This window comes from Psychrobacter sp. CAM01 (assembly GCF_032842965.1).
GTDB lineage: Bacteria > Pseudomonadota > Gammaproteobacteria > Pseudomonadales > Moraxellaceae > Psychrobacter > Psychrobacter celer.
In genome coordinates this window covers 403,700-634,385 of the sequence record NZ_JAWJBL010000008.1, presented here as the reverse complement: position 1 = coordinate 634,385, position 230,686 = coordinate 403,700, and the positions used below count along the sequence as shown (strand labels likewise).

General features: G+C 47.5%; 186 protein-coding genes, 6 tRNA genes, 2 other RNA genes and 4 pseudogenes (1 of these 198 only partly in view). 89 read left to right on the top strand and 109 right to left on the bottom strand.

Annotation, left to right across the window (positions count from 1 at the left end):
• The 15 genes from R0I52_RS06360 to R0I52_RS06290 all read right to left on the bottom strand — a co-directional run.
• Positions 1-253, bottom strand: the 5' portion of a protein-coding gene (locus R0I52_RS06360; RefSeq protein ID WP_317053620.1) for a phage terminase small subunit P27 family. It extends 212 nt beyond the left edge of the window; 253 of the gene's 465 nt are visible here — the first part of the coding sequence; the start codon lies at positions 251-253; the stop codon falls past the left edge of the window.
• A 126-nt stretch (positions 254-379) separates the two neighbouring features.
• A complete protein-coding gene (locus R0I52_RS06355; RefSeq protein WP_317053619.1) occupies positions 380-598 on the bottom strand; it encodes a hypothetical protein in 219 nt (72 codons plus the stop codon).
• 5 nt (positions 599-603) lie between these two features.
• A complete protein-coding gene (locus tag R0I52_RS06350) occupies positions 604-948 on the bottom strand; it encodes an HNH endonuclease (protein WP_105246329.1) in 345 nt (114 codons plus the stop codon).
• Positions 906-1,124 (bottom strand): hypothetical protein, encoded by a 219-nt coding sequence (locus R0I52_RS06345; protein ID WP_252962941.1) that lies wholly within the window; start codon positions 1,122-1,124, stop codon positions 906-908. The genes R0I52_RS06350 and R0I52_RS06345 overlap by 43 nt, the downstream gene beginning before the upstream one ends.
• A gap of 69 nt (positions 1,125-1,193) precedes the next feature.
• Positions 1,194-1,266 (bottom strand) — tRNA-Ile (locus R0I52_RS06340).
• A gap of 239 nt (positions 1,267-1,505) precedes the next feature.
• On the bottom strand, positions 1,506-2,339 hold the full coding sequence (locus R0I52_RS06335) for a hypothetical protein (protein ID WP_317053618.1): 834 nt from the start codon (positions 2,337-2,339) through the stop codon (positions 1,506-1,508).
• Between the two features lie 162 nt (positions 2,340-2,501).
• Positions 2,502-2,690 carry a hypothetical protein gene (locus R0I52_RS06330; RefSeq protein WP_317053617.1) on the bottom strand — a complete coding sequence of 63 codons (189 nt, stop codon included), beginning with the start codon at positions 2,688-2,690 and terminating at the stop codon, positions 2,502-2,504.
• A 225-nt stretch (positions 2,691-2,915) separates the two neighbouring features.
• Positions 2,916-3,260, bottom strand: a complete 345-nt coding sequence (locus R0I52_RS06325; RefSeq protein WP_317053616.1) for a DUF1064 domain-containing protein — start codon at positions 3,258-3,260, stop codon at positions 2,916-2,918.
• Positions 3,260-3,463 (bottom strand): hypothetical protein, encoded by a 204-nt coding sequence (locus R0I52_RS06320; RefSeq protein WP_317053615.1) that lies wholly within the window; start codon positions 3,461-3,463, stop codon positions 3,260-3,262. The genes R0I52_RS06325 and R0I52_RS06320 overlap by 1 nt, the downstream gene beginning before the upstream one ends.
• Positions 3,464-3,479: 16 nt before the next feature.
• The gene (locus R0I52_RS06315; protein ID WP_317053614.1) at positions 3,480-3,752 is read right to left on the bottom strand and encodes a hypothetical protein; all 273 of its coding nucleotides are present in this window, start codon (positions 3,750-3,752) and stop codon (positions 3,480-3,482) included.
• Positions 3,749-5,155 carry a YdaU family protein gene (locus tag R0I52_RS06310; protein WP_317053613.1) on the bottom strand — a complete coding sequence of 469 codons (1,407 nt, stop codon included), beginning with the start codon at positions 5,153-5,155 and terminating at the stop codon, positions 3,749-3,751. The genes R0I52_RS06315 and R0I52_RS06310 overlap by 4 nt, the downstream gene beginning before the upstream one ends.
• Positions 5,155-5,856 carry a phage antirepressor KilAC domain-containing protein gene (locus tag R0I52_RS06305; RefSeq protein ID WP_274631436.1) on the bottom strand — a complete coding sequence of 234 codons (702 nt, stop codon included), beginning with the start codon at positions 5,854-5,856 and terminating at the stop codon, positions 5,155-5,157. Before R0I52_RS06305 ends, R0I52_RS06310 begins: the two co-directional genes overlap by 1 nt.
• Before the next feature lie 41 nt (positions 5,857-5,897).
• Complete coding sequence (locus tag R0I52_RS06300) at positions 5,898-6,074, bottom strand: hypothetical protein (protein ID WP_317053612.1); 177 nt, start codon at positions 6,072-6,074, stop codon at positions 5,898-5,900.
• Between the two features lies 1 nt (position 6,075).
• Positions 6,076-6,519, bottom strand: a complete 444-nt coding sequence (locus R0I52_RS06295; RefSeq protein WP_317053611.1) for a phage regulatory CII family protein — start codon at positions 6,517-6,519, stop codon at positions 6,076-6,078.
• A 67-nt stretch (positions 6,520-6,586) separates the two neighbouring features.
• On the bottom strand, positions 6,587-6,847 hold the full coding sequence (locus tag R0I52_RS06290; protein WP_274631433.1) for a transcriptional regulator: 261 nt from the start codon (positions 6,845-6,847) through the stop codon (positions 6,587-6,589).
• A gap of 125 nt (positions 6,848-6,972) precedes the next feature.
• On the opposite strand from R0I52_RS06290, the gene R0I52_RS06285 reads away from it, so the two are divergent.
• The 11 genes from R0I52_RS06285 to R0I52_RS06240 all read left to right on the top strand — a co-directional run bounded on the left by R0I52_RS06285 (position 6,973) and on the right by R0I52_RS06240 (position 13,919).
• On the top strand, positions 6,973-7,743 hold the full coding sequence (locus R0I52_RS06285) for a hypothetical protein (protein ID WP_317053610.1): 771 nt from the start codon (positions 6,973-6,975) through the stop codon (positions 7,741-7,743).
• Between the two features lie 154 nt (positions 7,744-7,897).
• Positions 7,898-8,188, top strand: a complete 291-nt coding sequence (locus R0I52_RS06280) for a hypothetical protein (protein ID WP_317053609.1) — start codon at positions 7,898-7,900, stop codon at positions 8,186-8,188.
• A gap of 72 nt (positions 8,189-8,260) precedes the next feature.
• Entirely contained in the window at positions 8,261-8,599 is a 339-nt protein-coding gene (locus R0I52_RS06275) for a hypothetical protein (RefSeq protein WP_274631430.1), read from the top strand.
• A 46-nt stretch (positions 8,600-8,645) separates the two neighbouring features.
• Positions 8,646-9,467, top strand: a complete 822-nt coding sequence (locus tag R0I52_RS06270; protein WP_317053608.1) for a DUF2303 family protein — start codon at positions 8,646-8,648, stop codon at positions 9,465-9,467.
• An 84-nt stretch (positions 9,468-9,551) separates the two neighbouring features.
• Positions 9,552-9,773, top strand: a complete 222-nt coding sequence (locus R0I52_RS06265) for a TraR/DksA C4-type zinc finger protein (protein WP_317053607.1) — start codon at positions 9,552-9,554, stop codon at positions 9,771-9,773.
• A 66-nt stretch (positions 9,774-9,839) separates the two neighbouring features.
• Positions 9,840-10,310, top strand: coding sequence for a hypothetical protein (locus tag R0I52_RS06260; protein ID WP_317053606.1), 471 nt, complete (start codon positions 9,840-9,842; stop codon positions 10,308-10,310).
• A gap of 20 nt (positions 10,311-10,330) precedes the next feature.
• Positions 10,331-10,690 (top strand): hypothetical protein, encoded by a 360-nt coding sequence (locus R0I52_RS06255; RefSeq protein ID WP_317053605.1) that lies wholly within the window; start codon positions 10,331-10,333, stop codon positions 10,688-10,690.
• A 20-nt stretch (positions 10,691-10,710) separates the two neighbouring features.
• On the top strand, positions 10,711-11,679 hold the full coding sequence (locus tag R0I52_RS06250) for a tyrosine-type recombinase/integrase (RefSeq protein ID WP_317053604.1): 969 nt from the start codon (positions 10,711-10,713) through the stop codon (positions 11,677-11,679).
• A 270-nt stretch (positions 11,680-11,949) separates the two neighbouring features.
• The gene (locus R0I52_RS09040) at positions 11,950-12,243 is read left to right on the top strand and encodes an excalibur calcium-binding domain-containing protein (RefSeq protein ID WP_410524034.1); all 294 of its coding nucleotides are present in this window, start codon (positions 11,950-11,952) and stop codon (positions 12,241-12,243) included.
• On the top strand, positions 12,216-12,629 hold the full coding sequence (locus R0I52_RS06245; RefSeq protein WP_317053603.1) for a hypothetical protein: 414 nt from the start codon (positions 12,216-12,218) through the stop codon (positions 12,627-12,629). Before R0I52_RS09040 ends, R0I52_RS06245 begins: the two co-directional genes overlap by 28 nt.
• Before the next feature lie 90 nt (positions 12,630-12,719).
• Entirely contained in the window at positions 12,720-13,919 is a 1,200-nt protein-coding gene (locus R0I52_RS06240) for a hypothetical protein (protein ID WP_317053602.1), read from the top strand.
• A gap of 190 nt (positions 13,920-14,109) precedes the next feature.
• On the opposite strand, the gene ssrA is transcribed toward R0I52_RS06240, so the two are convergent.
• Positions 14,110-14,468, bottom strand: a transfer-messenger RNA (tmRNA) gene (gene ssrA, locus R0I52_RS06235).
• Between the two features lie 198 nt (positions 14,469-14,666).
• Positions 14,667-15,338 (bottom strand): alpha/beta hydrolase, encoded by a 672-nt coding sequence (locus R0I52_RS06230; protein WP_317053601.1) that lies wholly within the window; start codon positions 15,336-15,338, stop codon positions 14,667-14,669.
• Positions 15,339-15,649: 311 nt separating this feature from the next.
• Here R0I52_RS06230 and R0I52_RS06225 point away from each other — a divergent pair, with 311 nt between their 5' ends.
• From R0I52_RS06225 to R0I52_RS06215, 3 genes are all read left to right on the top strand, one after another.
• Complete coding sequence (locus R0I52_RS06225; protein ID WP_317053600.1) at positions 15,650-16,465, top strand: response regulator; 816 nt, start codon at positions 15,650-15,652, stop codon at positions 16,463-16,465.
• 46 nt (positions 16,466-16,511) lie between these two features.
• Positions 16,512-18,266, top strand: a complete 1,755-nt coding sequence (gene creC, locus R0I52_RS06220) for a two-component system sensor histidine kinase CreC (protein ID WP_317053599.1) — start codon at positions 16,512-16,514, stop codon at positions 18,264-18,266.
• 116 nt (positions 18,267-18,382) lie between these two features.
• Positions 18,383-18,583 (top strand): hypothetical protein, encoded by a 201-nt coding sequence (locus tag R0I52_RS06215; RefSeq protein ID WP_105243788.1) that lies wholly within the window; start codon positions 18,383-18,385, stop codon positions 18,581-18,583.
• Between the two features lie 102 nt (positions 18,584-18,685).
• On the opposite strand, the gene aroC is transcribed toward R0I52_RS06215, so the two are convergent.
• A complete protein-coding gene (gene aroC / locus R0I52_RS06210) occupies positions 18,686-19,789 on the bottom strand; it encodes a chorismate synthase (RefSeq protein ID WP_317053598.1) in 1,104 nt (367 codons plus the stop codon).
• Between the two features lie 103 nt (positions 19,790-19,892).
• On the bottom strand, positions 19,893-21,068 hold the full coding sequence (gene prmB / locus R0I52_RS06205; RefSeq protein ID WP_317053597.1) for a 50S ribosomal protein L3 N(5)-glutamine methyltransferase: 1,176 nt from the start codon (positions 21,066-21,068) through the stop codon (positions 19,893-19,895).
• A 365-nt stretch (positions 21,069-21,433) separates the two neighbouring features.
• On the opposite strand from prmB, the gene R0I52_RS06200 reads away from it, so the two are divergent.
• Positions 21,434-22,852: a L,D-transpeptidase family protein gene (locus R0I52_RS06200; RefSeq protein WP_317053596.1), complete on the top strand. Its 1,419-nt coding sequence runs from the start codon at positions 21,434-21,436 to the stop codon at positions 22,850-22,852.
• A 152-nt stretch (positions 22,853-23,004) separates the two neighbouring features.
• Here the strand turns inward: R0I52_RS06200 and R0I52_RS06195 are convergent, their stop codons facing one another.
• On the bottom strand, positions 23,005-23,217 hold the full coding sequence (locus R0I52_RS06195) for a hypothetical protein (protein ID WP_288999355.1): 213 nt from the start codon (positions 23,215-23,217) through the stop codon (positions 23,005-23,007).
• A 381-nt stretch (positions 23,218-23,598) separates the two neighbouring features.
• Between R0I52_RS06195 and R0I52_RS06190 the strand changes: the two genes are divergently transcribed.
• From R0I52_RS06190 to R0I52_RS06165, 6 genes and pseudogenes are all read left to right on the top strand, one after another.
• Positions 23,599-25,344: a TIGR00341 family protein gene (locus R0I52_RS06190; RefSeq protein WP_317053595.1), complete on the top strand. Its 1,746-nt coding sequence runs from the start codon at positions 23,599-23,601 to the stop codon at positions 25,342-25,344.
• 216 nt (positions 25,345-25,560) lie between these two features.
• A complete protein-coding gene (locus R0I52_RS06185; RefSeq protein WP_317053594.1) occupies positions 25,561-26,661 on the top strand; it encodes a hypothetical protein in 1,101 nt (366 codons plus the stop codon).
• A 188-nt stretch (positions 26,662-26,849) separates the two neighbouring features.
• Positions 26,850-29,522: an alanine--tRNA ligase gene (gene alaS, locus R0I52_RS06180; protein WP_317053593.1), complete on the top strand. Its 2,673-nt coding sequence runs from the start codon at positions 26,850-26,852 to the stop codon at positions 29,520-29,522.
• A gap of 363 nt (positions 29,523-29,885) precedes the next feature.
• Positions 29,886-31,172 (top strand): aspartate kinase, encoded by a 1,287-nt coding sequence (locus R0I52_RS06175; RefSeq protein ID WP_317053592.1) that lies wholly within the window; start codon positions 29,886-29,888, stop codon positions 31,170-31,172.
• 391 nt (positions 31,173-31,563) lie between these two features.
• A pseudogene (gene csrA, locus R0I52_RS06170) lies at positions 31,564-31,731 on the top strand (carbon storage regulator CsrA); the annotation flags it as partial.
• 231 nt (positions 31,732-31,962) lie between these two features.
• On the top strand, positions 31,963-32,337 hold the full coding sequence (locus R0I52_RS06165; RefSeq protein WP_075101716.1) for a HopJ type III effector protein: 375 nt from the start codon (positions 31,963-31,965) through the stop codon (positions 32,335-32,337).
• 139 nt (positions 32,338-32,476) lie between these two features.
• On the opposite strand, the gene R0I52_RS06160 is transcribed toward R0I52_RS06165, so the two are convergent.
• Together R0I52_RS06160 and R0I52_RS06155 are read right to left on the bottom strand one after the other, a co-directional pair.
• Complete coding sequence (locus R0I52_RS06160) at positions 32,477-32,791, bottom strand: YeaC family protein (protein WP_317053591.1); 315 nt, start codon at positions 32,789-32,791, stop codon at positions 32,477-32,479.
• Between the two features lie 66 nt (positions 32,792-32,857).
• Positions 32,858-33,862 (bottom strand): NAD(+) kinase, encoded by a 1,005-nt coding sequence (locus R0I52_RS06155; protein WP_317053590.1) that lies wholly within the window; start codon positions 33,860-33,862, stop codon positions 32,858-32,860.
• Positions 33,863-34,173: 311 nt separating this feature from the next.
• Here R0I52_RS06155 and R0I52_RS06150 point away from each other — a divergent pair, with 311 nt between their 5' ends.
• Positions 34,174-34,896, top strand: a complete 723-nt coding sequence (locus tag R0I52_RS06150) for a Bax inhibitor-1/YccA family protein (RefSeq protein ID WP_192994978.1) — start codon at positions 34,174-34,176, stop codon at positions 34,894-34,896.
• 102 nt (positions 34,897-34,998) lie between these two features.
• Here R0I52_RS06150 and R0I52_RS06145 read toward each other — a convergent pair whose 3' ends face one another.
• Positions 34,999-37,785, bottom strand: a complete 2,787-nt coding sequence (locus R0I52_RS06145) for a heavy metal translocating P-type ATPase (RefSeq protein ID WP_317053589.1) — start codon at positions 37,783-37,785, stop codon at positions 34,999-35,001.
• Between the two features lie 827 nt (positions 37,786-38,612).
• On the opposite strand from R0I52_RS06145, the gene mrcB reads away from it, so the two are divergent.
• From mrcB to purH, 6 genes are all read left to right on the top strand, one after another.
• On the top strand, positions 38,613-40,982 hold the full coding sequence (mrcB, locus tag R0I52_RS06140; RefSeq protein WP_410524043.1) for a penicillin-binding protein 1B: 2,370 nt from the start codon (positions 38,613-38,615) through the stop codon (positions 40,980-40,982).
• 29 nt (positions 40,983-41,011) lie between these two features.
• The gene (locus R0I52_RS06135) at positions 41,012-41,854 is read left to right on the top strand and encodes a tetratricopeptide repeat protein (RefSeq protein WP_317053587.1); all 843 of its coding nucleotides are present in this window, start codon (positions 41,012-41,014) and stop codon (positions 41,852-41,854) included.
• Positions 41,855-42,044: 190 nt separating this feature from the next.
• The gene (gene prmA / locus R0I52_RS06130; RefSeq protein ID WP_317053586.1) at positions 42,045-42,971 is read left to right on the top strand and encodes a 50S ribosomal protein L11 methyltransferase; all 927 of its coding nucleotides are present in this window, start codon (positions 42,045-42,047) and stop codon (positions 42,969-42,971) included.
• A 181-nt stretch (positions 42,972-43,152) separates the two neighbouring features.
• Positions 43,153-44,301: a DUF3426 domain-containing protein gene (locus R0I52_RS06125; RefSeq protein ID WP_317053585.1), complete on the top strand. Its 1,149-nt coding sequence runs from the start codon at positions 43,153-43,155 to the stop codon at positions 44,299-44,301.
• 225 nt (positions 44,302-44,526) lie between these two features.
• Positions 44,527-44,844: a DNA-binding transcriptional regulator Fis gene (gene fis, locus R0I52_RS06120; RefSeq protein ID WP_317053584.1), complete on the top strand. Its 318-nt coding sequence runs from the start codon at positions 44,527-44,529 to the stop codon at positions 44,842-44,844.
• A 153-nt stretch (positions 44,845-44,997) separates the two neighbouring features.
• Entirely contained in the window at positions 44,998-46,578 is a 1,581-nt protein-coding gene (gene purH / locus R0I52_RS06115) for a bifunctional phosphoribosylaminoimidazolecarboxamide formyltransferase/IMP cyclohydrolase (protein ID WP_317053583.1), read from the top strand.
• Positions 46,579-46,763: 185 nt separating this feature from the next.
• On the opposite strand, the gene R0I52_RS06110 is transcribed toward purH, so the two are convergent.
• Together R0I52_RS06110 and R0I52_RS06105 are read right to left on the bottom strand one after the other, a co-directional pair.
• A complete protein-coding gene (locus R0I52_RS06110) occupies positions 46,764-48,638 on the bottom strand; it encodes a SurA N-terminal domain-containing protein (RefSeq protein ID WP_317053582.1) in 1,875 nt (624 codons plus the stop codon).
• 459 nt (positions 48,639-49,097) lie between these two features.
• Positions 49,098-49,370 (bottom strand): HU family DNA-binding protein, encoded by a 273-nt coding sequence (locus tag R0I52_RS06105; protein ID WP_075100718.1) that lies wholly within the window; start codon positions 49,368-49,370, stop codon positions 49,098-49,100.
• A 590-nt stretch (positions 49,371-49,960) separates the two neighbouring features.
• Between R0I52_RS06105 and R0I52_RS06100 the strand changes: the two genes are divergently transcribed.
• The 8 genes from R0I52_RS06100 (at position 49,961) to fdx (ending at position 57,402) form a co-directional block, all read left to right on the top strand.
• Positions 49,961-50,605: a hypothetical protein gene (locus R0I52_RS06100; protein WP_075100717.1), complete on the top strand. Its 645-nt coding sequence runs from the start codon at positions 49,961-49,963 to the stop codon at positions 50,603-50,605.
• Between the two features lie 649 nt (positions 50,606-51,254).
• On the top strand, positions 51,255-51,764 hold the full coding sequence (locus R0I52_RS06095; RefSeq protein ID WP_075100716.1) for an Rrf2 family transcriptional regulator: 510 nt from the start codon (positions 51,255-51,257) through the stop codon (positions 51,762-51,764).
• Complete coding sequence (locus R0I52_RS06090; protein WP_317053581.1) at positions 51,761-52,987, top strand: IscS subfamily cysteine desulfurase; 1,227 nt, start codon at positions 51,761-51,763, stop codon at positions 52,985-52,987. Before R0I52_RS06095 ends, R0I52_RS06090 begins: the two co-directional genes overlap by 4 nt.
• 155 nt (positions 52,988-53,142) lie before the next feature.
• Complete coding sequence (iscU, locus tag R0I52_RS06085; protein ID WP_075100714.1) at positions 53,143-53,544, top strand: Fe-S cluster assembly scaffold IscU; 402 nt, start codon at positions 53,143-53,145, stop codon at positions 53,542-53,544.
• A gap of 285 nt (positions 53,545-53,829) precedes the next feature.
• The gene (gene iscA, locus R0I52_RS06080) at positions 53,830-54,150 is read left to right on the top strand and encodes an iron-sulfur cluster assembly protein IscA (protein ID WP_075100713.1); all 321 of its coding nucleotides are present in this window, start codon (positions 53,830-53,832) and stop codon (positions 54,148-54,150) included.
• A gap of 211 nt (positions 54,151-54,361) precedes the next feature.
• Positions 54,362-54,955 (top strand): Fe-S protein assembly co-chaperone HscB, encoded by a 594-nt coding sequence (gene hscB / locus R0I52_RS06075; protein WP_317053580.1) that lies wholly within the window; start codon positions 54,362-54,364, stop codon positions 54,953-54,955.
• A gap of 111 nt (positions 54,956-55,066) precedes the next feature.
• Positions 55,067-56,944 carry a Fe-S protein assembly chaperone HscA gene (gene hscA, locus R0I52_RS06070; RefSeq protein ID WP_317053579.1) on the top strand — a complete coding sequence of 626 codons (1,878 nt, stop codon included), beginning with the start codon at positions 55,067-55,069 and terminating at the stop codon, positions 56,942-56,944.
• 119 nt (positions 56,945-57,063) lie between these two features.
• Positions 57,064-57,402, top strand: coding sequence for an ISC system 2Fe-2S type ferredoxin (gene fdx / locus R0I52_RS06065; RefSeq protein WP_075100710.1), 339 nt, complete (start codon positions 57,064-57,066; stop codon positions 57,400-57,402).
• Positions 57,403-57,559: 157 nt separating this feature from the next.
• Here fdx and R0I52_RS06060 read toward each other — a convergent pair whose 3' ends face one another.
• The 7 genes from R0I52_RS06060 to R0I52_RS06030 form a co-directional block, all read right to left on the bottom strand.
• Positions 57,560-58,975, bottom strand: coding sequence for an adenylate/guanylate cyclase domain-containing protein (locus R0I52_RS06060; RefSeq protein ID WP_317053578.1), 1,416 nt, complete (start codon positions 58,973-58,975; stop codon positions 57,560-57,562).
• A gap of 299 nt (positions 58,976-59,274) precedes the next feature.
• The gene (locus R0I52_RS06055) at positions 59,275-59,568 is read right to left on the bottom strand and encodes a neutral/alkaline non-lysosomal ceramidase C-terminal domain-containing protein (protein WP_317053577.1); all 294 of its coding nucleotides are present in this window, start codon (positions 59,566-59,568) and stop codon (positions 59,275-59,277) included.
• Between the two features lie 16 nt (positions 59,569-59,584).
• A complete protein-coding gene (locus R0I52_RS06050; RefSeq protein WP_317053576.1) occupies positions 59,585-59,923 on the bottom strand; it encodes a neutral/alkaline non-lysosomal ceramidase N-terminal domain-containing protein in 339 nt (112 codons plus the stop codon).
• A 606-nt stretch (positions 59,924-60,529) separates the two neighbouring features.
• Positions 60,530-60,964 (bottom strand): HIT domain-containing protein, encoded by a 435-nt coding sequence (locus R0I52_RS06045; RefSeq protein ID WP_075100708.1) that lies wholly within the window; start codon positions 60,962-60,964, stop codon positions 60,530-60,532.
• A gap of 232 nt (positions 60,965-61,196) precedes the next feature.
• Positions 61,197-64,880, bottom strand: coding sequence for a transcription-repair coupling factor (gene mfd, locus R0I52_RS06040; RefSeq protein WP_317053575.1), 3,684 nt, complete (start codon positions 64,878-64,880; stop codon positions 61,197-61,199).
• A gap of 165 nt (positions 64,881-65,045) precedes the next feature.
• On the bottom strand, positions 65,046-65,561 hold the full coding sequence (rraA, locus tag R0I52_RS06035; protein WP_317053784.1) for a ribonuclease E activity regulator RraA: 516 nt from the start codon (positions 65,559-65,561) through the stop codon (positions 65,046-65,048).
• A gap of 98 nt (positions 65,562-65,659) precedes the next feature.
• Entirely contained in the window at positions 65,660-66,361 is a 702-nt protein-coding gene (locus tag R0I52_RS06030; protein ID WP_317053574.1) for an NAD-dependent epimerase/dehydratase family protein, read from the bottom strand.
• A gap of 509 nt (positions 66,362-66,870) precedes the next feature.
• Between R0I52_RS06030 and rpsT the strand changes: the two genes are divergently transcribed.
• Positions 66,871-67,137, top strand: coding sequence for a 30S ribosomal protein S20 (rpsT, locus tag R0I52_RS06025; RefSeq protein ID WP_010200097.1), 267 nt, complete (start codon positions 66,871-66,873; stop codon positions 67,135-67,137).
• 165 nt (positions 67,138-67,302) lie between these two features.
• Here the strand turns inward: rpsT and R0I52_RS06020 are convergent, their stop codons facing one another.
• The 19 genes from R0I52_RS06020 to R0I52_RS05930 form a co-directional block, all read right to left on the bottom strand.
• Positions 67,303-68,139, bottom strand: coding sequence for a histidine phosphatase family protein (locus tag R0I52_RS06020; RefSeq protein WP_317053783.1), 837 nt, complete (start codon positions 68,137-68,139; stop codon positions 67,303-67,305).
• Between the two features lie 126 nt (positions 68,140-68,265).
• Complete coding sequence (locus R0I52_RS06015) at positions 68,266-69,063, bottom strand: metallophosphoesterase (protein ID WP_317053573.1); 798 nt, start codon at positions 69,061-69,063, stop codon at positions 68,266-68,268.
• A gap of 183 nt (positions 69,064-69,246) precedes the next feature.
• The gene (gene pyrF, locus R0I52_RS06010) at positions 69,247-69,945 is read right to left on the bottom strand and encodes an orotidine-5'-phosphate decarboxylase (RefSeq protein ID WP_317053572.1); all 699 of its coding nucleotides are present in this window, start codon (positions 69,943-69,945) and stop codon (positions 69,247-69,249) included.
• Positions 69,946-70,074: 129 nt separating this feature from the next.
• On the bottom strand, positions 70,075-70,479 hold the full coding sequence (locus tag R0I52_RS06005) for a lipopolysaccharide assembly protein LapA domain-containing protein (protein ID WP_317053571.1): 405 nt from the start codon (positions 70,477-70,479) through the stop codon (positions 70,075-70,077).
• Between the two features lie 134 nt (positions 70,480-70,613).
• Positions 70,614-70,919: an integration host factor subunit beta gene (locus tag R0I52_RS06000; protein ID WP_317053570.1), complete on the bottom strand. Its 306-nt coding sequence runs from the start codon at positions 70,917-70,919 to the stop codon at positions 70,614-70,616.
• Between the two features lie 344 nt (positions 70,920-71,263).
• Positions 71,264-72,943: a 30S ribosomal protein S1 gene (rpsA, locus tag R0I52_RS05995; RefSeq protein ID WP_075100700.1), complete on the bottom strand. Its 1,680-nt coding sequence runs from the start codon at positions 72,941-72,943 to the stop codon at positions 71,264-71,266.
• A gap of 302 nt (positions 72,944-73,245) precedes the next feature.
• Positions 73,246-74,025: a (d)CMP kinase gene (gene cmk / locus R0I52_RS05990; RefSeq protein ID WP_075100778.1), complete on the bottom strand. Its 780-nt coding sequence runs from the start codon at positions 74,023-74,025 to the stop codon at positions 73,246-73,248.
• A 202-nt stretch (positions 74,026-74,227) separates the two neighbouring features.
• Positions 74,228-74,872, bottom strand: a complete 645-nt coding sequence (gene tadA, locus R0I52_RS05985) for a tRNA adenosine(34) deaminase TadA (RefSeq protein WP_317053569.1) — start codon at positions 74,870-74,872, stop codon at positions 74,228-74,230.
• A 6-nt stretch (positions 74,873-74,878) separates the two neighbouring features.
• Entirely contained in the window at positions 74,879-75,616 is a 738-nt protein-coding gene (locus R0I52_RS05980) for a uracil-DNA glycosylase (protein ID WP_317053568.1), read from the bottom strand.
• A 224-nt stretch (positions 75,617-75,840) separates the two neighbouring features.
• Positions 75,841-78,396: an ATP-dependent Clp protease ATP-binding subunit ClpA gene (clpA, locus tag R0I52_RS05975; RefSeq protein WP_317053567.1), complete on the bottom strand. Its 2,556-nt coding sequence runs from the start codon at positions 78,394-78,396 to the stop codon at positions 75,841-75,843.
• A gap of 594 nt (positions 78,397-78,990) precedes the next feature.
• Complete coding sequence (locus R0I52_RS05970) at positions 78,991-79,401, bottom strand: ATP-dependent Clp protease adaptor ClpS (protein WP_207968905.1); 411 nt, start codon at positions 79,399-79,401, stop codon at positions 78,991-78,993.
• A gap of 114 nt (positions 79,402-79,515) precedes the next feature.
• On the bottom strand, positions 79,516-80,391 hold the full coding sequence (locus R0I52_RS05965) for a hypothetical protein (protein WP_317053566.1): 876 nt from the start codon (positions 80,389-80,391) through the stop codon (positions 79,516-79,518).
• A gap of 113 nt (positions 80,392-80,504) precedes the next feature.
• Positions 80,505-81,572: an N-acetyl-gamma-glutamyl-phosphate reductase gene (gene argC, locus R0I52_RS05960; RefSeq protein ID WP_317053565.1), complete on the bottom strand. Its 1,068-nt coding sequence runs from the start codon at positions 81,570-81,572 to the stop codon at positions 80,505-80,507.
• Between the two features lie 179 nt (positions 81,573-81,751).
• Positions 81,752-82,888, bottom strand: a complete 1,137-nt coding sequence (gene hemE, locus R0I52_RS05955) for a uroporphyrinogen decarboxylase (RefSeq protein WP_317053564.1) — start codon at positions 82,886-82,888, stop codon at positions 81,752-81,754.
• Between the two features lie 278 nt (positions 82,889-83,166).
• A complete protein-coding gene (gene proB / locus R0I52_RS05950; RefSeq protein WP_075100693.1) occupies positions 83,167-84,339 on the bottom strand; it encodes a glutamate 5-kinase in 1,173 nt (390 codons plus the stop codon).
• Positions 84,340-84,417: 78 nt separating this feature from the next.
• The gene (gene cgtA, locus R0I52_RS05945) at positions 84,418-85,626 is read right to left on the bottom strand and encodes an Obg family GTPase CgtA (RefSeq protein ID WP_075100692.1); all 1,209 of its coding nucleotides are present in this window, start codon (positions 85,624-85,626) and stop codon (positions 84,418-84,420) included.
• Positions 85,627-85,887: 261 nt separating this feature from the next.
• Positions 85,888-87,333 carry a glyceraldehyde-3-phosphate dehydrogenase gene (locus tag R0I52_RS05940; RefSeq protein ID WP_317053563.1) on the bottom strand — a complete coding sequence of 482 codons (1,446 nt, stop codon included), beginning with the start codon at positions 87,331-87,333 and terminating at the stop codon, positions 85,888-85,890.
• Positions 87,334-87,525: 192 nt separating this feature from the next.
• The gene (locus R0I52_RS05935; RefSeq protein ID WP_317053562.1) at positions 87,526-88,740 is read right to left on the bottom strand and encodes a lipocalin family protein; all 1,215 of its coding nucleotides are present in this window, start codon (positions 88,738-88,740) and stop codon (positions 87,526-87,528) included.
• 511 nt (positions 88,741-89,251) lie between these two features.
• Positions 89,252-90,403 carry an NUDIX domain-containing protein gene (locus tag R0I52_RS05930; protein WP_317053561.1) on the bottom strand — a complete coding sequence of 384 codons (1,152 nt, stop codon included), beginning with the start codon at positions 90,401-90,403 and terminating at the stop codon, positions 89,252-89,254.
• Between the two features lie 323 nt (positions 90,404-90,726).
• On the opposite strand from R0I52_RS05930, the gene hemP reads away from it, so the two are divergent.
• Entirely contained in the window at positions 90,727-90,885 is a 159-nt protein-coding gene (hemP, locus tag R0I52_RS05925) for a hemin uptake protein HemP (protein WP_227672156.1), read from the top strand.
• 193 nt (positions 90,886-91,078) lie between these two features.
• Here hemP and R0I52_RS05920 read toward each other — a convergent pair whose 3' ends face one another.
• Complete coding sequence (locus R0I52_RS05920; protein ID WP_317053560.1) at positions 91,079-96,073, bottom strand: translocation/assembly module TamB domain-containing protein; 4,995 nt, start codon at positions 96,071-96,073, stop codon at positions 91,079-91,081.
• A gap of 67 nt (positions 96,074-96,140) precedes the next feature.
• Complete coding sequence (locus R0I52_RS05915) at positions 96,141-99,761, bottom strand: autotransporter assembly complex protein TamA (protein ID WP_317053559.1); 3,621 nt, start codon at positions 99,759-99,761, stop codon at positions 96,141-96,143.
• A gap of 331 nt (positions 99,762-100,092) precedes the next feature.
• Here R0I52_RS05915 and R0I52_RS05910 point away from each other — a divergent pair, with 331 nt between their 5' ends.
• The 7 genes from R0I52_RS05910 to R0I52_RS09035 all read left to right on the top strand — a co-directional run bounded on the left by R0I52_RS05910 (position 100,093) and on the right by R0I52_RS09035 (position 109,446).
• Complete coding sequence (locus R0I52_RS05910) at positions 100,093-101,424, top strand: MFS transporter (RefSeq protein WP_317053558.1); 1,332 nt, start codon at positions 100,093-100,095, stop codon at positions 101,422-101,424.
• Positions 101,425-101,539: 115 nt separating this feature from the next.
• On the top strand, positions 101,540-102,184 hold the full coding sequence (gene coq7, locus R0I52_RS05905) for a 2-polyprenyl-3-methyl-6-methoxy-1,4-benzoquinone monooxygenase (RefSeq protein WP_317053557.1): 645 nt from the start codon (positions 101,540-101,542) through the stop codon (positions 102,182-102,184).
• A 202-nt stretch (positions 102,185-102,386) separates the two neighbouring features.
• Positions 102,387-103,499, top strand: coding sequence for a hypothetical protein (locus tag R0I52_RS05900; protein ID WP_317053556.1), 1,113 nt, complete (start codon positions 102,387-102,389; stop codon positions 103,497-103,499).
• A 236-nt stretch (positions 103,500-103,735) separates the two neighbouring features.
• Complete coding sequence (locus tag R0I52_RS05895; protein WP_410524042.1) at positions 103,736-106,165, top strand: esterase/lipase family protein; 2,430 nt, start codon at positions 103,736-103,738, stop codon at positions 106,163-106,165.
• A gap of 503 nt (positions 106,166-106,668) precedes the next feature.
• Entirely contained in the window at positions 106,669-108,165 is a 1,497-nt protein-coding gene (locus R0I52_RS05890; protein ID WP_410524033.1) for a cytochrome ubiquinol oxidase subunit I, read from the top strand.
• Positions 108,165-109,181: a cytochrome d ubiquinol oxidase subunit II gene (gene cydB / locus R0I52_RS05885; RefSeq protein WP_317053554.1), complete on the top strand. Its 1,017-nt coding sequence runs from the start codon at positions 108,165-108,167 to the stop codon at positions 109,179-109,181. Before R0I52_RS05890 ends, cydB begins: the two co-directional genes overlap by 1 nt.
• Positions 109,182-109,329: 148 nt before the next feature.
• Complete coding sequence (locus tag R0I52_RS09035; RefSeq protein WP_372046312.1) at positions 109,330-109,446, top strand: DUF2474 domain-containing protein; 117 nt, start codon at positions 109,330-109,332, stop codon at positions 109,444-109,446.
• A 116-nt stretch (positions 109,447-109,562) separates the two neighbouring features.
• On the opposite strand, the gene murU is transcribed toward R0I52_RS09035, so the two are convergent.
• On the bottom strand, positions 109,563-110,306 hold the full coding sequence (gene murU / locus R0I52_RS05880) for an N-acetylmuramate alpha-1-phosphate uridylyltransferase MurU (protein WP_317053553.1): 744 nt from the start codon (positions 110,304-110,306) through the stop codon (positions 109,563-109,565).
• A 92-nt stretch (positions 110,307-110,398) separates the two neighbouring features.
• A complete protein-coding gene (locus R0I52_RS05875) occupies positions 110,399-111,481 on the bottom strand; it encodes an aminoglycoside phosphotransferase family protein (RefSeq protein WP_317053552.1) in 1,083 nt (360 codons plus the stop codon).
• A gap of 397 nt (positions 111,482-111,878) precedes the next feature.
• On the opposite strand from R0I52_RS05875, the gene R0I52_RS05870 reads away from it, so the two are divergent.
• The gene (locus R0I52_RS05870; RefSeq protein ID WP_317053551.1) at positions 111,879-115,127 is read left to right on the top strand and encodes an LPS-assembly protein LptD; all 3,249 of its coding nucleotides are present in this window, start codon (positions 111,879-111,881) and stop codon (positions 115,125-115,127) included.
• Between the two features lie 175 nt (positions 115,128-115,302).
• Positions 115,303-116,688: a peptidylprolyl isomerase gene (locus R0I52_RS05865; RefSeq protein WP_317053550.1), complete on the top strand. Its 1,386-nt coding sequence runs from the start codon at positions 115,303-115,305 to the stop codon at positions 116,686-116,688.
• Between the two features lie 180 nt (positions 116,689-116,868).
• On the opposite strand, the gene R0I52_RS05860 is transcribed toward R0I52_RS05865, so the two are convergent.
• The 5 genes from R0I52_RS05860 to R0I52_RS05840 form a co-directional block, all read right to left on the bottom strand.
• Complete coding sequence (locus tag R0I52_RS05860) at positions 116,869-117,609, bottom strand: MauE/DoxX family redox-associated membrane protein (RefSeq protein ID WP_317053549.1); 741 nt, start codon at positions 117,607-117,609, stop codon at positions 116,869-116,871.
• Positions 117,610-117,715: 106 nt separating this feature from the next.
• Positions 117,716-118,186 carry a DUF305 domain-containing protein gene (locus R0I52_RS05855; protein ID WP_317053548.1) on the bottom strand — a complete coding sequence of 157 codons (471 nt, stop codon included), beginning with the start codon at positions 118,184-118,186 and terminating at the stop codon, positions 117,716-117,718.
• 126 nt (positions 118,187-118,312) lie between these two features.
• Entirely contained in the window at positions 118,313-119,245 is a 933-nt protein-coding gene (locus R0I52_RS05850; RefSeq protein WP_317053547.1) for a copper resistance protein B, read from the bottom strand.
• 24 nt (positions 119,246-119,269) lie between these two features.
• Positions 119,270-120,973, bottom strand: coding sequence for a copper resistance system multicopper oxidase (locus R0I52_RS05845; protein ID WP_317053546.1), 1,704 nt, complete (start codon positions 120,971-120,973; stop codon positions 119,270-119,272).
• A gap of 56 nt (positions 120,974-121,029) precedes the next feature.
• Positions 121,030-121,629: a DUF411 domain-containing protein gene (locus tag R0I52_RS05840; RefSeq protein ID WP_317053545.1), complete on the bottom strand. Its 600-nt coding sequence runs from the start codon at positions 121,627-121,629 to the stop codon at positions 121,030-121,032.
• 258 nt (positions 121,630-121,887) lie between these two features.
• On the opposite strand from R0I52_RS05840, the gene R0I52_RS05835 reads away from it, so the two are divergent.
• Both R0I52_RS05835 and R0I52_RS05830 read left to right on the top strand, forming a co-directional pair.
• A complete protein-coding gene (locus R0I52_RS05835; RefSeq protein ID WP_105243849.1) occupies positions 121,888-122,598 on the top strand; it encodes a heavy metal response regulator transcription factor in 711 nt (236 codons plus the stop codon).
• Positions 122,595-124,076: an ATP-binding protein gene (locus R0I52_RS05830; protein WP_317053544.1), complete on the top strand. Its 1,482-nt coding sequence runs from the start codon at positions 122,595-122,597 to the stop codon at positions 124,074-124,076. Before R0I52_RS05835 ends, R0I52_RS05830 begins: the two co-directional genes overlap by 4 nt.
• A gap of 147 nt (positions 124,077-124,223) precedes the next feature.
• On the opposite strand, the gene R0I52_RS05825 is transcribed toward R0I52_RS05830, so the two are convergent.
• The 3 genes from R0I52_RS05825 to msrB form a co-directional block, all read right to left on the bottom strand.
• A tRNA-Asp gene (locus tag R0I52_RS05825) sits at positions 124,224-124,300 on the bottom strand.
• Between the two features lie 63 nt (positions 124,301-124,363).
• Positions 124,364-124,439: transfer RNA gene (locus R0I52_RS05820), tRNA-Val, on the bottom strand.
• A gap of 461 nt (positions 124,440-124,900) precedes the next feature.
• Positions 124,901-125,326: a peptide-methionine (R)-S-oxide reductase MsrB gene (msrB, locus tag R0I52_RS05815; protein WP_317053543.1), complete on the bottom strand. Its 426-nt coding sequence runs from the start codon at positions 125,324-125,326 to the stop codon at positions 124,901-124,903.
• Positions 125,327-125,868: 542 nt separating this feature from the next.
• Between msrB and R0I52_RS05810 the strand changes: the two genes are divergently transcribed.
• Positions 125,869-127,512, top strand: coding sequence for an aminotransferase class I/II-fold pyridoxal phosphate-dependent enzyme (locus R0I52_RS05810; protein WP_317053542.1), 1,644 nt, complete (start codon positions 125,869-125,871; stop codon positions 127,510-127,512).
• Between the two features lie 163 nt (positions 127,513-127,675).
• Here R0I52_RS05810 and R0I52_RS05805 read toward each other — a convergent pair whose 3' ends face one another.
• Positions 127,676-129,283, bottom strand: a complete 1,608-nt coding sequence (locus R0I52_RS05805; protein WP_317053541.1) for an anion permease — start codon at positions 129,281-129,283, stop codon at positions 127,676-127,678.
• Positions 129,284-129,700: 417 nt separating this feature from the next.
• Entirely contained in the window at positions 129,701-131,344 is a 1,644-nt protein-coding gene (locus tag R0I52_RS05800) for an ATPase (protein WP_317053540.1), read from the bottom strand.
• Positions 131,345-131,890: 546 nt separating this feature from the next.
• Here R0I52_RS05800 and R0I52_RS05795 point away from each other — a divergent pair.
• The 5 genes from R0I52_RS05795 to R0I52_RS05775 all read left to right on the top strand — a co-directional run bounded on the left by R0I52_RS05795 (position 131,891) and on the right by R0I52_RS05775 (position 138,081).
• Positions 131,891-132,604, top strand: a complete 714-nt coding sequence (locus R0I52_RS05795; protein WP_317053539.1) for an FFLEELY motif protein — start codon at positions 131,891-131,893, stop codon at positions 132,602-132,604.
• Positions 132,605-132,678: 74 nt separating this feature from the next.
• A complete protein-coding gene (ubiE, locus tag R0I52_RS05790) occupies positions 132,679-133,761 on the top strand; it encodes a bifunctional demethylmenaquinone methyltransferase/2-methoxy-6-polyprenyl-1,4-benzoquinol methylase UbiE (protein ID WP_317053538.1) in 1,083 nt (360 codons plus the stop codon).
• A gap of 164 nt (positions 133,762-133,925) precedes the next feature.
• Entirely contained in the window at positions 133,926-134,630 is a 705-nt protein-coding gene (locus R0I52_RS05785) for an SCP2 domain-containing protein (RefSeq protein WP_100749894.1), read from the top strand.
• 83 nt (positions 134,631-134,713) lie between these two features.
• Positions 134,714-136,366, top strand: coding sequence for an ABC1 kinase family protein (locus tag R0I52_RS05780; RefSeq protein WP_317053537.1), 1,653 nt, complete (start codon positions 134,714-134,716; stop codon positions 136,364-136,366).
• Between the two features lie 278 nt (positions 136,367-136,644).
• The gene (locus R0I52_RS05775; RefSeq protein ID WP_317053536.1) at positions 136,645-138,081 is read left to right on the top strand and encodes an FAD-binding oxidoreductase; all 1,437 of its coding nucleotides are present in this window, start codon (positions 136,645-136,647) and stop codon (positions 138,079-138,081) included.
• A 169-nt stretch (positions 138,082-138,250) separates the two neighbouring features.
• Here the strand turns inward: R0I52_RS05775 and ruvB are convergent, their stop codons facing one another.
• From ruvB to R0I52_RS05750, 5 genes are all read right to left on the bottom strand, one after another.
• Entirely contained in the window at positions 138,251-139,234 is a 984-nt protein-coding gene (gene ruvB, locus R0I52_RS05770; protein ID WP_317053535.1) for a Holliday junction branch migration DNA helicase RuvB, read from the bottom strand.
• A 175-nt stretch (positions 139,235-139,409) separates the two neighbouring features.
• A complete protein-coding gene (gene ruvA / locus R0I52_RS05765; RefSeq protein ID WP_075100770.1) occupies positions 139,410-140,030 on the bottom strand; it encodes a Holliday junction branch migration protein RuvA in 621 nt (206 codons plus the stop codon).
• A 198-nt stretch (positions 140,031-140,228) separates the two neighbouring features.
• Complete coding sequence (gene fba / locus R0I52_RS05760) at positions 140,229-141,266, bottom strand: class II fructose-bisphosphate aldolase (RefSeq protein WP_075100769.1); 1,038 nt, start codon at positions 141,264-141,266, stop codon at positions 140,229-140,231.
• Positions 141,267-141,769: 503 nt separating this feature from the next.
• Positions 141,770-142,156 (bottom strand): hypothetical protein, encoded by a 387-nt coding sequence (locus tag R0I52_RS05755; protein ID WP_317053534.1) that lies wholly within the window; start codon positions 142,154-142,156, stop codon positions 141,770-141,772.
• 345 nt (positions 142,157-142,501) lie between these two features.
• Positions 142,502-143,704, bottom strand: a complete 1,203-nt coding sequence (locus R0I52_RS05750) for a phosphoglycerate kinase (protein ID WP_317053533.1) — start codon at positions 143,702-143,704, stop codon at positions 142,502-142,504.
• Positions 143,705-144,162: 458 nt separating this feature from the next.
• Here R0I52_RS05750 and R0I52_RS05745 point away from each other — a divergent pair, with 458 nt between their 5' ends.
• Positions 144,163-144,492 carry a TraR/DksA C4-type zinc finger protein gene (locus tag R0I52_RS05745; RefSeq protein ID WP_100749899.1) on the top strand — a complete coding sequence of 110 codons (330 nt, stop codon included), beginning with the start codon at positions 144,163-144,165 and terminating at the stop codon, positions 144,490-144,492.
• A 101-nt stretch (positions 144,493-144,593) separates the two neighbouring features.
• On the opposite strand, the gene R0I52_RS05740 is transcribed toward R0I52_RS05745, so the two are convergent.
• Both R0I52_RS05740 and R0I52_RS05735 read right to left on the bottom strand, forming a co-directional pair.
• Positions 144,594-145,274, bottom strand: coding sequence for a thiamine phosphate synthase (locus tag R0I52_RS05740; protein ID WP_317053532.1), 681 nt, complete (start codon positions 145,272-145,274; stop codon positions 144,594-144,596).
• A gap of 134 nt (positions 145,275-145,408) precedes the next feature.
• The gene (locus R0I52_RS05735; RefSeq protein ID WP_317053531.1) at positions 145,409-146,497 is read right to left on the bottom strand and encodes a serine hydrolase; all 1,089 of its coding nucleotides are present in this window, start codon (positions 146,495-146,497) and stop codon (positions 145,409-145,411) included.
• 412 nt (positions 146,498-146,909) lie between these two features.
• Between R0I52_RS05735 and R0I52_RS05730 the strand changes: the two genes are divergently transcribed.
• The 3 genes from R0I52_RS05730 to R0I52_RS05720 all read left to right on the top strand — a co-directional run bounded on the left by R0I52_RS05730 (position 146,910) and on the right by R0I52_RS05720 (position 151,268).
• Positions 146,910-147,545, top strand: a complete 636-nt coding sequence (locus tag R0I52_RS05730) for a response regulator (RefSeq protein ID WP_075100658.1) — start codon at positions 146,910-146,912, stop codon at positions 147,543-147,545.
• A 92-nt stretch (positions 147,546-147,637) separates the two neighbouring features.
• Entirely contained in the window at positions 147,638-149,404 is a 1,767-nt protein-coding gene (locus R0I52_RS05725) for a sensor histidine kinase (protein ID WP_317053530.1), read from the top strand.
• A 130-nt stretch (positions 149,405-149,534) separates the two neighbouring features.
• Positions 149,535-151,268 (top strand): sigma-54 dependent transcriptional regulator, encoded by a 1,734-nt coding sequence (locus tag R0I52_RS05720; RefSeq protein WP_317053529.1) that lies wholly within the window; start codon positions 149,535-149,537, stop codon positions 151,266-151,268.
• A 52-nt stretch (positions 151,269-151,320) separates the two neighbouring features.
• On the opposite strand, the gene R0I52_RS05715 is transcribed toward R0I52_RS05720, so the two are convergent.
• Together R0I52_RS05715 and gpmI are read right to left on the bottom strand one after the other, a co-directional pair.
• Positions 151,321-152,775, bottom strand: a complete 1,455-nt coding sequence (locus R0I52_RS05715) for a S41 family peptidase (protein ID WP_317053528.1) — start codon at positions 152,773-152,775, stop codon at positions 151,321-151,323.
• 373 nt (positions 152,776-153,148) lie between these two features.
• The gene (gene gpmI, locus R0I52_RS05710) at positions 153,149-154,804 is read right to left on the bottom strand and encodes a 2,3-bisphosphoglycerate-independent phosphoglycerate mutase (protein ID WP_317053527.1); all 1,656 of its coding nucleotides are present in this window, start codon (positions 154,802-154,804) and stop codon (positions 153,149-153,151) included.
• Positions 154,805-154,970: 166 nt separating this feature from the next.
• On the opposite strand from gpmI, the gene ssrS reads away from it, so the two are divergent.
• Positions 154,971-155,166: non-coding RNA, 6S RNA (gene ssrS / locus R0I52_RS05705), on the top strand.
• Positions 155,167-155,288: 122 nt separating this feature from the next.
• Here ssrS and R0I52_RS05700 read toward each other — a convergent pair.
• Positions 155,289-155,912, bottom strand: a complete 624-nt coding sequence (locus tag R0I52_RS05700) for an FxsA family protein (protein WP_075100654.1) — start codon at positions 155,910-155,912, stop codon at positions 155,289-155,291.
• 153 nt (positions 155,913-156,065) lie between these two features.
• On the opposite strand from R0I52_RS05700, the gene ruvC reads away from it, so the two are divergent.
• Positions 156,066-156,650, top strand: a complete 585-nt coding sequence (ruvC, locus tag R0I52_RS05695) for a crossover junction endodeoxyribonuclease RuvC (RefSeq protein WP_075100653.1) — start codon at positions 156,066-156,068, stop codon at positions 156,648-156,650.
• 138 nt (positions 156,651-156,788) lie between these two features.
• Here the strand turns inward: ruvC and R0I52_RS05690 are convergent, their stop codons facing one another.
• The 4 genes from R0I52_RS05690 to R0I52_RS05675 form a co-directional block, all read right to left on the bottom strand.
• Positions 156,789-157,721 carry an META domain-containing protein gene (locus R0I52_RS05690; RefSeq protein WP_317053526.1) on the bottom strand — a complete coding sequence of 311 codons (933 nt, stop codon included), beginning with the start codon at positions 157,719-157,721 and terminating at the stop codon, positions 156,789-156,791.
• 433 nt (positions 157,722-158,154) lie between these two features.
• The gene (locus tag R0I52_RS05685) at positions 158,155-158,817 is read right to left on the bottom strand and encodes a glutathione S-transferase family protein (RefSeq protein ID WP_317053525.1); all 663 of its coding nucleotides are present in this window, start codon (positions 158,815-158,817) and stop codon (positions 158,155-158,157) included.
• Between the two features lie 279 nt (positions 158,818-159,096).
• Positions 159,097-159,735 (bottom strand): peroxiredoxin, encoded by a 639-nt coding sequence (locus R0I52_RS05680; RefSeq protein ID WP_317053524.1) that lies wholly within the window; start codon positions 159,733-159,735, stop codon positions 159,097-159,099.
• Between the two features lie 379 nt (positions 159,736-160,114).
• Positions 160,115-161,842, bottom strand: a complete 1,728-nt coding sequence (locus R0I52_RS05675; RefSeq protein ID WP_317053523.1) for a glutamine--tRNA ligase/YqeY domain fusion protein — start codon at positions 161,840-161,842, stop codon at positions 160,115-160,117.
• 241 nt (positions 161,843-162,083) lie between these two features.
• Here R0I52_RS05675 and R0I52_RS05670 point away from each other — a divergent pair, with 241 nt between their 5' ends.
• Together R0I52_RS05670 and R0I52_RS05665 are read left to right on the top strand one after the other, a co-directional pair.
• A complete protein-coding gene (locus tag R0I52_RS05670; protein WP_201584645.1) occupies positions 162,084-162,599 on the top strand; it encodes a peptidylprolyl isomerase in 516 nt (171 codons plus the stop codon).
• A 57-nt stretch (positions 162,600-162,656) separates the two neighbouring features.
• A complete protein-coding gene (locus tag R0I52_RS05665; RefSeq protein WP_317053522.1) occupies positions 162,657-163,499 on the top strand; it encodes a UDP-2,3-diacylglucosamine diphosphatase in 843 nt (280 codons plus the stop codon).
• 144 nt (positions 163,500-163,643) lie between these two features.
• Here the strand turns inward: R0I52_RS05665 and orn are convergent, their stop codons facing one another.
• Complete coding sequence (gene orn / locus R0I52_RS05660) at positions 163,644-164,231, bottom strand: oligoribonuclease (protein WP_075100646.1); 588 nt, start codon at positions 164,229-164,231, stop codon at positions 163,644-163,646.
• 215 nt (positions 164,232-164,446) lie between these two features.
• Between orn and rsgA the strand changes: the two genes are divergently transcribed.
• From rsgA to secB, 4 genes are all read left to right on the top strand, one after another.
• Entirely contained in the window at positions 164,447-165,550 is a 1,104-nt protein-coding gene (gene rsgA, locus R0I52_RS05655; protein ID WP_317053521.1) for a ribosome small subunit-dependent GTPase A, read from the top strand.
• Positions 165,551-165,700: 150 nt separating this feature from the next.
• Complete coding sequence (locus tag R0I52_RS05650) at positions 165,701-166,156, top strand: rhodanese-like domain-containing protein (protein WP_093068718.1); 456 nt, start codon at positions 165,701-165,703, stop codon at positions 166,154-166,156.
• Positions 166,157-166,643: 487 nt separating this feature from the next.
• Positions 166,644-166,907, top strand: a complete 264-nt coding sequence (grxC, locus tag R0I52_RS05645) for a glutaredoxin 3 (protein WP_075100643.1) — start codon at positions 166,644-166,646, stop codon at positions 166,905-166,907.
• 231 nt (positions 166,908-167,138) lie between these two features.
• On the top strand, positions 167,139-167,591 hold the full coding sequence (secB, locus tag R0I52_RS05640) for a protein-export chaperone SecB (RefSeq protein ID WP_075100642.1): 453 nt from the start codon (positions 167,139-167,141) through the stop codon (positions 167,589-167,591).
• Between the two features lie 191 nt (positions 167,592-167,782).
• Here secB and adk read toward each other — a convergent pair whose 3' ends face one another.
• The 6 genes from adk to R0I52_RS05610 form a co-directional block, all read right to left on the bottom strand.
• On the bottom strand, positions 167,783-168,436 hold the full coding sequence (gene adk / locus R0I52_RS05635; RefSeq protein WP_317053781.1) for an adenylate kinase: 654 nt from the start codon (positions 168,434-168,436) through the stop codon (positions 167,783-167,785).
• A 232-nt stretch (positions 168,437-168,668) separates the two neighbouring features.
• Positions 168,669-169,949, bottom strand: a complete 1,281-nt coding sequence (ccmI, locus tag R0I52_RS05630) for a c-type cytochrome biogenesis protein CcmI (protein ID WP_317053520.1) — start codon at positions 169,947-169,949, stop codon at positions 168,669-168,671.
• On the bottom strand, positions 169,946-170,509 hold the full coding sequence (locus tag R0I52_RS05625; RefSeq protein WP_410524032.1) for a cytochrome c-type biogenesis protein: 564 nt from the start codon (positions 170,507-170,509) through the stop codon (positions 169,946-169,948). The genes ccmI and R0I52_RS05625 overlap by 4 nt, the downstream gene beginning before the upstream one ends.
• Positions 170,506-171,165 (bottom strand): DsbE family thiol:disulfide interchange protein, encoded by a 660-nt coding sequence (locus R0I52_RS05620; RefSeq protein ID WP_317053519.1) that lies wholly within the window; start codon positions 171,163-171,165, stop codon positions 170,506-170,508. Before R0I52_RS05620 ends, R0I52_RS05625 begins: the two co-directional genes overlap by 4 nt.
• A gap of 4 nt (positions 171,166-171,169) precedes the next feature.
• Entirely contained in the window at positions 171,170-173,197 is a 2,028-nt protein-coding gene (locus R0I52_RS05615) for a heme lyase CcmF/NrfE family subunit (RefSeq protein WP_317053518.1), read from the bottom strand.
• 237 nt (positions 173,198-173,434) lie between these two features.
• The gene (locus R0I52_RS05610; protein WP_317053517.1) at positions 173,435-174,769 is read right to left on the bottom strand and encodes a hypothetical protein; all 1,335 of its coding nucleotides are present in this window, start codon (positions 174,767-174,769) and stop codon (positions 173,435-173,437) included.
• A 574-nt stretch (positions 174,770-175,343) separates the two neighbouring features.
• Between R0I52_RS05610 and mrdA the strand changes: the two genes are divergently transcribed.
• The 8 genes from mrdA (at position 175,344) to scpB (ending at position 183,271) form a co-directional block, all read left to right on the top strand.
• Positions 175,344-177,311 carry a penicillin-binding protein 2 gene (gene mrdA, locus R0I52_RS05605; protein WP_317053516.1) on the top strand — a complete coding sequence of 656 codons (1,968 nt, stop codon included), beginning with the start codon at positions 175,344-175,346 and terminating at the stop codon, positions 177,309-177,311.
• Positions 177,312-177,370: 59 nt separating this feature from the next.
• On the top strand, positions 177,371-178,075 hold the full coding sequence (rsmD, locus tag R0I52_RS05600) for a 16S rRNA (guanine(966)-N(2))-methyltransferase RsmD (RefSeq protein ID WP_317053515.1): 705 nt from the start codon (positions 177,371-177,373) through the stop codon (positions 178,073-178,075).
• A gap of 261 nt (positions 178,076-178,336) precedes the next feature.
• Positions 178,337-178,765: a 50S ribosomal protein L13 gene (rplM, locus tag R0I52_RS05595; protein WP_075100632.1), complete on the top strand. Its 429-nt coding sequence runs from the start codon at positions 178,337-178,339 to the stop codon at positions 178,763-178,765.
• Positions 178,766-178,775: 10 nt separating this feature from the next.
• Entirely contained in the window at positions 178,776-179,162 is a 387-nt protein-coding gene (gene rpsI, locus R0I52_RS05590; RefSeq protein ID WP_075100631.1) for a 30S ribosomal protein S9, read from the top strand.
• A 235-nt stretch (positions 179,163-179,397) separates the two neighbouring features.
• Positions 179,398-180,507 carry a lipid A biosynthesis acyltransferase gene (locus tag R0I52_RS05585; protein WP_317053514.1) on the top strand — a complete coding sequence of 370 codons (1,110 nt, stop codon included), beginning with the start codon at positions 179,398-179,400 and terminating at the stop codon, positions 180,505-180,507.
• A 148-nt stretch (positions 180,508-180,655) separates the two neighbouring features.
• On the top strand, positions 180,656-181,723 hold the full coding sequence (locus R0I52_RS05580) for a tryptophan--tRNA ligase (RefSeq protein ID WP_317053513.1): 1,068 nt from the start codon (positions 180,656-180,658) through the stop codon (positions 181,721-181,723).
• 45 nt (positions 181,724-181,768) lie between these two features.
• Positions 181,769-182,680, top strand: a complete 912-nt coding sequence (locus R0I52_RS05575) for a segregation and condensation protein A (RefSeq protein WP_317053512.1) — start codon at positions 181,769-181,771, stop codon at positions 182,678-182,680.
• Between the two features lie 24 nt (positions 182,681-182,704).
• On the top strand, positions 182,705-183,271 hold the full coding sequence (scpB, locus tag R0I52_RS05570) for an SMC-Scp complex subunit ScpB (protein ID WP_317053511.1): 567 nt from the start codon (positions 182,705-182,707) through the stop codon (positions 183,269-183,271).
• 81 nt (positions 183,272-183,352) lie between these two features.
• Here scpB and lolA read toward each other — a convergent pair whose 3' ends face one another.
• The 3 genes from lolA to rplU all read right to left on the bottom strand — a co-directional run bounded on the left by lolA (position 183,353) and on the right by rplU (position 185,256).
• Positions 183,353-184,039 carry an outer membrane lipoprotein chaperone LolA gene (gene lolA / locus R0I52_RS05565; RefSeq protein WP_317053510.1) on the bottom strand — a complete coding sequence of 229 codons (687 nt, stop codon included), beginning with the start codon at positions 184,037-184,039 and terminating at the stop codon, positions 183,353-183,355.
• A 555-nt stretch (positions 184,040-184,594) separates the two neighbouring features.
• On the bottom strand, positions 184,595-184,852 hold the full coding sequence (rpmA, locus tag R0I52_RS05560) for a 50S ribosomal protein L27 (protein WP_317053509.1): 258 nt from the start codon (positions 184,850-184,852) through the stop codon (positions 184,595-184,597).
• 92 nt (positions 184,853-184,944) lie between these two features.
• On the bottom strand, positions 184,945-185,256 hold the full coding sequence (gene rplU / locus R0I52_RS05555) for a 50S ribosomal protein L21 (protein WP_075100626.1): 312 nt from the start codon (positions 185,254-185,256) through the stop codon (positions 184,945-184,947).
• Positions 185,257-185,780: 524 nt separating this feature from the next.
• Between rplU and R0I52_RS05550 the strand changes: the two genes are divergently transcribed.
• The 5 genes from R0I52_RS05550 (at position 185,781) to hemB (ending at position 195,104) form a co-directional block, all read left to right on the top strand.
• A complete protein-coding gene (locus R0I52_RS05550) occupies positions 185,781-186,806 on the top strand; it encodes a polyprenyl synthetase family protein (protein WP_317053508.1) in 1,026 nt (341 codons plus the stop codon).
• A 600-nt stretch (positions 186,807-187,406) separates the two neighbouring features.
• On the top strand, positions 187,407-188,819 hold the full coding sequence (locus R0I52_RS05545) for an efflux RND transporter periplasmic adaptor subunit (protein ID WP_317053507.1): 1,413 nt from the start codon (positions 187,407-187,409) through the stop codon (positions 188,817-188,819).
• Between the two features lie 35 nt (positions 188,820-188,854).
• Positions 188,855-192,085 (top strand): efflux RND transporter permease subunit, encoded by a 3,231-nt coding sequence (locus R0I52_RS05540; RefSeq protein ID WP_317053506.1) that lies wholly within the window; start codon positions 188,855-188,857, stop codon positions 192,083-192,085.
• Positions 192,082-193,890, top strand: coding sequence for an efflux transporter outer membrane subunit (locus tag R0I52_RS05535; RefSeq protein WP_317053505.1), 1,809 nt, complete (start codon positions 192,082-192,084; stop codon positions 193,888-193,890). Before R0I52_RS05540 ends, R0I52_RS05535 begins: the two co-directional genes overlap by 4 nt.
• Before the next feature lie 206 nt (positions 193,891-194,096).
• Positions 194,097-195,104, top strand: coding sequence for a porphobilinogen synthase (gene hemB, locus R0I52_RS05530; protein WP_317053504.1), 1,008 nt, complete (start codon positions 194,097-194,099; stop codon positions 195,102-195,104).
• A 156-nt stretch (positions 195,105-195,260) separates the two neighbouring features.
• Here hemB and R0I52_RS05525 read toward each other — a convergent pair whose 3' ends face one another.
• Entirely contained in the window at positions 195,261-196,238 is a 978-nt protein-coding gene (locus R0I52_RS05525) for a glutathione S-transferase family protein (RefSeq protein WP_317053503.1), read from the bottom strand.
• Between the two features lie 376 nt (positions 196,239-196,614).
• Here R0I52_RS05525 and R0I52_RS05520 point away from each other — a divergent pair.
• Positions 196,615-196,691 (top strand) — tRNA-Val (locus R0I52_RS05520).
• A gap of 413 nt (positions 196,692-197,104) precedes the next feature.
• Positions 197,105-197,863: a tRNA pseudouridine(65) synthase TruC gene (gene truC, locus R0I52_RS05515; protein ID WP_317053502.1), complete on the top strand. Its 759-nt coding sequence runs from the start codon at positions 197,105-197,107 to the stop codon at positions 197,861-197,863.
• Between the two features lie 19 nt (positions 197,864-197,882).
• Here truC and R0I52_RS05510 read toward each other — a convergent pair whose 3' ends face one another.
• The 15 genes and pseudogenes from R0I52_RS05510 to R0I52_RS05450 form a co-directional block, all read right to left on the bottom strand.
• Positions 197,883-198,821: a response regulator gene (locus R0I52_RS05510; protein ID WP_317053501.1), complete on the bottom strand. Its 939-nt coding sequence runs from the start codon at positions 198,819-198,821 to the stop codon at positions 197,883-197,885.
• 24 nt (positions 198,822-198,845) lie between these two features.
• Entirely contained in the window at positions 198,846-201,206 is a 2,361-nt protein-coding gene (locus R0I52_RS05505) for an ATP-binding protein (protein ID WP_317053500.1), read from the bottom strand.
• Between the two features lie 289 nt (positions 201,207-201,495).
• Positions 201,496-201,909, bottom strand: coding sequence for a PaaI family thioesterase (locus R0I52_RS05500; RefSeq protein WP_198336586.1), 414 nt, complete (start codon positions 201,907-201,909; stop codon positions 201,496-201,498).
• Positions 201,910-201,976: 67 nt separating this feature from the next.
• Positions 201,977-202,924 (bottom strand): DMT family transporter, encoded by a 948-nt coding sequence (locus R0I52_RS05495; RefSeq protein WP_317053499.1) that lies wholly within the window; start codon positions 202,922-202,924, stop codon positions 201,977-201,979.
• A gap of 119 nt (positions 202,925-203,043) precedes the next feature.
• Positions 203,044-203,895, bottom strand: coding sequence for a sterol desaturase family protein (locus R0I52_RS05490; RefSeq protein ID WP_317053498.1), 852 nt, complete (start codon positions 203,893-203,895; stop codon positions 203,044-203,046).
• A 186-nt stretch (positions 203,896-204,081) separates the two neighbouring features.
• Positions 204,082-204,546 carry an outer membrane protein assembly factor BamE gene (locus R0I52_RS05485; RefSeq protein WP_075100614.1) on the bottom strand — a complete coding sequence of 155 codons (465 nt, stop codon included), beginning with the start codon at positions 204,544-204,546 and terminating at the stop codon, positions 204,082-204,084.
• A gap of 81 nt (positions 204,547-204,627) precedes the next feature.
• Positions 204,628-204,975 (bottom strand): annotated as a pseudogene (locus tag R0I52_RS09030) (YadA family autotransporter adhesin); the annotation flags it as partial.
• A gap of 429 nt (positions 204,976-205,404) precedes the next feature.
• A pseudogene (locus tag R0I52_RS09025) lies at positions 205,405-206,751 on the bottom strand (hypothetical protein); the annotation flags it as partial.
• 483 nt (positions 206,752-207,234) lie between these two features.
• A pseudogene (locus R0I52_RS09020) lies at positions 207,235-208,878 on the bottom strand (ESPR-type extended signal peptide-containing protein); the annotation flags it as partial.
• 809 nt (positions 208,879-209,687) lie between these two features.
• A complete protein-coding gene (locus R0I52_RS05475; protein ID WP_317053496.1) occupies positions 209,688-210,182 on the bottom strand; it encodes a M48 family metallopeptidase in 495 nt (164 codons plus the stop codon).
• Positions 210,183-210,438: 256 nt separating this feature from the next.
• On the bottom strand, positions 210,439-212,484 hold the full coding sequence (gene betT / locus R0I52_RS05470) for a choline BCCT transporter BetT (RefSeq protein ID WP_317053495.1): 2,046 nt from the start codon (positions 212,482-212,484) through the stop codon (positions 210,439-210,441).
• Positions 212,485-212,843: 359 nt separating this feature from the next.
• Positions 212,844-214,544: a choline dehydrogenase gene (betA, locus tag R0I52_RS05465; RefSeq protein ID WP_317053494.1), complete on the bottom strand. Its 1,701-nt coding sequence runs from the start codon at positions 214,542-214,544 to the stop codon at positions 212,844-212,846.
• A gap of 171 nt (positions 214,545-214,715) precedes the next feature.
• On the bottom strand, positions 214,716-216,227 hold the full coding sequence (betB, locus tag R0I52_RS05460) for a betaine-aldehyde dehydrogenase (RefSeq protein WP_317053493.1): 1,512 nt from the start codon (positions 216,225-216,227) through the stop codon (positions 214,716-214,718).
• A 154-nt stretch (positions 216,228-216,381) separates the two neighbouring features.
• Entirely contained in the window at positions 216,382-216,957 is a 576-nt protein-coding gene (locus tag R0I52_RS05455; protein ID WP_317053492.1) for a TetR/AcrR family transcriptional regulator, read from the bottom strand.
• A gap of 31 nt (positions 216,958-216,988) precedes the next feature.
• The gene (locus tag R0I52_RS05450) at positions 216,989-217,333 is read right to left on the bottom strand and encodes a DMT family transporter (RefSeq protein ID WP_075100608.1); all 345 of its coding nucleotides are present in this window, start codon (positions 217,331-217,333) and stop codon (positions 216,989-216,991) included.
• Between the two features lie 618 nt (positions 217,334-217,951).
• Here R0I52_RS05450 and R0I52_RS05445 point away from each other — a divergent pair.
• From R0I52_RS05445 to R0I52_RS05435, 3 genes are all read left to right on the top strand, one after another.
• Positions 217,952-218,027 (top strand) — tRNA-Asn (locus R0I52_RS05445).
• A gap of 202 nt (positions 218,028-218,229) precedes the next feature.
• Complete coding sequence (locus R0I52_RS05440) at positions 218,230-218,559, top strand: CopG family transcriptional regulator (RefSeq protein ID WP_317053491.1); 330 nt, start codon at positions 218,230-218,232, stop codon at positions 218,557-218,559.
• 346 nt (positions 218,560-218,905) lie between these two features.
• Entirely contained in the window at positions 218,906-219,640 is a 735-nt protein-coding gene (locus tag R0I52_RS05435; RefSeq protein ID WP_317053490.1) for a hypothetical protein, read from the top strand.
• A 127-nt stretch (positions 219,641-219,767) separates the two neighbouring features.
• Here the strand turns inward: R0I52_RS05435 and R0I52_RS05430 are convergent.
• The 3 genes from R0I52_RS05430 to R0I52_RS05420 all read right to left on the bottom strand — a co-directional run bounded on the left by R0I52_RS05430 (position 219,768) and on the right by R0I52_RS05420 (position 223,079).
• Positions 219,768-219,858 (bottom strand) — tRNA-Ser (locus tag R0I52_RS05430).
• A 92-nt stretch (positions 219,859-219,950) separates the two neighbouring features.
• Positions 219,951-221,039 carry a type I glyceraldehyde-3-phosphate dehydrogenase gene (locus R0I52_RS05425; protein ID WP_317053779.1) on the bottom strand — a complete coding sequence of 363 codons (1,089 nt, stop codon included), beginning with the start codon at positions 221,037-221,039 and terminating at the stop codon, positions 219,951-219,953.
• 126 nt (positions 221,040-221,165) lie between these two features.
• Positions 221,166-223,079 carry an AAA family ATPase gene (locus R0I52_RS05420; RefSeq protein ID WP_317053489.1) on the bottom strand — a complete coding sequence of 638 codons (1,914 nt, stop codon included), beginning with the start codon at positions 223,077-223,079 and terminating at the stop codon, positions 221,166-221,168.
• 284 nt (positions 223,080-223,363) lie between these two features.
• On the opposite strand from R0I52_RS05420, the gene R0I52_RS05415 reads away from it, so the two are divergent.
• The 4 genes from R0I52_RS05415 to R0I52_RS05400 all read left to right on the top strand — a co-directional run bounded on the left by R0I52_RS05415 (position 223,364) and on the right by R0I52_RS05400 (position 228,542).
• Positions 223,364-224,890 (top strand): aldehyde dehydrogenase family protein, encoded by a 1,527-nt coding sequence (locus tag R0I52_RS05415; RefSeq protein ID WP_317053488.1) that lies wholly within the window; start codon positions 223,364-223,366, stop codon positions 224,888-224,890.
• A gap of 97 nt (positions 224,891-224,987) precedes the next feature.
• Entirely contained in the window at positions 224,988-226,016 is a 1,029-nt protein-coding gene (gene adhP, locus R0I52_RS05410; protein WP_317053487.1) for an alcohol dehydrogenase AdhP, read from the top strand.
• A 376-nt stretch (positions 226,017-226,392) separates the two neighbouring features.
• Positions 226,393-226,719, top strand: a complete 327-nt coding sequence (locus tag R0I52_RS05405) for a DUF779 domain-containing protein (RefSeq protein ID WP_075100601.1) — start codon at positions 226,393-226,395, stop codon at positions 226,717-226,719.
• A 194-nt stretch (positions 226,720-226,913) separates the two neighbouring features.
• Positions 226,914-228,542, top strand: coding sequence for a GMC family oxidoreductase (locus tag R0I52_RS05400; protein WP_317053486.1), 1,629 nt, complete (start codon positions 226,914-226,916; stop codon positions 228,540-228,542).
• Between the two features lie 125 nt (positions 228,543-228,667).
• Here R0I52_RS05400 and tkt read toward each other — a convergent pair whose 3' ends face one another.
• A complete protein-coding gene (gene tkt, locus R0I52_RS05395; RefSeq protein ID WP_317053485.1) occupies positions 228,668-230,665 on the bottom strand; it encodes a transketolase in 1,998 nt (665 codons plus the stop codon).
• Positions 230,666-230,686: the final 21 nt, after the last annotated feature.

Genomic DNA, 230,686 nt, shown 5'->3' with positions numbered 1-230,686 from the left:
ACTTCCGATAAGTTTCATATGCCATACAAAATACTTCGACGTTGTGCATATCGGTAATTTTTAGCAGTTCATTTTCTAAAAGCTCAGGCACTATTGAGCGCCAAATCATTGGTGCAAATTCTAAGCCGTCCATATAATCGGGCGGCTCAATATCAGTGATATTGCTAAACTCTGGGACGTTGATATTTTTGCCCTTAGATTTTTTCGGGTCCGGCTTTCGCCCCCGCCCTGGTACCGAGGCTAATCCTCCCATATCACAAATTCCTTAGCTTAGTCAATGGGCTAAACTTTTAATTAAACGCGCGTAAAAATGTACTTAAGGGGGCGGTCACACGGGGCTTCCGGCTGAAGTGCAACCCTACCCGGAGGGGTATAGAGCCTAACTATTCAAACGAGCTATCTGCTCAAATATATCGTCAATCGCAGCCTGAATCTCAAAGCTAGAATCAACACTAAAGTTATAGCGGTTACCGTTTTGCAATGTCACTACTATGCGATGCTGCTGCAACCCATTATGATCTCGATATGTTCCAGGCTGTACGGATTCAATATCTGCTGCATTGATAATTTTCTTGCGCACTTTGATAAATTTAAGCATGGTTTTTACTCGTTAGCTGTTTTTGATCTATGGCACTTACGACAAAGCGACTGTAGGTTGCTGAGCTCGTCGGTACCGCCGCTCGCCTTATTGATTATGTGATCAACGTCGGTGGCTGGCACGTATCTGCCTGCGCGCTTGCAAGCCATGCACAGATGACCATCACGATTAAGTACTTGCGCGCGAAGCTTGCGCCAAGCGTGTCCGTAACCGCGCTTGGTTGTGCTACCGCTGCGGTCTGGGCGCTTGGTCCAGTTGCTGCGCTGGTCTGCATGTTCATCACAGTATCCTTTGTCTTTACGTTTAACTAGGTTTGGGCAGCGGTATTGGCGGCATGGTGTGGACGGCATAGCTTCGGCTTCCATTTCTTATTATCAGGCTCAATCAAAGCCATATATTTCTTGGCTTCGCTGTTGCCGTTATTAGCTCTATCTATAAGCAGTCTTAGGTTTGATTGTCTATACTCTAGCGTTTCGCCTGTGCGATATTTGATATACAGCGTCTCGCTTGTGCATTCATATCTCATGGGTATCACACCTTACCAAACGTTAGGTATAAAAAAGCCCACGCTATTTCTAACGTGGGTAAGTGATAGTGCGCCCGGCAGGATTCGAACCTACGACCAAAAGATTATGAGTCTTCTGCTCTAACCGCTGAGCTACAGGCACGCAGCATCGCCACTGTTATTTAGCAATCATCACATGCAATGATTGTTAAATAACGGCAGCTCTCATTCAATTCGCAGTTGCCACCTGCTATTGGGTGTCTCTATGGCATGTGCTGACCGTGGCTAAATCAATCAGGCATAAAAAAAGACGAGAGCAATTAAGCTGTCGTCTTTTATGTTCTGCTTTATCTGTTACCATTTAGCAGTATGACAAATACTACCCTAATCTGGCACGGTGCGTCAAGCGTTATCATCTACTCTATTGAGCTGCATGCGATAGCTACTGACGTACTGATCAGCGGTGCTTACCATATCGATAAGATCATCCATCATTTGACGCTGGTACCGCACCCATAATGTAGTATAAGAGCTAGCCTTTACTTCTATGCCTGAGAACTTCAACCGACCTTTGACTGTATATACATCCCAAAGCTCATACAACTCAAAATGCAGTACCATGCGCGCCATCAGTCGTGCCAGCTCAGGCAGACTGTGAGTACATGCCTGCGGTGCAGCGCGCTTATCTTTATTACAGCGCTCAATCATATTGGCTGCCAGATGCTTCACTACCTCGTCAAAATGACGTGACCAATTCCAGTTGGTATCACTACCCCATAGCAATATACTTGCCAGCGCCTTGGCTGGCGCGTCATCAATCATTGCAATAGCAGCGCAGTGGTCTTCCCAGTTCACTTCTGGCGGCAATCCACCTTGTCCAATATTGAATTTAACGGTCTTAGCATGCATGCCTTGCTCAAGCCAGTCTTGGTTTGATAGCTGCAGGTTTGGAGACTGACCGAAATTGTTATGTAGCTCGTCAATCAGTGCGTAGGCATACTGACCAGGCTTATGTTTTTCTTTTGCCGGCTCAGGCTTATCTAACACTTCCTGCGCTCGCACAACTGGCACAGCGTAGCGGAGAAACTTATCGATAGATACAACTCTTTCTTTTTTGCGGTTTGGATTGTTAAGCCATTTAAACCTAAGTTCGTTTTTATCATAATCGACATGCAGCACTTCCATTACTTCGCCTGCCTTATCGACCCATTCAGTTTTGATTTCGATATCAGTCACTTTTTACCACCTTTCTTAGTTTTGCGATTATTACGCGACTTATGTGGTATATAACTCTGACCTTTAAACTCCGAAGGATTGCATATACCATGAGTCTGCTGCTTAAGCATTGCGATAATTCTGCTACTATCCTTTATCTTACTCATCGATTTCTCCTAAGACTTACCATTCAGGTTCATGCAAACCTTTTATAAAAATAACAAAAGCTGCGAAGCCAAGCATAATTAAAGATATTCCCCACTGCCTAGAACTGAACCCAGCGCCCGCAATAAGCTCTATATAAGCCATCACTATAGAAGGCATGCCAAATGCAATAAAAATAAGCAGACATGCCTTAGTCGAATTTTTCAAAGCCCTACCTCCCCAGCCATTCTTTTTGCATTAACTCATATCCCAACATGCCTGATGGTGGATTAAAGTATTCACAATATGAGCATCTAATCATCAAAAAACCATTAGGGTAGTCGCTGCTTGCAGGTCGTGCCCTTAGTACTAAATCGCTAACTATAAAGTGAATGACCTTATAACAATTACCGCATGTAACTTGATGATCAGTCATATTCCACCTTTCATGTATTAAAAATCTCGAACGTCCCAGCCACCGCCATTTCTCTTTGTTTGCTTCATTATTGCGATGAACTTGAAAGGAAACTTATCAGCAGCAACTTTAATCTTTACTAAAGCATCATCAGTCCAATGGCCTTTAACTTCATGTATTTCTAATTGCCCGTCTGAGCGCATCACCAAAAAGTCTGGCTTGTAGAATGTGTTATCTGCTAGTCGTAGGTTGATGTTGTCAAAAGAGTAGTAAGAGATTTCACCTTCGCGGCGCTGCATTTCTAAATGCTGCGCATACGCTTTCTCGGTATTATTCATTTTTCCCGTCTTCATACGGCCTAGCGCTTGTACGTTTTTATTCATCACTTACCATCCTTTAAGTTAATATCACCATATTCATGTTCAACTGCTTGGCCTTGTTCGTCCCAATTGGCATAGTCATCATGGAACGGATCCCCAGCAACTACTCTTAATTTTCCCGTCCATCCCTGATAAGTACCCGTCTTTGGGTAATATGCTTTTTGCAGATAGATGACCTTGATGTCCTTTGTGGTTTTTATGCTCACACCACCTCCAAATGGTTTATCGCAAAACCGTCATAACGCAGTTTTCAAAAGGGCCTTGTGTGAACCCAATATTCTTACCGCCAAACACTCTCATAGCTGTATGTAACTGCATTACATGCATGCCCTCACCATCTATCTTGGTAGCACTGTAATCAGCCAACATTTTGCAGGTGGCTCTAACCTCAGTATTATGATCATCTAGTATCTTTTGACCATGAGTGGTTAGCTTAAACTTAACTTCTTGGTTGATGTTTACTGGCCCTTGGGCGTACCCGTCGAAATAACTCATACCGCCTCCTGCAACTGGTTTAATACTCTGTCATAGGTTTCATCGGCTGACTCGCCTGGCAGCTTCTGTTGCTTGATATGCTCGTATGTTGCAGCGACATCCATGTTTGGCAGCGGCTCTTTGCGTAGACCGTTAAATATGCAGCACTTGCTTGGGTCTATCTTGGCCTGTACTGGCTGGCTATGGCTTGGATGAAACACATCAGGTAAGTCGCTGGCGTGACTGTTAGACGACTTGCCAGCATTGTTACTCCAATCTTCATTGTCGATATTAAAACGGCCCTTGGCTTTTTCCTGACGCGCTTGATCGGCTTTCTGGTTGTCTGCTTCACGCATCATCCACTTTACGAGCTTAACTTTGCGATAAGACTCTGTGGTCAGTGGATTGCCTTTGAGCGCTTGCTCAGCGTAATGAGCTTTGAATGCTGAGACCTCAAACTGATACTGATCATCGGTCAGCTGTATCAGCTTGCCCGCTTTGAACAACTCACCGCGCATCTGGTCAATGGTTGGGGCCTCCCAGTTTTCGATGCTGTCTGCGTGTTGACTGCGGATTAATTCAGCCTTGGTCGGTTGCTGATTAGCTGTTGACTGAGTTGGCTGTGCTGGTGCAACTGGTGCTGGCTGGTGGGCTGATGATTGATTGTTGTCAGTAGAGTTATCCACAGAGCCATGATTAAAATTATCCACAACCGCCTCGCCCGCGTGTGTGTGCGCCTCTCTCTCTAATGGTTTATGGTTATTGGTTTCTGGTTCATGGTTACTAGTTATAGCAGCGTTTTTGGCGTTACCAGCGTTACAGTCATCGTTACTTGGCGTTACAGTTTGCGTTACATCGTTTGCAACGTTACTAGCGTGACACTGTTTGATAGCATCGATATGCTTAGCATGTAATTCCCTTAAAGCAGAAGTACCAATACCCTTATCGACAGACACGCCTATATCAGTAAGGTCGTTAATCATATTGCGCTTGTCTTGACGAGACTTGCGAGTACGTTCTGCAGCTGTCATAGGCGCATCATCATCGTTACACGTAATGTTACACCCATCGTTACTTGGCGTTACACCTTGCGTTACATCATTCGTTACAGCGTTACGCTTGCCGTTACTATCAGCGTTACCGTTTTTGAATTTGTAATTCTTAAGCTCTTTATCGATACGGTGATGATGATGACGCTTGCCACGTTTGACAAAATATTCATCAAGGATGTATTCGAGCATTTCAAGATATTCAGGCGTAGTACATAGCAGACGACGTGCCAGCTTATTCATATCTGACGAATCGATGGCTTGTTCGTTGTGATAGTACATATCTATCAAGTCACGATAGATAGCACGCTCAGGTAACGATAGGTGGCGTGTTGAGTTGTTAAAATCAGCAATGTTGAAGTTATAGAAATGCATTAGGCCACCTCATGAACGATGGCAAAAGTCTTAGCAAGATGCGTAAGACCTTTTGGCGTGAATAGCGGCTGAGTGGTTGCGACTCGCTCGTTGCTGTTGCCTTGATACGTTACTGCGCGCTCTTCCATAAAGCCTTGCTTCATGCGAATGCTGCTCATCTTTAGCTTGTTGCGCTTGTCGCGGTACATCCAATCATGGCCCAGGCACCAATTAACAAACTTGTTTTGTGGAATACCAAGCGCTTTGGCAGTATCTCGAACGTTTAAGCTACCCATGGCGCAGTCGATAACATCCAATGCTGCAGCTTTAGGCTCAGTAAGTGCTAAGCGTGACTGCTGATTCTCGATAAGCTCAGCCTGATCAGCGGCAAGGCGTAATGCTTCAGATAAGGTGGCAGGGATAACTGGTGCGCTGGCTTGTGCTTCTAGCTCTTGCCAGCGGTCAATAACTGCAGCGGTAAACTCAGGTGATAAGCGAGCGACAATTACAAGGCTGTCTCGCTGGTCTGATAAAAAGTGAGTGTATTGCTGGCCGTTTTGCTCATGCGTGTACTGATGGGGTGTCGTATTTTTTACGATACCCTTTTCGACCAAAGAGCGTATTAGCTTTAATACATTGTCATGAGGCTTGTTGCATAGGTCTGCCATTTCACGGCTAGACATACGTTTTTTATTATTTGTTTGCAAAGTCTGAATATTCATAGTAGTATTCCTTTATCAAGTGTTTTGCTTTGAAGAAACGCCTAAACCCCGTCAGTGTCCGCTGATGGGGTTTTTGTTTGCGCGTCACTTTTGTTTTTGGCCTGACTGGTGCGCTCGATGCGCTCAAACTCACGTTTGATTGCATGATCATCGCCAGTAACTTCTACAGCAGCGACGCTTTTGCAATATGAGCAGTTTTGGCAGTTAGTGGCTGGCATGTTATTTACCCTCACAATGATTAGCGATTTGAACGCTGAGTGTGCGCAGTGCGACCATGGCGTCTTGAATCTTTGTCTGTAGTGCGTCATGCTCTTTGCAATCAATGCGGCCGTCTTCTAGCGCTTGCTGCATCTCACTCATGATGTCGCCCTGGCATGCTGATGTAGATAGCGCGGTCATGATGATGCTTGCCTGCGTCGTCTCGTCATCTATACGCGTAAATACGCCGCCTAAGCGGTGAGCCATGGCTTGGATGATGCTGGTGTCGCCTGTGAACTCCATGATGGTGACTGCCTCATCAAGGCGCAGATGATGCGTGCTGCATGTTGGGCTTACTTTGTTGTTCAGTACGGTGTTAGACATACCCATGCGCGCGGCAATAGCTGTTGAGCCGCCATGTTTTGGGTTATGTACTGTCTTGTATGCTGCGTCTATTACGTCCATCGTGTCCTACCTATTTATAAAAACGTTTTGTTGATGAGTGGTTGGTTGTAGTATTTACTACAGGCAATTAAGAATCTTCGGTTGTTTCGACTGGTAAGCTCCGTAGATATGAGAAATCAATATCTTTTCTTAGGTCTTCACACTTGACGGCTTGATTGGCGTTCTTTTCAATCTCAATCGCCAAGCCAGCATCGCAAGTGCGGTTGCCATAATATATCTGACGCAAATGACCTAAGGTCGAGCCACATTTTTTGGCGAAATCTGCTCTTTCTTTCTCACTGCCCATAGAACTAATAAATTTTTTCAGACTAGAGATATGCTTAGCCATTGATTTGCTCCTTATAAAGTCATTAATTTAGCATATGCTAACTTTTTAAGCAATTTTTAATTAGCAATCGGTAATTTACAAAGCGCTAGATATCGTCAAGATACCTCTAAAATTAGGAGGGTGTTATGTCTACAGATGTACAAGAGCACAGGCGGGCTAGATTGGTTACGCTATTAAAGGATTTTAAAAAGCAGGGTAAAAGTGTGGCTCAGCTAGCAAAAGAGTATCCAGTTGATCCCAGTTTTATTTCTCAACTTAAAAATAAACATCGTGGGTTTGGTGAAGATGCTGCCCGAAACTTAGAGCAAGCGTTGGATTTAGAACCATTTTATTTTGAGCCTTACTTTGATCAGCTTAAAAAAACTATTCAATCCGATGACCGCCTGAGCCATTTAGATGCAATCTCTAGGCTCAGCAGTCCTGAATTGATGGAGGAAACTAATAAAGGGTTGGAGGATATGGAAGCAGAGTTTCCTATGTATTTTATTGCGGATGTGATTTATATCTCTAAATCAGAACAAGGGCAATGGGAAGACTGCAGAGAGGCTCAAGAGAGCTATAGAGAGAATTTAATTGTTATTAGCAGCAGTGTTTCTGTATCAGCTTATGCTGTTTTGTTTGAAACTGATGAGTTCTTTCCTGTGATAAGGGCAGGCTGGATTGGAGTCTTTGATCCAGCCTATGGAAATGACAGTGGCGACTTAACACATATTGTCTTGAAGGATGGAACTCATTTGTTGAAAGAATATTTATACTCTAAAGGTGACAGGCTTTTCTTTGAATCGTTAAACTCAGATGAAAGAGATTCTTTTTTGTCGAATGAAATTGACGAAATGGCTTCCTTGCGTAGCCTGATGCATCCTGACTCTTTGACAATGAAAGTAAACCCTTCTTAACACCCTCCCCTTTTTTGATACCGCCTGTATGGCGGTTTTTTATTGCCTAAAATTCGTTGCATTCATAAAAATTACATTATATTACATTTAGCACTTGCTAATTATTTAGCATATGCTAAATTAGTATGCATCACATCGACACAGAGTAACTGTTATGAACTCAATCAAAGATTTACTAGCCAGCATCGGCACCATCACATTGTTAGCGCTTGGTATGACAGCAGCAACGGCTGGCGCGCAACACATCAACCAAGCGTTTGACCGCTCGCAGGCAGGCCATGACGCCATGATTGCAGAACACAAGGCGTACCTAGCCAGCGATGACGACTACTATGTCACCGACCCTATGAATGGGTTTGATGAAGAAGTCTATGAGGCATCCGAGCAGGCTAAAGTAGCGAGTCATGCCAATCTTTTTATCTCTAATGCTTACGCTGACAATTAACTCCAACCCTGTCTTGCCAGCTGGCGAGCCAGTCCAAACAACCTAAATAACTTAACTAAAAAGGACAGTCCTATGACTACCCCAACCAATGCAGAAAACTTCGTAGGCGAACTTAACGCCGGCGTATTTGCCAAACAACTTGGCCATGTCTTATCAGATGTCGCTGAAAGTGTCGCTAGCCACGGTAAAAAAGGTGAGGTGACCATCAAGCTACGTTTTGCACCATCAAAGGCTGAAAATCAAGTTGAGATGGAATGCGATCTCTCTTATAAGGCTCCCAAGGCTGGCCGTGGTCATCGTGCAGAGCTAACGCCAAGCGATACGCTTATGTACGTCAATAAAGGTGGTCGTCTGAGCTCATACCCTGAGAATCAGCATGACCTGTTCGTCAATCACACTGCTGCCGAATAACGGCAGCAGTCAATTCAACCAAACCCATCATTAAGGAATACCAAAAATGTCAGACAATAATGCGCAAATCGTGGCCGAATTGGTTCAGCAGCAGGACATGAAGCTAAAAAACCCTGATGCGAAATCACTAGTGAGTGTCCCTGAAGGCTATAAGCTACAAAACACCGAATCAAACCAAGCGTATCGCAACCGTTTTCGCGGTACGTTTTCGACCACATCTCTACAGGGGTTTGCTGACTATATAGGTCAACGTGATAGCGCGGACAAGTGCTTTGTTGATAATACCAGTGTCAATCAACTGTCCTGCCAAGCGATTTTCAATTTAGGTGATGAATTAGTAGCTGGTCACGCTGACGATACTGCCAACCTAGTATTAAAGATCACAAATGAGTTTGCTGCGTTGCGTAAAAATCAGCGACTCACCCAGAAAGAACTTATCGAATTTGTGCAAGATTACGCTTACTGCTTGTCGTTCCATGAATCAGTAGATGGCGAAGTTGCTGAAAAAATGAGCCTTGCCACTGCCATCAATGCTTTCCGTAACGTGACCATTAAGACAGCGCGTGAGATGACCAGTGATGTGCGAGATATGAGCTCAACCAAATCAGCGCTCGAACATATCGAAGCAGATTCAGCAGTAAAACTACCAGGCTTTATTGTTATGAACGCGCCTGCATATGACGACTTACCAGCAGTAGGCATAACAGCGCGTCTATCTGTAATCACAGATGATGACAACGTTCGCTTTGGTGTGCGTATCGTAGGTGAGCACAAGCTACTAGAAGACTCAGCTGACTTCTTTATAGATCTAATTAAAGATGTTGTGCCTAAAGACTTGCCTGTCTATGCCGGTACATTCGCGCCGTAAACAATCATTGTCTATAAGGTAAGGCTTGCCAGCATATACATCAGTGCTGGTAAGCATCAATCGAATTTGTAAGGTAGGTAACTAATGGCTGATGATATTGATCGCGCTGGTGAGCGCATAGATGCTGAAATGACTGCTCGTCTTAGAGTTTTGCCGGTATTCGATATTCCCTCTCTTCCTGAGTGCATATCATGCGGTGAAGAAATACCAAGCAAGCGACGCGCGATTGGTGGCGTAAGGCGTTGCTTTGATTGCCAGAAGCATCATGAAAGCTCGGTAAGATATTGGAATCATAGTCGTCGCTAGATAATAGGATTGGATATGTTAAGACTAAATAACAGCTCACTATCGAGAACAATTACTCGAAGTGGTGTGAATAGCATTCAAATGTTTGCTGTGTTTGATGATGTAACTAAGACTGGCAAAGTTAAAGCTAAGCATTCACAGCGATTCACTATTCAAGACGACTCGTTAAGTCTAAACGGTAAGCAGCATCAGCTATCAGAGCAATTAGATTTTAATGCCGACCCATTAGATTTGATGCAGTATTTTATAGAGCGCTTTAGCAGCGCTCAGCCTGATATGTTTTTGGTAGCGCCGCAACCCAAAGGCGGTATTCAAGTGCCCAAGCTAATCAGCGAGGTGCGCTGGGAGTATCCTGATATGGCATGGCGCGCAATCGATAAGAGTGGTGCTGTTGCATACTTCGAGCGTAGACCAGTGCTAGACAAAGCAGGCTATTGGGTATCAGCAATCGATGGTGTTATCGCTAGGTATGGCAAATCACTATGTATCGCTGACAACTATCAGTGCAGTGTGCAAAACGCAAATGAACGCAAATGAACGCAACAAAGGAACTTACCATGGATAACGATACTTTAAATCTACTCCATCAGATGGGCCTAACGCCCCTTGATTGGGTAGATGCCAAGCAGTTTGCTGCGCTGACTGGCATTGCCGAGCAAAAGCTAACTCACCGTAAGCGAGAGTGGCCAGAAAACGTTGTTTGGATGAAGCAGAGTGGTAACCTATATTACTCAATAAGAGGGTATAACCAGTGGATGACAGAACAAGCAGATATACGTTGCCGGAAGGCGTCCGGATTAGATCGGGAAGCCTCCAAGTCTACTTTAAGCGCAAAAAGAAATATTATTCAATCACGCTACCGCTCCCAGTCTCTGCGGAGGGTATCCGTGCTGCCGTTAAGGTTAGACGCGATTTAATCACTAAGGCTGAATGGGGTGTGCTGACAGAAGCAGACCTTGCCAGCGCTAAAGGTGAATTGGTTAATGACGACAGCGTCATTGTTAGTGATGGCGCTCTATTTCAAGAAGTCGCCCAGAAGTATCTGAAGCACTGTGAAGCCAATAATGATTCAAAAAATGATTACATTAGCGCTCTAAATAAGCATTGGATGCCGCAGCTAGCGCTTATGCCAATACAAGATATCACATCCGAACTAATTCGTGACATCATCTCTGATATCGGCTTCAAGTCTGATAAGACATTTAATAACTGTCTGGTGCCACTGCGCGGTGTATTTGACAAAGCGATTGAGCTGCGACTCCTCATGCCAGCCGATAATCCCATGGCTATGATTAAGAATAAAAAGGTGCAATCAGGTTTGCCGGATCCATTCACCCGCGCTGAAATGGATGCGCTGTTAGGTTGGTTGGATAAAAACCTAACAGATAAGGACCATTTTTATTACTGGTATTTTGAAGTAGCATTCTGGACTGGATGCCGTCCTAGTGAACTTTACGCATTAAGATGGAAGGATATAGATTGGTTTAACGAATCAGTGATCATTAACAAAAGCCGTGTGCGCGGCGTTGAGAAGCAAGTCACCAAGACTCACACTGCGCGCGAAGTATATTTGAATGACCGCTCTAAGCGTGCATTTGAGGCGCTGGACGCTATGAAGCTCAGCGATGACTATGTGATGATATGTCCAGAAACAAACCAGCCTTTCTATAATGAAAAACCTGCCCGTATGCGGCTGATTGAAGCAATGAAGTCTACTCGAGTACGCCATCGCCCAGCATATAATGCCAGGCACACTTATGCCACAATGCTGCTCATGTCAGATGTGAACCCAGTATTTGTTGCTAACCAATTGGGCCATAGCTTACAAATGCTAATTAAGCGATACGGCAGATGGTTGCATGGTGATCAGAATAAGCTTGAGATATCCAAGCTCACAACTGATTAATATCCTCTCGCCATCCCACCGTTTTATCAAAAAGCCTTTAATCCTACTGCATGAGTTTTATAGGATCGCATCTCAAATGCGATCCTGATGTTCGTGAAATTTCCTATCATCTGCATTTACACAACTATATTTGATGGCTTATCGTAAACTATAGTTGTTTATTACATTGCTCAATGATTACTAATAAGTTAAAGTTGATTAATATTTTTTTCTTTATTATCACGAAGAACTCATAGTTGTCAGTATAATTAATAGAAAGGTAATTTCCGCATGAAAAAACTAATGCTAGCCTCTGTGCTATCTATCTTCGCACTTTCAACTAACGCTGCAATTAAGACAGTAGATAATCCGTTCCAAAGCAATACAGTTTTAAAAGAGTCTGTCGAAGTTGATCACCCACTATTTGCCAAAGGTGCTGGCGGTTCGCAGTGTAAAGGCTTACCTAGTACTTGCGGCCAAATGGCTAACTGTGAGCAGGCTAAGCAAGCTCTGAAGTGTGGCAACACTCGATTAGATCGAGATAAGGACGGAGTACCATGCGAATCAATTTGCCCAGGTGGTTAATTGGCATTGCCGTCTTATCTTTAGCTGCATGCACACCTTCCCAAAATAACAGTTACGCTAGTCAATTTGTTTCTGGCTATGTTGTAGTGCATGAAATATTCTGGTTCGCTGATCATGATAGGCCCTACCCATTCACCACATCAGGTGAAATATCCTGTGTTTACTATCCAGAGTTTGGCACTGAGGTGTATTTTGAGCCTGCAGGCTATATTCATGATTCCTCTATTGGCACTCCTCTTAATAAGGCGGCTGCAGAGTCTCTAAAACAAGGAGGTCTGGTTCCAAACGTGCCTTATAGCATTAAGAAAGGTGCTGACTTGAGTGAGGCTGTGCAGGTTGGACTGAAGGTATGTAATGAATATAAAAAAAGTTCTAAAAGTGATTAGTAGGAAGTAAAAATATTATAATCTTGATAGTTTGAGTGTGCTACAGAAAATATGAATGCCAGAAAAATCAATTTAAAGGAATGCGGTTAAGTGGAAAATACAATTACAATCAACAGTTTGGATGATGTGGTTTTTACACTACAAGACTTACTACAGAGTAGCGATACAGAGTCACCCTATAGAATAAGTATACAAAACCTACCTGATTTCAAACTTTACTTAAAGGGTGATAAGTTCGATAATAGCATTACTCCCTCAATTATGCAGGGTATTATTGAGCTACAAAAGTGCATATATAGAGCATATATGCTTGCTAGATATGGTAATGATAGTTTAAAACCTTTGAGTAACTACGAACGTAATGCACTAGAGCTCAAAGTCGTAGTAAACCCTGGTAGTGCTGACGTTTTCATAAAATTACTAGAAACATTTGATAAAATGTTCGGGCTAATGGATGGTATGGAAAGTAGACGAAAATTTATTATTATTCTTACTGTGTTGGCGGTAATCGCTGGTGGAGTTGGGTGGCTGTATTTCGACTCTTACCTTGGTCATCAAGCAGAAAAAATAAATGCCAGTAAGGAAGTAGTACTTGAACGTGAGCGCACCAAACAAATACTAGAATCGCAACAAAAAATAATAGACGCCGTGCAAGTATCGTTAGGTTCACAGTACAATGACAGCTCTGAGAAAGATGATGTGCCTGTATCTACTACTGAAAATGAAGTAGATGGCAATCCAAAGGATAGAAAAGTATATTTCAAACTACTTGAAAAGCCTGATCAAGAATTGATGGCTACTATTAAGGAAGCTAAAGAATCGGATGTTAGAGTCGGTCTTGCAGTAGAAAATACTGAAAACTCTATGCGTAAATTGATGGCTTCTACTGCTAATGCAGACTTTGTAAGATTTAATAATCAATTTGAAGCCTCTGGGTTTACTATCAGTAAGATATCATCCTTAGAGCGACTGACTTCTGAAGACAAAGTGATTAAGGATTACTTTAGAGTATTAACTATTGATTCTCATAAGTCAGAATTTATGCAAGCAAGACTCCGCCCTATTGACCATTCGTTTCCAGACTTCAATGCTCAGTTTTCTGACTCTTCAATGAGCCAAGAAAAACTTGAGAGGCTTAAAACCGCTTTAACTGGCTATCATCCTATATTTCTAGCTATTACTGCAAAAGAGCGACGTAATAACTTAAGCGACGCTGTAATCTCTCAAGTGGGTGATGTTGATTTATCAAAAGACTTTAGGTCTAATAACGATGATATTGAGGAAGCGTAGATTTCAGCTTGATAATAGTCTTTAGATCTTCAACTGAATAAAACCCACCTCACAGTGGGTTTTTTATTACTTAGTTAATAATCCTTTGCCCTTCAACTAAAGACAGTGTATCCTCTTGCCAGCCAATGATGTCAAAAGGGTGTCATAAAAAAAGTCAGCCACCTAAGTGACTGACTTTCTTTAAAATATTTGGTGGAGATGGCGGGAGTTGAACCCGCGTCCGCCAGCATTACGCTCATGAATCTACATGTTTAGTTTCTGTCTTTGGTTTTAATCCGCACCGATCCGACAGTCAGGATGGATTGGACGATTCTCTACTTTTGAACCCAAGCGATTGAGACAATCACTTGTGGCGAACCTATATGCGGACGCTTCAACTGGGCTAACCAACTATAGGTAATCGGCAGCGCAGTAAGCAGGGTTTAAGCTGCTAGAGCGTAAGTTTCGTCGTTTGCGACTATAACAATATATGTTTGATTAACGAGAGGACATACACTCTCGACATGCATCATTGAGTTTCATCACCAGCGTCGAAGCCAGAACATCCCCAATAAGACTGAGTATTATAGGTTAATTTACGCTTTTTCTCAACTAACACAAGCCTGTTATTACATTATTTTACAGGCTAACCATTAGTTTGAAAGCTCAGTGCAGTTGACCTTAATCACTCTAACTAATATATAAGGTCAATCATTAGATTTTCAATAGTTCATGGTTTATTTACAAAATAATATTTATAAGACAAGATCAGGCCAAGACAGTGTTTAGCCATTTGCCAATGTTTTGAATCTGCGGCATACAGACTTGATGTGCCATCGGATAAGTATGATATTCAACGTTGTAGCCTTTGCTTGTCAATAACTGCTGCGCCTGCTCGCCTAGCATCACAGGTACAACTGGATCATGCGTACCATGCTCAATCAAAATCGGCAGGTCTCTATTGGCAGCACTATACTCAATATTATCGTTGGTTGCCAAGTAGGTAGAGAGCGTCATCAGACCCGCCAAGCGCTCTGGATGACTGAGTGCCACATGATAAGCGACCGCCCCGCCCTGCGAAAACCCAGCGATAACGATATGTTCGGGTTTGACACCGCGCTCAATCTCACGAGCAATCAAATCGCGAATCTGCTGCGAAGATGTCTCAATTTGTGCCACATCAACCTTGCGCTCAAGACTCATCTCCAAAATATCATACCAAGCCGGCATCACCATCCCCCCATTGACCGTGACAGGACGCTTGGGCGCATGCGGAAAGATAAACCGTACCGCCATGTCGTCAGCCAGTCCGAGCTGCGGCACCACAGGCTCAAAATCGTGGCCGCTGGCCCCTAAGCCATGTAGCCAGATGACCGCTCTATCTATCTTTTTTTGTGCCGGATTGTGCTCGGCGGTGACCACGTCTAGATACTTACTCATTATCGCTAGTTTCCTTTTATAAAGCATAAAATATGCATCAAATATAGAACTGAGATGGCGTTTGTATCGCCTTTATCCCTATTATTTCCATCAATTTTTCACAGTGTTTTGCACTGACTGACAAACTCCAGCCACGCTTTTGTGCTACGATAATTATAGACTCTGCTCCTACTGATACCGATTGCTGCAGAGCAAGTACGACTGATATCAAACACTGCGCTCACTACTGTATGACGCCTTATTTATATTTTTCAATCTCATATCACCACTGCCCTATATAGCAGGCCCCCTTCAATAAAGATATTACGTTTATGACTCATATTTTACTGGTAGAAGACGATCCGGCGATTGCTATGTCGCTCAAAGTTACTTGCAAACGTGAGGGCTGGCAGATGACGTGGCTCGATAACGCCAGTAGTGTGCTGCCGATGCTACACAGTAATGAGGCGCAAGATTTATCGGCTATTATTTTAGATGTTGGGCTGCCCGATGGTGATGGGCTCAGTCTCTGTCAACAGATACGCCATACACCGGATATCGGTCGATTAAAAGATATCCCTGTGGTGTTTTTGACCGCGCGTAGCGATGAGGTTGATCGTATCTTGGGGCTAGAGATGGGCGGTGATGACTACTGCGCCAAGCCTTTTAGCCCTCGTGAGCTGGTCGCACGCCTAAAAGCCATTTGGCGTCGTGAGCAGCTGCTCTTTGAGCAATCAGCGGCTGCGGCGGCTGTGACTGAGGCGGCTGAGAACGCCAATCAGCATTTATCTGCCCTTTCGTCTGGCAGCACTCCTGCTCATCATCTATCAGGGCAAGCCTTGAGCTTTGAGTGTCAATCAGGCATCTGGCATTACCAGCCGCTCAACTACTCTTTGATGTGGCAAGATACAAAACTGGAGCTGAGTAATACCGAGCGTAAGATTTTATTAACCTTATTACAAGCGCCCAACCAAGTCTTTAGCCGTGAGCAGCTGCTAAATGCGGTAAGCGACTATCCTGATCATCGCCTCGCGCGGACAATAGACAGTCATATCAAATCCATCCGTAAGCAGCTGGCGATCGTCGATCCTAGCCGCGATGTTATCTACACGCATCGCGGTTTGGGGTATGCCTTATGTCCAGCTTAGCTCATCCGCTATACTCAATTTATGATATTACTAAAGTGCTAAAGACATGAACGCTCCTGATAAGAGTCATCGTCACCTTGACAAAACACCTGCTAATCAGAGCAATTGGTATGCCAAACTGCACCCCATTGGAACCGCGCAACAAACCCGCAGTCCGAAACGCCTGCTAAATTTGAGCATATTTTTTCGGATTTGGCTTGCAGTCGCATTGGTGCTAAGCATTTGCGGTGTGGTCGCTTTCACGCAGCTGTTTGGCTACGTCAAACCCACCGCCCAACAAGTCATCGAAGACACGTTGCTAGATACTAGTAAACTGCTGGCTGCGACGCTGCAGCTGCCATTGGCATCAGGGCAATTGTACGATGATACTTATCAAGCCACCCTTGATGCGACGCTCAAGCACACTTCAGGCGCGCGCTCTACCCTCGAGCCTACCCAAGAATCCTCAAACAATAACAACTCTCGCGTTTATGTAACAGACGCGAATGGCGTGGTCATATATGACTCTTTGCCTACCCCGCTCAATGCCGAAGGTCAGGACTATAGCCGCTGGAATGATGTTTATCTTACGCTGCAAGGGCGCTACGGCGCGAGGAGCACGGCAGATATCGATAGCACTCGTGGTAGCTCTATTATGTATGTCGCGCAGCCTATCATCGATAGCAGGGGTGCCGTGATTGGTGTCGTCAGTGTTGGCAAACCGGTCGATAGCGTGCTGCCCTATCTTGATAATACCCGCAATCGCATGCTCATCACCGCACTGCTGATGAGCATTGCCGCTCTTATCCTCGCAGGACTGGTGGCATGGTGGCTCAAACAGAGCATTACTTTGGTCACGCACTACACCAATGCCTTAGCTGAAGACACCAAAAAACCCTATTTTTATTTCGGTCATGAGCTCAACAGCTTGACAGATACGATCGAGTCTATGAAACATCGGTTAGAAAACCGCGCCTATGTCACCGACTATGTCCACACCCTAACTCACGAGCTCAAAAGCCCGCTAACCGCCATTCGTGCTAGTAGCGAGCTATTAGAAGATGAGCAACTAGATGCAGAAGATCGGCAGATGTTAAACCACTCGGTCGCTGAACAAAGCATCAAAATGCAGCAGCTGATTGATCGTTTATTACTACTGGCCAAGGTCGAGCAACCTACCTTTAAGCTCAATCGGCAACTGACAGCGCTACTGCCAGTATTGCAAACCCTCACAAAAAACAACAGCGCCAAACTACAACAGCAAAACCTACCACCTATCAAGATTTATAGTGAGGATAAGTGTGTGACTGACTTGGTCATCGCCGAGGCTCCAATACGGGCCAATGCGTTGACAAACCCGCATGTCTTTGCTGATCCGTTTTGGTTGGTACAAGCGCTACAAAATGTGTTAGATAATGCCATTTATTTTGCCAACACTGAGGTCACCCTTACTGTGTATAGCCACTCTCACGATAGTAGCGACAAAACCGTGACCATTGATATCTTTAATGATGGCAAACCACTGCCCGAATACGCCCTCTCTAAAGCGTTTGATCGCTATTTTAGTCTCTCTCATCAAAGCCTGCAGACCCATCCCTCAACCTATCAAGCACCCGATCAAACCAATCAGACTGCGCCTGATCAGGCTAATACAGCGCTTAAAAAAGGCACGGGTCTGGGCCTTACCTTAGTCAAGCAAGTAATCGAACACCATGGCGGTCATGTGAAGATCAGTAATATCGGCACAGAGCAAGACTTTGCTAGACATGACAAAAGTCCAAACGCTGGTGTCAGCGTACGCATTACCTTACCGCTGGCTTAAAACACACCCGTTATACCAATTCATCGATTTTTCATCAGAACTGCACAGGATTTCTACTCGCTTGTCTTACGATGACGTTATACACATTCATCACTTATCTTAGGAGTAGAGACCGCATGCCACAGTTATCAATGCATCCGTCTATTGTCAAAAACTTAGTGGGGCAAAGCCGTCAGTGCTGTGCTCAGACTTTATCCGGCCAAGGGATAGATAGTATCGCGTTTGGTCATTGGCTTGCCATACCCAGTCAACAGCTACTATTGATATTTCGGCATCAGCAGTGCGTGGCGATTGATACCTATCCGCTGGCAGCGTAACTGATTGACCACTCACAAAACAGCCCTTTAGCATTTTTAGTCATGGCACACTAAAGACGCTAAAGGGCTGATACGCTAGATAACTGATGCTATCTCACGATATTACGTAATTGAGGACACCGGCGGCTCGACATCGGCGTTTTGACCACGGTGGCGCAGATAATGATCGAGTAACACAATCGCTAGCATCGCCTCGGCGATCGGGGTGGCACGTACCCCAACGCAAGGATCATGACGACCTTTGGTCAGCATGTCGACAGCTTCGCCTTGGGTATTGATACTCTTGCCAGCCGTGGTGATACTAGAAGTTGGCTTGAGGGCGATGCTCACGCGGATATCTTGTCCTGATGAAATACCGCCCAAAATACCACCAGCATGATTGGCCGTAAAACCCTCTGGCGTCAGCTCATCACGAGAGCGATGACCGAACTGCCCTGCTACCGCCATACCATCGCCAATCTCTACCCCTTTGACCGCATTGATACTCATCATGGCATGAGCGATATCCGCATCCAGACGGTCAAACACCGGCTCGCCCAGACCCACAGGCACCCCGCTGGCTATTACTTCTAGACGCGCGCCGCAGCTGCTTCCTTCGCGGCGCAGACTGTCTATCAAAGCCTCAAACCGACCAATAGCGTCTTTATCTGCCGTAAAAAACGGATTGCTATTAACAAAGTCCCAATCAATTTGGCTAGTATCAGTGACGCTGCTATATTGATCGCCTATCTGCGTCACATGGCCACGGATTTGCACGCCCAAGCGAGCTTGCAGATATTTTTTGGCGATAGCACCAGCCGCTACCCGCATCGCCGTCTCACGCGCTGACGAGCGACCGCCACCGCGATAATCGCGAAAGCCGTACTTCATGCTATACGTATAGTCGGCGTGACCGGGGCGAAAGGTATCTTTGATGTCGCTATAATCTTTGGATTTTTGATTGGTATTTCGAATCAGCAGCCCAATCGAAGTGCCTGTGGTCTTACCTTCAAAGACGCCTGAGATAATCTCGACTTCATCGGCCTCACGGCGCTGGGTTGAGTATTTAGAGGTGCCTGGCTTGCGACGATCCAGATCTACCTGCAAATCCTCTGCCGACAGTGCCAAACCAGGTGGCACGCCATCGACAATGGCCATCAATCCGGCACCATGTGACTCACCGCACGTCGTGACGGTAAAAACCTGCCCAATACTATTGCCTGCCATATCTGTCCTTAAATCCGTAAAATCTATTGCGCGCTATCCTATTGAGGTATTGACGCATGGTCGCCGCTTTTATTTGTCATCTAACAACACCGCCTACATACGACTACTGCGCGCTATCCAATAACTGCACATAAGCGGCAAACAGCTCGCGGTTTGCCACCAGCTCATCATAAGTCATGGCAAACACTCCATGACCACCACGAGCAAATTTTAACCAGTCAAAACTGATATCAGGATAGGCTTGTTTTAGCGCCCATTCACTATCGCCCACCTCACAGACCAGCAAGCCTTCAGGGCTCAAATAATCTGGCGCTTCAAATAAGATACGATGTACCAAGTCCAAACCGTCTTGACCTGCCGCCAATGCATGCTCAGGCTCATATAAAAATTCAGGCGGCAAATCAGCCATGATGGCAGCATCGACGTACGGCGGGTTGGTGACGATTAGCTCGTATTGGTTTTCAGCAGGTATCTTGGCAAACAAATCTGACTCAATGACATTGATTTGATGACCAAGCTCATGATGATCAACGTTGACCATCGCCACCTCTAGCGCCCCTTTATCGATATCGACTGCATCGACCAGCGCATCGACAAAACGGGTCGCAAGCGCAATGGCAATACAGCCAGAGCCTGTACATAGGTCTAAGATACGCTCAGGCTGTGATAGCTGTTTGACGTCCAAACCATGGTCATAAAATACCGAGGTTTGCTCATTGACATCGACGCCGAGCGGTTTGGCCAGCTCATTGACCTCAAAGTACGGATGAAACTGCTGGCGAATCAGCTCGGCGATGGGCGAGCGCGGGATGAGCACGCGCTCATCGACATAAAACGGTAAATCACAAAAGTACGATAAGTTGATTAAGTAGCTTAACGGTTTGCGCTCAGCGATACGCTCTTCTAACAAGCTAAGCACCAGCTGCTTTTCTGAAGACGTCAGGCGGCAATCGAGAATCTGCTCATTGGCCGACCAGTCCAAAGACAAAGAATGTAAGACGATAGCAGAGGCTTCGGCAAACTCATCCGTGGTGCCTTGAGCGACGACCACATCATAATTGCGCAGCTGGGTGACCGAAAAACGGATAAAATCACGAATACTTACAAGCTGCTCACGTGCTTCTTCGAGCTCAGCATGTAAATTGGCAAATTGCTCATGCTCACCGAGCAGACCGGTCTCTAAATCATACGCCATATCACCTTCTACGACCTGCGCGCCCTCTTCATTGAAGTACTGATTTTGAAACGCTTCTGCGCTCATTGTTTGCTCTTCTGACATATCGCACCTTGCTGATTGCATGCTCACGGATGGCATGCGGATGGATTAAATCGCCTGATAATAAAGGCCGATCTACTAAATAAAAATTTCGTTTACCATTATAGACGCAAACCGTAACTTGCGCCAATACTTGCATTTATACTGCCACATTTATCTTTGTTTCTATTTACTTTTATGTATCAGATTGCCTCAGTAGCTTACTTGGCCGTCTACACATTTTCACTATATTATTGCCCAACTGTAGTGAATACGTCAGTAGTTGACGTTTAGACGTCTTAAGATAGAAAAACATGTATCAAAAGTTTGCGAAGCGCCCCAATTATGCGCATAATAACCCCATTAGTAGCAACCACAAGTAACGTCATATGATGAAAAAAAAGCCACTTATCACCGCTATCTCAATCGCTATTATTAGCGCCAGTGTTAGCGCGTTTGCCGCGTCCGATGAGACCGCGCGCACATTGCCAGTACGTACGGCTGAGGCCCTACCAAGTATTGCCCAAAAAGTTAGCCTTGATGTGCAAGAAAACCGAAGCCACACGATAGAGCCACGTACGACTGAGGCGACGCCCAGCGTCAAGCCAAATAAACCCGTCTCAAGCGACAGCATGACGCAGCTGATTGACTCAAAACAGGCCTCAGATGCCGCCGACCTTGAAGCAAACGAGGCTGACAATATGAGTGCCGCCGAGCTGACTCTAAAGGACGAGCAGTCTGAGCGCACAGATGACATCAGTGAAGGCCAAGCCGTTGCTGCGCCCAGCAATATCGCTGCTATCGACTCCTCTGACCCGTTGTCTTTTGAGCTACCAGACAACGAAAAACGCCAAGACTTCAGTGATGACCCTACTATCAAGAGCATAGAAGACAAAAACGGTAAGCGCTATACCACGCTGAACTTGTCAAGCTATGCCAAACAAGTCAACAATGCCGTTTGGTCACCAAACATGAAAGTCAACTCAGCGATGACGATCAAGCTGCAGGCACTGCTAGATTGGAATCATGCCTCTCCTGGTCCTATCGATGGCGGCTGGGGCATGAACAGCAAAAAAGCATTGGTCAACTTTCAAACCATGAAGGGCTTGCCCGCCACCGGAAAAATGGATCAAAAAACCTGGGACGCTTTAACCAAAAACATCCCCGCCAGCAAACCGGTATTGGTGACTTACACGCTGACTGAGGACGATATCAAAACCAACTTCGCTAGTACGCCTGCAGGCTCAGAAGCCAAGTCAAAAATGAAAGGTCTATACTACCAAGACATCAAAGAGATGCTGGCTGAGCGCTTTCATATGGACATTCGCTACTTAGACAAACTCAATAAAAATAAAACCTATAAAGCGGGCGAAACCATCACTGTCCTAAACACCCGAGAACCTCTCAACCAACGTATCAACCGCGTGGTCGCCAACAAAGCCGACAAAACACTGTATGCTTATAATGGTGACAAGCTTGTAGCCACTTATCCGACCACCGTAGGTAGTGACGCCACCCCGTCTCCACAAGGTACCTTCAAAATCATCAATAAGGTCAAGATGCCTTGGTACAAAGCGACTGTCGGTAAAGGCTCGCAGAAAAAAGTACACATGCTGCCACCAGGCCCAAACAACCCAGTCGGCGTCGTATGGATGGGTATGTCTAAGCCATCATATGGTCTACATGGCTCGCCAAAGCCTGAAGGCATCAGCCGTCAAGCATCAGCAGGCTGTGTGCGTCTGACCAACTGGGATGTGCTCGAGGTATATGCCAATATCGAAAATGGCGCAACCGTCGAGTTAAAATAACTGTTTAACTGGTACTGTATACGCCAAAAAAAAGACCTTGCTTGCAAGGTCTTTTTTTTGGCGTATATAAAACAAGAGGCGTAAAGCAGTGGCTAGGTATAGGTTTGGTGCAAACCCAAAAACAGAAAGTCACCCATTCAGCTAAGATGCGATTACGTATTATAGCCTTCCTCATTACCCGTGATACTGCTGACTTTTTTGGTAAAAAACAAACCTGCAGGAATAGAGAGCAAAAGACCGGCGACGACCGCGATTTGTACATGCGGGATTTGATTAAAACCTGTCACCAAAGCACCAATGATAAAGACACCGACTGTCACGGTCGCAGCGATTGAGTAAATAACAGAGAATAATGGCCAATTCATGAATTACTCCTTACTTTTTTTGTGGGTATAACTCCTTTATACACTAAATCCACAAAAAAAGTAAGTGTTTCTCACCAACCCTTAAGCCAGCCATAGCAAGTGACAATGGGTAAAGACCTTGCTATTATTAAGGTTTTTATAACAAACCTCTCTATCATTATTTCTATATCATTTTATTTTACCGATTTTTCCTATTGCCACGTCTTTGACTGAGTCCACAGTCGTCAACCGCATTGCGCTAAATAACCACCACTCATTACTATCTTCGGTGCTGCCTGCTCTGATAACGCTGCTCAATGACGACTCGCAAAAAACCCACACAGCTGCGGCCATTTATCATTACAATAACGAGTGTCTTTTTTTGATAGAAAGTTACCTGCTATGACGTCTGTTGATAAACAAAAAGCCCACCACTCATCCAGCCACACCGCTGATACAACGGCACCATCTCGTACGGATGAAAGCTCGGCGGCGTCAACTACTAAGACAGACACTGATGTCGAACCTACCGTCACTGACGACGCCGAAATAGAAAATAGCGCTGATAACAGTAGAGGCGATGACAATAGAAGTCATGATAATGGAGGTGATGACGATGATAACGATGACGATATGGCATGTGCCAAACCTCCTGAGTCTAAGATTAGCATGGAGTCCATCGCACCTGATGTCGTCGTTGCGACCTTAGAGACCACGGACCCCGATGCACCATCAGCAAACGATCAGCCAACCTTAGAATCAGAACCTTTAAATCCTGATGACGATGCTGAGCACACGCCGACACAAACAGCCGAGCAAGCCTCTACACTCGTATCTCAGCAACAGGCAGATACTAATGCCCCTGACCAAGAACATGATAAAAAAAATGACCAAGGGCACGACAACAGCAAAACAAACGAGGACCAGCAAAACCCAGAGAATGCTGGGCAACAAACCAAAACTACCGACGCAGAGCAGCTAAAAGCGAGCAAAACAACAGACAAGTCAGAAACGGATGATAGCGACCAGCAAGAAGATGAAATAAAAGAAGAAAAAGAAGCCAAACTAGAGTCTTATAAGCAGTTTGCAGCGGAGCAATTTAGCAATCAAAAGGTCGACTATCCTGAGGTACGGGTAAAGATAGAGGCCAACGCCCTGCCCAGCAGGATGTATTTTATCATGAATATCCTCTCAGCCATCATCGCCAGTTATGGGCTGGTGACCAACTCAGCGGCGGTGGTGATTGGTGCGATGCTGGTAGCCATGATGCTCGGCCCCATCACGGGCGTGGCATTGGCCATTATCGATCACCGGATGCCGCTGCTGCGTAAGTCGCTGATTACGGTACTTTTGGGCATCACTTTGGTGCTGGTGGTTGGCTTTATCGTCGGCTGGCTGCACAAAGACCAACCTCTCACCGCCGAGATTTTATCGCGTACGCAGCCGACCTCTATGGATTTGATGATTGCCTTAGCAGGTGGCACAGCCGGCGCTTATGCCATGGTATCTCCGCATCTTTCGGTTGCCGTCGTTGGAGTGGCGGTGGCGACTGCTTTAGTACCACCACTGGCCGCCAGCGGGATTTTGTTTGCCAATGGTGAGATGCAGCTAGGCTTTGGCGCGCTGTTACTGGCAGTGACCAACATCATTGCGATTCAGTTTACCAACGCCTTGGTGCTTTGGGTGCTTGGGTTTCGGCGACTGGTCGATGACGACTACAAATCCAGCAACTACCTGACTTTTTTGCAGCGTAACGCGGTGACGTTGTTATTGTTAGGCGGCCTCGGTACCTATTTAACCATCAACCTACAAACCAACGCCAAGCAGCAAGTGTTTGAAAGCAGTGTCAAAGAAGCCATCAATCACTATTTTATTGATAAAGGCAACGTGCTGACCAACACTCAGTTTGACACCACTGAGCAAAACCAAGTGGTCCGCGCTGTCATCCGCGGTGAGACAACACCGAGCGCTTATGACGTGCAGCAAATCGAAACCCGCATCACCCAAGATATGGCAAAAAACTTCCCTGATTATCTGCCGATAAAACTCCAGCTACGTTACCTGCCCGTACAGGTCATTGAGTCCAATCCGCTGACGCAAGACAAACTCGACAAAACAGATGCCGCGATTTTGACCAATTCACGCTGAGGGCGTGTAAATCAAACGTATCGGCTGTATTCGATTGCTGACTTCCCAATGCCGTGTTAGTATCTGGGCTTTTTTTACAGCCTTACTGCCATGCTCTTGTTGTCTGACGCGCAGTCGTCTGTCAATAAAGCATTGAATACTATACTTTGCGCCACAGCAACAACTCAGGCAGATGAGCCTCACCAACCTAAACTTCAGGGATAGGAGTACATCATAGTGAACAAACAATCTTGGCAAATAGCCGCAGCCTATATGTCAGTAGTCGTTGGCGGTGGTTTTGCCTCTGGCCAAGAAGTCCTTCAGTTTTTTACCGGCTACGGGATGGCAAGTGTTATTGGCACACTGGTTAGTGCCGCGCTGTTTGCTTTTTTGGGTATGCAAATTGCGCGCATGAGCTCAAACATGCAGGCCAACTCACACAAAAAAGTACTGTATAGCTTATTTGGTACGCGCGCTGGGTTGGTTGTGGATGTGGTGTTATCATTCTTTTTATTTGGTGTGGGCGTGGTCATGCTGGCTGGTAGTGGCTCCATCTTTACGCAGCAGTACGGTTGGCCACCACTGGTAGGCAGTGTTTTTATGACGGTACTGGTCGTCGCCACACTCTGCTTAAAAGTAAAAGGCATTATCAGGTTAATCAGTAGCATCATGCCTGTGCTGCTGCTATTGATATTAGCGATTACCACCTACTCATTTTTTAACAGCACCGCCTCAAGTGAGACGCTAAATAAGGTAGCGCAAGAAATACCCACTATCAGCTCAGACTGGCCGATCTCAAATTGGTTTTTTGGGGCGGTGCTTTATGCCTCATTTAATATCGCGGTTGGCTTTCCTATGCTAGCAGTCATTGGCGGTATGACTCGCTCCGAAAAAACAGCAGCCAGTGGTGGCGCGATGGGCGGGCTTGGCTTGGGCTTGTTAGTATTTTTACTCAATATTGGCCTTTTTGCTAACATCGACACACTCATCGGCGTTGAGATGCCTACTCTAGGACTGGCCTCAAACATCTCACCCGTGTTAGCAATTATCATGTCAGCGACGCTCATTTGTATGATATACAGCACCGCCGTGGGTATGTTTTTTGCCTTTAGTACCCGCTTTGCAACACCAGGGACAAACCGCTTCAAAGCACTTAGCGCGTTTTTTGCTATCGTGGGTCTTGGTTTAAGCCAGCTCGGTTTTAGCACACTCATTGGTACCGTGTATCCCATGCTGGGCGTTATTGGTCTCATCATGATCGTGGCTATTATTTGGGTGTGGGTTCGCAACCGCAAGCAGCCAATACAAGCGCAAGCGCAAGCTCAAACATCAAGTTAACAGTTGGACGACTCATACCGTCATTTGCGGTAAGACCCGTTCACGCTGATTGTTTGCAAATGAAAGCCTCATTGACCTTGGCACAATACCCCAACAGTGATAACTCTTATACCAAGAGCTTGGGCGTTTGTGCTAAAATCGCTTGCAAAATTATTTTACTCAATTCTATCCGTCAGTAAGGAGCCGCTGTGAGCCATCCATCTCAAACAGCCGATATTCGCCAAGCCTTTATCGATTTTTTTATCAGCAAGCAGCATACCCAAGTGTCATCGTCTAGCTTGATTCCGCACAATGACCCGACATTGTTATTTACCAACGCGGGCATGAATCAGTTTAAAGAAACCTTTTTGGGCATGGAAACGCGCGACTATACGCGTGCGGTGACCTCACAAAAATGCGTACGGGCTGGCGGCAAACACAATGATTTGGACAACGTGGGCTATACCGCGCGCCACCATACGTTTTTTGAGATGCTCGGTAACTTCTCGTTTGGCGATTATTTCAAAAAATCTGGTATCGAATATATCTGGGAGTTTTTGACCTCAGATGAGTGGTTGGCCATTGATAAAGACCGTCTGTATGTGACCATTTACGAGACGGATGATGAAGCGTTTGATATTTGGCACCATGACATCGGCATCCCAAGCGACCGTATTATCCGCATCGGTGATAATAAGGGCGCGCCTTATGCGTCAGATAACTTTTGGACGATGGGCGACACCGGCCCTTGTGGCCCATGTACCGAGGTCTTTTATGATCATGGTGCCGATGTCGAAGGCGGCCTGCCGGGTACGCCTGAAGAGGACGGCGATCGCTATATCGAGATTTGGAACTGCGTCTTTATGCAGTTTAATCGCCAAAAAGACGGCACCATGCTGCCGCTGCCTGCGCCAAGTGTCGATACGGGTATGGGGCTTGAGCGTATCAGCGCCATTATGCAAGGCGTCCATAGCAACTATGAGATAGATTTATTTGTACATCTAATGGATGCAGCGGCTGAGATTTTAGAGATTGACAATCAGCAGCAGTCATCACTCAAAGTCATCGCCGACCACATCCGTGCAGTGGCGTTTTTGATTGCAGATGGCGTCACACCAAGCAACGAAGGCCGCGGTTATGTACTGCGCCGTGTCATTCGCCGCGCGGTACGTCATGGCAACAAACTGGGCGCTGATAGTGAATTTTTCTATAAAATGGTCGCGCCTTTAGTCCGTGAGATGGGCGACGCTTATCCCGAGCTAAAAGACAAACAAAGCGCGATTGAGAGCGCCATTCAAAAAGAAGAAGCACAGTTTGCTAAGACACTCGCGCAAGGTCTGCGCCTGCTCGCCTCTGAGCTTGAAGGCCTAAAAGATGGTGACATCCTCTCTGGCGAAGCAGCATTTAAGCTTTATGATACCTACGGCTTCCCACTTGATTTGACAGCTGACATCACGCGCGAGCGCGGTATCGCCATCGATGAGGCTGAGTTCGATGAGCACATGCAAGCACAGCGCGAGCGGGCTCGGGATGCTGGCAAGTTTGATGTGGACTATAGCAGCGTCATTCAAGTTAAGACGCCCACGACCTTTGTCGGCTATGAACAACTAGAAGAAGATGGCGTGAGCATCGATGCCCTTTATCAAGATGGAAACCCTGCTGAGCGTTTGGCTGAAGGGATGGAAGGCGTCGTGGTTCTTGATCGCACCCCGTTTTATGCTGAAGGCGGTGGTCAAGTCGGTGAGCTGGGCGAAATCCACACCGCAACGGGCGTGTTTGCCGTGCAAGACACCAAAAAATCTGGGCAAGCCATCATTCATCATGGCGTCGTGACCATGGGCGAGATTTGTAGCAAACAAACCGCCAATGCTCAAGTGCTCTCAAGCATCCGCGCGGCGAGTGCCAAAAACCACTCAGCCACTCACCTATTGCACGCGGCTCTAAGAGAAGTGCTGGGCGATGCGGTCACCCAAAAAGGCTCATTGGTATCCAGTGAGGTATTGCGTTTTGACTTTGCTTACGACAAACCTGTCACGCCCGATGAGATTAGCCGTATTGAGCGCCTCGTCAACGAGCAAATCCAGGCCAATACCCCGACCCGTATCGAGCATATGTCTATCGATGAAGCCATGAACCAAGGGGCGATGGCGCTGTTTGGCGAAAAGTATGGCAGCGACGTCCGTGTATTGACGATGGGCACAGAGCGCACCGTAGATGGTCAGCGCAAGCCCTTTTCTATCGAGCTGTGCGGCGGTCTGCATGTGCAGCGCACCGGTGATATTGGCCTGCTCAAAATCACCAGCGAATCCGGTATCGCCGCTGGTATCCGCCGTATTGAAGCCGTCACTGGCATGAACGCCATCAAAAACATACAGCAAGGCGAGCAGCAACTCAGCGAGCTGGCAAGTCAGCTAAAAGCCAAGCGCCCTGACGTGGCACAGCGTGTACGTACGATGGTCGACAAGCAGCGCGAGCTAGAAAAAGAGCTTGAGCGTTTGCAGCAAAAGATGGCCAGTGCCCAAGCAGCCAACCTACTCGATGAAGTACAGACCATCGCCGACACGCCTGTGCTCATCAGTACCCTAAGCGGTATCGATGGCAAGTCCATCCGTACCCTGATGGATGATATCAAATCCAAACTGCCAGATAGCGTCATTGTCCTGATCGGTGATAAGAACGAGCAATTGGCATTGGCCGCCAGTGTGGCAAAACCTGTCACCGCCAAGATAAAGGCGGGCGATATTATTCGTCATCTAGCAGGCGAGCTGGGCGGTAAAGGTGGCGGCAAGCCTGACTATGCGCAAGGCGGCGCACCAAAATCTGACAATGCCAAAGCCGTCATCGACGCACTGCCCGCTTGGATTGCCGAGCAGTTAGGTTAGAGCATCTCGGGCATGGCGCTGGGACGAAAAACCCAAGCGCCACCTAGTCCAAATGCTATCCAGTCTAAATGCTATCTGAGTGTCATAGAGCAATCCTTATCGCATGATGCAGGTTGGTTATAGCTTTCATAACCAACCTGCATGCATCTAAGCACTACTGGCACTTAACGTTGCTCAGCAGATATGATATAAAGGTCAACGTTTGAACATCTCGTTCACTCACTTGCTCAGCAGCACAACGTAGCAAACAGCATAGGACGCAACTCTTATAATACGGCTTTATCTATGCAGACATTGATTGGGCGTCACATAGATGCACAGCGATGATAAAAAAGGCCATTATTGAATAATAGGTAGATTTTTATGGCGTTAATAGTACAAAAATATGGCGGCACCTCGATGGGCAGTATCGACCGCATAAAAAACGTCGCCAAACGAGTCAAACGCTGGCATGATAACGGCCACCAAGTGGTCGTCGTGGTCTCAGCCATGAGTGGCGAAACCAACCGTTTGATCGATTTGGCACGCCAAATCAGTACCCAACCTGACCCACGTGAATACGACCAAATGGTCTCAACAGGGGAGCAAGTCTCCATCTCATTGCTTGCGATGGCGCTAAAAGAGCTGGGCGTGGGGGCGCGCTCATTGACGGGTCGCCAAGTGGCGATCAAAACCGATAACGCGTATAACAAAGCCCGTATCGAGAGCATCGATGACGAAAACATCCGCGAACAGCTCGATGCTGGCAATGTCGTCATCGTCGCAGGCTTTCAGGGTATCGACGCAGAAGGTAACGCCACCACCCTAGGCCGCGGCGGCTCTGATACCACCGGCGTGGCGATTGCAGCAGCATTAGGCGCGGATGAGTGTCAAATCTATACCGACGTCGATGGCGTCTATACCACCGACCCACGCGTGACCTCAAAAGCCAAAAAGCTTGAAAAAATCACCTTTGAAGAAATGCTTGAGATGGCAAGCCTTGGCTCCAAAATCCTACAGATTCGTTCGGTAGAGTTCGCTGGTAAATATGGCGTGCCGCTGCGTGTGCTATCTAGCTTTGATGAAAATACTGACGGTAGCTTTGACCAAGAATTTCAAGACAATGTCGGCACCCTAATTACGATAGACGAAGGAGACAGTATGGAACAGGCAATCATCTCAGGTATCGCCTTTAACCGAGACGAAGCAAAAATTGTAGTGCGCGGCGTACCTGATCACCCTGGTATTGCCTCTGCTATTTTAAGCCCGATTGGACGTGCCAATATCGAAATCGATATGATTGTGCAAAACCTATCGGATCAAGGCACCACTGACTTCACCTTTACCGTCAACCGTACTGACTTAGATAAAGCCATGAAAGTGCTAAACGACGAGGTCAAAGACGACATCGGTGCCAAAGAAATCTTGGGTAACAGCGAAGTGGTCAAAGTATCTTTGGTCGGTGTGGGCATGCGCTCACACGCAGGGGTCGCCAGCTTGATGTTCCAAACCTTGGCCGAGCACAACATCAACATTCAGATGATCTCGACCAGTGAAATCAAAGTCTCTGTCTTGATTCAAGACCAGCATTTAGAAAAAGCGGTCAAGTCACTGCATACAGCGTTCGGTCTAGACCGAGACGATGGCGACAGTAAAATCGCTGGGCTATAATTGACTTCACCATTATTGATGAAACTGTCATTGATTTTAAACCATTAAACCTATCAACTTAGCATCAACGGTTATCAATTAAATCAGTATCAATTACTTTGTCTAATATATTTAATAAAATAGGGTCTTTTTAGATCCTATTTTTATTTTTTATTATTACTAGGCTGCGTATTTACCTAATAGTTTTGTGAAAACCCGTGACAGTAACTGTTATGCCCCCTATAATGGGGGTTTCATTTGGGCTAAATGAATCTACCTATCGTTGCCGTTATTGGCACAATCATTATGTTGCGATCAACACATGGTTTGTTTTGTGCTGCGGCGATGTCCTGCAATCGAGAAGTAATCTGATGAGTAATAATTTGTTGATGCGACATAAGGAGTGTGACGCATGTTAATTTTGACACGCCGCGTGGGCGAAACGCTAATGATTGGCGATGAGGTCAGTGTGACTGTCCTTGGTGTCAAAGGCAATCAAGTACGTATCGGTGTAAACGCACCCAAAGATATTGCCGTACACCGCGAAGAGATTTACCAACGTATTCAGCATGAGCGTTCTGTACAGTCGCAAATGCAGCATCTTGAGCAAGGCAATTTTGCGCCTTCATTTGATGACGAAGACTATTTCAATCGTTGAGCCATAAAACTGAACGATTAATCACGAATAATCATTGAGCATCTAGTAGAAGTGTGTTTTTATAAATACGCTGTGTTTTTAGAAGTACTGTCGTTTTTATAATTATATAATCTAATAGGTTTGTTTTTTAATCTGCTCTGAGGTCATTTATTTATGAGTATCCGCCAATCAGATGTATCGGCCCTACTTAATGGTTTGGACAAAAAAGCCATTGGATTCAATGATGTCATCAGTTTTATTGATGATTTTTATCGTTATGCGCCAGCGCCTTTTGTTAATGGTATGGTACATAATGCGGCTGGTGAAAACGAAGGCAGTGCCAAGATTTTTGGGTTTGCCAAACACCATGGCCTAAACCAATTAGACACGCTAAAACTGTTTGGCGAGCATTATGCCAAAGTCCTAGCGACGCCTAACGGCACAGATCATGCCAATATTCGCAACTTTTTACATTGGGGTTGGCAAGGGTTTTTGATGCAAAAAAACCCACTAACGGTTCGCCCTAGTGTGGATACCACTGCACTTTAAAACCTAATCTATCAAACCAAAAAAAGCCACGCTCATGAGCGTGGCTTTTTGCCGTGTACTCCTCAGTCAACTTAATACGAAGATAACTTCAATACAATACGTAATCAACTGAGCGCTTATTTTGTTTATCACGGTCTGTTTATTGCTTATTGCGAAACTTCACAGGCTGTACCGCGCCTTTAGGATTGGGCATGTTTGGATAGTGATGCTCATGCTCGACATCACACTCTGCCCCAACGACTGAGCCATCGTCTTTTATTGGCTTATGAATATAGCCGGTACGCTCAGAGGGCGGCAGATGCTCGTGTTCCCATACCATCACCGCTTGCATGCAGGTCTCGCGCTGCTCCGCACTGAGCTTACGACCATCTGGCCATTTACCCAGCTCAATCGCCATACGAAACTTATCGACTACCTCTGGCGTCAAACTCGCTAATATCTTTTCTTTATCCATCGTGCCTACTCTCACTATGTCTGACTGTGTTTTTTATCATCTAAGATATTTGTGTCTTAAAAACGCTTATTCATCGTCTATGATATCATCATCGACGTCCAGACTGAATTCTTCAGCATGGACGTTCCAGTGTAGCTTGGTGCGACATGCCTCATAAAAATCAAAACCTGGCGGGTGCAGTAGCGTCAATTTGTCAGGGTGCTTACGGATATACAGGCGCTGCTCTTGATCTAAGGGTACGCTCGGCTTGCCATCTGCGCTCACCATCGGCTGGGTACGGTTGTCTTCATGTATGCGAATACACACCTCACTGTTTCCGCTCACCACAATCGGCCTGCTCGAGAGCGTATGAGGATGCATGGGCACCAGACAAATGGCATCCATACTTGGATGGATGATAGGGCCACCGCCTGATAGCGCGTAGGCTGTAGAGCCGGTCGGCGTCGCCGCGATCAAGCCATCACTATGCTGCCGATAGACATCTTGACCATCGATTTTCATCTGAAAGTCGATCATATGGACTGACTTACCAGCGTGTAGCACCACGTCGTTGAGTGCCATGTCTTCATGAATAATGTTGCGCCCTTCTCGTATCTCCATGGTCAATAAAAACCGATGATCCAGCTGATAATTACCCATCAGTACTTGGCGCAGTTTAAAGGCCGCCTCGTCCGGCTTTACGTCCGCCAAAAACCCAAGGCGACCGCGGTTGACCCCAAGGACAGGCACACGGTAGCGTGCCAACGCCTCGGCCGCATGCAGGATAGAGCCATCCCCACCGACGACGATGACCAAATCACAAATCTCGCCGATCAAGCTGCGTTTGACGATTTTGACTTTTTCAATTTCGGTAAGGTTTAACGTCGGTAAGTTGGCGGTTTGCACATCCATGATCAACGTCAAGTTCATGTCATTGATGGTTTGGGCAATTTGCACCAGACTTTGGGTCACACTGCACTTGCCGGCACGCCCCATGAGGCCAATACGCCGAAAAGCCGGGTTTTTGATGGCGTGGAACAGCTCTGATTCGTGTAAATGTGGCAATCTTGCAGACTGCGCTGAGTTTTCCATAAAAAGACTCGGTATAACGGTAAAATACTCGCTCATGATAGCGATAAATACGTGCTTAGACTAGCATGTTTATGCATTATCGTTGTTAACAGTCGTAATCGACCCCAAATAAAAACCAGCGCACGCTACCACTAGATGAGTTTGTAGACGTGCTTGTTTGGCTACCAAAATGCCGTCACCGCTGGGTGTAGATCAGCGCTTTATAACGCCGCGCAGCCTTGCTTTTCATCACGCAAACACAGTTGACAATGATGGCGGTTTTGCTAAAGTAGCTGACATTACTATTTTTATATTTAATTAAGGACATATGTATGGCCAATCCTATTGTCAGTCGCGCAGAGCTTGCGATCGGCGGTAACCCAATGACGGTCAAGGGCGTGATTCAAAAGACCAGTCTGCTACTCGGGTTATCTGCCATCACTGGTGTGGGTTTTTTCTTTTATGCACTGATGGCAGGCCTATCACAAGGCTTTATCACGATGGCCGCCATGGTAAGTATGTTTGCCGCGTTTGGTCTTGCCCTTTTTATCACCTTTAAACCACAAAAAGCTAAGACGTTTGCTGTCCCTTATGCTCTGTTAGAGGGTGTGTTTTTGGGCGGTATCTCGCTGTTTTTTATGCGCATGTATCCAAGCGTGCCGGTCACGGCGATGTGTGCGACATTTGTGACGGCAGCGGTGATGCTGGGGCTATACCGCTCAGGGCTGGTAAAGGTCACTGAAAAGTTCCGCTCTATCGTCACCTCAGCGGTCATTGCTATTATGCTTGTCTATGTCGCACAGTGGGTGTTGTCGTTGGTATTTGGCTCGACCTTGCCTTTCTTGTTTGAAGGCGGCGCTATCGCTATTGGTTTCAGCTTATTTGTCATCGTCATCGCCTCTTTTACCTTGCTACTAGACTTCGATAATATCGATCGCGGTGTGGCAATGGGCGTATCAGAGGATTACGAGTGGCTATTTAGTATCGGCATTCTTGCCACACTAGTCTGGATGTACATTGAGTTTATGCGCTTATTAAGCTACCTACAAGACTAAATGATACATACCGCTATCACCGTGAGCAAAAACCGCCTTGGCTAAGGCGGTTTTTTTGTGCATAAGCTTATAGAATCGCGGTAACTAGATGCTTGATGGCAGCTACGCGCGCTTTAGACGCAGGGCGTTTAACACCACAAATAAAGAGCTAAGCGACATGCCAATGGCTGCTAACCATGGCGGTACATAACCGAGCGCCGCTGGTATCAGCACACTGCCATTATAAATAAGTGCCCAGCGAAAGTTTTGTTTGATGATGCGTTCGGTTTTATCAGCGATACGCTTGGCTGCGGTAATGGCTTCGATTTGACCGTCCAAAATAATACTATCACTTGATACCTGTGCTAAGTCTGCCGCGCCTGCTATCGAGGTTGACACATCGGCAGCAGCAAGCACTGGCGCATCATTGATGCCATCTCCGACCATCAGCACCACCGCCCCTTGGGCCTGTAGGCTTTGGATATGATCGACCTTATCTGTCGGCGACAAACCATTGTAGGCGGCCTGCATGCCCAAACTCTCAGCCATACGCAGCGCTTGCGGGCTTGGGTCGCCTGTCAGCATGACAGACTCGATACCCAAATCCTTTAACGCATCGAGCATCGGCTTGGCACTATCACGCACTTTGTCATTAAAATAAAAGCAGGCCAACGCTTGCCATGACGCGCCCGCACTTTGCTGACAAGACAACACCACCGCCGAGCTTGCTCGCTCAGCCGCCAAGTCAATGTGTCGCCCATGATCTGTACTATTTAAGGCAAAATCCACATGGCCAATACGATAGCGCACATCATCAATCACCGCCTCGACGCCGCCTGCAGGATAGTACTGCAACAACTGAGTGGTAGGCAGATGCAACTGATATGCTGCGGTCAACAGCGCATGAGCAATCGGGTGACGGCTACCGACTTCTAAGGCGGCGGCTATCGCCAACACTTTGTCTTTTTGCTCAGCGCGCGTCTGCCCTGCTTGCGCGCTGTCTGGCAACAGAGTCATCAGCTCAATATTTAATAAGTTGGGCTTGCCGTACGTCAGGGTACCTGTTTTATCAAACGCCACATGAGTAATCTCTGCAAGCGTCTGTAGCGTATGTCCACGCGTGGTCAAAAACCCATAGCTTGCCAAACGGTTGGTCGAAACCGTCAAGGCAATAGGCGTGGCCAAAGATAATGCACAAGGACAAGTCGCCACTAACACCGCGACCGTTGCCCAAATCGCTTGGCTAGGATCGACGATATACCAGCCGACAAACACCAATACCGACAGTACTAAAATACGCGCCACAAACCAACGTGCCAGCTTATCAGCTTGCTGAGCCAGTTTGGGCTTTTCGCTCATGGCGCGGTTCATCAGTCTATCTATCAAACCGATTTGGCTGTCTTTTGGCAAGGCGGTAATCAACATCTCAAACGGCTGACTGTCGTTTTGTGCGCCGCCGACGATATAGTCGCCTTGCGTTTTGAGAATCAAATCGCTCTCACCGGTCAACAAGCTCTGCGAGACGGTGGCTGTCTGACTGAGCAATATCCCATCACTGATGATCTCAGAGCCTGCCTCTACCAAAATAATATCACCCACTTGCAAGCTATGCGCGGTGACCATCTGCTTGTCTTCTGTATCGTATGTAGCGTTTGCGCGCTGTGCTTGCCACGCCTGCGCGATACGCACTGTCATCTGCTGCAGACTGGTATCCATACTTTGGGTAAAGTCCGCGATGGCGTCTGATGCGCCGCCCGTGTCTTTTTGGGCCGCTGCTACGCTCGCGTCACCAAGTTGAGCAGCACTCGAGGGATTTTTCGCGACATCTTGTATCGAGGAGCTCTGCTCAAACTGTTGTAATATCTGTGCAGCGGCGTCCTTGTTTTCAGCAATTTTTTGTACCAATACCGGCTCAACCACTACCAAGTCATTGGCCATGGTTGCCGCTTTTAGGCGAGCATTATGCTCGATATAACGCCCGGCTAATAAAAAGAAAATAAACATACTGACCGAATCATAGTATGTCTCGCCTTGTCCAGTGATGGTGGCGTACAGACTGGCAAAGAAGGTGACAACCAGTGCGATACTGACGGGCACATCCATATTCACCTGACGGGCACGAATCGCAGACCATGCCGAGGTAAAAAACGGAATACCTGCATAAAAGAAAACCGGCGTACTGACAAACAACGACACCCAGCGCAAAAAATCACGCTGAAATATCAGCATATCGCTGTATTCCCCAAAATAAATCGCAACGGCATACATCATCGCTTGCATCGAGCCCAGCGCTGCAATACCCAAGCGCAGGAGCATTTGATTGTTATGACGTGCCAGCATCGCCTCGTGAGTGTCTTGACGGTATGGCTTGGCTTCGTAGCCGATCTCGTTGATGACTGCCAAAATACGACTGATCGGTAGGTGGCTTTCATTCCAGATCACACGCATGCGCTGGTTGGTCAAGTTGACTTGGCATTTGCTAATACCCTCCAGCTCATCTAAACGTGACTCAATCAGCCAAGTACAGGCGGCGCAGCGCAGGTTATTGACCGACAGCTCGGCCACCGACATACCGTCTTGTGCGTAGACAAATTGTGATTTGATCTCTTCATGATCATAGGCTTCAAGACGCGTCAGCTGCGTGGGTAGGCTGGCGGTGCGGTTGATTTCTGAGCGGTCCAAATAATACTGCTCAAGTCCAGCCTCTACAATGCTCTCAGATGCAAGCTGACACCCCATACAGCACATTTCACGCGATTGCCCCAATATCTCAGTATAAAATGGCGGCTCAGGCACAGGGTCTCCGCAGTGAAAACAGTGGCCTGCAAGAGGCAACACCAAACCTTCGGTGATAGAGCTATCTTCATAGCGTTGACTGGTAGATGCCGTTTGTGATGGAACACTAGACATAATCGCCCTTATTTGCTTTAGACAGGTTTGCTCGAACCTTATATGCTTTAAATTTGCGTTAAATAAACTGGCTAGGTCGTGTCTGCATTGTAAAAATGCTGATAAAAATGAGACCAATGATCTGTTCAACACTGCTATCAAACACTGTCATCGAACACTATCATCAAACAATATGGTCAAACAATGAAATAGCGCAGATAATACCAAGATAGTAATAAGCTATCTGACGCCGTATGGCAGTGTTTAACCACTTTTAGCCCATTTAAATGACTATCGATTACATGCCGATTGAGTTGAGGACACGCCCTAGCATTGACGATGCTAAACAGGATTAAAATAGCTGTTTTAACCCGTGCTTTGCTCGTATAAGTAGGCCGCGCGCCCACGGATTCATAAAAATTACATCATGATCGCCTAGACAAACTGCTATCGTGTGTCAGCAGCTGACATGGTCTCTAGATTGCCAATAAAATCCTGCTGATGACGCGGGTATGGCCTGTATTAGCTTAGAATTTATCAGCTTAGAGTCACTGTGCAGTTTGACTATCGATTATACTATAAGCAGCTCCTTCAAGCAGCGGTAACTACCGACCGCTAAATACCCATGAATACTGTCGTTGACGATGATAGATTGAAAAAATTATCAATTTGCGTCATTATGAGGCAGTTTTTTATCCCAAAACGGTGCGACATCAGTGCAAAAATCCAACTTTAAGCGATCCAATCTCACTTTGCCTCAGTCTTCTAGACCTGCTATCGGCACGCTGCCTTCACAGCAACGTGGTATCATCTTTAGTAGTCTGATTTTAATTATTATCATCGCAGGCATGGTGTTATTGGCGCTCTATTTGATCAAACTTGATCGCACCATTACCCATAAGTTTGAGGGTAAGCGCTGGGATATTCCGGCCAAAGTCTACTCGCAGCCGCTTGAGCTATACCAAGGGGCAAATGTCGATCGCGAGACGATGAAAACTTGGCTTGAGCTGCTCAATTATCAAAGCAACAAGTCCTATAATCGCACAGGAACTTATCACCGCTCGGGCAATACTTATTTTATTCACACGCGCGGCTTTACCTACAGTGCCAATGACAAAGACGCCGAGCAAGTCATTAAAATGACTATCTCAGGCAATAAGATTGCGTCTATCCAAAGCACTCTGCCGGCCAAAAGTGGCATCATTCGTTTGGAGCCGGTAAATATCGGCGGTATCTATCCAGACAGCAACGAAGATCGCTTGGTGGTGTCATTAGATGAGGTGCCGCAGCCATTGATCGATGCACTGATTGCCACCGAAGATCGGGCGTTTTATGAGCATAAAGGGGTCTCGATACGCGGTATCGCGCGCGCCGTGCTCAATAACTTCTCTGGCGGCTCGATGCAAGGTGGCTCGACCATCACCCAGCAGCTTATCAAAAACTTTTATCTCAACTCAGATCGCACGCTTAAACGTAAAGCTAATGAAGCATTGATGGCGGTTTTGTTGGAGCTGCACTACAGCAAAGATGAGATTTTGCAGACGTATCTTAATGAGATTTACTTGGGTCAAAACGGCAATCGTTCTATCAACGGCTTTGGGCTGGCGTCACAGTTTTATTTTAACAAACCCCTCAAAGAGCTGCGTATAGATCAGCAAGCCATGCTGGTCGGTATGGCAAAAGGCCCGAGTATCTATAATCCGCGCCGTCATCCAAACGACTCAAAAGCGCGCCGTGACGTCGTGCTAAGCAATATGCTGGCGATGGGTACTTTGAGCCAAGAAGACTACGAAAAAGCTTTGGCGCAGCCGCTGGGCGTGGTGGATAAGCCAGTTGAAGGCAAGAGCCAATTTCCCGACTTTTTAGATATCGTCAAACGTGAGCTAAATAATGTTTATTATTCTGACGACCTCAAAAACGAAGGTTTGACCATTATCAGTACCTTAGACCCTATTGCTCAGTTGGCCGCTGACAAAGCGGTCGATAAAAAACTGAGCGAGCTGCGCCGTAATAGTAGCAAAACCAAAGATCTGCAAGGCGCTCTGGTCAGTGCCAACCCCGAAACAGGCGAGCTGGTCTCTGTGGTAGGCAGTGGCAGTGAGTTTACAGGCTTTAACCGTGCGGTCGACGCCAAACGTCAGGTCGGCTCTTTATTAAAACCAGTCATTTATATGACCGCGCTCGAAAGTGGCCGCTATAACTTGGCAAGCCCAGTAGATGATTCGCCGATTACCGTCACCCTAGGCGATGGCACCAAGTGGAATCCCAAAAACTACTCAAACCGTGATCATGGCTATGTTCCCTTGACCACCGCTCTTGCCAAGTCTTATAACCAAAGCACGGTACGTTTGGGCATGGAGTTTGGTGTCGACACTTTTGCCAGACAGCTGCGTCGTCTGGGTGTACAAGAAAAAATCCCGCCTTACCCTTCAGCATTATTGGGTTCTGTCAATCTAAGCCCCATGGATATGCTCGGTGTTTATCAAGTCTTTGCCACCGGCGGCTTTCGTACGCCCATTCATAGTATTCGTACGGTGATCGACAATCGTGGCCGGATTTTGCAGCGTACGGGGCTAAACACGGAGCGCAGCATCCCGCCTGAGACCAATTTTTTGACCAATTACGCCTTACAACAAGTGGTGTCAAACGGTACGGCCAGACGCGCCCAGTCGCTGGGTAGTCACTTAAATCTGGCGGGCAAGACAGGTACGACCAACAACTATCGCGACGCCTGGTTTGCCGGCTATAGTGGCAACTACGTCAGCGTGGTATGGGTTGGCCGTGATGACAACAAACCTATCGGCTTGAGCGGTGGTACTGGCGCCCTACCCGTTTGGATTGACTACATGAAACGCCTGAAGCTGACGCCCGTGGCGCTACCGGAGCCTGAAGGCATCGAGTGGCTCTGGCTAGAAAACAACTCAGGCAAACTCTCTGATGAGCGCTGTGCCGATGCACGCTATTTGCCTGTCTTATCCGCGCACCTACCAAAAGAAGCCAGTGCCTGTGCCCTTGGATTATACCAGCAGGAGCGAGCGCGTGAGCAGCTGCAATGGCAAAGCCAGCAAGGCGTCATCAATCAACAACGTCGCCGCGAAGGTTTGGATATCCCAAATGGCGAAGCGGTCGATTCTAATAATGATGAGGATCAAGCTGACAGCAATGATGCACAAAATCGTGCAGATACATGGTATGACCGCGCTGTTGAATGGTTTTAACATTTTGGTAACTTATAAAGAGGCTCTCTATGCTGTCATTGTTCAAACACACTGTCTTAGGTAACCATCGTCTGATGCCAACCTCTGCCAAAACCACATTGAGTACCGTTAAGTCCACTCGCCGTTTGGTTTTTTCTGGCGCTGTGATAGGCATGCTGAGTTTGAGCGCTTGTCAAACGGCACCCAGCACGCCTGCTGGTGCGCACACTTCAGCTAAACAGGCGCCATCAGGGGCATCAGGCACCGCCAGCCCTGCGCGACATGACACGGCCTATCCGGTGACACAAGCCCCCATTGTCAAACAAGACAGCACAGGCAGCGCTGGTGCTTACCCAAATGACGGCACTTCTGAGTCAGCAAACCCACTGACAAAAGATACGCCGCAGACCCACCTACCCAGCCAAGATCCCATCGTCAGTCAGCCAGATGTGGTCATTCTCACGCCTTCTCGTGAAGACTATATGATCTCTGAGCCTGCAGCACCCTCACACAATGAGCTGCTAGAGCGCGCTAGAAAAAACTCACAACAACGCAGCCAGAGTACCACCAGCAATAACAGCGACCTGCCTGCATTTCGCAATTTGATGCAAGCGGGCATCAGTCAGCTCAAAGCTGGCAGCCTGACCAATGCCGAAAACAGTTTTACCCGCGCCCAGCGCTTGGCACCCAGATCCTCTGCCGTCTATTTTTATCTGGCACAAGTTGCACTAAAAAAGAACCAACCACGTAAAGCAGAAGCCATGGCGCGCCGCGGCCTTAGCGTTTCGCAAGACGCCAGTCGTAGACGTGCGCTATGGCAAGTCATCCTACAGTCAGGGCAAGCTCAGGGTAATGGGCGAGTGATTAACGAAGCAAAACGAGCACTGCGTTAATTTGGCGTCAGCATATGACCTCAGCAGCTAAAAGCACGCGCGTAAAATATCGCGAATGAGGTCAAGTCCACCTATCTCAATAGATATCAAGTAGCCATCGTAGTAATACATGAGCTGCTTTTTCACTACTGTTTCTTGTTAAAATACGTATTATTTCTCTCACTTTTTTCTTTTATTTAAGGGTATCGTTATGGCATGGCAACAACTACATTTACAATGCGAAAAGGCAAACGTTGATTTGGCCGAAGCGCTGCTATTAGAAGCAGGCGCGCTCTCAATCGCGCTCGATGACGCAGGCGATCAGCCTTTGTTTGAACCTCTGCCTGGTGAGTCGCCGCTTTGGGACGAGGTTATTTTGACTGGGCTCTTTGATGCGAGCACTGATGCCGGCAGTCGGCAGGCCGTCGAGCAGCTAAGCCACGAAATCGCCGCACAAGTACAAGCCAGCCGCATTTGGCTGACCGCTGTCGATGATAAGGACTGGGAACGCGAATGGATGAGCAACTACCAGCCGATAGAGTGCGCCAACGATCTTTGGATTGTGCCCAACTGGCTTACGCCGCCGAGCCCCGAGGCGACCAACATCATTATGGACCCAGGTTTGGCGTTTGGTACTGGCTATCATGCCACCACGCGTTTATGCCTCGACTGGCTCACAGAGCAAGACCTAACAGATAAGGTAGTGATTGACTATGGCTGCGGCTCAGGTATTTTGGGCATCGCCGCCTTGCTGCTAGGCGCACGAAAAGTCTACGCTGTCGATATCGATCCACAAGCAGTGCTGGCCACCAATCAAAATGCAGAGCGCAATCAAGTTGGTGATCGTCTGCAAGCATTTTTGCCAGAAGCATTTAATGAATACTGTGCTGAGCATGAGGTCGTGCCAGTCGAAGTACTGGTCGCCAATATTTTAGCAAAACCCCTGATCGGCTTAGCCCCGTACTTTGCCACATTGGTCAAACCCAGCAGCCGTATCGTACTGGCAGGCTTGATCGAATCGCAAACCGACGACGTCGTCGCCGCCTATCAGCCTTACTTTGCTATGGATCCTAAGCATGCTTTTACTGACCAAGAAGACCAGCACTGGCAACGATTATCTGGTACATTTACAGGCTAGCAACATTTAATTACATCTGTTACGATAGAGGGCAGTCAAATGTTATGTGTTTGACGCCACTCTGTCCTTGCCCATGATTCATACATGAGATATTTTGTTAATGCGCAGTATACATCCCATAGGCAGCTGTTGGTGAGTGGAAGAGCGGTATTGATCACCATACTTTTTTGGACTCGACCCTATGACCACGCCCATAAAAACTCAGTGCCCCCATTGTCACGCTTGCTCTAAAGTACAACAAACCCAATTAAACAAAGTAAACGCCACTGTCAACTGCGAGCAGTGTCATCAGAGCTTTTTGGTCAATCAACACCTCATCGTCACCGCCGACACTGCCCCCAGCCCTCACGCTGAGACCGATACCGCCACTTCTACATCAAACAAAGCCGCGGCTCACAATGAGCTTATTCACGACGATTTGATTCATGATGACCTGATTGATGACGACCTCATCCACGATGAGCTGATTCATGATGACATGGATATAGGGGAGTCAGAAACCGACTTATCAGAGTACGATTCGCTCGACAGTATGGATGCATGGCTGACACAGGCGAGTCATCTCAACCATACCTCAAACCAGCAGTCATCTGCAGCGCAGACAAGCCCGGACTCATCGGCACAAGCAGCGCTAAGCTCTGCCGCCGCCAATAATATTCATGCCAATGTCGATGAAAATGCGGACAATGCTTGGCTTGAGGCGTTGTTGAAAGAAGAAAGCCAAAACACACACAAAACACCAGACAACACCGACCTATCACAAATCTTACAAAAAATGGGCGTGCCGTTCAGTGACGAAGAAAAAAATCAAAACGCCCGTATAAAAGAGGCGCCAGCAAGGTTTGCACCAACGCCTGCACGGTGCTCAGTAGCATCTTTATTATGGACCCTTGGTTGCTTGGTATTGGCGCTGCTATTACTGGCGCAATATGTCATCTTTAATATAGACACCTTGGTCAAAAATCCTGTCCATGCCGAGCGCCTACACCGCATCTGCTCTGTTGCTGTTTGTAGCCTGCCTAGTGCTGACTTAACAGCATTGAGCATTAGTCATATTACTCACCAAAAAAGCCGTATCAACACCACAGGCGCGTTTAGCGATGTCAGCGCCGCCCTTTATAATCAAAGCACCAAAGCGCAGCTCTATCCGAACGTAAAGGTCAGCGTGTACGGCAAAGATACTATGATTGGTGAGTTTATCGCCGCGCCAGCAGATTACTTATTAGGCAAGCAAAAACAACTCGCCGCCAATAGTCAGCAGCAGTTATTGTTTACCATCCCTGTGGCCAATACTCAGATTCGCGACGTTCAGATAACGCCTTTGTATTAAGGCCTTTGTTTATCAAATGGTTGGGGCTTGTTGTACCTACGCCGACAGATACTACAAAAAATAACGCTTCATTGAACGATTTGATGGTCATGTATTTGATGACTAGGTACTCGATGGCTGGATATCGGATATAACCTCGAATCTATCAGCGCCAAAGGTCATTAATTTGATATAATACCCTGATATCTGATGGTTTGATTTTCTCTAACCCAAGGACTTTATCTTATGGCATCTCATGCACAGCATAATGCCCACCATTTTGCTACCAGCTCTGAGCATCCTGCCGACTACTCCAAACTCCATACCCACACTGCTCATGAGCCGCTGCGTGTACATGTCGAGCGTGTGGTGCGCCAGTACTTTGCCTTGTTAGGTGATGAGGTGCCAACCGACTTATATGAGCTGATTTTAAGACAAGTTGAAGAACCACTACTGTCGGTCGTCCTCGAACAAACGCGCGGCAATCAAACCAAATGCGCCCAAATCCTCGGGCTAAATCGCGGTACACTACGCAAAAAACTCAAAACTTATGACTTAATGTAGCACCAGCTATATGCGCCTATCTATTTTGATTGACAGTCATTATGCAGGGCAATTGAGCGGTGATGATCTCAGTTTTTTTGAGGTTATCTGCCACCATTGTCATTATCACCTTGCCAGACGTTGATGTCGGGCTTTTTTTATGGAAGTTTTTTTATGAGTACAACCCCACTCGCCTTATTATCAGTTTCTGATAAATCCAATATCGTTGAATTTGCTCAAGGTCTCATCAAGGCAGGCTTTGGTTTATTATCTACTGGCGGTACATATCGACTACTCACCGAAAACAACGTCGCTGTAACCGAGGTATCAGACTATACTGGCTTTCCTGAGATGATGGACGGACGGGTCAAGACACTACATCCTAAAATCCATGGCGGTATCTTAGGTCGCCGCGGGACTGATGACGGCGTCATGAGTGATCATCAAATCGAGCGTATTGATCTGGTGGTGGTAAACTTATATCCATTTGCGCAAACCATTGCGCGCGCCGATGTGACCATGGCTGATGCTATCGAAAACATCGATATCGGCGGCCCTACTATGGTACGGGCAGCAGCAAAAAACCATGCCCATGTCGGTATCGTCACGGACCCTGCTGACTATGAGCGCGTCCTCACCGCCCTAGGTGACGGCACTGAGCTGACTTCGGCGCTGCGTTATGACTTAGCGGTCAAAGCTTTTGAACATACGGCACAATATGACGGTATGATTGCCAACTTCTTGGGCAGCCGCCTCAGCGCCACGCAAGAGCCAGAGAACTTCCCACGTACCTTTAACGTGCAGCTCGAAAAAGCACAAGACTTGCGTTATGGTGAAAACCCGCATCAAAACGCCGCTTTTTATGTCGAAAACCACCCATTAAAGAGCCAACAAGCCTCTATCGCGACCGCCACACAGTTGCAAGGCAAAGCACTATCGTACAACAACATCGCCGACACAGATGCCGCGCTTGAGTGTGTCAAAGCCTTTAGCGCGCCTGCTTGTGTGATCGTCAAACACGCCAACCCTTGCGGCGTGGCTGTGGATCAAGACCAAGTTACTGCGTACCAAACGGCCTTTAGTACCGACCCTGAATCTTCTTTTGGTGGCATCATTGCCTTTAACCGTCCCTTGACGCTGGCCGCGGCTAAAGCCATCATTGATAATCAGTTCGTCGAAGTCATCATCGCACCAAGTATCGAAGAGGGCGTCCTCGACATCACAGCCAGCAAGAAAAACGTCCGCGTCTTGGTATGCGGCGAGCTGCCAGCACCAGACCAACGCGACGCTCAGCTTGACTATAAGCGCGTCAATGGCGGCCTACTCGTACAAGAACAAGACCTTGGCTTAATCACTGCCAATGATCTAAAAATTGTCACCGACGTACAGCCAACAGAGGCACAGATTGCAGACTTGCTATTTAGCTGGAACGTTGCAAAATATGTCAAATCAAACGCCATCGTCTATGCTAAAGCTCAGCGCACCATCGGTGTTGGCGCCGGTCAAATGAGCCGTGTCAACTCAGCCCGTATCGCCGCCATCAAAGCTGAACACGCAGGACTTGCTACCGAAGGCGCCGTTATGGCCTCAGATGCCTTCTTCCCATTCCGTGATGGCATCGATAATGCAGCAGATGTCGGCATCTCTGCTATCATTCAGCCGGGTGGCTCAATGCGCGATGACGAAACCATCGCAGCGGCCAATGAGCATGGCATCGCTATGGTGTTCACAGATATGCGTCACTTCCGCCACTAGTCTTATATAGTCTTTTGTAACTGAGCCGGCGCGCATGAGGCGCGTCGGCTTTGATTGCTAAGTTACAGGTAAAAAAAAGCCACTGTCCTTGATACAGTGGCTTTTTTACGTCTTTATGTTCAAGCGGCTATCGTTATTTAGAGCCATCTAAGATGACTCAATTATCGATATTTAACGATTTGTATTCAACGACCTTGAGCGCTGGCCATGTTGGCATCGTTAATCTCAACCTGATACACCATCCGCAGATGCTCTAAGTAATCTTGCAGTTGGTCTTGGCCTAGGTTATCACGAATAATAGCCGCCGTTTGTGCTCTTTGCACATCAGATAATGGTGATTGCGGCTCAGTTTTGATGCGGTCACCGACCAACAAGCTAGCACCCACTTCCGTCTCGCTTGCGATGGCTACCACAGCGTTATCATCAGCTTGCTGGCTAAAGGCCATACCACGCTCTTTTTCGGTCAACTGTGTCGTTTGACGATTGATCTGACCAAGCGCTTGCAGTGTTACAGGCTGCTTGCTGATATCTGCTGGAGTTTTGATGCCAGCAGCGATGGCTTTGGCCTCTTTTAGGGCCAATGCTGTGGCTTTTTGGCGACGTAGTATCTGCGTGATTTTTGGCGTCGCCGCTGACAAAGACAAGGTTTTAGTAGGACGATAATTGCTCGGTTGTACCCATACCTTACTGTTACCTACTTCGATACCTGCGGTTACTGCCTGATCTTGAATGGTAAATTCATCAAAGGCTTGTTTGAGCACAGCTGGCTGTGACAGAACCGACTGGTTGTTTTCTTTACGGTAGTCTTTGATGCGTTTTAGTGGGACGTTTTCTTGCTGAGCAATATCTTCAATACTAAAACCATCAGCCGCCAAATCATTAATGGCCGTGACTTTATCTGCATAAATCTCTTGACGCTTGTACTCTTTTGCTTTCGCCGTTAGCTCATCGCGCATGCTCTCCAGACTTGGTACCTTGCTACCATTGTCTTCGGTCACTGTAAATATCTGATAGCCAAAGCTGGTTTTGATAGGTGCGGTGACATCCCCAACACTTAGGCCCTCTAGCGCTTTTTCGACCGCAGCAGCATCACTACCAAACACCGAGGTATTCAGACGACCGATATCACCGCCGATCTCTCCTGACGGATCATCGGACTCAGCTTTGGCAAGTGCGGCAAACGACTCACCTTTGTCTAAACGTGCCTGAATTTTTTCAGCACGCGCCTTGGCGTTGTCACCTGTGAGGAGTATTTGGCTGATTCTACGCTCGTCTACCACTGCTTGGCTTTGCTTATACGCCTCATACTGCTGCTGCAGATCCGCTTTAGTGACCTCATCAATCTGAATGGCTTGCGGGTCTAGTTGAATATAAGCCAAATCCACCATTGCGGCACTTTTTAGTGTGTCTTTATTGGCATCATAATAAGCCTGTATATCGCTTTTGCTGACCTCGACTTGATCGGCATAGTCTTGCCAATTAAACCGATGGAGCCAGATATTGCGCGACTCCATTTGCAAATCAATCAATTGGCTGACCGCTTGCATCGGATAAATCGCAGTACCGACGATACTGGCATTGAGCTGATCGAGACTTAACTGATTGCGAAACTCAGCAAACAGCTGGTTTTTTGTCATACCGCGCTGGCGCAAAAAGTTTGCAAACTGCTCATTAGAAAAATTGCCGTCCGCATCCTTAAATACTTCTTCTTGACGCAGTAAACGGTTGATGGTGTCATCAGAGACCGTCATTCCAAGCTTGCCTGCCTGCTGCTCTAACAATGTACGATCTATAAGGCCTTTTAGCACCTGCTCGTGTAGCACGTCCTCATTTAATAGGCTGGCATCATCAACTTGCTCTAAAATTTCGGTACGACGGTTATTTACCGCAGCTTGATATTCAGACAGCCCCACACTTGCCTCACCCACCTGAGCGACTTGGTTCGGGTCGACACTACCGCCAAAGTAGCTTTCGACACCCAATAGCGCAAGCGGTGACAGGCATAAAATCAATAAAATGCGACCTGGCCAGCTTTTTAAAAAATCGCGCAATTTATCCATAGTTATCTCTGCTTTATTAACCTATGTTGATGAAAAACCATTGTAATATGATGCCTATCGACGCTGTGGTATTGATACTGTCTAAGCCGGCAATGGTATGAGTAAGGGCGTGTGCGTTTTGGTGCAAAACCAAGAGATATCTATCAATCTTGATTTAGACAATGCATCTACAGCGCGCCCTATGATACGTGATTTTTGAGACAGACTCAAAATATTCATGATGTCTGATACGAACTATCGTAATAAAAAAAGCACCTAAATATTAGGTGCTTTTTGCTATTTGGCTCATGACTTAAATAATAAGCAAATCCATGAGCGACCTTCTATCTATTTACGGCCTACAGACACTGCATTTATACGTATCTTGTATCCAATTTTAGTCTCTGTCTAATAGGTGGCCGTATTTTTATAGTGGTCTATACCTTATATAGTCTTAAAAAGTACAATGTTAAAAAAGGCTTAGTTTAAGCGCTCTTTTAAGTTTTTACCGGCTTTAAAGCTTGGTACTTTGCTTGCTGGGATGTTTAGCTCTTCACCAGTCTTAGGGTTACGGCCAGTACGTGCTTTGCGGTCTTTTACGCTAAAAGTACCAAACCCAACCAAAGAGATGCTGTCGCCAGCTTCTAAAGCTTCACCAACACTCTCCATAACAGCGTTTAGCGCATCGCCAGCTTGGGTTTTGTTCAGACCACTTTTTTCTGCGATGCTATCAATCAATTCTGACTTATTCATAAAATTTCCTTCAAGTTTAAGGGGGATAATACACGCTCACGCCAGGTATTGTAACGCTCTCATAGCACTTAAGCAATAAAAACTACCTGACTTGCGTATTAACAGGTTTCGCGTTGTTATCGTCTTTATATCAAGGCAACATAAGGAGCGCAAGCGATTTTACATATTTTTGTGCCGCTTACTACGTATTTGACACTCAATGTTACGCAAAACCCCTGCAATTTTTTTATCAACTCGCTACTTTACCTTTGACAGCTTGACTACCCGGTGTTTTGTCCAGTAAATTGCTCTCACATAGTATTTTAATTTATCCTTAACTTAAAAATACTAACGAGTCATTAATGAGCCACCAATGTACCTAAAACAACGGGCAGCCAAAGCCGAAAATAGCACAAAAAATATCGACTTATCAATACACTTGACATAAAGAGTGCCTAGAGTCAGAAACTTGCGTTACTTTTTATTATAAAGACGTTACTATAAGCAAAATATGACCGCATGTTTTGAGTGTATTTTGATTTTTAAGTTGTTTTTTATCGATCACATCCTCATTTTACGACACGTTACTAAAATAACCACGGATTATCTACATGAAGCGTTCTACGTTATCTCACTCTTTTCTCAATATCTTTTTGGTGTTCATCGAGTCAGCACTGACCTTGCTGTTACGCTTAGATCCTGAATTACGTAAAGCTGCTTACCCTTTAGCCAAGCAAGGTACTGTCGTCGCGCTGCGCTTGTACCTCCCCCATGTAGAAGTTTTTGCCACCTTTAGTACCAAAGGCGTGTTATTAGACGCGCAATTGCCGATAGGTCGTAGTGAGCCTGATGTCGTCATCAATGCCTACAGTATCCAAGTCATCAACGCCATCACCACTCACGACAGCGAAAGCACTGAAAAACTACAAATGCGCGGTGAGTCAGTGCAAGTGCAGTTAGTCAAGCAGTTTATCATGCAGTTGGGTCTGGGCAGCCTCATCCAAGGACTGGTGAAAAAGTTCAAAGGTGGTAAAGGCAAATCTAAACCCACTGAAGCGGAGATGGCAGAAAAAAAAGAAAACTACAAACTGCGTATCAAAGAGCAGCAAACGCAAATCAACACCTTAACCATCAAAAACCGTGAGCTTGAAACCACGGTCAAAGAGCTACAAAGCAAACAAAAAACACTGACGATTGTGACTGTCGTCGCCCTGCTTGTCATGATTGGCGCTATTATTGCATTATTAATAAATTAAACGAGTCCACTAAACGGAGAATAAAATCGATAGTTATCATTGAGAGTTCTGTGAGTCACTTTATGGTGGCGTCTTTAACAGGCTACTGACCAGTCATCAAATAGTAGGGTGCCATATCAAAAATACAGCCTAGATATCTATTGCTGTCACCCTACCTTCTCCTACCTTGCCTTTATCAAGTATCGTTACTCCTAAACCAAAAAAATGCAGCGATGCCCCCATACGATTGCTATCAACTTATCTGACGTGCTGCTTACTTTTGACGCTTTACGGCATTTATACCTATAACACTGGATTTGTTTTATAGTGCACCCACTATCTCTTTACTCCTCATCTGTTTTTAGTCTCGATGTTTATTCATCATTGCTTTTATGCATCATTGTTTTTATCAATCATAGCCATCAGCTTGATTAACCATTCAACCACACTTTAATCTTGACTAAATTACTCAGGATTAAGTATAATTGGCTTAATCGTTGCACACATCGGGTTAACCATCTGTTGTTTAACGACGATAAGACACCACTTAGCAGATGACTTTTATTTGAGCATGGCAGAGGTTTTGCCCTTTTTATCTTTCGCTTTGGTAGAGAGTTTCTTACTAAGATCGTTGTTAAATAAAAATGATATATAAGTTTGGAGATAACACATGCGTTTGACTACTCGAGGCAGATACGCCGTGACCGCGTTGCTAGATTTGGCGCTACAAACCAGCCAACAGGACAGTGCGGTATCTTTATCTGATATCGCCAAACGGCAATCAATATCTATCTCTTATCTCGAACAGTTATTTTCCAAACTACGCAAACGTGGGCTTGTCACCAGTATACGCGGTGCCGCTGGTGGTTATTACTTGGCCAAACCGCTACACGAGATAGATGTGATGAGCATCATATCTGCGGTCGATGAGTCGGTTAATGCGATGCAGTGTGAAGGACGCGGCGACTGCCAAGGTGGTACAATGTGCTTAACCCATGATCTATGGTGTGCATTGTCCAATCATATCGAGCAGTACTTGAAAAACATAACATTAGCGCAATTATTAGATATGGAAAATGTGCAGTCCGTCTCAGAGCGACAGCACACCTCCACCAAAGAAGTTTCTATAAAAGACATTAATACCATTACCCTATCGAACAGCGAGGCAAACCCAGCATGAGCCAACATAACAACCTTATATATTTAGATTATGCCGCCACCACGCCAGTTGCTAAGTCAGTAGCTGCTAAGATGAGCGAGTATCTGACTGTAGATGGCATCTTTGGTAACCCAGCCTCGCGCTCGCACGGCTACGGCTGGCAAGCAGAAGAAGCCGTAGAAACCGCGCGTCAGCAAGTGGCTGAAGTCATCAACGCTGATCCGCGTGAAATCGTCTTTACCTCTGGTGCGACTGAATCTGACAACCTTGCCATCAAAGGCGCGGCGCACTTTTATCAATCGCGCGGCAAGCACATCATTACCAGTAAAATTGAGCATAAAGCGGTTTTAGATACCTGCCGTGAGCTTGAGCAAGAAGGTTTTGAGATTACTTACTTAGAGCCACAAGCCGGTACGGGTCTTATTTTGCCAGAGCAAGTAAAAGACGCATTACGTGACGATACGATTTTGGTATCACTGATGATGGTAAACAATGAACTTGGTACCATTACCGATGTCGCAGCGATTGGTGAAATCACTCGTGACGCTGGCGTGATTTTCCACGTCGATGGCGCGCAGTCTGTCGGTAAAGTAAAAATCAATCTTGAAGAAATGAAAATTGATTTGATGAGTTTCTCAGGACACAAAGCCTATGGCCCTAAAGGGATTGGCGCATTGTTTGTCCGCCGTAAGCCGCGCATCCGCCTAAAAGCTGAGCAGCATGGCGGTGGTCATGAGCGTGGTATGCGCTCAGGTACATTGCCAACGCATCAAATCGTAGGTTTAGGGGCGGCATTTGCTCTAGCCAATGAGCGCTTTGAAGAAGATCATGCTCACGTTGCCAAACTCCGCCAAAAACTATGGGATGGCCTGCAAGACATCGAAGAGATCTACCTAAACGGTGATTTAGACAATAGCGTGCCAAACATTGTAAACATTAGCTTTAACTTTGTTGAAGGCGAGTCATTGATGATGTCGCTAAAAGACTTAGCTGTTTCATCAGGCTCGGCCTGTACGTCTGCGACGCTTGAGCCATCATATGTATTACGTGCTATTGGTCGTCCAGATGAGCTGGCTCACAGCTCGATTCGCTTCAGCTTTGGCCGTTATACCACCGAACAAGACATCGACCGCGTCATCAAACAAATGCACGAAGCGGTTGAGAAACTGCGCGCTCTATCACCACTTTGGGATATGTATCAAGAAGGTGTGGATTTAGATTCAGTAGAATGGGCTGAGCACTAACATTTACCAAACAAATCGCCTTTATGCGCTTTGTTTTAAATATTTATAAAACGATTGATCAGACAATTACAGTAAGCGTTTGACCCCAATTATCGATGAGCGACGGATACGTAGTAAACAATCTATCGCTCATCCCCTAACTAGGAGAAAACCCCATGGCCTATAGTGACCAAGTTATTGATCATTACGAAAACCCACGCAACGTCGGCAATCTTGACAAAAATGCCAAAAACGTTGGTACAGGTATGGTCGGTGCCCCAGCGTGTGGCGACGTGATGCGCCTACAGATCCAAGTAGATGACGCCGGTATCATCGAAGATGCACGTTTTAAAACGTATGGCTGCGGCTCAGCGATTGCCTCAAGCTCACTTGTCACCGAGTGGCTAAAAGGCAAAAGCTTGGACCAAGCTGGCGAGATTAAAAATATGGACATCGCTGAAGAGTTGGCTTTGCCACCTGTAAAAGTGCATTGCTCTGTACTCGCAGAAGACGCCATCAAAGCCGCTATTAGCGACTATAAAGGCAAGCATGGTACCGCTGAAGAAGCGACCAGCTAAGCTTATTGGCCGTATGCATTGTTTTATTAGCAAGGCGTCAGTAGGACTCTGATTGATCGCTACTGATGCCATAAAGGTGACAATAACGCTACTGTAATTGTCACCTTTTATTTTATAACTGGCGCAAACACATAAATCTGGTAGATACACTAGGTTGGCTGCCAGTCTCATATTCGTTATTGATAGCTACTATTAACAGTTGTTATGAATAACCGTCATTGATTTTATGGTCGATGACATCATATTGAAAGATATCTTTATTATTGATAGTCAATGGGAGTTGGCATGATTGAAATGACAGAACGCGCCGCTCAGCATGTTCGAGAGTTTTTGGACAATCGCGGCAAAGGCGAAGGTATCCGTGTGGGTATTCGCACCGCAGGCTGTTCAGGCTTGGCCTATGTCTTAGAGTTCGTAGATACACCTGATGACAATGACACACGTTACGAAAGCCGCGGTGTGAGCATCTTTATCGATCCGAAAAGCTTGGTCTATTTAGACGGCTTATTGATGGATTATGAAAAAGAAGGCTTAAATGAAGGCTTTAAGTTCACCAACCCCAACCAAAAAGGTGAATGTGGTTGCGGTGAGTCGTTTACTGTTTAAGATCGCCCACCCCTAGCCGTTGGCCATCGTTATGACTGAAGCCGTACTGGCCTTTAAGCATGATGTATTTTGATAAAAAAATTGTTTTTAACATTTTTCTTATTCAGTTGGTAGGCTATACATCATCCAATCTGGCGCTTGATAGCACACTGGATATGATAAGCGCTGGTATCTCAGATACTTTATAATAAATAAAAGCAAGGCGTATGATATGACAGACATCACCGCAGAAGCAAAGTTTGATAATTTTTTTGCTCTATTTGAGCAGCCCGCTCAGTTTGAGATTGATCAGGCCCGTCTGGATCAGCATTTACGTCTACTACAAAAACGCTATCATCCTGATAACCTGATGGTGGATAGCACAAAAGACGTGACGAGTGTGACGGAGGCCAAACAGCAATCAGAGCAAGCTTCAGCGCTGATAAATCAAGCATACCAGACCTTAAAGGCTCCTGATAGCCGCGCCGCCTACCTATTAGAGATGGCAAGTCAGGCCCACAATCTTGAGCACTCAATTGCCGATTTAGATTTTTTAGAAGACGCCATGCAGATGCGTATCGATCTAGATGAAGCGATCGAAGATAAGGATCGGACGACACTTGCGCAGCTACAACCCCAGATTACCGCGCGTCTGATCAAACAGTCTGAGCGCTTTAGCAGTGCCTATCAAGAGCAAGACTGGCAGACCGCGATTGATGCCACCCAAAAGCTTAAGTTTTTGGTAAAACTCAATGGTGATGTGACGACTGGCCTTGATGAAGTTGCCAGTGCAGAGCACTCTGATGACGATGATTTATATGTTTAGGGTGTTTAAATAAACACACCTTCAATATGTAGATTTAAAGATTGATATTTATCAGCACCCGTCATCGTAATTGCGCCATTTCCTTTATTTATTTTATCTTTGAGTGATTTTATGTCTTTATTGCAAATTGCCGAACCCAATCAAAGTGCCCAACCTCATCAGCATCGTTTTGGTCTAGGTATCGACCTTGGCACCACACGCTCACTGGTCGCAGTCGTACGCTCAGGCAAGGCGCAAGTCTTAGAGGCAGGCGCTGACAACGATACGTTGCTGCCCTCTGTCGTCTACTACCCCAGCACTGGCAAACCCATGGTAGGGTATGATGCCCTAGCACATTTGGCCGATGACCCAAAAAACACCATCGTATCCGCCAAGCGCTTTATGGGTCGTAGTCAAGCAGATATTAAATTCTCTCATCCTTATGAGTTAAGCGGCAATGCAGACGACATGCCAGCTTTTGTCACCGCCCAAGGTAAGGTATCCCCTGTTGAAGTCTCAGCACGCATTCTAGCGGCTCTCGAACAGCGTGCCGCAAGCGCATTACCTGCCGACAGCATCGAAGGGGCGGTAATTACTGTTCCCGCTTATTTTGATGAGGCGCAGCGCCAAGCGACCAAAGATGCTGCACAAGCTGCTGGTATCAATGTGCTACGTTTGTTAAATGAGCCCACGGCTGCCGCTGTCGCTTACGGCCTTGATAAGCCCAATCAAGATAACACACAAAGCCATTACTTAATTTATGACTTGGGCGGTGGTACCTTTGATGTGTCTATCTTAAAGCTCACCGATGGGGTTTTTGAAGTCTTAGCAACTGGCGGCAACAGTGCACTAGGCGGTGATGATATCGACCGCTTGCTGACCAACTGGTTGATCAAACAATTAAGTATCGACCCAAAAGACGTCAGTCGGCATGACAAGTCAATCTTTGCCCAGCAAGCCAAAGCGTATAAGCAAGCTTTGACGGACGCCGAGCAGGTCGCTATCGACATTACGGTCAACGGCCACTCTTATCAAGGCACCTTGCACCGTGACGATTTGCTGGCCATTGCTGAGCCTGTCAATCGCCGTACGCTTAGCGTCTGCGAGCAGGTATTACGCGATGCCAAGCTATCTATTGACGATTTAGATGAAGTCATCTTGGTGGGCGGCTCAACCCGTATGCCAGCTGTACAACAAGTGGTGACCACGTTTTTTGGCAAGCAGCCGCTTTGCCGCTTAAACCCAGATGAAGTCGTCGCCCTAGGGGCTGCACAAACCGCGCACCAACTGGTCAATGGTGATAGTGACAATACACTTTTATTATTAGATGTCACTCCTTTGTCACTCGGCCTTGAGACTATGGGCGGCTTGGTTGAGGTGCTGATTCCCCGTAACACCCCTATCCCTGTCAAAAAACGCCAAGTATTTACCACCTATCAGGACGGTCAGACAGGCATGGTAATTCATGTGGTTCAAGGCGAGCGCGAAACTGTCGAAAACTGCCGTTCGCTTGGACGTTTTGAATTATATGGCATCCCACCGATGAAAGCAGGCTTTGCCCGTATCGAGGTCACCTTTAGCATTGATGCCAATGGACAGCTGACAGTCAGCGCGCAAGAAACCACGACTAAAACTGAAAGCAAAATCGAGATTGTACCCTCTTATGGCTTGTCTGATGAGCAAAAAGAGCAGCTATTGATGGCAGGGTTTGAGCATGCAGAAGCGGACAAAAACGCTCGCTCTTTGATTGAGACAAAAGTAGAAGCAGAACGCGAAGTATTGGCGCTACAGTCTGCGCTGCAAGAGTTTGCAGCCTTATTGACCCCTGATGAGCAGCAAGCTTTAACGCAGCAGATACAAGCGCTACAAACGGCACTAAACACCGATGACTTGACTCTCATTGAAGCCGAACAAGCCAAGCTCAAACCACATAGCGATGCATTTGCTGCTCGCATTATGAATCAAAGCGTCAAGGCCAGCATGGCAGGTACCAGCGCTCAAGATTGGTAACAGCGCGTATAGAATCTATCTATATACGGCTTAGCCATGATAGATGTGATGACGTATAGCAGACCTGATATATTTTTGAGTTTTTATTTTTTAATTGATTAGCACCGGATAGATAATTTATGCCAAAGATTACCGTATTACCTCATCATGAGATTTGCCCCGAAGGCACTGAAGTCGAGCTAGAAGCTGGCCAGAACCTATGCAAAGCCCTACTAGAAAAAGGCATTAAGATAGAGCACGCGTGTGAGATGTCAAAAGCCTGTACTACCTGTCATGTGGTGGTGCGTAAAGGGTTTAATAGCTTAGATGAGATGGACGATATTGAAGCGGATCTTTTAGACCGTGCTTGGGGGCTGGAGCCAGACTCACGTTTGTCTTGTCAGGTGATGCTCGAAGACGATGACTTGACCATCGAGATTCCCAAATACACGCTCAACCATGCTAAAGAAAACCACTAATAACATACTACTAATAACATATAGTCAAAGCCATCATAAAACGCCAACGGTGACTGCATATCATGGTTGGCGTTTTTGTCTGCTCACGGACGAGCTGGCATATTAAATATGAAGTTAAATATGTTCATACAGATGTCAAATCAGTAAAGTAGAGTCGCTATTGATCGTTGTGACGCTGGCTCTCTACCGCAATAGCATTTGCTACTTTTTCTTGCTCTTGTTCGATACGCTCGAGAGCGAGGTTCAGGCGCTCTCGGATGTCTTGATAGTCTTGATCTTTCATGTCTTTGAAATTTAGATGCAAATTAAATCCTGGTAACGTATGGTCCACCCATTTTGATAGCTGACCTTTATTGGCATCAGGATCGAGAACTTGCCAAGCATTGACTTTTTCGTCGAAGCCTTTGAGCTGAAACGCACCTGCATGCTGACACTCATAATTGTGACAAACATAATCATAAGTACTTTCGCTGACCAGTATCTCATCTTTGCCCGCACTACTCTCCAGCCGCGCCGCGAGATTGGCCTCTTTGCCAATCAATGTATAGCTCAAGCGGTTATTGCTACCGAAGTTGCCGACATGGCAATAGCCTGTCGTGATACCAACGCGTATATACAGCCCTGCAAAACCCATAAGCCGCCACTTATGCCTCAGGGTACGCATTTCACGGCGCATGTCTAGCGCCATTGCCACACAGTCAAGCGCATCTTGACGCGCCCCTTGACTGCTAGGCTCTCCAAAAAAACACACCATCCCATCGCCGACGAACTTATCAAGCACAGCGTCATGCCTATTGGCAATGACCGTCATGCAGTGCATATAGGTATTTAAAATATCCGCCAGATTGTCCGAGCTTAAACTATCAGACAGTTCTGTAAAACCCACAATGTCCGAAAACATAATCGTCAGCTTGGCACGTTTGTTTGACACACTAACGGGCGCATCTGTTTTGACAATTGGCTCCCAAATCTGCGGTGGCACAAAACGGGTCAACTTATTGATGACAGAGACCATGGTGCTCAAACGCCCTACCGCTTGCTGCGCGCGCTGTTGGTGGCCGATGTACTTTTGATACACATAGCGAAACTGACACAGCATCACCGCCATACTGGCCAGTAGTACCACTGGCGTCAGCCAACTGTCATGGCAGTCCATCTCCGTACTGTTTAAAATCACGCTGACATAATAAAAAATGATCACGGTCACTATCGACACCATGACCAGTCTAACCTGGTTTTCCGGCCTGCTAATAATCACGCGTAGCGCAATCAAAGCTGCCAGACTGATCGACATGACCGTACATAGCTGTACCGAGCCTATGACTGCTGACAGCAAAATAATAACAATATTGGAGGTCCAAAAACTGGGCTGACGACGGTAGTTATATATCAAAATCAGCAAGCTCGGCAGACTAACAATGATCACCAGTGCCATCGAGGTGGCTCTAAAGTCGAAATGCAGGGCAAGAAGCACAACCGTTAGGATCAAGACAAACACTTCTGGATAGTCGAATCGATAGATACCATTCGTCTGTGATGGAAGTTTCGGTCTCAACGTATCTAAAAGAGGCATATAAAGTGTTCGCTTAATAACGCAGACTATCGATAAATGTTAGAAGCAGGAGAATAGTACAGAGACAGTCGATATCGTTATGAACATACTATTTTCAAAATCCAAACAACAGGCAGACAAACGCAACTCGCCAACACTGATGGCACTTTAGGTTTGGTATAAGATAACCTGAAAGATTATTATACGTTTTCATTTTTATAAAACCTACGTTACTGATACGCAAAACCCTACCGTTGGTCACTTAATGAGCAAGCCATCATGAGCAATTTTATTGCTTTACATGGTACTTAGTGGCTTTCTTACTGCACCCTAAAGCTGCTTGAGGCGCCAGAATAAGGCTTAATTTTGCCTGTCCAGCCGCTTTTCCAGTCGCCAGCATGCGTTAGTCGATATGTCCCTGCTGGCGTATCAGTACCGATGCGCCAATCGATAATCGCTTTACTATAGGCCGCTCCTTCTCGCTGCCACGTGTAGGTGGTCTCAAAGTCACGGTCGCTCAGATAGTCCACCCATTGACCATCTTGGTAACGCTGCACCTTAAGAAAGCTGTCTTCGGTACGTAGGTTGTTTTTGGGGTGCGCTGCGCGAAACACCGCCGTAGCGACTTCCCTACTTTGGTAACATCGAAGTGACTATTCCGCCGACGATAGCATTGAAGTTTTGCTGACTATAGCCCGCTAGCGTGTCGTCCGTGCTGGCGATTTGATACAGCTGCTGATGCGAGTAGCCAGCATTTCCCACATGAGTATGCGTGGCGGCAAGCATCACATTATCATCGTTATACAAGTCGCCAAAACCTGCTTGCAAGCGTTTGATAACCTCAAGCTTGACCGCGGTAAACATCGCACCCATATCCGCTGAGACATAGACGACTCGGTTACCTGCATTGCTATCCGCTTCGCCGACAATAAAAGCATGAGAATATAGACGATCATTGATACCCTGCACCACCTGACCTGCAGCATAGCAAACATACCCGTTTCGGCCGCAGCTCCTGTGATATCAGCTTTACCAGTACCGACGAGATAACGGTGCGCGACCGACTTAGCAACAGAGCTGGCGCTAAAATTTGACGTAATAGAGCGATTAGATGGGTCGACATCAGTCGTGATGGTTTGTGTCGCAGCAGGCGATATGGCGGTAGGCTCAGTAGAGTCTGTTTCACAGGCCATCATACCCAGCAACGCGGTACAAATCGAGAGAAACAACATAGTAGGTCGTCGTGACGAAGGTGGTGAGATAGAGGAAGTAGCCATTTGTTGTCCTTAACATAGAGTGAAATCTTAAATCAAACAACCCTGATTTAAAATTGAGAATCTCAGCACTTTGCACCGCATCTACTCTGATGTGACGCAGCAAAGACACTGAGCTGACAAGCTGGCTATATCCATTTAGCCAACTTACACTCTAATATAACGACTGACAGACAAATGTAAAATATTTTTCGTAAAGCCGTACAATAAACTCATTAACACAGAGAGCTATGCTTACAGACAAACGCTCACGCCTATGCGTATTTAACCGTTTATTACCAAAGGCTTATTGCTAAAAGACCTATTGCATCTGCCAATCAAACGGCATTTGATGATGACCACGCAGCGCCATCATCAAAGTTTGCTGCATCTGCGCCAGTACTTCTTTGGTGTAAGGTACAGCAGGAACACCCCACACTGGGTTGGGCCACTGCATATCATTTTGATAACGAACGATATGATGAAAATGAAGCTGCGGCACTTGATTGCCCAGCGCAGCCACGTTCATCTTGTCAGCCTGAAAGGTCTTGGCAAGTTGGCTGGACAACCAGCTCGACTCGCGCAAAAACTGCGCTTGGTCGGCCTCAGACAGCTCATACAATTCTTTGATACCAGAGACACGTGGCACCAATATCAACCAAGGAAACTGGCAATCATTGATTAAACGGCAGGTCGATAATGGGAAGTCTCCCACCAAAAAACTGTCGGCTGCAAGTTTGTGATGAAGTTGGAACATAATGACGGTTCTCTTGTTATGAAGGGGATAACGCTTAAATACTAAAAATAAGGGTGGCTAAGACCTATCGGACGCTATAGGCCATAGAGTAGACACAGAGTATCTGCTATTTTATCAGTTATCCAGTAGATAAAATAGCGCCTTGATGGATTGGCTGCTGTTTTACTGTGTTGCTGCCTAGCTGCCTAATAGATGCGGCGCTTGGATATGATGATTGGCGTCACTCAAAGCGCTAAGCGGGCTCTGCTACCATATGCTCGCTAAAGTAGCGCAGCAACTCCTCAAGCACAGTCACGCGTTGCTGCGGCGTGGCCAGCTTATTGGCATCCTGATAGCGAATGCCAGAGGCACCATTCATCCGGTAGCGCTGTCCATCTTTTTGAATAAGCTGGATAATTGCCAAGGCGTCAACTGGCGTATCAGGGGCAAACTCTAACGTCATGCTGCTACTATTGGCATCGATTTTGTTGATTTTCAATGGCTCGGCCTGTATGCGCAGTCTATGGATGGCAAATAAATGCTTGGTCTGATCTGGCAGTGTGCCAAAACGATCAATCATCTCGGTACGGATATCGGTGAGCGCCTCAAAATCATCAGCATTACTAATGCGCTTATAAAATAGCAAACGCTGATGTACATCATGCAAGTATTCTTCTGGTATCAGCGCTGAGCTGTGCAAATTGATCTCACTGGTAAGTGACAATGGGGTATTCAAATCAGGCTCTTTACCCGCCTTGATGGCCTTTGTCGCACGCTCTAGCATATCCATATACAAGCTAAAGCCGATGGCTTGCATGTTACCGCTTTGCTGCTTGCCCAGTATCTCACCTGCCCCGCGAATCTCCAGATCCTCACTGGCCAGCATAAAGCCTGCTCCCAATGTATTGGCGCGTTCGATGGCGTGCAGACGGCGCTTGGCATCGCCTTTTAAGCCTTTAATAGATGGCACGAGCAAGTAGCAATACGCCTGATGATGACTACGGCCTACACGGCCTCGCAGCTGATGTAGCTGCGCCAAACCAAACTTATCAGCGCGCTCAATGATGATAGTATTGGCATTCGGTACGTCGATACCGGTCTCGATGATGGTCGAACACACCAGCACATTGAACTTTTTATGATAAAACTGCTCCATAATCTGTTCAAGCTGGCGCTCTTGCATCTGCCCATGCGCGACCCCCACTCTAGCCTCGGGCACCAGCTCACGTATCGTTTCTGCCATGCGCTCAATGCTTGCCACATCATTATGCAGCAGGTAGACTTGCCCGCCGCGTAATAGCTCACGCAAGATAGCCTCTTTCATCAAGGCATCGGTCTTTTGCATGACAAAGGTTTTGATCGCCAGACGACGAGCAGGCGGCGTGGCGATAATCGACATATCACGCATACCAGATAGTGCCATATTAAGCGTACGCGGAATCGGCGTCGCTGTCATCGACATACTGTCTACATCGGTCTGAATGGCTTTGATACGCTCTTTATGGCGCACACCAAAGCGGTGCTCTTCATCAACAATCATCAGCCCCAAATTGGCAAACTTTACATCCGGCTGCAACAATTTGTGAGTACCAATGATGATATCCACCTTACCCGCGGCAAGGTCTGCCAATACCGTCTCTTGATGTTTTTTGCCACCAAAACGCGATAATGTCTCGATACGTACTGGCCAATCGGCAAAACGGTCGCGGAAATTATCTTCGTGCTGACCTGCCAGCAGCGTCGTTGGCACCAATACCGCCACTTGATAACCGGCACTGACCGCAATGAACGCCGCGCGCATCGCCACTTCTGTCTTACCAAAACCCACATCACCGCAAATGAGGCGATCCATCGGCTGGTTTTGTCTCATGTCTTCCATCACCGCCTGGATAGCATTGGCCTGATCGGCGGTCTCTTCAAAGGCAAACTGACTGGCAAACAGCTCGTATTGTGAAGGGTCAATCTTGAAGTGAATACCGACTTTGGCTTCGCGCCTTGCCTGCATATTGAGCAGCTCAGCGGCGACATCATGGATTTGCTCCAGCGCTTTTTGTTTGGCTTTATCCCATTTACCGCTACCTATTTTATGGAGTGGCGCAAGCGCAGGGTCACCGCCGCTGTAGCGACTGATCATTTGCAAATTGGCAACGGGTACATAAATACTGGCGTCGTCCGCGTATTTTAGATGAATAAACTCTTGCTCGCCATCGCCCACATCTAAGGTAATCAGCCCGTTATAGCGGCCGATACCATGCTCGATATGCACCACTGGGCTGCCTTCGGTAATCTCTGTGACGCTTTTGACCAAAAACTCTTCTGACACCCCGCTTTGGCGGCGACGACGTGTTTGTAGCACTTGCCTACCAAACAGCTGAGTCTCACTGATCACCACCAAACGCTCAGGAATATACACCCCGCGCTCGATAGGCGCCACCGTCAGCCCTACCTGCGGCAAGTTGTTATCATTAAGGGTTGTGACCTTATCAGCGGCCAAAAACGCTTCAAAGCTATCATACGCTTTGGTGTCTATCTTACCCTTAAACAGCTCTATCAAAATCTCACGGCGCCCTGCTGTTTCGGCAACGATCAGCACCGGCGTCGCTGTTTGTGCTTGCTGTAGCAAAAACTCTAGCAAATCGGCCAACGGTTCTGCTTTTTGGTGATTGACCGCCAGCTGCGGCGGCTGTTGCGCCGTGAGTGTGACCAGTCCTTGCCGACTAGAGTCAGTCTGTACGGTCGATGAGGCATCATTGTCTATCGCCGCACGCGTCTCATGCGCACTGAGTATCACCCGCGGATAGTGGTTAAGATGCTCGTTTAAGGTATTTGATAATAAATATAATAATTCTGGCGCGACAATAGGTTTGTCGATATCGTGCCGGCGCTCTTCATAACGGCGCTGAATCTGCGACCAATAATCCGCTTGCGTTTCGTGGATTCGCTCATCAATGATAAACAAAGCGTCATCTGGCAAATAAGCAAACAAGCTGCTGTCAGTTTGCCAGTCATCCAAATCAAAAAACAATGGCTGATAGTACTCAAGCCCGCTACTGGCGATACCCGCCATCACATCTTTATGCAGCTCAGACTTGCGACTACTGGTATTGGGAAACATCGCTGCAAAGTTGGTCCGAAACGTCTCACGCCCTTCATCAAGCGGAAATTCTTTGGCAGGTAGTATCTGAAACTGCTGAATAGGTTTTGAGATATCAGGCAGCTTATGCAGTAGCGATAGTGACTCTTTGCCGATGCTACTGTCGTTACCACTCATCATGTTTTTTAGATCGTCGACGGTCAGCGTACGCTGCGTCTGCGGATTAAAAAAGCGAATGGTTTCGATTTCATCATCAAACAAGTCTAAACGTAGCGGAAATGGCTGCCCCATGGCAAAGATATCGACAATACTACCGCGTACCGCAAACTCGCCTGGCTCAAAGACGTTTTCGACCGCACGGTAGCCTGCCTTTGCAAGCAGCTCGCGCTGGGTATTGATATCAAAGCGATCACCGACACTCAAATCAAAATGCTGCCCTATCAGCCAGCTTGGCGGGGCAACCCGATGCATGAGTGCCTGCACCGAGATGAGCAGCACGCCTTTAGTGGGCATATCGGTCAATAGGTTGATACGCTCGCTGACGATGTCTTGATGCGGGGACAGCTCATCGTAGGTCAGCGTCTCCCAATCAGGAAACACATAGGCATCGACGCCGCAAAACGCCAGCTCGGTTTCTATCTGATTGAGCTGGTTTTGATCGCGCGTTACCACTATTTTTAGACGCTCGGATACGTCCCATACCAACGCTTGCATCAAGCTTGCCAGCCATAGACTACTGACCGCACCATAAACAGGGGTCAACCAGCGCCGCTCGGCATGAGCGATAGGAAACAACTGCTGGTTAATAGGGTCAAACGCGTCAGTCAAAGCAGTGATAGGCATAGAGGATAAGATCAAAGTTAAGAGTCAGAAAGCTATTATACGAATATTTATGCAATTACCAAAATTTATGCCGTAACGGTTTGTCACTCAGCACATCACGCACAAAAACCTCGACGCTTAAGCCGAGATTTTATATTAATGGTTGGGCTAGGCTTAGCCATAGGCTTAAAGCAGAGGCTTGTCGCTCGCGATAATGCCGTTGTTATCTGCATAGACAAACATGCCTGAATTTAGGGTCAAATCCCCAAAGCTAATCTCGAGATCGGTTTGACCTTCATCACGGCGCGTTGATTTACGCGGGATACAGCTAAGCGCCATGACACCGATATCCATCTGTGCCATATCATCGACATCACGGACACAGCCATACACGATGACCCCAGCCCAACCATTATCAATCGCCGACTGAGCAATCATATCGCCGAGCAGCGCACAGCGCATCGAGCCACCACCATCGACCACCAGTACCTTTCCATTGCCCTTATTGTCTTTACCATCGCTGTTTAATAGCGATTTGACACGGCTGTTGTCTTCAAAACACTTAACCGTCACAATCTCACCGCAAAACCGATCTTTGCCACCAAAGCTATAAAACGACTTACCTTCGATATTTGGCAGACACACTTGCGACTCAGGATTGGCATCCAATAAATCACAAGTCACAAAATTTTCTTGGTTCATGGTAGGCTCTGTTGCTGCGTTTGACATGGGTACACTCCTTGTTCGTTGTTGGCTAGGATTAAACGGTATAAAAAGTATGATTGATATTTTTACTTAGGCTATTTTTTGACTTTGGTCATTGCCAGCATTTGTTTATTTTCGATGATGTCTGTGGTGGTAATCGCAGGCTCACAGCGGTACTTACTACGCTCGTAGATATCATGGGCGCTCATGGCCATGGCGCTAGCGACACGTTTTGCAGAAATAGGATGCAGGGGTAATGACTCAGGCACCAAAGGCGAGATGAGCTTAAAGGCTTGTTGACCTAGGCTCTCAAGCGGGCGACCTTTGTGCTTACCGAGCAACAACGATGGCCGAAAAATTACCAAATGGGCAAAATTTAGCGCCATGATGGACTGCTCGGTCTCCGCCTTGACTCGGTTGTACAAAAACCGACTGTCAATATCAGCATTCATCGCAGACAATAAAAAGAAGTTTTCTACCCCTTTCTCGCGGCACAGCTTAGCAAACGTCACATTGTAGTCATGATCCACTTTATGAAAGGCTTCATCACTGCCAGCTTGCTTTTTGGTCGTACCAAGACAGCTAAAAGCATCGGTGCTGCGATCAGCGCCGACACTGGCAAACACCTCAGCCAAGTTGTCAAAATCATTGACCTGATAAAACCTCATGCTAGCATTGATATAGCGTGGCGGACGCCGTGCAATCACAATCAACGTGTCATAAAGCTCACTTAGCTGCTTGACAAGATATTGCCCTACCAATCCTGTCGCGCCAATCACAATTGCTTTTCGCTGCATATCTTATCCATTCGTATCGTATGAGATATGAGAGCACTCTTATACAAAGCATTCTCTTTATTTATCGTATTCGCTTATCCGCCAGCATATCTGGCCGCTATTTTAACTTACCGCTTGCGTATCATACCTAAAATCACTCAGCGGTGAGGGTATTATAGCGAATTTATTGTAAGAGATTTTATCCGTCAAGCCTTTTACTGGCCGTACCCTTTGAGAGTAGATACATGAAAAAACCGAATATTGATAAAATAGCATAACTTCTTTACCGATTAACCATCAAATATATTGTCCTAAGCGCAATAATTTGCTAAGATAACCGGCTTTACACGTCAACGCTGTTTAATTATTCCAAACAGTTCTGACGCTTGCGATGACTACCGATATTAGATACTTTAGTATCGGACATCGACATCATGTTTGACGAGACGGCTGCTCGTCACCGATGATTGTTAAACCCATTATTGCAATCAACATTCATATTTTTATCTGTCTTTATCAAGGAGATACGCGTGGCTAATACTGCACAAGCTCGTAAACGCGCCCGTCAAAACACCAAACGTCGTCAGAACTCTGCGTCACAACGCTCTATGGTTCGTACTTACTTAAAACGTGTTGATGCGGCTATCGCAGCTAAAGATTATGACGCGGCTACCGAAGCTTACAAAAAAGCGGTACCTGTTCTTGATCGTATGGCTGACAAAGGTATTATTCATAAGAATAAAGCTGCTCGTCGTAAGAGCCGCCTAAACAAAACCATCAAAGGCTTACAAGCTTAAGATGGGTTGCGTTTAGACCGCATCACTCTGTTTGGGTGATGATTAAAACCTTGTCATCAGTTCTTATGCTGAGGCAAGGTTTTTTTATGCGCAAAAAACCATAAAAACAAAGCCTCGTTTATAGGGCCTATTGAACATTCAACCATGGCACTGCTGATGCTAAGCTTAGTCCCACCTCACCTCTGGTGGCAACAGCAATGTATTTGGATGAAACCCTGCTGCACGGTACCCTTCTAACAACGTCGCAATCGGCCGTATATAGACCTCACCGCGCCAGACGAAGTGGGCACTGGCTTGTTTAAAAGGCTTATCATCAAACCACAAAAACACCCCTTCCATCATCTTTGGCCAATCATTCCAATCAATCTCTACCACATCGAACATCACCGCCAAAAACGCTGACAGCAACGTATCGTGACTAACCGCTAGCATAAGATGTCCAGGCTGCGGCTGATGCTGATAAAACAACGATAAAAGATCAAGCCCGCCTTGATAGGCATTTTTGGTGCCAGCAAGATTGCCTTGTAAAAAACGATTGATAAAATTAAGCACACCGATTTCTTTAAATACCGGAGTGGCAATCTCGGGGTCAGTAACGAGGCTACCAGGCTCTACCAGCAGCGACTGATGTAGGATGTCACGCTGTAACCCTGCACCTGCTTGCATAAGCTGCGCGGTATCAATACAGCGGCCAATAGGGCTCGAGATGCTATCCACATCTAGAGAATAAGGCAGATGACCTGCCAACCAGCGCCCCCAAGATTTTGCCAAGACGCGACCTCTAGGCGTCAGCGGCAACTGATAACTGGCAAAGCCGTTACCATCAGAGCGCTCACGCAGTGAGTGTCTGGTAAATAAAATCAGGCGCTTGTCTTCAGGCAACAGGCTCACTGAAGAGATCATACTATCGGGTAGGTGCGACGGCGCGGGCGCACTTGGCGTATGACTGGCACGCCTTTCTGCAGATAGTTTCGATAAAGTGTTGTGGAAGTATTTGCTCATGCCAGCAAGCGTAGCAGATTTTTTGTGAAGAATGAACAAAATATAAATTCAGTTGCAAATGAGCAAAACCGAAATGAAAACCGCCCAGCACTGCTATGCGCTTTATCTCAAGCAAGAGTATGCTATCTAGTCAAGCTCTATCACTTTATCCCAAGCAAATGCTATCTCGGTACTACTGACTTCGTTGGGATACGCACGTGGATTGACAACCACTCGGGTACGACCAATACGATAATCAAAGGCTTCATGGGTATGGCCATGCACCCACAGCGCTGGCGCCCACTCCTCCTGCATCCAGCTCGACAAGTCACTCACAAAAGCGGCATTACTGGGCAGATTGGCATATTTCTCAGATACCGACAACGGGCTGATGCTGTGATGACTCATGACGATGGCCTTTTTGCCAAGCGATTGAGCGGTTTTTAATGCTTGCTGTAGCCATTGACGCTGCTTAGCATGCAGTTGCATGGATACCTCAGGGGAAAACAGCTCGCTACCAGCATAGATTTGTTTATAGTCACGCATAAAGCGCTTGGCAGCCGCCATGGTTTCTTCATTGGCCTGATACTGATAATCCGTCCACAAGGTGCAGCCCAAGATACGTACGTCTCCAATATCGATATGTTGACACTGTAAAACCCGCACGCCTTGCTGCGACTTGGCATCATAGTTATCCCAAATGGCCAGCTTTTTATCAAAATGCAGCACGTCTTCATTGAAGTATTCATGATTGCCTGCAATGGTGATCAAAGGTACCTGCAGACGCGCCGCTTGCGCTTGTAACCACGGCATACCGCTGTCGCTATTGGCCGTATCGCCTGCGATCAGCACCACATCGGCATCAGTCTTGGGGATATACCCCATCGGATGCGACTGACGAGCATAACTATCAATATGTAAGTCACTTAAAATCTGTAATTTCATATCTTCCAATAGTGTCTTAGGACATCACGGACAAAAATCGATCAGACGATGCGTAGAAGCATAGCGTGTTTTTCGTCATAGATATCACCATAAATTTTAAGTAGTGTAGCACCTTTTTATCTACCCGCAAAAAGCAAAAAGACAGCGGCTTAGGCTGTCTCTTTTCTTTGTTTTTGACTCAGGCTAGATACCCTCAAGTATCCGCTGCAGCTTGGCCGCTGGGTCAGCCGCCTGCGTGATAGAACGTCCGATCACCAGATAGTCAGCACCATCTTGTAGCGCTTGTGCGGGCGTACAGATGCGTTTTTGGTCGTCAGCATTGTCCTCAGCGAGGCGAATACCAGGCGTCACCAGCTTAAACTCCTGACCACATAGCGCTTTGAGGCTCTGGGCTTCTCGTGCTGAGCAGACCACGCCATCGAGACCTGCTTGCTTGGTCAGCTGTGCTAGGCGACTGACTTGTGTATCCAGCCCATCGGTAATACCCGTCTGCGTCAATGCTTGATTGTCCATAGAAGTCAGTACCGTGACCGCAATCAGCAAGGTATCTAAGTTATTGTCCAACAAGCGCTGTTTAGCAAGCGACATCGCCTCTAAGCCTGCGCTCGCATGCACATTGACCATCCACACTCCCAAATCAGCTGCCGCGAGTACCGCCTGTGCCGTAGTATTAGGGATATCATGGAATTTAAGATCTAAAAACACCTCAAAATCACGCTGATGTAGGGCTTTGATGATGTCAGGCCCACAACGAGTAAACAGCTCTTTGCCTACCTTTAAACGGCACAGCGCTGGATCGAGCTTGTCAGCCAGCGCGAGTGATGCTTCCATTGTCATATTGTCTAAGGCGACAACGACAGGAGATTTGATTGCATTATTCATGGTGTTGCCATATTTATATCGAAGTTAAGAAAACCAAACAGCGACCAAACGGGTGGCTATCAACTCGCCTGTCTCGCAAGTTTGTATCATAAGGTACCTAGCTGACGCTCTATTCAGACTTAGTCAGATTTAGTCACGTTTTTGTTTGGTTAATGTCGCCGCTTCATCTTTAGCGGCGTGATTATCGTGCGCGTTGGTCGCTGTCGAACCATACACCGCCTCTTCTACTGAAGGCGCAGTCGCTTGACGATCGATGACCACATTGGCTTGAGTCAGTTGTTCTTGCAGGTTGTTATTGGCTTTTTGTAGACGTGAGATTTCCCACTTGTTTTGTAAAACACGAAAGAGCAGCAGCGCAAGTAGCATACCAATCACAATACCCAGTATCAGACACAGGATCAGCAATAAGCCCAAATTCATCGTCGGCGCTTGTGAAAACAGTAAGTTTACGCCAACCTCGGTATTATTGGCCAATACCAACCCTAATGAATAAGCGAAGCTTAAAAACAGCAGTACAAACAGTAAAAAGCGCATAAGACACATACCTTGGTTTGATGGGTTGCAAAGGACTCAAAGACCACGTTTTGTCACAAACAGCGATGCTACTTTTTGACTGACACGCTACTGTTAATGAATACTACCAAACGCTGCCATAATGATCGTATTATCTATCCATTAGCCACTTTGTCATTGACCGCTTCGCGCAGGGCTTTGCCTGGCTTGAAATGCGGAATGGCTTTGGCAGGTACTGGTACGCTCTCCCCAGTCTTAGGATTGCGGCCCATACGGGCACGGCGATGATGTAAACAAAAGCTACCAAACCCACGCACTTCTACTCGGCCATCATTGGCCAGTGTATCGATCATTAGGTTTAATATTTCACGCACTGCATCATCGACCACGCTATCAGTCATATTGTCACAGTTCGCACTCAAATTACTAATAAATTCAGACTTATTAATCGCTTGCTGCATTGTTACGCTTGCCTTGTTAATTGATGGATAAGATGATTGTAAACCAGGCTACTATTTTTTAAAGGTTTTAACCCTTCATATAGCCGTATAAGACCATACTGAAAATCGAAACAAAAAGCAAAATACCGGTCAGTAGTGCTAATACGGCTCTCATCAGTAAGTAGTGATTTACATCTCGTTACTCAATGTTGCAAATGATAGCGGATATTACCGTAAATGGAAATAAGAGTTTGCTCTGTTTCAGCAAAAACCTTAAAAATATAACGCATACCAAATACCCACTCATAAAAAAAAGCGACCGAAGTCGCTTTCTTTATATTGCTTTTAGATCAATAACTTGTCGCTTACTGCATTTGCTCTTTGATCAAATCACCAATCGTTTTTGGTTGAGCATCAGCTGCTTGTGGCGCATTGCTACCTAGATCTTTGATCGCTTGACGCTCTTCAGCTTCATCTTTTGCTTTGATAGACAAGTTGATGTTGCGAGTCTTACGATCCACACTGATGATCTTCGCTTCAACGTCATCACCAACGCTTAGATGCTTGGTGGCATCTTCGACACGGTCACGCTGAATCTCAGAGGCACGTAGGTACGCTTCAACTTCGTCAGCAAGCTCGATAGTAGCGCCTTTAGCATCTACTTCTTTTACTTTACCATTAACGATAGCACCGCGGTCATTAGCGACTAGGTATTCGTTGAATGGATCTGAGCTTAACTGCTTCACGCCTAGGCTGATACGGTTCGCTTCTGCATCTACAGACAATACCATGGCTTCTACGGTGTCGCCTTTGTTGTAGTTGCGGATTGCTTCTTCGCCCGTTTCGTTCCAAGAGATATCAGACAAGTGAACCAAACCGTCGATACCGCCGTCTAGACCGATAAAGATACCAAAGTCAGTGATTGACTTGATAGTACCAGTGATTTTATCGCCACGCTCATGTTTCTTATCGAACTCTTCCCATGGGTTTGCTAGGGTTTGCTTGATACCCAAGCTGATACGACGACGCTCTTCATCAATGTCTAGGATCATCACGTCAACTTCGTCACCCACTTGTACAACTTTTGATGGGTGGATGTTTTTGTTGGTGTGATCCATCTCTGATACGTGAACTAGACCTTCAATACCTTCAGAGATCTCAGCGAAGCAACCATAGTCAGTTAAGTTGGTGACGCGAGCTTTAACAATACTACCGACTGGGTAAGTACCGCCAACGTTGTCCCAAGGATCCGTACCAAGTTGTTTTAGACCTAGGCTTACGCGGTTGCGCTCACGGTCAAACTTCAATACTTTAACTTTTAGGTCTTGACCAACTTCAACCACCTCAGATGGGTGCTTGATACGACGCCATGCCATGTCAGTGATGTGTAGCAGGCCATCGATACCACCAAGATCAACGAATGCACCGTAATCAGTTAGGTTCTTCACGATACCTTCGATCTCGATACCTTCTTCAAGCTTGTTCAATAGCTCTTCGCGCTCAGCTGAGTTTTCAGCTTCCATTACTGCGCGGCGGCTAACCACAACGTTGTTACGTTTTTGGTCAAGCTTGATGACTTTGAATTCTAGCTCTTTGCCTTCAAGATGTGTGGTGTCACGAATCGGACGTACATCAACCAATGAGCCTGGTAAGAACGCGCGTACTGAACCCACGTCTACAGTAAAGCCACCTTTTACTTTGCTAGAAATGATACCTTTTACGATCTCATCGTTATCATAGATTTTTTCAAGGACATTCCACGTCTCGACGCGCTTGGCTTTTTCGCGTGATAGTAGGGTTTGACCCATACCATTATCAACCGCTTCAACCACGACATCAACGCTATCGCCAACTTCAACTTCAAGTTCGCCTTCTTCGCTTAAAAACTCTTCACGAGCGACGATACCTTCAGATTTAAGACCAGTATCTACTGTGATCCAATCGCTATCGATGGCCACAACAGTACCTGTAATAACCGAGCCACGCTCGATATCCAGACCCTGCTCTTCAATGCTCGCTTCAAATAGTTCAGCAAATGATTCCATTATGTCTACCTTTGTATAGCCGTATCCTGTCCAGCACAGTACGGATCAAATTTATGATTGCATAAAACGAGAATACTGGTTTTATATCTTATGCAGTCATATAAAAAACCTTTGTTGCTAATAAGCGAGCATCTCATCACACTCATTAGCAACAACTGTCTTTACTGCCCGCTCAAATTTTTATTATTGTTTCAATGTTGGCTTTGGCTTATTGCACATCTCTACTTATACAATTTTATACTAAAACCAAAGCCTGTAGCAAATTTTTTGGTAGTAAGTTGGTAGTTACTGTATTGTTTTTATTAATTATTAAAACAAATACCTTTGTCCTGACAGTATTTTTTGACTTGTTCATATACGCTGTCGGCATCCAGACATGAACTGTCCAGCAATAAAGCGTCTTTGGCAGGTTTCGATGGTGCCGTCGCACGGTTTTCGTCACGCTCGTCACGCGCTTTGATCGTTGCCAAAATCGCCTCAAAATCTGCGGTTTGCCCTGCACTTAATAGCTGCGTGACACGGCGCTCAGCACGCGCTTTGGCACTGGCCGTCAAATATACCTTAACATCCGCATCAGGGAATACCACCGTTCCCATATCACGGCCGTCAGCGACCAACCCTGAGCGACTGGCCATTTTTTGCTGTAGCGTGAGCAGCGCCTGACGCACTTTAGGGAATACCGCGATCTTTGAGGCATAGCCACCAACGGTTTCGTTACGTACTTGCTCGCCAACGGCATCGCCATTGACGATGATATCTACGCGGCCTGATGCCTCATTGGGCACAAATACGATGTCCAAACCCTGGGTTAATGTCAGTACTGCCTGCTCATCAATGTCTTGACAGCCGTCTGCACCGAGCAACCCTGCTTCAAAGGCTTTGAGCCCGACGATGCGGTATAACGCCCCTGAGTCTAATAACTGATAACCCAGTGCTTGCGCTAAGCGCCAGGTGACAGTGCCTTTACCTGCCCCGCTTGGACCATCAATACAAATCACGGGATAACGCTGTACCGCTTGCTCAGAGGGATCACGGTCCTGTAAGGCATTATCAGGCGTAAAGTCAGGTGTAGAGACTGTCATCATGTTTACTCAATTATAAAAACAACACATATCGCCCACTGCTAACAAGGACAGCGCAATATTCACCACCTTATCAAACGCTTAACAGCCATCTGATAATCGCAGCGCCAAATAGGGCGATATTATAGCAAGAAAACCCTATCATCACCATGACTGATGCTTATATTTGCAGGCAGTATGTTTTGTAGAGACGCAACAGCCCTTATTTTTTAACATCTAATTTTTTTTGCTTTGCCAGCTGACGACGCGCTCGAAAAAACCGCTTAAGTAGCTGACTGCTATGCTCACTGCACAAACCCCGTTGTACAGTAATGGTATGATTATAAAAATCTTGTGCCGATAGATCCATCTGACTACCCACCATGCCAGCTCGCGGCTCATTGGCCGCATACACCAGCCGCGCCACTCGCGCATGAATCAGCGCGCCCATACACATGGTGCAAGGCTCTAAGGTCACGTATAAGGTGGTGCTTGATGGCAGACGGTAGTTTTTTAGGTGGCTACAGGCATCTCTTAGAGCAACTATCTCGGCATGAGCGGTGGCATCATGGCGGCCGATTGGTTCATTAAAGCCTTTACCAATCATCTGCTGCTCATGTACCAGTATCGCGCCCACTGGCACCTCGCCCAGCTCAGCGCCGCTCTGAGCCAACGCCAATGCTTGATGCATCCACTGTACATCTTCTAGCGTCCAAAACTGCTGAGTGCTCAGCTCAAGCTGATGTCGAGCATGGCTACCAGCAGCGTCCACAGACAAGCTATCAGGGCCTGAGTGGTAACCAACCCCATCAGGCAGACAACAATGATGCGCCTGCAGTGTCTCTGCGGCAAAAAAAGGAATGGTCATAGATAACTACTGCGGCAACTGCCAGTCAATGGGTGTACGGCCATGCTGCCGGAGATAATCATTGGTCTTCGAAAACGGCTTGGTGCCAAAAAATCCACCACGGTTTGCCGCCAGCGGCGATGGATGGACAGCGGTTAAAATCAAATGTTTATCAGCATGGATGTATTTACCTTTTTTCTGGGCTTTACTACCCCACAAAATAAACACCGTATGCTCTGTTTGTTCGTTGACCACATCGATCACTGCATCGGTAAATTGCTCCCAGCCTTGATTTTGATGACTGTTTGGTTCACCTTCTCGCACAGTCAACGCACTGTTTAGCAGTAATACACCTTGCTGCGCCCAATAGGTCAAGTCCCCATGCGCTGACGGCTGAACACCGATATCATCGGCCATCTCTTTTAGCAAGTTGTTGAGTGACGGCGGTTTTGGAATGGCTTTGGGTACCGAAAACGACAATCCCATGGCCTGACCTGGGCGATGATAAGGATCTTGCCCTAAGATGACCACTTTAACGCGAGATAATGGCGTGAGATTAAAGGCATTAAACATCAGTGGCGCTGGTGGATAGATGCTATCTGACGACTGATAAGCTTTCTTTAAAAAAGTCCGTAGCTTGTCCATATTCTCAGAAGTCAGCTCATCTGCCAAGGCCATCTTCCAGTCTTCTGGCAAACGTACTTTGTCTAAGATGGCTTTTTTTTGTGCGGCTGTTTTTGGTGATTTTGCATCGAGAGATTCCATACTGTGTCCTTTTTTAGTTGTTATATAGGGCGTGTCTTCAATTCAATCGATAGTTGTCTAAATGGGTTCACTATCTATAAAAGTTGGCTGACTACTACCTACAAGACCTTCACTTTTATTAAAATCAATCAGTACAAATAAAAATGAGATAATGAATTATAACAATAAAAAAACGGCTACCGCACAAACATGGTAACCGTCCTTATTATATTAGTAGCAAAACCTTAGCTGGCTAATGACTCAGAGTCTGGGTGTGGCTCGTGCGTCTCCACCACCGTCAGTACGATACGACTGTCTGCTGAGCCTTTCTTGGCGCTCTGATCTTTTTCTAATGCGACAGCGTTTTCATCTGTTTCATCTTGTGCCTCAGGTGCCAAAGTCAGATGTACGACCCCGCCATTGACCAAGTCACCAAACAAAATCATACTCGCAAGCGGCTTTTTGATTTCATCCTGTATCAAGCGCTGCATCGGACGCGCCCCCATTAGACGATCATAGCCTTTGTCCGCCAGATAGTCACGTACATCATCGTCGATTTCTAATGTCACTTGTTTGTCATCGAGCTGTACTTGTAGCTCAACCAAGAACTTATCGACCACTGATACCACGACCGACGTATCTAATGGGTTGAACTGAATAATCGCATCCAAACGGTTACGGAATTCAGGAGTAAAGACCCGTTTTAACGCCTCAGTATTGTCACGGCTATGATCTTGCTGGGTAAAGCCCATGGACGAGCGGCTGATACTCTCTGCACCGACGTTGGTCGTCATGATGATAATCACCTGCTTAAAGACAGCAACGCGGCCATTATTATCCGTCAACGTACCATGGTCCATCACCTGCAATAGCAAGTTAAAGACATCTGGGTGGGCTTTTTCAATCTCATCTAGTAGCAGCACGCAATGCGGATGCTGATTGATTTTTTCGGTCAGCAAACCGCCTTGATCATAACCAACATAGCCAGGAGGCGCGCCAATCAAACGTGATGCGGTGTGCGCTTCCATGTATTCTGACATGTCAAAACGTACCAGCTCCACGCCGAGCAGGTTGGCCAACTGACGCGATACCTCTGTCTTACCTACCCCTGTTGGGCCGGCAAACATAAACGAGCCAATCGGCTTGTCTGGCGCTTTGAGCCCAGCTCGCGACAGCTTGATGGCATCTGCCAAAGTCGTGATGGCTTCATCCTGACCAAACACCAAATGCTTGAGGTCACGGTCCAAGTGCTCCAAGATACTCTTATCATCACTGGACACCGATTTGGGCGGAATGCGGGCAAGCTTAGCAATGATGGCTTCGATATCTGCCACATCGATTTTCATCGGGGCTTTTTTCACCTTAGTGGCTTGAGAGTCCTCATGAGACTTCTCGTTGGCGTGGGCTTGATCATCGGCTTTGGCAGCCTTTGCCTCTGCTTGCATTTCGCCGCTATAGTCTGTCTCAGCATCGTCCGTTGCTGCAACTGGTGTATCAAAATCCGGCTCTAAATCAGCGATAAAGCTTTCTTCTGCTGCCACATCATCAGCATCAGGGACGACACCCAAACGCTTATAGGCACCTGCCTCATCGATGACATCTATCGCCTTGTCTGGCAAAAAACGCTCATGGATGTGCTTGGCTGACAATTGAACTGCTGTGACCAATGCTTCATCACTATACTCAACATTGTGAAACTCTTCGTAACGCGGTTTGAGCCCGCGCAAAATATCGATAGTATCGTCAACACTTGGCTCTTTTACGTCGATTTTTTGGAAACGACGAGAAAGAGCATGATCCTTTTCAAACACTTGGCGATACTCGGTAAAGGTGGTCGAGCCGATACAGCGCAGCTCGCCGTTGGCAAGGGCCGGCTTGATCAGGTTTGAGACATCCATATTGCTACTCATCGATGACCCTGCACCGATAATCATATGAATCTCATCAATAAACAAAATCGCATTGGGCTTTTTCTTTAGTGCATCAAGCAAGGATTTCATGCGCTTCTCAAAATCACCGCGATACTTGGTGCCAGCGATGAGCGCGCCGATATCCAGACTATAAATCACGCAGCCATTCAGTGGCTTTGGCGCTTTTTCGTTGATGATAAGCCACGCCAAACCTTCAGCGATAGAGGTCTTACCTACGCCTGGCTCGCCCACCAATAGCGGGTTATTTTTGCGGCGACGGCATAGCACTTGTGCCGCTCGCTCAATCTCAGACGCGCGGCCAATAAGCGGATCGGTCTTACCTTCCGCGGCGCGCTGGTTTAGATTGGTAGCGAACTCGACTAGCGGATCTTTGCTGGTTTTTTCTGAGGCACCGCGGCGCTCACCTGTCATCGATGCACGCGGCTCTGATGGCTCATCTTTATCTTGACCATGTGAGAGATACTGCGTCAGCTCAAGACGGCTGATGCCTTGTTTTTTGAGCAAATATACTGCATAGGTGTCGTGCTCTGAAAACATCGACACAAGAATATCCGAGCCTTCTACCAGACGACCGCCGCCGATAGACTGTACGTGAAAGATAGCACGCTGCAAGATGCGATCAAAGCTTTGGGTTGGCTGCGGGGATTGCTCGGTATCAGCATCCACCGTCGGCGTGTGCTTATTAATATAAGCCTCAAGCTCGGTGCGTAGCGCTGAAATATTGGCATTACAAGCCGTTAGGGTATTGGCAGCATGGGTGTTTTCTAGTAGCGCCAACAATAGATGCTCAACAGTGAGATACTCATGCGATTTTTGGCGCGCAAGCGTCATTGCTAAACGCAAAGAAACTTCAAGATGACGACTTAACATAAGGACTTCCTACGGTTGTACCTATCTTTATAATTGATAGCTTTATGAATGAGTTAGTAAGTAAATCAGGGCGATAGATGGATTGTTCAAGGGCAATGGCGGCATAATTGCTTGATATCAATCAATAATGCTGACCATAACCTCCCTGTTTTGGATACCCTTACCGATAAAAAGAGTCATCTATCGACGATTAAGCCTGCGCCGAGCAGTCGAGTACAAGGCATTATGACTCATATTCGCTTTTCTTTATCTCAACACGATATTTACCCATAGTCAATCTATTAACATCGACTAAAATGTATCGAAGCATATTGCGTCAAGACAGCAAGATAGATAAACAGACAGGCGGAATGGAAAACAAACAACAAAGAGGCAGAGACACAGAAGTAAGGTGAAGAATGGGAACGTGATAGTGAATTCATTATAAAAACAGTACAGCGAGAGAAAACATCGCTTTATTATCTCACTGCTTTATTTTTTCACTGTTTCATTGAGCGACTTGTATGGTGATGGGGAAATGACTGATAAACACCATCAACAACCATACTTATTCATTTCAGGCTTCCGTAAAAATGTGGGCATCAGACGTCGCTATTATCCTTCCCCTTGATGTGGTTCGATTTGGGTCAATAACGGATACCCTTCGCGGTGAGCCAGACTGTTGACTTTTTTGGCCTTAGTTTCAGCGATATCTTTTGGGTAGATGCCCGCGATACCTTTACTACTATTATGAATAGTCAGCATAATTTCCACAGCAGCATCCATACTATGACGAAACTCCGACTGCAGGACATACACTACAAACTCCATCGGTGTGTAGTTGTCGTTGTACATGACCACCGCATACATCGGCGGCTTGGCGATTTCTGGCTCAGCCACCAGTACGTCTGCTTGCGGTGAGGTTTCCTCTTCTGTATCACCATCTTGGGCACGGTGGGCGGGTAGGTTTGGAAAGTGCCAATCGCATACCGTTGGCGCATCTTGTAGTGTCGTTTGTTTTATCATAATCAAAGTATAATTATAAGGTAAGTTTGAAGTAATAGGAGTGATAAAGGTGGTAACTAGCAGGCAGACTATTATCGTCTGTTATTGATGTCGATCTGAACAGACAGATGGCCGCTAGTCTGTCGTACTCTTTGTCTCAATCGGGCTTTCATCCACCTCAGGCAGATCCAACAAAGACAGCGGCATATTGTCCACTCTGTCGCCCAGCTTCCAGTCATACAGCTGTTCTACTTGCTGATCGCCTGCTTGCAAGCTGAGCTTGACTTGTAGAGGTTTAAAGCCTGATGGCATCATAAAACGACCGCGAATACGTACGATACCTTCTATCATATGGTTTGCCGGCTCAAGTGGCACTTCGACCAGCTCGTCATCATTGAACAAAGTCAAGGTCGGTTGTAAAAGCTTGGCTGAGCCATCCGCACTGAGCATACCAATATCAAACCCATACTCAAAAGCATTCTCAGGTAGCGGCTCAATCTTGGCTCCCAGTATCTTTAGTGGCATGCCGCCTTTTTCAGTGAGCGCCTCTGCATACACCTCATTTAGCTGCATCAGTTGGCGGTTTTCTACTGTCAGAGTTTTCTGATTTTCACGCAGTTCATGTAAGTTTGCCAAGCTAATTGCCAGCTCTTGCTTGGCAGTGGCGGCTTGATTGTTCGCAATCTTATTACTTAGACGCAAATCCTCCAGCTCTTTACTGGCCTCTTTACTATTAATGATCGCTTGTTTGGCTTCGTTTTGCATCGAGTGAGCACCGCGCTGATAACCAAGCTTGTGACCAAACATCAGCCCCACCATCGCGGTGACCAGAATCACCACCACAAACAAAGCCAATACCAACGACGAAGCGCCTTGCTGCGTGCGCCCCATATTACTCGCTGCGCTGTTTTTAAAAGACTGCTTCCTTTGTACCATATCGCATGGAGCAAAGGCTTGGCATGGTACACATGCTGGCTGCGGGCTAAGGCGTAGTGCGATCTGAATACGCATTTAGACAGTATCTCTTAATAGTAAGGGCAAGTTAGTATAGCGGAATTTATAATCAATACCTAGCACCATAAATGTGAATGACAAGTTGAGAAAAAAGCGAACAAAACAACACCTTAAGGGACAATAGGTGCAAAATTCAATCCCAATGACTCCTCAAGCCCAAACATGACATTCATATTTTGTACCGCTTGCCCTGCTGCTCCTTTTACGAGGTTGTCCTGTACCACGATCACTGTCAGTTCAGCGCGCTCGTTGTCTTGATGTATCGCTATACGCAGACGGTTACTGGCGCGGACACTGCGGGTATCTGGATAATTGCCTTTGGGCATGATATCGATAAATGGCTCGCTTGCATAAGCATTCTCGAATGCCTGCTGCCAGTCAATAGCCGTCCCAGCCTCTGTCATCTCCATATGAATGGAGCTGAGCATACCGCGTATCATCGGCACCAAATGGGGTAAAAAACGAATGCGATGCGTAAACTGACTGCCTAGTAACTGCGCCACACCCTGCTCGATCTCAGGCAGATGACGATGCCCCTCAACGCCGTAAGCCTTAAAGTTGTCTGTTGTTTCGGCATAATTGAGCGCAAGTTTTGCCTGACGTCCAGCGCCCGAGACACCAGATTTTGCATCGATAACGATACGCGGCTCGATCAGTCTATCTGCTTGGGTGTTTTGTTTTTCGATAATAGGCTTGAGACCTAAAATCGCCGTGGTAGGATAGCAACCAGGGTTGCCCACGACCAGCGCCTCGGCAAGCTTGGCACGATTGACCTCAGGTAAGCCATAAACAGCCGTTTTTAGCAGTTCAGGGCAAGCATGCGACTGCTGATACCAGTGCTCAAAATCCGTCAAGGACTGCAAACGAAAATCAGCAGCCAAATCGATGACCTTAACGCCCACTTGCGTGAGCGCCTCGGCCTGCTTCATCGCCACTCCATGAGGGGTCGCAAAAAACACCACATCGCACTTTTGTAACGCCCCAAGTGTATCTTCACCCAAATCACTAAAAACGATGTCTGATATACCGCGTAAGCTTGGAAATATCTCATCAGCGCGCGTACCCGCCTCGCTACGTGACGTTAGCAAATCAAGAGACACGTTGGGGTGGGCAGACAATAAGCGAATAAGCTCAATACCTGTATAGCCTGTACCGCCGACAATAGCTGCTGAAATCATAAGATATCCTTTTTTACTTGTTTTTTTACTTGAGTAACATCATGCCTAAAAATAAAGTAACCAGAAAACAAACGCAAGTGCCGCCCTACTCTCATCAAGCTCGCGGACAGTACCAGTCGCGGGATTCGACTGACGATCAGTATTTACTCTCACATCAAAGTATGGCTCATGCGCTATAACTAAAGTTTATAGTCATGGACCGCATCAATAAACACCTTGGCATTGTCAGGGTTGACCCACTGCGTGATACCGTGACCTAAGTTTGCCACGTAGCCTGTTTTTTCACCATCTGCGTAGGCTCTATCGAGCATCGCCGTTACTTCTGCGCGGATGGTCGCAGGCGAGCCGTACAAGGTTGCTGGATCTAAGTTGCCTTGTAGTGCTTTGCTGCTCTGTAGTTTTTTGTGCTGCTTGGTCAATTGACGCTGGCTCTCATTGAGCACTTGGCGCGCGCGATCTAGCGGCATGGTCCAGTCCAGCCCGAGTGCGTCCGCCTGACTGTCTGCTTGCACATCTAGCCACAGACCACCGCCTTTGGTAAATAGAACCACTGGGATCTGCGGGTGACGAACCTTTAGCTCAGCAACGATACGCTTATTATAGGCATGAGAGAAGTCAACGAACTGACGATGACCAAGCGCACCGCCCCAGCTATCAAATATCTGTAAAATCTGAGCACCAGCGACCACTTGAGCATCCAAATAATCCACCACTGCGCTAGCTAACTTATCCAATAACTGATGCAAAAACTCAGGATTGCTATACAAAAAACCTTTGGTATAACGATAGTCCTTTGAGCTGCCGCCTTCGATCATATAAGTGGCTAGTGTCCAAGGGCTACCAGAAAACCCAAATAAGGGTACTTGGCCATTTAGCGCCTGACGAATACTGGTCACCGCACGCATGACATAATCAAGCGAGTCATTCATATCCAGCACTGGCAGTCTATCAAGGTCTGCCTGCTGACGAATCGGGTACTTGAACTTTGGGCCTTCGCCTGTCTCGAAGTACAAACCCAAACCCATCGCATCAGGAATGGTCAAAATATCGCTAAATAAAATCGCCGCATCTAAATCATAACGACGCAGTGGCTGTAAGGTGACCTCGGTGGCACGCGCAGTGTCTTTACACAAGCTCATAAAATCGCCAGCCTCTGCCCGCGTGGCTTTATATTCTGGTAAATAACGGCCAGCTTGACGCATCATCCAAACAGGGGTGGTATCAACGGGCTCAAAGCGTAAGGCACGTAGCAATCTATCGTTTTTTAACGGCGCAAACGTTTGCTGAGCCGAATGATTATTGTCTGAAGCACTCATGTACAAATCTCCAAAACCGCACAGTATTTATATCTCTTTGCATACTGTACTGGATAAATAAAGTGAATAAAAAATGATAAACGCTGATAACGTATAGATGGCGGCATATAAATACTAAAAACCGTCTCATGAGTTGATAGGAGCGCCCAAAGCTTAAGCTTAAATGCCATTTATTATTAGGGCGTGTCCTCAATCAAATATCTATCGCTAGATATTCATTGATAAAAGTAAGGACACACCTTCGTCATTGAAAATAGCGATCAGACCGCTAAATAGGATCAGACGGTCAGTGCTAGGTTGTCTCGGTGCACCATGACCACGCGCTCTTCATGATTGCCAAGTATCTTATCAAACTCCTCAGTTCGCTCACGAGCCACACGGCACGCATCACGAGATGAAAAGTTGACTTGGCCGACCGCGATACGCTCGCCTGTGTCTTGGTGCACCACTTCTACCACATCGCCTTCATCAAAATCGCCGCGTACCTCTACCACCCCAACAGGCAATAAGCTCTTATGATGCTCGACCACTGCCTTGGCCGCTCCAGCATCGACGATCAGGGTGCCTGACATGCGTAGATGGGCGGCCAGCCACTGTTTGCGGGCGATGATTTTATCTTCATCATTGGTGGTCAATAGCGTACCCACCGCCTCGCCTGAGACCACTCGAGTGATGACATCATCGATCGCACCACTGACAATCACCGTCGGACAGCCGCCCATAGCAGCAAGGCGACCGGCGCGGATCTTAGTCAGCATACCGCCGCGCCCAAGCTTGCCGCCATCACCTGCGATATCAAACAAATAATCTGCCATCGCGCGCTCTTGGCGAATCATCTTGGCATTGGGGTTGTCACGCGGGTTGTCTGTAAAGACGCCTTCTTGGTCTGTGAGGATAATATACAAATCCGCATTGACCATCGCCGCTGCCATCGCGCCCAATGTGTCATTGTCACCAAACTTAATCTCGTCGATAGTGATGGTATCATTTTCATTGATGACCGGCAGGACGCGCCAGTCCAACAATTGGGTCAAGGCACCAGTGGTATTTAGGTAACGACTACGGTTGGACAAATCATCGTGCGTCAGCAAAAGCTGTGAGCTTTGGATACCGTGTTGAATCAAAGCCGACCACCAGGTCTCAATCAAACCCATCTGACCAATGGATGCACACGCTTGCAAGGCAGCAAGCTTCCGTGGGCGCTCCTCAAGGTTCATACGTACCACACCTTCGGCAACTGCACCAGAGGACACCAGCAGCACTTCCACGCCTTGCTTATGCAGCTTTGCAATTTGCTTGGCCCATTCGTAAATGGCAGTTCGATCCAGCCCTCGGCCGTTATTGGTTAATAACGATGAGCCAATCTTGACAATAACGCGCTGAATATCAAAGTTGCGAGTTTGCTTAATAAACCTTGCTTCTTCGGTCGTATTTGCTATGTCATCTGCCATATAAACTCCTGTGTCTTGTGTCAATTGATTACGGGGGTTGCTCTAAACATTTAAGTATATCAGCTTAAGCGTCATAGCTTAAGGCACATAAACCACCTCAACGCCATCTTCGTCGTCATCTAAACGATCGTCGTTGTTATCTATGCCTTCACGCGCAGCTCGGCGAGCGGCTCTATATGCTTCGCGCTGGGCTTCGGTATTTAGGCGGACTTCTTCTTCCAAACGCGCAAAACGCTCTTTTTGTGCTTCAGCAAAGATAGGGTCTTCTATCTCGCGCTCGCGCTCACGCTCAATATCGTTCATCAGGTGGTATTTGACCGCGTCCACCCCTTCTCCAGTCAAGGTAGAGGTGCGAAAGACCATACCTGTCCAGCCAAGCTCGGCCACGATATGCGTACACAGCTCGTTTAAGTCTTCCTCAGCGACCTGATCGATTTTGTTGAGTACCAAAATCTGCGGGAGGTTGGCCAGCTCAGGAGAAAAACGCTCAAGCTCATTTAAGATCACGCGGGCATTTTCTACCGGATCACTACCATCGACGGGCTTAACATCGACTAAGTGTAGCAGACGACGCGTACGGGCCACGTGCTTTAAAAAGCGAATACCCAGCCCAGCCCCTTCGGATGCGCCTTCAATCAAGCCTGGGATATCTGCCATGACAAACGAGCGATGGCGACCGATATCGACGACGCCTAAGTTTGGCACCAACGTGGTAAAGGGATAATCCGCTACTTTTGGTTTGGCAGCCGAAACCTGACGGATAAAGGTGGATTTACCCGCATTGGGCAAACCGACCAATCCCACATCAGCGACGACTTTTAGCTCAAACTTAAGTACTTTTAACTCGCCCTCAAAACCTGAAGTCGCCTTGCGCGGTGCTTGGTTGGTCGAGCTTTTAAAATGGGTATTGCCCAGACCACCATCGCCGCCCTTAGCAACCAATAGCGTCTGACCAATTTCGACCAAATCTCCTAATACTTCATCAGTCTCGGTATCGACCACCGTCGTACCGATCGGCACAGGCAGATAAATATCCTCTGAGCCTTTGCCTGAACAGTTTTTACTTTGTCCATTTTCACCGCGTTTTGCATCATAGCGGCGCGTATAGCGATAGTCCACTAGGGTGTTGGTGTTGTCATCAGCAATGACATAGACATCACCGCCGCTACCACCATCACCGCCATCAGGGCCACCACGTGGGACATATTTTTCTCGGCGAAAACTGGCGATTCCGTTACCACCGTCACCTGCTTTTACCGTTACGACGGCTTCATCAATAAATCGCATCTTACGTTCCTTAATTTACAATCCAGTCTATAACTGGCTACAACCAGCGGCTGTATTTTAGGTTTTTGCTAGGGGGTGTTGTCATGACGACTGCCAAAGTCCTATTGTTGGCGCTTAGCACTGAGTAGTTGGCACTTAGCGCTTAAAACTTAGCATTTAGTAGTTAGCACTTCGCCTTCATGATGACAATAACACCCGATAACCAATCGGACTATCGGGTGCTTTATATTATATTTGAGTTTGCAGCGCTTAGCTTACGTTTTATGCAGGAATTTGCGTATAGCTAATGCCTGCCATCTGGGTAGCCAAACGCAAGACCTGAGTACTATAGCCTACTTCGTTGTCATACCAGATATATACGATAGCATGATTATCAGTCAAAATAGTTGCTTGCGCATCGACGATACCAACATGAGTGGTCCCAACAAAGTCGGTCGACACCGCTTCAGTCGAGTCTGTATAAGCGATTTGCGACTGCCAAGTGTGACTATTGGCAATTTTGCGCATAAACGCATTTAACGCATCAGCACTCTCTGGGGCGGTTTTTAGATTTAAGTTCAAAATCGCCAGACTAACGTTGGGGGTCGGAACGCGAATGGCGTTGCCAGTTAGCTTACCACTGAGCTCCGGTAACGCTTTACCGACTGCTTTTGCAGCGCCTGTGCTGGTGATGACCATGTTCAATACTGCACTACGGCCACGGCGGTCTGATTTGTGATAGTTATCAATTAGGTTTTGATCATTGGTAAATGAATGAATGGTCTCGACGTGACCGTTTTCGATACCGTACTCATCGTTTAGTACTTTTAGCGTTGGGGTAATAGCGTTGGTAGTACAGCTGGCTGCACTAACGATAGTATCATCGCCGACTGTGTCATTGTTGACACCATACACGACGTTTTTGATATCGCCGCCTGCTGGCGCAGTTAGGAGTACTTTTTTAACACCAGTAGATTGTAAGTGTTTACCAAGGCCATCTTCGTCTTTCCAGATACCCGTGTTGTCGATCACCAACGCATCAGCGATGCCATAAGCGGTATAATCGATGGCGCTTGGGTCATTGGCATAAATCACTTGTACAAAGCGGCCGTTGATGATCAGGCCGTTGTTGTCTTCATCGACCGTCACGCCGCCAGCAAAACTGCCATGAATAGAGTCGCGCTCTAACAACGACGCACGCTTGGCCAGATCGCCTGCTTTTGCAGGACGTACGACGATGGCTTTTAACTGCAAGCCTTTGGCACTAGATGCTTGTGATAACAATAGGCGAGTTAAGATACGACCGATACGGCCAAAACCGTATAGTACCACGTCAGTGGCGCTATTCATCGCCCCTTGCTCATGGTTGACGGCTTGCAGAGCAGCCTGTACATCAGTGTCAGAAGCAATTAGCTGGCCGACATCGATACGAGCGGCTTGAAGGTCTTTATTTTCTGCCAAAGTTTTTACCATGGCCAAGGTGTCAGCGACCTGGATGGTCTTTGCGCCTTGCTCACGCAGTGCTACTTTTTGATGCAGTGCCAATATTTGACCCACTGAGCTGGTATCTAGCGTTTCACCGAACAAAGTCACTTGTACGTCTTGCTCATTATAAAGCTTATTTAGCAGCCCCATTAGCTCAATGGCTTGTTGCTCTTGGGTGTTGTAATTGCTCAAGTGGTCTTGATGTAATTGGCGTAAGGTATCAGCGTTGCTCACGAGAAACATCCTTATGGTCAGTAATGTATGAACAGTAAAGTGTGAAGAAAAATAAATAGATGGGCAGTATAAGCTCTAAGCGTTGACACTTATGGAGTCATCTAGACTCTGGATTTTGGTTATTTGCATTAGAGTATGTAGAGCGCCTAGATTTTAGCCTAAAACGCCCTATTTTGCCAGTCATTAACCACGCGAACGGTATTATGGGACCAAGTTTACCGTTTGCTTGGACTGCGGTGTCAGCTTAAATTCTTTTAAATCGTAGCCTTGTTGCTGGGCAATTTGACGATATTTGGCGTACGTTTCTTGAGCAATATCGGGTGAGCGTGCCAACAACCAAAGATAGTCTTTGTCAGGCGTCCCTACCAAGGCAGTTTTGTAATCATCATCACGTGCCAGCACCCAATAGTCGGCACGGCCCACTGGCAGCCAGCGTATCCACGATGGCAAAAACGTGACCTTGAGTTTACTACCAGTGGCATCGGCAGGTTTGGCCAAACCGTCAGCAACGATCTCTGCGCCGTCACTATCCAAGCACTTGTTGGTGACGATAACGCCCGAGCCGTCAGTCTTTTGCGTATAGCTGGCCGTCACATCGCCTGCACAGTTACGTTGAAAATACATCGGCAAACGACCTATCTCATACCACGTCCCCGCGTATTTGTTTAGATCTACACTATCGACTGTGGTCGGCGTGGTCGCAGATTTATGGATGATATCATTTGGCTGCACAGCTAGTGTCTCTGTCATTTCAGCGCTGCTGGTTTTTGCCGCGGTGGTTGTCTCAGGCGATGCAGCATAAGCAGAAAACGCCGCCAGAGGTATGATGATCGCTAACGCTATGCCTGTGTGCTTGATCAATCCATTCATAAATACGCGCTCCGGTATTTCGCTGTATGAGTCTGTATAAGACGTAGAGCCATAGGATGTCTGCCCATCGGCTGTTGATGAGCTAGGCTTTGATGACGCGCCTACTTTATTAGACTTGTCGTAGGCATTGAGGGTACCTTGCTGCGCGGTATTGTCCGCAGGCGTTTGTCCATACCCCGCTGAGTACTTTGATGTCGTGTGCGTATGTTTTGGCAGCGAGGTTGCTTGGATGTCGTCCATCATGGCAGAGTCTTTTATTTTGGCAGGTTTTTTGCTCATCTTTTTATAACCAAAATAACTGTCTTGTAAAGACACCTGAGTGGGCGCTGGCTGTGAATTCCTGCTGCTCACTATCTCATCTACCAGACCATCACGATAGCTGGCATCATTGCTGGCAGCATGACTGACATTGTCTGTTTGCTGCGCGCTGTTTTTGGTCAATTCACTGTGTAAATAGCTGTTACTAAATGAGCTGCTCTGCTGAGATTGAGAACCAGCTTCCTGTGAATCAGACCAAGCTGATTTAGGTAACTTGTTGGTTTTCATAGATATACCGTATTTATTATGTCTGTTAAATGTGCTTGATACACTGTCAATCTTATACATTATAGATAACACCTAATGGGTGTAACCGTGATCTTACCCTGAGCTTATAAAGGCGTCGTTCTCTATCGCCCGGCTTTCTATGTATGATTAAACTAAATGCCTGAAAATTTAGGTAAGCATCAACGCGCCTTTTTGTTAAATACTATTTACTAAATACTGTGTCCGCCATACTGCTTTTATAATAAGGTATCGTTAGATAAGCGATAAACAGTCAGCTGCCTAGACGCGCTTTAATCGGTATTTATCGGTATTTAATTGACTTTGTTAGACGGTATATATTAAGACCAGCTACCCCACAAAAACAGTGTCGCAATGTAGGGAAACGCAACGGTTTGTAAGTAAATATGTGTTTATGATGCAATATAAATACATGTTTACCAAGCAGATAAATACGCTAAAAAATCAGTGGCTTAGCCAACTTAATATTTATTGTGTTTTTGCTTTTCTGGGCCTATAAAAACTGACGAATACCCGCTACACTGACGCCGCCGTATTGCTTGGCCTTATCGATCATTGACGGCGACAATCCACCCAAACCAATGACGGGCATGTCAGCCAGTTTGGTCAGTGCGGACCATGCCTGCCAGCCAAGTGGCGCAGTATCAGGATGCGTTTGGGTAGATAGGACGGGCGATACAAAAATACCGATGACGGGCGGCAGTTGCTGATCGATGCGCATGCGTGCCAGCTGATTGGCGGCGGCGATGCTTTCGGCATCATGACAGCTGACAATAAGTGGCTGCCCTGCGGGTATTGAGTCGGCAGCGACCGTCTGATCACATTGGCTATGTTGCCAGTGCAGCAGCTCCGTGTGAGTCAGATGGTATGCGCTGATGGACGGATGTGTCATTAGCGCCTGAGAGGTGAGCGTATCCCTAATCTCAGCGCTACTAAGGCTACCATCAGTTAATGGCAAAATAACCTGAATATCTGGTCGCTGCTGCATGAGCTGGGTAATTGTTCGGTCAGCGCGTGACACACTTGCGTCTTTGAGCCGTACATACACCCATGCGCTGGGCAAAAGGTGCTGCTGGTGGTAGGCCAGCCATGCTGCCGCTGGATCGGTGTGGCCGCCAAAATGCGCTAAGGGGTAAGTGATGGCGATGGCAGGTGGCAGCTGCAGCCACTGTAAAACCGTACGATTGGCCGCTGGCAATGGGTACTCACCTGCCAGTAACGCTCGCTTATCCACCCACTTGAGTGCCTGCCCCTCTAGACCATACTCAGCCAGTTTATGCTGCTCGTATTGCTCTGCTGTCAGCTCAATTTGATATACCTGCAAGCTGACCTGCTTATCACCATAGTCATGATGGATACGGCCAAGCTTGACCATCAGGTTGTCAGCGACGTCGATGCCTGTCTCTTCGGCGACTTCTCGTATTAACGCCCGCTCGGCGCTCTCCTCTGCTTCGACCTTGCCACCGACAAACTCATAAAGATTGCCCTGATGCTGCGCGGCATGACGAAACCCAAGGAGATAGCAATTTTTATAATAAATGACCGCCACGGCAACATTGACAACGTTGGTGCTGGCTCTGGCTTTGGTGCTGGCAGGCATGTGGGCAGTGTTGGTAATGAGCGAAGGGTGGTTTGAGTGGGTCATGAGTGTCCTTGAGGGCATTAATAGCTACTTGAAAATAGTAATAATAGTAGTAATGGATGATATTGATGACGAAATACTGACTGCGATCTGACTGCCTTTAGTGGTACGCTGATTTTAGCAAACTGCTGGTTTTCGATATTCGGCGAGCGCAAAAAAGTGATTGATGGCAAGGGGTTTATATAAGTTTACATAATAACTGCATTTTATTTTATCAATTGGCTTGCAAAATCATTAAATCTAAATGATAATTATTATCGTTAAAGGTGGCAGTTCTATTGCTACTTATTGTTTTATCACTTTATCAAAAGGAATTTATTATGAGCATGGTCATCTCTCGTTACTTAAACTGTCGTGAAAATCGTCTGCCTACTTTGCAGTCGCAGCACCTATTTGCCTTAACCAAAGAGGTCCGTATCGAACATGAAGGCGAAGAGTATCGCCTGCGCCTAACTCGTAATAACCGTTTGATTTTGACCAAATAAATGGGTATCTGTCTGTTATCAGACATCCCTGATAATAAAAAACGCCTTCATTCAAAGGCGTTTTTTATTGGAGCGTGCCCCCATTTTAAAAATAGGGATAGCAATGAGATAGATTGCAGCCAAATAAGGAAAATTTATACCAGTCGCGACTCTCAATCTATAACTGTTTTATGTTCAATTAACCATATCCATTTTAGAACTGCCAGCTATATACCACATCCACCGCGTTTTCTGCAGCTGAGGTGGCCTCGACGTAGATGCGCCGTGTCAGCTGATAACGAATAGACAAGCTGTTTTGGGCATTAAACACCCCCACGCCATAGCGAATATACAGATCCGGCGTCACATAACCTGTGACATTGACATTGGTGTCTTCACTACTGCCTGAGGCATCTACGGTCAGACTTTGCAAACCAAACACCTGACCTATCTGGTTGGTCAGGCTGCGCGTGCCGCTAAGGCCAAAGCTCAAGCCGGCCGCCGCTAAGTTGTTGGTGACCTGCGACTTAAAGCCTTGCTCACTGATTTGGGTGGCGCTCTTGTTATTGATTCGACCGGTGACCAGAGCATTCATCGCTTGCTGCTGGGTGAGTCCTGCATTATTAAAGACGATGATATTTGGGTTTTCTGTATTACCCTTAACCCGTAAGCCCACCGTCTTACCACTGATGGTTTTGACCGCCTCGATACTAAGGTTGGGCTTCATCACATCGCCATTAAAGCGTACTTGCCCATAGTTTAGCTCCAGACTTTGACCAAACGCGTTGATATTGGTACGACGTGATACCTGCACCACCCCTTTTGCGCGCATGATACCAGTGCCAGTTTGATTGATATTAATCGCCCCAGCCAGAGGAATGACCGCGCCAAAGCCGCGGAAGTTGATATCGTCACCCAAGTCGACACCGATATCGGCATTGATCGACCAAGGCTTGGAGACTGCTAATACCTCATCGATATTGCCAATCAAGCGGCGGTCGAGAACGACGGCATCTTCTGTCTGAGTGATGATATCTTCGCTGGCCTCTGGCGGACGGATGGTCGCTGACGGCACGCTCACTGCCCCTTTGATATCGATATAGCGATCGCCTGGGCGCACGATGATATCGATGTCAGGGTTGATTTCAGCGACGAGCAAAGGCGGCTGGGTGATAACCAAGCGCTCACCGACGACACTGAGCTTGGCTTGCAGTTTTTGCTGCCAATTCACCGTGCCTGTCAAAGTACCTGTGCCCGAACCACTATTAAAGGTACCATCGATGGTCGCCTGAGTGCCGCGGATTTTGGCCTCAGTATTGACATTGGTCAGATTGACGGGCAAATCAAGCATGGCAATACGGCCATCTGCCAGTTTGACATCGCCATAAAACTGCGGTTTATCCAATGTACCGCCCAGACCACCTGCCATCGTGACATTGCCCTCCAACACTCGCATGCCGGGGAAAAACGGCTTAAATATCGCTAAATTCAGCTCATTGAGTACCAGCGCGCCAGAGATTGGCTTGGGGGTCTTATAGGGGTCTACAACCACCTCAGCATAGCCACGGGCGCCGCGCCCTGTATTGATATCTGTGCGTAGCTTGATACCTTCAGGCACCGACAACGCAATCAGGGACACGCGTTTGTACGGTAACGTCACTGGCGCACTATCACCATCCTGAATCAAGCCGATTTTGCCATTGTCCGAGTATAGCGTGGTATTGATGGTCGGTGGACGACCGCGCTGCCAGCCAACGATAGCCTTACCATTTATCTTGCCATGCCAGTCAATATCTTTGGGCAAAAATACTGAAAACAGCGTGGTATCGAGGTTTTGTAAGGCGATATTGACTTCGCCTTTATCTGGTGAGGCAATTAAGTTGTCGCGTAGGCACAGCTTGCCACTTTGGTCAGACGCTTGCCAGCAGTGTGCGGCCAGCTGTACTTTAAAGTCGTTGCGACTGCCGTTTTGCTCATGAGGCAAGTTGACAATCAGCTGAGCAGGCTGCAGCTGGTTTAGGGTAGCGTATTTAGACTTTATACGCCCTTTACCGATGACCCCTGACCAGACAAGCTTGTCACGATTAAAGCCGCCTTTGAGTCTAGCACCAATATCGAGCTGCTCATTAGCCACATCCAGATCGACCACATGAGCTTGCTCGGTGCCATTAAAGGACGCTTTGACACTTTTAAAGCTTTGCCCTGCCGCATCCAGACCTTCTGCCGTCACGATAAGCTGGCTTGGACTGTTTGCTAAATTGACAAGCTTGCCGCGCACGCGGCCTTGACGCAGGATAAATCCTGGCAGCGCGATGCGCTCACCGACCAAATCGATATAAATAGTGGGCAGTGCCTGTCCTGCTGGCTGCGATAAGGTTGCGCCGCCTGTGACTTTACCCGCAAATTTGTCTGATAGCTGATCAAGGCTTGTGATATTGATTTTGGTTTGTAGCTGCTGGGCGTTGCCATCAGCAGTGACGTAGTTGTCGCCCCAGCGTAGCACCAAATTATCGGCATTTAAGCTATCGATTAGCGCATTGACTTGTTTATACTGCGCTTGCGCATCCTGCGTTTGTAAGCGCTTAAAGTAGCTTGCTATATCTTTTGGCAACCGCATTTTCGCCGTCAAGCTGCCTTTGGCACTGAGCGGCTGGCCTTTTAGTCGACCACTTAGATCGACCTGTCTGATATTGACGGTTTGCTGATTGTCGCCCCAGCGGCCATCCGTATCGATCGTGCCAGTGATGAGGCTTGGCGTATCTTTTAGGAAGTATCCGATATTAAAACGATCCATGACCGCCTTGATATCCCACGCGATGCCTTGACGTACATCAACCGTACCTGTCGCATCGATACTACCCGCAGCGCCTATATGACGCAGACGCTTGATACGAATCAACTGAGCATCGCCGCTGGCATCTATCGTCAGCTGACCCGCTGGCAGCTGCTCGGCGTCTAACACGCCATCGAAGTTTATAGCAAAACGCTGCAACTTTCCTGAGGCGTTGGGGGTGTTTTTGGCGGCCGTTTGCCACACACCGCTGGTGGTCAAGTCGCCTGTGATAATCGCTGGATTATTAGGTAAAAAATATCCCACGTTAAACTTGTCAAACCGACCATCTACTGTCCAGCCGATATGGTTACGCAGGTCGACGACGCCCTCGGCATTGACCGCCCCTGCTTCACCGTTATAGGTTACGTTTCGAATGCTGATGAGTTTTGGCGTGCCCGCTGCGTCAATTGAGAGGCGACCTTTTGGTACATCAGCGGTATCGACATGACCATCAAAACGAGCGTCAAATACCGACAGCTCACCTCCGACGATATCGACACTGGCATCGCCTGTGCCTGTCAGCCCAATAAGACGGCCGTCTTGTGTGGCATCAAGCGCTGCTTGTAAGTCAGTATTGTTTAGGGTGACGATATGACGCTGGCCGCGCGCGCCGCCCTTGTTGATATTGAGCAAACGACCACGCACGCTAATACTGCCAGTCAGGCGCTCTAGCGGCAAGTCGCTACGATACGCTTTTGGTCGCAAGCCATTGGTACGTGCATCTATCTGCCATGTCAGCGGACGGTTTTTGCGCGCCAATTGGATCTGGCCGGTACCAGACAAGTCGCCCACCACGCCATTATAGTTAAGACGATTGATATCAATGACGTCGCCGACTTTACGCACGCGTACATCATAGTTGCCTTTAGGGGCAGCGTTTAGCTCATTGATGGTGGCATTGGCATCGACCGACAGGCGCGAGCCGCGAATGATGACGTCTGCTTGCCCACGTGGGCTGTCGATATTGCCGATGCTTGGTACATCACGGCGGATGAGGTTTTGCCAATTGGCATCGATATACCAAGGCGCGGCTTGTGTGGATTTGGCCGATGCTTTGCCACGAGCGATATTGGCGTTGACGTGCTCGCCATCACGCTGGCGCAAATCAGCATCTATCTGTAGATTACCATTACTGTCTTGCTGCTGATAATGGACTGACAGTCTGCCATTTAGTTTTTGCGGTGCATATGCTTTAAAGTCGGCGTAGTCATCTGGAATGGCGCGGCGAATATCAAAGTTACTGCCAGTGGCGCGCACTTTGGCATCAAAGCTGTCTTGCCAGTCCAAGATGCCTTGTAATACAAGATTACCCGCGGGTACTTGAGCATCTAAGCGATCGACGCGCAGCTGACTATTGGCAATGATACCGCGGCCTTGATAATGTCCTGATGGGATGTCTTTGGCAGTCAGCTCGGTATTGATGCGCAGACGTATCTCGGAGATGACCCCTGTGGCTGTCGCTGTACCGCTTTGTAGGCGGATGTTTTGGCTCTCAGCATACGGAATCAAAATATCATCCCATTGCAGCTTTGCCTGAAATGGCGAGCCGTCATCTAAACCTTGAGCGACAAAACTACCGCTGACATCGCTGTCGTTATAGCGGCTACGCACTTTACCAACGGTGCGTTTTAGCGTACCTGTGGCCGTGACATCGAGCGGATCGATATAGGCTTTTTCTAGCGCGCTGACCTCTACGATAGCGCTCAAATCTAGCGGGTAATCACCCTGCAGCTCAATCTCACCTTGCAATGCGCTGACGTTGACGATATCAGCATACTGCAAGTCGCCGCGACCTACGGTGACTTGCGTACCAACCCATGTCAAATCACGGGCGGCGATATCATGCACCACGATAGGCTCTTTGGTCACTTGTTTATAAATGATGTTTTTTATTTTAGCCTGATCAAAACGCAGGTTCACTGGTAGTTGCAGGGTTTTATAGTCAAATGGCTCGTCCGTTGGCGGCTGGTTGTTGATGATCTCGATGGTATGAATGTCTGCATCGCGCAAATGCACTTCTTTGGCAAACACCGCACGCCAGCCTATTTTGACATACGCCTTATCGACCAATACCTCAAGGTCGTCAGTCGCGTTGATATCGATATCGCTAACCCAAATACCATCGCGCAAATTGCCACGGCCATATTTAAAATCAATGCCTGTCTCAGCGCTGACTTTTTCTAAAATAAACTTCGTGCCCGACTCGGTACCCGCAGCATAAAAAAACGCCACCAACATAATCGCCAAGACGATGGTGATGAGTACCAGCAGTTTGAGCAAAAAAGACAGCGGATACCAACGCCTGACAGCACGAGCATCGCGCTGTGCTGGGTCTTCATCTGGTGCGTTATTGGGCGGGGTGTTTTTTGTCAGCATGACACTCAACTACGTTAAAAAATGATGACCAGCAATGGCACGATAAATATGAAAAACGACGATAAAGCTATAAGGGCGAGCCAATAAAGAAGTGCAGTCTAACCGGAATACTCTCCTCTGTCACACCCGCGGCGACATCCACCCGTACCACGCCGACAGGGGAAGCCCAGCGGATACCGACACCGACGCCGACCTTGGTATCTGTCTCAAAGTCTTTGTCGTAGGCATTACCCACGTCCGTAAAGAAAGCACCGCGAAACCCTGGTCTAAACTCATAGTTATACTCAGCGCTACCGACTGCCAGCACCTGCCCACCCGTCAAGTAGCCCTTATCCAGCGGGGATAAACTCTCATAGTCGTAGCCGCGAATGCTTTGGTCGCCGCCTGCAAAAAAACGCAGCTTATAAGGCACATCATAAAAATCATCTGCCCAAATATAGCCTGTATTGAGACTGCTTAATACCTGATGTTTTTTATCGTCACCAAAACTATAAATACCACTGACACCAGCGCGAACAATGGCCAAGTCGGTGTCGCTCAGCGCTTTGTCAGTCCCAGCTTCGAGCGAGTAATACTGGCGGATACCGCGAGTCGGGTTGGTCGTACTGTCCACGTCGGTTTTGTTCATGCCATAGCCAAACAGTAATGCTCGCTGTTTGGGTTTAGAAGACGTAAAGCGAATGGGCAGGTCATCAAGCTCTGTCTCATTTACGCCCGTCTCTAGCTCATCTAAGCGATAACGCATAGAGTAGCTGCGGTTCCAGCCACTGTCGCGGCGGATGTTACGGGCAATGGCCGCTTTTAGCGTTTTGGTGGACAAATCAAAGTTACCTTCGCCTTGATCAATAACCTCTTCTTCATAGGTCAGACGCCCATCTAACTTATCATTGAGCGGGTGTTTCCAAGGCCTGCTGCCATAGACAGCGACATTTTTCGTGATTCTTGAAACCTCAGTCTCTACCCCTGCTTGATAGCCTTGACGATTGAGCAAATTATAATCTATTTTGGCAGTGGCCCTGACACCTGTATCTGTCCCATAACCTAGACCGACTTGCGCATCACGCGGCTTGTTGGAGGACACAAAAACATACAGCGGTACTTTTTTGCTTTCAGCCACGTCTTGCGGGGTTTTACGTCCTGCCAGCGTGGGCGGCACAAAGTTTTCGTCGGCCAGTAAGTTTTTTTCATCTGGAAATATCTTTTGTGCCACATTACTGATGGAGTCACTGATTTTACCCAAGATGCTATCTGCCTCTTGGTCTTTTTCATCAAGTACGCGATCATTTGGCAAGCGGCTTAAACGCTCAGCTTTTTGTTTGATGGCTTGTAGCTTATCCAGCGTGGCTTCATCTGCCTCAAACTCGATGGCCACGATATCGGCAGGATCGACCGTCGCGCCGCTATTACTGGCCGAGCTTTCGCTTGCGACACCGCTGCTTTCTGCACTCATACGCCCGTCATTACTCGCTGTGCTGGCTGCCGTGGCGGCATTGTTGGTCGTACCATTATTGACATCATTGTCCAACACCTCATCGCCATTGGCAGTAGACGCAGTATTGGCAGTAGGCGCATTGTCAAAAGCCAAAGTGCTCGCCTCACTGCTCTCATCAGGTGGCAAGATGGACTCTACGTTGACGGTGTTAAAATAACGGGTCGCCGACAAATCGTTACTAAACTTGGTCACCGCTGGCCGATAAAACTTGTCGCCCGGCTCAAAGCCGATGAGCTGCTGTAACAATGACATCTCAACAGGCAGCTTGTCAGGGTCTCGTGTCAGAGTATTGGTCGCTTCATCATAAGTAAAAAACACCACGTCATCAAACTCGTAACGATCGCCTGTGTTATAAACCAAGGCGACGTCAGCGGTGTTGTCTGGCAAGATAATATCAACCGATTTGTTTAGCCAATACTCATCAAAATAACCATAAGTGTTACTCAACGACTCCAAAGTCGCTTTGCTGTTTTTGTAGACGCGGTGGTTAAAGATATCGCCCTCTTGTGGTGGCAAGTCCGTTTCGAGCGCAGCAAACTCCGGCTGCTCACCGCCTTCGCCGCGAATCTCGACGATGCGGCTATCCACACGCACAGGCTCTCCCAGCTTTTCGATGATGACATCAATCCTATCGCTGTTAGGCTGACGCAAGCGCAAAGTCACATCATAATACCCTACCGCTTTTGCCGCATCTAATGCTGTCTGACGCAGGCGAGGCAAAGCTGCAGTAAAGTCAACGACCGACTGAACCGTCGTATCATCCAGCGCCGCTTTGATGTTTTTTATCGGTTGGGTATCATCATCGGCTTTTTTGAGCTTCGGTTTACCATCGTTTGCATCTGCTGCCTGCTGCAGATAGACAGTGGTGTCGACATGCGGCAACGCCCTCACCCCACCATTAAACAATCGATTATAAAGGCGCTTGATGATATTGCCATTGTTACGGGCTAGCGGTCTTTTTTCATCAGCTTGCTCGATACTTTGGCTGACTGCCTGCGTATCGGTTTGATAATCTGGCAAATAGTCATCAGGATTGATATTTTGTGCTGCGGTGCCTTCTCCATTAGCGGCGCTGGTATTGGCCACAATCTCGCTATCAGTCGCTTCATTAGTGCGGCCACTACTGACCGAGTCACTAACATCGATCGGGCGCGACATCACTTCGTCTGTCTGCGCTTGTGTTGCCGCGCGCTCATCTTTCTCGTTTTTACCCAGCGTCTCCAAGTTACTTGGGGTTGGCAAATTGGTGGCATCCAGCGCCACATCCAAACCCACAGGCGGAGTGGTATCGTCCAAACTGGCAATCGGAGCGTCAAAGTCTCTGTCATAGCGACCAGCACCATCAAGGGGGCTGATATTGCTATTGCCAGTCACCGTGCTATTACTCTCTAGCATGGCGCTGTTTTGACGATTAATAGCTGCCAGCTCACGCTCTATCTGCTCAGGCGTCATCATCTGATGGCCTTGCTGCTGTATCTCAGCGGCCTGCTGCAACAGATTGTCGTTCGCGCCTGTATTAGGCATATCACTAGCCAGCGCGTCATTATTTAGGGCATTGTCGTTAGGTGAATTGTCGTTAATTAAGTTGTTATTCAGCGCATCGTTATCGACACCACCAATCATACTTCCCTGATCTTTTTGATGACGGTCAGCGCCGTTTGTATTATTCGTCAGGTTATTTGATCGGTTTGAGGGGTCGTTAATTGAAGAGTTACTATTTACAGCACCTGACGTTTCACTATTTGATTTTTTAACGGTTGGTTTTTTAACGTTTGACTTTTTGAGGCCTAGGCTTTGCTCACTATACTCATCGAGCACAGATTGATCGACAATACCTTGCTCCACCGCTTTTTTTAGGCGTAGCGCATCTAGTGCGGCATCTATTTGCGAGTCGTCCTCTAACGGCTCACGCGGCGCTGAGCTAGCGCTTGAACGACTATTAGCAGGCTGAGTGACAGGAGCTTTGACCATGACCGTAGGCGGTGTATCAGCCCATACCATAGGCGCTACCCCGAAACCCACCAAGCTGGTCGTCAGCGCGGTAAATAATGCTGAGCGCGTGAAGTGCGCGCATACGGCGTGAGGTCGAGCGCTGTTATCAGAGCGGATAGTACTACGGGCAATCGCGCTATGATCACAGGTATCCTGCGGCGTCAGCGATACGTTGTGCGTTAGAGTTGATGGCTGGTGCTTCATGATTGATTCCTATCAGCTCACGCGGTACCGTATCAACAACGATGACCATTGTTCAGCATTACCGGTGAATAAACTTATCGCAGTGGTCTGAATTATCACTATATTTGGCAATATAGCCATATAAATTTACAAATCATAACTTAGATAATTATGAAATCATAGCGTTGTACGCATGTATTTTTGGCAAAGCCTTGCTATTATACGGCTTAATGGCTACAAGCCTTATGCTATATTTTTATAAATTATTGATATTAATAACAATCACAGTCACCCGACTGTTTTATTTGACGGTTTTTTACTCACCAACCGCGACCCATCGGTAGGAACTTTCATGGCAAATCAGTTTCAATTATTTAAGCATCGCCGTTTTAGCGCCATGTTTTTTACGCAGTTTTTGGGCGCCTTTAATGACAATATTTTTAAGCAAGCGCTGATATTGGTACTGACGTATACGGCAGCAAGCCAGCTGGGTATGGAAGTCAGTATCTTAAACAACTTGGCCGCCATGCTGTTTATTTTGCCTTATTTTTTATTTTCGGCATTGGCAGGCCAAATCGCTGATAAGTTTGAAAAGTCCAAGCTGACGCAGTTTATTAAATTGCTTGAGCTGGTGATTATGGCGGTGGCAGCCGTGGGGTTTGTCTTTGAATGGTATGGCTTGCTGTTTGTGGCGCTGTTTTTGATGGGCACGCATTCGACGTTTTTTGGACCGATCAAGTACGCTTATCTGCCACAAGCGATGAAAGAAAATGAGCTGGTCGGCGCTAATGGCTTGTTTCAGATGGGCACTTCACTGGCGATTTTACTGGGGATGATAGTCGCTGGGGTATTGACGCAGCTCTCCGCATCGCTTTATTGGATCAGTGCGACGGTGCTGCTGGTGGCTATGCTAGGCTATTTGGCCGCGCGCTTTATCCCGCTGATGCCTGCGATGCAGCCGGCGCTGACAATCAACTGGAATATCTTCACCACCAGTTTGAGTACAGTACGCTATCTATACTCCTTGCCGTTTTTGTTTTTTGTCATCCTTGGCAATAGCTGGTTTTGGTTTTATGGCGCGACGTTTTTGACGCAGACGCCAGAGTTTAGCAAGGTCATCTTGCACGGTGATGAGTCGGTGGTGATTTTTTTATTAACGCTGTTTTCAGTTGGCGTATCGATCGGTTCGCTGCTATGTAAGTCACTGACCAAAAACCAAGTCAGCTTACGGCTACTACCGTTTGGTATCGCAGGCTTGAGTATTTTTGCTGTCGACTTATATTGGTCCTTATCTAGCCTAAATATGGCTGTCGCTGATGGCACACTGCTGGGTATCGGTGAGCTGGTTGGGATGAGTGGCACGTGGCGCGTCTTTGCTGATTTATTCTTTTTGGGTTTTAGTGGCGGCTTGTACATCGTGCCACTATATGCGTCGATGCAGGCATATGCGCCAAAAAGCCATCGTGCTCGTATCGTGGGGGCCAACAATATCTTTAATGCGATATTTATGGTCACCTCAGCGATTTTTTCGATTGTTATTTTAAACGCCTTGGGTTTGACGCTACCGCAGTTGTTTTTGGTGACAGGCCTGCTGAATATCGCCTTTGGCGTGTTTTTGTATATCAAGCTGCATAAACATATCAAAGCGGCGGTCATTCAAACTCATGATGCGAGCGTTTTATAATACATTTCGCAGACGATATGTAGGCACGTGCATAGTAAATAGTGGTGCTGATATTTTGGATTGTTTGCTATAGTAATGTTTGTTGTTTTTGATTATAAGTCATGAGGAGTGAATTATGGCCCCGCGTCCTTTGTCCAAAGTCGACCAGTTGTTAGTTGGGGTCGATAAGGCGTTACGAGCTGTCGTCCCACATTCAAATCCTAGCACGCGCCCCTTACCGGTGAGTAGTGATGAGATTCCTGAGCTGAGCATCACCGAGGCACGTCATGTCGCAGGGCTGATGCGCATCAATCACACAGGCGAAGTATGCGCGCAAGGCCTGTATCACGGTCAAGCCTTTAGCGCAAAAGACGACGGCGTCAAACAAGCCATGCAGCAGTCTGCCGAAGAAGAAGTCGACCATCTGGTATGGTGTGAAACTCGGCTAGACGAGCTGGGTAGCCATGTCAGTATTTTTACGCCGCTGTGGTACGGCATGTCTTTTGGTCTGGGTGCGGTGGCAGGTGCTATCTCCAATGAGTTTAGCTTGGGGTTTGTCGCCGAGACAGAAGCGCAAGTCAGCGAGCATTTACAAGATCATATCACCCAGCTACCAGAGCAAGACCAGCGTTCAAAAGAGATATTGGCACAAATGGATATCGAAGAGCTGCATCACCGTGAGCTGGCGCTCGCAAACGGAGGTGCAACGCTGTCACCCGCTGTACGCCAGACGATGCGCTGGATGGCCAACCGTATGAAGGCCACCGCTTACCACTTATAAAAGCTATCGTATTAACAATCCTACTACTGATAGCGCTCAGTTTAATTTGCTAGGGTATGAAAAATTTGTACGATTTTGCCCTGAGATGTCTCAGGTATCTTCTGATGAGTAAATACTACCCATCAGCTACATTATAAAATCATACAACAACCGACCTATGAATACTAATAAACACTGACTTACTAATAAGGTATCTATTTTTATGAAAGCCACTACGTTATCGACCAGCGTATCTCCCAAAGCGCCAGCGCTGGCAACTCTGACAGCCGTTGCTGCCGCTTGCGCCATGATGCTCTCTGCGCCTGCTCATGCAGCCGAAGCACAAGCTGCTAGCAGCGCGACTGATGCCACTAACGCCACCTCTGTACCGAGCGCCATCGACTCAAGCAAACGTGTCATTCGTCTGGCTCAGCCAAAGGCGGATAACGCGGCTAGCACAAACAATGCATCAGCCCCTCAAGCTGCCGCACCGCAAACCGTCCCCGCCCCGCAGCCGCCCACCGTACAAAACCGCCCGCCGATGAGTACGTTGCAGCCACAAGACGTCAGACCACCAGCGACGCCTGAATTTACTGGTACCACACGTGTCTACGACCCAGGTCCGATGAGTGCCACTGGCATCGACCTTCGTAGTGGTCAGCTGACCAACATCCCCACTCCGCAAGTACAACTGTCTGATGTCAGCTTTGTGCCAACGGTACTGATTCCGCAGAAGACGGGCGATAATAATGACAAGCTTGATGTCAGCCTACTCGATGACTTTATCAAAGATGTCTCACCCAACGCTCGTCATTACCCACCCAACTTCCCTAACCGCTCACAGCGCCACTACACCCGCGAAAAAATCAAGGTATTGGCAGAGTGGATTGAGCCTTATGCAAAAGCGCCAAACGCGTCTTATGATGTACTGATTCGGGCAGCGAAGCTCAATGGCATGGGCCGCAACCTAGACTTGGGCTCGGACTATACCATCCGCGGTGGACAGTATGTGGATCGCGCCATCAAAATCCAACCAGACAGCGGCGAAGCCAACTTCTTATATGGCATGATGCTCTCAGAAGGCGGCGGGTTTAAAGAAGGTCAAAAGTACTTAGACCGTGCCGTCTCGTTGGGCTATACCGAAGCAGAGCAAAGCTTGGCACAGTCAGACCTTCTTAGCGATCGCCGTGACAAAGCCTTGGAGCGTCTGCGTCGCCTCGAAAGTCAGAACCCCGACAACGACATTATCCCTCAGCAAATCAAACTTATCGAAGAAGGTAAGTTTTATATTTGGGATATTCCTGCCCCTGACATCAATGTCAAACCAAGCATCTAATCTGCTGTACATCAGCACGTTTGACCGATAGTCCTTATAGCGCCTTCATTTTCTCACGAAAAATGAAGGCGTTTTTTTGCTGGATAATAAATAGTCTAATCGCAAAAGTTACGCTACACTTATCTGCACGCCTGCCGGCACTCCTTCGCCTTTTCGTTACTCGTTTTTGGGACCGACTTATGACGCCGCTTAGCCTTATCAAACCGATGATGCACACCAATCAAAAAACGCGGTCGATGACCCTAGCAGTCTTGCTTGCCGCAGTAGCGCTACTGCCTGCCTGTAGCACGGTGTCTGTCAACAAACAAACCTCCGCCAAGACCATCACCGACCAGCGCGGCAATATCGTCACTGATAAAAAACTGAGTAGTGACACCGCCTCAGCGCTGCTATCTGCAGGACTAAACGAGCAAGCCTGTATGCAGCAGTTTGATCTGTGCTTGACGCAGCTGACCGATAGCATATTAAATGAGCACTACCGCCCTGCTTTAGCGATTTTTGCCGAGCTACACTATGCCAAAGCCCGTCAGCTGGCACGCTCGCAAGCTTGCCGCGACGCCTTGTCTCGTCCGCCGCTTGATCCCTATTATGCCAATGCGCCGCTAAGTGCAGAAGAATCCAAAGCCCAACAACAAAACACCAGTCGCTGTCTCAATGACTATCAAGAGCGGCTATTTGATGCGGTAAAAACGAGCTACACCTATTTGTTTTATGATGCGCTCGTACACGATTTTGAGGGAGCGGATAAGGTCAGCGGGCAGTCGCAGCAGCAAAGTCGTATTCCCAATGATACGGATATTCAGACCCAAGACATATATAACGCGGCCAGCAACGATATCATCACTCAGCTATACAAGTCCGCTGATGGCACGGACAAACTGATGGGCGAGGCACAGATAGAATATCTCCCCATCACCTCAAGCAAGCGTGCTAGCAGCGAGCAAGCAGCCATCGCCAATTTATCACCGCTCACAGGCAAACCCACTGACCAAATCAAAGTGATGAAAATAGCCGTTGATGACTATCAGCTTGGCGTCTATCTACCAAACGAAACCAGCTACTTACAAAACGCGCATAAGCAAGCCTCAGCACTCGCTGATCTGGTCTCCACTTACGAGCTGCGCCTCTCTGGCCTAAATTCTATCAGCAAACGTCAGGGGCTGGGCATCAGCTTAGTGGCATCGTTAGATGATCGTTATACCACGACGATTCGGCAACTATTGGCGTCGTCGTTGGCGGGGCGCTTATCCCATGAGCAGAACAGCAATAGCGTCAATGAGAGCGACCCAAGCTCGCGTATCTATCCTACAGGCCATCTGTTATTGACCGGTCTTATCAAGCCTAGCGGCGATAGCGTTTTAGACGTGCTGAGCAGCCGCACGCTCGATATCCACCTCTATAACCCGTACCAAACAGAGCACGTCAATATTTTGAGTGACAACTACCCCATCGCGGCCAATTTTTCGGCAGGCTATGGTCTTTGGTTGGCAGAAAACCAGCTGGACGGTGTCGGTTATCTTAATCTCATCACTCGCCAGCCTGACGCCCGACTGCCCAAGCTGTTTATGCTCGAGCCCTATGACCCTGATAAGCGCGTGCTGATTATGCTGCACGGCCTCGCCTCTAGCCCTGCAACGTGGGTCAATTTGACCAACGATATCTTAAACGATGATAAGCTGCGCGATAACTATCAAGTCTGGCAGATATTTTATCCTACCAATCTACCAATCTTAGAAAACCGCTATCAAATCCAGCGCCTAATCAATAGTACTTATGCCCAAACCGACCCGCAAGGGCAGAACCGCGCCAGCAAAAACAGCGTGATTATCAGCCACAGCATGGGCGCTGTCATCGCCCGTATGATGCTATCAGACGACAATCTGGTCGACGATTTAGACAGCTTAGACGATCAAAACCTACTCTCTAATAGCGAAAAGCGGCAAATTCGCGATGCTCTTAAAGCCTCATTTGGTGAGACCGAGCTCAAAGAGCGCTTTGAGCTCAACGCCTTACCGCAAGTGGATACGGCGGTTTTTTTATCAGCGCCATTTCGCGGCACAGATTATGCAGACCGCTGGTTTACCCGCGCGCTGCGCCGCATCGTGTATCTGCCCGTTGGGCTGGTCAAGACGGTCACAGATAATCTGGCGACCATTGCCACCCAAGGCGACTTGGCACAAAACCCACTTGGCGCTCTATACCTACAAAACGGTGCCAGCCAATTGAGTGACAAATCCTCATTTATTCAATTGACTCGAGACATCTCCATCAATGACCGTATTACTTATCACTCCATCATCGCCAATAACGACTCAGATATCACCAAAGGGCTGGCACAGATGCAGCCAGGCAATGCCAAAATCGACTTATCACAAGCCATAAAAGACGAGAAAGACAATCACGCTACCAATACTAGCGCTACCGACACCGCCGACGCTGCTAACGATAAAGCATCGACACAGCCGCTGGTGGCCGCAGTCACCGTCGATAAAAACATCAGCCAAGCGTTGACTGAACGTCTATCAGACGGCATCGTGCCTTATACCAGTGCGCACTTAGACGGTGCAGCTTCTGAGACCATTATAAACGGGGGTCATAGCATTCAGAGCAACCCCCAGACCATCTTGACGCTACGGCGGATCTTGCACAAGCAATTGCAAAAATAACACTCAAGCCGTTGCCGGCAGATAATAAGGAGCTGACTGTAAGGAAATGTAGAAGCGCTACAAACTGATAACATGTTGCAGATTTGTACCCCGCTTAGTGATAGATAAGCTTGATAGGCGTCTTGATAGCAGCGCAGGCACTTTATCATAAGACATTGTTTTTACTGTTGTTTTTAGATAAATTAGCGGTTTTTTTACCCCAAATATTCGTGACTACTAGGTAGGTCGTCAGGGTGCTGCATCGCTTGCGTGTGTACCAAGGGAGGCGCATAATATATTGACAGCACATAACAGTCATGTATTAATTTATAAGGATGTAAATTACTTAATTCAGCTAAACAGTCGTTAGCTTAGCCACCATGTATCATTTAGGTCGCGCGCTAATCCATACTGAAACACAATCTGCCTATTGCCTATATATAAATAAAGACAGTATGCAGACTGTTATTTGAGCGTTTGAGGGAAGCCTGCGCTATTCAGCTAACAGATAAGGGTAACCGTTTATGTTCGCTACGTTTATGATTGACCAGCTCGATGCGCTGATGCTTGCGCGTATCCAATTCGCTTTTGTTATCTCATTTCATATTGTTTTTCCCGCCTTTTCTATTGGTCTGGCCAGCTGGCTGACGGTGCTTGAGTTCCGTTGGTTAAAGACCGGCGAGCCTATTTATGCTGAAGTCTATAAGCATTGGGTCAAAATATTTGCCGTGGTCTTTGGTATGGGGGTGGTCTCGGGCGTGGTGATGTCCTACCAGTTCGGTACCAACTGGGCGGTGTTTTCGGACAAAGCCGGTAACGTTTTAGGCCCTCTACTTGCCTATGAGGTGTTGACCGCGTTTTTCTTAGAGGCGTCCTTTTTGGGGATTATGCTGTTTGGCTGGGGCCGCGTAAGTAAGCGGATGCACTTTGCTTCGACAGCCATCGTCGCCATCGGTACGCTGATTTCAGGGTTTTGGATTTTGTCTGCCAACAGCTTTATGCAGACGCCGCAGGGCTTTATGCTGGGCGCGGATGGCATCTTATATCCTACCAACTGGTTTGAGATTATCTTTAACCCATCTTTTCCTTACCGTTATGCCCATATGATGACGGCGGCGTTTTTGACCACCGCCTTTGTCGTTGGCGGTATCGGTGCTTACTATCTGCAATCTAAAAAGCACAAAGAGCACCGTCAGCATGGCCGTGTCATGTTAGGTATGGCGATGATTATGGCGATATTTGTCGCGCCAGCACAGGTATTGATTGGTGATGAGCACGGTCTTAACACCCTAGAGCATCAGCCAGCCAAAATCGCTGCTATGGAAGGTATCTGGGAAAATGAGCGCGGCGCGGCGCTGCGCTTGTTTGCGCTGCCTGATCAAGAAAACCAAACCAATAAGTACGAGGTGGCCATCCCTTATGTTTCAGGCTTGATTCTCACCCATTCGTTTGATGGTGAGGTTAAGGGTCTCAAAAACTGGGCACCTGAAGATCAGCCCCCTGTGGCTATTGTGTTTTGGGCGTTTCGTATTATGGTCGGTATTGGCATGCTTATGGTGTTGGTCGGCTTATTTAGTCTGTATAAATACTTTAAAAAACAACAGTATGACCCCCAAAGTGTCTGGTTTCACCGTGCGTGGATGATGATGACGCCGCTTGGTTTTATCGCACTGCTGGCTGGTTGGTTTGTTACCGAAACAGGACGTCAACCATGGACGGTATATGGCGTGATACGTACGGCTGAGAGTATGTCACCCCTCGCCGCCCAGCAAGTCGCCACGACACTGATTGGTTTTATTGTGCTTTATGTGTTTGTCTTTGGCGCAGGGAGTTTTTATATCTTGCGACTGATCGCGCAGGGGCCAAAACCGTTTGAAGATCCCGCTGAGGACAACTTCTATGAGCACTCAGTCACAGAGAGTCAAGGACGGACACTAAGCGGTGATAGCAGTCCTGGTCAAAGTACAAAAGAAAATATCGATACACCTGCTGATGATGTCGATGATGGAGGGTTACGCTAATGTTTAACTACGGTGATGTATTAGACTTACCTTTGATCTGGGGCGGCTTGATTGCCTTATCTGTCTTTATTTATGTGTTGCTTGATGGTTTTGATTTGGGCTGCGGTATTTTGTTTCCTTTTGCAGGCTCAGACAAGAACCGTAGCCGCATGATGAACTCTATCGCGCCTTTTTGGGACGGCAACGAGACGTGGCTGGTACTAGGCGGTGGCGGTTTATTCGCAGCCTTCCCAGTCGCTTATGGTATTATCATGACAGGCTTGTATCTGCCAGTCATTTTTATGCTGTTTGGCCTGATCATGCGCGGCGTGGCGTTTGAGTTTCGTTTTAAAGCCTCCTCACGTCGGCACGTATGGGACAGTTTTTTCTTTATCGGCTCCGTGGTGGCGACTTTTTGCCAAGGGCTAATGTTGGGCGCGTTGATACAAGGGATTGAGGCAAGCAATCGTCTCTATACAGGCGGACCTTTTGATTGGTTCACGCCTTTTTCTATCATTTGCGGCATCGCCATGATTATCGGCTATGCACTCCTTGGCTCTACGTGGCTCATTATCAAAACCGAGCATACTTTACAAGTATGGGCACGCAAGGTTTCAGGCTGGATGCTATTGGCACTGATCATCGCAATGGTCGTCGTCACAGGCTTTATGTATTTTTCTGATATCAAGGCGCTTGAGGGCTGGTTTAGCTTCCCAGGCTTGCTATATTTGGCACCCATGCCGATTATCGTGCTGCTCTTAGCCTTTTTGATGCGCAAAGACCTAAAGACGGAGCGTGAATATCGCCCATTTCTCTTGACGGTGGCGCTATTTTTTATGGGTTATATCGGGGTCTGTTTTGCCGTTTTCCCTTATATCGTCCCGTATGAAATGACGATTTATGAAGCAGCAGCAGCGGACACCTCGCTATCCTTTATGCTGATTGGGGCCGCTATCATGCTACCGATTATCTTAAGTTATACCGCTTTTGCCTACTATACTTTTAAGGGCAAGACAGATCATGAGCATATGTACTAGGCATAGTATATGTGCTAAGTCAGCATAAGCAGTATGAACAACAAGTAGCATCAGAGAAATGACAGCTAAAAAGTGACAGGCCACCGCAAAAGGTGACGGTCACTACGTCCGCTCGTATGGCGTATCTATAAAAAGATAGGAGACGAATATGAAAAAGCTCAGTAAAAAGCAGTCACAATGGGCATGGTTTATTGGTCTATATATCGCGGGTTTTTTGGTGATTTTTACCATTGCCCAATTGATTAAGCTGGCCATGGGTGTCTAGCTCATAGGCGCCTAGCGTTGGGTCGCCCACCCTTCATGGCTTATCATGCCTTAGCAAACCAAAAAGCAGCGCCATGAATGGTCGCTGCTTTTTTATTGTCCTATAGACAATGAGCGCTAAGCGCCTTGATGACTGGCGGCTCCCTTATCATCGATAAACTCATTGACTTGCGCCAGACGTTCGGGTGTACCGACGTCTATCCAGTTATCAGCTATCACCTCGGCGGTGATTTGAAACTTCATCATCGCCTGCTTGAGCAGCGGCGCCAGTGCCGCTGGCTGACCTGATGCCAACCCATCGACCAGTCTCGGCGACATCACGCTGATACCAGCAAAGGTATATTTGTCCGCATTATCAATCGGCTGCTCGCTGGCAAGACCATTGTTAATGGCGAAATCCCCGCCACTATTGTGCTCTGGATTATCAATCAGCAATAGATGCGCGCGCTGGTCCGCCCCTAGCTTATAATCAATCAATTGCGAAAAATCATAAGTCGTCCACACATCCGAGTTGACTAAAATAAACGGCTCATCTCGTAGCTTGGCTGCCTGCAGCGCCTGAAATATCCCACCTGCCGTCTCCAGTGGCTCATCGCTTTCGACCGACCAATGCAGGGTCACGCCATATTGCGCCCCGTCACCCAACCTCTCTATCAGGGTATCGGCGAGCCATGAGGCGTTGATAGTGATGTCGGTAATACCAGCCGCTCGTAGTGCCTTGATATGCCAGACGATCAGCGGCTGACCACCCACCTCTACCAAAGGCTTGGGAGTCTCTAAGGTCAGCGGCCGCAGACGCGTACCCTTGCCAGCTGCCAAAATCATTGCTTGGGTAATCGTTGCTTGGTTGGTCTCAGACATGTGCGCTCCGTGTTTTTGTTATTGCTTTTTAAATACTGCCTAGGGTGTGCCTTCAATTCACTCGGTAGTTATCTAAATGGGCTAAAAATGGCCTAAATATATTGCTGCACAAACTGACGCTGATACGCTGGCAATATGTGCTCTCTTAGATAGTCATTAAAAGGTGCCACCGCTTGCTGCATCTGCAGGCTGCCATGCGCCTCCAGCCATTCTAGCTCAACCATAAAATCGCGCATCACTTTCGGAATATCGGCCAAATAGCGATCTTTGCCATCGCGCTGCGATAGGCGGACAAAGATTCCCAGCACCTTTAGATGGCGCTGGACACCCATGACATTCATATCATTTTCAAACTGTGCGATATCGGCAGCTGTGCTCAAGCCTGCTTGCTTTTGTAATTGCCAAAAGTCACGCGTCCATGCAGATATCTGCGGCTCAGACCACTCCACATAAGCATCACGCAGCAGCGATACCAAATCATAAGTATAAGCACCAATCACCGCATCTTGAAAATCAATCACCCCCAAGCGTGAGTGATCGGCTTGATCTTGCATCAAGTTGCGGCTGTGATAATCACGATGGACAACGACTGCTGGCTGCTGCAAAATCTCTTGTATCAATACCGCTTTTAGCGCATGCCACAGCTTTGGATCAACTGCCACGCCGATATATGGCATAAACCATTCACTAAACAAATCCATCTCTCGGTCTAGCAGCGCACTGTCATAATCAGGCAGCTGATGCTCAGATTTTGCTTGCTCAACAGAGAGTGTTTGTAGTGCGACCAATGTCTGCATGGCCAGCTGATAATGGCAATCGACTTGCTCGGGCGTGGCCTTAACCAGCAAATGAGCAAACTCTACCGTACCAAAGTCTTGTAATACCAAAAAACCTTTTGCCACATCCTGCGCGATAAGCGTTGGCACATTGATCACAGGTGCCATCAATTTGGCGACATTGATAAACTGACGCATGGCGTCTTGTTCATCAGCCGAATCCATGACAATATAACGTGCCGCTTGCGATTGGGGCTCTGTTGTCAGCTGCAGGCGATGATACTGACGCGCGCTGGCATCCCCGGGCAGGCTCTGTAAATCAAAGGTCTGCTCTGTAAAGACTGCTTGTAGCCAGTCGTGCAATTGCTGTTGGCGGCTGTTGGGTAGCGGCTGGGTCATAGGGCTCTCTAAAATCGTATTATCGGTTATAAAAAAGTAAATGTCGGTGGTAAACAACTAAAGTAGTGATAAGTCTGGCAAAACCTTGCTAAAATAGTGACGCCTATCTTGGTCATCATCGCTTTTATCGGTAGATAGCGCGCGTGTGGCGCGATGGCTATTGCTGAGCATAAATGCAGCAGCCTGTGCTCATCTTATAGTTTTTGGTAAATAGTGTAGCTGATTTGGTTTTTTTTGACTATGATTAGTCGTCATTATATGTAAAACCGCCTGACTGTTGGCACCATTTAGCATAATAAGGTCAATCTGTCGGCGCTGATGTATGACAGTATTTAAAAGATACGGCTACTCAATTACGTATCGCAATCTAACCGGCTCTGCAATCATAGGTGTGCCCTTGCTATATTCTTCGCTCTACCAAAGCATTCGTTTGATCTTATTTGGCGCGTTAGGTTTATCGAGCCTTGCGGTCAATGCCGCACTCAGCGAGGCAGAACCACAGACACAAACGACCAAGCCATTGTCTGCAGATAGCGCGCACCGTCCTACTTATCTGGCAGCAAATCAGGCTGCCAGTCGCGCGGCAAAGGACACCCATCATGCTTTTGACCAAGATATCCGTTATCCTCAAAACGCTTTTACGCCCAGCGCAAAAAATCCGACTGTAAACAATACCCGTGCAAACAATGCCCGTGCACTGAGTGATAGCGACAGTACGCTAAGCCCGTCACTTGGGATAACAGCGATCAATAACGATAGCAATAGCAATGACAACAGTAGCGTCTCAGAGTCTGCTTTGCCGCCAGCATTTGTGCCAACCCCTGCGATACCCGACACGCTCGATGAGCAGTATGGCGGCGTTACATTTTTTGATGAGCCTGCCGGCACCATCAATACCGACAATGCCTCCTTGCAAACGCCTGAGCAAGTGGCCAGCACTCTAGATGTCGATACCACAGCCACTATGGCTCACCATGCCAATCCTGAAGTTGATACCAGTAACAGTATCCATTACAACGCTGGCGCTGATACCCACAACGATAATAACAACACTGATATCCCTAACAGCGACGAGAGTATTCAAGACAGCCTCAAACGGTTGGCTGAGTTTTATGAGCTTACACCTGAAACTGAGTCATCAGATATCAATAGCAGCATGAGTCTGCCAGACGATGAAACAAACGCGCTACCAGAGGCGCTCATGCCGAGTGCACAAACCATTCCAAAGGTTGGCCGCAATCTAGAGCTGCTGCCTAGTGCGATCGATAGTGCCCAGCGCTGTGAGGGTCAATGGGTCTATCCTAAACGCAACCCCAATTATCAGCGGGCAGTCACTGAAGCAGGCGGCATCAATGGACAAACCGCACCGAATGTCAGTGAGATACCAAACCAGCAAGCGCCGCTATTTTCAGAGTCAGACTACGGCTATTATGACAATGTCGACTATGCTGAGCTATCAGGCAATGTCATTATCAATCAAGGCAGCCAGCATATCGAAGCTGACAAAGTATTGCTGAATTTGGGCAGCGGGGTGGCGGTAGCGCAAGGCAAAGTCATGTTTACGGATAAGGCAACTGGCAGGCGAGCAGCGCAGCGCAAGGCAAACCAAACCCAAGTCAATTTGACAGACAAAGCGACGCAAGGCGGCCTCATCGGGGTGGCCGATAGCCTCAATTACAACACCGAAACAGGCCAATCCACCGCCAAAGACGTGGCGTTCGCCAGTGTCGAATTACAAGCTCATGGCTATGCCAAGCAGCTAAACAGACCCAATGAGACGCAGTATGAGCTCGATGAGGTGATGTTTAGCACCTGCCCACCGACCAATCGAAAATGGCAATTTGACGCCAAAAGTATCGATTTAGATACTGATACCGGTCGCGGCGAGGCGTATAATACGACTTTTCGTGTCGCTGATGTGCCCGTATTTTACTTGCCTTATTTTAACTTCCCAATCGACAGTCGGCGTAGCAGCGGGTTTTTGTTACCTAGCGCCAGTGTCAGTAGTGAAAACGGCTTAGAAGTTGATGTGCCTTATTATTTTAACTTAGCGCCCAACTATGATGCCACGCTCAACACGCACATCTATACCGATCGCAACCCTATGCTATCAGGTGAGTTTCGCTATTTGACCGAAAACTATGGCGAAGGTATCTTTAATGGCTCTTATTTGCCAAACGATCGAGAGTATGGTGATGAAGATCGCAGTAGCTTTTTTTATGATCATGCATGGTCTTCTAAGAGCATTACGCGGTTGAGTGGCGATGCCAAATACAGCTACGTGTCAGACTCAGATTATCTCGATGATTTTGATACGCTTGGCTTATCTGATAGTACGGTAAACTTACCAAGACGGGCGCGCCTAAACTACTATAACGACTATGTCAGCGGCGAGCTAAAAGTTGAGACCTTTCAGACGCTCGATGCGTTCAATGGTGATGGCGAGGCGTTGCAAGATAAGGACAAGCCGTACTCACGCTTACCTCAGCTAAGCGTAAACTATCGTCTGCCCACTGCGAATAACTTTGATATAACTGGTGTCCATGACTCCGCTTATTTCAAAAAATCCATTGATGATGGCTCAGAAAACGAAAAAAGCGGCATACGTTTTTATAATAAAATCAGCGCCGTCTACCCTATCGAAAGCTCATGGGGCTATGTCAAACCCAAGCTGAGCCTCCAGCACCTGTATACGTCTTATGACGAAGACAGCTTGGCGGACAACCAGCTGAGTAAAGAAGATGGCAACCAGTCAGCTTTTGTACCGCAGGCCAGCATCGACGCTGGACTGAACTTCTACCAAGCAGGCTCACCATTTGGTGCGTTTGATGAGACCATGGGCGGTTACCGTTTGCTCAGCCCGCGCTTAAAGTACACTTACTCGCCATATAAAGATCAAAACGATATCCCAAACTTTAACACCCGTATCGCCTCTATCAACTATGAACAGCTATTTTCTGACAGTTGGTTTTTAGGTCACGATCGTCTGCAAGACTTGCACGCCATCACGCCGGGTATAAATTATCGTTACATCGATGCAACGGGTGTGACACGTTTTGATGGTAGCATTGCAGAGCAGTTTTATATCGACAATGGACGCGTAACCTTAGAGAATGAGCAGCCAGTCTTTACCTCTTCGTCTTCAGGGATGGTGTGGAATACCAGTACGCAGCCTTATAACAACTTTTGGGTCGATGTCAGCGGCGCTTTGACCAATGACTATGACCTAAACTATGTGACCACTGAGCTGCGTTATCAGCCGTCGGATAATAGTTTGTTTAACGTCGGGTTTGTCAAACGTCAACGTGACGAAAACACCGATCAGCTACCATTGTCTGCCTTTACTGCCTCCGCCATTTTTCCTATCAACAACAACTGGCGAGTATTGGCACAGGGTCAATACGATTATAACCGTGATAAAATGCTCGACTCTTTAGTCGGTGTCGATTACGAAGACTGCTGTTTTGGTTTTGCAGTTTATGGTCGTCGTTACTATAATGACCTCAATGTAAAGGACAAGCCAACCCAAGCGGTGATGGCTGAGATTAGACTAAATGGTTTGGGCAGTGGTAGCAGCCGTTTGACCCGCCTGCTCTCTGATAAAATCTTAGGTTTTGAGCCTGTACAAAACGCTTGGAAAGACTAAGACATGATAGGTACCTATATGACGCAGTAATGATACTGCGGGGCAATGGTACCGATATTTATAACCCTGTATTTTTAGGCTTTTAGGGACAACCCTGTCTATTATTTGATTATTAAGTGTATTGGGTAGAGTTAACCGACTACCATCCGATGCGATGACATTGATGAGGAGCATCATGAGATTTTTTTCTGTACGTCAGACCAGCCGCGCGGTACTGCTATCTATGGGTGCCAGCATTGCGCTCACTTTGAGTGCTCAAGCGGCAACCGTCAAGCCTGCGAGCGTCCAAGCGGCTGATCCAACCAGCACCAGTCGTTTAACACCAGCAAACAGTACCGACGGTATCATCGCTTTGGTCAATGAAAACGCTATCTTAAAAAGCGAGTTGGTTGAGGCCATCCAGCAAACTCAGGCGCGCGCCCAAGCCGCGGGCGAGCCGATAGCCAACTCAGCACAGCTACAGTCTGAAGTACTAAACGCCCTTATCTTGCGTGAGTTACAACTATCGATGGTCAAACGCATCGGCCTGACGCCCGACGACGCGGCCATCAATCAGCGTCTTGGCCAAATCGCACAGGCTGAAGGCTTAAATAGTATCGTAGCCTTGCAGCAGCGCCTAGATGCCGCCCAACCTGGTAGCTATGCTGCTCTGCGCGCGAAACTGATAGAAGACGCCGCTATTCAGGCATTGCAGCAGCGCCAAATCAGTAGCCGCGTACGCATCAGTGAGCAAGACATAGATGCATTTTTGGCCTCACCTGAAGCCAAACGCCTAAACCAAAGTGAATACCAAACCATTCATGTGCGCGTGCCTTATATGGACGACTATAGCCGCCTATCTGAGGCGCAGCGCGAAGAAGCACTAAAAGTCGCTCAAGCCCTACGTACGCGCCTGCTTACGCCAAATGTCGATGTCACAGAGGCCATCTCCGCCAGTCAAGGCAGCTACCCTATCCCGCTCCAAGGTGGCGATATGGGCTTCCATAAAGCAGCATCTCTACCGACAGAACTATCTAGCGAGATTACCAAACTCGATGTAGGCGCCGTCAGTGCACCGCTCATCACACCAGAGGGTATAGATATCATTAAACTGGCTGACAAAAAAGCCAGTGATACCATGCTAGTACCGCAGTGGCATACTCGCCATATCCTCGTCAAAGTCGATGAGCTGCAGACAGACGCCCTTGCAGAACAAAAAATCAATGACCTCTATGAGCAGCTACGCGGTGGCGCTGACTTTGCAAGCTTGGCCTCGACTTACTCAGATGATCCAGGCTCTGCCGGACGTGGTGGCGATTTGGACTGGGTCAGTGAAGGCGATATGATAGGCCCATTTGAAGCCATGATGAAAAACACCACCGTGGGTGACTACTCTACTCCTTTTAAAACGCAATTTGGCTGGCATATCCTGCAAGTCGAAGGCAAACGTCAGCATGACGTCAGCGACGAATATCTCCGCAATATGGCACGTCAAGCCCTGTATCAACGCCTAGCGCCGCAAGCAAAAGAAGACTGGCTCCAAGAGCTACGCGCGGGCGCTTATATCCAAGTGCTTGGCTAAGTGCCTATCGGTATATAAGCATAAGCTGTCGCATAAACATCGACAAAAACACCACTGTCAAAAAAAGGGTACATGCCAGCGCATGTACCCTTTTTTGTTGCTTAGTAGGTGGCAGATTATCGTAAGAAACACACCTAACGCTTGTATTTCTATTATCAATTCAATCGAATATAAACACGATTATAAAAACCTAACCAGCATATAAACCCCCATAGCGACCATCATGATGTTTTCGGTCAAAGACACAAAACCAAGCGGTACATTTGAGTTACCGCCCACGCAAGCACATTTAAGCTCACGCCTGTCTATATAGACTGCTTTGAACACCGAGACGCCATTAATACCGCCGATAACTATCGCAACGACAGCCGCTATGATACTCAGCCATGACACCCCTGCTAGCATGGCAATACCGACAAATGCCTCGGCGAAGGGATAAACATACGCATAGCGCACGACTTTGCGCGCTAATAAATCATAGCCCAAAAACTGATTGGTAAAGCTTTCTAAATCTTGTAGCTTTTGAATGGCAAGCACAATCATCGATAAGGCGATAAACCAGATAAGCGTTTGTATCGTCAATAGCGTACCGATCATGCCCCAAGTCAGCGAAATACTGGCCAGTGCGGTGGTGGCAAATATGGCAATCACTGGCGTGTAGCTAAAGCCATCCTTTTGAGCAACTTTTTTACCAAAGTAGGCTTGCAGGTCATCATAGCCACCTACGCGCTCGCCATTAATAAGTATTTGCGGGGTGGTAGTAACATTGAATTTGTCTTTGACCGCTTGCGCCTCAGCATCATTGGTTAAAGGTTTGTCCTCAATCTCATAGCCTTTACGCTGTAACAAATCGAGCGCCTTTAACCCAAAGGGGCAAACGTGATCGGCTTTTACCATACGGTAGACGGTTGCTGTTTTCATGCTCAATACTCCCTTTACTTTATCCTCACCGATAACTCAGTGTGCAAACGTTGTAGTCAGTACGAATATGGACAAATCAGCGGTCAAACCCGCCGCCTTTGCTCGACTACTCTAGCTCTTTTATCAGCTGCTGCATCTCACCGATTTCGCGCTTTTGCGCTTTGATGATGTCATCAGCCAATTGACGAACACGCGGGTCATCGATATCGGCGCGCTCACTGGTCAAAATAGCGATAGAGTGGTGCGGTATCATCGCTTGCATCCAGTCGACTTGATCGACGGTTTGCTGTGAGCGCACGCCCCATATGCCAAAGGCAAATAGCACGATACTTAGGCCATAAATCATTAAATTGACTTTGGTTTTTTTGTACATATTACCCATAAAGGCGAGCATGATGATCGCCATCATCGCGCCCATATACAGCGCCATATAAGCACGCGTCTCACTAAAGTACACATGATCCCATTTATAGGTATTAAAATACATCATGATGTACATGACGATGGTCGAGGTAAGTATCATCAAAAAAAACTTCAGATACGGGTTCATTTGCGATTTATTATTATTCATATCCATGTGATTATCTCCATAAATGACACCTATATGGATAGATGCCAGTAATGATCGTTATATTAATTTTAAGGCAGTTAGTAAGCACGCCTTTACAAAACTGATAGACTAAGACTGAAGTACGGGTCTAAATCAAAACCAAAATTTCACCCCTGCCGTGACGCTACTGGTATCAACATCTTCGTTGTTTTGGCGACGTAAGTCTCTTGTATCTGATAATGCTGTCTCGTAGCTAAAACCCACATAAGGGGACATCTGACGACTAAGCATCTCATAAGTAAGCCGAACTTCAGTTTCTAACTCATTAAAGCCTTTGGTAATGTTATTGTCAGTATCATCCTTGCTAAATACCGTTAACCCAGCTTCTGGGATTACCACCCAATGCTGGTCTAAGCGCCATTCATACTCTGCACCAAGGTCAAGCTGGACTTGACCGTCGGTATAAACATAGGCTCTAGCATCAGTCTCAATAAAGTAAGGCGCCGTGCCGGTAATACCAGCCATCAGTGCTGATTTGTCGTTTTCGGTATTATAAGCGGCGCCGACTTCGCCGTTCCAAAAGACACCAAGCGGTTTCCAGTAAGACAGCGAGCTTAGGCTATCGATGGCTTTATCGTCTTTGGTCTCGGCGCTGCCCTCGGTACGCAACCTTACCCGATGACTATCATCACCATACCAGCCTTCGAGCTCAAAGTTGACAGCGTCCTCTTCAAACTGATAGCCCAAATCATCTACCGATATGCCCCAAGTCGGCAGGCTACCCATCATCACTGGTTTACCATGCTCGCCATAGCCTATGCCATTGGAGTAATCAGGACTACGCGCATCAGCTGGCGGCTCGCCGCCTTGCATGCCAGACATATCCATATCGTCATGACTCATACCGCTGTGATCCATATCCGACATATCATCTGTCATATCCATACCACTATGGTTCATATTCGACATGTGCATACTGCTGTGCTCCATATCTGACATGTTCATTTCGGCTGCTACTAAGGGTGACGCTAGCAATGCGAATGATGACACGCCGATGAATGGCAGACCTTTTTTAATGGTTTTCATAATAAACTCACATTCCACAATTCATTAAACGACAGCCACTTCTCTAAACATGCCCGTTTCCATGTGATAAAGCAGATGGCAATGCCAAGCCCAACGTCCCGCCTCGCCCGTCACATCAAAACTCACTTTTTGCGCAGGATGCACCAATATCGTATGCTTACGAACTTGAAAATCGCCATTAGGCGCGCGCAAATCACTCCACATACCATGCAGATGCATCGGGTGGCTCATCATGGTGTCATTGACTAAGGTAATACGCACGCGCTCATTAGGCCTGATATTGACAGGCGGCGCGTCTTTAAACATGATGCCATCGAGCGCCCAAACATAGCGCTCCATGTTGCCTGTTAGATGAATCTCAATCTCACGCGTGGGTTTGCGCTGCTCGCTCATGATCTCATTGCCGATAGAACGCAGCTGGCTATACGTCAACACCTCTCTATCGATGTTACGCAGATTAATCCCAGGATCATCGAGATTCATCCGCGGACTATCGACGCGCATATCGGTCTTAAAATCATACTCGTTCTTGGCATGGTGTGCCTTATAACCCTTGTCGCCCATCGCCCCCATCATATCGGCCATGGTGAGCCACTCGATGCCATCCATCTGAGGCGTGGCAGCACGCGCGCCTTTTTTAGTGGCTAAGGTTGCGGTCACATAGTCGGTGCGATCGATGTTTTGCGCAAAGATAGTATGGGCGTCCTTAGTTGGCGTGACGATGACATCATAAGTCTCAGCGACGCCAATGCGAAAATCATCGACCTCGACAGGCGCAACATCATTGCCATCCGTACCGACGACTTTTATCTTCAGACCGGGTATACGCACATCGAATATCGTTTGCGCAGAGCCATTGATAAAACGTAGCTTGACCGGCTGCCCTGCTTTGACCAGCTGCGCCCAATTAGCGGCGGTGGTTTTACCATTGATCAGATAAGTAAAGGTTCTCTCACCCGATAAATCACTAAAATCAGTCGGCATCATACGCATCTGATTCCACATCTTGCGTTTATCAAAGGCCGCCTCTAAATCGGTGGCAGCGATATCAGATAATAGTTTTTTAAAGTCTGGCAGATGATAGTTATCAAAGTCAGCGCGCTGCTTGAGTAGTTTGAGTAACCTATGCGGATCCCGATGCGTCCAATCACTGAGCAAAATCACATGGTCTTCTTCGATAGGATAACGTTCCGCGGCTTTTGGTTCGATGACGATCGCGCCGCGCATACCCGTTTGCTCCTGAAAGCCTGTATGCGAGTGATACCAGTAAGTCCCTGATTGTTTGAGTTTGAACTTATAAGTAAAGGTACTGTTGGCGGGGATGCCATCGAAGCTAATACCCGGCACGCCGTCCATCTCAAAAGGTACGAGCAGACCATGCCAATGAATAGAGGTCGGCTCATTCATCTGATTGTGCACGCGGATGATGACCGTATCGCCCTCTTGCATCTTCAGCGTTGGCGCAGGTAGTGAGTCATTAATCAGCGTGGCCATACTGGACTTGCCATTAACGACCACAGGCTTTTTGCTGATATAAAGGTCGAACTCATCACCCGTCAAGATAGGTACTTTATGATCAGGTCTATCGCTATTAATAACCGCCTTGCTTTGCGAGTCCGCAAGAGTACTATTAGCTATCGTTGGCAGGCCAGATAACATAGACGCCCCAACCAAAGCCGATGAACCTGTTAAAAAATGACGGCGGTTGAGCGTATTTTTATTATTCATAAGATGACTCGTAATAAGGAATTAATAAATACTAAAATCTCTAAAAACGCTTCAAACTATAGTTGCTGCTGCGGCGACTCAACTTGTGCATAAACCGTGCTGCTACCGTCTTTGTTAATTTGCATGATTTGATACGGATCAAATCTGTTTTGATACTCCATACCTGGACTGCCCATAGGCATACCCGGTACCGCAAGGCCAATCGCACCGCTTGGTGGGTTTTCTAAAAACTGCGCCACATACTTGGCTGGTACATGACCTTCAAACACATAGCCATCACTTGTCACCGCAGTATGACAAGAGCGCATATTATCAGGCACGCCGTAGCGCTGTTTAAACACCGCCAAGTCGCTGACATCTTGCCCGTCTGCCGTCATACCATGATCCTCGGCATGACCGATCCACTCTTTACAGCAGCCACAATTGGCATCTTTGTAGACGGTGGCCGAAACGTTTTGTAAAATGGTTGATGACGGCTGCATGTCTGATGCTTTTGTATTTGACGCTGGGCTTATAGCCTCTGCTGGTACTTGCGTGGTCGCCGTCGTTTGCTTATCAGCCGCGTCGGCATCTGGCTGACTACAAGCCATCAGCCCAACGCTAGCCGTCAATAAAACAACGCCACTCAACCACTTATGGTCTGTATTAAACATCATGCCTTTATCCTTTATCCTTTTTTATCTCATTGCCTTGTATCAGATAATACTGTAGAGCGGGCGGCCTTTCGCTAAGTCAACAGCCGTTATAAATGCGGCGGCCGATACCGTCCATAGTTTATATATTAGCGACCCCATTCTGACCGATAGATGACAGGTAGATGACAATCCTGTCATCTTTACCACCATAGATGTTCATAGCAGATAGAATCCTTTAGTATGGCCTTATGCTATGAACCTAATCTGCGAGGTGGGATGATGAAGGTATTATTGGTAGAAGATGAGATTAAACTTGGCGAGTATATAAAAAAAGGACTAACAGAAGCGGGGTTTGTCGTTGAGCATCATACAACGGGTCTAGATGGGTATCATGCGCTCATGACCGATGAGTATAGCGTGGTGCTGATGGATGTCATGTTGCCTGATATCAGCGGTTTTGAGCTGATACGCAATTATCGCGCTGCCGGCAAGCAGACGCCTGTGCTGTTTTTGACCGCCAAAGATGAGTTAAGCGATAGAGTCAAAGGCATCGAGATCGGCGGCGATGATTATCTGACCAAACCTTTTGCCTTCGCCGAGCTGATCGTACGTATAAAAAGCCTCCTGCGCCGCGCCAATCAAGCAGACTATAACAGCACGATATTACAGATAGCGGACCTACAGATGGATATCGCCAAGCGCACTGTGCATAGAGGCGATACAGCCATTAAGCTGACGGCTAAAGAGTTTGCTTTGTTGCAGTTTTTATTAGAGCGCCGAGGTGAGGTGCTCCCACGCTCTGTCATCGCCTCACAAGTATGGGACATGAATTTTGATAGTGATACCAATGTCATCGATGTGGCCATCAGACGCCTACGGCTCAAAATCGATGATGACTATGAGACCAAGCTGATTCACACCGTACGCGGTATGGGATATCGCTTAGATGCGGCAGATACCGCCATAGCAGAGACGGATAACGCGCGATGAAATATCGCTTTGATAATCGGCGCTTACCACTATTATGGCGTACGATTTTTTTATTGACGATCTTTGTCGTCATCTCCCAAATTGTCATTTATATTTGGGTACAACGCTCGGTCAGCGGCCACTTTGAGCAAATGGACTCAGAGATTATCACACATGCTGCCTTTAATTTGCGCAAACGTGCTGATTATTTCAATGAACGCACGACGGCGACCTTGCCACTGCCCTCTACGCTTTCAGCGCCACCTCATTCTGATAACCTGCACGCCTCATGGTCAGACTATAATCTAAAAATCCTAGTGACTGACAGACAAGGACATCTACTGTCCAGTGCGCCCAGTGGCTTTGCCCATGAGTTGCCCGCGGACTTTGACCTTTGGTCATTATGGCAAGCGCATCGCGAGCAGCAATTTGTCACCAAAATCAATGACCGAAACTACCGCGCGGTGCTCATCAAAGACGAGCAGATCCTCGCCTTGATTGCCTTACCAATCGATGTCCATCATCAGTACCTTTTACAGTTCAATCGTCAGCTAAGCCTGATTTTATTGGCGATTACGTTGTTATTGGTTTCTGTTGCAGCCCTGAGCGTCTATTGGGGATTTGCGCCTTTATCCACCATTGTACAAAAGATGCAAAGCATCAATCCAGAGCGCTTGGATGAAAGAGTGAGCGTCAGTGACATGCCGCGCGAGCTACGGCCTTTGGCCGAGTCTTACAACCTCATGATGAGTAAACTTGAGAGTAATTTTGCTTCATTACTGCGGTTTTCGGACAATATCGCCCACGAGCTGCGCACACCGCTGGCCACCCTTGGTACACAGACCCAAGTCATGCTGAGTAAGACCCGAGATACGGAAGAGTACATCGAGCAGCTACACCATCAGCACGACACACTCCAGCAGCTATCGAGCCTCATCAATAATATGCTGCTACTTGCCAAAACTCAAAAAGGGCTACATGACTCACAGCTTGCGCCAGTGAATACAGAGGAGTTGATCATAAAACTGCTGGATTATTTTGAGCTGATAGCCGAAGACCGCCACTTACTCTTTAAAAAAACAGGCAGTTTTGAAGTAGTCTTGGGCGATGAAGGCCTGCTACAAAGACTGTTTGCCAACCTTATGTCAAACGCCATACATTACGCCGCCAGTGACAGCGTTATTAACGTCGACGCTGCCATCGAAGACTCATCGCAGCTGCAACCTATCAAACCCTCTAACATCAGTACAGCTCATCGGTCAGCGCTCATTATCACCATTACCAATCGCATGGCGCAGCCTATCAGTCAAGCAGACGCAGACAAGCTGTTCGAGCGCTTTCATCGTCATCATACCACTACCAACATGCATGCTGGATCGGGGCTGGGGCTATCTATCGTACAAGCCATCGCCCAAGCCCATGATGGCACTGTCAGCATTCGCATCAGAGATCATGAGTACTTTGCCGTGAGTGTTAAGCTGTATCTGGCGCAAGTATAGTGGAGTCCAAATACACCAGCTATGGATACTTGTCTTCTACCAACAGTTCTTCTACCAATAGTTTTTACAGACACAAAAAAACCTCAAACAATCTAATGTTTGAGGCGAAACTTGCTTAAACTTGAAAGTCTAAATTCGTTTTAAATATGGCGCAGCGGACGGGACTCGAACCCGCGACCCCCGGCGTGACAGGCCGGTATTCTAACCAACTGAACTACCGCTGCTTAGGTCGTCTTAGCATCTTGCCTTTATAATCTTGCCTTTATAAGGGCCCACTTGCTAATAAGTGGTGGGTGATGACAGGCTCGAACTGCCGACATTCTGCGTGTAAGGCAGACGCTCTACCAACTGAGCTAATCACCCTGATAAGCGTTAAAAATTGCACTGCAACTTTATCTTCGCAAGAGAATTTTCCTTAAAGGAAGAACCCTAACAGAAGCTGACTGACTAAAGCCTCGCTCTGTGGGTGTGTATTATATAGATTTACACATGGCTGTCAAACGGTATTTTGCCTTTTTTTCATGATTTTCTTTTATTTTTAAAAAACAATCAGCAAACCTATGTTTTTATTAATTTTATATTTTTTAAAATTTACAGATATTTCTAATATTGACGCATTTTGGATGCACAGCTTGGCTCGCTATCCCATATTTTCTATGAAAACCCTGACCTTTATACTGCGGACACAGCCCCTTTAGCCCTTCAAACTGCGGGGTAAGTCGGTACTTGCTGGCCGCATTGACGACCAGCAAGACTTTTTTATAATCAAAAAAATGCGTGCGCGATGCCATTCATACGCTCTGCGGTAAAATCATACAAGCAGGTTACTTTGCAGATTTATCCAAATCAATGGAGACCGAGTTGATACAGTAGCGCATACCTGTCGTCTCACGCGGTCCATCAGGGAACACATGACCCAAGTGCGCGCCGCAGTTACTACAGGTCACCTCGGTACGGTGCATACCTAATGAGTTGTCTTCATGCTCATCGATAGCGGCATTGTCGATACCTTGATCAAAGCTTGGCCAGCCGCAGCCTGCATCAAACTTGTTGTCAGCGTCGAATAACTTTGCACCGCAGCCTTTACAGCGGTAAATACCTTCGTCATTGACATCATTATAAACGCCAGTAAACGGACGCTCCGTGCCTTTTTCGCGCATCACATGATACTCTTCGCTACTCAAACGCTCGCGCCAGTCAGCGTCGGTCAATTGGCTGATTTCTTCTTTGCTAAGTTGATTGTCTTGCATGGTTAATCCTTATTTATCGGTTTTGTCTGATTTTTTGTGGTTAATCGCTATAACATTATCTCGCTACAACACCATCTCGCTATAAACTACCAAAATACAGAGCCAGTTAAGCCCATGATAATAATAACGATGCTGTGTATTTGTCGATACAACTAGCATTATTCAAGGTGTCTACTACAACAATATCATTCTACCCCTCAAGTCTGATGAGCACTGTAATAAAAATGATAAGAAAACAGCGCCTCGCCTTTTGGCCACCTATAAATGTTTTATATAGTTGAACTGGTAAGCTAATTGGTTAGTCGCATCAATCATGCTTTAAAAGCCTGATAGTTTGGCAAAAGCTATAGATACGCTCAGGCATAGCCGAAAGATATATTTTGCAAGTTATTCTTGCATTATAAAACAAACTAGTAGATACGGCTTGCATTGATATCTACAATGCAATAATATCTTGCATTGGCGTTAAGCATCTATGCGCCTCAATTACAGATTTACTGATGCGTAAGACCCGCATTACTACATATATAGGCTTCAATATAATGGCTGATAACGATAAGAAGAGCGCACAGGCTGAGCGACTGGTTCAGCTGCGCCGTGATAAAGGGCTAACCGCCGAGCAGCTAGCCCAAGCGATGACTGCCGCTGGCGCTAAGGTCAGCCGCGGCGCTATCTCTAACTGGGAGCGTGGCACCAACGGTATCGTCTCATCCAAGCTGCCGACATTGGCGCGTATTTTGGGCTGTAGCGAAGGGTATTTGCTGCGCGGTGAGAGTGCAGCCGATACAGAGCTGCCCTGCCCTAGCAGCGCCCCTGATCTAGTGATAGCTCAAACCAGTAGCCAGCATCGCGCGTTAGACGAGCATATCAGTCAATCCCTAAAACCAATCAGCCAAGCTGGTGCAGCCATGACACAAGCTCCTTTACCAACCAACCAGACAAGCGATCCCTTTATGAATACAATAAAAAAGTCTGACAAATTACAAAACGTCTGCTACGACATTCGTGGCCCTCTACTTCAGACTGCCAATAAAATGGAAGCAGAAGGCAAACGTATTTTGAAGCTCAACGTTGGTAACCCTGCACCATTCGGTTTAGAGGCGCCGCATGAGATTTTGCGCGACGTGTCGATGAACCTGCCAGAGGCGACTGGTTACTCAGACTCACAAGGGATTTTTTCGGCGCGAAAGGCCGTGCTGCAATATTATCAATCAAAAGGGCTCCTCTCTGCCGTCGATGTGCGCGACGTCTATCTTGGCAACGGCGTATCTGAGCTGATTGTGATGACCATGCAGGCGCTGATGAATGATGGAGATGAAGTACTGATTCCGATGCCAGACTATCCACTGTGGACGGCTGCTGCAAATCTGGCTGGTGGCACTGCTGTCCATTATCGCTGTAATGAAGACGATAACTGGCACCCAGATATCGAAGACATCAAATCTAAAATCACGCCCAAAACCAAAGGCATCGTCGTGATCAACCCCAATAACCCTACAGGGGCGCTCTACAGCGACGAGCTGCTACGACAGATTATTGAAGTGGCCAAAGCACATAATCTGATCATCATGGCTGATGAGATTTATGATCGTATTCTGTACGATGATACTGTGCATACACCGATGAGTACCTTGACGGATGACGTGCTGGTACTCTCCTATAACGGTCTCTCAAAGTCGCACCGTATCGCAGGCTTTCGTGCCGGCTGGATGCTGGTCTCAGGACAAAAGCAGCACGCCGCCGACTTTATCGAAGGCTTAGATATGCTGGCGTCCATGCGTTTGTGCTCCAACGTCCAAGGCCAGTACGCGATTCAAACGGCAATGGGCGGCTACCAGAGCATGAAAGAGCTGACCTCAAAGACGGGGCGCCTGTATAAGCAGCGTGAAATGGCCGTCACTCGCCTCAACGCCATTAAAGGCATTTCTTGCACCATGCCGCAGGGCGCGTTTTATTGTTTTCCCAAAATGGACCCTGAGGTTTATCCCATCGAAGACGACATGGCCTTTATGATGGATCTACTGGTAGAAGAAAATGTCCTGATGGTACAAGGCACCGGGTTTAACTGGGACAAACCTGACCACTTCCGCTTGGTGTTTTTGCCCAACATCCATGATCTAGAAAACGCCATGGATCGCTTGGATCGCTTTTTTGCTAAAAAACGTCAGCAGTTTGGTACGGATTAGTCCCATCCACTATCTGTGACTGAGCGCTAAGATAGGATAGATTCTATATTTATAAAAAAACGCTTATCGGCATTGGCTGATAAGCGTTTTTTTTGAGCTCGTGTACAACACTGGCCACCTATCTGCATGCGTCTCTTTGCATGATGGTTGCCGCTTTTGTTGGTTAAAAGATATTTTTTAGAACCACATAGCTTATCGCAGACATCGTAGCGGCAGCTGGCAAAGTGACGACCCACGCCAGACCAATTGGCTTCATCAGCGCCCAGTTGGTGTCTCTGTTGACAATACCAATCCCCAATACCGCACCGACCAACGTATGCGTACTCGATACTGGCAGACCCATGGTCGAGGCGCCCATCACGACGGCAGCGGCGGCCAACTCTGCCGAAAAGCCAGAAGCGGGATGCATTTTTGCCAAATTGGTACCGACAGTTTGAATAACTTCTTTACCAATAAACCAAAGACCGACGATCAGCGCCACCCCAAACGTCAACATCACCGCTGGTGGCACTGCCGCTTGTGAGGCAATCTCATTGGTACGGATGACATCCATAATAGCCGCAAACGGGCCGACGGCGTTGGCAATGTCGTTTGAACCATGACTAAAGGCAAAAGCGGACGCCGTAAATACTTGCATCCAGCTAAACATAATAAAGGTCGCTTTGGTCAAATCCTCTTTATGTTTACCGCGGATACTTTTGGTATAGATAAAGGTGGCCAACCAGACCAGGGCGGCAATCATGCCCATGATCAAAAAACCTTGTAGCGTCGTCAGGCTATTATTGACGTTTTTAAGGCCTTTAAACACCACTAAAGACGTCATAATCGCGCCGCCAAGCGCAGCAATCATCGGCACCCATTGCTTGAGTGCTTTTAGCGTATCTAGACTGCTACGCTCATTTTCGATCTCATACAGCTTTTTGTAATAGTCCGTTTCTAAGTCTTCGACGACACAATCATCATCTTTGTAGATTTCTTGGTCGCGCAGCATCGCTGAGGTATAAGCCAGCTGCTCTGACTCGGTCAGACGCTCCAGATACTCTTTATGGTTTTGTTTTAAGACTTTTTTACTGGCTTTTAATTTACCAATATGAGCCTCGGTTCTATCGTTATACTCGATGATGTTTTTCTTAATTTGACCGTACAATATATAGGCCAAGATACCGCCCAATAGAGGCGATAACACCCATGAGATAGCAATGGTGCCAACCGTGCCCCAATCAACTGTCGAGAGTGCCGTCGCGCTGCCACCCAAATCAAAGCCCAACACGATAGAGCTACCAACCACCCCGCCGATGATAGAGTGCGTGGTCGACACTGGCAGGCCTTTGCGCGTGGCAAACAACAGCCAAAATGCGGCCGCAACCAGAGCGGAGAGCATGACGTAAATGAACTGGTTGGGCGTGACGGTCAGACCATCTAAGTCTACGATGCCTTTGCGGATGGTGTCCGTCACTTCCCCGCCTGCCAGCACTGCGCCGGATACTTCAAATATCGCGGCAACCCCGAGTGCTTGCGGGATGGTCAACGTCCCTGCGCCCACCGAGGTGCCAAAGGAGTTGGCAACATCATTACCACCGATATTAAATGCCATAAAGACACCAAAAGCGGTGGCGACAATAAATAGCGTCGTTTGTTGACGCATTGTGTAATCTAGACCCCACCATAAAAAGTAGGCGGTCATCGCAATCAGTAAAATGGCAAAAAATAGATTTATTCTCATAGAGCCGACTGATTTGGCGGGCTCTGTAGAGCTGCTGCTAATACCCATACGTTGATACGTCCTGCGTAAGCTGATTGAAATTATATGCGATTAAAGACAAGCGTGCCGAAGGTAAAACCCTTAATGCAACATGTCACAAAGCCGCAAGGGATATTGCTCAATCGTCTGATTACAGCATCTTGCGGCTTAGATCTTTTGTGATGATAATGTTAGTACTTGATAACTGCTAATTATGATAAGCGTTGTCAGAGCTGTGATGGTCGGTGTATTACCAAAGGCACCAATACAGGTCACAAGACTCTATTTGCTACGTTTTGTTGGGTGTAGCAAGAAACGTTACGCGCCTATTATATTCAATATAAGCACATAATGCATGATGATATTACAAGATTTGTAACTGCTCATGGTTAGGGCAGATGATACCGTGTTTACCTGCACCATTATACGCTTATTTACGCCATACGCCTATAGTGACGATAGTTGTTCGATGGCATGATCCAAGACTTGCAGGCGCGCTTGACGCTTTTCGTTGGTGGCAATGATGCACCATGGTGCCTTGTCTGTGTCTGTCCGTGCCAGCATATCAGCAGCAGCCTGTACATACCTCTCCCACTTATCGCGATTGCGCCAATCATCCTCCGTCAGCTTATACTGCTTGTGCGGTGTCTGCTGGCGTGCCTCAAAGCGCTGTAGCTGCTCTTTTTTGTCGATGGCCAGCCAGTATTTTATCACCAGCGTACCTGCATCAGCTAGGTCGGCCTCAAAACGGTTGATTTCGTCATAGGCACGCTGCCATGCCGCCGCATCAGCAAAGCCTTCGATACGCTCAACCAACACTCGCCCGTACCAAGTCCGATCAAAGATAGCAATACGGCTGATGCGGTCAGTGTGCTCGTTGGGCAGTTTATGCCAAAAGCGCCACAAATAAGGATGCTGCAGCTCATGAAGCATCGGTGCCCCGATATTATAGACCTGATACTCGCGCGGATCGAGCGGCGCCACCAGCCTTTTGATCGCCCCGCCCTTGCCAGCGGCATCCATGCCTTCAAAAGCAAAGACGACATGCCGACCGTTGCGCGCACGCAGTAGCGCAGCCAAACGCGCTTGCTTGGCCGCCAGCGCCTCTTTATAGTCAGACTTGTCTATTTTTGTGCTAGTGATATCTTGTAACTGATCGGGAATGGCGACTGGCACGAAGGTGCTTGGATGAGACTTGGCCTTAGTATCATCCCTCGTCTTGCTACTTGCCAGCGCTTCTTGCATGGCGTGCAGCACCTCATGACAAAAATGATCGGCGGCAGCAGACTTGTCTTCCCCATCGATGATGACCCAGTCTGGTTGTTGTCTAAGCAGCGCGGTGGCCACCTCATTGAAGGTATCGACTACTTGTCTGTCGTGCCAGTCCATTTGATACAAAAACTGTGGGTCTGCTGTTTTGTCCGTCAGGCGTTTTTGCAACGTATCGACATCGACATGAAACCAGCACTTAAGCAGTCGCGTTTGGTTGGCCGCCAAATCCTGCTCAAAGGCCGTTAGTTTCGCCAGCTGCTGCTGTAGATAGTCTTGCCACTTGGTGGTCATACGAGACATCAAAGATGCGGGCTCATCGTTTTGTCTGTTTTGACTCTTTGTCCCAGCGTCTGTTTCGGCAGTGTCTTTTGCGCGGGTCATACGCATGACGTCGTACAGCAGATCAGCATACCAATTTCCAAAATACACCATCACGTCACCGTGACGTGGTAGCACTTTGGTATGCGTTTGCCAAATCGGCTGATAATCCAGTGGGCAATCGCCAACGGTCGCCTCGACCTTTAGTAGCCGCGGATCTACCCAGCCTCTTAACTGCTTGACTGCGGTGCCTTTACCCGCTTGCTCCATCCCGTTGACCAGTACCAGCAGTCCTGTGGCTTTGTCATGGGTAGGCGGGCTTTGTTGCCGCGTTGCCCGCAGGGCGTATTGCGCCGTGACCAATGCCAGTCGCAGGGCATCTTTGTCCATAGAAAACTGACTGAGCGGGTTGGGTTTGAGGCGCTGACTGATGACTTGTTTATCAGATGGCGCGCGGCCAGCTTGTGCACTTTGCTCTGCAGCATGGTTGTTTTTTGACATCGCATCCTCCGTCCTAGTTGGCTTTTTATAAGCTCATCAAATGCTGATTCCTTACATCAATCTTGCAAATTTTTGAGCCATTTTTATACTAGCACTCAGTCAACAGACTAAATAACGTTGCTGTGTAACCATTTGGGTAACAGTTTGGCATTTGTATTCTGTTTTGTTTTCTTTTAAGGTGAACACTTTTTACGATACGTTCGTTTGCTACAGGCCGTCATTTAGTGATACGTAAGATATAACTGCGTCTAAATAAATCAGATACATGGCTGTTCAGATACATGGCAATAAAGCCGCTTCATAAAAAGTTGCATGGCAATATGAACGTATCGATTTTATAGCGAATTGGCCGTACTGCATTTTGACCTTGTCTTTCTGACATTGTCGTTATAATGACGGTATTTTTGTGCGGTTTTTAAAATCTTTATAGCGTTTTAAAAACTATTTTGCGCGCAAAACCATTAAAATATGTCACTGATAGACAGGTAACACCTCGCCATTTATCAGCACTTTGATAATATTATTGATTTTATAGGATTGATTGCCATGGCCGCTTTAGCTAACTTACAACAACACTTGACCCGCTTTTGGGCGCTGCCCTATCATCAAGACGAAGCCCTGAACAATAAACTAAAAGACGTACAGTCATGGCAACAAACACGCATCAAACACACGCACCATGAACTGTTTTCTCAGCCCAAAAACCAACTGATGGCTGAGTATTTTTTGACCCAGCTATATGGCGGCGATGAGTTTAAGCTACTGGCCAAACAGTTGGAGCGCATTTTACCCAAAGCGCAAAAGCTTGAGCGCTTGGCAAAAGAGTCGGCACTTGAGGCTGGCAGTATGGGCATTCAATCGGCGATTTTGGCGATTGAGCTGGATTTGCATTTGGCGCAGTGGTTACTGGCCCAAGAGTTGCCAGTGACTGAAGACAATATGTTGGCCGCCTATCGTGCTGTCGATGAAGCAGAAGCACGCCGCGTCCAAATCGCCAATCTCAAAGATGTCTGTTATCGCACAGACAAGCATTTAAACTCATTTATGCTCAAAAAAGCTTTTGCCTTAGCCAAAGGCACAGCCTATCGCTATAATTTTCAGCCACTGTATGACTTTATTGACACAGGCTTTCAGGCCATGAAACCACTCAAGAGTGTCAGTCATTTTATCGAGCCGTTTTGCCAGCAGGAGCTTTTGATTATCGAGCAGGTGCATGCCGCGGATAATGACGGTAAGCCAATGAGGTTTGGTGTATCATAGACTGATAGTGTAGATTGGCTAATACCAACACGCCCTACCAAGAAAATCATAACAATAACGAATAGGACACAATGATGACCGACAGCACAGATAACGCCAACCGCGCCGCTAACACCCACGAGCCATCCGAGCAGGCCGAGCTGCAAGACAGTCTCGTCAAAGAAAGCATCCGTCATAATCAAGACATCACAGCGCAAGCACAAGCGCGGCAGACAGACGCTCAGCGCAGCCAACACCATGACTTTACCCAAGTCCAAGACTTACCCACCGGAACCCCACAAGGTCAACAAACCACTATGCCTAATACGATAAATGACAATGCCGACCCTAGCGCTGCGCAAGCACAAACTGCCAAGCAGGCGCTATTTAATCAGCGCGATGACATCAACAACCCGCACACGCCTGAAACCGATGGCAATGAGCAAACGCACTTTGGCTATAAGACAGTCAATAAAGCAGAAAAACAAGCACGTGTGGCTGATGTCTTTACTTCTGTTGCCAAAAAATATGACATCATGAACGACCTCATGTCATTTGGTATCCATCGTCTATGGAAGCGTTACGCGATTAGCTTATCAGGCGTGCGTGCCGGTCAGCAGGTACTCGATATCGCTGGCGGCACCGGCGACTTGGCCAAAGTGTTTAGCCGCGAAGTGGGTCGCAACGGCCATGTGGTACTATCAGACATCAACGCGGCCATGCTAGAGGTCGGCCGCGAGCGCCTGATCAATGCAGGCTGCAATAACGTAGACTTTGTATTGGCCAACGCTGAAACACTGGCGCCGTTTGATGATGAAAGCTTTGATTTAGTGACCATCAGCTTTGGTCTACGCAACGTCACAGACAAAGACGCAGCGCTGCGAGCCATGTACCGCGTACTAAAGCCAGGTGGTCGCTTGTTGATTTTGGAGTTCTCAAAGCCCGTTTTTGAGCCACTGTCTAAAGCCTATGATCTGTATTCATTTACAGCGCTACCGATGATGGGCAAGCTGATTGCCAATGATTCTGAGAGTTACCAATACTTGGCAGAGTCGATTCGTATGCATCCTGATCAGCAAACGCTAAAGCAAATGATGCAACAAGCTGGCTTTGAAAACTGTGATTATCACAATCTCACCGCCGGTATCGTCGCGGTGCATCGCGGTTTTAAGGCGTAATATTGCTTAGTATTTAGCGCTTAGTATGCAGTGCTTAATGCTGCGCCTTTCATACTGCATGATAGGATAACGATAGTGATTATTGAGCCGCCATACTCTGTAGTCGTTGATTATTATAAACTTAGCGCTGTTGTTAGGCGCTTCACCAAACACGCGAGAGCCTTATGCTGACTGTTTTACTTTTGGCTGGTGCCGAAAAGCTGATTAACCTTGCTATCGCTAGCGATGACATTACCAAAGCAGGATTGGCCCCGCTTGCTGGTAAAGTATTGCGGCTGGAGATGGCCGTGCCTGAGATTCATCTAGATGTGCTGTTTAGCCATGAGCGTTTGCGCTTTGAGCCTGTGACCACGGACAGTGTGTTTGAGCCAAGCGGCACTATGGATGAGCGGCAAAAAGCCAGTAGGCAGCGCGCGCGTATCGGTCACAGCCGACCAGATTGCACAATCACAGTTGACAATCCTGCCCAACTGCTCAACCTGATGCGCGGCACTGAAGGCAACCTGCCTATCGCAGGCGACTATAAGGTACTCATGCAGCTAAAACAGCTGGTCGCAGGGTTTGACCCTGACGTGGCAGGACAGCTGGAGCCTTTCATCGGCAAGCCCATGGCCAGCCAATTACACCTGCTCATCTCTCAGCTAAAAAGCAGCTGGCGACATAGTGCCAAACGCGCATTTGATGACGTCAGCGATTGGGCCAATGATGTGGCAGGCAATGCCGCACCTGACCCCGCTGAGGTGGCAGAAGTCAATGACCTTAGGCAGCAGCTCCTCAAGCTACGTGCTGATGTGGCGCGCGAAGAAGCGAGGCTTGCGGCCATCAAAGAAGAGCAGTCACGTTTTCTTAACAACTCGTTTCATCAGTAACTGGTCTGGGGCGTGTTGAATATTTAACAAACCCTAAGCACCGCGCTACCCTATTTTTGAATTTTTTAGAGTGCTTATTTCTCATGCTACTATCTCATCGCGCCCGTTTATTTGAGCTTTGGCGTATCGCCGCCACTTATCGTATCGATACGCACCTGTCTTTAGAAGAGATGCCGCAGCTACAGCCTATCGCGCGCTTGATTCGTCTGCACCCTGCCGCGTGGGGCAAAAAACATCAGCCCAACGCCATTAAGTACGCCCTAGAAGACATGGGCACGCTGTTTTTAAAACTTGGCCAGCTGCTCTCTACGCGCCGTGATTTGGTGCCACCCGAGATCATCGAGCAGTTGGTGCAGCTACAAGATAAAGTCAAACTCTTCGACGCTGACGTTGCCATTGCTCAGATTCAGCACCCAAAACACGGCCTCGGTCAACCGATCAACACATTGTTTTCCCGCTTTGATGTCAAGCCACTAGCGGCGGCATCTATCGCCCAAGTACACACCGCGGCCTTGCATGATGGTCGTGAAGTGGTGGTAAAGGTGGTGCGGCCTGATATTCGCGCCACCATCGTCTCTGACTTTGAACTACTGCGCGAGCTGGCCGGCTGGGCATCAGCGCGTATCGAAGCGGCGCGCGCGGTACATATCATCGATATCGTCGAAGACTATCGCCAAGTGATGCTCAATGAGCTGGATCTGACCTTGGAGGCGGACAATACCACGCAGATGCGCAATAACTTCTTAGGCTCGGCACTCATGTATGTGCCTGAAGTTTATGATGCCGCCAAAAACGTCATGGTCATGGAGCGCATCCAAGGCGTTCCTATCTCGCAGGTTGAGGTATTTGATAAGCTGGGTTATGACCGTGCAACACTGGCAGAAAAAGGCTTAACGATATTTTTTACCCAAGTATTTCGCGATAACTTTTTTCATGCTGATATGCATCCGGGTAATGTCTTCGTTGAGACGCCACCTGTCAAGGATTTATACGATGATACGGCAAAGCTTGGCCATGAGCCGCGCTATATCGGCCTTGATTGTGCCATCATGGGTACGCTATCAAGAGACGATCAGCTGGTGGTGGCGCGGATGCTGCTGGCGGTGATGAATAACAACTTCACGGCCGTGGCAGATATTGTTAGCCGTGCAGGCTGGATACCACCTAACGCCGACAAGCATGCGCTCATGCGTGACATGAAACGCACCGTCGGTCCGATGCTACAAAAATCCATTAACGACATCGATTTTGCTGGAGTATTGATGCAGATTTTGGATATCGCCCGTCGTCATCATATGAGTATTCCGCCACAGTTAATGCTACTGCTCAAAACCTTGGTACATGTCGAGGGACTGGGGCGCGACCTATATCCTGAGCTTGATATTTGGTCGCTTGCCAAGCCCATCCTTAGCGGTTGGATCAAAGAGCAGCTCGACCCTGTGCGCAACTTACAGCAGCTGCGTCAACAGTTACCAGAGCTGTTATTATCGACCACGGATATCCCAAAACTACTCGACCAAGGCTTACAGAGCCTTGCCACGCAAGGGTCGCGACAAGACAGTCAGCTCAGAGAAATACAGCAAATCCGAGCGGATATGCTCAATGACCGTCGCCGCGACTGGCTGGCACTCTCAGGCTTTGCTATCTTTATTGCGATTGCCACGCAAGTCGGCTGGTTTGCGCCTGTCTTTTATCTATTGGCCATCGTCGTGGTTGTTTGGCGGGTGCTGGCCTAATTGCTCTTTTAGCGCTCGTTATGCCATTGGCGTATATTATTTTAGGGCGTGCCCTCATTTTAAAAATGGCGATAAAAATGAGATAAATTGCCGCTAAACAAGGAAAATAGCGCCGATAATATCGAGAGATTCGTCAGCTATTTGACACCGTTTGGCCAGATTTAGCCATTTTTAGCTCATTTGGATAGCTATCGATTGAATTGAGGACACGCCCTAGTCTACATCCAAAAAAATAAAAACACATGCTGTCTAACAAATCATTTATGTAGGAGTCATCCATGTCTGCCCTATCCGCCTTACCCGCATCCGAGCCGCACGATAGCACTACGCCCGATCACAGTGCGGCCATAGCTGCGCTACAGACACGCTTTGGCAAACAGCTGAGTGTCAATAAAGCGGTACGCGAGCAGCATGGTCATACCATGACATGGCTTGCCAACCAGCCACCCGATGCGGTGCTGACCGTGCAGGATAAACATGAGGTCGCCGCGGCTGTCGAGATTTGCAATCAGTATCAGATGCCAGTGATTGCTTTTGGTATAGGCTCATCCTTAGAAGGTCAGCTAAACGCGCCTTTTGGCGGGCTATGTATCGATATGCATGCGATGGATGCAATCTTACAAGTCAATAATGAAGATCTGACCGTGACCGTACAGCCTGGCGTCACACGCGAGCAGCTCAATCACTACCTGCGCGATACGGGGCTGTTTTTTCCGATAGACCCAGGCGCTAATGCCAGTATCGGTGGCATGGTGGCCACTCGCGCCTCTGGCACCAATGCTGTGCGCTACGGCACCATGAAAGATGTGGTGCTCGCTCTAGAAGTCGTGACCGCCAACGGGGAGATCGTACGTACAGGCACACGCGCCAAAAAGTCGGCCGCTGGATACGATCTAACACGGCTTATGATCGGCTCAGAAGGGACGCTAGGCATTGTCACCGAAGTCACGCTCAAGCTGTTTGGTATTAGCGAATGTATTGCTAGTGGTATCTGCCACTTCCTAACGATTGAGGACGCTTGTCAGGCGGTGATGCTTACCATCCAGATGTGCTTGCCAGTTGCCCGTATTGAGCTACTTGATGCCATGCAAATCAAAGCCTGTAATCAATATGCCAATCTAGATCTGACTGAGACGCCAACTTTGTTTGTGGAGTTTCATGGCACGGACGCGGGCGTAGCTGAGCAAGCAACAATCTTTACTGACATCATCGAAGAATTTGGCGGTAGCGATTTTGCGTGGGACACGGACGAGGCCGAACGTAAGCGTCTGTGGCAAGCGCGGCACAATGCCTATCATGCCAGCTCTGCCCTACGGCCTGAAGCCAGCGCCTTATCGACCGATGCTTGTGTGCCTATTTCGCGCTTGGCAGAGTGCGTCAGCGCCACGGCAAAAGACATCGAGGCATCAGGAATGATTGGCCCTATCGTCGGACATGTGGGTGATGGCAATTTTCATGTTTTATTATTGGTCGATACCGATAACCCTGAGGAAATCGCTACTGCCGATGGCATCATTAGCCGTCTGGCCATGCGCGCCATCGAGATGGATGGCACGTGCACAGGTGAGCATGGTATTGGTCAAGGCAAGCAAAAATACATGCAACAAGAGCATGGTAATGCTTTAGTATTGATGCAAGCCATCAAATCAGCGCTCGACCCCAACAACATCCTTAACCCTGGAAAAATATGGCCGAAAACTATGGTCGCAGATTAACAGCCTACGCCGCCCGATAGGCTATCCGATATAACGAATTTTCATTGAATGGCTTGATAGCGACGTCTCTGATTTAAATAAAAAAGCGCCACCTTTTAATCAACCAAAAGGCGGCGCTTTTTGTATAAAGGTGTTTTGGCCAGTTTTATATCATCTCACATGACATAGCCTATAACATCTGGTCAATGGCCATCTGCGTCAATACGCGGCCACGAGCCGTACGTAACACGTAACCTTGCTGAATCAAATACGGCTCGATGACATCCTCAAGCGTGCCGCGATCCTCTGCCATCGCCGCCGCTACCGCCTCAACCCCTGCTGGCCCTCCATCAAAGCGCTCTTGCAATATCTCGATATAGCGTCTGTCCAAATGGTCAAGACCACGTCTATCGACCGCCAGCATATCCAGCGCACTGCCTGCTATCGCGCCATTGATACGACCATCGCCTTTGACCTCAGCATAATCACGTACACGGCGCAACAAACGGTTGGCAATCCTTGGGGTGCCGCGTGCACGGCGCGCAATCTCGACTGCACCGTCCTCACTCATCGGCACGCGCATCAAGCGCGCCGCTCGTGTCACAATGGTAGTCAGATCTGCGATATTATAAAACTCTAACCGCTGAACGATACCAAAACGATCTCGCAGTGGTGAAGTCAAAAGCCCTGCACGCGTGGTCGCTGCTACCAGCGTAAATGGCGGCAAGTCCAGCTTGATAGAGCGCGCCGCTGGCCCTTCACCAATCATAATATCCAGCTGAAAATCTTCCATCGCAGGATAGAGTATCTCTTCGATGACGGAGCTTAACCGATGAATCTCATCGATAAATAACACATCACCTTCCTCTAAGTTGGTCAACATAGCAGCCAAATCACCAGGTCGCTCAAGGACAGGCCCCGAGGTTGAACGCAGGTTACCACCCATTTCGCGCGCGATGATATTGGCCAGAGTCGTCTTACCTAGCCCTGGTGGCCCAAAGATAAGCGTATGGTCCAACGCTTCATCACGGCCGCGCGCCGCTCCGATAAATACCTCCATCTGCTCACGCACGACAGGCTGGCCAATATACTCTGCCAGTAGTGCTGGGCGAATATTGGCATCAGGCGCATCACCGGCGCCCTCTAGCGGATTAATTAAACGATCTTGCGTCATAGTTTTATCATTATATTAAAAAAGTGAAATCATACAAAACATCATAAAGCACCAGCGCACGAAAGCACAGACGTAAACAAAAATAAGCGACAATCGATGTCGCTTATCTCAGGTCACCTATGTCAGGTCGCTGTCAAGCGCATTCGGCAGACCCTAATTAATAATAAAAACTGCCTTAAAAGCCTGACAACTGCTGCAAAGTCGCTTTTAGTAAGCTTTGTGTATCAGCAAACGTATCTCCACTACGCTTAGCCGCTTTAATCGCTTGCTGCGCCTCTTTTTCTTTGTAGCCTAGGCTGATAAGTGCGCCCTCGACCTCAGCGATGATACTGCCTTCATGAGAGGCTGTGGTTACCTGCGTTGGTAGCTCTAACAAATCATTGTCGACTTCGATATTTTTTAGCTTGTCTTTGAGCTCAATTAATAAACGCTGCGCGGTTTTTTTGCCAATCCCTGGGATACGCGTCAGTGCACTCTCCGACTCTTGCTCGACATGCATCTTAAGCTCAGCGGCCGACATAGCAGACAGCATCGCTAACGCCATTTTTGCCCCCACGCCATTGATTTTGATAAGCTGACGAAACACTTCGCGCTCTTTGCGATCGATAAACCCATAAAGCAGCTGCGCGTCTTCGCGCACATGCAAATGCGTCCAGATGCGAGCCTGCTGATCGAGCTGTAACTGACAAAAGGAAGGCAATGGTAGCTCGATATCATACCCCACGCCAGATGCGGTCAAAATACATGCCGTTGGTGCCATCAGGTACGCGACCTGCCCTGTAATCAGTCCAATCATCATCCATTACCTATCATTATAAAAAATAAACCGCGCCATACTCTACGCTTAATACTCAATATTCTGGTTTAAAAATGCCTATACAAAAACGTACACGTAAATCTCTTGCGCTTACATCCAACCATTTAGAGAAAAAAAGCGTTTGCATATCGATATGACAAACGCCTTCTTTGATAAGCTCAGCCCTACTTGTCAGACTTAGTTATAAAAATCAACCATACCTTCAAGACTGATTGGGCGAATCTTGTGCGCTTGACCAGCAGAACCAAAAGCCTCAAAGCGGTTGGTACAGATGTCAGACATCGCGACCATAGAGGCTTTGAAATATTTACGTGGATCAAACTCACTTGGGTTTTCTACCAAAAACTGGCGGATAGCGCCTGTGGAAGCCAACCGCAAATCGGTATCGATGTTTACTTTACGCACACCGTGTTTGATAGCCTCGACGATTTGCTCAACTGGCACGCCGTATGTTTCACCGATATCACCGCCATTTTCGTTGATGACTTTGAGCCACTCTTGCGGCACAGAGGACGAGCCATGCATGACCAAGTGCGTGTTTGGGATACGGGCATGAATCTCTTTGACGCGCTCGATAGATAGGATATCGCCTGTCGGCGGACGTGTAAATTTATAAGCACCGTGACTGGTACCAATCGCAATGGCGAGCGCATCGACATTAGTATCTTTGACAAACTGCTCGGCTTCGTCCGCACTGGTCAATAGCTGCTCATGGTCCAACACGCCCTCTGCTCCTGAGCCGTCTTCTTCACCCGCCATGCCAGTCTCAAGGCTACCCAAACAGCCAATCTCACCTTCGACAGAAACGCCGCACGCATGCGCCATCTTGACCACTTCGCGTGTGACGCTAGCGTTATAATCGTAATCCATTGGGGTTTTGCCGTCTTCACCCAGTGAGCCGTCCATCATCACCGATGAAAAACCAAGCTGAATAGAGCGTTGGCAAATGGCAGGCGACATGCCATGGTCTTGGTGCATCACTACAGGAATGTGCGGCCATTCTTCTATAGCAGCGATAATCAGATGACGCAAAAACGCCGAGCCTGCATATTTGCGAGCGCCAGCACTGGCTTGGACAATGACAGGTGAGTCGCAGGCGTCGGCCGCCATCATGATTGCACGCATCTGCTCTAAGTTATTGACGTTAAAAGCAGGCACCCCGTAATTATGCTCGGCGGCGTGATCTAGAAGTTGACGTAAGGATATTAAGGCCATAAAACGCTCTCTGATTAAAATTTTGTATAGTATGTAAAATAGCTTTTGAAATGATAGCAGCAACACAGCGCTGCCTATATGACTCGCCCAAAGCTGTACAATCAATGATGTCAAAACTGCCCGCCTGGCAAAAGCATTGGCAACTGGCAATAATAGACGCTCATCATCGTGCGCTGATTATAGCAAAAATTGCCTTGTCTTCGTAGCGGTTGCCTGACTATTTATTTTATAACGGATTGACTATAAAGAAGTGCTTTTAACATTCCGCCATCACCATACAAAAAGCCTTGGCGATCACCAAGGCTTTTTTAGTATTTTGAGAGCTTATAAAGCAACTGGTTTATAAGACAGCCTTTATAAGGCAGTCATGAAAGAATTGCTTATTTAGCGAGCTTTACATCAATCTATCAATAGTCAAACCGTGATAAAAAAGGTTTGTATCGGTCAATCGATGTTTATTTACTAAGCGACTAGTTTTGACAAGCTACTAGTTATTGAGCCGATTAGTACTGCTGCTCAGCATCAACTGCGACATCATTTGCGCCGTCAGCCACTGCATCGGCACCATCAGCTACCACTTCGGCAGTGTTTGCTACTGCTTTGTTGGCACCCTCAGCGATTGCATCACCTGTGTTTTCTAGAGCGTCTGTCGCAGCCGCGCCAGCAGTTTCAGCACTTTCGGCGACTTCAGTGCCAGCATCTTGAGCAGCAACTTCTGCTTCAGCAGCAGCAGCTTCTGTCTCTGCAGCGGCGGCTTCAGTGTTGGCTGCAACATCATCACCGGCAGACTCAACAGCAGCTTCAGTGTTTTCTTCTGTTTGTTGGCTACACGCAGTGATAGCAAAAGTACCAGCAAGTACGCTAGCAAGTAGCAAATGACGTTTTAACATAATAAACCTCTCGTAAATAAAGCATGTCAAAATAGATGATTGCGCTATTTTATAGAGTGCAAATAAGACATGCAATAATAATTTTTAGTGTATAAACAAATAAATACGACTTAATAATAATCGGCGGCCATCAATACCAAAAACCTTTTATACAAATCGTACAAACGCTTAAATAAACGCGCTATCAAACAAATATGGTATCCGCCAGCCTTTTTAGGCCAACCATACCAACTGTATATATGCAGGCATCATCGACGACCATCCTCTTATTTCCACAGCCTACCTTAGATGATTCACCATGGTTGTACGTCTAGTGTTACTAACGTACTAAGTAACGTTAAAGGTTTACGCCTCTATTTGCAGAGCAGCAACTGCAGGCAGCACCTTACCTTCGACGAACTCTAAGAAAGCGCCGCCACCTGTAGACATATAACTGACGCCATCCGCCACTTGATATTTATCAATGGCAGCTAGCGTATCACCGCCGCCTGCGATAGAAAACCCAGCACTGTCTTTGACCGCTGCGGCCAATATCTGCGTACCTTGCCCAAAAGCGTCCACTTCAAAAACTCCAACTGGACCATTCCATAAAATGGTCTTGGCATTAATGATAGCCTCAGCCAATTGCTCAGCGCTTTTTGGGGAGATGTCCAATATCATGTCGTTGTCGCCGATAGCATCGACGGACTTAATAGTCGCAGTGGCTTTTTGTAATGAACCAGTAAAGTCGGCAAAGTAGATATCGTCTTTATCGGCCACCACTACAAACTCAGGCAATAAAATCTCAGTTTTGCTCATAATGTCGCGAGCACTATCGATCAAATCCGCTTCATACAATGACGCTCCAACGCTATAGCCTTGCGCCGCCAAAAACGTATTGGCAATACCGCCACCAACGATGATTTGGCTACATACCTCAGCTAAGCTATGCAGCACTTCAAGCTTGGTCGATACCTTTGAGCCACCCACGATAGCCAGCATTGGCTGAGCTGGTGTCTCTAACGCCAAACTTAACGCATCAAGCTCTGCGGCCAACAACGGTCCTGCACAGACCTTCTTGCCTGCTTGGCGCATGGCTTGAGTGACGCCCTCTGTCGATGCCTGCGCGCGATGCGCGGTACCAAAAGCATCCATCACAAACACATCGCACAAATCTGCGTATTTTTTTGCCAAAGCGGCTTCGTTTTTCTTCTCGCCTTTGTTAAAACGGACGTTTTCTAGTAGTACCACTTCACCCGCTTTGATAGACACGCCTTGAGTCAGATAGTCAGTGTCTAAACGCACAGGCGCAGCCAGTTTGTCGCTCAGATAGTCAGCGACAGGTGCCAATGAATAAATGGCTTCAGGGCTGCCTTCGGTTGGCCGCCCAAGATGCGAGCAGACAATCACAGCCGCACCTTTTTCTAGCGCCATCTTGATGGTAGGTAAGCTTGCTTGTAGGCGCGCATCACTGCTGACTTTGCCGTCTTTGATTGGCACGTTTAAGTCTTCTCGAATCAACACAACCTTGTCCGTTAAGCTCAGCTCACTCATACGCAAAAAATTCATTAACTGCTCCTATACATCATCTATTGTTAATCTACAGTGGACTGCTTGATAAGTCCTACCACCACATACTTATGGTCAATCCTAAATAAAACTGACACCAACGATACGATGCCGCACTATGCCGACTGAATGGTACCGCTCAAGCCGATCAAAAATACCCTAGTAAGAATTTGTGGCGGTGTATTCTAGCAGTTTTCTGCCACACTCTCCTATCAAAGCGTGGATTAAATATTACTCAGCAGACAATCAAACAAAACCGGCTTGACAAACTGATGATGAAAATCAGCATTTCATAAAACCAGTAACATTTCGTGGTGGTACTCATGGATTGCACTGGCTATGATGAATCTACACTACGATAACCTTAGACTAGGCTAGAATAAATGCAGGCTCTGACAAACACAGGCACTAGCCTAATATTTTAGTGAATAATAACAACAAATTACTAGGAGAAAACCATGAGTATCGATCTAAAAACAGCAAAACAAGACCTATTAAAACTCAAAAAAGAGTATGAAACTCGCATCGACAAAATCGAAGAGCATATCCAAAACCCACAGGACGACCTCAACGAGCATTGGGAAGACCAAGCCATCTCATACCGTCAAAACGACATGCGAAAAAACCTCATGGCTGAGGCGCGCCAAAGCCTAATCTATGTAGAAAACGCACTAAGCCGTATCGAAAACGGCACTTATGGAGAGTGCGAAGTATGCGGCGAGGCAATCGAAGAGCAGCGCCTAGAAGCCCTGCCCTATGCTACGCTCTGTATGCAGCATGCCAAATAGCGAATTGCTTTTGACTTATCCTTGTGGCTTATTTCGTCTTGTGCTTTATATAGTTAACCTACTTTAGGGCGACTTTATATTGGATTGACGATACTTGGTCATCAGGCTTTTACATCACTGGCAGCGGTATGCCACTTTGCAAATGCTTGCTGCCACTGCTGACAACGAGGTGCTATCTGCGCAACAGGCAGATCCATAATATCTCCAACGACAGCCACATATTTGATAGGCAGACCTGCCAGCGCGCCGACATTCTCAGCACTTAACCCGCCTATCACGCAGATATCGATGCCTTGCTGGCAGCCTTCTTTTAGCTGCTGGTGCGAGATGGTATCGGCTTTGGGCTTGGTCGTAGAAGCAAAAACAGCACCCATGGCCGCATAGTCTGCGCCTTGCTGCTTGGCTTCTTTGACCAGCGCCACTTGTCCATGGCACGTACGACCGATAATCTGATCCGGACTTATTTGGCGCTTGGCATCGACCATCTTTCCATCTTGCTGACCTAGGTGTACCCCGACACCGAGCTTGGCCGCCAGCGCACTATCATCATTGATCACGACTGGTACCTGATATCTGCGTGCCAGCTCGACGATTTGCTTGGCTTCTGCCAACAGTGTTGCCGCGCCATCTGGCAGTGCCGCTGTTTTTTTACGGCGTACTTGCAGCAGACCGACCAGCCCTGTTGCCAGCGCAGCCTCTAGCTTTTGATAGAGTTGCTCAAACTCATCATCGTTGGTCAGTAAATAAAGCTGAGGTACGACAGCCGATTGCAAGTGATTCATACCACGAGTATCCTTTTTGATATAAAAAAGGCCGTTATATGATATAACAGCCTTTTGAATTATTTTACCTGTCTATTTTTGATCTATATACTTGTGTTTGTGCATTTGTATAGTGACATCAGTGTCATTCGCACTTATACAGTACGACGCGTGGCCAAGCTGTTTAAGATATTCTTTGCATCGCCCCAGCGCGTGGCTGAGCTGTTTGCGCCCAAAATAACGATAATGGCTGGGCGGTTATTGACTCGTGTTTCCATGACCACACAGCGTCCCGCTTCATTGATAAAGCCGGTCTTTGAGATACCAATAGGATAGCTACCCTCACGTACTAAGCTGCTGGTATTATTGGCTTTATATGTGCGGTTGCCGCGAGAGTAATTAGTTACAAAGAAATCATAGCTTTTGGTGGTGGAGAAGCGGCGAATCACATCGTAGTTACCCGCAGCGCGTACCATCTTGACCAAATCCTTTGATGAAGCCACATTACGCTTGTCGAGACCCGTTGGATCACCAAAAAAGGCAGTCGTCATACCCAGGTCTTGCGCTTTGCGGTTCATCGCTCGCATAAAGGCACTATAGCCGCCTGGATAGTTACGCGCTAGACTCTTTGCCGCTGGGTTTTCTGATTTCATCAAGGCCATGAGTAGCATTTCGGCACGGTTTAGGCGATCTCCTACTTTTAGACGAGAGCTTGCACGTTTAGGACCGACAAAGTCTTCTGCGTCTAAGGTAAGCTCTTCACGCATATCAAGACCGGCATCTAGTACCACCATCGCGGTCATGACCTTGGTAATACTCGCCATTGGACGGGCAATATCCGCGTCTTTTTCGTAGATAGATTCGCCTGTTTCGGCATCGATCACAGCCACGCTACGCGAGTCTGTACTGATCGGAATCATATCACTACTGCCGAAGGCGCCGCGATAGGTGGTGTTGTAGCGATTGCTACTGGTATAGCTATTATTGCTGCTGCCAAAACTGTTAGCATTGGTGATATTGGTAGTGCCATAACCGTTATCGACTTTTTTGATAGCAGAGCCCGTCGACTTGTACATAATCTTACGGGCTTCAGATAGGCTATCGGCACCGCCCCAGCTGATACGCGCGCTAGATTCTGTATCAGCGCTACCATTAATCGTAAGTGCAGCTTGTGCCACACCACCCAAACTCAGTGAAATCATGGCAGCGATTAGTTGCTGTTTGGTTAATGGTAGTTGCTTCATTGTGCCTCCTGCTGTCGCTATCACGTCAGATACATACGATCTGACGCCAAAAACGTTCATAGCGTTTATGAATAGGTTTGTAAGTACTCGTATAGAGTTTTTGTATTTTTAGTGTATCATGGTTTGCTTTCAAGTTTAATGTATCAAGCTGATTTAATGGTTTATTTTGTCTCAATTCAAATTTTGCTACAACCACTTTATATTATAGAAACATTGGTTCACATTTTAGCAATATACCTTAACCCAAAGCATGGCAACTATTCAAAGTTTGATATATTAAACAACCACATCCATATAATATATGAGCAGTATTTTACATCGTCAAAAACTAAAAAATAATTTAGACAGTTTTTTGTCTGTGGTTTATGCTAGGCAACATCCCTTCTTCTGACAAATAGTAAAGAGTATAGTGATGATTAAAGTATTGGTAGTCGATGATCATGATTTGGTACGTATGGGTATCAGCCGTATGTTGTCAGACAGTGCGGATATTGAAGTGGTTGGTGAGGCCGATAGCGGCGACATGGCGATCAAAATGGCCAAGCAGCTGCACCCTGATGTGGTGTTACTCGATGTCAATATGCCCAATATTGGTGGGCTTGAAGCCACCAAACGATTGGTTCAGCTAGACATGGGGATCAAGATTTTGGCGGTCAGCAGTATGTCGGCGCAGCCTTATCCTTCTATGCTGATAAAAGCGGGGGTCAACGGTTATATCACCAAAGGCACACCCTTAGACGAGATGATACGGGCGGTAAAAAAAGTCTATCAAGGAGGTCGCTATTTTAGCCAAGATGTCGCAGAGCAGCTAGCAGACGTTTTGCTATCAGACAATGCCAGCTCGCCCTTTGATTTGCTCAGTGATCGCGAAAAACAAGTGGCGATGATGGTCGTCAACTGCCAAAGCCCGCAGCAAATCGCGGATCAGCTGTTTGTCAGTGTCAAAACCATCAATACGTATCGCTACCGTATCTATGAAAAAGTCGGGGTCGATAGCGATGTCAAACTGACACATTTAGCGATTCGTCATGGTCTGATTCAGCCATAATCTTTGCCTACTTGTCTGCTCAGTAAGTCAACCAGCTAAGCCAGACAGCACTGTAAGTCAGCAAGTAATGATTGTCCCATGACGGTAAATTTATGAAACCTGCTATTCGTTTTGTCTCGGCCATCACCCGCTCAGCGCCCCCCAATGACACCTTGCCATTGCCGCAGCTGCGTAAACTAGGACTTATTTATAGCAGTTATCGCTTTGCTGTGAGCTTGTTTTCTATGCTCATGGTCTATATTACCGCACGTGCTGATAGTGGCGCGTCTTTGCCCAGTTTTTTGCAACAAACCACCCTGAGCTTTTATGTACTGCTTAGCATGATATTGCTCGGTTTGTTTTATGTGGTCAACAAACACATGCGCCAGCAGCTGGCCTTCGGCTTGGCTTTAGATGTCATCATCTTAAGCTTGCTGCTTTATACCGCAGGTGCGCCTGATTTACAGCTGACCATGCTATATATGGTAGTGGTAGCGGCAAGCTTTATGCTACTTCACAGCTCTCAAGCATTGATCATCACCTTACTGGCGATTATTTTTGTTATTTATCAGCAGTTCTTTTATGCCATTGCCAATAGTATGAGCTTGACCAACTTAGGCGATGCACTGCTGATGTCTGCCAGTTTTTTGGCGGTGGGAGGCTTGAGCTGGTCTATCTCGCAGCGCCTAGTGCAGTTAGAAAAAGTGGCCGCCCGTCATGCCAAGGAAGTCGAGCGCCTAAATGTCATCAACCAAGAAGTCATCACTCAAATGGTCAATGGCGTTATTGTCATCGATAAGACGCATATTGTGCTGGCTAATCTTGCCGCGTATCAGCTGCTCAGTATCCCTCATCGTCCGTCACCTACCTTACCCACTACCAGTAAAAGTCGTACGCCAAATGATAGGCGTAGGCTCGATAGCGCATCTACCGCCCAGTTAGTAGATTTTGAGGAGCAACTTGACGAGCAGCATCCACAGCTGCTTCAAGCCTGCTTGACGGTCGCAGCAGGACAGTCGCGTACCTTTACTTATGACTTACCTGCCGTGGCCAATGTATCGGTGTTTGGCAAACTACGTGTACAGATTATCCCTCTAAAAGACGGCAGCAAACTGGTCATGCTTGAAGATTTGCGCCGTGAGCAAGCCAACGCTCAGCAGCTAAAACTGGCGTCTTTAGGACAGCTGACGGCCAGTATTGCTCATGAGATTAGAAACCCGCTGGCCACCATCTCACAAGCCAGCCAGTTGCTCATGGAGGACGTCGTAGAAAGCTGTCACCCACCAGCAAATAACGTGACAAGCCTTGCATCTGATACTGATGAACACATCGCAGCCAATCATGAGCTGTATAAAATGATATTTTCGCAGACCAAACGCGTCAATCGTATTATAGAAGACATCCTAAAGCTGTCGCGGCAGCAGCAAGCAAACCAGCAGCCCATTGTGCTTGCCGAATGGATGCCTGCGTTTTTAGAAAACCATTTTCAGGGGCATGACGTGTTTTTGCGCGTTAAGACCCAGCCGACTATTTCCTTTGACACCCACCAACTAGAGCAAGTATTGATCAACTTAATCAACAATGGTTTGCGTCATAGTAGCTACGCCCACCCTCATGCCTTTGTGGAAATCGAGATTTATTGTGCAGATAACGATGTTATAATCGATATTTTAGATGGTGGTACTGGGGTCCGCGAGCATGACTTACCGCACCTGTTTAATCCGTTTTTTACCACAGATCAAGCAGGAACAGGACTTGGATTGTATCTATCACAAGCCTTTTGCGAAGCCAATCAAGCCCGCCTGCTATATGTGCCTGAACACACAAAAACCTGCTTTCGCCTCATCGCACCTGCCATCAATGCCCGCATCCATGTATAAAACGCATTGGTACGACCTTACTATTTGTGTACCAATACCGCACTGATAAGTTCAGCATTTGTAAGTACTTAACTGCAATTGTGATAGATGCTTTGATAATTTTTCGCTACCGAATACGATGAGATGATTTATGACAAAAACCGCGCTAGTCGTTGATGATGAAGCAGATCTGTGCCGATTAATGCAAATCACTTTAACCAAGATGGGCATCAAAAGTGATGTGGCTTATACATTGTCACAAGCCAGAGGCTACTGGCAAGAGCGCGAGTATGACTTTTGCTTAACGGATCTTAAGCTTCCTGACGGCTCAGGTCTGGAGCTGGTCAAAGAAATTAGTGGCAACACCAACACGCCCATTGCCGTTATTACCGCGCACGGTAGTATGGATTTGGCCATCGAAGCCCTCAAGCTTGGCGCTTTTGATTTTGTCAATAAACCACTTGAGCTGCCGCGCCTGCGCCAACTGGTCGAAAATGCCCTTAAAGTCACTCACCAAGGTGACGACCCCGAGGCCGCGCCTGAGTGTACCCCTGAGCAAAAACTCCTCGATAGCAGGCTGATCGGCGACTCAGCGGTGATGCTACCACTGAAAAACACCATTTTAAAACTGGCGCGCTCGCAAGCCCCAGTTTTTTTATCAGGGGCATCGGGTACGGGCAAGGAAGTGGTCGCCAGACTGATTCATGACCTCAGTCCACGCCGTGATGGTAGATTTGTACCTGTGAATTGCGGCGCCATACCCTCCGAGCTGATGGAGTCGGAGTTTTTTGGCCACAAAAAAGGCAGCTTCACGGGCGCGGTCGCTGACAAACAAGGCCTGTTTCAGCAAGCCAATGGCGGGACTTTATTTTTAGATGAAGTGGCTGACTTGCCGCTAGCAATGCAGGTCAAACTACTGCGCGCTATTCAAGAAAAAACGGTGAGAGCCATCGGTGACACCAAAGAGATACCTGTCGATATTCGCATATTGTCTGCAACTCATAAAGATTTGTCCCAGCTGGTGCAAGCTGGCACGTTTCGCCAAGATCTCTACTATCGTATCAACGTCATTGAATTAAAACTACCGACGCTCAACGCGCGCCGTGATGACATACCTGTACTAGCGACACACTTTTTGGCCTTGATCGCTGAAGAGTGGCAATTGGAGACGCCGCCCTCACTGACGGCAGCCGCCTGTGAGCGTTTGCAACATCACGACTTTGCAGGCAACGTGCGCGAGCTGCGTAACCTGCTTGAGCGTGCAGTAACCCTAGCAGAAACGCCAAATATCGATGTCAACCATTTGGGCCTGCCTGCGTTGACGCCGACGGATACAGAGCCGCAAGCGATGAGCTCAGTTATGCAAGACGCAGCACCAACAGCTGAAACATCTGCCGCCCACACCCACCCTGCTTCAGCAGACACGCTTTTGCCAAACAGCCTATCTGGACAAATGGCGCCTATAGACAGTTCAGCAGCACACGATGCGAAAGGTAAACCTGTCCAAGCCTCACCTTCGGACAGTAATTTGCATCCTTACCGCACCCATATTCAGCACTACCCTTCTGTGATCAAAGGCGCGGCTGCCAATTACCCAAAAACAGCGCAGGGCGACAGCGCCGAAAACATAAAAACAGATAAAGAGCTAGCAGCGACTCATCAAACCGCACAAGCACCAAACGAGACAACAAATATCAACGAGGCAGGCTTGCCCGCCCAAGGCTTAGAGCATTATTTACAAGCGCAAGAAAAACAGCTGATCATCACCGCACTAAAGCAAACAGGCTGGAATAAAACCCAAGCCGCTGAACTGCTGGGCACGACTTTTCGCTCTTTACGTTACCGCATGAAAAAACTAGAAATCGATGAAGACCAGCTTGAATAAGGACCAGAGATGATCTATGGCATGGGCGACCATTATATGACCTAGATCGGGCTCACTGTGCGCTGTTGGGCTTTCGGACAAAACGAACGCCTGACGTTAAGGCGCGCTCTTTGACCAGCTCAAGAGCCTGCTGTCGCCACGTGCTCTCATTTCCAGAGAGCATCACATCAGGTGTCACCCCGATCTCATCTATCTTTTGACCCGTGGCGGTCATATAGTTGGCGACCGTCAGTTTGACCGCTTGCTCATCGTTTAGCGGAATCACCGACTGTACCGATCCTTTACCATAGCTGACCTCCCCAAGGATAGTGGCGCGCTGCTGCGCCTGCAGGCTACTGGCAAGCACCTCGGCCGCCGAAGCCGAGTAGCGATTTTGTAACACCACCATAGGTAAAGGCTTAAGGATGGCCTCACCTGTCGTGGACAGCACGCGCGGCTCGTTTTGGCGCGCTTGTACCTGCACCACATCAGTATCATTCATGAACAGACTGGCGACATTCACCGCCGAGGTAAGCACGCCGCCTGGATTGTCACGTAGATCCAACAAAATGCCTGAAACCGGCGCGTCTAGATTGATCAAACCTTCAAGCAGCCTGTCACGACTATCGTTTTGAAAGGCTGGTAGCCTAACCACCGCAATACCATCGACCAGCTCTATCTCAATGGTTTGCGGATGGCTGTTATTTCGCTGCAAAGTGGTAGTGTGCTTACGGCGACCCGCTTTAGAAGTCACCACATCTACTTGCGTGCCAGCGATACCCGTCAGCAGTTGCTCAACGTCGTTGGTTTGGCGATTTTCATCAAGCTTAAACTCACCCACCTGATGCAAATAATCGCCGACTGTGATGCCTTTTTTGTCAGCAGGTGAGTCATCGATGACCTCTGTGATGACCCAGTAGCCTTCTTGTGGCTGATAGCTGACCTTGATACCGACATCGCCTACGTCGCCTTCGGTAAAGGCGCGCAGGTTTTCATAAGCCTCAGCATCCAAAAACTCAGCATGACTATCGAGCTTGGTCAACATACCGCTCATGGCATTATTAAACAGCGTCTCGTCGTTGACCGCATCGACATACTCACGGCGCACCAAATCGACCACAGCGACAAAGGTCTTGAGCGTCTCAGGAGAAATGGCATTCAATGACACATGCGCAACCTCCGGCGGTATCGCGGTATCGATTACCTCGGCCTCGTCATTGAGCACGCTTTCATCGGCAACGCTATCTATCGAGTCATCGATGTCGTCGGCTGCCTCTAGCATGTCGGCGATATCTGATAGATTGTCTTCTGCAGGATCTATCTCATCTGTATTTAAGCCAATCAGTTGCAGCTTCTGCGCCGAATGATGACTGGGAGCTGCGGCCGCTTGAGAGAAATGGACACCGACCAGCCCTAGCAGCGCTGCCATAAAGACAGGCTTACATACAGCAGGCGTGCTGGATACACGTCTGCTATCGCGATTGATTTTTTTGATGAGAAAAGAGCGTATGGAATAAATAGGACGCATAAAATACTCGTATTAATCATAAAATATCGTAATTTTTATTATAAAAATATCTGTGATGGCGACTTTATAAAATAGCATCAAGAGCAGAGCTAAGACTAGTAGTGTATTGCAAGTCCTCAGTATGTGAATCGTTAACTGTCATTGGTAGACTGCGGTCGTGGCAATAACAAAAATGCCTAAAAATATAGCAAAAAAAAGGAGAGACAATCATGATCTCTCCTTATAATATGGCGGTACAACGTCTGTCTGTCCTTATCGTACCATAGCCATATTACCGCTACAGCACAACTCACAGCATAGCCACAGTATCGTCATTCACCGCAATGATCATACGCCGCTACTCATGAGGGTGGCGTATGATCATAAAACAGGCTTACGACGCTGGAACCAGCAAGCTCTTACCCGTCATTTCAGCTGGTGCATCTACGTTCATCAGGGTCAAAATTGTCGGAGCGATATCGCTGAGTTTACCCCCACTGCGCACCGTGAATTTTTGCTCGCCGATATAAATCAGGGGTACCAACTCGGTGGTATGCTGAGTATGCACCTGCCCACTTTCATAGTCCTGCATTTGCTCACAGTTGCCATGATCAGCAGTGATCAGCATATCGCCGCCAGCCGCGCGCACAGCAGTCTCAAGACGACCGATACAAACATCGAGCGCCTCTACCGCTTTTACCGCTGCATCAAAGATGCCCGTGTGCCCGACCATATCACCATTGGCATAGTTGACCACTAACACATCATACTGGCCAGACTCAATCGCCTCGACCAGCTTATCCGTCACTTCAGGGGCGCTCATTTCAGGCTTCAGATCATAAGTGGCCACATCAGGTGATGGTACTAGGATACGGGTCTCGCCTTCATACTCCTCTTCGCGGCCACCACTAAAGAAAAACGTCACATGAGCATATTTTTCTGTTTCGGCGATACGTAGCTGCGTCTTGCCGATATTTTGTAAATACTCGCCAAGGGTGTTGGTCAATGAGGTGGGATGATAAGCGATGCTGGTGTGAGGGTTATCAGCCAGCACATCAGAGTATTTGGTCAACATGACAAAGGCGGCCAGCTTTGGCTGTTTTTGACGGGCAAACCCTGAAAACTCATGATCTGGCAGCACAAACGCTTGGGTAAGCTCGCGAGCACGATCAGCGCGAAAGTTCATAAAGATCAGCGCGTCATTGTCTTCAACTGTATAAGGCACTTCATCACGGCCAATCACGGTCGTCGGGCTGACAAACTCATCCGTCTCGCGCGCTTTATAAGCGGCTTGTACAGCGCCATCGGCACGCGTGGCCAAGCGATCAGCTTTGCCTTCAGTGATCAACTCGTAGGCTTTTTGGACGCGCTCCCAGCGATTGTCACGGTCCATGGCATAATAACGCCCAATGATACTGGCAATCTGTACGCGGCCACCTTCGTAGTGGGCATTGAGCTTACCGATATGGTCACGTAAGCGATCGATATACTTGTCAGCAGACTTAGGCGGCGTATCGCGGCCATCTAAAAAACAATGCACAAAGACGTTTTTGGCACCATGCACCAGTGCTGAATGACACATCGCTTCGATATGATCTTGATGCGAGTGCACCCCGCCATCAGAGAGCAAGCCCATGATATGCACATTACCGCCCAAGTCGTTTGCCGCTTTTACCGCATCGACCAGCGCTTGATTTTTATAAAACTCACGGTTGGCCAACTCGTTTGAGATACGCGTTGAGTCTTGATAAAGGACGCGGCCAGCACCGAGGTTCATATGTCCCACTTCTGAGTTGCCAAACTGACCATCTGGTAAGCCCACATCTTCTCCAGAGGCAGAGATCAGGCCATGTGGGTATTGCTGATAAATTTTATCCAAGTTTGGCATATTAGCCGCAGCAATGGCATTGTCCTTATCTTCTTCACGATGACCAAAGCCGTCCAATATCATCAAAACATGCGGTGTTTTTTTGTTTTGTCCGCCGTTTTTGTCATTAAGTTGTGCCTGATTGTCATCGATAGACTCTGATGGTTGCTGGTTCGTGGTCATATATTACCGCTCCTCAAGTGAATGAACGCCTATAATGCTGTCTTAGGGTGTTGAAAGCCCTCTATATTAGCACATATCTGAAAATTGCTGAAAAACTGACAAATTTTCACTACGTATCAATCTGTAATTGCTACTTGCAATCATACTTTTCATTGGTTAAGATGAAACTATTCTGAAGTGTTGGCTAGTAGATGTTTATTCCCTGAGCCGATAATGCTTTACTAGGATGTGGTACCTATTGCCTCATTGTGTATGCCTGCACCGCTTGCGGTGTATCAGGAAACCTGCAGAGGCAGTGACGCATCCGCCCTGAACTTCACGGTTCATGGGTCACCATCTTGCGGCGGCACTTCGGTTGTTCTATTCGGTCTTCTCTTTATTTTATCGCTTGTAAAATACAAAGGATAAATAAAACATCAAGACCAGCAAAAAGCCCCTTTCGCTCATCACGAAAGGGGCTTTTTGCTATCTGCTTTACGGCTTACTATGATTCATCATTGGCAGACTTGGTGATTTTTTTCACATCTTTAGGCACGCTTTTGGCTGTACCATCTACGGTGGTATGCTGTTTAAAGACATCGCCAAACGGGTTTTGCGACTGCTGACCAAAGGGGTTTTGACCACCCATACCACCTGCACCGCCAAACGGGTTTTGGCCGCCCATGCCACCAAATGGGTTTTGACCGCCCATCTGTCCACCCATTTGTTTTGCCATCATTTCCATCATTTTTTGCTGGTTATTCATGACATAGTTGTTGGCCGCATCTTTCAGCTTTTTTTGTACAGGCGGTAACACAACCAATAACGCTAGTAAATCACTGAGTACCCCTGGTATCAGTAATAAAATACCGGCTGCCGCCATCGCCACACTCTTTAGCATGGTAGACTCTTGCGGGCGCATCGCTGGATTCATCATGCCACCTGCTTTCATCTGCTGCGCCATCGGGTTGAGCGCGGCCATACCTTTGCGCATCAGTGACACACCGATGACAGCGGCGATGATAAACCACATAAATACCCACCAGCCACTCATAAACTGAGCAAGCAAGTACCACAGCAGCATCTCAATAATAAACCAAACAATGGCGATACCAACGATCTGACCCATAAAGTGTCGTCCTATAAAATAAAAACCAATAAATAAAGCGCCATACAAATTAAGATGGCTAACATATGATGTATATGGGGATTGATTGCTATACTATCAAACTTATAGCGGATTTTTAAGATATAAAACAAAATGTAAGTAAGACGGAATACTATGGCAATTATTATTGGGATTGACCCAGGCTCGCGTATGACCGGTTATGGCATCGTGCAACAAACCGGCGACAAATTGACCTATATCGATGCAGGCACCATTCGCACAGATACCAAGGAGATGCCTGAGCGCTTAAAGCGGATTTTTAATGGGTTAACGCGTATTACTCAGCACCATCTAAAATATACTGACGAGCCAATTCATACGGCAATCGAACAAGTGTTTATGGCTGAGAACCCAGACTCAGCGCTGAAGCTCGGCCAAGCCCGCGGTGCCGCTATCGCCGCGATGGTAGCACTAGACTTAGAGGTATCAGAGTACACCGCCCGTCAGATCAAGCAGGCGGTTTGCGGCTATGGCGCAGCGGCCAAAGAGCAAGTACAGGAGATGGTATGCCGTATACTATCATTAGACGTCGTGCCACAGCAAGATGCCGCCGACGGCCTTGCTTGTGCGATTTGTCATGCCCACTCCAGCCATTCGATGAACAAACTGATATTAAACAGCGCCATGCGCGGGCGCGGCAGCTCCAAGAAAAAAGGCCGCTGGCGGCTGACAGAGGAAGACTTGGGCAATTTACGCTAGGTCATCAAACTACTTGTCTGAAAATCATCAGACATAAAAAAACACGCGTCATTTGAACGCGTGTTTTTTTAAATCACTTTGGCTATCTAGCCCTCGTTTTAAATAACCAAAACGACCAACCAACTTACTCGAGTAACCCTACTCTACCACGCTACTTTCTATCACGGCATCGAGTACATAAGCGTATTCTTCACCTTTGACTTCTGCATCTTCGGCATCCAACTGATAGCGCTGGAGACGCAGCACTTCATCATGCTTACCGTCATGCTGATAGCCTTCGATTTCGCCCGTGAACGCAGCCCATTTACCTTCACTGGTCTTGATGCCTTGATCATCATAAGTGATGGGTTTGACTTGTAAACACTGCTGCGTCCCGTCGGCGGTGCAAGGGGCTTTTTTGGCATTGACGGCCCAAAAGATGGTTTTTCCTTTGCTATTATATTTCGCCTGTGAGGTTAGCCGACCTTTCCAAGTCAACGTCACCTCATCGCTGGTCACTTGTGTGAGTAAGGGCCGCTCATCGGTCGTCACGCTCAGCTCACTCGTACCCTGCATCAAGGTATTCAGACGATTTTCAGCCTCATTGAGATCTTGGCAGAGCATTTGTGTACTCATGCTCTCTTCGGTGGTCAACGTATTACCTTGCAGCTGATAAACCGCGCTCATAGCATTGCAGCCAACGCTATAACTCAAAGTGTCCTGACCTTGGTTTTGATTAAACAGTAGTGTTACTTGGTCTTTGATATCAGTCAGCACAGACATCGAGGGCACACTACCAGCATTCTGGATATCCGATAGCGTCCAACGGTAGCGCGACAGGTTTGCGATCATTTTTTGCTCTGCCGTCAGCTCATCATCATGGCCATCGTCTGTATCCGTATTCTCTACATTCATCTCGTCTATTAGAGTATCGCCATCTGTCTGACTGGTTGCCGCCGCTTCGTGACTATCCACCGTGTCGCCATCAGCAGGCGCAGTGGATTTTTGACAAGCGCTCAGCGCTAGGCTTGCTACTAGCATGCTTGGTAATAGCAGCCATTTTGAAGCGGGTTTTGCGGTTTTACTTACCATACAACGTACCTCTTAGTAAGCTTGGTTTCTTTTCTTGTATAAAACAGATGTGGCCAAAAAACTGTCAAATATCATTTAAGCTCTATTACAAAACTTTTTATGCAACGTTTGGAAACTTAAGACAGATTGCCCACTATAACGCTGAGTCTATGACACTATGTAATAAAATGTTTATTTTTATTACATCTTTTAAAAAAAGTTCCCAAATCTTTTTTTTAGTGCTAGGAGGCGTGAGTTACTATCTTGCAGCTTTTATCTCGGCTTGATTATAACGCCTTACTCACACTGAATAAAAAAACAGCCAATCATAAGATAGGCTGTTTTAATTGAATATAAGCTGTCAGCAGTTGAAGAGTTAACTAAGTAGCTGGTTAAGGAAAAACGTAAGAAGTACGTAGCCGACTATGTATCAATCTCTCGTGTCCATCTCTCGTCACTTACTGTCATCTACGGGCTTGGCTTTTGCCATATTTTTGATACTAAACTGCTCATTCATTTTTTGATAAAAACGCGCTAGGTTTTCACCTTGCTCGCTTGGGTCGACTTTAAGTATTTTGCCAAAATCCAATCCCAAATACAGCACAATATCAGCAAAGCTTAACTGCTCACCCACGAGATAGTCGCGACCTGCTAAAGCGTTCTCAAAATAGCCCATGGCTTTGGTAGCACGGGCGATAGATGGCTGGACAAACTCAGGAACTTGCTCGACGCGCTGAGCCTTGGAAGGATGACTGTGCTGAAACGCCAGCATTAGGTTGTACAACACCTCAAGCTCAGCGATGCGGCGCATGGCGCAAACTTGCGCACGCTGTACCACATCATTCCCCATCACTGAGCGCTCGCCATAGACGCGGTCTAGATACTCACAGACCGCTTGTGAGTCATTAAGCACCGTCCCATCGTCTAAGGTCAAGACCGGTACCGTCTGCATAGGATTGATCTTGGTAAATTCCGCCGACATCTGCTCGTTGGCTGCAAAGTCGATATCTATCACATCGACGTCATCCATGTCATCGACATCAATCCCTTTTGACGCCAAGAGTATCAAAGCTTTACGCGGGTTTGGGGCAGTACGAGTAACGTATAGTTTTTTCATAGTAAACTCCTTGTAAAATAAACAGATAACGATTCAGCCCTGCCAGCCATTATTATAATAAGTAATGAGCATTGCTGATTAATAAACGCATGGTTCTTTTATTTAGAATAGACTCTATACCATAGTTATAGCCTACTCGGCGCATCATAGCAAAGCTTTCTTGTGTTCTGCTGAGGCAGAGTCCTAAAGCAAGATAAATATGACGATTGAGATATAAAAAAAGCCTCACAACTATACGTCGTGAGGCTTTGTATCATGCAACTTGCCATTCACTGCCACTTATTTATTAGGGGCAGGTGTGGTACGTAGATATGGCTTAATTTCTGTATGGCCTTTTGGATAGTTGGCAGGGATGTCTTCGTTTTTGACACTTGGCGGAATGATCACATCGTCGCCATCTTTCCAGTCGACTGGCGTGGCAACATTATATTCATCAGACAACTGTAGCGCATCGATGACCCGAACGATTTCATCAAAGTTACGACCACAGCTGGCTGGATAGGTCAGGGTCAGACGTACTTTTTTGTTTGGATCAATGATAAACACACTGCGAACTGTCGCGGTGTTATCAGCATTTGGGTGAATCATGTCATACAAGTCCGCAACCGTGCGATCAGAGTCTGCAATGATAGGGAAGTTCACCGCAGTGCCTTGTGTCTCTTCGATGTCGCCGACCCAGCCTTTGTGATATTCTAAGCCGTCCACTGATAAAGCAATCGGCTTGACATTGCGTTTTTGGAACTCACCGCCCAATGCAGCGGTGCGGCCAAGCTCAGTGGTACAAACTGGCGTATAGTCGGCAGGATGCGAAAACAATACCACCCAGCTATCGCCCGCCCAATCATAAAAATTAATATCACCCTCTGTGGTGGTTGCATCAAAGTTTGGTGCGGTGTCGCCTAAACGTAAATGTGCCATACTAAATTCCTTATTTATATGAATGATGAGCGCTGAGCTTACTGTCTTATGCGCTCTATTATTATAAACCGATTGTTACAATTTGCGAGACGGTTTGATCATTTGCTTATCCCGTCTAGTGCATCAATAAAAACTCACTTTATAGTACCAAACTGGTTATGAATGTCTTGTGACGGATTGTAATTCGCTTATTCCATTTATCACTAAGCAAACCGGTATATAGGTAGCATAGCGCATTAAACCACCATGCCTGTATCCCACAAGCAAAATTCATGAAAAACCCACCCCTAGCGCACTAGAGATGGGTCAGTATAAAAGGGCAATGATTTGACATAATAATTTGACATTAAGCTCTAAGGGCAAGCTCAAAGGCTATGCATTAAGCTGGCTTATAACTGTCGCGTAAGCTGACGATTTGGTTAAATACCGGCTTGTCACTGGTGTGCTCTTCGCTATCGGCGATAAAGTAGCCTTCACGCTCAAACTGAAAGCGCGTACCCGCGTCGCTATTGGCCAATGACGGCTCAACCACTGCTGCAAGCTCAGTCAATGAATTGGGATTGAGCACTTGATGCACATCACTGGCGCTACCTGGGTCCTCGACACTAAATAGCTGCTCATACATACGCACGGTCGCAGGCACGCCAAGGCTGGCTGACACCCAATGAATCACGCCTTTGACTTTGCGGCCTTCAGGGTTGTTGCCCAATGTCGCAGGATCAATCGTCGCTTTTAGCTCGGTCACATTGCCAGCATCGTCCGTAATGTGCTCAGTCACGGCCAGCACATAGGTGTTACGCAGGCGGATTTCTGGCTTTGCTGGTGACAGGCGCTTATAACCGGCTGGCGGCTCAATCTCATAGTCGTCTTGGTCGATATAAAGGGTTTCGGTAAATGGAATCTCACGCTCACCCATATCGACGTTAGGATGTTTTGGCTGCTTGAGCCATAGAGTCTGAGCGTCTTCATCCCAGCGCGCATTGACGCTATCGGCCTTTTGTGACTCCCAGCTGCTAACCGCTTCATAGAAGTTAGTAATCGTCACTTTTAACGGCTTAAGCACCGCCATGCCGCGCGCGGTCGTCGTCTCGAGTGATTGACGAATGCTAAATTCTAATAGACGAAAATCAACAACGCTGTCGACTTTGGTCACGCCAACGCGCTCACAAAAATCGCGCAGACCCTCTGGCGTATAACCACGGCGGCGCATGCCTGCGATGGTCGGCATACGCGGGTCATCCCAGCCGCTTACCACCCCTTCATCGACCAACTGCTTGAGTTTACGCTTACTGGTCATGGTGTGGTCGACATTTAAGCGACTAAACTCATACTGATGCGGCGGCACCTCAAAGCCGATTTTTTCTACCGTCCAATCATAAAACGGACGATGGTCTTCAAACTCCAGTGTACACAACGAATGAGTAATACCTTCGAGCGCATCAGAGAGCGGATGGGCAAAGTCATACATCGGATAGATGCACCATTTATCGCCGGTTTGATGATGCGCTTGGTGCATAACGCGGTAGATGACAGGGTCACGCATGTTCATATTTGGGCTGGCCATATCAATCTTGGCACGTAGCACCGCTTCGCCTTCGGCATACTTGCCGTCTTTCATCTCATTAAAGCGCGCTAAGTTTTCTGCGACACTAGCATCACGCTGCGGTGATGGCGTGCCTGCCTCGTTAAATGAGCCACGGTTGTCGCGGATTTGTTCAGGCGACTGCAAATCCACATAAGCGTCGCCCTGCTCAATAAGCTGCACCGCCCACGCATAGAGCTGATCAAAATAACCTGAGGCATGATGCGCCTCGCCTGCCCACTCAAACCCAAGCCATTTGACATCGTTTTCGATATTGTCGATGAAGTCTTGTTTTTCTGCCGTTGGGTTGGTGTCATCAAAACGCAAATTACAGACCCCGCCAAACTCCTCAGCAATACCAAAGTTTAGACAGATTGATTTGACATGACCCAAGTGCAAATAGCCGTTTGGTTCAGGGGGAAATCTCGTTACGATTTGGGGGTATTTTTGCGCCTTAATATCATCACGAATGATATTACGAATAAAGTCGTTTTTTTGTGCATTATTGCTTGAGTGCTCACTCATTACTCATTGCTCCTAGCGCAAGTATTCAGCGCGTGTTACCACGCTCAAAAATGATAAATTAAAAAAGACTGATAAAAGATAACGTTGCGTTATTCTATCAGCTTTTGCAAAGGCATTAACAGCCTGATACATGACAGACGACAAAAAAGCCGTTAGACTAGCCATAACTTTTTAACCACCCACTTTTAACCACCACTTGACAGCGTCATTTAAGGCGCTGCAATCAAAAAAGGAATATCACATGGTAGACATGCCGCCAGTAGTACAACTAGACACCAATATGGGTGCGATCGTCATCGAACTCAACGAAGAAAAAGCACCAAAAACCGTAGAAAACTTCTTAAACTACGTAAAATCTGGCCATTATGACGGCACGATTTTTCATCGCATCATCGATGGCTTTATGATTCAAGGCGGCGGTATGGACGCTGAGATGAATGAAAAATCAACCAATGCTCCTATCGAAAACGAAGCGGACAATGGCCTAAAGAACGATAAAGGCACTATCGCCATGGCGCGTACGCAAGATCCGCATTCAGCGACCAGCCAATTCTTTATCAATGTCAAAGACAATGACTTCCTCAACCACTCTGGCAAAAACATGCAAGGCTGGGGTTATACAGTATTTGGTAAAGTCACCAGCGGTATGGATGTCATCGACAAAATGCGCGGCGTACCAACCGGTCGCTTCGGCATGCATGCTGATGTGCCAAAAGAGCCTGTCGTTATCAACTCTGCGACCATCGTTTCTCAGTAGGTCGTGATAAGTAAGTGTTACTGATAGTCTGACAATAGACGACAAGGATTATGATAAATGCAAACGTTTAATCATCTGATAACGACCCGCCCACATGAGGTGCGGCAAGTATTCATCAGCGATTTGCATTTATCGCCAGAGGAGCCTGCCTTAGTGCAGGCTTTTTTGGCACTGCTCGATGACTGTCTGGCCCTGCCCGTCCTCAAACATTTATTTATCTTAGGCGATTGGTTTGAGGTCTGGATCGGTGATGACGCTTATTTGACGCTGTCAGATGACGCGCGCCAAACCCACTGGCTCACCCCGCTGATCGCTAAATTAAAACAACTGCGTATCAAGGGCTGTGAGATATTGGTGATGCATGGCAATCGTGATTTTCTGCTGGGTCAGCCGTTTTGCAACCTGTTTGGCGGGGAGCTGATTGATGAGCCGTATTTATTAACCATCGGGCAGCAACACTACCGTCTCGAGCATGGCGACGCGCTTTGTACCGATGATAAAAAATACCAGTTTTTTCGTAAAATCATGCGCAATCGTTTGACCCAGTGGTATTTGCTGAATAAATCCTTAGAAAAACGCTTGGCCATCGCGGAAAAAATGCGCCAAAAAAGCCAGCAAAACAATGCCAATAAAGCCGCTCACATTATGGATGTCAACGATGAGGCAGTGATACAAGCCGTGGCTAATAGCGATGCGCTGCTACATGGTCATACCCATCGCCCAGATATCCATCAAGCAACGACAGATAAAAAACGCTACGTGCTGGGTGACTGGCGCTTAATCGATAAAGAGAAGCGGCAACCAACCGTCAACGCAGTGATTGGTGTGATGATCACTAATGCACACTCAGATAGCAATAAAGCTAACTTTGAATTGGTTGAATTTAGCTCACTGGTCTAGCGTATTTTTTACAAACCAAACGATATAATAAAATGATGTAATAAGATAAAGGGTCTGCTAACTATTTAGCAGACCCTTTATCTTATGGCTATTCACTTATCAAGTGTAGGCTCATTACTTATCGAGCTTAACTTATCAATCTTATTAAGGCATCAGTTTAAAAAAGTGCTGACGATAATGCTTAAGCTCACGAATAGAGTCGCGGATATCGTCTAACGCAAGATGGCTGCCGCCTTTTTCAAAGTTTTTTAAGATATCGGGACGCCAGCGAAAGCACAGCTCTTTAATCGATGACACGTCAAGGTTGCGATAATGAAAAAACCGCTCCAGCTCTGGCATTTGCCGCGCCAAAAAGCGACGATCTTGACAGATCGAGTTACCGCACATCGGCGACTTACCGCTATCGACCCATTTATTCAAAAACTTAATGGTTTCCGCTTCAGCCTCTGCCAGCGTCACCTTACTACGGCGCACCCGATCGATCAGACCTGACTGACCATGCTGTTTGGTATTCCAGTCATCCATTTTATTTAACACCTGATCAGATACTTTAATCGCAAACACTGGCCCTTCTGCAAGGACGTTTAAATCTTCGTCAGTGACGACAGTGGCAATCTCGATAATCTCATCGTTTAAGGTATCAAGTCCGGTCATCTCTAAGTCAATCCATACCAGCCCTTTTTTGCCTTGATTTTTGATCTTAATTTTATTGGGATGGTCGCCGGTAGTCATAAAATATCCTATGGTCAATAATGTTTGGAGCAAGTTGTTATATAAGTTATATAAAAAGTGCCGTTTTCTCTACGGTGACAAGATGAGAGCATGGGAATAACAGCGCCAAATCAGCCCTGATATTACAAAACCACTATCTGCCACAGACGGTTTAGGCTGTATGTTAGCAAATTTTCACGCTACACTTAGCAATATTTTTATAATAGGTCAAAACCATGGCATTAATACGGCAACGCAAACTGACTAAACAACAGATTCGTCGCATTGACAAACAGCAGCTCGACAGTCAAGACAGCCTCGATGACAGTTTGATGGATGGCGTGGTCATGGCGCATTATGGCAAGCAGCTAGAAGTACAAATCACCAGCTTGCCTGCGGTGTTACCGGTACAGCCAGAGATTGCGCCTGATGATCCTGAGCCATTTTGGCAAGCGCTGGAGTTGGGCGATATTTGGCGCTGCCATGTACGCACCAACCTGCCCATGCTGGCGGCAGGCGACCACGTACGCTGGACAGCTGACCCCAACACCGGCTTTGGCCGTATCGAGTCGGTCAAACCGCGTACCTCTCTTGTCTCGCGTCCTGATCGGTATCATAAGCTCAAACCTGTCGCCGCCAATATCGATATCTTGGCGATTGTGTTTGCGCCACTGCCAGCGGCGGCGCCGTCCCTGATCGATCGCTATTTGGTGGTCTGTCATCACGCGGGTGTCAAGCCGCTATTGGTGCTGAACAAAGCCGACCTGCTCGCACAAGAAGACGGCGTCGATACCAGTGAGCTATTGGCACAATATGCGGCTCTTGGCTACGAGAGCGTACTGACGTCGGTTGACTGTCCTGAAAACATCGCCGGTAGCGACGCACAGACAGGTCTTGATGAGCTAAAGCGTCATATAGATAAAAAGCTGGTGATTTTTGCTGGACAATCTGGCGTCGGTAAAAGTAGCCTTATCAATGCGCTACTGCCTGAGTCAGGTCAAATGGTCAACGTCATCTCCGAAAACTCAAAACTTGGCCAGCATACCACCACTACCAGTCGCTTATTGCCATTTAATCCAGAGGACTTGACTGAGGGCGGTATCGTCGACACCCCTGGCATTCGTGAGTACGGGATTTGGCATCTGACCCCTGATGATATCATCTCAGGCTTTATTGAGCTTGCCCCGCTCGCTGGTGATTGTCAGTTCCGTGACTGTCGTCACACTCACAACAGCAAAGGCTGCGCGCTATGGCAAGCGGTAGCTGATGGTGATGTGCTACAGCGCCGAGTCGAAAACCTGGTGACCTTGACCGAAGAGGCTGATACCAAGCCCTATTAATAACGCTATTTATCAAATCCGCATTATTAAACCGCAGGTCGCTCATCATACATTTACTATAGATGACCTAATCGGTATAATAGCGCCTTGTTCAAAATCATTGAGCTATCTTCTCGGCTTAATAGAACACTTATTTTTTGGAGGTATGGTTTGGATCGTGCGCTAGAATTTGTGGGCAACCACCCGTTTTTATTTGGTATATTAGCCGTACTTGCTGTGCTGTTTTTTACCATCGAAAACAAACGTAGCGGTAGAAAAATATCGCCCAACACGCTTGGTATGATGGTGAACTCGCAAAACGCGCAGCTGATCGATATTCGCGCCAAAAAGAAATTTTTGACCGGCTATATTCAAGGCAGCCGCAACATACCTTTTACTGAGCTAAAAGATCGCCTAGAAGAAATTCGCGCCATCCAGCAGCCAGTGGTCATCATCTGCGATATGGGCGTACAGGCAGGCGCAGCCATTCAAATGATTGGCAAAGATGACGTTTATCGCTTAGAAGGCGGCATTGGCGGCTGGCAGGCAGCTGGTATGCCGCTCGTTGGTTTAAAAGATGCCAAGTCAAAAACCAAAGGTAAGGCCAAGCCGTCATTGCACAAATAGCTGGTACTGCATTATTTAGTATCAGTAACCATCAAAAAGACACCGCATTTAGGTGTCTTTTTTTATGTGGTATATAGTCGAGGCATTCTAAAAAGAATATAGCGCTACTGGGATGCTATTTTTAAACGTAGGTTGCGTAGCCTCTGGGAACGCAGCACGCAAGTAAAATTTTAGCGGCCTTGCTGGTTAATAAACACATGACTTTTTTATTTAGAATCGATTATAGTTATATCGCTGCAGCGCCTTTTTGGCCCATCCCGCTTGAATTTGCCTGACACATCCCCACTGTACTAATAAGCCCGACCCAATACCTCGCACGTTACTTGTGAGTAACTGATAATCATCATTTTTATCACATGATTTTTTATCGTATTTTTTATAATCACTAGGGTCTGTTAAGCATTCCACTTTTTATTCATATTTTTTATGCGTAGTTTTTTATAATAAAGTCATTACTAACGACCATACTGACCAATAAGGATTTATCATGACTGTATCTGTCAAAGTTTATACCACGCCTATCTGCCCGTACTGCTCTAACGCCAAACAACTACTAAAAACCAAAGGCGTCGATTATGAAGAAATCGGTATGCACGATATGACGAGCGAAGAGCGCCGCGCATTGATGCAAAAGACCAATAACTATCGCACCGTGCCACAGATTTTTGTGGGTGATACCTTTGTCGGCGGTTTTGATGAGCTCAATCAACTAAACCAACAAGGCAAGCTTGACGAGCTATTGGCCGGTTAATTTACAAGTTTTTTGCAACCTTGTTTTGCGGTTTGTCATCAGCTGTGTAATGATAAGCAGCGGCAAAAAAAAAACACGGTGTTATGCAATGCGTGTGATAAAACGGCGAGATTGGTCTTTTTGATTCAATCTTGGCTACTATTACCATAAGGCTTTTATGACGAAGCTTTTGTTGTAGTATTTTTAATCATAACTTGCCCAATCATTTGATCTAATTTTAGAGGAATTATCATGGCTGAAGAACAAGCACAACCACAATTGGCGCTAGAGCGCATTTATGTAAAAGACATGTCACTTGAGGTGCCAGGCGCGAGCGTATTTACCAAAGAGTGGAACCCAGAGCTTGACATCAATCTCTCTAGCAATGCAGAAAAGCTAGACGACGATCATTATCAAATCGTCTTGACCGTCAGCGTGACTGCAAAAAACGCAGGCGAAGCCGCATTTATCGCTGAGGTACATCAAGCGGGTATTTTCTTATTAAAAGACATTCCAGAAGACCAAATCGGTCAAATTCTAGGCGCTTATTGCCCAAATGTGCTATTCCCCTATGCACGCGAAGTCATCAGCGACATCGTCACACGTGGTAGCTTCCCGCAGTTACTGCTCGCTCCTGTAAACTTTGACCAAGCCTACGCACAAAGCCAGCAGCAAGCACAAGTTGATGCGCAAGGTAATGCATAAGCAGTAAGCTGCTAAAGCAGAAAGCTGTTGTGCAAAATGCGTATTAAAAGCCGCTTACTTATCATAGGTAAGCGGCTTTTTTGTGAGTATGGTTGTGTGTGGGCATGGCTATATGAATGCGTATCAGCCACAAAAAAACCCTGCTAAGAAACAGGGCTTTCAATCACGGCATCGGTTATCTTATAACAAGATTAACCCTTTAGCGCCGTTAAGATTTGTTGTTTGACATCATCAATCGCTTGCGTGCCGTCAAACTTATCGTAGTTCGGCGCATCACCACCTTCAGCCGCTTTGTTTTGATAAAAATCTATCAGCGCTGAGGTTTGCTGATGATACGTCGCTAGGCGATCACGAATGGTTGATTCTTGATCGTCCTCACGCTGGATCAGCGCTTCACCCGTTACATCATCGATACCTTCGACCTTTGGCGGATTGTGATCGACGTGGTAAACACGGCCTGAGCCTGGGTGCTGGCGACGGCCAGACAAACGCTTGACGATTTCGTCATCAGGTACGGTGATTTCGATGACATGGTCGATTGCAACATCCGCATCAGCCAGCGCTTGCGCTTGTGGAATCGTACGTGGAAAACCATCTAAGATACAACCATTGGCACAGTCAGGCTTGGCGATACGTTCTTTCACTAGGTTAATGATAAGGTCGTCAGATACCAAACCACCAGCATTCATGATGTCTTTGGCTTGTTTGCCAAGCTCACTGCCTTCTTTGATTGCTGCTCGCAACATATCGCCAGTTGAGATCTGCGGAATATCATACTCTTTAGAAATAAACTGGGCTTGGGTACCTTTACCGGCGCCTGGTGGACCTAGCAAAATAATACGCATCATTACACAACTCTCCTTAATAGGTAGGATTTTGGGACTAATAAATACTTAGGGATTGGTTGGTTGCTAAGCTACCTTACCTTGTGGCTTGACAAAGCTCAAGTATTTTCACTATCTGCAGTAAAAAGTCGCAATGACTTCTCTGTTCATATAATGCAGTTGCGCGCTGCTGTGACGACGATAGCGCGCTTACTGAGCAGGTAGTAGTCGCTACTAACAACCGTTATAAATACTAGGGAATTTGTTGATTGATTTCAACATTGGCCTGATTTTGATCGGCACTAATGACCACAGGGTTGCCAGACAAGTCGCCTGACTCAGCCGCCGCGGTGCCGCTATGACTGATACGAGCGATCACTGCCAACTGTACCTTGTCTGCACGCGCCGACTGTAAGGTGCGTTCAGGCATCATCGCATCGAGGTCGCTTAGGCTGATAGTGGCCTCGCCTTGTTTAATCACGCTGATTGGTAAGCGCTTGGCGGCAAATGGCGGTCCACCATTAACATCACGTATCGCCACAAACAATACATCGTCCGCCTTGACAAGTGGCAACAGACTGGCGCTGATTCTAATGCTTACCTCTACCCCTTCTGAGGCTTGCTGCTGCTGCGCGCTGACATTGGCGCTGAGCTCATCTAGACTGGCTAAGGCTTTTGTATGGTCGCCCGGCTTAGCAGCGATACTGCTCCGCAGCCGCTTAATCCAGCCTTGCGCCTCCTCAAAGTTATTACTACGCGCCTCGCCCATGGCCATCAGCATTTGCGCGCCTTCGTGGCGTGGGTTTTTGGCCAGCACATCCTGCAAGACGCGGCGACTGGTGGCGTCTAGTTGACCTTTATTGGCAAAGAAGCTGATCTGTGCGTAGGTCGTCGCAATCTCCTCGTTATCAGGCGATAAGCGATAAGCACGTGACAATGCCTCTAGCGCCGAATCTGTCGCTTCTAATGATAAGAAAAGCTCAGATAAACGCATCCAGCGATTGGGGTCATCAGCATGACGATAGACATTGGTTTGCATCGCGCTGATAAGCTGCTGGCCGTTTTCGATTGCCCATACAGGTGGCTGATCGATTTTGCCGCTCAACAAGTCATCAGCGACTTTCCCAACCTTGTCTTCGGCCGTCCACAGCTCAAACACAGGCGTTCGGTCACCCACCATCAGATACGCCATCGCAGCCAATACAGGCACCCAAACCATGATGATCAGGCGGCTTTTGATACCAGGGGTGACCATCGGTGTGACTGCACGCTGGGCATCCAATAGTTGCCGCTCAAGCTCGAGCTTTTGGTTTTGGTAGTGAGCATCATCGATGGTGCCACTGTCTTTGTCTGTTTGTAGCTCTGCCAGACGCTCGCGAAACACCGCCACGTTGATATCTAGTAGCTGGTTGTCCACAGAGGTGCCTGATATACGCGCGGCGCGCAGCCATGGCATGATGGTAATAACAGCAAGGAGTAAGGCAATCAGTAAGCTTAGAGCAATAAATAAGCCAGCAGTAGAGAATATGGTCATTTTTTGTCCTCGGGGCTTGTGGTGTCATGAGCGTCATTATCGGTGCTATTGGCACGCGATAATAGACGATCAAGTTCGGCTTTTTCGGCGGCGGTCAGCTCCGAGGCGGTATTATCTACCGTCACTCTACTCTGACCGCTCGCTGCCAGCTGGCGGCGCCGGCTTTGCCAAAACCACCCTATCAATAATAAGATCAGTAGCAATGGCGGAAAAAACCATAAAATCCATGTCGATGGACGTACAGGCGGCTTGTAGCTGATAAAATCGCCGTAGCGCTCTTGCATATAAGCGCGAATCTCACCATCACTACGACCGTCTTTTACCATATCATAGGTTTTTTGCTTTAAATCTTGAGCAATCGGCGCATCAGAGCCGGCCAAGTTTTGGTTTTGACATTTCGGGCAACGCAGCTCTTCGATTAGCCCTCGGTATTGGGCTTCTTGTTGTACAGAGTCAAAATCATATACCTCTATCGCCGCGTAGCTTACGCTACTGAGCAAGCACGCTAGGACAACGCCTGCCAGCTTCAGTATCAGAGTAGATAAGTGATTGGCCATCATTTACATGCCTCCGCAACCTGAGCTGGATCTGGGCTGATGTTTTTATCGTTGGCGTCATTGAGCACCATAAGACAAGGGGTGATACGGTTTTGCCAATTGCTCTCGTTTACTTCCCCAATAATATGCTGGCGAATAACACCTTCACCATCGACTACAAAGGTCTCAGGCGCACCGGTCAACCCCAAATCCAAAGCAAACTGACCAGATAAATCTTGAATAGACATCGAAAACGGATCACCGCCGCGGTTGAGATAGCTGAGCGCATCACCGATATCGTCTTTGTAGTTGACGCCCACTAAGTTGACACCGCGCTCCTCTAGCTGCATCAAAAAAGGATGCTCGATGATACAAGTGGGACACCAAGAGCCCCAAACGTTGAGCAAAAATGGCTGATCGGGCAAATTATCGTTGGTCATGATACGGCTGGTGTCTGACAATAATGGTAACTCAAAGGGCGGCACGGGACGCTCAAGCGCCGTATTGGTCACGATATCTGTGGGCTTGCCCAGACGCATATACAGCATAATGAGCAAGCCAATAAACACAAGCAGCGGAATCAAAAACCATACTTTTAGCTGTTTTTTGTTCATGGTTTTAGGCCCCTGTACCGAGGTTTTTTGGGTCTTTTTTTCAGAGGAATGGTTGGATGAACTCATGTGTTTATGCCCCTCTCTTTGTTGCTGGTGTGTCCAAGTCGGCAGCCGTGGCAAAGCCTGATTTTTTGGCAGCGATTTGTGCGGGTGTCTTATCTTTATTAAAACGATAACGCTTATCAAGCATACTCAGCAGTGCCCCTAATGCCATGATAATAGCGCCAAGCCATATCCAGCGAATCAGTGGTTTCACATAGATGCGAACCGCCCATTCGTTACTGTCGGCGGCGATAGGCTCACCAAGCGCTACATAGACATCACGCATGAAGCTAGCATCAACGGCAGCTTCGGTCATCGGCATCATACTGATGATATAGTTACGTTTTTCAGGATACAAAGTCGTGACATCGCGCCCATCTTTGCTGACCAATACTTCAGCTTGAGTAGCATCAAAATTACTGCCTTTGACTTCGCGAAAGTCCTTAACCGTAAAGTCATAGCCTTGGACATGGACGCTCTCGTTTGGCCCTAGTGCCACATCACGCTCGATACTGAGCGTGCTGGTAAAGGCCACACCGATGACAGCAATGATGACACCAATATGCGCGGTTTGCTGTCCCCAATAGCTCAGACGTAGCTGGCGCAGACCCTGCAGGCGACTCGGGGCGTTTTTGGTTTTGTCCTTGAAATCAACGACCATCCAAAACAATACCCAAAAACTAACCGCCAATGTCACACCAATATTAAGCATGGCAGAAGGACTGGCAAAGTAGGTGATAATCGCAGCCAGTACCAAACTGCTTGCGGCAATCACCATGCCAGCGCCCAAGAGCGGACGGCTGTCTTTTTTCCAGCGAATGTTTGAGCCCATACCCATTGCGATGAGCAGCAGCCACGTCAGTGGCACAAATAGCGCGTTGAAGTACGGAGGGCCGACAGAGACCTGACCGAGATTAAAGGAATCAGCGATAATCGGATATAGCGTACCCAGCAATACCACTAAGGTAGCAATTAAAATAATAACGTTATTGATCACCAAAAATGACTCTCGTGAGATCAGCTGATACTGACTCTCAACCGTCAAGCGCCAACCGCGCACCGCAAACATCAACAGCCCGCCGCCCACAACGATACCAAGAATCATCAAAACCACCAGCCCGCGCGTAGGGTCGGCAGCAAATGAGTGCACGGAGGTAATCACCCCTGAGCGCACCAAAAAAGTACCAAGCAAGCTCAGCGCAAAGGCAAAAATAGCCAGCATGATCGTCCAGGCCTTAAAGACCCCGCGTTTTTCGGTCACCGCCAGCGAATGCAGCAGAGCCGTACCAGCCAGCCACGGCATGAGTGAGGCGTTTTCTACAGGGTCCCAAAACCACCAGCCGCCCCAGCCAAGCTCATAATACGCCCACCAAGAGCCAAGAGCGATACCAACGGTCAAAAACCCCCAAGCCGCCAGCGCCCATGGACGCGACCAACGCGTCCATACTGCATCCAAACGTCCTTCCCACAATGCCGCCATACAAAAAGCAAATGGCACCGCTAAGCCCACATAGCCCATATACAGCATCGGCGGGTGAATGATCAGCCCAAAATCCTGCAAAAGTGGGTTTAGATCTACCCCATCTACGGGCAAATTGGGCAAGGTGCGATCAAATGGCGACGAGGTAAAAATCAGCATCGCCAGCATCATAACCTGCACACCAGCCAATATCACGAGCACCCGCGCGCGCATCGACAACGGCAAGCCACGGCTAAAATAGGAGACCAGCGCGCACCACGTGGCCATGATGGTCATCCACAACAAGAGCGAGCCTTCGTGTCCGCCCCATGTCGCCGAAAGTTTATAGTACCAAGGCAACAAAGTATTAGAGTGCTGCGTGACATAGACGAGACTAAAGTCATTGAAGTAAAAGCCTGCCATCAACGCAACAAATGAAAAAATCATGGCAGCAAACTGTGCCCACGCGAGACTGGGCGCGAGACGCTGCCAAGCAACGTGATCGCGCATGACGCCAACGGTTGGTAATACCACCTGCAAAATCGCCAATATAAAGGCGGCCAGCAAGGCAAAATAACCCAATTCTGTGATTAACATACGGTCTAACCTTGTTTACCTTGGATACAATTAAGGATTTGCCAATAGCCTTTTGGCCACTGGCAAACGCGAAATAGTCCTTTTATGCGGTCATAGTTTACGGTTAAAAACGGCGGTTTTAATGGCTATAGAAGCTGTAAAACTCGCTACTATTGTCGTGATGTATCAATAGGAATCATTGATACAAAAAACGTATCTGCTATTTATACTTATACTCAGCGATGCGACCATGACGGATCACTGTACTGAAGGAAAAAACACCAAAACCAAATGCAGCCAGCCTGCCAAAAACCCTGTCAAACCACCAAGGATGATCAGCGTCATTTCGTCCTCTTTAAAGGCAGGACGCAGCAGGTTTTGAAACTCATGGGGCGTCAGTGCCCGAATCCGATCGCGAAACATCCCAAATATTTTACTGGCACGGCTCTCATTGAGCTCAGGATCACGCAGCGGCACCATCGTGGCCACGATTGACTTGTCAATAATGGTATTTTTTAGCTGACCATACTCACGGCGGCCTAGCCCGACACGCAATGTGGTACTGATCACAGGCGACTCTAACACCTGATACAAATGCGACTTCATCAAGTCACGCGTTTGCGGCGCGCGCACGCCATACATCATCTCATTCATGATGTTTTCTAACGTCACCAAGTCTCGCACCACAATCTCAGCAAACACCTCAGAGACCTCTTCTTGCCGCTTCATAAAACCGCCCTGCAAACGGTACTGGGCGATGTGCGGCATTTGCGGCTGAATAAACGGAAAGCGGCGCTGAACTGTAAAAAACTTCACATAAGGTATAAAACGCGGCTCAACGGGATTAAACACCATCCAAATCGCAATCCAATTGGTCAAAAAGCCCCAAATCGCCGCAAAAAACGGCACGGTCCAATGCTGCGGCACCAACAAAAAGATAAACATCTGGATAATACCAAAGACCAGCCCAATCAAAGCGCTGATATGCCAGATAAAATCTATCTCTTTTTGGCCAACTTTCAAAAACATATTGACCATCAAGCGGCGATCACTCTCCATTTTATTGACAATCATCTGACGCATATCGACGAGATCTTCGACATGGTACGTCAAATCCGTCACCAAGGACTGCATGATACTTGGCAGCTCTTTATGCGCTTGGGCATAGACGCGGCGCTTGACAGCATATGGCAAGTTGCCCCATAAGGCTGGCGAATGATCGAGCATAATCTCATCAATCAACACCTCAAGGTTTTTATCGACCGTCTCCGTGATAAAGGCTGCCATCTGCTCAGGCTCCATCGCCTGAAAAAACTCATCAAGCGACCCAAGCTTTGATAATGTCTGATCGACGATAACCCCCGATATCTTGCCGGCTTTACGCGGCACGATACCCTGCCAGCCAATACCTGGCAAACCAAAAAATGGAAAGTTTGGGATACGAATACCCCAAAACTTAATCGGATAAAACAGCATTTTGAGCGCCATCCACACGTGTGCCCAAGTGACAAAAGCGGTCACCGGCGGAATGGTTAGCATGGCAAAAAACTCTGGATGCTCAGCGATTGTCTGCCACAATGAAGTTACGTCCATAACTTATCTGGTTCCTGACAGGTTGATTGTCGGTGCTAGTAAATGAGCGTTAGCAAACTTCGAGCGCGGCAAAAAGACGCGCGGCCATCATAACGACTATAAAACAAATCGCCTGATTTTAGCATACTTGCTATTTATTAGCACACGTCGCAGCGCGCAAGTTGTGACTCATATGACAAATAACAATGAGCCACTGCCAGCGCTAATAAGCCAATCCAACATAACATTCGCTCCCTTTATATCGTGTCTACTGATATTCACTTTATATGGACTTGATGATGGCGGTCGGCCAGATAGCGCCTGATAGCAGATAATCGTAACAAACCCGCTGACGAGTACTGCGCCCGTGCATGGCTTCTGTTATAATTTGTCCACCAACCGCATAAGATATCAGCCAGTCAGTTGCCAAGATATCTTTTTGAGCAAAGACCACCTATGTGATTGAAACCCTTTGCATTATCCTTTATTCTTACCGCGCTTTGGCAAACCTGTCTATTTGTTTGCTTATTTTTTGTTATCCATGTTTTGCTGACTCGTCTTTATTGACTCGCTGACTGTTTGGGCTTTGATTTTTATGAATAAACCGCTGACTCCCAATACCGAACAGGTCAATCGTATTTTTACCAATCGCATTATCATCTTTGGCGTTATTATACTCCTAGGCTTGGGTGGTCTGATACTACGTTATGGCTATCTGCAGGTCTATGCACATGATAAATATACGACGCAAGCGAACAATAACCGTATCAAGCTGATCTCAGCGCCGCCGAGCCGCGGCTATATCTATGATCGCAACGGCATTATCTTGGCCGACAATCAACCTGTCTTTACCGCGATGCTCAGCCCTGATGAGGTCGAAAATCCTGAGCGCACCTTAAACTTGCTGGCGCCTATTTTTGACCTGACAGAGACGGACTTCACCGATATTTTGGCGCGTCTGAGTAAAGCCAAAAACGATCCGGTCACCATCAAAATTGACCTAACCGAAGCGCAGGTGGCGCAGTTTAGCGAGCGTAAGCCGTTTTTTCGGGGCGTGACGATTCGAAGTAAGCTGACCCGCTCCTACCCTTATGATGAGCTATTTGCCCATGTCATTGGCTATGTCGGCCGTATCAATGACAAAGAAACCAAGCGTATCGACAAGGATCGTTATGCAGGCACTGATCTCATCGGTAAAATCGGTATCGAAGATTATTACGAAGACATCCTCTTAGGGCAGCCAGGTTATCAATCGGTTGAGACCGACGCGCACGGCAACATCATCCGCCAATTAGACACCAAACCGCCGATCGCGGGCAACGACATCACTTTGAGTTTGGATTATGGCCTACAAAAAGTCGCCCAGCAGCAGCTAGATGGTCGCCGCGGTGCCATTGTGGCCATCGATCCCAAGACAGGCGACGTACTGGCGTTTGTGAGTAACCCAAGCTACGACCCCAACCCCTTTATCTCTGGTATCTCCTTTAAAGATTATGGCGACCTACGTGATGACCCAGATCAGCCGCTGTACAACCGTGCGCTACAGGGCTTGTATCCTCCTGCCTCTACCATCAAACCTTTTGAGGGCTTGGGCGCACTGCATTATGGCCTGCGGGAGTGGGAGACCTCTATCTATGACCCAGGGTATTTTAGCTTACCGGGCGACAGTCACCGTTTTCGTGACTGGAAACGCGGGGGTCATGGCTCAGTCGACCTCAAAAAATCGGTGGTGATGTCGGTGGACACTTATTACTATAAACTCGCTTATGAGATGGGCATTCAGCGCCTGCATGACTGGATGGTGCGCTTTGGTTTTGGAGAGCAGACGGGTATTGATTTGCCGCATGAGCGCTCAGGCATCATGCCATCGCCGAAGTGGAAAAAAGAAACTTATGATAAAGACTGGCTACCGGGTGAAACCATCTCAGTCAGTATCGGTCAAGGGTATTTTTTGGCGACGCCGCTACAGGTAGCCAACGCCACCGCCATGACGGCCAGTAAAGGGCAACATATCACCCCGCATCTACTCAAAAGTAGCGACGGCGCAGCGGATGTAAAGATCATCAGCAAACCGGATGGCAAAATCGACTACAATGGCAAGCCCTCAGACTGGCTACGCATGCATGACGCGATGGAGAGCGTGATAAAAAACGGTACCGGACGCCGTATTTATACCTCCAAATATCGCATCGCAGGCAAGACGGGTACCGCCCAGGTCAAATCCATCGCCCAAGGCAAACGCTATGATAAGTCTGCACTCGATAAGCGCCACTGGGACCACGCGTGGTTTAGTGGCTTTGCCCCTGTCGATGACCCACAAATCGCGCTGGCGGTGCTGGTCGAAAACGGTGGCGGCGGTAGTACCGTTGCCGCCCCAATTGGCCGCGCGCTCTTTGATTATTGGGTACTGCAGCGGCACGATGACCCTATCTTGCCACCGACAGCAGACGAGCTAAAAGCCATTAAACGTCAAAAAGCGTTTGACAAAGCCATGCGTGATGCGCTGCGTGATAAAGAAGAAAAAGCACAAGCTGAGCAAACTGCCACTGCAGCGGCACGATAGGCATACATAGGCATAATAAGCACAATAAAGACCACGACCAGACACGGTAACCCCAAACCATGACAAAAAAACCCTCAAACAGACGCGCCGCTAAAAACCGCACACCTAAAACCAGCCATCTGGCAAAAAGTAGCAGCGCCGGAGATGTGCGCATCATCGGTGGTGAACACAAGCGCCGTATTGTTCGATTCGTCGACGCCGAAGGCTTGCGTCCAACGCCCGACCGCCTGCGCGAGACATTATTTAACTGGTTGCTGGCTGATATACACGGCGCTTATGTGCTTGACAGCTGTGCAGGTAGCGGGGTGCTGGGGTTTGAAGCACTGTCCCGCGGCGCCGCGCACACTACCTTTATCGAGCCCAATCCTGCTCAATGTCGCTTACTTGAGCAAAGCGCCACGCAGCTACGCTTAGAGACTCATCGTTATCAGATTATTCAAGGTACAGCCGAACACGCTCTGATGCACAATCAAACCTTGCAACGTCACTTTGATATCGTCTTTATCGATCCGCCGTATGCGCAGGACTTATGGCAGCCTATCTTGACGACGCTCATCGAGCAGTCGCTGATCACAAGTGACACGCTGCTGTATCTTGAGGCAGACAAAGCACTAGAGGATCAATTGCAGCAGTTGGCCGACCACCTTAGCCAATCAACGACCTACGCGGCGCAGACAGAGCCAACAAGCATCAGTTTTGATTGTTTAAAACAAACCAAAGTCGGCCAAGTTGTCGCTGGACTTTATCGGCTGGCACCGTCATAATTGCACCGTGCTTGCAAAAAGTGAGTGATAAGCAAATCGCTTTTCTTTGCCTCACCGCTTTTAGCAAAATCACGCAACACCTACAAAATGTCTAAAACCGCTTAAAAACTGGCCAAACGCTGCAGTTTGATGCATAAAGGCAAAAATAAACCCCAATGCAGCTTGCAAGCGTAGGCGCTACTGCTTATAATGTGCAGTCTGTTTTTTGAGAGCCCCGTTCCCAGCTAAACTCTCAACGAATTCTAATTTTAAGGTTTTATCATGAAAACACTTAGTGCAAAACCAGCTGAAGTGACCCATGACTGGTATGTCGTAGATGCTGACGGCAAAACCCTTGGTCGCTTAGCCACTCAAATTGCTACTCGCTTACGTGGCAAGCATAAAACTTCTTATACTCCGCACGTAGATACTGGTGACTTCATCGTTGTCATCAACGCAGAAAAAATCGCGGTAACGGGTAAAAAAGCACAAGATAAAAAGTACTATCGTCACAGTGGCTACCCAGGTGGTATCAAAGAAACCAACTTCACCAAGCTGATTGCACATAAGCCTGAAGATGTTCTATACAAAGCAGTTAAGGGTATGCTTCCAAAAGGTCCTCTTGGCTATGCGATGATTAAGAAGCTAAAGCTATATGCCGGGGAAGAACATCCACATACTGCACAGCAACCTAAAGAACTAGACATCTAAGGAGTCACTTATGGAACGCAATTACGGAACTGGTCGCCGCAAGACGTCTACCGCTCGTGTCTTTTTAGCGAAAGGTACTGGTGCTATCGTTGTTAACGGTAAACCACTTGATGAATACTTCAGCCGTGAAACTTCACGCATGGTCGTTCGTCAGCCACTAGAGTTACTAGACTCTGCTAACGAATACGATCTATACGTAACCGTTGCAGGCGGTGGTATCAGTGGTCAAGCGGGCGCAATCCGCCACGGCATCACGCGTGCATTGATCGAAGCTGACGAAACATTAAAGCCTGCTCTAAAATCAGCTGGTTTTGTTACTCGTGATTCACGTCAAGTCGAACGTAAGAAATTGGGTCTACGTAAAGCACGTAAACGTCCACAATTCTCAAAACGTTAATCAAAGCTATCTCTTACCTTTTTGCGATTGGCCGCTTTATCTCAAAACAGCCCTATCCGCATTAAGCCACAGAGTAGATTTGCAAAACCTTATAAGCTGGTCACAGCTTATAAGGTTTTTTTATGGCTATTTGTCTAAGACTATTCTACAAAAAACTGCTACACGCAAAAACCACCTTGCAAAGTATTCAGCACTACCCCATCATGATAGTAACTTTTATTACCTCATCCTTATTATGAAAGCGCCAGAACAATACGACCCCAGCAAGCACCCAAAGACTGATGTATCAGGCTCACGCCCTGCGTCGCCTAATCATACGGCCAAAAACAACAGCAAATCACCTGCCATCCCTGCCGATACGCCGACCATCACACAAAACCACAAACGCACCGCACAAGCAGAAAAAAAGCCTTTTGAATGGCAGTTTTTGTTGCCCAAATACTGGGGTATTTGGCTATTATTCTTTTTTATATTACCGATGATATGTCTGCCGCTGCGTTGGCAGTTTTGGTTGGGCCGTAAGCTGGGTATTTTGGTTTATACCGTAGCAGGCACGCGTCGGCGTGATACGCTAATAAATCTTAGGCTGGCTTTTCCAGAAAAGCCAGAAGCTGAGCGCGAGCTGATGGCAAAGCAAGTGTTTGTCAATCAGGGCATCGGTGTGTTTGAGACCTTGTGTGCTTGGTTTCGCCCCAATGTCTTTACTCGTACGGTATCGATATCGGGTTTGCAGCACTTAGTCAACGCCCAAAACGAAGGGCGCGCGGTAATTTTACTGGGCGCGCACTATACGATGCTCGATTTGGGCGGTTTACTCTGTACGCAGTTTTTTGCCGCCGATTGTATGTATCGACCTCAAAACAATCCATTGCTCGACTGGTTTATCTACAACGGCCGCACCACTATCTTTGGCAAGCAAATCTCTAGCCGCGATATGCGCAGCTTGGTCACTTCAATTAAAGACGGACACGTGATTTGGTACTCACCCGATCAGGACTATGGCCTCAAACAAGGGGTGATGGCACCGTTTTTTGGCGTACCAGCGGCCACCATTACCGCCGCCAGACGCATGGCAAAACTGGGTGACAAGCAGCATCCACCTGCGCTTATGGCACTGCATACCTATCGGCAAACGCCTGATAACCTACCGCGAGGCAAACGTCCTCATTATCACCTGACCATTACTCCAGCACTGGAAAACTATCCTAGTAATGATGAGGTTGCTGATGCAACACGTGTCAATGAGATATTAGAAGGGCTGATTCGTATTGATCCGACTCAGTGGATGTGGTTCCATCGCCGCTTCAAAAATGGCCCTAATGGTCGTACAGATATTTATAAGTAGACATTGATACCCAAACAAAGCAGTAGGTAAATTTGTTATAATTTGCGCCATCAAATTGAGTCGTTGACGCCAATACCACTCTTTTACTTAAGTAAAAATACTAATATCACTCTAATAAATCAAAAAGCAAACCAACCACGGATTTTTCATGACTAATCAAACTGACGCCCCTAATAAAGAACACAAACGCATCCTCACTGGCATCAAACCAACAGGTATTCCGCACTTAGGTAACTATGTCGGTGCCATTCGCCCAGCGATTGAATCGATCCAAAATAGCGACGATGAGGCGTTTTTCTTTTTGGCCGACTATCACGGCATCATCGGCTGCTACGATCCTGCCGTCATCCATGAGTCAACCAAAATCATTGCTGCGACGTGGATTGCTTGTGGTCTTGACCCTGAGCGTGTGACGTTTTATCGTCAGTCGGATGTGCCTGAGATACCAGAGCTGGCTTGGATTTTGAACTGCTCATGCGCCAAAGGTCTCATGAACCGTGCCCATGCCTATAAAGCGGCAGTCGATATCAATACAGAAAAAGCCGATGTCGATCCAGACCAAGGCATCAACATGGGGCTGTTTGGCTATCCTGTACTCATGGCGGCGGACATCTTGATGTTCAACGCCACTCACGTCCCCGTAGGCCGTGACCAAGTACAGCACATCGAGATGGCGCGTGACATCGCTGGCACCTTTAACCATCGCTATAAACCGCTCTTTACCCTCCCCTCAGCGGTCGTTGATGAAGACATACCTCTGCTGACAGGGCTTGATGGTCGTAAGATGAGCAAAAGCTATAGCAACACCATTCCTCTATTTGGCGAGCCCAACCCGCAAGTCAGCGCTGAAAAGCAAATGCACAAAGCCATCATGAAAATCGTCACCAACTCGCAATTGCCTGATGAGCCAAAAGACCCTGATGACTCAGCACTCTTTGAGATTTACAAAGCGTTTGCCACTGTTGAAGAAGTCGCTGATATGCGCGAACAGTATGCCGCTGGTATCGGCTGGGGCGATGCCAAGCAAGTATTGTTTGATAAAATAAATAGCGAGATTGCACCATTTCGCGCGCGTTATGAGGAGCTGATGGCCAATCCCAAAGAGCTTGAAGAGATTCTGCAAATGGGGGCAAACAAAGCGCGCCGTCATAGCCGCAAACAGCTAGATAAGGCGCGCCGTGCTATTGGAATACGTCCACTTGCCAAACTTAAATAGCTCCTTGCGTGGCAAAGTACGTCGCCATCAGGACAGGTGCTAAACATGCAAACCTCAACGACCAAACAATCAGCCGCTTTAGACAAAGCGGCTTTGTCTGCTAGCACACCTGACAAAAAAGACAACACCGCTATCAGCCAAATACCGTTACGTATTTATCAAACGCCCGTACAACATCTGCCCGATGATCTGTACGTGCCGCCTGGAGCCTTTGCCATTTGGCTTGAGCAATTTGCAGGACCACTTGATTTTTTATTGTATCTGGTCAAAAAAAACAACGTCGATCTCACGCAAATGCCCATCTTGCCTATCACAGAGCAGTATTTGGCTTATATCAGTGAGCTAGATACCGAGCATTTTGAGCTGGCGGGCGACTACTTACTGATGGCATCCACATTGATTGCGATCAAGTCTGAACTGCTGCTGCCTACGCCTGAGGTGCCAAGCGATGAGCGCGATCCAAAGGCAGAGCTGATCGAGCGCCTCGAAGAATACGCACAGATCAAGGCAGTCAGTCAACGCTTGGACAATCTGGTGCGTCTTGAGCGCGATGTGTTTTTGGCGATGGTCAGCAGGCCCAGCACCGAGGTGATGAGCGCCGAATTACCTAGCTATTCACCAACTCTGTTGATCGATAGTTTGTTTAAGATGCAGTTGCAGCCTGATTATCAGATGCACACCATCAAGGTCGATGCCGTGCCACTGTCTGATCGTATCGCCAGCATCAGCCGTCAGCTAAGCACGGATGGCGCGCGCTCGTTTTATGAGCTGCTGGACAAAACCCAAGGTAAGATCGGCGTGGTGGTCAGCTTCGTTGCCGTACTGGAGCTGATAAAGCGGCAGCTGGTTGGCGTGGTAAATACCGATTTAGAAAGCCGCCCTAACCATACTGCTGCTGATAAAGGGTCTGCAGAAGATGACCACATAGGACAACTCACGCTACAGTGGCTGGCTTAATAGTTTTAATAGAGAATATATGCAATGACAGACAACCAGCATCAATCGCCAACACAGACGGACGATTATTTAGAGACGATGAGTAAGCATATCGAAGTGCTGTTGCACGCTTCAGAGACACCTCTTACTGATACGGTCTTAAAAAAACAGCTGTCGTTAACGGTCGAAGAGCTGACCCAAGCGCTAGAGCGGTTACAATTACGCTTAGCCAGCGGCGTGCTTAGTCTGCACAAGACTGCCAGCGGTTATCGACTACAAATCTCTGACGACTATAGCGCGCTCATTCAGCGCGTGTTTCCGCAGCGTCAAGAGCGCCTAAGCCAAGCCCTGCTTGAGACTCTAAGCGTCATCGCCTATAAGCAGCCTGTGACCCGTAGCGATATCGAGCATGTCCGCGGCGTGACGCTATCGAGTAACATCTTGCGCCAACTGTTTGATAAAGGCTGGATCGTCGAGGACGGCTATAAAGACACCTTAGGGCGCCCTGCACTGCTGCATACCACGCCGCAGTTTTTGGACGCCTTTGGGCTGACGCATTTGGATGAACTGCCGCCTATGCCAAATATGGAAGCTATCCAAGCGATGTCTTAGAGTCTTGCTGCCATAAAAAAGGACAAACCACGCAAGGCTTGTCCTTTTTTTATCCATAGTCGCTTGTTTTGAGGGCTAAACTTACTGATTGATGACGTCCACACCCTTCGGAGGGGTGAATTTAAACTGGCTACTACTAATACTGGGGTTTAGCTTGATATTGCTAAACTTGATAGAGGTGGTCTGACCCAAACTGTCATTGAGCACCATCATCACAGGCTTGCCGCCGCTAAAGCTCATCGATAGGCTCTTAAAGCTCGCGCTATCAGCTTTTGGATAAAGCACGTAGTAGTTTTTATTGTCATAAGGTTGGGTGATTTTGAAGTTTTTATCAATTTTACTTGGATCACCCGACAGCAATAACGCTGGCGTGTTGCCTACTTGGCTATCGACATTTTGTTTGGTCGCTTGCTCTAAGTCTTTGTCATAGACCCACATCGAGTTACCGTTGGCCACGATAAGCTGCTGCGATGGGGATTTGGTTTCCCAGCGAAAATTATTGGGACGCTGTACACTCATCGTGCCTGTAAAGGTGCCACTATTGGCGCCTTTGGTGGTTTGGCTAAAGTTTGCGGTCATACTTTTGGTATTTGCCAAAAGCTTATTTAGGCGCTTAGCGGCTGTTAAATTGTCCGCAGGGGCGGCGGTTGCTGATTGGCTGATCGCTATCATAGGAGCAGCCACGCCAAGCGATGTCACCAACACGCCTGTCAACGCACTGCTCATCAGTTTCTGTGTTAAAGTGGTTGGTTTGCTAGATACAGTCATACTCATTCCTCTCTCAACATGCAAATCGCATAAAAATCAAATGTCTTCATTAAAATTGTTGTTTTCAATAAATGTCTAATACTCAGTTTATACCGAATTAATTAAAAGCAATAAACGGCGGTTATTAAACAATGCAGACAGTGTGCCAGTTTTTTTATTACGCGCCTAGTCATCGTTTGCAATCTTTACTACGGCTGCCATACACGCTTGTAACTGATTAACTCGCGGCAATTATACATCATAAACCAAACGTACTGCCCTATGGTGTGCGATTGGGCAATTGTTTTAGACTCCTTCCAAACTGGTCGTTTAATAGATCAATAGCAATCTTTTAAATTCGTAAGCTGGCATACAATGGCTGGTACAAAGTGCCTAATAAAACACTTAGCACAAAACACCTAGGACAAAACGCTCAATAACGTTCGTGAGAAATGATTGACATAAAAAAAGCTTCTACTGCCATCAGACAGTAGAAGCTTTTTTGTCGTCATTTTATATAAATGAGAGATAAATAAAATGACGTCGCATCATTGCTAAGCCCTTAGAGGCGATGAATTACGCGTTTTCAACCGATACATAACGACGGTTGAACTTACCTTTGGTCTCAAACTTTACAACGCCGTCATTTAGGGCAAATAAAGTATGGTCACGACCCATGCCAACGCCTTCGCCTGCGTGGAACTCTGTACCACGTTGACGTACGATGATGTTACCAGCTGTGATAGCTTGGCCACCAAAGATTTTTACGCCTAGCATTTTTGGGTTTGAATCACGACCGTTACGAGTCGAACCGGCAGCTTTTTTATGTGCCATGAGAAAATCTCCTTGTTAATGTGACTTATCGCCAATGCGATAACTCTTAAGCATTTAGTGCGCTAGTTTAGCGATAATCGCTAAATAGGGAATTAGGCATTAATGGCTTTGATTTTTAACAAGGTGTACCATTGGCGGTGACCTTGCTCTTTGTGATAGTGCTTACGACGGTTGTGCTTGATGATACGGATTTTTTCGCCGCGACCATGCTCAACCACTTCAACTTCTACGCTAGCGCCTTCAACAACAGGCTGACCGATTTTGACGTTATCGCCGTCAACAACCATCAACACGTCTTCTAGTTTGATTGTCTCGCCTTTTTCTGCTTTTAGTAGCTCAACTTTTAAAAGCTCATCGACGACAACGCGGTGCTGCTTACCACCAGTTTTGATTACTGCGTACATTATATGACTCCGTTTAACCCGTGTGCCGTGGCTGATATTATATCAACGCTTCGATAACGAACACGACAGGGAAAAATTAAAGGCAAGATTTTACGGCTTTTTGCTCATAAAAGCAAGCCGCGCCTCTTGTTTTTGTAAGGTGGTTACACGCATGCCATCGTCTGTATCTCTCTGCTTGTCAGTGACTGTTTATAACTTACAATCAATGATTATGAATGCCCAGTTAAGCAGTCTAGCAGACACGCTAGCAAATACGACGAATGGCTAGTACCTAACAGTGGCCATTATAGCTTATATAATCAGTCACTTACAGTGCTTTATTTGCTCTTTGGTTGTTTTTATCACCTATCCCTTGTTAGCTTTTAGCGTCTACCTTCCTAGTCCAGCACTTATCAGCGTCATCGCACTACACTTTAACCAACCATTCAAAAACACAGCTATGCTATTATAGCCAAAACGACGCCTTTGCTATATAAGACCGAGGCTACCAAACTTTTTTATTCTGACTGATATGACGATTTATTATGACCAGCACCCTTTTAGACACGAATACGCCTAACGCTCAGCCCACGCCCAGCTATGCCGATATCCAAAGTATCGTGGCCGATGATTTTGAAATCATGGACAAACAAGTATTTGGCAGCCTGAACTCCAAAGTACAACTCGTCATGAGCGTCTCACAGCATGTGATCAACGCAGGGGGCAAACGTATGCGCCCACTTATCACCTTGCTATGCGCTCGCATGTTTGATGACAACCCATCACAGTCAGCCATGCATTTGGCGGCCATCACAGAGATGCTGCATACTGCGACACTGGTACACGATGATGTCATTGATGAGTCAGGTCAGCGCCGCGGCAAGCCCACTGCCAATGCCACGTGGGACAACGCCACCGCCGTATTGGTCGGTGATTATCTGATTGCCCGCGCCTTTAATTTATTGGTTGGCTTTCAAAGCTTGCCGCTATTGCAAGTGTTCTCTGATGGCACCTGTGATATCGCTGAAGGCGAAGTCTTGCAGTTGCAGCATCAGCATAATCCTGAGGCCACTGAGACAGATTATCTCAATATCATCGATGGCAAAACCTCACGGCTGTTTATGATGGCAACCCAAGGCGCGGCAATCCTGCAAGGCAAGACAGAATATATGCAGGCGCTCGGCGATTTTGGCCAACACTTCGGCAATGCTTTTCAAATCATCGACGATGTGCTCGACTACAGCGGCGACAGTGAACTGATGGGTAAAAACTTAGGTGATGACTTGGCTGAAGGCAAGCCTACACTACCGACCATCAAAGCCCTTGAGCTCCTCAAGCAAAGCGACCATGAGGGCTATGAGCAATTAAGGGTCGCTGTGCAAACGGGTAAAACCCCCAATGCCTCGCAGCTCATCAATCTGGTCCGCCAATCGGGTGCTTTAGACTACTGTAAGCTGCGCGCCTTAGAAGAAACCAAGCTGGCGCAACAGGCGCTTGAGAGCTTGCCTGACAACCGCTACCGCCATGGTCTGTATAAATTGACTGAGCTTGCCAGCGCGCGCTTGCTATAGGCTGTAGAGCCCTTATCATTAGCAGTAAGATCGTCGCACTCTTTGCCCAATGACCGAGTGATTAAGCGTTTATTTCCGCGGTCACAATTATGGCTTGCCAACGCCGATTTTTTGTAGACAGAGGCGACTTAGGCAGCAAAAAACACCTTAATAGTTATAGGGCTTTGCATTTTTAACAAAAGTTAACATTTATTTTTGCTGATTAATAAGCGGTTAGTGCTGCGCAGTTATTTGACATAACCCTGATATCACGGATAGTTAGCACTTATAACGCTGCCAATATTGCTGATTTTTATGGCAATCCGCGATATTAGTCACTTGACTGTGGGGTTACCCCTATAGTTTATAATTATTTATTCATTTTATACATCCATGTTGCCGCTTACTCATAGGTCTCCTACCTCTAAGAGGCGACTAAAACACAAAGCGTCTTACCGCGGTACCTCATTGATATAGCGCTATCAGATGTCCTAGTAGCGAGGTTTTGAAGATGGTATAGGTGCTTTGAATCAATATTAACTTTTATATTCAATACGCTTAGGTTTATTGATAAACTTTTTATACTGCCATTATTCTTTATACATATTGCCGAGGACATTGATGAAGCATTCTACTCTTGCGCTTGTAATAGCATCTGTACTATCTGGAGCTGTACTGGTTGGCTGTGACAAAAACGAGGACGCCGCTGGCGCTGAAGCCGCTCAGCAGCAGATGCCGCCTGCGGTCGTCAACGTCCAAACCGTCACATTTGATACCGTCCCTCAAGTACAGACATTCTCTGGACGTACCGCCGCGTATCAAACCGCTGACGTCCGCCCACAAGTCAATGGTGTCATCGACGAAGTGCTGTTCCGTGAAGGAAGTAACGTCAAAAAAGGCCAGCCCCTTTATCGTATCAATACCGACAACTATGCGTCTTCTGTCGCCAGTGGGCAAGCGGCGGTGCAGCAAGCACAAGCCAACTATCAGACAGCACAGGCCAACAACGCCAATGCCAAAGCTGAGCTAGCCAGCCGCCAAGCATCATTGGCGCAGGCGCAAAACGACTTACAACGTCTGCAAGGGCTGGTCGATATAGACGCCATCTCCAAGCAGCAATACGAACAAGCACAAACCGCGGTACGCACCGCACAAGCCGCCGTACAAAGCGCGGCGGCCGCTGTCGGACAGACCCAAGCGGGCATCGAGAGTGCCAAAGCAGGCATTCAAACGGCTAAAGCAGGGCTACAAGCCAGCACGCTAGACCTCAACCGTACCATCGTACGTGCGCCATTGACGGGTCGCACGGACCGCTCAAGCGTGACGGCGGGTACACTAGTGAGCGCAGGTCAGCCTGATCCTTTGGTGACCATCTCTCGCTTAGACCCTATCTATGTCGATATCAGTCAGTCATCATCTGAGCTATTAAAGCTACGCCAACAAATCTCTGAAGGCAAAGCACAGCCAGGCATGAATTCTGTGGAGCTGGTATTAGAAGACGGCTCGGTCTATCCGGTACGCGGTAAGCTTGCGCTGTCTGAGGCCAAAGTCGACGAATCTACAGGCGCGGTCACCTTGCGCGCGATTTTCCCAAATAGCAACAATATCCTGTTACCAGGCATGTACGTCACCGCTCGCCTCACGCAGAGCGTCATCACCAACGCCGCCTTAGTACCACAAAGTGCGGTCATGCGTACGCCTAAAGGTGACACGCAAGTGTATATCGCTGACAAAAACAACAAAATCCAAGTGCGTCCAGTCACCATCAATGGCACTTATGATGGACAATGGATCGTCACAGACGGCCTGCAAGCAGGTGATAAAGTGGTCGTGATTGGTGGCTCGAAGGTCAAACCTGAGCAAGAAGTGGTAGTAAAACCTCTAGAGAGCGCCAATCCAGCACCATCTGCAAAAGGCGCTGAGGCCAAAACACCGCAGCAAGCGGCAAAGACAATGGATAAGAAGCCAGCTGGTAATGACACCTCTGAAAACAACACTACCAAAGAAAAATCAACAGAAGCCGCTGCTAACTAACTCCATTCAAAGATAGGAAGACTTAGGGAAATACTATGTCACGTTTTTTTATTAATCGCCCTATTTTTGCATGGGTGCTGGCTATTTTGGTCATGCTCATCGGGGTGATATCGGTCATCAATCTACCGATCGAACAGTATCCACGTATTGCACCGCCGACGATTTCGGTGAGTGCCAGCTATCCTGGTGCCAACGCCCAGACCGTCGAAGACTCCGTTGTCCAGATCATTGAACAACGTATGAAGGGCCTTGATGGTCTGATGTATATGTCATCGTCGAGCTCCTCAAACGGTAGCGCCTCTGTGACGCTCACCTTTGAAAACGGCACAGACCCTGATACGGCACAGGTACAAGTACAAAACAAACTACAAGCGGCCATGAGCTCGCTACCTGAGTCGGTGCAGCGTCAAGGCGTCAACGTCAACAAATCCTCCAGCAGCTTTTTGATGGTACAGGGTTTTATCTCCGAAGACGGTAGTATGGATCGTGCGGATATCGCCGACTATATCAACTCAAACGTCGTCGATCAGCTAAGCCGTGTCGAAGGGGTGGGTGAAGTACAGGTGTTCGGCTCAGCGTATGCCATGCGTATATGGCTGGACCCTGCGCGCTTGCGTAGCTACAACATGGTGCCCTCTGATGTGGTCAATGCGGTACGCTCACAAAACGCGCAAGTCTCAGCCGGTCAGTTAGGGCAAGCACCTGCTGACACTGATCGACAAGTCATCAACGCCACCGTCACCGTGCAGAGCTATCTGCAAACTCCTGAAGAGTTTAAAGACATCTTGCTAAAAACAGACAACTCGGGCGCGCAAGTACGCCTCGGCGATGTCGCTGATGTAGAAATCGGTAGTGAAAACTATAGCGTTATCTCCTTGTATAACGGTCAAGAAGCGGCAGGTCTAGGTATCTCATTGGCTGCAGGCGCAAACGCGCTAGAGACCCGTGAAGCGGTCGGCGCACGTATGGCCGAGCTAGAAGCCAACTTCCCAGCAGGCCTCATCTCTGTTGTGCCTTATGACACCACGCCATTTGTGCGTTTGTCTATCGAACAAGTCGTTCATACACTGATTGAAGCAATCGTGCTGGTATTTATCGTCATGTTTATTTTCTTACAGAACTGGCGCGCCACCATTATCCCGACCCTTGCCGTCCCTGTCGTTCTACTCGGTACTTTTGCTGTGCTATATGTCGCAGGGTTTAGTGTCAACGTCTTGACCATGTTTGCGATGGTACTGTCCATCGGTCTGTTGGTCGATGATGCCATCGTCGTGGTAGAAAACGTCGAGCGTATTTTAGAAGAAGATCCGCATATCTCTATCAAGGATGCCACCCTACAGTCTATGGGTGAGATCAGTAAAATTGTTATCGGTATTGCCTTGATATTGTCAGCGGTATTCGTACCGATGGCCTTCTTTGGCGGATCCACTGGGGTTATTTACCGTCAGTTCTCCATCACCTTGATCACCAGTATGGTGCTCTCCGCCTTGGTCGCGCTGATCTTTACGCCAGCGCTGTGCGTGACCCTACTAAAACGTAGTAAGAGTCACGACAAAGGCAGCAACGAAGAACAAAAAGGCTTTTTTGGCTGGTTCAACCGCGGGTTCTTTAAGCTTAGCCGCTCGTATGAAAACTTCGTTGGTAAGAGTATTCGGTTTAAGTGGCTGTACCTGATCGGCTATGCCGCCATCATCGGTATCATGACAGTGGTGTTTTTGCGTATTCCAGGTTCGTTTTTGCCAGAAGAAGACCAAGGCATTATGTTTACCTTAGTCCAGCTTCCTGCTGGCTCCACGCTAGACGAAACACAAGATGTGCTCGATAAAGTCAGTAACTATTACGACACGCAAGAAGGCGACAATATCGCCTCCGTCTTTACCATTGCAGGTTTTAGTTTTGCTGGACAAGGGCAAAACATGGGTCTGGCCTTTGTGCGCTTATCCGACTGGGCGGATCGTCCTGGTGAAGAAAACACCGCACAGGCCGTCGCCGATCGTGCCATGGGATATTTCTTTACCCAACTCAATGAAGCACAAGTCTTTGCCATCGTTCCACCAGCGATTACTGAGCTGGGTAACGCCAGTGGTTTTGACTTGATGATTCAGGATGCCGGCAACCTCGGACACGAAGGCCTGCTCGAGGCACGTAATATGCTGCTTGGCATGGCCGCGCAAAATGACCAGGTCGCAGGCGTGCGTCCTAACGGCCAAGAAGATGCGCCGCAGCTCAAAGTCAATATCAACCAAGAGCAGGCTGCCGCTTATGGCCTATCGCTTGGCAGCATCAATAGTGTTATTTCTACAGCTTGGGGCTCAAGCTATATCAATGACTTCGTCGATCGTGGTCGTATCAAACGCGTCTTTGTCCAAGGCGAGCCTAGCAGCCGTACCAACCCAGATGACATCGGTAAGTGGTATGTACGAAATGATACGGGCGATATGATTTCATTTGACGCGTTCTCTAGCAGCGAATGGCAATCAGGCTCTCCGCGTCTGACCCGTTATAACAGCTTGCCTTCTATGAACATCCAAGGTAGCGCCGCGCCTGGTCTTAGTACTGGTGAGGCAATGAGCGCGATGGAAGCCATGATGGAAAAACTGCCTGATGGCGTCGGCTACGAGTGGACGGGTATGTCGCTTGAGGAGCAAAAGTCAGGTGCCCAAGCGCCCATGCTATATGCGCTGTCTATCTTAGTGGTATTCTTATGCCTAGCTGCTCTATATGAAAGCTGGTCTATCCCCTTCTCTGTCCTACTGGTGATTCCACTTGGGGTATTGGGAGCGGTGATATTTACTTGGCTACGCGGCTTTAACAACGATATTTACTTACAGGTGGGTCTACTCACTGTCGTGGGTCTGTCTGCCAAAAACGCGATTTTGATTATCGAGTTTGCCAAAGAGCACCAAGAAGAAGGCTATAGTCTAAAAGAGGCGGTAATGACCGCAGCACGTCAACGTCTGCGTCCGATTATCATGACCTCACTTGCCTTCGGACTCGGTGTTGTGCCATTATTCCTCGCCACAGGACCAGGTTCGGGCAGTCAGAACGCCATCGGTACCAGTGTGGTCGGCGGGGTTGTCACCGCGACATTCTTAGGTATCTTCTTTATCCCTATGTTCTACATCTGGGTGCGTAGTTTGTTCCCGCATAAATATGAGAACAACCAACCAAATGATAAAGATGGTGGCAATGGTCCAACTGGACCACAAACCCCAACGCCTTCTGAAAGTTATCAGCCTGCAAGCTTTGGAGACAATACACAATGAGTGCTCAAAAAACCTTAACCCTAAGCTCAGCTGCGGTAGCCAACACGGCCACCCCTGCCCACCCAACGCGGGCAGCACTGCGCAAAAACGGCGGTCGTCTTATCGGCTTGACCGCCTTAGCGCTCAGTATGGCAGCCTGTAACACCATTCCAAAGGCAGACACGCGTCCTGTATTGGCTGAGCCCAATGTGCCGATTGAGCAAACCTACGGCGCATTTGACAAAGAAACCGTCAGTAGTGGTGAACAGCCAAGTATCGCAGGACAGCGCTGGCAGGACTTTTATAGCGATGAGCGCCTAAAAGCTCTGATTGCGTTAGGACTGGAAAATAATAAAGACTTTGAAAGTGCGCGCCTTGCAATTGAGAAAGCGCGCGCGCAATATCAAATCACTGATATCAATGATTTGCCTGCGATCAACGCCAGTGGCGGCTACAAGCGTCAGGCGCAAAATAGCGTCGATAAGAACCCCAACAGCAGCTATAACGTCAATCTAGGCTTGGCCAACTATGAGCTGGACTTTTGGGGCAAAATTGCCAGCTTAAAAGATCAAGCCTTGCAAAACTTCTTAGCGACGAGCGCTGCCAAAGACGCCACGCAAATCAGCCTGATTAGTAACATCGCCCAGAGCTATGCCAACCTAAGCTATAGCTTGGCGCAGCTAAAACTGGCAGAAGCTACTGCTGAGAGCCGTGAGCGCTCGCTGTTTATTGCCGAAAAACGCTTTGAGGCTGGGGTCGATCCCAAACTGCCTTCATTACAAGCCAGCGCGTCTTTAGAAAATGCCAGACTGGCAGTACTACGCGCCCAGAGTAGTATTTTGACCGCGCGTAATGCCTTGCAGTATCTGATTGGCGCCCCGATTCCAAATGAGCTGATTCCAGCGCCTGCCGTCAGCAATATCACAAATCAGCAGATCTTTAATGCCGGCTTGCCAAGTGAGCTGCTGCGTTATCGCCCTGATGTCCTACAAGCAGAGTACAACCTTAAAGCGGCTGGTGCCAATATCGAAGTGGCACGCGCCTCTTATTTCCCCTCTATCAGCCTAGCCAGTAGTGTGGGCGTCAGTAGTGGTAGCTTGGATGACTTGTTTAAGAGCGGCTCGGTGGGCTGGTCGTTTGGCCCAAGTATTAGTGTGCCTATCTTTGATGCAGGTCGCCTAGATGCCAACTACGATGTGGCCAAAATCGAGCGCGAACAGACCTTGGCAAACTACGAGAAATCTATCCAAACCGCCTTCCGTGAAGTGTCAGATGTATTGGCCACACGCGCGACGCTAGGGCAGCAGCTCGAAGCACAGTATCGTCTACAAGACAACTTTGAGCAAACCTATCAGATAGCAGATGCACGCTTTAAAGCTGGTATCGCAAACTATCTAGACGTACTCGATGCCCAGCGCTCGCTGTTCTCAACTCAGCAAGGTATCTTGGATTTGGAGCTACAAAAAATCGTCAGCCAAATCGAGCTATACCAAGCGCTCGGTGGCGGTGCCAACCTTGATGTACCAACAGCCATTCCCGTACCGCATAAAAACTTGGTACAATTGGTCAACTTACCTGCTAGCACCAACAAAGCAAAAGCAGTAAACGCTATCGAGGCTGCCAGCTCAGCACGGGTGGCGTCACCGCAAGAAGCAGGTGCAATCAAGCAAGCGCAGGCCAAAGAGACAGCTAGCTTTGAGCCAACCGCGGTAGTCGATGTCAATGACGATGGTAAAACAGATGCTGCGGTCGGGGTAATCACCGAAAAGACCACCTTTGACACCAGTACAGAGACCGTCCCTGTGACCCAGATCGTTGAACCATAAGCAGTCTTAACGAGGGCAAGGCCACGCCCTCACCTTGACAGTCGATACGTACCATCAGCCCTACCGACTTGGTAGGGCTTTTTGCTTTTGACCGCGGCTATTGGGTATAGTAGTCAGAACATACTAGCCAGCCCTGCACAGCCGTATCAGACGACAACGCTTAAAACATGTAAACCCATCAAACAAAACAAATATAAGGAATGATTATGAGCTATACCTTTAACCGTCAATATCCTGCCACTCGCTTGCGCCGCTTGCGTTATAACGACAATGTACGCGCGATGATTCGTGAAGTGGAGCTACATCCCAAACACTTTATCGCCCCCGTTTTTGTCTTAGAAGGCAAAAACCAGCGTGAGGCCATCTCTAGCATGCCAGGGGTCGAGCGTCTATCTATCGATCTGCTCATCGATTATGCCAAAGCGCTATTAAATGAGGGCGTCACAACCATCGATATCTTCCCCGTCATTGACAACGCCCTAAAAACCCCAGACGGTAAAGCAGCCTACGATAAAAACGGCCTGACAGCGCGCGCAGTAAAAGCCATAAAAGACGCCGTACCAGAAATGGTAGTGATGACTGACGTAGCACTAGACCCGTATACCTCACATGGCCAAGATGGTCTGCTCGACGATAGTGGCTATGTCATCAACGATGCCACCATCGAGGTATTGGTCAAGCAAGCCCTCGTCCATGCACAGGCTGGCGCTGATATCATCTCACCAAGTGACATGATGGATGGCCGTATCAAAGCCATGCGTGATGCCTTTGAGAGCGAAGGTCTTGTCAATACCGCTATCATGGCTTATTCTGCCAAATACGCCTCGGCTTACTATGGACCATTCCGTGATGCTGTCGGCAGTGCAGGCAACCTAAAAGGTGGACACAAAAAACAATACCAAATGGACTTTGGTAACCGCGCCGAGGCTCTACACGAGGTGGCCATGGACATCAACGAAGGCGCCGATATGGTGATGATCAAGCCCGGTCAGCCCTATCTAGATTTGATTCGCGAAGTCAAAAATACCTTTGGCGTGCCAACTTTTGCTTATCAGGTATCTGGCGAATATGCCATGCACATGGCCGCGATTCAAAATGGCTGGCTAACTGATGCGGTGATCCTAGAGTCTTTGATTGGCTTTCGCCGCGCGGGTGCCGACGGCATCTTGACCTATTTTGCCTTAGAGGCAGCGCGTCAGCTAAATAACGCTTAAAGGTAAGTGTAATCAACAACTTACCTTTCAAAAACGCCCCAGCTCACATCGGTCAGCTGGGGCGTTTTTTGTTGTGATATTTTTTATCCGTTAACCTATGTCAGTGAACCTCTTAAACACACAGACAATTTGATAAATGGTCACTTTAAAATGAACTTATGCCTTATCACGCTGATGTGGTGAATTAAAATCAATCGCAGGCCCGACAGGGACGATACCTGTTGGATTGATATTGGCATGACTGCCATAATAGTGTTGCTTGATGTGCGTCATATTGACCGTCTCTGCAACGCCTGGCACTTGATACAACTCTCGCAGATAGCCCCACAGATTGGGGTAATCAACAATACGGCGTATGTTGCATTTAAAATGACCAAAATACACACTATCAAAACGCACAAGCGTGGTAAATAAGCGCCAATCTGCTTCTGTGATCGTTTGGCCGACCAAGTAGCGCTGCTGAGACAAGCGCGCCTCGAGCATGTCTAACGCCTCAAATAGCGCTGTTACTGCCTCTTCATAAGCAGCTTGCGTGGTAGCAAACCCTGCCTTATAGACACCATTGTTTACCGCTGTATAGACCCTATCGTTGATCTCATCGATTTCAGCCATCTTCTCTGCTGGCAAAAAGTTACCAGCACGCGCGCCGACCTCATCAAAGGCGGTATTAAACATACGGATGATCTCTGATGACTCATTACTGACGATGGTGTTGGTTTTTTTATCCCATAAGATAGGCACCGTGACGCGCCCTGTATAATCAGGCTTCGCCGCAACATATATCTCATAAGCATAATCGGCATCGTGTAGCGGATCAGCAATCACGCCCTCGCCCGCGGCAAACGTCCAGCCCTTATCACCCATAAATGGATGCACGACCGACAACGACACCATATCCTCCAAGCCCTTGAGCTTACGATAAATGGTAGTACGATGCGCCCAAGGGCAAGCCAGCGATACATACAGATGATAACGGTTTGGCTCGGCTTTAAAACCGCCTACCCCTGATGGGCCTGCGCTACCGTCTGCGGTCACCCAGTTTCTAAAGCCTGCGTCCTCACGCTGAAAACGCCCCCCACTGGATTTTGTGTCATACCACTGATCTTGCCACTTACCTTTGACTAATAACCCCATAATCTATCCCACTCTACGTTAATATCATCATAGCCTTGTCACCGTCATCATTGAGTGCTGACATCAAAAAAAACAGTCTGAACAACGACCTCTGATCAAAACCATTGCTCTTTTATGAAAACCACTGAGCCATTATGACAACCATAGTAGCATCAATGCCGATGATATCTCTATGCAGCTTTATTCTTAATGCTTATCACCCACAAAACATCAACCAAACGCATTAGATAAATCGCTGGCTGTCGCCAAACTATAGAGGAAATGCCATAAAAAGCTTCAATATCGAAAGAATTATAAGTATTTTCATAATAATTCAATTTTTTTATAAAAAAGGCTTGCAAAGTCTTAAAAACTTGCTAAAATGCTCAACCTAAATAGGCGTATAGCTCAGTTGGTTAGAGCGCTACCTTGACATGGTAGAGGTCGCTAGTTCGAATCTAGTTACGCCTACCAGATTCGAAAAGCCCCAATCTTTAAGATTGGGGCTTTTTTTATGTATCCCGTTCTGAAAGAAGAAGGCACCCCTTATCGTTCGCTATTTTCTTGACAGCTTTAGCTTTGAATTCGTCACTGCAGGCTCTCACTTTCTTGATCATAGCAAACTCCGATTAATGAGCTTAGTTTATCAAGTTTCTCTCTACGATTTTTTCGGCATGGCTCAGTCTGATAGTAGCTGTCATTTTCAGCAAGACGCTAAAAAAGCGATGTCGTCATTACTACATAAAAGAGCTACACTGTATACGACGGGTGCTGCGTAAAATTCATTCCAGTCTCGCTGTATCCTGTTTATATTGACCTGACTATATATAAAAACAGCTGATGTATAATGAATATAAAATGATAGCCTCTACAGATGGGTAAAACATATGAATATCGAAAGTGATAACGTCGACCAAGTAGAGATTATTTATGAAGATGAGTTTTTGGTGGCGATTAATAAAGAGGCGGGATTATTGGTGCATCGCAGCTGGCTGGATAAAGGCGAGACGCGCTTTGCTTTGCAGCTGACCCGTGATGCCGTAGGCTGTCATGTGTTTCCCGTACATCGTCTGGATCGGCCGACGTCAGGGGTATTACTGTTTGCCAAAAGTGCGGACGTGGCGCGCACGTTGACTGAGGCTTTTACTACGCGCAAGGTAACCAAGCAGTATTTGGCGGTGGTGCGCGGCTTTATGCCAGAGCAAGGCTCTGTCGATCATGCGCTAAGCTTTCAGCCAGACGCCATCGCCGATAAGTTTGCCAATGTGGACAAACCTGCTCAAGAAGCGGTGACTCATTGGCAACGCTTAGCACAGATCGAGCTGCCATTTGCCGTATCAAAAAAACACAACACCAGCCGCTACAGTCTCATGCGCTTGATGCCCGTCACTGGCCGCAAACATCAGTTGCGCCGGCATATGAAGCATTTGTTTCACCCCATCGTGGGTGATACCAGTCACGGCGATGGACGGCACAATCGATTTTTTCGTACTCAGTATGATTGCACGCGCATGCTACTGCATGCTCACAGCTTGGCGCTCAGCCACCCTGTCACCGGTGAGCCACTGCTACTAAAAGCGGGACTGGACGAGCAGTGGCGACACATTATAGAAGCTTTTGATTGGACAGCGAGTATTACAGACTAGGCGCAGGTATCCATCGGTGCTATTTACCGATGCGCCAACTTTTTATTTTGGTAAAAAAACCTTTTATTCTCTCAGAAAAGCTAAACGCCTCGGACGCAGGCACTGCCTCAACCTGATGGCGCGCCGCCAGTATCGGCTGCTGGAGTAGTCGCTCATGATGATCAAAGGCGCGATCCAAACTGATACTCATCATAGAAAAATTGGTCGGTCGTGGTAAGCAGCGATACACTTGACCCTTATTGATTAAATCAATCACCATATGAGCATCTTTAAATTCAGTCAGCATCAACACCATCAAATCTGGCTGGATGTTTTTTAGGGCATAAACCACAGGCGTGATGTTTTCTTCGTTGAGCGTGGCGTCAGTAATGGTGACCCCAAAGCGCTTTTTTTGTAATAAGCTTGCTGCCTGCTCAAGCGTGTTTGCCCAGCTCACTGTATAGGCACCCTTAAAATGACTTTTTATTTGCTGGTAGACATGCTCGTCATCGTCTAATACCAGTAGATGGCGCTTGCCAGCTGCATTACTGTATGCAAGGTGAGACAGTGCGGTGTCCCCAAAAACACTCGGGGCAATGTCTTGTGTTTGTTGAGCAATCTCTGTCGCTTTGTTGATGACGTCTTTTAGCTCGTCATTTTGCCAAGGTTTGGTGATATAACGATAAATCTCGCCTTCATTGACCGAATCAATCACCGCGTTTAGATCGGCATAACCGGTCAATAAAATACGAATGGTGTTTGGCGATTTCTCTTTGATATCACGCAGTACTTCTGTCCCTTGCTTATCTGGCATACGCTGATCACTGATGACCACTTGGACATCGTGGCGGCTGACATACGCCATCAGCTCGGCGGCATCAGTGGTGGTAAACACATCGTGCGACTGGCGAAAGTGCATCTTTAAACTGCGTAAAATGCGCGGTTCATCATCGATAAAGGCAATCTTTGGTTTTTGCATGTCATTCTCTTTATAGTTTTAAGTCTATTCATTTTCAAATAAAGCCCGAGCTGGTTTGCTCTTATGAGCAGTCGACTGCACAGGCAGCAGCAGCGTAAACGTCGTGCCCTTCCCAACGACTGAGCTGACCTCCATACGTCCATGATGCTGCTCCATGATTTGCGCGCTAATAGCCAGCCCTAGGCCTGTGCCTTCACCGGCTTTTTTGGTGGTAAAAAATGGCTCAAAAATCTGTACCAGCTTGCTCTCCTCGATGCCCACGCCATTGTCTTTGACACTCACAGCTAGGTACTGCTGGGTGTCATCGACAGATGACGTAATATGCAATGTGCCTCTACGATCGGCTGGCATGGCTTGAGCGGCATTATTAAATAGGTTTAATAACACTTGGTTGATTTGTGAAGGGTTGCATTGAATCAACGGCAGCTCGGCAAGCTCTGTGCTGACGTCTAGGGTTTTTAGATTGTTTCGCGCCATGACAAGTGAAGTGGTGATACAGTCATTGATATCGACTTCTTTGACTTTAGATTCATCAATTCGAGAAAAATCACGCAAGCTGACGACCAGCTCTGCAATCTGATCGACGCCGTACAGCCCATCTTTAATCAAATCGGCCAAATCCTCACTGGCCTCATCTTCTTTGATTGCCTCGCAGCATTGTAAGGTTTGCGCTATCAGTTGCTCGGTTTTTTCTGGCGGGGTATTTGGTTCCTTTAAGACCTGCAATAACTGCTCGGTATGCTGTATCAGCTCATCAAAACGCCCCAGATTATCACCCACCAATTCCATATTGCTGCGCACATAGCCAAGCGGGGTATTGACCTCGTGTGCCACACCTGCCACCATCTGGCCGAGCGTGGCCATTTTTTCGGAGCGTACCAGCTGCACTTGTGAGGCTTTTAGCTCATTCATGGCTTGCTGTAGGTCTTGGGTTCGAGCTGCGACTTGCTTTTCTAGATGGACATTGATTTCAGCCAGTGCGCCTTCGTTTTCGACGATACGGTCGATCAGGTGATTGGTTTGTTCACTGATGACATGGATTTCACTGACCGCTGAGGCTGGCAGTTTGTGCGCGCTTAACTGCTGATATTGCTTTTGTTCAATCAGCGTACCCATGTCAGCCACAGCATCGGCCATCCGCTTGAGCGGCCGCGTGAAGTAGCGACGAAACACCCATGCGGTCAATAATAAGATCGGTATAAAACCCAACAACATGGCCTGAATCAGCTTGTCGGACAACGCATTTGCCACGCTCATCATATCGTTATCAGGCTTGACGACGACCATCTTCCAATAGGTAAACGGCATACGAAAGACAAAAGCGGTCGCCGGCTGCTGCAATATAAAATCATCGGGCACAGCGATGGTCTCAACCAAATGACTGTCTACAAGCGCAAACGTCTGATCGATATTTAATAGCAGTAAAGCAGAGAGCAGTTTGGACTCTTGCTCGCTAATCTTGTCTAGATTGGTGGTGCTCAAGATACTACGAGCAGCGAGGGTAAAGCGGCCTTCATCTTTTGCCAGTGCTTCATCGATCAGCTGATGATTGATACGCTCTAAGCTATCCGCAATCGGCGCAAAACCAGGGCTTTGGGCGGCCAGCTGCCGTGCCGTGACTACCTCACCTTGCGGATTATTCTCAGTAGTTTGTGTGACCTTCGATTGCTCTGGAAAGGCCAAAAGTCGATTGTCCAAATCGACCAAAAACACATAACCACCGAGTTTGTCTTGCCACTTTTTCATGGCAGCGCCGAGGTTATCCAGCAACAAATTAAAGCTCACCACCCCATCAAATGCCTGATTGCGACTGTCATACAGCGCCTTGGCACAGGTCATTACCCGCTGGTTGCTCACAGGATCGACGTAGGCTCGGCTCCAGACGCAGTGGTCGTGACGCGCATACATCGCAGGGATGTACCACCAGTCCCGATAATACGAGGTTGGCGTTTGACGAGCTTGATTATAACGCGTCAATGGCTGCATCACGCCTGACGTGTCTCGCGCCCAGACAAACGACTGGCGCTCGCGGCCTTGTACATACATATTGGGATCAAACCACACACCGCCGCCCACGATACGCGCATCCGTCTGCTGCATGAGGTTGCCAAAGGTTTGTTTATAAATGTCATCTTGTTTTGGCAAGCCGCCTGCCATCGTGCTGGTGGCTTTGGCCAGTCCATCGACATGATTGATACTGGCCATGATGCTATTGATGGCTTCGTTGCCAGTTTCTACGACTATCTCTGACGTCATCGCTAGAATGCGTGGTTTGGCTTGTGTTTGTATGACCCAGTACACCAATAAAATAATCAACAAAAAAGCCAGTGCCAAAATAACCAAGATACGAGTGGAAATACTGCCAGACCGACCAACAACCTTCATAAACATCCCTAATGGCTATGCGTTGACTGCTATCGACATATCAATAAACAACTAAAGATATGAGTGTGACGCAACCATGATTTATCGTGAGCACAAGGATACGGTGCCGTTATGACAATATGATGACAAAACTGGTGTTTACTATTATTCAGACCATACAAATAAAAAAGCCCTCAGCAGTGACGCTAAGAGCTTTTTTAGAAAACAATAATAAACTTTACTTCACTAATATTTTAAATGATAGCAATTTAGATGATAGTATCTAAAATGATTTGTTGTATGACTGGCATTATGTGAGCGCTGGTGGCACCGAGTACGTTCCGACGACATGAGCCACCATATCACTTGAGCCTTCTGAATACAGCGACACCTCACCCACTATCAGGGTTCGCCCCACTTTTATCAAAGTGCACTCCGCTATGATACGAGCCTCAGACGAGGGTTTTCGCAAAAAATTAATCGTCAAACTGGTGGTCACGGTCAAAGGTACGATGCCGATCCTACCGAGGATGGCCACATAAATTGCCACATCCGCGATGCTCATCAATACAGGCCCTGATACTGTCCCACCTGGGCGTAGCTCATCTATGCCAATATCATGTGATAGCACTGCCCCTTTATCATCTACCGACTCGACCACGCATTTGGTCTGCGGAAACTCTGCTGCCATAAAGGCGACGATCTGTTCTTTAGTTGCCGACATATACGCTCCTTGTTCAGCGGTTCTTATTCCTTTATAAGTATAAGTTACTTTTTTACTTACTGCTGTTTTATTCACTGTCTTTTGCTGCTCGCGCCGTCACTCTTACCCCGCCCCACGTCACCAAAACCACACCTACCGCAATCAGTGAAGCGCCTAAAAACACCCCCTCAGGCGGCGTCTCTTTTTGCAAAAAAATAGCGATTGGCACGCCGACGACCGCGCCCACCGCGCCCAATAAGCTAAGCAGCACTGGGCCACCCGTCTTTTGTAATAAAAACAATAGCAAAAACTGCCCAGCAAAGAGCCACGCTTGTAAGACAATCACAGCAATCGGCAGCCATCCTGTATGCGGTAACGCCACTGAAAAACCCGGCAACGCTGCACACAATAATAACAGCAGTGCCGCCGCCAACAGCATCCCTGGTGCTAGCGCATTGGGAGAGGCACCCGTAGGCCAGCGCAACGTGCGGTAAATATTACCAGCTGCCAGCAGCACTGGCCCACACAGCGCAATCAATACCCAAAACATACTGGTGTCTGGCGCAGAGAATTTGTGTGCCGCCAGCACCCCCGCTCCCAGTAGCGCAGCCCCCACACCAAACGCACGACTGATATCAAAGCGCTCCATGCGTAAAGTGAGCGCGGCCAGATAAGTGAGCAGCGGCGGCAACGACACAATCAGCGCCACAAACCCTGCGCCGACATGAGGAATGGCCGAAAATAGCAACAAATTAGCCCCCGCCACACTGACCAAAGCGGCGATAAAATAATACTCAAAGCTACGTTTATTCAAGGGTGGCAACTCGTGCCTAAGCACAGCCATCACCAACAGTATGAGAGCGGCGCCTGCTATCGACCAAAACAAAAACGCCAATGGCGTCAGCCCCACCACTCCTGCATATTTTGCCACATTGGTCGAAACACCGATCAGTGTTCCACCCGCCAACAGACACAGTACGGGGACAAGCCATGTTGCTTTACCCGCCCGTATGGGCGGCGTCTTGCGTGTACTCATCGGCTATCCTATCGGATCGTATTTTATCGTTGATCGTCATACTCATACGGTTTCATGCAAAAACGCACGTCTGGGCCATCGCATCTGACTCCATCACATTTACCTATCTGCCTACCTTCCTACGTAGTGGCCTTTTTGCGTTTCTTCGCCTGCCTTTGGTCGTGCTCGATTTGCGCAATTTCTATCGGTGTTCGTCCCTTCTTTTTTTCTTGCAAATATCGTAAGTAAGTAGGGATATACGTCTCCCCCAGATACTTATCTAAGTAAGGCAAAAACCCAGCATAGTTGCCTTTGAATTTGGCATGATGAAAGTCGTGATAGACAGGCCCCTGATACACAGGAAAGAGATGCGCAGGATTCCACGGAATATCATAACCGATATGACCATCTGCGCCTTCGATTTGTCGCAAGATCACCCACAGCCATACCACATAAATATGGGCCCCGATGATGATTGGCCCCACCAATGTAAGGGCCGCGGTCAACGCATACTCGGCCCAGTGCATATAGTTGCCATTGATGCTGCAGGTATTGTGAATACGGTGATGCACACTATGGATATTTCTGAGCAGCCACTTGTTTTGGTGCATATATCGATGCATCCAATAATACAAAAAATCATCAAGCAGCACAAAAAACACCAATTGCGCGATAATGATGTACCACGCTGGCAGCGCCCCATTATGCACGCCCGTCTGCTTGAGCAGAGGCCAACTAACAATCAACAAAGCCGCCAAGATTATGTTATTGATGACAATGCGACCAACAGAAGGCCACAAAAACCGCTGCATCTCAAATGGCTTTTGTTGAATTTTGTATTTACGCAACGAAACAGGGTCAATCCAAGCGACTATGGTCCATGGAACCGCCACCACCAAAAAAGCCGCCATACTAATAGCCAGTGTCGCCATCGGGAACTGCCAAAACCAAGGGTCGCGGTAAAACCCTTGCCAATATGAGAAAACATCCATGTTTCACCCATTAATAATGCTTTAGAACGACTACCATAGCACATATCTTTGTGACTCCATCAGGTAATCCACCAAGCAGCTGTCAAGCATAACCATCAAAAGCAAAAAAGAGTAAGACACCATGCCTTACTCTTTCACTTATGCGCTTTCATTTGGCGCCTTTAATCGTAAATACAGATCAAACCATCAAGGCGTAAACTGTGCGTATTTTGCGCAAGATGCTGGCTGCCAATAAAACTCAGTGGCGAAGAATTCATCGTCACGTATTCTGCCCTCATAGCTGTCATCAAAGATGATTTTATATTGGCAAGTTTCTACGTTATTATCAGCGCCATAAAACTTGAGAATGTAATCCCATTCACGAGCATTAAAACCTTCGCTAAAGTGCGGTGTACCGATGAGCTTGTAAATCTCATCCTTTGTCGTCCCTACGCTTATCTTGGCAACATCATCGTGATTGACGATAGTACCGCCTTTTTGCCATGCTTTGTTGGGGTCAGGAAAGACCAAGTCATCGGCATCGACAGAGCCATGCTGCGCCCCAGGGGTTAAGTGCCAAGTTGGTAAAATGTTTTTTTGGCTACAGCCGGTCATCGTAAAAAGTAATGCCGTCGTTGCCAGTAAACCATAATGATATACAGATTTTTTCATTATACATCCCTAAATATGTTTTATAAGTGAGTTGACAGCGTCTACTCACGGGTAAACGCTGTCACGACATCGCAAGGTCGATTAGAAATGGAAGCCTGCACCCACTGCGCCGCCAGCATTGCCTTGGGTATCTGCGGTGCCGTTGACTTTAATGACCCAGCGGCCATTGTCAGACACTTTAGACACACCAATTGCCACGGCACTTTGACCATTATAAGTGGCGATACCACCGCCGACCATCGACTTACCAGGGATGTAAGCTTGTGGCAGTGAAGACATTGCCATTGCTGCCGAAATACCCGCATTGGCATCATCTTCTACTTCATTGATTTTGTAACCGAGCTCATTGACGCTGTTACTGAGCTTCCCATCCAGCGCATTAAGCTGACCAAGGTTGACAGCATCATTGACTTCGATGCCATCAGCGACACCAGTGATTGTTTTATCACCGGCATTGATACCGCCTGTGGTCATGCTTGGACCATCTTTGATGGTGATACCATTATTGCTGACTGTGGTATTACCTGTGGTCACACTATCAGCCGTGACACTGTCCACACTGATATTGCCGTTTAAGTCAAACTTGATACCGTCACCAGTGGCAGAGGTGGTGATATTATTGCCGCCTTCAAACTTAAGCGCACTACTGTCACCAATAGGCTTGTTGATATTATCCCCAGTGTCTGCCCCAAAGCTAAGACCTGTATCGAGCCTGTCAGTATTGGCTTGGATATTATCAGCATTGACTTGGATGTCTTCGTTGGCCTGAGCATTACCTTGGTTAATAGAAGCAATAGCATCGCTAATGTTGCCTTTACCAGTCCCGCCGATATTATTAGCAGTTAGGTTGCCATTTGCATCATAAGTTGCATCACCACCGATAATACCCGCGACATCGCTACCAAGATTATGCAATTGACCACCATTGATGGCATCAGTACTACCTGCAGCGATAGAGCCGCCTTTGACATTGGTGATAGTGGTACCTGCTGCGCCGCCTAATGTAATGCTGCCTTTATTGACAGTATCATCTGGGTTTTTGTCGTATTGCACGGCAGCGTTACTGAGCGCTTCATTGCTATCACCCAACGCATCACTGACTGCTTTTAGCTGTGAGACGTTGACCGCATCGGAATCCGCCGTACCTGCGGCAACGCCAGTGACTTGACGATATACGTTATTAGCCGCATCACCCACAGCAACTGCGCCTGTAGTACTGGTTGTGGCAGCAATAGCAGCATTGCTAACGGCCCCAAACCCTGCGATACCCGCGCCCGTCATCGCTGCAGAGCCGGTACCCAATACTACCGAGCCTTCGACAGTTTGAGTCACATTATTACCGAAGACAAAGGTGTCATTACTATTAATTGTATTGTTATTACCCACTGAGTAACTGTTACTGCCATCAATAATACTTGGATCACCAAAGGCACCAGAGTTATCGCCATTAACAACGTTGCCGGTACCGATACTAATGGACTGATTACCTAACGCTTGCGCGCCATCACCAATAGCAATTGATGACTCACCTGTTACCTCTGACCCTTTACCTATAACGACAGAGTTTGTCGCATCGGCCGAGGCAAACGTGTCATGACCTAGGGCTACTGTGCTGTCAGCGCCGGCTTCGATAATGGCGTTGACACCGATGGCAGTAGAGTCAAGACCGCCTGCGCTTGAGTCATTGGTCACACCGTTAGCAATGTCGCCTTTGCTTTGACTACTAGCATTGGTATGCGCAAATTTTACGCCTTCCGTGTTCATTTTTTGCACCGTCTCACCGATGGTCAAGCGATCAGTGACTTCTTGGCCTTCTTTATTGTAGGTTAAGAATAAAGATTCTAAGTCATTGTTATTTACATTGTTGTTAACCACTTGATCTGCCAAATTTACCGTGACCTCATCACCGTTTTTATCAAAAACTTTGACCTTAGTAACACTATCAAGCTGACCTTTATTAACTGCATCAGAGGCGTTGATACCATTGGCAACGTTAGTAAGCGTCGTTCCACCACTAACGACGATGTCGTTATCATTGTCATCTTTACCGACAATAGCTGGTGTACCAGCGAAGCTGACTTGGTCGTAGTTTACTGTATCATCAGTATTACGATCATACTGAACCCCGCCTGCGGTAATATTGCCAGTAATAGCGTCTAACTGACCTTTATTCACTGCATCGCCAGCGTTTATGCCATCTTTTAGGTTGGTGATGGTAGAACCACCGGCATCAATGCCACTTGCAGTAATGCTTGGACCAGTTACATCACCTTGGGTGTCTGTAAAGCTGAGGCCGCCTTGATTAAAGATACTGCTGTTACCCGTTGCATCTGTAACAGTAAAGCCATCAGCGCCATAGTTGCTGGTGCTAGTGCCGTCAGTGACTTCAGTGCCAGCACTGGTGACAGCGGTGATATTGCTACCATCGGTGATGGTGACGCCGTCGTTGTTTAAGACACTGTTGCCTGTGGCGACGCTATCAAGAGCAAGGTCACGCTTGGTCTTCACTTCGTAGTCGGTCGAGCCATCAAGGTTGGTCGATTCCGTGACGACAATGTTCTCACCTTCGGTCACGGTGGTCTTGGCTTTGGTTGCCGCATCTTTAACGTTGGTAATAGCACCATCAATGGTGTTTGAACCCGTGCCGCCAATGTCAGTTGAGGTGATTAAGCCTTCGTTATTCACCGCATTGCCGCCAATGACGCTTGCTACTGAGTCGGCTGAGTCAAACAACTGGCCGCCGTTGATGGCGTCTTTGCTGTTTAAAGTGACACTGCCGTTATCAACATTGGTGATCTTTTTATTGCCTGCATTGATACCGGCGCTAGTTACGCTTGGACCGCCAGCAATGGCAAAGCCATCAGCGCCATAGTTGCTGGTGCTAGTGCCGTCAGTGACTTCAGTGCCAGCACTGGTGACAGCGGTGATATTGCTACCATCGGTGATGGTGACGCCGTCGTTGTTTAAGACACTGTTGCCTGTGGTGACGCTATCAAGAGCAAGGTTATCTTTGGTTTTAATAATAATATTACTACCGGAACCTGTATCAGTCCGAGTAATCTGAATATTTTTACCATCTACAAACTTAATAGTATCACTTGATTTGACCGCTGATGCTGTATCATCATTAGCTTGAACCTTAAAAGTTTGATTCGTTACTGTTTTTAGCTGCGCGACGTTTACTGCGTCAGAGTCATTAGTCCCTGCCGCCAATCCAGTCAATTGGCGAGTGATACCATTAGCACTATCTCCAAAAGCAACTGCGCCACGAGTAGACTGCCATACGTTTGACGTCTGATTCGTTGCACCACCTGTAGATGGATCAAAACCTTTAATACCTGAGTTGATATTTGCAACCGCTTTTGTACCAATAGCTACGCCACCATTAACGGTAGCTTTAGCACCAGCACCAATAGCGGTCGCGCCTTCTGCTGCACTCGATGCACTACCAATCGACGTTGCATTCGCACCTGATGAATTAGCTCCTGTCGCTGGAGTACTGCCTGAACCAATAGCAATGGAGTTTAAGCCGCTTGATTTTGAGTTGATCCCTAATGCCACAGAGCCTTTTTCAGAAGCGTTAGAAACAGCGCCTATTGCTAGGGCGCCTTCTCCTGAGGATTTGGCATTAACACCTAAAGCTACAGAGGCCGCGCCGCTGGCTTTTGATGTCATACCGATAGCACTTGAGAAGTTGCCAGATGCTACTGACTGCACTCCAAATGCTGAAGCACCTGCACCACTAGCCTCTGTATTGGGATACTGACCTGCAGTTAAAGTCCCTCCAGTAATAGCCGTATATTGTGCAGACTGTCCTGTATTATTAGCAATTTTGTCAACATCATCTCCACCCACTGCTACCGACGAATTGCCCGACGCTCGTACATTGGCACCTAAAGCAACAGATTGATCCCCCTTTGCTTGCGCGTCAAAACCGATAGCGACACTTTGACCACCTTGCGTCCCCGAGTCCACTTTGGTAGTCGCATTACCGCCTATAACAATAGCGTTTGAACCAGAAGCATCGCTACCGCAACCCACAGCAATATCACCATCAGAATAATCTGCTGCAGCGCTACTACTACAGGCTCTAGTATCTATTGACCTATTTCCCACATTTGCTACCACTTGCATACTAAACCCAGACGCTGCAATTCCTGCACAGATCGCCGTCAAGCGCAATAACTTCGCGCCCGAGCTGATCGCATCTGATACCGCAGCGCTTGAACTGACAGAGCCATTCGATGACTTACCACGGGCCTTGGCATATTCGGCAACTGCCGTAAAGCAGCCAAGTGAGCGATTCCAGACAACTTTATAATTGCGATTCATGACATAACTCCATTACTATCCCCTGAGAAAAGCTGTTTGTTTAAAAAAGACTAAATCCATAGTCTCGAATCATTAAACAATAGAAAAAAGATAGGTTTTATACAAAAAACTAAAATAGTTATAACTTCAACTACTAACTAAGATAACAGCTTTTACGTTTCACTTACCATACTAATATATATGCTCATATCGTCAATTCTACTCATACCATGAATACAACCTTTTGTCTGAATATAAAGCATAACCCTAGTCAAAACCCTGCATTTATACAAACGAAAACAATTTACTTTTAAATCGTCTACTATCAATTTATATTTTCCCACCCATAAAAAGCTGAATGGTTATTACTTAGGTAATAAGAACCATTTTTTTATTGAGCTGCTCGGATATCGTTACAATCAGTTCGTGTCAAGCAATATGAGGCAAGCGCATGTCAACATACGATTAGAATGGGCAGTCAGATACTGTATTGACGTTTTATAGAGAGTGATCTTGAAGCCTTATCTTTCTAAGAATATATACTTTTAAGTATCAGTACTTTAAAGAATACTGATACTTCGCTATCAACAAGTTAACTTTATATCCATAGCATCAAAAATTAAATATACGTATGATAAGAACTAAAACTCTTAGACTTAATTATATTCGAAATTATAAATACATATATAAATAAAAATAAATATATTTATGAAAACAATATATAGTCAACCCTAAATAAAACTAGTACGCAAGGACAATTAATGCAAGTAACACTGGACCTGTTTTAAAGTAGGGTATATATATATTACCTTTTATGAATATTCATACAACTAAGACCTCAACTCACGCCAATGCAGCCACAAACGCGTGTCTAATTCAAGCTGATGATACTCTGGCTCCATATGGCAGCATAATTGATAAAATGCTTTGTTGTGCTCATGCTCCTTAAAATGCGCCAACTCGTGCACGACGATCATGCGCAAAAACTCAGGCGGCGCCTCTTTAAATAAGCTGGCCACCGTGATGCTGTTGTGCGATTTAAGCTTACTACCTTGGATGCGAGACTGCGTGGTATGAACTCCCAGCGCCTGCTTGAGGACTTTTAATTTGCTGCTATAACTGACATTCGATAGCGGGCCGATTTTGCGCATAGACTGGTTTTTTATGTCATTTATATATTGATAAAGCGCCTTATCGCTTTGCACTTGGTGCCGATTGGGATATTTGCTTTCTAGATAATCGCCCAGCCTGCCCTCGCTGATGAGCCGTGCCGCTTGGCTTTGAATATGCTCAGAATAATGAGCGAGGTACTTGAGTGTGGTCACAGATTTGTCCTTTTATATAGGGTATGTCTTAGTCAAAATACTTTGAGTACACTATGGTACTGCTGGTATAGATATCATGTTTTACTGACTATACTTTACAACTTATTTCTATATATTTTACCTTATACCACCTATTGACCTATCGTCAGCTCATAAATAAACCCCATAAGCTAACTGTAACTTATGGGGTCATCTAAAAGACAATTTTGTCACGGTATCTAGCCAGTTAACATCTGGTTATTCAACATCTAGATAATTAACGCTCTAAATGTAGATACTGCAAATGGCGCTCATACTGATGCAAGATATCGACCAGCACTTGCTCTTTAGTATAGCCCACCAAGTCGTACTCTTGCGAGCCATCGCTTAAAAACACCTCAGCACGGTAGTAAAACTCAGCATGCTTGGTTGAGGTATTCAAGGTAAAATTCGGACGTTCAGCTTTGATGAGATTGACCTCATAAATAAAGTCATCTTCATCGCCATGACCGACGCGCAGCTTGATGCCATCTATCTGACCATTGTCATCGTCTAGACCTGCATCGAGATCGTCACCGATATTGGCCAGATTTCGCACATCCAATGACGTCTTTAGACCGCCAGCTCTTAGCTCTTTTTCGACATCACTCATGGCAGGTTTGACGATGTTTTGTAAAAACCGCTCGACTTGCGTATGGCTTGGAAAACTAACGATACGCTGCAGACGCGCTTTCCAGCTCTTACCACTATCGAGCACGTTCGCGGTGCCAACCGTACTGGCTTTACGCTTATTACCTTCTTCTTTTAGGCTGCGCCACATCGACATCATATAAAGCACCAAAATCAGCGAAAATGGCAAACCTGCGATGACAGACACCGACTGCAATGAGGCAAAGCCGCCGGCGAACAGCAGACCTAAAGTGATCAGACCGGTGGCTGCCGCCCAAAATAGGCGCAACCAGACCGGTGCATCGGTGTCATTGGTCATACCTTTTGAGCTGAGATTGGCCAGTACTAGCGCACCAGAATCTGCTGAAGTCACAAAGAAAATAAGCCCGATAACCACGCCAGCGAATGATAAAACATCACTAAAAGGGAAGTACTCAAACAAGGCAAACATACCCATCGCCGCGTCATTGATGGCGATTTCACCCAGCTCTGTCGCACCATTGGCCACCAAGTCTATCGCTGAGTTGCCAAAGATTGAGAACCAAGCAAAGATAAAGCCCAACGGAATAAACATCACACCAAAGACAAACTCACGCAAGGTACGGCCACGGCTAATACGCGCAATAAACAAGCCGACAAAGGGTGCCCAAGCAACCCACCATGCCCAGAAAAATATCGTCCAACCTGATTTCCAATCGGCACCAGCACTGCCGTCATAGGCATAGACGTCGAATGTTTTGAAAACGATGGTTTGGAAGTATTGACCGATACTTTGGGTAAAGGTGTTGAGCAAGTACACGGTATTGCCCATCACTAATATAGCAATCAATAGCAATATCGACGAGAGCATATTGAACTCAGACAGGCGGCGTACGCCCTTTTCTACACCGGTCATCGCTGAGATGGCGGCAGCTAAGACCACGCCCAAGATGATCAGGCTCTGCACCATCTTGCTCGACTCGATACCGAAGACATGTGTCAAACCTGCGTTGGCCTGCAACACGCCGATGCCTAAGCTGGTGGCAATCCCCATCAAGGTACAGACCACGCCAAAGGTATCAATGCCATCACCCAGCCAGCCTTTGACTAGGCGCTCGCCAAAGATAGGCGTCAGCGGTGAGCGTAGCGCCAGCGGCATGTTTTTGCGATAGGCAAAGTACGCTAGCGCCATACCTATAAGCGCATAAATACCCCAGCCATGCAGACCCCAATGTAAAAAAGTCTGAGATAACGCTTGGCGCATCGCTTCTGCACTGGCGGGCTCTAGCCCCGTATGCGGGGTGAGATAATGCATCAACGGCTCAGAGGCACCAAAAAATAATAAATCGATACCAATACCGGCCGAAAACAGCATCGCCGCCCACGCCAAAAAGGGAAACTGGGCTTTTTCGTGGTCCTGCCCCAGCTTGATATCGCCGTATTTTGAAAAGCCTACAAATAATGCAAAAATACTATAAGCAGCCACCACCAGCATGTAATACCAGCCAAAGCTCTCTGATACCCACGCCATGCTCGCGCTTAATAATGCCTCACTATAATCTGGCAAGGCAATCGTCCAAATAATCAATAAAATAGAAATAATCGCCGAGCCTAAAAAAACCGCTTTATTTAGACTCAAGGGTTTCGTCGCATCTTCTGATGGCGAGCTGTACATAAAAGACCTCAATAGGTAAATGAAACAGGATCTGATAGTGCTTTGTCCGTCATAACATAGTGGAGAATTACCACGTTATCTATATAAGCGCAGGATGCACAAAGCAGTACCAATCAATAAAAATTCGCTAAACAGTCCGCAGACCCCTTAGCACCATCGTTAAAAAAACAATGAAAATATAGCCAGCACAAAATAAAGCCGATATGCTCATTTGTGTGCGGTAGTGACTGATGATGTCAGTGCTCACAAGAGTACCAGCAAACCTGCACTGATAAAAAAGACCTTTACGTTGAAAGGCCTTTTATTTGAAATTGACGTTATATTATCCTTATATCGTGCCTACTGGCTGGCACGTTTATTTATACAGTCGTATGATAAGCACGCATCGGCTCAGCTCTGAGCGGTGCGCCATTGGCGACATAATAGTCCGCCGTCGAGCGTGGTAATTGCTTGCCGCGCATCTTATCGACGATTTTTTCGGCCAGCATAATGGTGGTGGCGTTTAAGTTACCACTGATGATATTTGGCATAATCGACGCATCGACCACACGCAGACCATCGATACCGTGTACCAGCCCTTCACCATTGACCACCGAATCATTGCCCTCACCCATCGCACAGGTGCACGACGGATGATAAGCGGTCTCACTATGGTTGCGGACATACTCATCTAGCTGCGCATCGGTCACCAGATCATCGGTCGGCGCAATGGCGCGGCCGCGATATGGGTCAAGCGCTGGCTGATGCATGATCTCACGAGTGATACGCATCGCCGCGCGAAACTCTTGCCAGTCTTGCTCATGCGACATATAGTTAAACAAAATGCTTGGATGCGCATTGGGATCTCTTGAAGTGAGCTTGACGCGGCCACGGCTCGGCGAGCGCAATGAGCCCACGTGCGCTTGGAAGCTATGCGATTTCACCGCACTACGGCCATCGTAACGCACCGCTAATGGCAAGAAGTGATACTGGATATTGGGGTGAGTAAACTTCTCATCGGTACGGATAAAGCCGCCTCCCTCAAACTGATTGGACGCGCCAAGACCAGTACCATTAAACAACCACTCAGCACCAATCGCAGGCTTATTCCACCATTTATTGGCAGGGGCAATCGACACGGGTAGCTTACATTCGTACTGCATATACAGCTCTAGATGGTCTTGTAGGTTGTTACCGACGCCTGGCAACTCTAAAACCTCATTAATACCCAAGTCTTTGAGCCACTGACCAGGGCCAATACCAGAGCGCTGCAATAATTGCGGCGAAGCGATAGCACCCGATGAGACGATCACTTCACGAGCGGCATAGAATTTTTTGCTTTGACCTTGATGCTCAACTTTAACGCCGACCGCGCGCTTACCATCGAATAAAATCACATCGGTCAAGGCACCGGTCAAAATGGTGATATTGCTACGTGGTTTGGCACGGTCGAGATACCCACGTGCCGTTGATGCGCGGCGACCATTAGGCGTGACAAAACGATCCATTGGCCCGAAGCCTTCTTGCTGATAGCCGTTTAAATCCTCTGTACGCGGATAGCCTGCCTGCACGCCCGCTTCAATCATCGCTTCAAACAGCGGATTGACCCCAGGTTTTGAGGTGGTCATTTCTACCGGACCACCGACGCCATGATAGTCGTTTTCGCCTGCGTCGCGGTTTTCTGACTTTTTAAAGTACGGCAAGCAGTCGAGATACGTCCAGTCTTCTAACCCCTTGATTTTGGCCCAGTCGTCAAAATCGAGCGCATTACCACGGATATAGCACATGCCATTGATGAGGGATGAGCCGCCCAGCCCTTTACCGCGGCCACAGTCCATGACGCGGTTATTCATATATGGCTCAGGATCGGTTTTGTAGCCCCAGTTATAAGTAGTGCCTTGTAGCGGCATCGCGAGCGCCGCTGGCATCTGCGTGCGAAAGTCTAGTCGATAATCAGGTCGACCAGCTTCTAATAGCAACACCTTAATGTTGGCATCTTCGGTCAAGCGCGTGGCCAGCACGTTTCCGGCTGAGCCTGCACCGACAATGATGTAGTCATATTCAGGTGTGGTTGATGTCATAAAACGCTCCATAATAGTAAAAATACGTCATGTCATCAGTAAGCTCACGTCATGCCGGCGTATTTACCGACATGACGTGCTTACTAACGACAGCTTTCTTTGTATCTTAAAATAGGTAGTTAAAACAGGTGGTTAAAACAGATAGTTAAAAAACAGGCAGTTAATAAACCATTAAAATACCGATTCAAACTCACCTAGCTCTACTTGGATAGATTTGGTCTGCGTATAATGTTCAAGGGCTTCGATGCCATTTTCGCGGCCGATACCTGAATGCTTATAACCACCAACTGGCATTTGCGCAGGCGACTCGCCCCAGGTATTTAACCAGCAGATACCCGCCTCAATCTGTCCGATGACGCGATGCGCGCGGGTTAGATCTTTGGTTACCACCCCTGCCGCCAAGCCGTACTCGGTATCATTGGCACGGCGAATCACTTCTTCTTCGCTCTCATAAGTCAATATCGACATCACTGGGCCAAAGATTTCCTCACGCACGATAGTCATATCATCGGTGCAATCGGTAAACACCGTTGGCGCAACAAAGGCACCGTCGGCCAGCTTATCTGTGGTCACTCGCTCACCGCCCGCTAATAAACGCGCGCCGCCCTCTTTACCTTGTTCGATATAACCGAGCACTCGCTCCATATGCGGGAAGCTCACTAGCGGCCCCATATTGATATCTTCATCCATCGGATCACCGAGCTTGATACGTTTAACCCGCGTCAAAATCGCTTCTTCAAACTTGGCTTGTAGCGCTTTTGGTATAAATACACGCGTGCCATTGGTACAGACCTGACCGGTGCTATAGAAGTTCGCCATCATGGCGATATCCGCTGCCATATCGATATCGGCATCCTCAAAGATAATCAATGGCGACTTACCGCCCAGCTCTAAGGTTACGTCTTTGAGCGACGATGATGCCGCACTTGCCATAACTTTTTTGCCCGTTGGCACCCCGCCTGTAAACGAGACTTTGGCGATATCGGGATGCTCAGTTAATGCTTGACCTACTTTATAATCCCCTTGTACGACGTTAAATACGCCATCTGGCATGCCCGCCTCAGTAAAGATCTCTGCCAGTTTTAGCGCCGTTAATGGCGTGACTTCTGAAGGTTTAAAAATCATCGCGTTACCAGCGGCCAACGCTGGCGCAGCCTTCCACATGGCGATCTGAATCGGATAGTTCCATGCGCCGATACCAGCGACGACGCCGAGTGGCTCACGGCGCGTATAGACAAAACTGCTATCACGTAGCGGAATCTGACGGCCCTCAATCATTGGCGCAAGCCCAGCGTAGTATTCAACGACATCGGCACCAGTGACGATATCGACATACTTAGTCTCAGAGTAGGCTTTACCGGTGTCCTTGGTTTCAAGCAATGCCAGTACGTCATTGCGCTCACGCAATATTTCTACTGCCTTTGACAAAATACGGCCGCGCTCAACTGCGGTCATCGCTGCCCATAGTTTTTGCCCTTGTTGCGCGGCTTCTACCGCTTCATCTATTTGCTCAGTTGTGGTCTGCTGAATGGTCGCCAGCACCTCACCCGTCGCTGGATTAATATCTTCAAAAGTCGTTAAAGAGTCATCGACAGCCAGATAGCGGCCGTTAATATAGGCGGTCTGCGTTTGTGTTAAGTCGATAATATCTTTTAAGCTACTTGGATTTGTAGTAGTTGTCATAAGTTCTCCTTAGGGCGACTAAAGCTTTATAAAAAAGCGTTCAGTAAATCATGCCGTCATGGGTTAAAGGTTAAATTTCTTGTGTGCGTGTTATTGACCAAAGCTGTTTATCAAGTTATTGGTCAAAGTCATTTATCAAAGCTGTTTATCAAGGTTATTGATCAAAGTCTTGCTGCGTCATATTTATCAAGCGCTCACGTATTGAGGCCTTGTCCGAGATATCGATACCCGAAAAGTCAGAGAGCCAAATACCATCGGCGACCAGACGTACCATACATAGCGTTTCAGTATTATCGGTAGCGGCATGTTTTTTTAGCTGCTCATTTGACCACTCAGCCCAGCGTTCGCGTAGCATCCGGTCTCCTAGCATCAACACATACAAGGTCGCTTGGCTATTAAACTCTGCCTGCCCTTTTTCGCCCAAGCTAATAGTGGCATCGATATAAGCACGGGTAAACGAGCCGTAGCTGACCGGATCTTTTGCCATGGCGGCATTGACTTCTGCCTCAAACTTGGCCATCGCATCATAAAATACCTCTAAGATAAGCGCGTCCTTGGTAGCAAAGTGATGCATCACTCCGCCTTTGGTCACGCCGACGGCATCTGCCACCGCTTGAAAGGTCACTTTAGACAAGCCCTGCTCTAGCGTGATACGCGCTGCTTGATCGAGCAGCGCCCGCCGCACCAGCTCTGGCTGTTTTTTACGTTTATGCGCGTTTTGTGTTTCCATTTTTGTGTCCATGTTCATTTTTACCTACCTGTCAGTGCACCACCGAGTTTGACAATACGTTCATAACCACCACGCCGCCGACTATCATTGCAATGCCAATCACCGCGGCGGTATCGAGACTTTGCTTAAAAAAGAACACCCCGACCAGTGAGGTCAGTACGATACCTAGACCGCCCCACAGCGCATAGGCGATGCCAAGTGGTATGGTCTTGATGGTCTGGGTCAATAAATAAAACGAGATGGCATAAAGCACGCCCATAATCAAGGTCGGCACCAAACGGGTAAATTGCTCTGACTTGACCAAAAAGGTCGTGCCCACCACTTCACAAATGATAGCGATGGCGAGATAACCGTAAGCAATGATGGTAGGACTCATAGCTAAAACACCTGTGTTAAATCCAGCGTACACGCTTGATTGAGTGAAATGGATAAGCAATAAATAATAGAATGTAGCCCCCAAAGAAACCACACGGTCGGTATTTTATAGAAATAATCCAGCAATGTGAAGGGCAGCCCAGCAGTTTTTTTTGTTTCAAGCGATGTACAGATTGCTTTTATATTCAAAAAGATAGCCAAGTTGTCTAATCAAATTACCCGCAAAGGCTTGATAACCAACGCTGACAGCAGATTACTTAAACCATAAATAAAAGTAGCGTATCGCTGATATTTTTTTGTTGCACGCCGTAGGTAGATGAAGAATTTAACAAAAAAAACATGCTATCAAGCCTACCTATACCCAGACCTATCCGCCCTAACACGCCATTTCATAAACACCTCATTCTGAGGTACGCTTATGACATATTAGGATCATTTTTATCACTAAAATGCGCCAAGGAATGAGAGCTGGCAGTCAAATTTCACAACGACCAAAGAATATTTGCAAATAATGTCAAAATAAGGTTGACAGCCTATAACGACTTGGCTAAAATGTGCCCCACATAACGCAGACAGCAATTACTTTTAGCTTGTCATATTTACCGTTATAACAGCTTATTCTCCAATAGCTCAGTTGGTAGAGCAACGGACTGTTAATCCGTGTGTCCCTGGTTCGAGCCCAGGTTGGAGAGCCATATACGAAAAACCTTCATCATTATTTGATGAAGGTTTTTTTATGGCCGTCATTTTTGGCTCAGACAATTCTCTTATTAAATCAGTTATATAAATACCGCTGCGGTGTTCATTTGGCCGATTTTGTTGTATGGTAAGAGTAGTTTGCTTGGGTTCGTTTTGTCTGAATATTTTACTCCTACTCACTAGAAATAATGGTTTATTATGATACCTGTACGTGTAAAAAATAAGTTTTCTGACCATCCGCAAAAAATCATGCGCCCGGTCAGTATTCGGCTGTCTGAAGAGATGATCGCATTATTAGAGACCACCTCAAAAGAGCTGGGCTTTAAGCGTATTCAAGGGCTGATTCGCCTATACATTCGTCAAGGGCTTGATCGTGATCATCAGGATTACACCTTAGCGCATGATGAAGTGTTTATCGAGTCTCTGCGCAAGCGCGGCGTCAGTCAACACATCATCGATGAGGCCATCGTGGTGACTCACAATAACAACATCTCCCGCCCCCTATCCGAGCTACAAAACGAAGATTAGCAGAGATGATTAAGAAAGCCGATTCGATATACTGCTGACTATATAGACAGCAATATATAATCGACGACAATATGTAAGCGACGATACATAAGCGACAGTATAAAAAACCGCTTTCTTAATGATGAACTGTGTAGATAGGCTGCGTACCAAAAGACTGAGCTTGCCCATTCATGGCGCTCAGTCTTTTTTGTGCGCCAAATGATAGTTGTCGCCCGCACACAGTCTTTAGCCATAATCCAACACAACACCCAAAAAAACAAGCTATATTAAAACCAGCCCTACTCATAAAAAAAGCCGATGACAATCACCGTCGTTGGTGCAAAACAAACTGACACGGAGGTGTACGATGGGAGGTTTATACCCGCGTTTTAACCAAGCATTATTGTTAACGATGGCATTGGCATTATTACCTGCTCTCTCTGCGTGCTCACAGCCGCAGGCAGATCCTAGCAAAAAGACCATTCCGACCAACTCTGATCAGTGGCAAAAAAAACTCGGCGATACTTTTGAGCAACTGCCTAAGACCGATCAGCAGCTGCTCAGTCGCTATATGCTACGCATGAAGCTCAGCGGCGCCTATGAGTCTGGTGCGATGCCGCGTATTACGATCAAACAAGCCTTGATACAACAGCGTGAATATGAGCGCTTGCATCCCAATAATCCCACAGGCAAGAAAAGCCCCATCATAAAAAGTCAGCAAGTGGCCAGAGCCAATGCGCAACACTACCCTGTGGCGCTCTTGCCAGTCAAAAGTAGTGACAGCGACAGCTTAAACCAAGTAAAGCTCCAGTTTATGCTATCCAACCACGGCGAAGTCGCCATCGATAGCTTTAAGGGTACATTGATGATGAAAGACATCGCTTTGACCCAAGGCAAGCGCTTTAATGTCCCGTTGACTGTGTTTGAGCCTGCTATCAAACCTGAGCAATCTGGCAAAATTATCATCGAGAGTAGCATTGAGGACATCAATGTCATGCGTGCTATCAGAAACACCAGAGACATGACTATTGAGATTAGCGAAGGGACGTTGACACTAGCAGATGGTCAACGCGTTGAGTTTGACGAGTCTTTAGTCAAATAAAACGCCACTAGGTAAGAGACTGGCAAAAAAGTAATAAGCACTCTCTTGTCATTATTTAAGTGATAAACCGCGCTGATACACGCCCATAAAAAAACCCCAATCATTTCTGATTGGGGCTTTTCGAATCTGGCGGAGACGGAGAGATTCGAACTCTCGAAGGGCTATGAACCCTTGCCGGTTTTCAAGACCGGTGCATTCAACCGCTCTGCCACGTCTCCGTTGGTGCATCATTATATAGATATCATTTCATAATGCAAGCAGATAATCTAAAAAAATTAAATTAATTTTTCGATGGGTACAAATCACGAATTTAATGACCGCTGGAGGCCAAGTGCAAACACATATCAAGCAGTCTATTGGCATAGCCCCACTCGTTGTCGTACCAAGCAAAAACCTTGTACTGCGTACCGACCTGCATTAGCTGCTGACCGTCAATAATAAGCGACTCGGTCTGATGGATAAAGTCGCTGGAGACCAGTGGCTCATCAGTGTAGGCCATGATATCACGCAAATGACCGTCGCTGGCGGCTGTCAGCACATCACGAATCGCCTCAGTGCTGACAGGCTGGGTGTCAAAGACAAAGGTCACATCAATCGCTGCAACGGTGATGGTAGGTACACGGATAGAGTGACCATTGACCTTGCCGACCATCGCTGGTAATACACGCTCGGTCGCAGCGATACTGCTCGAGGTCGTAGGTATGATGTTATGACCTGAGGCACGGGCACGTCTTGGATCTCGGTGCGCTTGATCAAGCACAGTCTGGTCAGCGGTGACTGCATGAATCTCTGTCATCATCGCGGAGGTGACGCCAAAGGCCCTATCAAGGGTATCGATCAGCGGTACCAGCGCTTGGGTGGTACATGAGACGCTCGAGATAATCGGTAGCGCCCGCGTCAAGGTATCACTGTTGACGCCCATCACGATACAGGCATCGACATCATCGAAAGGCGCTGCACCAATGATGACCTGCTGCGCACCTGCCTCGATATGCAGATGCGCCTGCTCATAAGAGCGAAAGTGCCCCGTACACTCCAGTACCACATCGACCCCCAACGCTTGCCATGGCAGGCTCTTAGGATCCGGCTCTGAGAGCATATTGATACAGTAAGTCAGACTGTTTTTGGTCAGGCACAGCTGGGTTTTATTATCATCCGTACTGGCTACCACCAGCTCAGCTGCCACGCCCAGCTGACTTAAGCGGCCATGCGCACTATCAAACTTTAATAAATGCAATAAAATATCAGCAGGTGCCAAGTCATTAATTGCCACCACATGAATCGCACGACCCAAGACCTCAAAACGTTCTAATAAGGCGCGCAGTACATTACGCCCGATACGGCCAAAACCATTAATCGCCACTCGTAATGGCTGGGTATGCTCGCCTGTATAAGACATCGCGGCGACGGCTGGATCAGAGGTCAGTTGATAAGTGGCGCTAGAAAAATCAGGCATAAAAACATATCGCTATAAAGATAAAAAACACGGCAAATCACTGAGACGATATCACATCATCGCCCAGCCCTATGGGGTAATAAAAATCAAGGCCAGACGAATGGTGTTGTAATCGATACGCTGCTTGAGATGCTCAAAGATTGGGCGCAGCTTAACACTGCCATCATCATTAAAGTCATTGGGATTGTTGGCGACTTTGATCGCGATATAAGCGGTACCTACTGCCGTCATCACCTCATCATCTGGGCGCAGATGATCACAGGCTAAGCTTGGGTCCTGCGCTTTTAACTCTGCAATATGGCGCATGATGGTAGATTGCGACAGCTGCCGCGCTTGTGATATCTCAGCGATAGACAAACTCTCTTCGAGGAGCGTTTTGGTTGCCAACAAGGTACTTTGGGACTTATCAGCGACTTGGTTGCGGCGTTTTTGTTTTTTGTCAATCTTTGCTTGCTGCTGCTCACGGCGCTTTTTTTGTAGCGCCGCATAAGCATCAATCACTGATTGATTCAGCGTACCGCCCGATTTTAAGATAAACTTGTCATGCGCCTGTGTCAGACTCTCTTCATTGAGCATGGCATAGTTGGCATCCGCTTCTTCGGAGAGCGCCAAAAACCGCTTGTCCGCCCCGCGCGCGAGTGGATCTAACTGCAGACTCATCTCATTCATACCAAGTAGCTGCAGCCCTGCTAGCGACTTGAGGCGTGAGAGCGCTACATAGCCTTGACCCAGCTCAAAAGTGCGCGACAGATCAATCTCTGCGGCCTCTAGAGTCATGCCTTGCGACTTGTGAATGGTGATTGCCCAAGCCAGACAAAGCGGCACTTGGCTGTAGCTTGCCAGCACCTCCCCTGTTTCATCTTCGATGATCCACTCTTCTGTCTCAGCGACGACCTCACGGCCTGAGTTTAACCGCACCACAGGCATTTTTTGCGTGGTGGACTTTTTGGTTTTTGCCGTCTGCTTGTCTGACGTATCTGTCTTTTTGGCCGTCTCTGCGTCATCGTCTGCATCGACTTCTTCAATTAAGGCTTCGCTATTGCCTTTACCATCGTCTATCTTGACAGCGGCAAAGCCAACCAGCTCCCCCATGGTGCCATTCGAGACGCCAAGCTCGGTGTTATTTTTGATAAACATCACCTTAGCGCCGACTTTGAGCGTCAGCTCATCTTGGGTACGCACGGTCTTTTTGAGAGTGTCAACCAGCTTACTATCGCCCGTCGAGGTCGCCTCAAAACGCATCATCTCACCATCTAAGGCGGCCAACTCTTTGTCGTTGATTTTATTGACGTTGAGATTGTGAGTATACAGTCGGGTGCGCTTGATATCGACGTCTTGATCATAGGTCGCCTCTAGTGCCGCAATCGCCTCAAAGGTGACTTCCTGACGGCGAATTTGGTTGAGAATGTCATCCAAATCCAGTCCGCCATTGGCCGCCTCGCTCACTTGACGATGCTGCTCAGACAGATAGCAAATATGAAACTTGGCATCGAGCCATGCCTCAGACATAAAGGCAAACTTTTCACGGTTACTCTCGCCGCGACTGCCAATCGGTGGCAGCTGAAAAAAGTCGCCGGCAACAACCACTTGGATACCACCAAAAGCACTGTCGTTTTTGCGCACGTGTTTGAGCACTTGATTGACTAAGTTTAGCTGCTTGGCATGCAGCATCGATATCTCATCGATGATAAGTACCGCTGTCTCTTTTAGGCGATCTGCCAAAAACTGCTTGCGCGATAAATTACTCAAATCGCGCTCCGTCAGCTCATCTTTGATGCCTATTCCTGACCAGCTATGAATGGTGGTGCCGCTCATGTGCGTCGCTGCAATGCCTGTACTGGCCGTGACCGCCACTGGCACACGGCGCGCGCGCAAATAATCAATATATTGGTTAAGAGTATAAGTCTTACCCGACCCTGCCGATCCAGTCAAAAAAACGTTTTGACCTGTTTTTAAAATATTAAGAGCAGAAGATTGACGCATATATCCAAACCAATAAGTAATAAAAGAAAATAGGAAGTAAAAACACCGCATGGCATCGCAACTAAGTGTACGGCACTGCCATTTAATTATAACAGTTGCACTCACTTTACAAAGCACTTTAACAGGCGCTAATCGCATAACATAAAGTTATGTGATACAAATTATATCATTATAAAAAGTCATTATCTCTCAACGCCAAAGCTCAGTACGATAGAGTCATAACTTGGTCAGGAAGGCCAAATATTTATGTTTCAACCATCATAATACCCAACAAGGAGTCGTTCATGTTATACGCCTATCCCAATACTGAAAACAGCCCCGTCCAATTCCGCAAAAAATACGACAACTTCATCAATGGTGAGTGGGTGGCCCCCATCGATGGTGAATACTTTGACAACCCAAGCCCCATCGATGGCAAAATTATCTGCCAAGTGGCCCGCTCAAAAGAAGCCGATATAGAAAAAGCACTCGATGCCGCGCATGCCGCCAAAGACGCTTGGGGCAAAACCAGTGTCGCTGAACGCGCCAACCTGCTCCTCAAAATCGCAGACAAGATGGAAGCCAACCTCGAAGCCATCGCTATCGCCGAATGCTACGAAAACGGTAAGCCTGTGCGTGAGACTTTGATGGCAGATATCCCGCTGGCTATCGATCAGTTTCGCTACTTTGCCAGTGCCATTCGCGCCCAAGAGGGCGGCATCAGCCAGATCGATGAAGACACCGTTGCTTATCATTTCCATGAGCCACTAGGCGTGGTCGGACAGATCATCCCATGGAACTTTCCTATCCTGATGGCAGTGTGGAAAATCGCCCCCGCCCTCGCTGCTGGTAACTGTATCGTCATGAAGCCAGCTGAGCAAACGCCAGCGTCCGTGCTATTTATGCTAGAGACCATCGGTATCGCTGACATCTTGCCAAAGGGCGTACTAAACATCGTCAATGGCTTTGGCGTTGAAGCTGGTAAACCACTGGCCTCTAACCCGCGCATCAATAAAGTCGCCTTTACTGGTGAGACCACAACCGGCCGCCTCATCATGCAGTACGCCAGTGAAAACATCATTCCTGTGACGCTAGAGCTGGGCGGTAAAAGCCCCAACATCTTCTTTGCCGATGTGATGGATGAAGACGATGACTTCTTGGACAAAGCGGTCGAAGGTCTGGTCATGTTTGCCCTCAACCAAGGCGAGGTCTGTACGTGTCCGTCACGCGCACTGGTGCATGAGAGTATCTATGATGAATTTATGCAACGCTGTATCGAGCGCGTCAAGGCCATCAAGATGGGCAACCCGCTAGATACTGATACCATGATTGGCGCGCAAGCCAGCTCAGACCAATTAGAAAAAATCCTCTCTTATCTGGATATCGGTAAGCAAGAAGGCGCAAAGGTATTGGTCGGCGGCGAACAAGCCAAACATGATGGCGCGCTGGGCGATGGTCATTATGTACAGCCAACCATCTTTGAGGGCACCAATGACATGCGCGTGTTCCAAGAAGAAATCTTTGGGCCTGTGCTTGCCGTCACAAAGTTTAAAGACGACGACGAAGCCATGAAAATCGCTAACGATACCTTATATGGTCTAGGCGCTGGCGTCTGGACTCGTAGTGTACATAAGGCGTATCGCTTTGGCCATGGTATCCAAGCGGGCCGCGTCTGGACCAACTGCTATCACATTTATCCATCACATGCGGCCTTCGGTGGCTACAAGCAATCAGGTATCGGCCGCGAAAACCATCTAATGATGCTCGACCATTATCAGCAAACCAAGAACATGCTGGTCTCTTATAGTCACAAAAAGATGGGCTTCTTTTAAACCTGTCTGTCATGCACTTTATGGCAGCCGCCATAAAGTAATGAGTTGATAGATACCATATCTATCAACTCACCATCTGCGATAAGGAGAATGCAACGTGAGTAATAAAATGAAAGCGGCCGTACTACATGAGTTCGGACAACCTTTACAGATTGAAGAAGTGGATATCCCAACCCCAGGTGCCGGTCAGATTGTGGTAAAAATGCAAGCTTCTGGCGTCTGTCATACTGACTTACACGCTGTCGAAGGCGACTGGCCTGTCAAACCAAATCCGCCATTTATCCCAGGCCATGAAGGCGTCGGATTGATCACAGCTGTCGGCGACAACGTCCACCATGTCAAAGAGGGTGACCGCGTCGGTGTGCCTTGGCTCTACTCTGCCTGTGGTCACTGTACGCATTGCCTAGGCGGCTGGGAGACACTCTGCGAACAGCAAGAAAACTCTGGCTACTCAGTAAATGGCAGTTTTGCCGAGTATGTCTTGGCCGATGCCAACTATGTCGGCATCATCCCTGAAGGCGTCGACTCTATCGAGATTGCCCCTGTGCTGTGCGCGGGTGTCACCGTCTACAAAGGTCTTAAAATGACGGATACCAAGCCTGGCGACTGGGTGGTGATCTCAGGTATCGGCGGACTTGGACACATGGCCGTTCAGTACGCCATTGCCATGGGCCTTAATGTCGCGGCGGTCGATATCGACGATGAGAAGCTTGAATTTGCCAAAAAGCTGGGCGCCAAAGTCATCGTCAATGCCAAAGACACCGATCCTGGCGAGTATCTCCAAGAACAGATCGGCGGCGCTCATGGCGCTCTTGTGACAGCAGTATCGGCCAAAGCCTTTGACCAAGCACTAAGCATGCTCCGCCGCGGTGGTACCTTGGTGTGTAACGGCTTACCAACGGGCGACTTCCCTGTCTCTATCTTTGATACCGTGTTAAATGGCATTACTATTCGCGGCTCGATCGTCGGTACGCGCCTAGACTTACAAGAGTCGCTAGACATGGCAGCGGCAGGCAAGGTCAAGGCCACCGTCGCGGCTGAGCCACTTGAAAATATCAATGATATCTTTGCGCGGATGCGTGATGGCAAAATCGAAGGTCGCATCGTCATTGACTATAGCATGTAGGCTCGTGAGGTATACTGAGTTCAGTATAAAAACGATATAGTGGGACTGGGATAAATTTTACGCAGCCTCTGTCGGCGCAGGCACAGCACGCAAGGAAAATTTATACCAGTTCCACGTTGACATATAATGTATCTGTTTTATTGGAAATCGACTATATGATAGAGCTGTGCTGCTTTAGGCTGGTTCTCTTTTAGCGCAGCACTGGCTTGTTGTATTTTATTTAGCCCTCTTAGTCGTATCGTTTTCACTCACATGCTATCTTTGGTGTGAATGAAGAGGGTACGACTTTTTATATGCCTCTGATTTTATATAGATAGTTAAACAATTTACCCAGTTTATTCAGTCAAGACACGCCACCAATGATAAGGACATCATGATGAAAGTCACTGCTACCCCATCTTGTAAAGCACTGATCGACTTACTAAAATCCAAGCATGGCGAGCTGATGTTTCATCAGTCTGGTGGCTGCTGCGATGGCAGCTCGCCGATGTGTTACCCCTTAGGCGAGTTTGTCGTAGGCGGCCAAGATGTTTTGGTCGGCCAGCTGGCAGGATGTCCTTTTTATATGGGCAAAGCCCAGTATCAGTTATGGCAACACACCGACCTTATCATCGATGTGGTCGATGGTCGCGGCGCCAGTTTTTCGCTGGAGATACCTGAGGGCAAGCGCTTTATCGTACGCTCTGAGGTGTGCAAGGTATAGCTGGCAGTCGTCGATGCTACACATTATTATTGCCTCTGTCATATTGCTACAGTCTAAAATCTAACTGTCAAAAACCTATCTGCTGATAAAAACCATTTAACATCGCTATGACTTTGGGTCTATACTGATTGACGTCTGTATCGTCTGGGTCATCACACCCAGCTCAATTAGCATGGAAGCTAAGGAAATATCGTATGGAATCAGATGCAATTTTTGACTACGTCATCGTCGGTGGCGGCTCTGCAGGCTGTGTGCTTGCCAGCCGCCTGACAGAAAACCCAGACATCCGTGTCTGCTTGTTAGAGTACGGCGGCGCAGGCAAAGACCTTGCGGTTCGTATGCCAGCTGGACTTATCCTCATGGTGCCAGGCAAGCCGCTAAAACTTAATAACTGGTGCTTTCACACCACACCGCAACCTCATTTAAACAATCGACGCGGCTTTCAACCGCGTGGTCAGTGTTTGGGCGGCTCATCCGCCATCAATGCCATGATTTATACGCGCGGCAGTGCGCTTGATTATGAGCGCTGGGTTGAGCAAGGCTGTACCGGCTGGGGGTTTGACGATGTCCTCCCCTACTTTATCAAAGCTGAAAACAACATCCATGGCGCAGATGCGCTACATGGCGATAGCGGGCCTTTGCACGTCAGTGACTTGCTCAGTCCGCGCGATATCTCCAAAGCCTTCGTAAAAGCGGCTATCGCCAATGGTTTAGATCACAACCCAGACTTTAATGGCAAAAAACAAGACGGCGCAGGCTTATATCAAGTCACGCATTTTCATGGTGAAAAACAAGGTCAGCGCTGCTCTGCCGCCGCCGCTTACCTGCATCCAGTACAAAGCCGGCCAAACCTCATCGTCATTACCCATGCTCAAGCCAACCGCGTTATCTTTGAAGACAAAAAAGCCGTTGGCGTCGCTTATGAAAAAGACGGCGTCGAGCATACCGTCATGGCACGCCATGAAGTGATTCTATCAGGCGGCGCTTTTGGCTCACCCAAAGTACTGATGCTCTCAGGTATCGGCCCTGCCGAGCATCTACAGTCCCACGGAATTGAGGTAATCGTGAATGCGCCCGAGGTCGGCGGTAACTTACAAGACCATCTAGATGTGGTGTTTGATTATGAGGTCAATACCACCGACGTCATCGGTATTGGTATGGCGACGCTCTCAACCTTGGCCAAGAGCATTCGGCAATGGCGCAAAGATGGCACCGGCCTACTGTCCACCAACTACGCAGAAGCAGGCACTTTCTTCAGTGTCGGTGATGCCCCAAAACAATGGCCCAACATCCAACTGCACTTCGTCATCTCACGCGTCATCGAGCACGGCCGCGATCTCAAACGTGGATTTGCGGTTTCCTGCCATACTTGCTACTTGCGCCCTGAGAGCCGAGGGACTGTCCGTCTGGCATCGGCCGACCCTGCAGAGGCCGTGTTGATCGACCCCAATTATCTGTCGCACCCCAAAGACGTAGAATATATGGTGGCGGGCGCCGAGCGCACTCGCGCCATCATGCGAGAGGCTCCCATGGCCACCTACATCACAGAGGACTACCCTGCGCCTTATATCAAAAAAGACGGCATGCTCGGCTTTATCCGCAACAAGTCAGACACCATCTACCATCCTGTCGGTACTTGCCGCATGGGCGCAGATGATGGCTCAGTCGTGGATTTGGCATTAAAAGTACGCGGTGTCAGCGGATTACGAGTCGTCGACGCCTCCATCATGCCGACACTGATTAGCGCCAATACCAACGCGCCAACGATTATGATAGCGGAGAAAGTCGCTGATATGATTAAAGCTGAGCATCATAGTGCTTAGCACAACACCCTCAAAGTTTGAGTTTCCATAAAAAATCGACCGATTAGTTTGCCAAAAAAAAGAGCCACCAGATTACTCTAGTAGCTCTTTTTTAGACTCAACAACTCAGTCTAAGCTCCGATTCATCAGACCAAACTATTTACCGCTTCAACCACAGCGTCGGTGGTAATACCAAACTCTTTATACAAGTCACTGGCTGGTGCTGACTCGCCATAAGTAGTCATACCTATGACTTTGCCATCGAGACCGACAAACTTATACCAGTAGTCTACGTGCGCTGCTTCTACTGCGACGCGTGCGCGGATAGTGGCAGGCAATACTGACTCGCGATAATCAGCGTCTTGCTCCATAAAGATTTCGGCACATGGCATAGAGACCACACGCACGCCAATGCCATTTTCGCTAAGCGTCTTGTGCGCTTGCATCGCTAGGCCAACTTCTGAGCCGGTGGCGATGATAATTGCTTTTAGCTCGCCTTGTTCTTTGGCTAGTACGTAACCACCTTTGGCGATGTTCGCGACTTGGCTCTCATCGCGCGCTTGATGTGGCAAGCTCTGACGGCTAAAGATCAAGGCAGATGGATTGTTTGCTGACTTAATCGCTTCTACCCAAGCCGTCGCCGATTCGGTCGCATCGCAAGGACGCCATGTGCGTAGATTCGGCGTGGTGCGTAGGCTAGTCAACTGCTCGACTGGCTGATGCGTTGGGCCATCTTCACCCAGACCGATCGAGTCGTGCGTATAAACATGAATGATGCGCTGCTTCATCAGTGCGCCCATACGCACGGCATTACGCGCATATTCCATAAACATCAGAAAGGTCGCCACGTAAGGGATAAAGCCGCCATGCAATGCGATACCATTGGCAATCGCAGTCATACCGAACTCACGCACGCCGTAGTAGATATAGTTGCCGTCGCTGTCGGTCTCAATCCCCTTTGCGTCTTTAAATAGCGTGAGGTTTGAGCCGGCAAGATCGGCTGAACCGCCCATAATCTCTGGCAATAATGGCTGCAAAGCATTGATCGCATTTTGACTGGCTTTACGACTGGCGACATCACCGCCTGCTTCTTGGGTTTGCTGGATATAGTCTTTTGCTTGGCTAGCAAAATCAGCTGGCAATTCGCCATTTAGGCGGCGTAATAGCTCGTCTGCCAGCTCTGGGTAGGCTTTTTTGTACGCTGCAAAGTCAGCATCCCAGTTCTTTTGTTGCACATCGCCTTTGGCTTTGGCATCCCACGCTTCATAGATTTCATCGTCTAGCTCAAATGGGGCATGTTTCCAAGACAACGCATCACGAGTCAAGGCGATTTCGTCATCACCAAGTGGCGCGCCGTGGCTAGCCGCTAGACCTTGCTTGTTCGGACTACCAGCACCGATGGTGGTTTTACAGATGATTAAGCTTGGCTTTGCCGTTTCGTTAATGGCCTGCTCGGTGGCCGCGGTGATCGCGTCTGCATCATGACCGTCGACGGTGATGACTTGCCAGCCATAAGACTCAAAGCGTCCTTTGGTATCGTCGGTAAACCAGCCCTCGACATTACCGTCGATAGAGATGCCATTGTCATCATAGAAGAAGACCAGCTTGCCAAGCCCTAGCGTGCCTGCGAGTGAACACACTTCGTGACTGATGCCTTCCATCAAGCAGCCATCACCCAAAAACGCATAGGTATGATGATCGACGATGTTATGGCCATCGCGGTTAAACTGGGCGGCAAGGGTCTTTTCGGCAATTGCAAAACCAACGGCATTGGCGATACCTTGACCGAGTGGGCCTGTGGTCGTCTCAACACCAGGGGTATAGCCATACTCAGGATGACCTGGGGTTTTTGAATGCAGCTGACGGAAGCCTTTTAGGTCATCGACACTGACGTCATAACCAGTCAAATGTAGCAATGCATAAATCAGCATCGAGCCATGACCATTTGATAAAACAAAACGGTCGCGGTTGTGCCAGTTAGGATCGGCAGGGTTGTGCTTTAAAAATTTACGCCACAAAACCTCGGCAATATCGGCCATGCCCATCGGCGCGCCCGGGTGTCCTGAGTTGGCTTTTTGAACCGCATCAAACGACAGTACACGGATGGCATTGGCTAGTTTACGTTCGCTAATTGGAGCTGGCATAGAGTGTCCTAATATTCGAAT

What these genes read in the sequence shown, in the direction of transcription:
- rraA (WP_317053784.1), bottom strand. Translation starts at nt 65,561, where the DNA reads ATGAACCAAGAAAATTTTGTGACTTGTGATTTATTGGATGCCAATCCT.
- lolA (WP_317053510.1), bottom strand. Translation starts at nt 184,039, where the DNA reads ATGACTGTATCTAGCAAACCAACCACTTTAACACAGAAACTGATGAGC.
- hemB (WP_317053504.1), top strand. Translation starts at nt 194,097, where the DNA reads ATGAGCTATACCTTTAACCGTCAATATCCTGCCACTCGCTTGCGCCGC.
- R0I52_RS06030 (WP_317053574.1), bottom strand. Translation starts at nt 66,361, where the DNA reads ATGCAGCGAAAAGCAATTGTGATTGGCGCGACAGGATTGGTAGGGCAA.
- ubiE (WP_317053538.1), top strand. Translation starts at nt 132,679, where the DNA reads ATGACCGACAGCACAGATAACGCCAACCGCGCCGCTAACACCCACGAG.
- R0I52_RS05725 (WP_317053530.1), top strand. Translation starts at nt 147,638, where the DNA reads ATGAAACCTGCTATTCGTTTTGTCTCGGCCATCACCCGCTCAGCGCCC.
- R0I52_RS05865 (WP_317053550.1), top strand. Translation starts at nt 115,303, where the DNA reads ATGAGATTTTTTTCTGTACGTCAGACCAGCCGCGCGGTACTGCTATCT.
- R0I52_RS09040 (WP_410524034.1), top strand. Translation starts at nt 11,950, where the DNA reads ATGAAAAAACTAATGCTAGCCTCTGTGCTATCTATCTTCGCACTTTCA.
- R0I52_RS06125 (WP_317053585.1), top strand. Translation starts at nt 43,153, where the DNA reads ATGACCACGCCCATAAAAACTCAGTGCCCCCATTGTCACGCTTGCTCT.
- R0I52_RS05930 (WP_317053561.1), bottom strand. Translation starts at nt 90,403, where the DNA reads ATGACCCACTCAAACCACCCTTCGCTCATTACCAACACTGCCCACATG.
- R0I52_RS06325 (WP_317053616.1), bottom strand. Translation starts at nt 3,260, where the DNA reads ATGAATAAAAACGTACAAGCGCTAGGCCGTATGAAGACGGGAAAAATG.
- creC (WP_317053599.1), top strand. Translation starts at nt 16,512, where the DNA reads ATGAACGCTCCTGATAAGAGTCATCGTCACCTTGACAAAACACCTGCT.
- R0I52_RS05500 (WP_198336586.1), bottom strand. Translation starts at nt 201,909, where the DNA reads ATGTCGGCAACTAAAGAACAGATCGTCGCCTTTATGGCAGCAGAGTTT.
- adk (WP_317053781.1), bottom strand. Translation starts at nt 168,436, where the DNA reads ATGCGTATTATTTTGCTAGGTCCACCAGGCGCCGGTAAAGGTACCCAA.
- R0I52_RS06200 (WP_317053596.1), top strand. Translation starts at nt 21,434, where the DNA reads ATGATGAAAAAAAAGCCACTTATCACCGCTATCTCAATCGCTATTATT.
- R0I52_RS06135 (WP_317053587.1), top strand. Translation starts at nt 41,012, where the DNA reads ATGCTGTCATTGTTCAAACACACTGTCTTAGGTAACCATCGTCTGATG.
- R0I52_RS06215 (WP_105243788.1), top strand. Translation starts at nt 18,383, where the DNA reads ATGCCACAGTTATCAATGCATCCGTCTATTGTCAAAAACTTAGTGGGG.
- mfd (WP_317053575.1), bottom strand. Translation starts at nt 64,880, where the DNA reads ATGCCTATCACTGCTTTGACTGACGCGTTTGACCCTATTAACCAGCAG.
- R0I52_RS05810 (WP_317053542.1), top strand. Translation starts at nt 125,869, where the DNA reads ATGGCTGATAACGATAAGAAGAGCGCACAGGCTGAGCGACTGGTTCAG.
- R0I52_RS05910 (WP_317053558.1), top strand. Translation starts at nt 100,093, where the DNA reads ATGGCAAATCAGTTTCAATTATTTAAGCATCGCCGTTTTAGCGCCATG.
- R0I52_RS05540 (WP_317053506.1), top strand. Translation starts at nt 188,855, where the DNA reads ATGTCACGTTTTTTTATTAATCGCCCTATTTTTGCATGGGTGCTGGCT.
- R0I52_RS05405 (WP_075100601.1), top strand. Translation starts at nt 226,393, where the DNA reads ATGAAAGTCACTGCTACCCCATCTTGTAAAGCACTGATCGACTTACTA.
- hscB (WP_317053580.1), top strand. Translation starts at nt 54,362, where the DNA reads ATGACAGACATCACCGCAGAAGCAAAGTTTGATAATTTTTTTGCTCTA.
- R0I52_RS05920 (WP_317053560.1), bottom strand. Translation starts at nt 96,073, where the DNA reads ATGCTGACAAAAAACACCCCGCCCAATAACGCACCAGATGAAGACCCA.
- R0I52_RS05745 (WP_100749899.1), top strand. Translation starts at nt 144,163, where the DNA reads ATGAGTATCGATCTAAAAACAGCAAAACAAGACCTATTAAAACTCAAA.
- R0I52_RS06255 (WP_317053605.1), top strand. Translation starts at nt 10,331, where the DNA reads ATGGATAACGATACTTTAAATCTACTCCATCAGATGGGCCTAACGCCC.
- rsgA (WP_317053521.1), top strand. Translation starts at nt 164,447, where the DNA reads ATGGCATTAATACGGCAACGCAAACTGACTAAACAACAGATTCGTCGC.
- clpA (WP_317053567.1), bottom strand. Translation starts at nt 78,396, where the DNA reads ATGTTAAGTCGTCATCTTGAAGTTTCTTTGCGTTTAGCAATGACGCTT.
- R0I52_RS05935 (WP_317053562.1), bottom strand. Translation starts at nt 88,740, where the DNA reads ATGAAAACCAACAAGTTACCTAAATCAGCTTGGTCTGATTCACAGGAA.
- R0I52_RS05915 (WP_317053559.1), bottom strand. Translation starts at nt 99,761, where the DNA reads ATGAAGCACCAGCCATCAACTCTAACGCACAACGTATCGCTGACGCCG.
- cgtA (WP_075100692.1), bottom strand. Translation starts at nt 85,626, where the DNA reads ATGCGATTTATTGATGAAGCCGTCGTAACGGTAAAAGCAGGTGACGGT.
- R0I52_RS05780 (WP_317053537.1), top strand. Translation starts at nt 134,714, where the DNA reads ATGCTACTATCTCATCGCGCCCGTTTATTTGAGCTTTGGCGTATCGCC.
- fdx (WP_075100710.1), top strand. Translation starts at nt 57,064, where the DNA reads ATGCCAAAGATTACCGTATTACCTCATCATGAGATTTGCCCCGAAGGC.
- R0I52_RS06230 (WP_317053601.1), bottom strand. Translation starts at nt 15,338, where the DNA reads ATGAGTAAGTATCTAGACGTGGTCACCGCCGAGCACAATCCGGCACAA.
- tkt (WP_317053485.1), bottom strand. Translation starts at nt 230,665, where the DNA reads ATGCCAGCTCCAATTAGCGAACGTAAACTAGCCAATGCCATCCGTGTA.
- R0I52_RS05875 (WP_317053552.1), bottom strand. Translation starts at nt 111,481, where the DNA reads ATGACCCAGCCGCTACCCAACAGCCGCCAACAGCAATTGCACGACTGG.
- rpsA (WP_075100700.1), bottom strand. Translation starts at nt 72,943, where the DNA reads ATGGAATCATTTGCTGAACTATTTGAAGCGAGCATTGAAGAGCAGGGT.
- gpmI (WP_317053527.1), bottom strand. Translation starts at nt 154,804, where the DNA reads ATGACCACGAACCAGCAACCATCAGAGTCTATCGATGACAATCAGGCA.
- R0I52_RS05730 (WP_075100658.1), top strand. Translation starts at nt 146,910, where the DNA reads ATGATTAAAGTATTGGTAGTCGATGATCATGATTTGGTACGTATGGGT.
- hscA (WP_317053579.1), top strand. Translation starts at nt 55,067, where the DNA reads ATGTCTTTATTGCAAATTGCCGAACCCAATCAAAGTGCCCAACCTCAT.
- cydB (WP_317053554.1), top strand. Translation starts at nt 108,165, where the DNA reads ATGTTTAACTACGGTGATGTATTAGACTTACCTTTGATCTGGGGCGGC.
- mrdA (WP_317053516.1), top strand. Translation starts at nt 175,344, where the DNA reads ATGAATAAACCGCTGACTCCCAATACCGAACAGGTCAATCGTATTTTT.
- R0I52_RS06100 (WP_075100717.1), top strand. Translation starts at nt 49,961, where the DNA reads ATGAAGCGTTCTACGTTATCTCACTCTTTTCTCAATATCTTTTTGGTG.
- R0I52_RS06190 (WP_317053595.1), top strand. Translation starts at nt 23,599, where the DNA reads ATGACGTCTGTTGATAAACAAAAAGCCCACCACTCATCCAGCCACACC.
- R0I52_RS05680 (WP_317053524.1), bottom strand. Translation starts at nt 159,735, where the DNA reads ATGGCACATTTACGTTTAGGCGACACCGCACCAAACTTTGATGCAACC.
- ccmI (WP_317053520.1), bottom strand. Translation starts at nt 169,949, where the DNA reads ATGACCATATTCTCTACTGCTGGCTTATTTATTGCTCTAAGCTTACTG.
- R0I52_RS05620 (WP_317053519.1), bottom strand. Translation starts at nt 171,165, where the DNA reads ATGAGTTCATCCAACCATTCCTCTGAAAAAAAGACCCAAAAAACCTCG.
- R0I52_RS06265 (WP_317053607.1), top strand. Translation starts at nt 9,552, where the DNA reads ATGGCTGATGATATTGATCGCGCTGGTGAGCGCATAGATGCTGAAATG.
- R0I52_RS05535 (WP_317053505.1), top strand. Translation starts at nt 192,082, where the DNA reads ATGAGTGCTCAAAAAACCTTAACCCTAAGCTCAGCTGCGGTAGCCAAC.
- R0I52_RS06090 (WP_317053581.1), top strand. Translation starts at nt 51,761, where the DNA reads ATGAGCCAACATAACAACCTTATATATTTAGATTATGCCGCCACCACG.
- R0I52_RS05965 (WP_317053566.1), bottom strand. Translation starts at nt 80,391, where the DNA reads ATGCGTATTCAGATCGCACTACGCCTTAGCCCGCAGCCAGCATGTGTA.
- R0I52_RS05675 (WP_317053523.1), bottom strand. Translation starts at nt 161,842, where the DNA reads ATGAGTGAGCACTCAAGCAATAATGCACAAAAAAACGACTTTATTCGT.
- R0I52_RS05775 (WP_317053536.1), top strand. Translation starts at nt 136,645, where the DNA reads ATGTCTGCCCTATCCGCCTTACCCGCATCCGAGCCGCACGATAGCACT.
- fba (WP_075100769.1), bottom strand. Translation starts at nt 141,266, where the DNA reads ATGGCCTTAATATCCTTACGTCAACTTCTAGATCACGCCGCCGAGCAT.
- R0I52_RS06295 (WP_317053611.1), bottom strand. Translation starts at nt 6,519, where the DNA reads ATGGACGTAATAGACGCAGCATACAAGACAGTACATAACCCAAAACAT.
- R0I52_RS06195 (WP_288999355.1), bottom strand. Translation starts at nt 23,217, where the DNA reads ATGAATTGGCCATTATTCTCTGTTATTTACTCAATCGCTGCGACCGTG.
- prmB (WP_317053597.1), bottom strand. Translation starts at nt 21,068, where the DNA reads ATGTCAGAAGAGCAAACAATGAGCGCAGAAGCGTTTCAAAATCAGTAC.
- rplU (WP_075100626.1), bottom strand. Translation starts at nt 185,256, where the DNA reads ATGTACGCAGTAATCAAAACTGGTGGTAAGCAGCACCGCGTTGTCGTC.
- R0I52_RS05435 (WP_317053490.1), top strand. Translation starts at nt 218,906, where the DNA reads ATGGGAGGTTTATACCCGCGTTTTAACCAAGCATTATTGTTAACGATG.
- iscU (WP_075100714.1), top strand. Translation starts at nt 53,143, where the DNA reads ATGGCCTATAGTGACCAAGTTATTGATCATTACGAAAACCCACGCAAC.
- betA (WP_317053494.1), bottom strand. Translation starts at nt 214,544, where the DNA reads ATGACATCAACCACACCTGAATATGACTACATCATTGTCGGTGCAGGC.
- R0I52_RS06015 (WP_317053573.1), bottom strand. Translation starts at nt 69,063, where the DNA reads ATGAAATTACAGATTTTAAGTGACTTACATATTGATAGTTATGCTCGT.
- R0I52_RS06355 (WP_317053619.1), bottom strand. Translation starts at nt 598, where the DNA reads ATGCTTAAATTTATCAAAGTGCGCAAGAAAATTATCAATGCAGCAGAT.
- R0I52_RS05455 (WP_317053492.1), bottom strand. Translation starts at nt 216,957, where the DNA reads ATGGAAACACAAAACGCGCATAAACGTAAAAAACAGCCAGAGCTGGTG.
- R0I52_RS05715 (WP_317053528.1), bottom strand. Translation starts at nt 152,775, where the DNA reads ATGCGTCCTATTTATTCCATACGCTCTTTTCTCATCAAAAAAATCAAT.
- R0I52_RS06270 (WP_317053608.1), top strand. Translation starts at nt 8,646, where the DNA reads ATGTCAGACAATAATGCGCAAATCGTGGCCGAATTGGTTCAGCAGCAG.
- R0I52_RS05890 (WP_410524033.1), top strand. Translation starts at nt 106,669, where the DNA reads ATGTTCGCTACGTTTATGATTGACCAGCTCGATGCGCTGATGCTTGCG.
- R0I52_RS05850 (WP_317053547.1), bottom strand. Translation starts at nt 119,245, where the DNA reads ATGAAAACCATTAAAAAAGGTCTGCCATTCATCGGCGTGTCATCATTC.
- orn (WP_075100646.1), bottom strand. Translation starts at nt 164,231, where the DNA reads ATGACTACCGGCGACCATCCCAATAAAATTAAGATCAAAAATCAAGGC.
- R0I52_RS05610 (WP_317053517.1), bottom strand. Translation starts at nt 174,769, where the DNA reads ATGGACGTAACTTCATTGTGGCAGACAATCGCTGAGCATCCAGAGTTT.
- R0I52_RS06045 (WP_075100708.1), bottom strand. Translation starts at nt 60,964, where the DNA reads ATGTTCCAACTTCATCACAAACTTGCAGCCGACAGTTTTTTGGTGGGA.
- R0I52_RS05510 (WP_317053501.1), bottom strand. Translation starts at nt 198,821, where the DNA reads ATGCAAAAACCAAAGATTGCCTTTATCGATGATGAACCGCGCATTTTA.
- R0I52_RS06300 (WP_317053612.1), bottom strand. Translation starts at nt 6,074, where the DNA reads ATGCCAGCCACTAACTGCCAAAACTGCTCATATTGCAAAAGCGTCGCT.
- R0I52_RS05670 (WP_201584645.1), top strand. Translation starts at nt 162,084, where the DNA reads ATGGTAGACATGCCGCCAGTAGTACAACTAGACACCAATATGGGTGCG.
- R0I52_RS06155 (WP_317053590.1), bottom strand. Translation starts at nt 33,862, where the DNA reads ATGGAAAACTCAGCGCAGTCTGCAAGATTGCCACATTTACACGAATCA.
- R0I52_RS05830 (WP_317053544.1), top strand. Translation starts at nt 122,595, where the DNA reads ATGAAATATCGCTTTGATAATCGGCGCTTACCACTATTATGGCGTACG.
- R0I52_RS05840 (WP_317053545.1), bottom strand. Translation starts at nt 121,629, where the DNA reads ATGATGTTTAATACAGACCATAAGTGGTTGAGTGGCGTTGTTTTATTG.
- grxC (WP_075100643.1), top strand. Translation starts at nt 166,644, where the DNA reads ATGACTGTATCTGTCAAAGTTTATACCACGCCTATCTGCCCGTACTGC.
- R0I52_RS06105 (WP_075100718.1), bottom strand. Translation starts at nt 49,370, where the DNA reads ATGAATAAGTCAGAATTGATTGATAGCATCGCAGAAAAAAGTGGTCTG.
- purH (WP_317053583.1), top strand. Translation starts at nt 44,998, where the DNA reads ATGAGTACAACCCCACTCGCCTTATTATCAGTTTCTGATAAATCCAAT.
- tadA (WP_317053569.1), bottom strand. Translation starts at nt 74,872, where the DNA reads ATGACCATTCCTTTTTTTGCCGCAGAGACACTGCAGGCGCATCATTGT.
- R0I52_RS05440 (WP_317053491.1), top strand. Translation starts at nt 218,230, where the DNA reads ATGATACCTGTACGTGTAAAAAATAAGTTTTCTGACCATCCGCAAAAA.
- R0I52_RS06000 (WP_317053570.1), bottom strand. Translation starts at nt 70,919, where the DNA reads ATGCAGCAAGCGATTAATAAGTCTGAATTTATTAGTAATTTGAGTGCG.
- R0I52_RS05585 (WP_317053514.1), top strand. Translation starts at nt 179,398, where the DNA reads ATGAAAGCGCCAGAACAATACGACCCCAGCAAGCACCCAAAGACTGAT.
- R0I52_RS05720 (WP_317053529.1), top strand. Translation starts at nt 149,535, where the DNA reads ATGACAAAAACCGCGCTAGTCGTTGATGATGAAGCAGATCTGTGCCGA.
- mrcB (WP_410524043.1), top strand. Translation starts at nt 38,613, where the DNA reads ATGGTGTTATTGGCGCTCTATTTGATCAAACTTGATCGCACCATTACC.
- R0I52_RS06350 (WP_105246329.1), bottom strand. Translation starts at nt 948, where the DNA reads ATGCCGTCCACACCATGCCGCCAATACCGCTGCCCAAACCTAGTTAAA.
- secB (WP_075100642.1), top strand. Translation starts at nt 167,139, where the DNA reads ATGGCTGAAGAACAAGCACAACCACAATTGGCGCTAGAGCGCATTTAT.
- R0I52_RS06275 (WP_274631430.1), top strand. Translation starts at nt 8,261, where the DNA reads ATGACTACCCCAACCAATGCAGAAAACTTCGTAGGCGAACTTAACGCC.
- hemP (WP_227672156.1), top strand. Translation starts at nt 90,727, where the DNA reads ATGGTCATCTCTCGTTACTTAAACTGTCGTGAAAATCGTCTGCCTACT.
- R0I52_RS05420 (WP_317053489.1), bottom strand. Translation starts at nt 223,079, where the DNA reads ATGCGTCAATCTTCTGCTCTTAATATTTTAAAAACAGGTCAAAACGTT.
- ruvA (WP_075100770.1), bottom strand. Translation starts at nt 140,030, where the DNA reads ATGATTGGACTGATTACAGGGCAGGTCGCGTACCTGATGGCACCAACG.
- msrB (WP_317053543.1), bottom strand. Translation starts at nt 125,326, where the DNA reads ATGCAAGACAATCAACTTAGCAAAGAAGAAATCAGCCAATTGACCGAC.
- R0I52_RS05845 (WP_317053546.1), bottom strand. Translation starts at nt 120,973, where the DNA reads ATGAATAATAAAAATACGCTCAACCGCCGTCATTTTTTAACAGGTTCA.
- R0I52_RS05755 (WP_317053534.1), bottom strand. Translation starts at nt 142,156, where the DNA reads ATGTTAAAACGTCATTTGCTACTTGCTAGCGTACTTGCTGGTACTTTT.
- R0I52_RS06225 (WP_317053600.1), top strand. Translation starts at nt 15,650, where the DNA reads ATGACTCATATTTTACTGGTAGAAGACGATCCGGCGATTGCTATGTCG.
- R0I52_RS05690 (WP_317053526.1), bottom strand. Translation starts at nt 157,721, where the DNA reads ATGGTAAGTAAAACCGCAAAACCCGCTTCAAAATGGCTGCTATTACCA.
- betB (WP_317053493.1), bottom strand. Translation starts at nt 216,227, where the DNA reads ATGACAACTACTACAAATCCAAGTAGCTTAAAAGATATTATCGACTTA.
- R0I52_RS05490 (WP_317053498.1), bottom strand. Translation starts at nt 203,895, where the DNA reads ATGGATGTTTTCTCATATTGGCAAGGGTTTTACCGCGACCCTTGGTTT.
- fis (WP_317053584.1), top strand. Translation starts at nt 44,527, where the DNA reads ATGGCATCTCATGCACAGCATAATGCCCACCATTTTGCTACCAGCTCT.
- R0I52_RS05900 (WP_317053556.1), top strand. Translation starts at nt 102,387, where the DNA reads ATGAAAGCCACTACGTTATCGACCAGCGTATCTCCCAAAGCGCCAGCG.
- R0I52_RS06165 (WP_075101716.1), top strand. Translation starts at nt 31,963, where the DNA reads ATGAGTATCCGCCAATCAGATGTATCGGCCCTACTTAATGGTTTGGAC.
- R0I52_RS05505 (WP_317053500.1), bottom strand. Translation starts at nt 201,206, where the DNA reads ATGAAGGTTGTTGGTCGGTCTGGCAGTATTTCCACTCGTATCTTGGTT.
- R0I52_RS05415 (WP_317053488.1), top strand. Translation starts at nt 223,364, where the DNA reads ATGTTATACGCCTATCCCAATACTGAAAACAGCCCCGTCCAATTCCGC.
- R0I52_RS05625 (WP_410524032.1), bottom strand. Translation starts at nt 170,509, where the DNA reads ATGATGGCCAATCACTTATCTACTCTGATACTGAAGCTGGCAGGCGTT.
- prmA (WP_317053586.1), top strand. Translation starts at nt 42,045, where the DNA reads ATGGCATGGCAACAACTACATTTACAATGCGAAAAGGCAAACGTTGAT.
- argC (WP_317053565.1), bottom strand. Translation starts at nt 81,572, where the DNA reads ATGATTTCAGCAGCTATTGTCGGCGGTACAGGCTATACAGGTATTGAG.
- betT (WP_317053495.1), bottom strand. Translation starts at nt 212,484, where the DNA reads ATGTACAGCTCGCCATCAGAAGATGCGACGAAACCCTTGAGTCTAAAT.
- R0I52_RS05750 (WP_317053533.1), bottom strand. Translation starts at nt 143,704, where the DNA reads ATGAATTTTTTGCGTATGAGTGAGCTGAGCTTAACGGACAAGGTTGTG.
- rsmD (WP_317053515.1), top strand. Translation starts at nt 177,371, where the DNA reads ATGACAAAAAAACCCTCAAACAGACGCGCCGCTAAAAACCGCACACCT.
- R0I52_RS06145 (WP_317053589.1), bottom strand. Translation starts at nt 37,785, where the DNA reads ATGTCTAGTGTTCCATCACAAACGGCATCTACCAGTCAACGCTATGAA.
- R0I52_RS06110 (WP_317053582.1), bottom strand. Translation starts at nt 48,638, where the DNA reads ATGGATAAATTGCGCGATTTTTTAAAAAGCTGGCCAGGTCGCATTTTA.
- R0I52_RS05525 (WP_317053503.1), bottom strand. Translation starts at nt 196,238, where the DNA reads ATGGGGTTATTAGTCAAAGGTAAGTGGCAAGATCAGTGGTATGACACA.
- R0I52_RS06060 (WP_317053578.1), bottom strand. Translation starts at nt 58,975, where the DNA reads ATGCCTCTTTTAGATACGTTGAGACCGAAACTTCCATCACAGACGAAT.
- R0I52_RS06285 (WP_317053610.1), top strand. Translation starts at nt 6,973, where the DNA reads ATGTCTACAGATGTACAAGAGCACAGGCGGGCTAGATTGGTTACGCTA.
- R0I52_RS05545 (WP_317053507.1), top strand. Translation starts at nt 187,407, where the DNA reads ATGAAGCATTCTACTCTTGCGCTTGTAATAGCATCTGTACTATCTGGA.
- R0I52_RS05485 (WP_075100614.1), bottom strand. Translation starts at nt 204,546, where the DNA reads ATGAAAAAATCTGTATATCATTATGGTTTACTGGCAACGACGGCATTA.
- R0I52_RS06175 (WP_317053592.1), top strand. Translation starts at nt 29,886, where the DNA reads ATGGCGTTAATAGTACAAAAATATGGCGGCACCTCGATGGGCAGTATC.
- R0I52_RS05425 (WP_317053779.1), bottom strand. Translation starts at nt 221,039, where the DNA reads ATGTCTTATACAGGCGAGCATACCCAGCCATTACGAGTGGCGATTAAT.
- R0I52_RS06315 (WP_317053614.1), bottom strand. Translation starts at nt 3,752, where the DNA reads ATGAGTTATTTCGACGGGTACGCCCAAGGGCCAGTAAACATCAACCAA.
- R0I52_RS05740 (WP_317053532.1), bottom strand. Translation starts at nt 145,274, where the DNA reads ATGAATCACTTGCAATCGGCTGTCGTACCTCAGCTTTATTTACTGACC.
- R0I52_RS06280 (WP_317053609.1), top strand. Translation starts at nt 7,898, where the DNA reads ATGAACTCAATCAAAGATTTACTAGCCAGCATCGGCACCATCACATTG.
- R0I52_RS05855 (WP_317053548.1), bottom strand. Translation starts at nt 118,186, where the DNA reads ATGGATATGAATAATAATAAATCGCAAATGAACCCGTATCTGAAGTTT.
- R0I52_RS06005 (WP_317053571.1), bottom strand. Translation starts at nt 70,479, where the DNA reads ATGCGCTTTTTACTGTTTGTACTGCTGTTTTTAAGCTTCGCTTATTCA.
- R0I52_RS05785 (WP_100749894.1), top strand. Translation starts at nt 133,926, where the DNA reads ATGCTGACTGTTTTACTTTTGGCTGGTGCCGAAAAGCTGATTAACCTT.
- iscA (WP_075100713.1), top strand. Translation starts at nt 53,830, where the DNA reads ATGATTGAAATGACAGAACGCGCCGCTCAGCATGTTCGAGAGTTTTTG.
- R0I52_RS06150 (WP_192994978.1), top strand. Translation starts at nt 34,174, where the DNA reads ATGGCCAATCCTATTGTCAGTCGCGCAGAGCTTGCGATCGGCGGTAAC.
- pyrF (WP_317053572.1), bottom strand. Translation starts at nt 69,945, where the DNA reads ATGAATAATGCAATCAAATCTCCTGTCGTTGTCGCCTTAGACAATATG.
- aroC (WP_317053598.1), bottom strand. Translation starts at nt 19,789, where the DNA reads ATGGCAGGCAATAGTATTGGGCAGGTTTTTACCGTCACGACGTGCGGT.
- proB (WP_075100693.1), bottom strand. Translation starts at nt 84,339, where the DNA reads ATGGCAGATGACATAGCAAATACGACCGAAGAAGCAAGGTTTATTAAG.
- R0I52_RS05800 (WP_317053540.1), bottom strand. Translation starts at nt 131,344, where the DNA reads ATGTCAAAAAACAACCATGCTGCAGAGCAAAGTGCACAAGCTGGCCGC.
- scpB (WP_317053511.1), top strand. Translation starts at nt 182,705, where the DNA reads ATGACAGACAACCAGCATCAATCGCCAACACAGACGGACGATTATTTA.
- R0I52_RS05450 (WP_075100608.1), bottom strand. Translation starts at nt 217,333, where the DNA reads ATGAGTCCTACCATCATTGCTTACGGTTATCTCGCCATCGCTATCATT.
- R0I52_RS06095 (WP_075100716.1), top strand. Translation starts at nt 51,255, where the DNA reads ATGCGTTTGACTACTCGAGGCAGATACGCCGTGACCGCGTTGCTAGAT.
- rpsI (WP_075100631.1), top strand. Translation starts at nt 178,776, where the DNA reads ATGGAACGCAATTACGGAACTGGTCGCCGCAAGACGTCTACCGCTCGT.
- R0I52_RS05835 (WP_105243849.1), top strand. Translation starts at nt 121,888, where the DNA reads ATGAAGGTATTATTGGTAGAAGATGAGATTAAACTTGGCGAGTATATA.
- R0I52_RS06305 (WP_274631436.1), bottom strand. Translation starts at nt 5,856, where the DNA reads ATGAATATTCAGACTTTGCAAACAAATAATAAAAAACGTATGTCTAGC.
- R0I52_RS05575 (WP_317053512.1), top strand. Translation starts at nt 181,769, where the DNA reads ATGCAAACCTCAACGACCAAACAATCAGCCGCTTTAGACAAAGCGGCT.
- R0I52_RS05795 (WP_317053539.1), top strand. Translation starts at nt 131,891, where the DNA reads ATGGCCGCTTTAGCTAACTTACAACAACACTTGACCCGCTTTTGGGCG.
- R0I52_RS05495 (WP_317053499.1), bottom strand. Translation starts at nt 202,924, where the DNA reads ATGAGTACACGCAAGACGCCGCCCATACGGGCGGGTAAAGCAACATGG.
- R0I52_RS05550 (WP_317053508.1), top strand. Translation starts at nt 185,781, where the DNA reads ATGACCAGCACCCTTTTAGACACGAATACGCCTAACGCTCAGCCCACG.
- R0I52_RS05665 (WP_317053522.1), top strand. Translation starts at nt 162,657, where the DNA reads ATGCAAACGTTTAATCATCTGATAACGACCCGCCCACATGAGGTGCGG.
- R0I52_RS05970 (WP_207968905.1), bottom strand. Translation starts at nt 79,401, where the DNA reads ATGATAAAACAAACGACACTACAAGATGCGCCAACGGTATGCGATTGG.
- R0I52_RS06245 (WP_317053603.1), top strand. Translation starts at nt 12,216, where the DNA reads ATGCGAATCAATTTGCCCAGGTGGTTAATTGGCATTGCCGTCTTATCT.
- R0I52_RS06020 (WP_317053783.1), bottom strand. Translation starts at nt 68,139, where the DNA reads ATGAGCAAATACTTCCACAACACTTTATCGAAACTATCTGCAGAAAGG.
- R0I52_RS06310 (WP_317053613.1), bottom strand. Translation starts at nt 5,155, where the DNA reads ATGCATTTCTATAACTTCAACATTGCTGATTTTAACAACTCAACACGC.
- R0I52_RS05895 (WP_410524042.1), top strand. Translation starts at nt 103,736, where the DNA reads ATGACCCTAGCAGTCTTGCTTGCCGCAGTAGCGCTACTGCCTGCCTGT.
- coq7 (WP_317053557.1), top strand. Translation starts at nt 101,540, where the DNA reads ATGGCCCCGCGTCCTTTGTCCAAAGTCGACCAGTTGTTAGTTGGGGTC.
- hemE (WP_317053564.1), bottom strand. Translation starts at nt 82,888, where the DNA reads ATGAGTGCTTCAGACAATAATCATTCGGCTCAGCAAACGTTTGCGCCG.
- rpmA (WP_317053509.1), bottom strand. Translation starts at nt 184,852, where the DNA reads ATGGCACATAAAAAAGCTGCCGGTTCGACTCGTAACGGTCGTGATTCA.
- cmk (WP_075100778.1), bottom strand. Translation starts at nt 74,025, where the DNA reads ATGACAGTCTCTACACCTGACTTTACGCCTGATAATGCCTTACAGGAC.
- R0I52_RS05615 (WP_317053518.1), bottom strand. Translation starts at nt 173,197, where the DNA reads ATGTTAATCACAGAATTGGGTTATTTTGCCTTGCTGGCCGCCTTTATA.
- truC (WP_317053502.1), top strand. Translation starts at nt 197,105, where the DNA reads ATGAATATCGAAAGTGATAACGTCGACCAAGTAGAGATTATTTATGAA.
- R0I52_RS05700 (WP_075100654.1), bottom strand. Translation starts at nt 155,912, where the DNA reads ATGGGTCAGATCGTTGGTATCGCCATTGTTTGGTTTATTATTGAGATG.
- rplM (WP_075100632.1), top strand. Translation starts at nt 178,337, where the DNA reads ATGAAAACACTTAGTGCAAAACCAGCTGAAGTGACCCATGACTGGTAT.
- R0I52_RS05860 (WP_317053549.1), bottom strand. Translation starts at nt 117,609, where the DNA reads ATGAAAACAGCAACCGTCTACCGTATGGTAAAAGCCGATCACGTTTGC.
- R0I52_RS05940 (WP_317053563.1), bottom strand. Translation starts at nt 87,333, where the DNA reads ATGTTTCTCGTGAGCAACGCTGATACCTTACGCCAATTACATCAAGAC.
- R0I52_RS06345 (WP_252962941.1), bottom strand. Translation starts at nt 1,124, where the DNA reads ATGAGATATGAATGCACAAGCGAGACGCTGTATATCAAATATCGCACA.
- R0I52_RS05980 (WP_317053568.1), bottom strand. Translation starts at nt 75,616, where the DNA reads ATGGAATCTCTCGATGCAAAATCACCAAAAACAGCCGCACAAAAAAAA.
- R0I52_RS09035 (WP_372046312.1), top strand. Translation starts at nt 109,330, where the DNA reads ATGAAAAAGCTCAGTAAAAAGCAGTCACAATGGGCATGGTTTATTGGT.
- ruvC (WP_075100653.1), top strand. Translation starts at nt 156,066, where the DNA reads ATGGCAATTATTATTGGGATTGACCCAGGCTCGCGTATGACCGGTTAT.
- R0I52_RS05805 (WP_317053541.1), bottom strand. Translation starts at nt 129,283, where the DNA reads ATGGGTATTAGCAGCAGCTCTACAGAGCCCGCCAAATCAGTCGGCTCT.
- R0I52_RS05685 (WP_317053525.1), bottom strand. Translation starts at nt 158,817, where the DNA reads ATGAAAAAACTATACGTTACTCGTACTGCCCCAAACCCGCGTAAAGCT.
- ruvB (WP_317053535.1), bottom strand. Translation starts at nt 139,234, where the DNA reads ATGACGCAAGATCGTTTAATTAATCCGCTAGAGGGCGCCGGTGATGCG.
- R0I52_RS05580 (WP_317053513.1), top strand. Translation starts at nt 180,656, where the DNA reads ATGACTAATCAAACTGACGCCCCTAATAAAGAACACAAACGCATCCTC.
- R0I52_RS05735 (WP_317053531.1), bottom strand. Translation starts at nt 146,497, where the DNA reads ATGAAGCAACTACCATTAACCAAACAGCAACTAATCGCTGCCATGATT.
- R0I52_RS05400 (WP_317053486.1), top strand. Translation starts at nt 226,914, where the DNA reads ATGGAATCAGATGCAATTTTTGACTACGTCATCGTCGGTGGCGGCTCT.
- R0I52_RS06160 (WP_317053591.1), bottom strand. Translation starts at nt 32,791, where the DNA reads ATGGATAAAGAAAAGATATTAGCGAGTTTGACGCCAGAGGTAGTCGAT.
- R0I52_RS06290 (WP_274631433.1), bottom strand. Translation starts at nt 6,847, where the DNA reads ATGGCTAAGCATATCTCTAGTCTGAAAAAATTTATTAGTTCTATGGGC.
- murU (WP_317053553.1), bottom strand. Translation starts at nt 110,306, where the DNA reads ATGTCTGAGACCAACCAAGCAACGATTACCCAAGCAATGATTTTGGCA.